This is a genomic window from Reichenbachiella sp. (assembly GCF_033344935.1).
Classification (GTDB): domain Bacteria; phylum Bacteroidota; class Bacteroidia; order Cytophagales; family Cyclobacteriaceae; genus Reichenbachiella.
The window spans coordinates 1-230,686 of sequence record NZ_JAWPMM010000001.1 but is presented as its reverse complement, the minus strand read 5'-3'; the positions used below and the strand labels follow the sequence as shown (position 1 = coordinate 230,686).

At 40.2% G+C, this 230,686-nt stretch carries 194 protein-coding genes and 1 tRNA gene (1 of these 195 cut by a window edge); 99 read left to right on the top strand and 96 right to left on the bottom strand.

The features are described 5' to 3' along the window. Positions 1-1,210: the 5' portion of a pyridoxal phosphate-dependent decarboxylase family protein gene (locus tag R8N23_RS00975; RefSeq protein WP_318169690.1), read on the bottom strand. Its footprint begins 209 nt before the window's first position; the window shows 1,210 of its 1,419 coding nt (coding positions 1-1,210); the start codon lies at positions 1,208-1,210; its stop codon lies off the left edge, out of view. A 118-nt stretch (positions 1,211-1,328) separates the two neighbouring features. On the opposite strand from R8N23_RS00975, the gene R8N23_RS00970 reads away from it, so the two are divergent. Continuing rightward, positions 1,329-1,721: a TerB family tellurite resistance protein gene (locus R8N23_RS00970; protein ID WP_318169689.1), complete on the top strand. Its 393-nt coding sequence runs from the start codon at positions 1,329-1,331 to the stop codon at positions 1,719-1,721. Here the strand turns inward: R8N23_RS00970 and R8N23_RS00965 are convergent. Then, positions 1,690-2,346 (bottom strand): FkbM family methyltransferase, encoded by a 657-nt coding sequence (locus tag R8N23_RS00965; protein WP_318169688.1) that lies wholly within the window; start codon positions 2,344-2,346, stop codon positions 1,690-1,692. The two genes, R8N23_RS00970 and R8N23_RS00965, sit on opposite strands and share 32 nt — an antisense overlap. 149 nt (positions 2,347-2,495) lie before the next feature. Between R8N23_RS00965 and R8N23_RS00960 the strand changes: the two genes are divergently transcribed. The 17 genes from R8N23_RS00960 (at position 2,496) to R8N23_RS00880 (ending at position 23,646) form a co-directional block, all read left to right on the top strand. Further along, the gene (locus tag R8N23_RS00960; RefSeq protein WP_318169687.1) at positions 2,496-3,575 is read left to right on the top strand and encodes a TIGR03032 family protein; all 1,080 of its coding nucleotides are present in this window, start codon (positions 2,496-2,498) and stop codon (positions 3,573-3,575) included. A 6-nt stretch (positions 3,576-3,581) separates the two neighbouring features. Then, a complete protein-coding gene (locus R8N23_RS00955) occupies positions 3,582-7,460 on the top strand; it encodes a tetratricopeptide repeat protein (RefSeq protein ID WP_318169686.1) in 3,879 nt (1,292 codons plus the stop codon). A gap of 143 nt (positions 7,461-7,603) precedes the next feature. After that, on the top strand, positions 7,604-8,587 hold the full coding sequence (locus tag R8N23_RS00950; protein WP_318169685.1) for a hypothetical protein: 984 nt from the start codon (positions 7,604-7,606) through the stop codon (positions 8,585-8,587). Between the two features lie 26 nt (positions 8,588-8,613). Beyond that, positions 8,614-12,225, top strand: coding sequence for a putative Ig domain-containing protein (locus R8N23_RS00945; RefSeq protein WP_318169684.1), 3,612 nt, complete (start codon positions 8,614-8,616; stop codon positions 12,223-12,225). Positions 12,226-12,371: 146 nt separating this feature from the next. Then, positions 12,372-14,750 carry a penicillin acylase family protein gene (locus tag R8N23_RS00940; protein WP_318169683.1) on the top strand — a complete coding sequence of 793 codons (2,379 nt, stop codon included), beginning with the start codon at positions 12,372-12,374 and terminating at the stop codon, positions 14,748-14,750. Positions 14,751-15,023: 273 nt separating this feature from the next. Continuing rightward, on the top strand, positions 15,024-16,394 hold the full coding sequence (locus R8N23_RS00935) for a M20/M25/M40 family metallo-hydrolase (protein ID WP_318169682.1): 1,371 nt from the start codon (positions 15,024-15,026) through the stop codon (positions 16,392-16,394). Between the two features lie 166 nt (positions 16,395-16,560). Next, on the top strand, positions 16,561-16,917 hold the full coding sequence (locus R8N23_RS00930; protein ID WP_318169681.1) for a 5-carboxymethyl-2-hydroxymuconate Delta-isomerase: 357 nt from the start codon (positions 16,561-16,563) through the stop codon (positions 16,915-16,917). Further along, the gene (locus R8N23_RS00925) at positions 16,910-17,899 is read left to right on the top strand and encodes a serine/threonine dehydratase (protein ID WP_318169680.1); all 990 of its coding nucleotides are present in this window, start codon (positions 16,910-16,912) and stop codon (positions 17,897-17,899) included. Before R8N23_RS00930 ends, R8N23_RS00925 begins: the two co-directional genes overlap by 8 nt. Positions 17,900-17,904: 5 nt before the next feature. Then, positions 17,905-18,360: a DinB family protein gene (locus R8N23_RS00920; RefSeq protein WP_318169679.1), complete on the top strand. Its 456-nt coding sequence runs from the start codon at positions 17,905-17,907 to the stop codon at positions 18,358-18,360. Between the two features lie 30 nt (positions 18,361-18,390). Then, the gene (locus R8N23_RS00915) at positions 18,391-18,714 is read left to right on the top strand and encodes a helix-turn-helix domain-containing protein (RefSeq protein WP_318169678.1); all 324 of its coding nucleotides are present in this window, start codon (positions 18,391-18,393) and stop codon (positions 18,712-18,714) included. A gap of 86 nt (positions 18,715-18,800) precedes the next feature. Further along, on the top strand, positions 18,801-19,289 hold the full coding sequence (locus R8N23_RS00910; protein WP_318169677.1) for a nuclear transport factor 2 family protein: 489 nt from the start codon (positions 18,801-18,803) through the stop codon (positions 19,287-19,289). Positions 19,290-19,291: 2 nt separating this feature from the next. After that, a complete protein-coding gene (locus R8N23_RS00905) occupies positions 19,292-20,227 on the top strand; it encodes a hypothetical protein (protein ID WP_318169676.1) in 936 nt (311 codons plus the stop codon). A 12-nt stretch (positions 20,228-20,239) separates the two neighbouring features. After that, positions 20,240-20,710: a nuclear transport factor 2 family protein gene (locus R8N23_RS00900; RefSeq protein ID WP_318169675.1), complete on the top strand. Its 471-nt coding sequence runs from the start codon at positions 20,240-20,242 to the stop codon at positions 20,708-20,710. Positions 20,711-20,768: 58 nt separating this feature from the next. Then, on the top strand, positions 20,769-21,944 hold the full coding sequence (locus R8N23_RS00895; protein WP_318169674.1) for an adenylate/guanylate cyclase domain-containing protein: 1,176 nt from the start codon (positions 20,769-20,771) through the stop codon (positions 21,942-21,944). 8 nt (positions 21,945-21,952) lie between these two features. Next, on the top strand, positions 21,953-22,321 hold the full coding sequence (locus R8N23_RS00890; RefSeq protein WP_318169673.1) for a hypothetical protein: 369 nt from the start codon (positions 21,953-21,955) through the stop codon (positions 22,319-22,321). 30 nt (positions 22,322-22,351) lie between these two features. Next, positions 22,352-23,086 carry a subclass B1 metallo-beta-lactamase gene (gene bla, locus R8N23_RS00885; RefSeq protein WP_318169672.1) on the top strand — a complete coding sequence of 245 codons (735 nt, stop codon included), beginning with the start codon at positions 22,352-22,354 and terminating at the stop codon, positions 23,084-23,086. Between the two features lie 38 nt (positions 23,087-23,124). After that, positions 23,125-23,646 carry a DUF3124 domain-containing protein gene (locus R8N23_RS00880; RefSeq protein WP_318169671.1) on the top strand — a complete coding sequence of 174 codons (522 nt, stop codon included), beginning with the start codon at positions 23,125-23,127 and terminating at the stop codon, positions 23,644-23,646. Between the two features lie 51 nt (positions 23,647-23,697). Here the strand turns inward: R8N23_RS00880 and R8N23_RS00875 are convergent, their stop codons facing one another. Together R8N23_RS00875 and R8N23_RS00870 are read right to left on the bottom strand one after the other, a co-directional pair. Beyond that, entirely contained in the window at positions 23,698-25,410 is a 1,713-nt protein-coding gene (locus R8N23_RS00875) for a M56 family metallopeptidase (protein WP_318169670.1), read from the bottom strand. Continuing rightward, positions 25,403-25,777, bottom strand: a complete 375-nt coding sequence (locus tag R8N23_RS00870) for a BlaI/MecI/CopY family transcriptional regulator (protein WP_318169669.1) — start codon at positions 25,775-25,777, stop codon at positions 25,403-25,405. Before R8N23_RS00870 ends, R8N23_RS00875 begins: the two co-directional genes overlap by 8 nt. 168 nt (positions 25,778-25,945) lie before the next feature. On the opposite strand from R8N23_RS00870, the gene R8N23_RS00865 reads away from it, so the two are divergent. The 6 genes from R8N23_RS00865 to R8N23_RS00840 all read left to right on the top strand — a co-directional run bounded on the left by R8N23_RS00865 (position 25,946) and on the right by R8N23_RS00840 (position 32,114). Next, positions 25,946-26,536, top strand: coding sequence for a class I SAM-dependent methyltransferase (locus R8N23_RS00865; RefSeq protein WP_318169668.1), 591 nt, complete (start codon positions 25,946-25,948; stop codon positions 26,534-26,536). A gap of 59 nt (positions 26,537-26,595) precedes the next feature. Further along, positions 26,596-27,639: a proline iminopeptidase-family hydrolase gene (locus tag R8N23_RS00860; protein ID WP_318169667.1), complete on the top strand. Its 1,044-nt coding sequence runs from the start codon at positions 26,596-26,598 to the stop codon at positions 27,637-27,639. A gap of 5 nt (positions 27,640-27,644) precedes the next feature. After that, on the top strand, positions 27,645-28,427 hold the full coding sequence (speB, locus tag R8N23_RS00855; protein WP_318169666.1) for an agmatinase: 783 nt from the start codon (positions 27,645-27,647) through the stop codon (positions 28,425-28,427). Further along, on the top strand, positions 28,424-29,587 hold the full coding sequence (locus R8N23_RS00850; RefSeq protein ID WP_318169665.1) for an MFS transporter: 1,164 nt from the start codon (positions 28,424-28,426) through the stop codon (positions 29,585-29,587). Before speB ends, R8N23_RS00850 begins: the two co-directional genes overlap by 4 nt. A gap of 290 nt (positions 29,588-29,877) precedes the next feature. Then, positions 29,878-30,801 carry a polysaccharide deacetylase family protein gene (locus R8N23_RS00845; RefSeq protein WP_318169664.1) on the top strand — a complete coding sequence of 308 codons (924 nt, stop codon included), beginning with the start codon at positions 29,878-29,880 and terminating at the stop codon, positions 30,799-30,801. 413 nt (positions 30,802-31,214) lie between these two features. Beyond that, positions 31,215-32,114, top strand: a complete 900-nt coding sequence (locus tag R8N23_RS00840) for an NAD(P)/FAD-dependent oxidoreductase (RefSeq protein ID WP_318169663.1) — start codon at positions 31,215-31,217, stop codon at positions 32,112-32,114. 5 nt (positions 32,115-32,119) lie between these two features. Here the strand turns inward: R8N23_RS00840 and R8N23_RS00835 are convergent, their stop codons facing one another. After that, the gene (locus R8N23_RS00835) at positions 32,120-33,568 is read right to left on the bottom strand and encodes a 7TM diverse intracellular signaling domain-containing protein (RefSeq protein WP_318169662.1); all 1,449 of its coding nucleotides are present in this window, start codon (positions 33,566-33,568) and stop codon (positions 32,120-32,122) included. Positions 33,569-33,896: 328 nt separating this feature from the next. Here R8N23_RS00835 and R8N23_RS00830 point away from each other — a divergent pair, with 328 nt between their 5' ends. The 8 genes from R8N23_RS00830 to R8N23_RS00795 all read left to right on the top strand — a co-directional run bounded on the left by R8N23_RS00830 (position 33,897) and on the right by R8N23_RS00795 (position 42,178). After that, the gene (locus R8N23_RS00830; RefSeq protein ID WP_318169661.1) at positions 33,897-35,702 is read left to right on the top strand and encodes a CBS domain-containing protein; all 1,806 of its coding nucleotides are present in this window, start codon (positions 33,897-33,899) and stop codon (positions 35,700-35,702) included. Further along, positions 35,695-36,894, top strand: a complete 1,200-nt coding sequence (locus R8N23_RS00825) for a succinylglutamate desuccinylase/aspartoacylase family protein (protein WP_318169660.1) — start codon at positions 35,695-35,697, stop codon at positions 36,892-36,894. The genes R8N23_RS00830 and R8N23_RS00825 overlap by 8 nt, the downstream gene beginning before the upstream one ends. A gap of 159 nt (positions 36,895-37,053) precedes the next feature. After that, complete coding sequence (locus tag R8N23_RS00820) at positions 37,054-37,590, top strand: Crp/Fnr family transcriptional regulator (RefSeq protein WP_318169659.1); 537 nt, start codon at positions 37,054-37,056, stop codon at positions 37,588-37,590. 77 nt (positions 37,591-37,667) lie between these two features. Beyond that, positions 37,668-37,955: a hypothetical protein gene (locus tag R8N23_RS00815; RefSeq protein ID WP_318169658.1), complete on the top strand. Its 288-nt coding sequence runs from the start codon at positions 37,668-37,670 to the stop codon at positions 37,953-37,955. A gap of 10 nt (positions 37,956-37,965) precedes the next feature. Then, positions 37,966-38,670 (top strand): hypothetical protein, encoded by a 705-nt coding sequence (locus R8N23_RS00810; protein WP_318169657.1) that lies wholly within the window; start codon positions 37,966-37,968, stop codon positions 38,668-38,670. Positions 38,671-38,689: 19 nt separating this feature from the next. Further along, the gene (locus R8N23_RS00805) at positions 38,690-39,463 is read left to right on the top strand and encodes a DUF4386 family protein (RefSeq protein WP_318169656.1); all 774 of its coding nucleotides are present in this window, start codon (positions 38,690-38,692) and stop codon (positions 39,461-39,463) included. Positions 39,464-39,472: 9 nt separating this feature from the next. Next, positions 39,473-40,198 (top strand): SDR family oxidoreductase, encoded by a 726-nt coding sequence (locus tag R8N23_RS00800; RefSeq protein ID WP_318169655.1) that lies wholly within the window; start codon positions 39,473-39,475, stop codon positions 40,196-40,198. 93 nt (positions 40,199-40,291) lie between these two features. Further along, complete coding sequence (locus R8N23_RS00795; protein WP_318169654.1) at positions 40,292-42,178, top strand: DUF4153 domain-containing protein; 1,887 nt, start codon at positions 40,292-40,294, stop codon at positions 42,176-42,178. Between the two features lie 40 nt (positions 42,179-42,218). Here the strand turns inward: R8N23_RS00795 and R8N23_RS00790 are convergent, their stop codons facing one another. After that, on the bottom strand, positions 42,219-43,862 hold the full coding sequence (locus tag R8N23_RS00790) for an ABC-F family ATP-binding cassette domain-containing protein (RefSeq protein WP_318169653.1): 1,644 nt from the start codon (positions 43,860-43,862) through the stop codon (positions 42,219-42,221). A gap of 228 nt (positions 43,863-44,090) precedes the next feature. Between R8N23_RS00790 and R8N23_RS00785 the strand changes: the two genes are divergently transcribed. The 3 genes from R8N23_RS00785 to R8N23_RS00775 all read left to right on the top strand — a co-directional run bounded on the left by R8N23_RS00785 (position 44,091) and on the right by R8N23_RS00775 (position 45,402). After that, complete coding sequence (locus R8N23_RS00785) at positions 44,091-44,714, top strand: hypothetical protein (protein WP_318169652.1); 624 nt, start codon at positions 44,091-44,093, stop codon at positions 44,712-44,714. 179 nt (positions 44,715-44,893) lie between these two features. Then, positions 44,894-45,121: a hypothetical protein gene (locus tag R8N23_RS00780; protein ID WP_318169651.1), complete on the top strand. Its 228-nt coding sequence runs from the start codon at positions 44,894-44,896 to the stop codon at positions 45,119-45,121. Beyond that, positions 45,106-45,402, top strand: coding sequence for a type II toxin-antitoxin system RelE/ParE family toxin (locus R8N23_RS00775; protein ID WP_318169650.1), 297 nt, complete (start codon positions 45,106-45,108; stop codon positions 45,400-45,402). The genes R8N23_RS00780 and R8N23_RS00775 overlap by 16 nt, the downstream gene beginning before the upstream one ends. 25 nt (positions 45,403-45,427) lie before the next feature. Here the strand turns inward: R8N23_RS00775 and R8N23_RS00770 are convergent, their stop codons facing one another. From R8N23_RS00770 to R8N23_RS00760, 3 genes are all read right to left on the bottom strand, one after another. Then, on the bottom strand, positions 45,428-46,018 hold the full coding sequence (locus R8N23_RS00770; RefSeq protein WP_318169649.1) for a bifunctional precorrin-2 dehydrogenase/sirohydrochlorin ferrochelatase: 591 nt from the start codon (positions 46,016-46,018) through the stop codon (positions 45,428-45,430). Positions 46,019-46,030: 12 nt separating this feature from the next. Continuing rightward, positions 46,031-46,801 carry a uroporphyrinogen-III C-methyltransferase gene (cobA, locus tag R8N23_RS00765; protein ID WP_318169648.1) on the bottom strand — a complete coding sequence of 257 codons (771 nt, stop codon included), beginning with the start codon at positions 46,799-46,801 and terminating at the stop codon, positions 46,031-46,033. Between the two features lie 159 nt (positions 46,802-46,960). Further along, on the bottom strand, positions 46,961-49,084 hold the full coding sequence (locus tag R8N23_RS00760) for a nitrite/sulfite reductase (RefSeq protein ID WP_318169647.1): 2,124 nt from the start codon (positions 49,082-49,084) through the stop codon (positions 46,961-46,963). Between the two features lie 464 nt (positions 49,085-49,548). Between R8N23_RS00760 and R8N23_RS00755 the strand changes: the two genes are divergently transcribed. Further along, the gene (locus tag R8N23_RS00755) at positions 49,549-50,031 is read left to right on the top strand and encodes a DUF6702 family protein (RefSeq protein ID WP_318169646.1); all 483 of its coding nucleotides are present in this window, start codon (positions 49,549-49,551) and stop codon (positions 50,029-50,031) included. Beyond that, positions 50,028-51,830 (top strand): YHYH protein, encoded by a 1,803-nt coding sequence (locus R8N23_RS00750; RefSeq protein WP_318169645.1) that lies wholly within the window; start codon positions 50,028-50,030, stop codon positions 51,828-51,830. Before R8N23_RS00755 ends, R8N23_RS00750 begins: the two co-directional genes overlap by 4 nt. Positions 51,831-51,854: 24 nt before the next feature. On the opposite strand, the gene R8N23_RS00745 is transcribed toward R8N23_RS00750, so the two are convergent. Together R8N23_RS00745 and R8N23_RS00740 are read right to left on the bottom strand one after the other, a co-directional pair. Further along, positions 51,855-52,616: a LytTR family DNA-binding domain-containing protein gene (locus tag R8N23_RS00745; protein ID WP_318169644.1), complete on the bottom strand. Its 762-nt coding sequence runs from the start codon at positions 52,614-52,616 to the stop codon at positions 51,855-51,857. Further along, entirely contained in the window at positions 52,597-53,661 is a 1,065-nt protein-coding gene (locus R8N23_RS00740) for a sensor histidine kinase (protein WP_318169643.1), read from the bottom strand. Before R8N23_RS00740 ends, R8N23_RS00745 begins: the two co-directional genes overlap by 20 nt. 235 nt (positions 53,662-53,896) lie before the next feature. Here R8N23_RS00740 and R8N23_RS00735 point away from each other — a divergent pair, with 235 nt between their 5' ends. From R8N23_RS00735 to R8N23_RS00725, 3 genes are all read left to right on the top strand, one after another. Then, positions 53,897-56,305, top strand: a complete 2,409-nt coding sequence (locus R8N23_RS00735) for a TonB-dependent receptor (RefSeq protein ID WP_318169642.1) — start codon at positions 53,897-53,899, stop codon at positions 56,303-56,305. 126 nt (positions 56,306-56,431) lie between these two features. Continuing rightward, positions 56,432-57,316 (top strand): hypothetical protein, encoded by an 885-nt coding sequence (locus R8N23_RS00730; RefSeq protein WP_318169641.1) that lies wholly within the window; start codon positions 56,432-56,434, stop codon positions 57,314-57,316. 12 nt (positions 57,317-57,328) lie between these two features. Beyond that, the gene (locus tag R8N23_RS00725) at positions 57,329-58,057 is read left to right on the top strand and encodes a dienelactone hydrolase family protein (protein WP_318169640.1); all 729 of its coding nucleotides are present in this window, start codon (positions 57,329-57,331) and stop codon (positions 58,055-58,057) included. Positions 58,058-58,104: 47 nt separating this feature from the next. Here the strand turns inward: R8N23_RS00725 and glmM are convergent, their stop codons facing one another. Both glmM and R8N23_RS00715 read right to left on the bottom strand, forming a co-directional pair. Further along, complete coding sequence (gene glmM, locus R8N23_RS00720; protein WP_318169639.1) at positions 58,105-59,502, bottom strand: phosphoglucosamine mutase; 1,398 nt, start codon at positions 59,500-59,502, stop codon at positions 58,105-58,107. Positions 59,503-59,646: 144 nt separating this feature from the next. Next, on the bottom strand, positions 59,647-59,874 hold the full coding sequence (locus tag R8N23_RS00715) for a hypothetical protein (protein ID WP_318169638.1): 228 nt from the start codon (positions 59,872-59,874) through the stop codon (positions 59,647-59,649). A gap of 84 nt (positions 59,875-59,958) precedes the next feature. Here R8N23_RS00715 and mazG point away from each other — a divergent pair, with 84 nt between their 5' ends. The 6 genes from mazG (at position 59,959) to R8N23_RS00685 (ending at position 65,926) form a co-directional block, all read left to right on the top strand. Next, positions 59,959-60,762 (top strand): nucleoside triphosphate pyrophosphohydrolase, encoded by an 804-nt coding sequence (gene mazG, locus R8N23_RS00710; RefSeq protein WP_318169637.1) that lies wholly within the window; start codon positions 59,959-59,961, stop codon positions 60,760-60,762. Next, the gene (ispF, locus tag R8N23_RS00705; RefSeq protein ID WP_318169636.1) at positions 60,759-61,247 is read left to right on the top strand and encodes a 2-C-methyl-D-erythritol 2,4-cyclodiphosphate synthase; all 489 of its coding nucleotides are present in this window, start codon (positions 60,759-60,761) and stop codon (positions 61,245-61,247) included. Before mazG ends, ispF begins: the two co-directional genes overlap by 4 nt. Then, positions 61,240-61,926 (top strand): tRNA (5-methylaminomethyl-2-thiouridine)(34)-methyltransferase MnmD, encoded by a 687-nt coding sequence (gene mnmD, locus R8N23_RS00700; RefSeq protein WP_318169635.1) that lies wholly within the window; start codon positions 61,240-61,242, stop codon positions 61,924-61,926. Before ispF ends, mnmD begins: the two co-directional genes overlap by 8 nt. A gap of 101 nt (positions 61,927-62,027) precedes the next feature. Further along, the gene (trkA, locus tag R8N23_RS00695; protein ID WP_318169634.1) at positions 62,028-63,368 is read left to right on the top strand and encodes a Trk system potassium transporter TrkA; all 1,341 of its coding nucleotides are present in this window, start codon (positions 62,028-62,030) and stop codon (positions 63,366-63,368) included. Beyond that, positions 63,365-64,822, top strand: a complete 1,458-nt coding sequence (locus R8N23_RS00690; protein ID WP_318169633.1) for a TrkH family potassium uptake protein — start codon at positions 63,365-63,367, stop codon at positions 64,820-64,822. Before trkA ends, R8N23_RS00690 begins: the two co-directional genes overlap by 4 nt. 6 nt (positions 64,823-64,828) lie before the next feature. Beyond that, complete coding sequence (locus R8N23_RS00685; protein ID WP_318169632.1) at positions 64,829-65,926, top strand: prolipoprotein diacylglyceryl transferase; 1,098 nt, start codon at positions 64,829-64,831, stop codon at positions 65,924-65,926. Between the two features lie 53 nt (positions 65,927-65,979). Here R8N23_RS00685 and R8N23_RS00680 read toward each other — a convergent pair whose 3' ends face one another. Then, positions 65,980-67,083, bottom strand: coding sequence for a hypothetical protein (locus R8N23_RS00680; protein WP_318169631.1), 1,104 nt, complete (start codon positions 67,081-67,083; stop codon positions 65,980-65,982). Between the two features lie 413 nt (positions 67,084-67,496). Between R8N23_RS00680 and cmk the strand changes: the two genes are divergently transcribed. From cmk to R8N23_RS00660, 4 genes are read left to right on the top strand one after another with little or no spacing between them, the layout of a single operon-like run. Then, the gene (cmk, locus tag R8N23_RS00675; protein ID WP_318169630.1) at positions 67,497-68,180 is read left to right on the top strand and encodes a (d)CMP kinase; all 684 of its coding nucleotides are present in this window, start codon (positions 67,497-67,499) and stop codon (positions 68,178-68,180) included. Beyond that, the gene (locus tag R8N23_RS00670) at positions 68,173-68,775 is read left to right on the top strand and encodes a hypothetical protein (RefSeq protein WP_318169629.1); all 603 of its coding nucleotides are present in this window, start codon (positions 68,173-68,175) and stop codon (positions 68,773-68,775) included. The genes cmk and R8N23_RS00670 overlap by 8 nt, the downstream gene beginning before the upstream one ends. 27 nt (positions 68,776-68,802) lie before the next feature. Then, positions 68,803-69,699, top strand: a complete 897-nt coding sequence (locus R8N23_RS00665; protein WP_318169628.1) for a 4-hydroxy-3-methylbut-2-enyl diphosphate reductase — start codon at positions 68,803-68,805, stop codon at positions 69,697-69,699. Further along, positions 69,700-70,242, top strand: a complete 543-nt coding sequence (locus R8N23_RS00660) for a metal-dependent hydrolase (RefSeq protein ID WP_318169627.1) — start codon at positions 69,700-69,702, stop codon at positions 70,240-70,242. A gap of 2 nt (positions 70,243-70,244) precedes the next feature. Here R8N23_RS00660 and R8N23_RS00655 read toward each other — a convergent pair whose 3' ends face one another. Next, entirely contained in the window at positions 70,245-70,922 is a 678-nt protein-coding gene (locus R8N23_RS00655; RefSeq protein WP_318169626.1) for a hypothetical protein, read from the bottom strand. A 303-nt stretch (positions 70,923-71,225) separates the two neighbouring features. Between R8N23_RS00655 and R8N23_RS00650 the strand changes: the two genes are divergently transcribed. The 5 genes from R8N23_RS00650 to nqrE are packed head-to-tail and all read left to right on the top strand — an operon-like array spanning position 71,226 to position 75,934. Then, positions 71,226-72,581: a Na(+)-translocating NADH-quinone reductase subunit A gene (locus tag R8N23_RS00650; RefSeq protein ID WP_318169625.1), complete on the top strand. Its 1,356-nt coding sequence runs from the start codon at positions 71,226-71,228 to the stop codon at positions 72,579-72,581. Between the two features lie 2 nt (positions 72,582-72,583). Continuing rightward, entirely contained in the window at positions 72,584-73,774 is a 1,191-nt protein-coding gene (locus R8N23_RS00645) for an NADH:ubiquinone reductase (Na(+)-transporting) subunit B (protein WP_318169624.1), read from the top strand. After that, on the top strand, positions 73,761-74,567 hold the full coding sequence (gene nqrC, locus R8N23_RS00640) for an NADH:ubiquinone reductase (Na(+)-transporting) subunit C (RefSeq protein ID WP_318169623.1): 807 nt from the start codon (positions 73,761-73,763) through the stop codon (positions 74,565-74,567). Before R8N23_RS00645 ends, nqrC begins: the two co-directional genes overlap by 14 nt. A 46-nt stretch (positions 74,568-74,613) precedes the next feature. Beyond that, a complete protein-coding gene (locus R8N23_RS00635) occupies positions 74,614-75,297 on the top strand; it encodes an NADH:ubiquinone reductase (Na(+)-transporting) subunit D (protein ID WP_318169622.1) in 684 nt (227 codons plus the stop codon). 25 nt (positions 75,298-75,322) lie between these two features. After that, positions 75,323-75,934: an NADH:ubiquinone reductase (Na(+)-transporting) subunit E gene (gene nqrE / locus R8N23_RS00630; protein WP_318169621.1), complete on the top strand. Its 612-nt coding sequence runs from the start codon at positions 75,323-75,325 to the stop codon at positions 75,932-75,934. Between the two features lie 73 nt (positions 75,935-76,007). Here the strand turns inward: nqrE and R8N23_RS00625 are convergent, their stop codons facing one another. The 4 genes from R8N23_RS00625 to R8N23_RS00610 form a co-directional block, all read right to left on the bottom strand. Beyond that, positions 76,008-77,852 carry a hypothetical protein gene (locus R8N23_RS00625; RefSeq protein ID WP_318169620.1) on the bottom strand — a complete coding sequence of 615 codons (1,845 nt, stop codon included), beginning with the start codon at positions 77,850-77,852 and terminating at the stop codon, positions 76,008-76,010. Positions 77,853-78,074: 222 nt separating this feature from the next. Then, positions 78,075-80,711 (bottom strand): ABC transporter permease, encoded by a 2,637-nt coding sequence (locus R8N23_RS00620; protein WP_318169619.1) that lies wholly within the window; start codon positions 80,709-80,711, stop codon positions 78,075-78,077. After that, on the bottom strand, positions 80,708-81,034 hold the full coding sequence (locus R8N23_RS00615; RefSeq protein ID WP_318169618.1) for a PadR family transcriptional regulator: 327 nt from the start codon (positions 81,032-81,034) through the stop codon (positions 80,708-80,710). Before R8N23_RS00615 ends, R8N23_RS00620 begins: the two co-directional genes overlap by 4 nt. A gap of 121 nt (positions 81,035-81,155) precedes the next feature. Then, the gene (locus R8N23_RS00610) at positions 81,156-81,806 is read right to left on the bottom strand and encodes an outer membrane beta-barrel protein (RefSeq protein ID WP_318169617.1); all 651 of its coding nucleotides are present in this window, start codon (positions 81,804-81,806) and stop codon (positions 81,156-81,158) included. Positions 81,807-81,941: 135 nt separating this feature from the next. Here R8N23_RS00610 and R8N23_RS00605 point away from each other — a divergent pair, with 135 nt between their 5' ends. Together R8N23_RS00605 and R8N23_RS00600 are read left to right on the top strand one after the other, a co-directional pair. After that, positions 81,942-82,802: a hypothetical protein gene (locus tag R8N23_RS00605; protein WP_318169616.1), complete on the top strand. Its 861-nt coding sequence runs from the start codon at positions 81,942-81,944 to the stop codon at positions 82,800-82,802. 35 nt (positions 82,803-82,837) lie between these two features. Continuing rightward, the gene (locus R8N23_RS00600; RefSeq protein ID WP_318169615.1) at positions 82,838-83,305 is read left to right on the top strand and encodes a hypothetical protein; all 468 of its coding nucleotides are present in this window, start codon (positions 82,838-82,840) and stop codon (positions 83,303-83,305) included. Between the two features lie 5 nt (positions 83,306-83,310). Here R8N23_RS00600 and R8N23_RS00595 read toward each other — a convergent pair whose 3' ends face one another. From R8N23_RS00595 to R8N23_RS00585, 3 genes are all read right to left on the bottom strand, one after another. Further along, positions 83,311-83,796 carry a hypothetical protein gene (locus R8N23_RS00595; protein ID WP_318169614.1) on the bottom strand — a complete coding sequence of 162 codons (486 nt, stop codon included), beginning with the start codon at positions 83,794-83,796 and terminating at the stop codon, positions 83,311-83,313. A 97-nt stretch (positions 83,797-83,893) separates the two neighbouring features. Further along, positions 83,894-85,369, bottom strand: a complete 1,476-nt coding sequence (locus R8N23_RS00590) for a hypothetical protein (RefSeq protein WP_318169613.1) — start codon at positions 85,367-85,369, stop codon at positions 83,894-83,896. 138 nt (positions 85,370-85,507) lie between these two features. Beyond that, the gene (locus R8N23_RS00585; RefSeq protein ID WP_318169612.1) at positions 85,508-87,337 is read right to left on the bottom strand and encodes a tetratricopeptide repeat protein; all 1,830 of its coding nucleotides are present in this window, start codon (positions 87,335-87,337) and stop codon (positions 85,508-85,510) included. 196 nt (positions 87,338-87,533) lie between these two features. On the opposite strand from R8N23_RS00585, the gene R8N23_RS00580 reads away from it, so the two are divergent. Further along, positions 87,534-89,495: a choice-of-anchor Q domain-containing protein gene (locus R8N23_RS00580; RefSeq protein ID WP_318169611.1), complete on the top strand. Its 1,962-nt coding sequence runs from the start codon at positions 87,534-87,536 to the stop codon at positions 89,493-89,495. Between the two features lie 65 nt (positions 89,496-89,560). Here the strand turns inward: R8N23_RS00580 and R8N23_RS00575 are convergent, their stop codons facing one another. Continuing rightward, positions 89,561-93,214 (bottom strand): BamA/TamA family outer membrane protein, encoded by a 3,654-nt coding sequence (locus R8N23_RS00575; RefSeq protein ID WP_318169610.1) that lies wholly within the window; start codon positions 93,212-93,214, stop codon positions 89,561-89,563. Continuing rightward, positions 93,214-94,110: an SdiA-regulated domain-containing protein gene (locus tag R8N23_RS00570; protein ID WP_318169609.1), complete on the bottom strand. Its 897-nt coding sequence runs from the start codon at positions 94,108-94,110 to the stop codon at positions 93,214-93,216. Before R8N23_RS00570 ends, R8N23_RS00575 begins: the two co-directional genes overlap by 1 nt. Positions 94,111-94,240: 130 nt before the next feature. Between R8N23_RS00570 and R8N23_RS00565 the strand changes: the two genes are divergently transcribed. Continuing rightward, positions 94,241-95,464, top strand: coding sequence for a Pycsar system effector family protein (locus R8N23_RS00565; protein WP_318169608.1), 1,224 nt, complete (start codon positions 94,241-94,243; stop codon positions 95,462-95,464). 5 nt (positions 95,465-95,469) lie between these two features. Here R8N23_RS00565 and ppk1 read toward each other — a convergent pair whose 3' ends face one another. Then, positions 95,470-97,566, bottom strand: a complete 2,097-nt coding sequence (gene ppk1 / locus R8N23_RS00560) for a polyphosphate kinase 1 (protein WP_318169607.1) — start codon at positions 97,564-97,566, stop codon at positions 95,470-95,472. Positions 97,567-97,715: 149 nt separating this feature from the next. Here ppk1 and R8N23_RS00555 point away from each other — a divergent pair, with 149 nt between their 5' ends. Then, on the top strand, positions 97,716-100,091 hold the full coding sequence (locus R8N23_RS00555; protein ID WP_318169606.1) for a GAF domain-containing protein: 2,376 nt from the start codon (positions 97,716-97,718) through the stop codon (positions 100,089-100,091). Positions 100,092-100,164: 73 nt separating this feature from the next. Here the strand turns inward: R8N23_RS00555 and R8N23_RS00550 are convergent, their stop codons facing one another. Further along, positions 100,165-100,299, bottom strand: coding sequence for a hypothetical protein (locus R8N23_RS00550; RefSeq protein WP_318169605.1), 135 nt, complete (start codon positions 100,297-100,299; stop codon positions 100,165-100,167). A 48-nt stretch (positions 100,300-100,347) separates the two neighbouring features. After that, the gene (locus R8N23_RS00545) at positions 100,348-100,920 is read right to left on the bottom strand and encodes a DNA-3-methyladenine glycosylase I (protein ID WP_318169604.1); all 573 of its coding nucleotides are present in this window, start codon (positions 100,918-100,920) and stop codon (positions 100,348-100,350) included. A gap of 93 nt (positions 100,921-101,013) precedes the next feature. Between R8N23_RS00545 and R8N23_RS00540 the strand changes: the two genes are divergently transcribed. The 3 genes from R8N23_RS00540 to R8N23_RS00530 all read left to right on the top strand — a co-directional run bounded on the left by R8N23_RS00540 (position 101,014) and on the right by R8N23_RS00530 (position 103,388). Beyond that, positions 101,014-102,141, top strand: a complete 1,128-nt coding sequence (locus R8N23_RS00540) for a hypothetical protein (RefSeq protein WP_318169603.1) — start codon at positions 101,014-101,016, stop codon at positions 102,139-102,141. A gap of 89 nt (positions 102,142-102,230) precedes the next feature. Then, positions 102,231-102,818, top strand: coding sequence for a peroxiredoxin-like family protein (locus tag R8N23_RS00535; protein ID WP_318169602.1), 588 nt, complete (start codon positions 102,231-102,233; stop codon positions 102,816-102,818). 12 nt (positions 102,819-102,830) lie between these two features. Further along, positions 102,831-103,388, top strand: coding sequence for an EF-hand domain-containing protein (locus R8N23_RS00530; RefSeq protein ID WP_318169601.1), 558 nt, complete (start codon positions 102,831-102,833; stop codon positions 103,386-103,388). 1 nt (position 103,389) lies between these two features. Here the strand turns inward: R8N23_RS00530 and R8N23_RS00525 are convergent, their stop codons facing one another. The 4 genes from R8N23_RS00525 to tpiA all read right to left on the bottom strand — a co-directional run bounded on the left by R8N23_RS00525 (position 103,390) and on the right by tpiA (position 110,374). Next, positions 103,390-108,357 (bottom strand): hypothetical protein, encoded by a 4,968-nt coding sequence (locus tag R8N23_RS00525; protein ID WP_318169600.1) that lies wholly within the window; start codon positions 108,355-108,357, stop codon positions 103,390-103,392. 63 nt (positions 108,358-108,420) lie between these two features. Next, positions 108,421-109,254 carry a 50S ribosomal protein L11 methyltransferase gene (gene prmA / locus R8N23_RS00520; RefSeq protein WP_318169599.1) on the bottom strand — a complete coding sequence of 278 codons (834 nt, stop codon included), beginning with the start codon at positions 109,252-109,254 and terminating at the stop codon, positions 108,421-108,423. Continuing rightward, positions 109,255-109,590: a DUF6150 family protein gene (locus R8N23_RS00515; protein WP_318169598.1), complete on the bottom strand. Its 336-nt coding sequence runs from the start codon at positions 109,588-109,590 to the stop codon at positions 109,255-109,257. It abuts the gene before it with no gap. Positions 109,591-109,618: 28 nt separating this feature from the next. Further along, complete coding sequence (tpiA, locus tag R8N23_RS00510) at positions 109,619-110,374, bottom strand: triose-phosphate isomerase (protein ID WP_318169597.1); 756 nt, start codon at positions 110,372-110,374, stop codon at positions 109,619-109,621. Between the two features lie 171 nt (positions 110,375-110,545). On the opposite strand from tpiA, the gene R8N23_RS00505 reads away from it, so the two are divergent. Both R8N23_RS00505 and R8N23_RS00500 read left to right on the top strand, forming a co-directional pair. Next, positions 110,546-112,330, top strand: coding sequence for a glycoside hydrolase family 15 protein (locus R8N23_RS00505; protein ID WP_318169596.1), 1,785 nt, complete (start codon positions 110,546-110,548; stop codon positions 112,328-112,330). A gap of 196 nt (positions 112,331-112,526) precedes the next feature. Further along, positions 112,527-113,891 carry an IS4 family transposase gene (locus tag R8N23_RS00500; RefSeq protein ID WP_318169595.1) on the top strand — a complete coding sequence of 455 codons (1,365 nt, stop codon included), beginning with the start codon at positions 112,527-112,529 and terminating at the stop codon, positions 113,889-113,891. A gap of 325 nt (positions 113,892-114,216) precedes the next feature. Here R8N23_RS00500 and R8N23_RS00495 read toward each other — a convergent pair whose 3' ends face one another. From R8N23_RS00495 to R8N23_RS00480, 4 genes are all read right to left on the bottom strand, one after another. Then, positions 114,217-116,151: an ATP-binding protein gene (locus R8N23_RS00495; RefSeq protein ID WP_318169594.1), complete on the bottom strand. Its 1,935-nt coding sequence runs from the start codon at positions 116,149-116,151 to the stop codon at positions 114,217-114,219. Continuing rightward, positions 116,148-116,540: a hypothetical protein gene (locus tag R8N23_RS00490; RefSeq protein WP_318169593.1), complete on the bottom strand. Its 393-nt coding sequence runs from the start codon at positions 116,538-116,540 to the stop codon at positions 116,148-116,150. Before R8N23_RS00490 ends, R8N23_RS00495 begins: the two co-directional genes overlap by 4 nt. 159 nt (positions 116,541-116,699) lie before the next feature. Continuing rightward, positions 116,700-119,495 (bottom strand): ATP-binding protein, encoded by a 2,796-nt coding sequence (locus R8N23_RS00485; protein ID WP_318169592.1) that lies wholly within the window; start codon positions 119,493-119,495, stop codon positions 116,700-116,702. Continuing rightward, a complete protein-coding gene (locus R8N23_RS00480) occupies positions 119,492-119,881 on the bottom strand; it encodes a hypothetical protein (RefSeq protein ID WP_318169591.1) in 390 nt (129 codons plus the stop codon). The genes R8N23_RS00485 and R8N23_RS00480 overlap by 4 nt, the downstream gene beginning before the upstream one ends. 220 nt (positions 119,882-120,101) lie before the next feature. On the opposite strand from R8N23_RS00480, the gene R8N23_RS00475 reads away from it, so the two are divergent. Beyond that, on the top strand, positions 120,102-121,427 hold the full coding sequence (locus tag R8N23_RS00475) for a DUF5723 family protein (protein ID WP_318169590.1): 1,326 nt from the start codon (positions 120,102-120,104) through the stop codon (positions 121,425-121,427). Between the two features lie 3 nt (positions 121,428-121,430). Here the strand turns inward: R8N23_RS00475 and R8N23_RS00470 are convergent, their stop codons facing one another. Beyond that, positions 121,431-122,600, bottom strand: a complete 1,170-nt coding sequence (locus R8N23_RS00470) for an AIR synthase related protein (RefSeq protein ID WP_318169589.1) — start codon at positions 122,598-122,600, stop codon at positions 121,431-121,433. Positions 122,601-122,834: 234 nt separating this feature from the next. On the opposite strand from R8N23_RS00470, the gene acs reads away from it, so the two are divergent. Beyond that, on the top strand, positions 122,835-124,730 hold the full coding sequence (gene acs / locus R8N23_RS00465; RefSeq protein WP_318169588.1) for an acetate--CoA ligase: 1,896 nt from the start codon (positions 122,835-122,837) through the stop codon (positions 124,728-124,730). Between the two features lie 137 nt (positions 124,731-124,867). Here the strand turns inward: acs and R8N23_RS00460 are convergent, their stop codons facing one another. Continuing rightward, positions 124,868-126,274 (bottom strand): MATE family efflux transporter, encoded by a 1,407-nt coding sequence (locus R8N23_RS00460; protein WP_318169587.1) that lies wholly within the window; start codon positions 126,272-126,274, stop codon positions 124,868-124,870. Positions 126,275-126,483: 209 nt separating this feature from the next. Between R8N23_RS00460 and R8N23_RS00455 the strand changes: the two genes are divergently transcribed. Further along, positions 126,484-126,900 carry a hypothetical protein gene (locus tag R8N23_RS00455; RefSeq protein WP_318169586.1) on the top strand — a complete coding sequence of 139 codons (417 nt, stop codon included), beginning with the start codon at positions 126,484-126,486 and terminating at the stop codon, positions 126,898-126,900. Here R8N23_RS00455 and R8N23_RS00450 read toward each other — a convergent pair. The 3 genes from R8N23_RS00450 to ruvB are packed head-to-tail and all read right to left on the bottom strand — an operon-like array spanning position 126,897 to position 130,954. After that, complete coding sequence (locus R8N23_RS00450; RefSeq protein ID WP_318169585.1) at positions 126,897-128,945, bottom strand: M3 family metallopeptidase; 2,049 nt, start codon at positions 128,943-128,945, stop codon at positions 126,897-126,899. The two genes, R8N23_RS00455 and R8N23_RS00450, sit on opposite strands and share 4 nt — an antisense overlap. A 51-nt stretch (positions 128,946-128,996) precedes the next feature. Further along, positions 128,997-129,923: a tRNA epoxyqueuosine(34) reductase QueG gene (gene queG / locus R8N23_RS00445; RefSeq protein WP_318169584.1), complete on the bottom strand. Its 927-nt coding sequence runs from the start codon at positions 129,921-129,923 to the stop codon at positions 128,997-128,999. A 2-nt stretch (positions 129,924-129,925) separates the two neighbouring features. Next, complete coding sequence (gene ruvB / locus R8N23_RS00440; RefSeq protein ID WP_318169583.1) at positions 129,926-130,954, bottom strand: Holliday junction branch migration DNA helicase RuvB; 1,029 nt, start codon at positions 130,952-130,954, stop codon at positions 129,926-129,928. 245 nt (positions 130,955-131,199) lie between these two features. Between ruvB and R8N23_RS00435 the strand changes: the two genes are divergently transcribed. From R8N23_RS00435 to R8N23_RS00365, 15 genes are all read left to right on the top strand, one after another. Further along, complete coding sequence (locus R8N23_RS00435) at positions 131,200-132,216, top strand: FAD:protein FMN transferase (RefSeq protein ID WP_318169582.1); 1,017 nt, start codon at positions 131,200-131,202, stop codon at positions 132,214-132,216. 54 nt (positions 132,217-132,270) lie between these two features. Further along, a complete protein-coding gene (locus tag R8N23_RS00430; protein ID WP_318169581.1) occupies positions 132,271-133,005 on the top strand; it encodes a class I SAM-dependent methyltransferase in 735 nt (244 codons plus the stop codon). Position 133,006: 1 nt separating this feature from the next. Then, positions 133,007-133,750 carry a ZIP family metal transporter gene (locus R8N23_RS00425; protein ID WP_318169580.1) on the top strand — a complete coding sequence of 248 codons (744 nt, stop codon included), beginning with the start codon at positions 133,007-133,009 and terminating at the stop codon, positions 133,748-133,750. A gap of 299 nt (positions 133,751-134,049) precedes the next feature. Next, positions 134,050-134,907: an ATP phosphoribosyltransferase gene (gene hisG / locus R8N23_RS00420; protein WP_318169579.1), complete on the top strand. Its 858-nt coding sequence runs from the start codon at positions 134,050-134,052 to the stop codon at positions 134,905-134,907. Further along, entirely contained in the window at positions 134,904-136,184 is a 1,281-nt protein-coding gene (gene hisD, locus R8N23_RS00415; protein WP_318169578.1) for a histidinol dehydrogenase, read from the top strand. Before hisG ends, hisD begins: the two co-directional genes overlap by 4 nt. A 3-nt stretch (positions 136,185-136,187) precedes the next feature. Then, on the top strand, positions 136,188-137,225 hold the full coding sequence (gene hisC, locus R8N23_RS00410) for a histidinol-phosphate transaminase (protein ID WP_318169577.1): 1,038 nt from the start codon (positions 136,188-136,190) through the stop codon (positions 137,223-137,225). Positions 137,226-137,321: 96 nt separating this feature from the next. Then, positions 137,322-138,455 (top strand): bifunctional histidinol-phosphatase/imidazoleglycerol-phosphate dehydratase HisB, encoded by a 1,134-nt coding sequence (gene hisB / locus R8N23_RS00405; protein WP_318169576.1) that lies wholly within the window; start codon positions 137,322-137,324, stop codon positions 138,453-138,455. Beyond that, positions 138,452-139,039: an imidazole glycerol phosphate synthase subunit HisH gene (gene hisH, locus R8N23_RS00400; protein WP_318169575.1), complete on the top strand. Its 588-nt coding sequence runs from the start codon at positions 138,452-138,454 to the stop codon at positions 139,037-139,039. The genes hisB and hisH overlap by 4 nt, the downstream gene beginning before the upstream one ends. A 159-nt stretch (positions 139,040-139,198) precedes the next feature. After that, positions 139,199-139,918, top strand: coding sequence for a 1-(5-phosphoribosyl)-5-[(5-phosphoribosylamino)methylideneamino]imidazole-4-carboxamide isomerase (hisA, locus tag R8N23_RS00395; RefSeq protein WP_318169574.1), 720 nt, complete (start codon positions 139,199-139,201; stop codon positions 139,916-139,918). After that, positions 139,908-140,663 carry an imidazole glycerol phosphate synthase subunit HisF gene (gene hisF, locus R8N23_RS00390; RefSeq protein ID WP_318169573.1) on the top strand — a complete coding sequence of 252 codons (756 nt, stop codon included), beginning with the start codon at positions 139,908-139,910 and terminating at the stop codon, positions 140,661-140,663. The genes hisA and hisF overlap by 11 nt, the downstream gene beginning before the upstream one ends. 102 nt (positions 140,664-140,765) lie before the next feature. Continuing rightward, on the top strand, positions 140,766-141,371 hold the full coding sequence (gene hisIE / locus R8N23_RS00385; protein WP_318169572.1) for a bifunctional phosphoribosyl-AMP cyclohydrolase/phosphoribosyl-ATP diphosphatase HisIE: 606 nt from the start codon (positions 140,766-140,768) through the stop codon (positions 141,369-141,371). A 308-nt stretch (positions 141,372-141,679) separates the two neighbouring features. Next, complete coding sequence (locus R8N23_RS00380; RefSeq protein WP_318169571.1) at positions 141,680-142,168, top strand: nuclear transport factor 2 family protein; 489 nt, start codon at positions 141,680-141,682, stop codon at positions 142,166-142,168. Positions 142,169-142,218: 50 nt separating this feature from the next. Beyond that, complete coding sequence (locus R8N23_RS00375; RefSeq protein WP_318169570.1) at positions 142,219-142,995, top strand: ion transporter; 777 nt, start codon at positions 142,219-142,221, stop codon at positions 142,993-142,995. 51 nt (positions 142,996-143,046) lie between these two features. Continuing rightward, positions 143,047-143,295 carry a ribbon-helix-helix domain-containing protein gene (locus tag R8N23_RS00370; protein ID WP_318169569.1) on the top strand — a complete coding sequence of 83 codons (249 nt, stop codon included), beginning with the start codon at positions 143,047-143,049 and terminating at the stop codon, positions 143,293-143,295. Further along, complete coding sequence (locus R8N23_RS00365; RefSeq protein WP_318169568.1) at positions 143,282-143,614, top strand: type II toxin-antitoxin system PemK/MazF family toxin; 333 nt, start codon at positions 143,282-143,284, stop codon at positions 143,612-143,614. Before R8N23_RS00370 ends, R8N23_RS00365 begins: the two co-directional genes overlap by 14 nt. 33 nt (positions 143,615-143,647) lie before the next feature. Here the strand turns inward: R8N23_RS00365 and R8N23_RS00360 are convergent, their stop codons facing one another. Genes R8N23_RS00360 through R8N23_RS00350 form a run of 3 tightly spaced genes read right to left on the bottom strand, consistent with a single transcriptional unit; the run spans position 143,648 to position 146,516 of the window. After that, positions 143,648-144,097, bottom strand: coding sequence for a GreA/GreB family elongation factor (locus R8N23_RS00360; protein WP_318169567.1), 450 nt, complete (start codon positions 144,095-144,097; stop codon positions 143,648-143,650). Further along, complete coding sequence (locus tag R8N23_RS00355) at positions 144,094-145,119, bottom strand: YCF48-related protein (RefSeq protein ID WP_318169566.1); 1,026 nt, start codon at positions 145,117-145,119, stop codon at positions 144,094-144,096. Before R8N23_RS00355 ends, R8N23_RS00360 begins: the two co-directional genes overlap by 4 nt. Next, positions 145,116-146,516, bottom strand: coding sequence for an aminopeptidase P family protein (locus R8N23_RS00350; RefSeq protein ID WP_318169565.1), 1,401 nt, complete (start codon positions 146,514-146,516; stop codon positions 145,116-145,118). The genes R8N23_RS00355 and R8N23_RS00350 overlap by 4 nt, the downstream gene beginning before the upstream one ends. 338 nt (positions 146,517-146,854) lie before the next feature. Between R8N23_RS00350 and R8N23_RS00345 the strand changes: the two genes are divergently transcribed. Continuing rightward, positions 146,855-151,720 carry a S8 family serine peptidase gene (locus R8N23_RS00345; protein ID WP_318169564.1) on the top strand — a complete coding sequence of 1,622 codons (4,866 nt, stop codon included), beginning with the start codon at positions 146,855-146,857 and terminating at the stop codon, positions 151,718-151,720. Positions 151,721-151,834: 114 nt separating this feature from the next. On the opposite strand, the gene R8N23_RS00340 is transcribed toward R8N23_RS00345, so the two are convergent. The 9 genes from R8N23_RS00340 to R8N23_RS00300 all read right to left on the bottom strand — a co-directional run bounded on the left by R8N23_RS00340 (position 151,835) and on the right by R8N23_RS00300 (position 165,805). Next, positions 151,835-153,388: a SusD/RagB family nutrient-binding outer membrane lipoprotein gene (locus tag R8N23_RS00340; RefSeq protein WP_318169563.1), complete on the bottom strand. Its 1,554-nt coding sequence runs from the start codon at positions 153,386-153,388 to the stop codon at positions 151,835-151,837. 28 nt (positions 153,389-153,416) lie between these two features. After that, positions 153,417-156,689: a SusC/RagA family TonB-linked outer membrane protein gene (locus tag R8N23_RS00335; RefSeq protein WP_318169562.1), complete on the bottom strand. Its 3,273-nt coding sequence runs from the start codon at positions 156,687-156,689 to the stop codon at positions 153,417-153,419. 340 nt (positions 156,690-157,029) lie between these two features. After that, on the bottom strand, positions 157,030-158,085 hold the full coding sequence (locus R8N23_RS00330) for a proline racemase family protein (protein WP_318169561.1): 1,056 nt from the start codon (positions 158,083-158,085) through the stop codon (positions 157,030-157,032). A gap of 7 nt (positions 158,086-158,092) precedes the next feature. Then, complete coding sequence (locus tag R8N23_RS00325) at positions 158,093-159,337, bottom strand: NAD(P)/FAD-dependent oxidoreductase (RefSeq protein WP_318169560.1); 1,245 nt, start codon at positions 159,335-159,337, stop codon at positions 158,093-158,095. 99 nt (positions 159,338-159,436) lie between these two features. Beyond that, a complete protein-coding gene (locus R8N23_RS00320) occupies positions 159,437-160,438 on the bottom strand; it encodes a 4-hydroxyproline epimerase (protein ID WP_318169559.1) in 1,002 nt (333 codons plus the stop codon). After that, positions 160,431-161,390, bottom strand: a complete 960-nt coding sequence (locus R8N23_RS00315; protein ID WP_318169558.1) for an ornithine cyclodeaminase family protein — start codon at positions 161,388-161,390, stop codon at positions 160,431-160,433. The genes R8N23_RS00320 and R8N23_RS00315 overlap by 8 nt, the downstream gene beginning before the upstream one ends. A 55-nt stretch (positions 161,391-161,445) precedes the next feature. Further along, entirely contained in the window at positions 161,446-163,194 is a 1,749-nt protein-coding gene (locus R8N23_RS00310; protein WP_318169557.1) for a DUF885 domain-containing protein, read from the bottom strand. Continuing rightward, positions 163,191-164,771 carry an aldehyde dehydrogenase (NADP(+)) gene (locus tag R8N23_RS00305; RefSeq protein WP_318169556.1) on the bottom strand — a complete coding sequence of 527 codons (1,581 nt, stop codon included), beginning with the start codon at positions 164,769-164,771 and terminating at the stop codon, positions 163,191-163,193. Before R8N23_RS00305 ends, R8N23_RS00310 begins: the two co-directional genes overlap by 4 nt. A gap of 113 nt (positions 164,772-164,884) precedes the next feature. Continuing rightward, positions 164,885-165,805, bottom strand: coding sequence for a dihydrodipicolinate synthase family protein (locus R8N23_RS00300; protein ID WP_318169555.1), 921 nt, complete (start codon positions 165,803-165,805; stop codon positions 164,885-164,887). A 278-nt stretch (positions 165,806-166,083) separates the two neighbouring features. On the opposite strand from R8N23_RS00300, the gene R8N23_RS00295 reads away from it, so the two are divergent. Both R8N23_RS00295 and R8N23_RS00290 read left to right on the top strand, forming a co-directional pair. After that, complete coding sequence (locus tag R8N23_RS00295) at positions 166,084-166,962, top strand: AraC family transcriptional regulator (protein ID WP_318169554.1); 879 nt, start codon at positions 166,084-166,086, stop codon at positions 166,960-166,962. Between the two features lie 182 nt (positions 166,963-167,144). After that, positions 167,145-168,416: a S28 family serine protease gene (locus tag R8N23_RS00290; protein WP_318169553.1), complete on the top strand. Its 1,272-nt coding sequence runs from the start codon at positions 167,145-167,147 to the stop codon at positions 168,414-168,416. A gap of 241 nt (positions 168,417-168,657) precedes the next feature. Here the strand turns inward: R8N23_RS00290 and R8N23_RS00285 are convergent, their stop codons facing one another. The 5 genes from R8N23_RS00285 to R8N23_RS00265 form a co-directional block, all read right to left on the bottom strand. Further along, positions 168,658-169,209 (bottom strand): YIP1 family protein, encoded by a 552-nt coding sequence (locus R8N23_RS00285; protein WP_318169552.1) that lies wholly within the window; start codon positions 169,207-169,209, stop codon positions 168,658-168,660. 163 nt (positions 169,210-169,372) lie between these two features. Then, a complete protein-coding gene (locus R8N23_RS00280; RefSeq protein WP_318169551.1) occupies positions 169,373-172,651 on the bottom strand; it encodes a VPS10 domain-containing protein in 3,279 nt (1,092 codons plus the stop codon). A 239-nt stretch (positions 172,652-172,890) separates the two neighbouring features. After that, a tRNA-Val gene (locus tag R8N23_RS00275) sits at positions 172,891-172,965 on the bottom strand. A 252-nt stretch (positions 172,966-173,217) separates the two neighbouring features. Next, on the bottom strand, positions 173,218-173,442 hold the full coding sequence (locus tag R8N23_RS00270) for a hypothetical protein (protein WP_318169550.1): 225 nt from the start codon (positions 173,440-173,442) through the stop codon (positions 173,218-173,220). 32 nt (positions 173,443-173,474) lie between these two features. Further along, positions 173,475-174,248 carry a class I SAM-dependent methyltransferase gene (locus R8N23_RS00265; RefSeq protein WP_318169549.1) on the bottom strand — a complete coding sequence of 258 codons (774 nt, stop codon included), beginning with the start codon at positions 174,246-174,248 and terminating at the stop codon, positions 173,475-173,477. 182 nt (positions 174,249-174,430) lie between these two features. Here R8N23_RS00265 and R8N23_RS00260 point away from each other — a divergent pair, with 182 nt between their 5' ends. Together R8N23_RS00260 and rlmB are read left to right on the top strand one after the other, a co-directional pair. Then, complete coding sequence (locus R8N23_RS00260; RefSeq protein ID WP_318169548.1) at positions 174,431-175,513, top strand: GWxTD domain-containing protein; 1,083 nt, start codon at positions 174,431-174,433, stop codon at positions 175,511-175,513. Next, complete coding sequence (gene rlmB, locus R8N23_RS00255) at positions 175,492-176,265, top strand: 23S rRNA (guanosine(2251)-2'-O)-methyltransferase RlmB (protein ID WP_318169547.1); 774 nt, start codon at positions 175,492-175,494, stop codon at positions 176,263-176,265. Before R8N23_RS00260 ends, rlmB begins: the two co-directional genes overlap by 22 nt. On the opposite strand, the gene R8N23_RS00250 is transcribed toward rlmB, so the two are convergent. Then, on the bottom strand, positions 176,262-177,335 hold the full coding sequence (locus tag R8N23_RS00250) for a mannose-1-phosphate guanylyltransferase (RefSeq protein WP_318169546.1): 1,074 nt from the start codon (positions 177,333-177,335) through the stop codon (positions 176,262-176,264). The two genes, rlmB and R8N23_RS00250, sit on opposite strands and share 4 nt — an antisense overlap. A gap of 242 nt (positions 177,336-177,577) precedes the next feature. Here R8N23_RS00250 and recQ point away from each other — a divergent pair, with 242 nt between their 5' ends. From recQ to R8N23_RS00230, 4 genes are all read left to right on the top strand, one after another. After that, complete coding sequence (gene recQ / locus R8N23_RS00245; protein WP_318169545.1) at positions 177,578-179,767, top strand: DNA helicase RecQ; 2,190 nt, start codon at positions 177,578-177,580, stop codon at positions 179,765-179,767. Positions 179,768-179,927: 160 nt separating this feature from the next. Beyond that, entirely contained in the window at positions 179,928-181,205 is a 1,278-nt protein-coding gene (gene purD, locus R8N23_RS00240; RefSeq protein ID WP_318169544.1) for a phosphoribosylamine--glycine ligase, read from the top strand. Positions 181,206-181,297: 92 nt separating this feature from the next. Beyond that, positions 181,298-182,470 carry a regulatory iron-sulfur-containing complex subunit RicT gene (locus R8N23_RS00235; RefSeq protein WP_318169543.1) on the top strand — a complete coding sequence of 391 codons (1,173 nt, stop codon included), beginning with the start codon at positions 181,298-181,300 and terminating at the stop codon, positions 182,468-182,470. A gap of 4 nt (positions 182,471-182,474) precedes the next feature. Further along, the gene (locus R8N23_RS00230) at positions 182,475-182,960 is read left to right on the top strand and encodes a gliding motility lipoprotein GldH (RefSeq protein ID WP_318169542.1); all 486 of its coding nucleotides are present in this window, start codon (positions 182,475-182,477) and stop codon (positions 182,958-182,960) included. Position 182,961: 1 nt separating this feature from the next. Here R8N23_RS00230 and R8N23_RS00225 read toward each other — a convergent pair whose 3' ends face one another. Further along, entirely contained in the window at positions 182,962-186,987 is a 4,026-nt protein-coding gene (locus R8N23_RS00225; protein ID WP_318169541.1) for an AAA domain-containing protein, read from the bottom strand. A 57-nt stretch (positions 186,988-187,044) separates the two neighbouring features. Beyond that, positions 187,045-187,959 (bottom strand): ComEA family DNA-binding protein, encoded by a 915-nt coding sequence (locus tag R8N23_RS00220; protein ID WP_318169540.1) that lies wholly within the window; start codon positions 187,957-187,959, stop codon positions 187,045-187,047. Positions 187,960-188,069: 110 nt separating this feature from the next. Here R8N23_RS00220 and R8N23_RS00215 point away from each other — a divergent pair, with 110 nt between their 5' ends. Then, positions 188,070-188,675, top strand: a complete 606-nt coding sequence (locus R8N23_RS00215; RefSeq protein ID WP_318169539.1) for a peroxidase-related enzyme — start codon at positions 188,070-188,072, stop codon at positions 188,673-188,675. On the opposite strand, the gene R8N23_RS00210 is transcribed toward R8N23_RS00215, so the two are convergent. Continuing rightward, positions 188,672-190,024, bottom strand: a complete 1,353-nt coding sequence (locus R8N23_RS00210; RefSeq protein WP_318169538.1) for a hypothetical protein — start codon at positions 190,022-190,024, stop codon at positions 188,672-188,674. The two genes, R8N23_RS00215 and R8N23_RS00210, sit on opposite strands and share 4 nt — an antisense overlap. Positions 190,025-190,077: 53 nt before the next feature. Further along, positions 190,078-191,148 (bottom strand): peptide chain release factor 1, encoded by a 1,071-nt coding sequence (gene prfA / locus R8N23_RS00205; protein ID WP_318169537.1) that lies wholly within the window; start codon positions 191,146-191,148, stop codon positions 190,078-190,080. Positions 191,149-191,303: 155 nt separating this feature from the next. Here prfA and R8N23_RS00200 point away from each other — a divergent pair, with 155 nt between their 5' ends. Then, entirely contained in the window at positions 191,304-191,852 is a 549-nt protein-coding gene (locus tag R8N23_RS00200) for a hypothetical protein (RefSeq protein ID WP_318169536.1), read from the top strand. Here R8N23_RS00200 and R8N23_RS00195 read toward each other — a convergent pair. Both R8N23_RS00195 and asnB read right to left on the bottom strand, forming a co-directional pair. Then, positions 191,849-192,715 carry a universal stress protein gene (locus tag R8N23_RS00195; RefSeq protein ID WP_318169535.1) on the bottom strand — a complete coding sequence of 289 codons (867 nt, stop codon included), beginning with the start codon at positions 192,713-192,715 and terminating at the stop codon, positions 191,849-191,851. The genes R8N23_RS00200 and R8N23_RS00195 overlap by 4 nt on opposite strands. Positions 192,716-192,811: 96 nt before the next feature. After that, positions 192,812-194,686 carry an asparagine synthase (glutamine-hydrolyzing) gene (gene asnB / locus R8N23_RS00190; protein ID WP_318169534.1) on the bottom strand — a complete coding sequence of 625 codons (1,875 nt, stop codon included), beginning with the start codon at positions 194,684-194,686 and terminating at the stop codon, positions 192,812-192,814. A 309-nt stretch (positions 194,687-194,995) separates the two neighbouring features. Here asnB and R8N23_RS00185 point away from each other — a divergent pair, with 309 nt between their 5' ends. Both R8N23_RS00185 and R8N23_RS00180 read left to right on the top strand, forming a co-directional pair. Beyond that, positions 194,996-195,259: a hypothetical protein gene (locus R8N23_RS00185; protein WP_318169533.1), complete on the top strand. Its 264-nt coding sequence runs from the start codon at positions 194,996-194,998 to the stop codon at positions 195,257-195,259. Continuing rightward, a complete protein-coding gene (locus R8N23_RS00180; RefSeq protein WP_318169532.1) occupies positions 195,256-195,615 on the top strand; it encodes a type II toxin-antitoxin system RelE/ParE family toxin in 360 nt (119 codons plus the stop codon). The genes R8N23_RS00185 and R8N23_RS00180 overlap by 4 nt, the downstream gene beginning before the upstream one ends. A gap of 23 nt (positions 195,616-195,638) precedes the next feature. Here R8N23_RS00180 and pheS read toward each other — a convergent pair whose 3' ends face one another. From pheS to R8N23_RS00030, 30 genes are all read right to left on the bottom strand, one after another. After that, positions 195,639-196,664, bottom strand: coding sequence for a phenylalanine--tRNA ligase subunit alpha (pheS, locus tag R8N23_RS00175; RefSeq protein ID WP_318169531.1), 1,026 nt, complete (start codon positions 196,662-196,664; stop codon positions 195,639-195,641). Between the two features lie 187 nt (positions 196,665-196,851). Continuing rightward, positions 196,852-198,231 carry an undecaprenyl-phosphate glucose phosphotransferase gene (locus R8N23_RS00170; RefSeq protein ID WP_318169530.1) on the bottom strand — a complete coding sequence of 460 codons (1,380 nt, stop codon included), beginning with the start codon at positions 198,229-198,231 and terminating at the stop codon, positions 196,852-196,854. A 61-nt stretch (positions 198,232-198,292) separates the two neighbouring features. Beyond that, positions 198,293-199,264: an NAD(P)-dependent oxidoreductase gene (locus R8N23_RS00165; RefSeq protein ID WP_318169529.1), complete on the bottom strand. Its 972-nt coding sequence runs from the start codon at positions 199,262-199,264 to the stop codon at positions 198,293-198,295. After that, the gene (locus tag R8N23_RS00160; RefSeq protein ID WP_318169528.1) at positions 199,261-200,040 is read right to left on the bottom strand and encodes a glycosyltransferase family 2 protein; all 780 of its coding nucleotides are present in this window, start codon (positions 200,038-200,040) and stop codon (positions 199,261-199,263) included. The genes R8N23_RS00165 and R8N23_RS00160 overlap by 4 nt, the downstream gene beginning before the upstream one ends. Further along, a complete protein-coding gene (locus R8N23_RS00155; protein WP_318169527.1) occupies positions 200,041-201,168 on the bottom strand; it encodes a glycosyltransferase family 4 protein in 1,128 nt (375 codons plus the stop codon). A 5-nt stretch (positions 201,169-201,173) separates the two neighbouring features. Further along, positions 201,174-201,998, bottom strand: coding sequence for a D-glucuronyl C5-epimerase family protein (locus R8N23_RS00150; protein WP_318169526.1), 825 nt, complete (start codon positions 201,996-201,998; stop codon positions 201,174-201,176). A 171-nt stretch (positions 201,999-202,169) separates the two neighbouring features. After that, complete coding sequence (locus R8N23_RS00145) at positions 202,170-202,814, bottom strand: TylF/MycF/NovP-related O-methyltransferase (RefSeq protein WP_318169525.1); 645 nt, start codon at positions 202,812-202,814, stop codon at positions 202,170-202,172. 23 nt (positions 202,815-202,837) lie between these two features. Beyond that, a complete protein-coding gene (locus R8N23_RS00140) occupies positions 202,838-204,049 on the bottom strand; it encodes an acyltransferase (RefSeq protein WP_318169524.1) in 1,212 nt (403 codons plus the stop codon). After that, the gene (locus R8N23_RS00135) at positions 204,033-205,370 is read right to left on the bottom strand and encodes an O-antigen ligase family protein (protein WP_318169523.1); all 1,338 of its coding nucleotides are present in this window, start codon (positions 205,368-205,370) and stop codon (positions 204,033-204,035) included. The genes R8N23_RS00140 and R8N23_RS00135 overlap by 17 nt, the downstream gene beginning before the upstream one ends. Further along, complete coding sequence (locus tag R8N23_RS00130; RefSeq protein ID WP_318169522.1) at positions 205,358-206,533, bottom strand: glycosyltransferase; 1,176 nt, start codon at positions 206,531-206,533, stop codon at positions 205,358-205,360. The genes R8N23_RS00135 and R8N23_RS00130 overlap by 13 nt, the downstream gene beginning before the upstream one ends. Before the next feature lie 248 nt (positions 206,534-206,781). Continuing rightward, positions 206,782-207,954: a glycosyltransferase gene (locus R8N23_RS00125; RefSeq protein WP_318169521.1), complete on the bottom strand. Its 1,173-nt coding sequence runs from the start codon at positions 207,952-207,954 to the stop codon at positions 206,782-206,784. Then, positions 207,954-208,955: a polysaccharide pyruvyl transferase family protein gene (locus R8N23_RS00120; protein ID WP_318169520.1), complete on the bottom strand. Its 1,002-nt coding sequence runs from the start codon at positions 208,953-208,955 to the stop codon at positions 207,954-207,956. Before R8N23_RS00120 ends, R8N23_RS00125 begins: the two co-directional genes overlap by 1 nt. Continuing rightward, positions 208,952-210,394, bottom strand: a complete 1,443-nt coding sequence (locus R8N23_RS00115; protein ID WP_318169519.1) for a lipopolysaccharide biosynthesis protein — start codon at positions 210,392-210,394, stop codon at positions 208,952-208,954. Before R8N23_RS00115 ends, R8N23_RS00120 begins: the two co-directional genes overlap by 4 nt. Continuing rightward, positions 210,384-211,112 (bottom strand): class I SAM-dependent methyltransferase, encoded by a 729-nt coding sequence (locus tag R8N23_RS00110; RefSeq protein WP_318169518.1) that lies wholly within the window; start codon positions 211,110-211,112, stop codon positions 210,384-210,386. The genes R8N23_RS00115 and R8N23_RS00110 overlap by 11 nt, the downstream gene beginning before the upstream one ends. 11 nt (positions 211,113-211,123) lie before the next feature. Beyond that, positions 211,124-212,194 carry a Wzz/FepE/Etk N-terminal domain-containing protein gene (locus R8N23_RS00105; RefSeq protein ID WP_318169517.1) on the bottom strand — a complete coding sequence of 357 codons (1,071 nt, stop codon included), beginning with the start codon at positions 212,192-212,194 and terminating at the stop codon, positions 211,124-211,126. 1 nt (position 212,195) lies between these two features. Beyond that, positions 212,196-214,727: an SLBB domain-containing protein gene (locus R8N23_RS00100; RefSeq protein ID WP_318169516.1), complete on the bottom strand. Its 2,532-nt coding sequence runs from the start codon at positions 214,725-214,727 to the stop codon at positions 212,196-212,198. A gap of 34 nt (positions 214,728-214,761) precedes the next feature. Then, positions 214,762-215,544 (bottom strand): 3'(2'),5'-bisphosphate nucleotidase CysQ, encoded by a 783-nt coding sequence (cysQ, locus tag R8N23_RS00095; RefSeq protein ID WP_318169515.1) that lies wholly within the window; start codon positions 215,542-215,544, stop codon positions 214,762-214,764. Between the two features lie 68 nt (positions 215,545-215,612). Continuing rightward, positions 215,613-216,905 (bottom strand): sulfate adenylyltransferase subunit 1, encoded by a 1,293-nt coding sequence (locus R8N23_RS00090; RefSeq protein WP_318169514.1) that lies wholly within the window; start codon positions 216,903-216,905, stop codon positions 215,613-215,615. Positions 216,906-216,961: 56 nt separating this feature from the next. Next, on the bottom strand, positions 216,962-217,318 hold the full coding sequence (locus tag R8N23_RS00085) for a four helix bundle protein (protein ID WP_318169513.1): 357 nt from the start codon (positions 217,316-217,318) through the stop codon (positions 216,962-216,964). 66 nt (positions 217,319-217,384) lie between these two features. Beyond that, the gene (cysD, locus tag R8N23_RS00080) at positions 217,385-218,290 is read right to left on the bottom strand and encodes a sulfate adenylyltransferase subunit CysD (RefSeq protein ID WP_318173561.1); all 906 of its coding nucleotides are present in this window, start codon (positions 218,288-218,290) and stop codon (positions 217,385-217,387) included. Positions 218,291-218,353: 63 nt separating this feature from the next. Further along, the gene (locus R8N23_RS00075) at positions 218,354-218,707 is read right to left on the bottom strand and encodes a four helix bundle protein (protein ID WP_318169512.1); all 354 of its coding nucleotides are present in this window, start codon (positions 218,705-218,707) and stop codon (positions 218,354-218,356) included. Beyond that, positions 218,708-219,319, bottom strand: coding sequence for an adenylyl-sulfate kinase (gene cysC, locus R8N23_RS00070; protein WP_318169511.1), 612 nt, complete (start codon positions 219,317-219,319; stop codon positions 218,708-218,710). Then, complete coding sequence (locus R8N23_RS00065; protein WP_318169510.1) at positions 219,312-219,749, bottom strand: DUF2061 domain-containing protein; 438 nt, start codon at positions 219,747-219,749, stop codon at positions 219,312-219,314. Before R8N23_RS00065 ends, cysC begins: the two co-directional genes overlap by 8 nt. 196 nt (positions 219,750-219,945) lie before the next feature. Then, a complete protein-coding gene (locus R8N23_RS00060; RefSeq protein WP_318169509.1) occupies positions 219,946-221,196 on the bottom strand; it encodes a nucleotide sugar dehydrogenase in 1,251 nt (416 codons plus the stop codon). Between the two features lie 5 nt (positions 221,197-221,201). Beyond that, on the bottom strand, positions 221,202-222,146 hold the full coding sequence (locus R8N23_RS00055) for a UDP-glucuronic acid decarboxylase family protein (RefSeq protein ID WP_318169508.1): 945 nt from the start codon (positions 222,144-222,146) through the stop codon (positions 221,202-221,204). Positions 222,147-222,152: 6 nt separating this feature from the next. Beyond that, positions 222,153-222,704: a dTDP-4-dehydrorhamnose 3,5-epimerase gene (gene rfbC, locus R8N23_RS00050; RefSeq protein ID WP_318169507.1), complete on the bottom strand. Its 552-nt coding sequence runs from the start codon at positions 222,702-222,704 to the stop codon at positions 222,153-222,155. Then, entirely contained in the window at positions 222,701-223,570 is an 870-nt protein-coding gene (gene rfbA / locus R8N23_RS00045) for a glucose-1-phosphate thymidylyltransferase RfbA (RefSeq protein WP_318169506.1), read from the bottom strand. Before rfbA ends, rfbC begins: the two co-directional genes overlap by 4 nt. A 36-nt stretch (positions 223,571-223,606) precedes the next feature. Beyond that, positions 223,607-224,044, bottom strand: coding sequence for a lipocalin family protein (locus tag R8N23_RS00040; protein ID WP_318169505.1), 438 nt, complete (start codon positions 224,042-224,044; stop codon positions 223,607-223,609). Between the two features lie 54 nt (positions 224,045-224,098). Further along, complete coding sequence (locus R8N23_RS00035; RefSeq protein WP_318169504.1) at positions 224,099-224,575, bottom strand: DUF4920 domain-containing protein; 477 nt, start codon at positions 224,573-224,575, stop codon at positions 224,099-224,101. Continuing rightward, positions 224,572-225,678, bottom strand: a complete 1,107-nt coding sequence (locus R8N23_RS00030) for a glycoside hydrolase family 3 protein (protein ID WP_318169503.1) — start codon at positions 225,676-225,678, stop codon at positions 224,572-224,574. Before R8N23_RS00030 ends, R8N23_RS00035 begins: the two co-directional genes overlap by 4 nt. Positions 225,679-225,804: 126 nt before the next feature. Between R8N23_RS00030 and dxs the strand changes: the two genes are divergently transcribed. The 3 genes from dxs (at position 225,805) to R8N23_RS00015 (ending at position 229,844) form a co-directional block, all read left to right on the top strand. Further along, positions 225,805-227,718, top strand: a complete 1,914-nt coding sequence (gene dxs / locus R8N23_RS00025) for a 1-deoxy-D-xylulose-5-phosphate synthase (protein WP_318169502.1) — start codon at positions 225,805-225,807, stop codon at positions 227,716-227,718. A gap of 179 nt (positions 227,719-227,897) precedes the next feature. After that, positions 227,898-229,319, top strand: a complete 1,422-nt coding sequence (locus R8N23_RS00020; RefSeq protein WP_318169501.1) for a transporter substrate-binding domain-containing protein — start codon at positions 227,898-227,900, stop codon at positions 229,317-229,319. A gap of 78 nt (positions 229,320-229,397) precedes the next feature. Next, positions 229,398-229,844 carry a hypothetical protein gene (locus tag R8N23_RS00015; protein ID WP_318169500.1) on the top strand — a complete coding sequence of 149 codons (447 nt, stop codon included), beginning with the start codon at positions 229,398-229,400 and terminating at the stop codon, positions 229,842-229,844. On the opposite strand, the gene R8N23_RS00010 is transcribed toward R8N23_RS00015, so the two are convergent. Continuing rightward, positions 229,841-230,086 (bottom strand): hypothetical protein, encoded by a 246-nt coding sequence (locus R8N23_RS00010; RefSeq protein WP_318169499.1) that lies wholly within the window; start codon positions 230,084-230,086, stop codon positions 229,841-229,843. The genes R8N23_RS00015 and R8N23_RS00010 overlap by 4 nt on opposite strands. 30 nt (positions 230,087-230,116) lie before the next feature. Beyond that, on the bottom strand, positions 230,117-230,686 hold a 570-nt coding region (locus R8N23_RS00005), incomplete at its 5' end, for an alpha/beta hydrolase (protein ID WP_318169498.1).

Here is a 230,686-nt window from a genome sequence, read left to right as displayed (position 1 = left end):
GAAAGCAAACAATAGAAAGAGGTACTGGAGCAAGTAATTCAAAATCATCACTTTCCTCAATGAGTTTTGCGGCGTACTGTGCATTGGAGATATCATTACTAATGGCTGCTTTGAGTTTATCAGCACCATAAGTTTTAAACGTCATCCAAACCTTGAGTGCTTTAAAGTCTTTCGTGAGCTGAAGGTTGAAATCCATTAAGTCTTCTTTGTCATCAGATCCGGCAGTCAGATAATCCGGAACAAGTGAGAAGGTGTTTCTCAATTTTTCTTTGTCTTTCACAATCACGCAGGCGACTTCGAAAGGCACATAAAACCATTTGTGTGGATTGATCAGAATCGAATCGGCACGATCTATCCCTGCGAACAAATGACCAGCAAGTTTTGTGGCTGCCGCAGGGCCTCCATAAGCCGCGTCCACCACGTACCATAGATCATACTTTTCTGCCAGGTCCGCCAAAGCATTTAAATCATCCACAGCCCCAGAATTGGTGGTGCCTGCTATGCCGACAATGCCTATTGGCAACATACCTGCTTTTTTATCATCAAGAATTTGTTGTTCCATTTGTTCAACAGATACCTGGAAGTTTTCGTCTACAGCAATTTTGCGAAGATATTTTTTTCCAAGGCCCAACATATCCATCCCTTTGTCGATACTGCTATGCCCTTGATTAGAAGCATAAACTGTCATTTTTGGTGCTTGCTGCATACCTTCATTGGCGACGTCTATGGGACATTTCACTTTTCGCATGACTGCCAGATTCAGAAAATTGGCCACAGAGCCCCCGCTTACCATAACGCCTCCGGCTGATTCAGGATAGCCTATGAATTGACAAATCCATTTGATGACTATCTTCTCAATTTCGGAATTAGCTGGTGCACTGTGCCATTTCAGATTATTTTGATTCAATGCATTCTTGAGCATTTCGGCCAAAACTGAGGTTTGATTTCCTCCACCAGTGATGTAACCATAATAATTTGGGCTTGCGTTGAGATTTGAGTGAGTATAAACCTGTTCATCGATTTGATCCAAAAGGTCGGCTGCTGACGATGGAGAAGTGGGTAGCGGTTCGTCAAATTGCTTCCGGATGTCTTCGGGGGAAGGATTCTGATAGGTCTTGTTGGTAGATAGATTTTCTTGCCAACTCAAGACAATGTCTGACGCTTGTTGGAGTAGAGCCTGATATTCTTTCTGTGTAAAGTCTAAACTCATTTGGATTACTTTGTTAAGATCTTATTCAAGATAGAAATAATTGCCTTGGCGTTCAACCATCTGCTTTTAACTATTCAAAAATTAGGTATCTTACAGTTAATCATTCCGTTTCAATCTTATGGTAAAGGAACAACTCAAAGCGCTGGCTCAACTGGCCAATAGTGATGGAGAAATAGATGAGCGAGAGCTTAGATTGATTTTCCGAATAGGAGAGGCCCATGGAATGGACCGTGAAGGAATCCAACAAATCATTGACAACCCTGGTCAACTAGGAGATCTGAAAGCCTTGGATGATGATGATAAATTCGAATTTCTCTACAGCATCATTCAGCTAATGAAAATTGATGACGAAATCTACAATGAGGAGGTTTTGTACTGCCAAAAAATTGCCATGAAATTAGGATACGGACTAGGCGCAGTGATGGAAATGTACCCACACGTACACAAGAACGTAGTCATCCGCGAAGAAAAACTCCGACTCAAAAAGAAGGTGAGTGAGTTTTTGAAGTAGCCTGAGAAAGATAGTTTTTGTTCCAAGCGTATGAGACATCTTTTCCAAGCACAAGGTCAAAACCCAAATAATCGAAAATGGGTTGTATGTCTCCTTCACTCAAAAACTCGCGGTGCAATTCAAATGCTATGAATCTTACTTTTGGGAGGAATGAGTTGGCCTTTTCGAGATCACCAAGCAGCATTTGCTCCGCCCCCTCAATGTCCATTTTTAAAAAATCAATAGTATCTATTTGTTTACTCTGCATAAGTGTAGGCATATCAAATGCTCTGATTGACCCGAACTCCCTTTCCAAAAAGGAGGTGGACCACTCTTTACCATCTCTAAAAATTTGATCCTTGACCACTCTTGTGTTTTTGCCCCAAACGGCGGCCTCGGTGTATGAGACTTGAGTTAGCTGATTGGTTTGAATGTTTTTTCTAAGTAACTCGTAGTTTTCAGCGTCAGGCTCAAGACAGAATACTTCCGCTAATGGAAAAATTGTTTTGAAATAAAGACAGCTTATGCCAATATAAGCGCCCAGATCAAAAATAATTGGTGTGTCGAGTTTAGGGTAAAGCTGTTTGAACTTTGAAATGCTCTGGCTATAACATTGTTTAAATAAGAGTTGGTTTACGACTTGCAAGTCACTTGAGGGTTTATCTCTAATTTCAATTTTTAGCCAAATTTGATGTTGAGACCGAATATTCAAATCGATCTGATTATGAATATGAAATTCCTTTAATGAACTATCTTTAAAACTAATTTTTAGATTTTTTAATCCCATTTTGATCGATGCCAACTTCTGAGCAGCCGCCATTTTATAGCACTTACACACCCAATATTCCAGAAATTCTTTGGAAAAACAAACTCACTCTTGCGATCACCACCTACCAGGCCGGGAAGGTAATATTTATAAGTGCGAGTAGTGAAACGGGTTTGATCCAATTGCCAAGGGACTTTAAGAAGGCAATGGGCATGGCGTATCATAAAGGCAAAATGGCCATAGCCACTCAGGAAGAAGTAGTGGTCTTAAAAAACACACCCTCATTGGCCAAGGGATATCCTAAAATGCCTGATACTTATACAGGGCTGTTTATGCCAAGAGCGCTCTATTTTACTGGTGAGGTGGACATGCATGATATGGCTTGGGGTCAAGAGGGGCTTTGGGGTGTAAACACCCGGTTTTCTTGCTTATCATTGATTAATGATGAATACAGTTTTGAGCCGAAATGGAAACCAAAGTTTATCTCAGATTTGGTGCCGGAAGATCGTTGTCACCTCAATGGTATGGCCATGAAAGATGGCAAACCAGAATACGTAACAGCTTTAGGAACTACTGATTCCGCTTTTGGGTGGAGAGGAAATAAAACTAAAGGCGGAGTGCTTATGCATGTACCCACGAGTGAAATTGTTAGTACTGACCTAGCCATGCCACATTCTCCTAGAATAGAAGGAAGTAAGCTCTTTGTCTTGTTATCGGCAACTGGCGAATTGATTTCTGTAGATCAGCAGACTGGCAAATATGACGTGATGACAAAAATCCCTGGGTTTGTTCGGGGTATGTCACGTTATGGTAATCTGCTTTTTATTGGGCTTTCGAAAATGAGAAAATCTAGCCCCACCTTCAAGGACCTTCCTATTGCACAGGAATCGATTTTCCCTGGAGTTATTGTGGTGGATGCTAATACCGGAAATATTGTGGGCCATATTCGGTATGAAAACAGCTTGGAAGAAATTTATGATATTAAAATCATAAGCAATATGCCTAGACCCGGGATTTTGGGTGTAAATACGGATGATTTTAGGAATGGATTATCAATGCCCAACCAAGGATTCTGGGCGATTCCAACTGAAGGGGAGAAAAAAGGTTAAAGAGGAATGATTACAGCCAAAGCTTATTATGATCAGTTACTACAGGAGGCAACCCTGGCACATCAATCTGGTGATCTTATCAAAGCCATAACCCTTTACAAGCAACTAACCAAGGATATGAGCGGGCAACCCGAGCCCTATCATAGACTGGCTCTAATACATGCGCAAAAAGGAGAGTACAAAGAAGCCATTCCTTGGTTTGAAAAGGCGGTGGCTATCATGCCAGACCACCCCGCCTACAACACTAACTTTGCAGAAACACTTCAGCGGGTCGATCAGAATGACCGAGCGATTGAATTGCTCCGAAAAACCATTAGTAGGGATCCGAATATTCTTGAAGCCAACCAAAAATTGGCAACCATTCTCAAAAAAACAGGGTCTTATGTCGAAGCTGCGGATTTGTTCAAAGGCATCATTGAAAAGGAGCCAAAGTTTTATCCGGCATTTTTTCAGTTGGGGACTTTAATGTTAGAAACTGGAAATTTCAAATCCGCTAAAGAATACTTAGAATCAGCCGTCGAACTTAACCCAAAAGCAATCAAGGCCCTTAATAACTTGGCAGTAGCTCATCAGGAGTGGGATGAATATGAAGAGGCGATATTATGTTATGAGAAAGCACTAAAGTCGGATCCCAACTATACCGATAGTGTTCGAAACCTCGCTCTGATACATGAAAAAATAGGACAGCCAGAAAAGGCTAAAGCATATTGGACTCGGTTAGCGAAGCTGAAAAATGACGACCCACTGATTTCCTGGAAGGCTGAAATCGTTGAGCCAGCAATATTTAGATCTACTCAAGAAATTGATCAATTCCGAAAGCATGTGGAGGATCAGTTGAGTCTGATTAAGAAAAAGAAAATCAATATTGATGCAGATCAATTGACCCAACTCGATGTCTATCCTCCTGCAGGTTTGATCTATCATGGAAGAAGCGACTTCGAAGTCAAAAAAAAGTACGGTGAACTTTTTAAGGGTATTCCAAAAGTTCAACTGCAAAAAAAGTCGAGTGGCAAACCTCAAGTTGGATTTGTAGTGACCGGTGGGCACGAAGGTGTATTCTTAAAGTGCATGAAAGGTTTGATTAATCGCTTATCTACTGAAAAAATGGATATTACTATCGTTTGCAGCTTCCCGAACGGAGTGAAGATAGTAAAACCTGCGATTGAAAACCCAGCGATTAAACTCCTGAGCTTGCCCAAGTCATTGGGCCAAGGCATTCATTTGTTGAGTTCGTTGAATTTTGACTTGCTGTATTATTGGGAGGTCGGTACGGACGCTTATAATTATTTCATTCCCTATTTCAAACCGGCCAGAGTACAAGTGACCTCCTGGGGATGGCCAACCACCTCAGGTATTCCTACGATGGACTATTTTATTTCGGCTCGTGGTTTAGATGAGGAATCGGATCAAAAAAGTTATAGTGAACAATTGGTACTATTCAAGAAGTTGCCAGCGTATTATTTTTCACCTGAAGTACCTGAACTTAACCTAACCAGAACTCATTTTGGAATCAAAGAAGATGCGAACTTATACTTGTGTGCTCAAAATGTAAAAAAGGTACACCCTGATTTTGACCAATTGGTCAAAGAAATATTGGAGAAAGACGAAAAAGGTATTGTGGCCTTCTTGGGGGATAAGCACGCTTTAGCCAGCGAAGCACTCGAGCGAAGATTAAAAAAGAGTTGCGGTAACCATGCAGATCGAGTAATGGTATTGCCAAGACAAGACAAAGCTGGCTACTTCAATATATTGAACCTTGCCGATGTGGTGCTTGATACCATCTATTACAATGGCGGAGCCAACACTAACGGAGATGCATTTGCGCTCGATAAGCCAGTCGTCACCCTGCCTGTTGATTTTCATCGAGGGAGGTATACGGCTACGGCATATGCCCAAATGGGATTTGATGATTTGGTCGGAAAGAATATGGAAGACTATGTGACTTTGGCTGTGCGAACGGCCACGGATAGTGGTTTTCTTGAAATGGTTTCTCAAAAAATAGCAGAGAATAAACACCTGTTTTTTGAGGATGAAGAAGCTGTTCTTGAATTGGAAAAATTTATAGAAGAAGTAACTCAAGCAGGTCAAGCCGGAAAACCTTTGCAGGAGGCTTCTGATGACAATTCAGCTCAGGAATGGCTAAAAAAAGGGTTGTTTCATAAACAGAAACATCAGCTCAAACCAGCTTTCGATGCATTAAACAAGGCGAGGCAGCTAGACCCTACCAATGTTGAAATCCTCAAGCGATTTGCTGAGCTATTGTCTGACTTGGGTCAAAACAGGGACGCATTTATTGCCTATAAAAAAGCAATCGGTCTAGCTCCAAATGATCCAGAAATTCTCAATAATTTTGGCGGGTTGCTATTGGAAAACCGGCAATTTGAAGAGGCTATCCCCTTACTCAAGCGGTCTGCTGAAACCGACCCAAACCAACAATCTGCCTTTGTTAATTTAGGTTTGGCCTACGAACATGCTGGAGACACACCAGCAGCTGAGAAAATTTATGAGCGCATTATTGAAAGACTGGAAGAGGATGATTTATTCAGACTGCATATAGAGACCTTGTGTCCCAATATTGCGCAGAGTAATGAGGAAATAGATAACTATAGAAGCCGAACCAAAGCAATACTTTTGCATTATGATCAGCTGGTACCTATTACTTTGTCCATTGAAAAAATCGAGCATTCTTATGCTTTTCCATCATTCAGTTTTACCTATCAAGGTAAAAATGTAAAAGAGATCAAATCGCTATGGGGGGAGTTTTATGCTAAAAGAATTGAGCCTGTTTCCCTTGGGCAAAAAAACCAAAAACCAAAAGTAGGGTTTTTGGTTACTCAGTCGCACGAGGGTGTTTTTATGAAAGACGCTGGAGGTATATTGAAAAACCTTTCGAGCGAAAAATTTGATTTGGTGGTACTAGCCAACGGAGGTGAAGCCATGGAAGGGCTCAAAGCATTTATTGATCGCAAAGACATCACCTTTTTATCATTTTCAAAGCAACTCGGCCGAGCCGTTCAGGAAATCGCAGTACTTAATCTAGACTTTTTATACTATTGGGAAATTGGCTCAGATGCGCTCAATTATTTCTTGCCCTATTTTCAATTAGCAAGAGTGCAGATCTCCAGCTGGGGAAGTGCTTTTACTTCTGGCAACCCAAGAGTGAATTACTACTGGTCGAGTCGATGGCTGGAGAATGAAGATTATTTAGATCATTATACAGAGCAGGTGGTTTTATTTGAAAACCTCCCAACCTATTATTATCGAACGGGAGAATCTATTGGATCAAAAACCAGAGCCGATTTTGATTTGCCCGAAGACTGCAGAATTTACCTCTGTGTGCAGAGTATGAGTAAAATTCACCCAGATTTTGATGAATTGCTTTTAGGTATTTTGGAGAGAGATGATAATGCCCTGATTTGTTTTACCACCCCAAAGCAGCAAATACTGATAGAGCAACTTCTCAATAGATTTCGAAAGACATTAGGAACTTACATGAACCGTATTCGGGTCATTAAGAAAATACCACATCAGGAGTACCTTCAATTGATCAAACTGGCAGACGTCTGTCTGGACCCACCTCATTACAGCGGTGCGAATACGACTTATGAAACATTGCAAATGGGAGTTCCTGTGGTGACTTTACCCGGCAAGTTTCAGCGAGGAAAGTATACTGAAGCGATTTATCGCATATTGAACTTGGAGGAATACATGGCCAAGGACTCAAAAGGGTATATTGATTTGGCAATCCAGCTTGCAACTGATAAGAGTAAAAGTAAGGAGCTCATAGCAGGGTACAACACCAGTGCTTCTCGGTTGTTTGAGCAGAGAGGGGTAATAGATGAGATTGAGCAATTTCTCTTGGATACTTTCAAAACGATCAATTAGGTTTCGTTCCCTACAAATTTGTAATTAAAATAAAGCTCGGCTTTATTATTTTTAGTATATTTATTGACTGTGTTTCAACCAGCTAAAAATTAGGATATCCACTAGGGCCGTTTAAGTAAGGCTGCCTAGATAACTTAAGAACAATGAAGCACCAAAACTACCTCTATCTGGAGTACCGTAGAGCCCTACGGAAATTCAGAAAACTTCAAACGCGCTTTGAAAAAAGGATAGCGAACAACACCTTTCAAGAGCTCACTGCTCGAAGAAGATATCAACTCCTTTCCAGGCTACGAAAACTCAAGGAAAAAATAGAGCAATTAACCAGTCGATTGAAGCTGGCGGCAGCAGGTGGTTCTTTAGCCTTCACCATGGGACTTGCTTTGGGTGGCCACGAGGCAGAAGCGCAGGTGCAAGGGGTACCGAAAGTATTAAGCATCGACAAAACGCTGGCGAATGATGCAACCACAAGCAGTCAGCGAAACCCAAGTGTTGGTTTGAACAACGAAGGCAACTTTGCTATCGTCTGGGAGGACAATAATGACGGTTCACTTCAAGGTAAAGGTTACGGAGGCGATGTGGAGCAGAGCCTTGATTTTTCAATTCCTCTAAGTACTGAGGATACTTACTATGTGGATCCATCTATCGCTATCAATGAGGATGATCAGTTCATTGTGGCTTGGGCGGATAGTGGTTTTGCCATCAAATACATGAGGTATGAGGTGGAAGGAGATGAAATTACAGCTGATGGGCCCTATACGGTTATTGAAGAAACAAATGAGGATTATGTATATAATCCTGATGTGGCGCTGGATGAAGATGGCAATTTTGTAATCACTTGGTCTCAACATAATGGTAGTGACTACGATGTAAAGGCAAAATATTATACCAGTGACAATGTTTCTGCTGGAGTACTTGATGTCAGCCAAAACACTTCGTATGACCAAAAGTCACCCGCAGTGGACATTGACAATGAAGGGAACTTTATAATTATCTGGGGAGACGAAGCCAGTACTGGTAGTGCGCCGTATGGATTTGTGACAGGAAGAAAATATGTGGCAGGAATTCCCGATGACGATGAACAGCATCTGGTCCAAGAATTTGATGCTAGTAGATTACGCCCGATGTAGATCTTAATGGAGATGGTAGTTTTGTAGTGTCATGGGAGTATTCTGCAAACCCAGGTACTACCGAATATGTAAGAGCTCAGGTGTTTAATGCCGAAGGCTCCGCAGCCAGCTCAAAAATGAATATTGCAACGTCAAGTTTTATAGATAACCCCAAAATTGCTGCCGACAAAGATGGAGGTTTTGCAGTTGTATATGTAACCTCTTCTGGTCAAGAGATCAAAATTGAAGGAAGCAGGCACAATAGATTCGGAAGCCAAATAGAGACGGTCGAGTTTTACAACGAGAACTACACAGGTAATTCTGCGAATCATCCAGCCATAGGTATGAACAATCAAGGAGACTTTGTAGTAGCCTGGAACGATAATTTGAGTGATGTGAACTCGAGTACCTGTAATGAAGATACAGACTGTGATGGCACTGGAGTCTACTTCAAAAAATATGGTGACCCAGAGAATGAACCCTATTGTGTGGTCGACGAAAGTCAGGTTAATGACTATAGCGCAGGGACCCAACATAAGCCAGCAATTGACATTGATATCAATGGCAATTACGTGGTCGTTTGGGAAGGTGAATGGCATGGTTCTTTAGAGGATAGTCAAGGCATTTTAGGCCAACGATATAAGGCGGACGGAACAAAAGACGGGGAAGAGTTTCATGTAAACACATCCACCAATAGCAATCAGTCCGCACCTGACGTGGCTGTTGATGGCTCAGGTCATTTTATTGTGACCTGGAGTGGGTATGCTGGAACTTCCCGAACGGGAATCTTCGCTCAGATGTACAATTCCGATGGTTTGCCCAATGGCTCAGAATTTCGGGTGGATCAAGAAACCACTAGCTATTATCGATTAGGCGAACCTTCAGTAGATATTAATCATGATGGAGATGCCGTGATTGTTTGGGAAGGGAGTTATGGAAGTGAGATAAATGCTAGAGTGGTCAATGGCCCCAATTCATTTGGTGGAAATGAGTTTAAAGTAAATGCTAGTACATTTTCTGGTGCGAGAAATTACCCGGATGTCGCCATTCAAGATGATGATAGTTTTGTGGTTACTTGGGGATCTTGGGTCTCAGGTGGAGAAGATCAAACTTTTATCCGTCGATTTGATAGTCAAGCTTCGCCTTTGGATGCGAATGACATCCAAATTTCGGATAACACCAATTTCCAAACCCGCCGCCAGTCCATAGCCATGGATAAGGTGTCTGGTGATTTTATGGTCGCATTTACGGAATATTCAGGGTCTTATTCTAGTGTCCTGGCAAGCAAGTACAAGAGTGACGGTACGGCTATTTTCGAAGAAGAAGAATTGACCAATTATGCTAGCACGGATGATATACCCGATGTTTCAGCGAATCTTGCAGGTGAGTTCGTTGTAGCATGGAACCACGTGCAAGGCAACGGACACATGAATATGTCCATATTCGATTCGGAAAATGAATTGATCTATGAAAATTATGAGGCGATTAACCCAGAAAATTTTTCTAGCCAGGGAGGTGTGGCGGTTGCACTTGATTTAGATGGGGATGCTGTCGCGGTGGTCGGTGCTTACTATGGCGGAGGCTATAATGTATATACCAAAACCATAGCTCCACCATTGGCTGGAAATGTTGATAACGGGATGGAGTTTATTGTGAATAGCATTACATCGGACAATCAAACTAGTCCAGATGTTGCACAAAATGCGGATGGAGATTTTGTGGTGGTCTGGAGAGATACTTACGCAGGTCAAGCAATAAAAGCACAGCGATACAACGAAAAGGGTATTCGACAAGGATCAGAAATAATTGTGAACAACAATACTTCAACTAGTTCGAGATACCCTTCTGTGGCTTTGAATGATGAAGGCAATTTTATGGTGGTTTGGCATTTTTATAATGGTGGAACTGGCGGCGAAGATGTGATGGGCAGTGTGTACGACTGGAATGGCGAAGTGGTAAAGGATGACTTCATCCTTAATTCAGACGAAACCGATGGCCATCAGGTCTATCCAGATATAGCGCTCGATGAAAATGGAGATTTTCGTGTGATATGGTCTAGTACTACTTATTCCGATGACTCTTATTCGGCCATTGCAACCAAAAAATTTAGCCCAACGGGTGTAGCAGAATCTGCAGTGACCAACTACCTGACCGATGATGTTTTAAATGTCAATGATCATAGAGGATCCATTGCGATCAATGAAGATGGAGATATTGCCGTTTCTTATACCTACGGTTATGATGGATATGAACTGTATTTGAATGTCTTTAATAAAGCGCTTGAATCACAGGTAGAGGACTTGCAGATTAGCAATTCGAATGAGATTAAAGTGTTCAAGCCAGCCATAACCGCGACAGAAGACGGAGACTTTGTGGTGGCATGGGTAGAAGGAAGCGATTACCATGATTTGTTAGTAAGAAAATATTCTTCGGGAGCGACCTTTGATGGGAACGCCATTGAAATTGATGCTGGCGATAGACCCAACGAAGCGGGCATCCAAGCGGTCGATGATGGAGATTTTATCCTAACTTTTGTAGATGAAATAGATGACAGCGGTGATTATGATGGTATATGGGCACAGCGCTTGTCTTATGAAATGGAGAAGATTGGGCCGGAGTTTTTGGTCAACGACACCACTCAAAATGATCACTCAAATAGTGCCATGGCCTCCAGTCCAGATGGTAGCTACACTGTAGTGTGGGAAGCCGATTATACTGATGGTAGCAACTATGCTGTGATGGCCAAACAATTCGTGTCTCATAAACCAACTGTAGAAGTAAATGATCTTAGCCTAGACGAAGGAGCGGAAGCTGATATTACTTCTGATGAGCTTTTGATCAGTAATCCGTCAGGCGGGGATGAATCTCCTCTGCTCACTGTGACGCTATTGCCTTCTCAAGGTACTTTGAAGCTGGACGGTAATGCCATCACCTTGAATCAGCAGCTTAATGAAGATGACATGTTCTTCCTGAGCTATGAGCACAATGGCGAGGAGGGTACTTTTGATCTATTTACTTTCACCGTAGCTAACGAAGATTTTGAAACTGGAACGAACTCCTTCTACATTAGTGTCAATCCGGTGAATGATGTACCAACAGTCGCTAACCCAATTCCCGATCAAAGCACAACCGGTTTCGAGTCGTTCAGTTATACGGTTCCAGCCAATACTTTCACGGATGTAGAATCTGAAGAATTGACCTTGTCTGCTACTCTGTCGAATGGCTCGAATTTGCCTAGCTGGTTGAGTTTTAATGCGGCTACTCGTACATTCAGCGGAACGGTGGAAAACGATCCTGATTTTGACCGAACGATTACCATTAAAGTCTCTGCTTCGGATGGCGAGGCCTCGGCGTCAGATGAATTCAACATTGCTATTGCTTCGGTGTTGACTGTGGATGAAAGTAATCCTAATGGTGTTCAGCTCTATCCTAACCCTACTGAAGGACAGCTGCACTTGAGACCGCCGGCACATATGGTTGGCACCATTGATCTGTATATGTTTAATGCCTCTGGTCAGTTGTTGGATCAATCTAGAATAGAGCAAACACGTGCTTCAATGGTGATAGACATAGATGTAGCCCATTTGAAGAAGGGTCTTTATCTATTAAAATTGGTAAACGAAAACGCGACAACTACTTACAAGATCAATAAAGATTAATTCACAATACATTTTGAATGCTATTAACAGCCATGGAGTTTTTCTATGGCTGTTTTTGTGGGTGACTATTCCATTTAAAACAATTTGCCAATTTGTTCGAAAACGCCAGAGTGACTAACTTGAATGCGTAACTCATTATCCATATTATGATTAAGAAAATTCTCGCCTCTTTATTGGCCATAGCCATAATCCTTGTTGCTTATGCCTACTGGTATGCTGATTCTCTAAAACCTCAGTATACTGGAGAAACATCCCTTGCAGGGCTTTCTGCTTCAGCCGAAGTTTATTTTGATGATTATGGAATACCGCACATCTATGCGGAAAATGAAGCAGATGCTTATCGAGCTTTAGGGTATGCGCATGCGCAGGATCGACTTTGGCAAATGGAAGTGGTGAGAAGGATTGCTCCGGGCCGGCTTTCAGAAATTTTCGGAAGCAAACTACTCAAGGTAGATAAGCTCTTTCGCGCGTTAAGTATTCAGCAGTACTCGGAACAGATGTTGGCTGAATTTGAAACCAACGGCGATGAAAAAATAAAGACCGCTGCCCAAGCTTATTTGGATGGAGTGAATGAGTTTGTGGCCAATGGGCCGACACCTATTGAGTTTTCCATCATTGGAGTGGAAAAGACTCCTTTTTCCATGATCGATGTATACAACACGATGGGATATATGTCATTCAGTTTTGCTGCCGCACAGAAGACCGAACCAATAGTTACTAAAATTCTGCAAGACCTTGGAGAAGAGTATTTGAAAGACTTAGATGTGGACCCTAACACAACTGGAGCCTTACTGACCTCTACTCCGCTAGCGATGGAACAACTGACTTTACAAATAGACAAAATCATAACTGACTTGCCTGCAGCTCCACTCATTGGAAGTAATAGCTGGGTAATTGGCCCTGACAAAACAAAATCCGGCAAAGTAATCATGGCTAACGATCCGCACATTGCTTATTCTCAGCCAGCCGTTTGGTACGAGGCACATATCGAGACACCTGAAACAAGTTTTTACGGTTACTACCTGGCTGGTTACCCATTTGCAATCATTGGTCACAATAGACAATATGCTACAGGCCTTACCATGTTCGAAAATGATGACATCGATCTCTACTGGGAAAAGGACAATCCGGCTAATCCAGGGCAGTACATGTTCAAAGAAGAGCCTAGAGGTTATCTAATCAGAAATGAAACTATTCAAGTAAAAGATTCTGTCTCCGTGGATATGGTGATCAAATCGACCCATCATGGACCTGTCGTGAATGAGGCGCTAGAGCTTGATGATAACTGGCCTCCTGTTTCTTTGTTTTGGGTGTATACCCAGAAACCAGGGGAAATATTGGAGGTGACGTATGGTTTTTCTCATACGAATTCTCTGAGCGAAGCGCGTGAAAACACTTCTAAAATTCATGCACCAGGCCTTAATGTGATGTATGGCGATGTCAATAATAACTATGCGCGTTGGTCTTCTGCTCATCTGGTCAAGAGAGCAGACTCGGTCAACTCCAAGTTGATACTAGATGGAACATCAGGTAAAAATGAAATTCAAGGCTACTATGATTTTAGCTACAACCCCAAATCCGAAAACGCTCCGTGGGGCTATGCCTATAGTGCCAACAATCAAGCAGATACTACCAATGGCGTAGTAGTACCCGGGTATTACTTACCAGAGGACCGTGCTAGAAGGATAAAAGGCCTGCTTGATCAAGATAAAAAGTGGGATGTAGAGGATACAAAAAAGATGATGCTCGATGTGACGTCTATCAACTCGCCAGAGGTGGCGAGCTCTATGTTAGAAGCCATTGATGAGAAGCTAATTAATTCTGAGAATGAGGAGGACGCCATTCAGCTTTTAGCTGATTGGACGGGGACATTTGAATTGGACGAGGTGGCTCCTACTATTTACAATAAGCTAGTCTATAAGATTCAGGAAGGAATTTTTGTAAATAAACTGGGTGTCGATGGTTTTGGCGCCTACATGAAAACACATTTGATGAAGCGAAGCTTCCAGCCGCTATTTGCTAACGATAGTTCTAAGTGGTGGGACAATCCAGAAACGCCAGAAGTGGAGACGCGATCTCAAATCATCACAGCAGCATTTACTGATGGGATGTTGGAGCTAGAAAATCAGTTAGGTGAAGACATGAGTCAATGGCAGTGGGGCAAGGTTCATACTTTGGAGCATGGCCATGTATTGGGAGCTGTGGATCTGCTTAGAAAATACTTTAATGTGGGACCATTTCCTGTACCTGGGAATAATGAGGTAATCAATAACTACATTTATGCGTGGACCGCTGATGGTGAATATAAAACCAAAGCAGGCCCTTCCACCAGACGAATTATTGACTTCGCGGATGTAGAGGGGAATAGCTGGAGCATATTACCAACAGGTAACTCAGGCAATATTTTTTCTCCTCACTACAATGATCAGGCGCAGATGTATGTGAACGGAGAATATCGCCGACAACTGATGAACAAAGAAGAAATCATGAAGGTTTCTGACGGACCTTTGGTACTGAAGCCGTAGCTCAAAAGGTATCTACAAAGACTTGCCTACTAGCACTTGTCACATTGAGCCATGTCGAAATGTCTTTGCATTTAACAGCAAGACTTCGACAACGCCGGGCGGCGCTCCGCTCAGCCTGACAGCTTATTGACTTTCGTAAATACCGATTATCCTTCTATTACTCCTCGTACCAGATTTGATGAAAAATTTGCATCAAGATTTTAGGCGATTCTTTGTGGATAGCCGTATTCTTGTCATCGAATAATTTTTTTGGACATTTCAACACATCCAACAATGAAAAAACAATTGCTTGCCGCAGCGTTGCTGCTTATCACCGTTTTCAATTCTCAAGCACAAGATCACGAGAAAAACTTAAGAACCATTTTTGACGAAGCACTGACCAATGGACAGTCCTATCCAATGCTAGAGTATTTATCGCTCAACATCGGCCATCGTTTAAGTGGCTCACCGTCCGCTGCTGCTGCAGTAGAGTATACCCGTCAACAAATGGAATCCTATGGATTTGATAAAGTCTATCTACAGCCAGTCATGGTGCCACACTGGGTAAGAGGCCAAAAAGAGATTGGAAGAATTGTGAATTCAAAGTTTGGATCACAGGATGTAAACGTGATTGCACTTGGAAATAGCGTAGGCACCGGGCCAGAAGGACTGCTGGCCGAAGTAATCGAAGTGCAAAGCTTAGATGAGTTAGCTGAACTTGGCAGAAAGAAAATTGAAGGCAAAATTGTGTTCTTCAATAGACCGATGGATCCTAAGCACATTCATACTGGCCATGCCTATGGTGGAGCTGGGGATCAGCGTGTAAAAGGCCCATCAGAAGCAGCCAAATATGGTGCAGTTGGAGCCATCAACAGATCTCTAACCTTGGCTTATAATGATACCCCACATACGGGTACGTTGGTTTATGAAGAGGGCGTGGCTCAGATACCTGCCGTAGCGATCAGTACTGTAGGTGCGGACTATTTGAGTCGATCTATCAAAGCCAATAAAGCCATGAAGTTTTATATGGAAACACATTGTGAGATGTTACCAGATGTAATGTCATACAACGTGATTGGTGAGTTGAAAGGATCAGAAAAACCGGATGAGTATATCGTCGTAGGCGGTCATTTGGATTCTTGGGATGTAGGAGATGGCTCGCACGACGATGGAGCAGGTTGCGTACAGGCCATTGAAGCGGTTCGAGTTTTCAAGGCTACAGGGATTCGCCCAAAGAGAACTTTAAGAGCAGTGATGTTTATGAATGAGGAAAATGGTCTTCGCGGCGGATTGGAGTATGCAAGAGTGGCCAAAGAAAAAGGTGAAAAACACCTTGCTGCTTTGGAGTCTGATTCTGGTGGCTTTACCCCAAGAGGCTTTGGCATCAAGTCTTCTCCAGAAACATTAACCAAAATCCAAAGTTGGGGAGACTTATTGTCGCCTTATGATTTGAGAAAAATTGTGAAAGGCTATGGAGGAGCAGACATCAACCCGTTGGAAGATCAAGGCCCTGCCTTGATTGGTCTGATGCCAGATTCACAGCGTTACTTTGATTATCATCACACAGCTGACGATACCTTCGATAAGGTGAATAAAAGAGAACTAGAACTAGGTGCCGCTTCTATGGCAGCTTTGATCTACCTAATCGATCAAGAGGGATTGTAAAATATCACTATTGTGGCAGTCTCAAAAGCCTAAGCCCTCAAGTAGTGTCACATTGAGGCCTCTCGAAATGTCTGCCTACGTCTATCAGCAAGGCTTCGAGAACCTCAGCCTGACAAGTTATTGAGCTTTTGAGACTGCCTATATTCGTAATTTTAAGAATTAAGACATGCCACACTTCATCATACAGTGCTCAGAAAACATCACACGAATTCACTCGACGCAAGAGATCATGCAGACCGTTTATCAGCAAGCGATTGCTAGCGAACTTTTTGTGAAAGCGGATATTAAAGTTCGAGTACAGTCATTTGACGAATTTATCGCCGGAGAAGGATCAGATGATTTCATCCATGTTTTTGGAAATATCATGGAAGGAAGAACAGCAGAACAAAAAGCCAACTTGTCACGAAGAATAGTGGCTGCGCTCAATGGCCTTTTTCCGCAGGTGCCTATTGTCTCGATGAACATTCGCGATTTTGAAAAGGATAGCTATTGCAACAAGGAGATGGTAGAACAACATGCTTAGTCTACAGGATATTATCATTGCGCAGGAGCGTATTGACAAATACATTCATCGTACGCCGGTGATACAGTCTAATTTGTTGAATAGCTGGTTAGGCCACGAGATTTTCTTTAAAGCCGAGTGCTTTCAAAAAATAGGCGCTTTCAAGGCTCGAGGAGCGTGCAATGCCATTTCATCTTTGGTTGAGGCTAAGCAAAAGCCAAAAAAAGTTATTGCCAATAGTTCTGGTAATCACGCCCAGGCGGTGGCATGGGCAGCAAATCAGTTTGACATCCCGGCTACCATCTATATGCCTGAATATTCCTCTGCAGTGAAAATCCAAGCAACGGCTTCATATGGAGCCAAGATAGAATTGTGTAAGACCAGAGATATTGCTGATGCTAAGGTGAGGCAAGCGGCAGATGAAAAAGGCACCTTTTGGATTCCTCCATTCAATCACGAGGATGTAATTGCAGGACAAGGAACGGCGGCATACGATGCCCTCAATGAAATAGACGAGATTGATGCGATCTTTGCTCCGTGCGGTGGAGGAGGCTTGCTATCTGGAACCTGGCTGGCCACTAGTCATGTTTCACCAAAGACACAGGTAATAGGGGCAGAACCGCTCAATGCCAATGATGCAGCAGAGTCTCTAAGAAAAAAAGCTATTCAGAAACTCCAGTCTATACCGGATACATTGGCGGATGGAGCAATGACGATGGCTGTAGGTAAAATCACTTTCGAATACCTACAAAAACTTGATGGCTTTTATGAAGTAAAAGAGTCTTCGATGATCTATTGGACGCAGTGGCTATCCCACTTACTAAAAGTAGTTGTAGAGCCAACAAGTGCCATGACAATGGAGGCCGTTTCGCAATGGCTTTCAGGTCAGAAAAACAAGAAGAGAGCAATGGTAATACTTTCTGGCGGAAATATTGACCAAGCCACCACAAGTAAAGTCTGGGAACAAAACTATTTGGACCGGCCACCAACCCTATTGAATTAAAAATAATGAAGACCGTATTCAAAGCCTGGAAAACTAGCAGATCGCTTACTGCTAATTACTTTGAGAAATATAACCTGGAGCAGCTCAATCATGTGCCCGAAGGTTTTAACAATAATCTAATCTGGAACCTCGGTCATATCATTGTGGCGCAACAGGGCCTGATTTATAAGGGATCTGGACTGAAAACTTATATCTCCGCAGAGTTAACTGCTCGATATCAACCAGGAACAAAGCCAGACGGAAAAACCAGTCAGGAGGAAGTGAATGAACTAAAAGAACTATTAGGTTCTTTAATTGAAAATACCGAGGAAGATTTTGAAAAGGGGATTTTCCAAACCTACAAAGAAAGGACTACTGGTACCGGTTTTCATTTATCCTCTATTGAGGATGCCTTTGAGTTTAATAATTATCATGAAGCCCTTCACTTGGGTGCCATGATGGCGATTCGAAAGTTTGTGTAAATTAGTAGCACTACACCCTCATCAATTGATATGAGCTCCTACACCAGAAAAACCAAACTCAAGGCTGACTGCCCCATGGAGAAAACCCTCAACGTGATAGCAGGGAAGTGGAAGATCGCCTTGTTGTGCGAGCTCAATCGAAATAAGGCTCGGCTTACAGATTTTGAAAAGAAAAACCCAGAAGCATCGAAGCGGGCACTGGCGCAGCAATTGGGAGAATTGGTAGAAGATGGTATCGTGCAGAAAAAGGACTTCGAAGTCTACCCTAAAAAAGTAGAATATTCGCTCACTCCTTTAGGCAAAGAATTGTTCTCAGTCATTCAAAAAATGGGTGAGTTTGGTGAAAACCTGTAGCCAAAAGTAATCATAGGGGCAAATTCACCCCTTATTGTAATTCCATTACGCTGCTTGTAGATTTGTTTAGAACCAATAAACAAATCATGAAAAGTCAAAAACTCACTCCTTTCCTTTTGCTCGTATTTCTATCCTTGTTGAGCTGCGAACAGAAAAGTGAAATTTCCCTTGAAGAAGAAAAGGAAAAAATCCTAGCCATGCATCACGCGCAGCGGGATTATCATTTCAACAAAGACTCAATTGCTTTTGCCAATCAAATGTCAGATCAATTTATCTCTGTGAACAGAGGGATAATCAGTAGACCGAAAAGAGAAGACAACATAGCCAAATACAATAGCTACTTCTCATCTGTCGAATTTTTGAAATGGGATGATGTCTCCGAACCTATCATCCGCTTCTCAGACGATGGAAGTATGGCCTATACTATTGTAGATAAAATGGTCGCACTCACCTACCAGGATGAAACAGGTGCAACGGTAGAGGACAGTACCCACTTTGCCTGGACTACGATTTATAAAAAGAACGGCGATGTTTGGAAAATTGACTGCGTGACCTCCACAAATCTTCCTGAATAGCAGTGAAAAAGATAATGGTCATACTGTTCATGGGGTTCATTTGGTCGTGTAGTCGTCAAGAGGATTTCATTCTGAAAGAAAAAGATTTAATCCCTGAAGGAACAGCCTTCAACACAAAAACTAATACGCTATATGTAGGAAGTATTTACAAACAGAAAGTTGTAGGTATTGAGGCAGATGGAACGGAAAAAGACATCATCACCAAAGAGAGCTTCGGTGTGTTTAGTCCTTTGGGTATGGAGATGGATAATCGCACTAATACACTTTGGGTGAATGGAGCGGTTGCTCCCATAGTTCAGCATCCGCCAGGCACAAAACGACAAACCGCCGTATTGGCTTTTAATCCAACCACTAATCAGTTGATTAAAAAAATGGTGCTGGATATAGCCGAACCCGCGATGTTGAATGATTTATCCTTAGATGAAGAAGGGAATGTTTATTCCACAGAAACGCTGAGCCACAAAATATTCTGGGTGGAAAGGGGAAGTGGCAAATTGGTGCTGTATAAGGCGCTCGACACTTATCACCACCCCAATGGTATTGTATTTTATAAACCAAAAAATAGTCTGTTTATAGCTACGGACGAAGGCATTGTCCAACTGGAACTTGAGTCAAAAAAAATCACTTTGCTTGAAGCGAAAGAAGGAGTTGATACCAGGGTTATTGATGGCTTGACCATTTATGAGGACTATTTCATAGGACATCAGAGTATCAAGGTCTCGAAGTTTTATTTTGACGACGACATGACTCGAATCACTAAAGCTGAAACCCTTGATTCTGGAGAAGCATTCGACTCAAGTACAACTGGTGAGCTTGGAAATGGCCATTACTATTATATCGTTAACTCACAACTTAAAAGCGGAATCGATCGAGCTATTCAATCGGTCAAACCCCTGGATAGTCTGGAGTATGTAATTATCCGAAGAAAGAAACTTTAAACTTTTACTCTAATGAAATTCGTCCTACTCACATTTTTTGCATTTCAATTGGTTTGTTCTTTTCCTGTAAATGGTCAAGAAGCAGAAACTGAAAGCTTGAAAGACACTTATTATCGCTGGATCAAGGCCTGGAATGAAAAGGATGCCACTACTGTGGCTGAAATCGCCTGGGGCACTTATGGCTTCGGCCGAGACGCTGCCTTTTTACGTAAAGGAGCAATAGATAAGGAGAGTTATCAAAAGGGCATTCAGGGCTATATGGACTCCATGGTAGGGATTTCCTATGCCGAACATTTTTCCAATTTCCGAATTATAGATGGCGTGGGTTTTATCGATGGCTATTATGAGCAAACCACCCAGCAACTCAATGGCCCCAAGCGAACCGTTTATGGTCGTCATTCGCTAGTGTTCTTAAAGAAAAATGGCGAATGGCACCTCACGCATTATCACAGGTCTCCTATCCCGAGTGAGTTTGTGAGGTAGCGAGCACGAGGTTTTTATTGGACACAAACTCACCGCATTTATTGCGGTGTCTTTCAATTTGGAGCACTTAGCAACGGACCCCAGAACAAGTCTGGGGATATTAGGTATCCGAAATTCGTTTGAAGTTCCCTTTTGTTTAATCAAGTCTCTTTTACTTAATTTTGGTCGAAATTCTAATCATCTGAATCAATATCTGTTGACCTTCAAAACCAAACGCCGATGGCGAACCGTACGCGACTATGGTCTGGGCTGGACACTCGCTTTTATATACCTCTGCATTGTCAGAGGCGAAGGTACTATAGAGCAAGGGTCGGTTCAATTTGAGTTTTGGGATTCGATCATTACCTCGCTATTGATGGGGCCGTTGTTTGGAGCTATTTCCGGTTTTTCGCATATTTTGATGATGGAGTATGGGTACAAACAAGTGTCCTTGTTAAAGTTGATCATTATCCGTGCGGTCTACGTTCTTCTTTTTTTGATATCGATGATTGTTCTGGCTTTTACTTTTTACGGCGGTGAAATGAAATTGATTGCCTTCGCCTTCGAGCCGGGGAGTTTTGCCATCTACTTCTATATTTTGACAGTGGATATTTTCATGTTTGGCTTAATGCAGGTGAGTATGTATTTTGGGGGAAACAATTTGGCTAAGCTCTTAACCGCGAAGTTCTATACGCCTAAAGAGGAAGAAAGGATATTTATGTTTCTCGATCTTAAGTCCTCAACAGAGCATGCTGAGCGGCTCGGTCATATCCAGTACAGCAAAATGATTCAAGATTGTTTTAATGATTTGGGCGCAGTGGTAGAAAATGAATCTGATGTTTATCAGTATGTGGGCGACGAAGTCATTCTGACTTGGAAGTTGAATGATGGACTAAAAAATGAGAACTGTTTGAGAGCTTTATATACGTTCAAGTCGCAACTCGAAAAGAGAAAAGATCATTATCAAAAACACTACAACTGTCAGCCGGAATTTAAGGCCGGAGTCCATGCTGGAATGGTAACTGTAACGGAAGTAGGCAAATACAAAAAGGAAATCGCTTATCATGGCGATACCATCAATACGGCTGCACGTATTCAGGAAAAGTGTAATGAATTCAGTGAAGAGCTTTTGATTTCACAAGGATTGAAAGAAAAACTGCAAGCCAACAGATTCGAATTCAAAGCGATGGGAAGTATTCCTCTAAAAGGTAAAAGCCAGGAAGTAATGATCCACGCCGTATCCAATCTCAACTGAACATACATATGAAAAACCTTTTGCTCCTACTTCTGCTTGTTTTCACATCTGTCTATCTCCATGGACAATCTAAATTGCCAGACCCTCTTGAAGCTGGCTGGAAAGGCGAAAACGTATGCGAAGTATTGGAAGAAAACGAAAAAGTAAGAGCACTCAAATGTACGTTCGCGCCTGGTGTAGGGCATGACAGGCATTTTCATGCGGCTCACTTCGGATACACTTTAGAAGGGGGCAAATTTCAGATCACAGATACAACTGGGACTCGTGAAGTAAATGTGCCTACCGGTTACGACTTTTACAATGAACGCATCGAATGGCATCAGGTATTGAATGTTGGAGAAACCACCGCCGTGTTTTTGATTGTGGAACCGAAGTAACAACTATCACCTTAACTTAATTTCTAATTCATGAGAGTTAATTTCATTATTGTATTGTTAGTCCAAGTTATAATCTCTTGTACTGCCGAACCAGAGTATCTGTATGAAACAGAATGGTTGAAAATCAAACAACTATCAGATCATACCTATCAGCACATCACCTATCTACAGACGGATGATTATGGAAAAGTAGCTTGCAACGGAATGATTGTAATCGATCAAAAAGAAGCTATTGTATTTGACACACCACCCGATGATGAAACTTCGGTAGAATTGATCAACTGGCTGGGGAGATCTTTAGGCAGTAGAGTAAGTGCGATTGTTCCTACGCATTTTCATGCAGATTGTCTGGGAGGCCTGGCAGCATTTCATCAAAGGGGAATACCTTCTATTGCGCACAACAAAACAATTCAGTTGCTGGACTCAACTGCCGTGTTGCCCTGGCAAGGGTTTAATGACTTCATCAATCTCACAGTGGGTGATCAGGAGATAATTGTCAACTTTCTAGGAGCAGGCCATACTTTGGATAATGTGGTAGCCTACTGCCTCAATGAACGGGTGATGTTTGGCGGTTGCCTGATAAAAAAATTGAATGCTGGGAAGGGTTATTTAGGCGATGCCGACCTGGAAGAATGGTCTACAACAGTAGAAAATATAAAGACGAAATACCCAGACATTGAAATTGTAATTCCGGGTCATGGCCCCTCTGGAGGTCAAGACTTATTGGATTATACGATTGAAATGTTCAGAATCAAAGCCGAATAAGTCATTAGGCTTTTTAAATTGTGGTAAAATAAAATGCTATGACTCCGTTATTCAAAACATTTATCGCCTTTTCGGCTTTGCTAGTGATCAATTGGTCTTGTCGGGAGCTGGAACCTGAAAACGGACCGGGAAGTGTGGATTGGTCCGAGCGAACAGTGAGCGCTGATGCTATAGATTCTTTGGCTGCAGGGGAAACTTATTTGTCCGTCTATTCTCAAATCTATAGCTCCAAAGAAAAAAGAACACATGATTTAACAGCTACCGTCAGCGTAAGAAATACCAACAGCTTGGATTCGGTCTACATCGAAAAGGTGGAGTATTATAACACGGCTGGCCAATTGATTAAAACCTTTATCAAACAGCCTGTTTTTATTGCGCCTATGGAGACAATCGAAATCGTAATGAGCGAAGACCATTTGAAAGGTGGGACGGGCGCTAACTTTTTGTTTTATTGGAAGAAGAAAGAAAGGACACCGGAGCCCTATTTTGAAGCGGTGATGATTTCTACTTCGGGCCAGCAGGGAATTTCATTCACTACTCAAGGGAGAAGGATTAAGTAAAAAGGCGACCAAATAATGGCCGCCTTTCATTTTTACTAATCCATAATAATATTAACAGTCATCAGGCTCGGCTAAAGATATCGCCCTTGGGATTCCTTTTCTAATCGCGTCGTATTGCGCTTTCTCTTCAGGAATTTCTTTATTCAGTTCCAGATAGTTTTTACCATACATAGACTGACTTCTTTCCTGATAGATTTGATTAAAACCTTCCTGTATATAAACCCAATTCTGAAGGTAAGTACCATAAGAATCTGCATCACTAAACTTAGTACTAACTACATAATTAGACTTTCCCTTCTCCATTTGATCTATTACAAAATCATAGGTCAATTTCTGATAATTCATATCGGCATGTTTTCCTAAAAAGATTTTTAAAATATCTATGTCATGCTCCTTGGCATAGGCATCATCTATATGAGGCATTTCGGGAACACCGGGTAGATTGGCTCCCTTCATAGGAGGTAAAAGCATCGGCGACTCCACAGTTTGCCCCAATGAAGACTGACCCAATTGCAGTACTTTTCGCCTGTTTGCTTTCCTCAACTCCGTTTGGATCGCTCGGATCATTTTCATTTTTTGATCTTGATCTACTCTTAATGCGATGATACCGTTGGTTGTCAAGCCAGAGGCTGCTATCACTTCTGCTATTTCATCTACTTCGTGTTCGACTCCATCTATGGTCAGACGATCATTCATGACAGTGAAATTTAAAAGATCAGATTCTGTTGCATAATAGGCACCTTCACGACCTATGATTACTGGTAATTTTACTCCGTCTGAGAAATTATTAATAGTTGATTTTTCAGAAGTAATAGTTGTACTTTCTTCAGCAGCCGAGTTGCATTGTATCATGGCCATGCTAAATCCTGCTGTAAATATTAAGGCCAGGGCTACTTTCACTTTGCCCATTGCACCTGATTTTTTATTTGTCATCATGGTTATTCGCTTTTTTATAAATGATAAATTGAAATTGTGTACCAACCCGTAAGAGTTGTTGCTGATCAATTGTCTCAAAAGCAAGGTCTGATACTCAACTAAGGAATAACCCTCATTTAAAATTTTGTTGTCTGCTATATATTCATGTGTTGTTTTCAGGGATTTAATCAGCTGCCAGATCACTGGATTGAACCAGAAGAAGGCCGCCAAAAGTTGAACAAATATTAAGTCTAAAGAATGTCGCTGCTGTACATGCGTACGCTCATGTGCCAGGATGTGATCAAACTCCGCAGTACCTATCATTTCTTCATGTACAAAGACATAATTCAAAAATGAAAAGGGAGCCATAGGGTTTTTCACTTTCACAATCCTGAGGTAGTCCCACGATTCCCAGCCTTGCTTACGGATCAATCCGTAGATCCATTGTACCGTCCATACGGTACGTGACAAACAAACGATCACACCTATCAGGTACACACCGACCATAGCCCAAAGGGCTAATTGCGTCCAGTTTAATTCACTAAACCAACTGGACTGGTTGGCGGTAGTGGAGGTAGTTGTATGCTGATACGCGTACGTCCAATCTGCGAATGCGTCGTAATAGGTTGTACGCACCTCGCTTAATTGCCGTATAGGTAGCTGAGCCGCTGGAGCCGGGTTAAAATCAAAACTCAAAAGTGGAATGGCCAAGCTAAAAAGCACAATGGCAATCAAATAGAAGCGATTGAGAGAAAAGAAAGTTTCCTTTCTCAAAATCAATACATATAGTGCGTAGAGGCAGGCCAGCAGTACGCTGGACTCCATCAAATACCAAATGAACTTATCCATTTTTCTGCGATTTAAGTGCTTCAAGCATTTTCATGGCCTCGTCTAATTCCTTTTCGTCGAGCTCTTTACTTTCAGAAAAGAAGTTGACCACTTTGGCTAGTGAGTTGCTGTAATAGTCCTTCACAAGTCGCGACATTTGCCCTTCACTATATTCGTCCTTGCTAATCATGGGGTGATATTGGTGAGATTTGCCGTAAGCGGTATAGCCCACGATCTCTTTTTGTACCAACACCCGCACAATCGTAGAGACCGAATTGTAGGGAGGTTTAGGGTCGGGGTATTGATCGATGATATCCTTGATAAAACCTTTTTCGATACCCCAGAGAATCTTCATAATCTTCTCCTCTGCCTTAGTTAAAGTGACCATACTATTGAGTTTAATTTTAATCAGCTAGACAATAGTACAACTTAATTTTAAGTTTACAAACTTATTGATAAGTTATTTAACTTAAAATTAAGTTTAAAGCCTGTTTTTCTTGTTTTGATCATTTAAATGGTTTTCGATAATTTGGTTCTATACTTCGTTCACATTCATTTGAAAGCAAAAATTAAAGCCACAACAGTAGACAAGTATCTTAGCCCGATACGGGAACAAATCTGTGATTTGGTAGCTCCCGAGTCCGAAGTACTTGAAATCGGCTGTGGCAATGGAGACTTGCTATTCCGATTATCTCCCAAAATCAAATATGCGTTGGGTATGGATATAGATGAGTCATTGATAGATTATGCCAATGAGCGAAAGGATTTGGAAGGAAGTGAGAATCTCGACTTTCAAGTCGCAGACGCAGTTCAAGAAGATTTAGGTCAAAGCACTTATGATTATGCCATTGTTAGTTTGGTCTTGCATGTTATAAAACCTGAAGAGGCTAAGTTATTAGTTCATAAACTTATAGGCATTGCAGATCAAATGATTATCTGCGGATTTTGTGCTCCTACCAATCGTTGGCAACGGCTCCTACTCTGGATGGATCAGCGCTTTTCGGGACACTACGCCAACTTCAAAGCCTATCAGACCCATGGATATATGCAAGGTGTATTGTTGGAGTTACAAAGTGTGCAAATTGAAGAGTTCGACACCTTTGATCCGGTGATCAAATTGTATAGACTCTCTAAGTCAGTAGAGTAAATTGTTTAAATTGATCTCAGATGTGAGACTTTCTCTGCGAGAACCTAAAAATGACACCCATGAAACAAACTGCCTTTTTACTTATCGTAACGCTTTTGCTTACCAGCTGCACAGCCAATGTCACCACAGATCAAAATCAAGAAACAAAAAATGAGTATCTGGATTATTCGGGTAAATCAGATAAGCTCAGTGGAGGTGTTCGGATGATTCCTATTCAGACACCGGCTGGTGAATTCAAGGTCTGGACCAAAAGAGTGGGAAACAACCCGACCATGAAGGTGCTCCTGTTACACGGGGGGCCAGGCGCTACGCATGAGTATTTCGAGAGCTTCGACTCGTTTCTGCCTCATGCAGAAATAGAATATTATTATTATGACCAACTGGAATCAGCCTATAGTGATCAGCCTTCTGATAGTTCCTTATGGGAAGTGGATCGTTTCGTGGAGGAGGTAGAGCAAGTGCGACAAGCTTTGGGTTTGAATAAAGATAATTTCTATCTATTGGGACATTCCTGGGGAGGTATTTTGGGTATCGAATATGCCTTGAAATATCAAGGCAATATGAAAGGTTTGATCATTTCTAACATGATGTCGTCAATCCCAGCCTATGTCAAGTATGCCAATGAGGCCTTGGGACCACAGCTTGATCCTGCCGTGCTGTCAGAAATTCGGGCTTTGGAAGCTGCTGGCGATTTTGCGAATCCAAGATATGAAGAACTTGTGGTCACTCATTATTATCCGAAGCATGTGTTGCGTATGCCTTTGGAAGAATGGCCTGACCCAGTCAATAGAGCTTTCGCTAATATCAACTATGAAATGTATGTGAGTATGCAAGGACCCAGTGAATTTGGGGTAGTAGGAGATGCAAAACTGAAAAATTGGGACAGAAGTAATGACCTATCCAAAATCAATGTGCCAACCTTGTCCATTGGAGGGGAGTATGATACCATGGACCCCAGGCATATGGAATGGATGGCTGAGCAACTTCCCAAAGGAGAATATTTGTATTGTCCAAAAGGCAGCCATATGGCTATGTATGATGATCAGGAAACCTACTTTAAAGGTCTAATTGAATTTATCAAAAACGTAGACCAAGCAGAATAACAATTATGTCTAAAATCGTCATTCAAGGTATCCAATTTGATAAAAAGTCTTCCTACGAGAGAGGTCCGGCATTGGCTCCGCCATTAATTCGACAGGCACTGCATGGTGGGTCCATGAATATGTTTACTGAAACAGGAATCACTATAGAGAATCAACCCGTTGAAGACAAAGGAGACTTTGACATCAAGGACTATTTTGATATTGAGAAAGTAACCAGTACTCATCTTGCCGAAGGGACAAAAATTCTTACGCTCGGAGGAGATCATTCGATCACATACCCAATTATAAAAGCACATCAAGCCAAATACCCTAAATTGGATATACTGCATATTGATGCTCACGGAGATTTATATGACGAGTTTGAAGGAGACAAATACTCTCATGCATGTCCCTTTGCTAGAATCATGGAAAATGGATTGGCTGTCAAGCTAGTTCAAGTAGGCATTCGAACGCTCAACGATCACCAAAAAGAACAAGCTGAAAAATTTGGCGTGGAAATTCATACGATGAATGGGTTGGATTTGAATCGAATTCCAGAGTTTAACAATCCGCTTTATATTTCGCTAGATTTGGATGGGCTGGATCCAGCTTATGCGCCAGGAGTTTCTCATCATGAACCAGGTGGCCTGTCTACCCGGCAGGTACTGGACTTGATTCACAATGTAAAAGGAGAGGTTGTTGGTGCAGACATAGTAGAATATAACCCTCACAGAGATCATAAACAGATGACCGCTTTTTTAGCAGCAAAGTTCATGAAGGAGCTTTTAGGAAAATTATTGGAGCGTTGATCACAGCAAAAAGAATTCTACCGTTAATCGTCGTTTCGCAGTTTCTTTGTACATCTCTTTGGTTTGCAGGCAATGCGATTATTTATGATTTGGTTGTCAGTTTCAATATTGAGCCAAATGCCATAGGCCAACTCACTTCATCCGTTCAACTGGGTTTTATTATAGGTACGCTCCTCTTTGCAGTGTTGATGATTACAGATCGATATTCACCAGTTAGTGTGTTTTTCATAAGCGCAGTTTTTGGTGCCCTTTTCAATTTAGGAATGGTCTGGGAAAACAACAATTTACTGTCACTTACAATTTTTAGATTCTTAACCGGCATTTGTTTGGCAGGTATATATCCTGTAGGAATGAAAATCGCATCAGACTATTTTGATGAGGGATTGGGAAAATCATTGGGGTATTTGGTCGGTGCTTTGGTGTTGGGTACAGCTCTTCCACATCTACTCAAAGCCACATCATTTGATTTTAATTGGCAATGGGTGGTTATCGGAACGTCTGGTCTCGCCGTGATTGGCGGACTTGCTATAGGGTTAGCAGTTCCAAATGGTCCCAATAGGAAAAAAAGTCAAGAAATTGAATGGCGAGCTTTTTTCAAAGTTTTTAAACAAGCCAATTTTCGATCTGCTGCATTTGGATATTTTGGTCATATGTGGGAGTTGTATGCTTTTTGGGCATTTGTTCCAGCTATACTTTTGACTTATCAGGAAATACATGATCTCACATCACTAAACATTTCTTGGTTCTCTTTCTTAATCATTGGAGTAGGTAGCTTGGGCTGTGTTTGGAGTGGATATTTATCTCAAACAAGAGGTCCGAAAACTGTAGCACGAATGGCGCTTTCCATTTCTGGAACATGCTGTTTGATCTCTCCTCTCATGTTTTATCAGCCTGGCTTTACATTTTTGATTTTGTTCATGATTATTTGGGGACTTACGGTTGTGGCGGATTCTCCATTATTTTCTACGCTAGTTGCCCAAAATGTGCCAACAGATAAAAAAGGAACTGCCCTCACTATTGTCAATTGTATCGGTTTTGCTATTACTATCGTCAGTATACAGTTGATCAATTGGCTTCTGGCCAATCATTTAGCGGAATTTGCTTATGTCTTTTTAGCGATAGGGCCAGTATTTGGAATTATCGGAATGCTGAAGAAATAGAAGATGCAATTCGTCTAAGTAGGGTAGCTGCTGAACTTCTCGTTTTTATAGTGGATGAATTTAATCTTTAGTTCTGATGACCAATTTCATATCAAATAGTATGTGTAATGTTTCGCTACAACGATGAACAGAGCTCTAGATACAAAAAAAGAAACCTTTTCAAGTAGACCCCGCGGGAAAAAGGCAGAAGGCCTTGCCTGCGGGTTTTTTTAACTTATCAAAAGTTTTTCATCTGTCATGGACTGAATACAATTCATTAAACTTGTCGTTTAGAAACTAAATTAAATTTGATGAAGCATTTTGTCTTTTTCCTCACAATTCTAGTCGCATGCTCTTTTGAGCTTAAGTCTCAATCCAAACAAGTTTGCCTTTCTGTCGATGACCTCACAGTAGTTAGTTATGGCATTAACGATACATCATTTACCTATGGTATTACAAGAAACCTGATCAAAACCTTCGGCAAATATCAAATTCCAGCTATTGGGTTTGTGAATGAAAGCAAAGTGTATACTAATGATACGTTGGATGCCTCAAAGATGAAACACTTGGAGATGTGGGCTAGCAATGGTTATGATTTGGGCAATCATACTTTTGCTCATTCGAGTTACCACAAAACGCCTTTTGATGAATATGCTGCCGGAATTTTGAAAGGAGAACTGGTTACTAGGCCACTTCTTGAGCAATACGGGAAAGAAATTAAATATTTTAGGCACCCTTACTTACAAGTGGGACTGACCCAATCGGCCTATGATTCTTTGAATCAGTTTTTGACCAAACATGACTATATCGTCGCTCCAGTTAGTATTGACAATTCGGACTGGAGGTTTGCGAAAGCTTATAGCGATGCCTACAAGAATGGTGATGCGCCATTGATGAAAAAGATTGGAGAAGCTTATGTTGATTATATGGAGCAGGTACTTATGTATTATGAGCACCAGTCCTTGGCTCTTTTTGGCCGTGTCATCGCTCAAACCTTGCTCACTCACGCGAGTTATCTAAATGCGGAATATTTGGACGATGTAATGCAGAAATATGTAGAGCATGGGTATCAATTCATTTCTCAAGATGAAGCTATGGAAGACCCAGCCTATCAAACCGCAGTTACCTATTTTGACAACTGGGGCATTTCTTGGATCGACCGTTGGAATTTGAGTCAGGGAAAATCCAGAGACATTTTTAAGGATGAACCCAAAGTACCTGCGTTCATTAAATAGGAGCCTACTTCTTTTTTACACTTAGGTGCAATTTTTCATAACTGGTCAAGGTTCTCCACTGTGGCCATCTATGTGTAGAAATGCACTGACTCGCAGATTTTAATTTTTGATTATAGTTTGGTGTATTCATATTAATCTTTGTTTTATATGGCTATGACGAACCATCAAGTCAGTTAAGGACATTTTTTTGAAAAAAGGTTACCGAAGAATCCAATGTTTAGTTTTTACTTGTGAGTGAGTTGAATTACCCGTTTGCTTTCTTTTCGATTTACTCTTGATAATAAGAGTTTGGACCTTGGAGTGTTGGTTTGAACCATTAGTTATCTCTGAACGGTCATGACTAGCTATAGAAAAATCATACACGCAACATTGTTGCATTAATGTCGTATCATTGTGAAACTAAATTCAACACAATGGACAAATCTTTTGAAGTTATTATCGTTGGGGGAAGCTATGCTGGTCTATCAGCGGCTCTTGCTTTAGGACGCTCAATGAGAAAAACACTTGTTATAGATGCAGGTCACCCCTGCAATTCTCCCACTCCATATTCTCACAATTTTCTAACTCAGGATGGGGTGCCACCGACAGAAATATCTTCGGTTGCCAAATCACAAGTTGAACAGTATGATACTGTTCATTTTTATAATGATTTCGCTATTGAAGGAAACAAAACGACTGAAGGTTATACTATTCAGACCCGGGACGGCTCCATTTTTTCGGCTCAGAAATTAATATTTGCGACCGGCTTAAAGGACATCATGCCAGAGATTGAAGGGTTTGCCGAGTGCTGGGGAAAGTCGGTGGTTCATTGCCCCTATTGCCATGGTTATGAAGTGAGAAATAAGAAAACGGGCATTCTTGCTAATGGTGAGAAAGCTAATCATTATGCGACCTTAATTTCTAACTGGACCAAGGATCTGATCATTTTTACCAATGGTCCTTCTACCTTGACGGAAGGCCAAACCAAACGAATTACAAATCATCAAATTCCTATCATACAAACACCAGTAAAAAGCATAGGTCAAGTAGATAGTCAGGTGCAAAACATTTTGTTGGAAGATAATAGTGAACATACGATTGATGTCATTTATTCAGGACCTGATTTTGTTCAACACAGTAACATTCCTGAACAATTGGGATGTGAAATAAATGAGCACGGACTTCTGGAGGTCGATGGTTTTCAAATGACCAACATACCGGGGATTTATGCTTGTGGTGATAACTCAACCATGAGGTCTGTGGCTCTTGCTGTAGCCTCTGGCACTAAAGCTGGAGTGGTAGCTAACAAAGAGCTAATTGAAGAGTTCTTTTAAGCTCTTTAATTGTCCTTTTCCTTATTTAAGTCGTGATAAATGCTCTGTTTCACTTCTTCGAAGTCTTCCTGGTATTCATCCAGATAGCCTTCTTCTTCTAGCATGGCTGACATTTTTTTGGCAATGCCATCCATTTCGATGGTTGACTCTTCTACGAGTGAGACATATTGATCATTTTCCTCTTTTGAAACAGGAGCTTTTAGTAAACCAATTAATCCTAGAATTCTGGATAACGGCGCACGAAGCAAATGTGAGTTCATAAATGACTGTTTGGCTAGCAGCCGGTTTTGTTCTGTGATATACTTGATGTGCTCTATTTCTAAGGCTCTTTTTTCTAATTTGAGCATATTCATTCTGCCTCCTATGGCAAAAGCAAAAAGAACGGTTTCAATAGCAAACCCATAGAAGAATGATTGTTCCACAAAATTGGTATACTCAATAAACCCATTCACTGATAGGATAAAAAGGATCATACTAGATAAAGCAAACAACCAACCGACCACATAAAACCTTGCATTTTGTTGCCCTTTGACCCATGCATATATACCAGCGCACCATAAACTGATGTAAAAGATAAATGACGTCAGGGAGAGAATCGTAGAGATCGTACCAAACTCATATAAAGCAGTGAAATCAAAAAACGGAATGAATACGACCAAAATGGAAGTGAGAAATACGATCCAATAGGTAAATTTTGGTGCGATGCTTTTTAAATCTAAATAGAGAATGGCGAATGCGGCACCTGTCAAATAGCCCATGCTTGTCCATAATGTATAAAACGGCATGCCCTGCCACATCCACTTGGTGGAGAACAGCACGTACCCACCATGGAAAGGAATGGCATAAGATATAAAAAGGACATAGAGTAAATAAGGAATAAAGATCAAATCCTTAGTGGAGACTAACAGGAATACATTGTAGATAAATATGCAAAGCATGATGGCGATGAAGCCAATCGGAATCATTTCTTTCTGAATTAAATAATTCGTCATGGAAGAGAGGTTTCCAATTTTCAGCGCGTAGTTCTTATGTCTCCTTCCGGCTATCCTTAAAAAAATGGTGCCGTCATAATTATTTGGTAATTCTAGTGCAACCGTACGGAACGGCAATACACCATTTTGGAATTTACCTTTGAGGTGATCATAGGAAGCGAATGGAATGAATTGGCCTTTGCTATTTTTGACATATAAGGACACTTCCCAAGCCGTTGATTCATTACCTGGGCTGATGTATTTTGCTTCTTTGGTGGTGTTGATTTGACAGGTAAACCATACCACCGAATCCATGATGCTAAAGTTGATTGGCTTTTTGAAGGTGTTTTCAAATTGACCCTTTTGAAATGAATCAAGAATTTCATCTATACTGGCTTTTCCTGTTGGGTCAACTAAGAAAGACGACGCTGAGATAGATACGGCTTGACTACCATTCGCACAGGCGACTTGAGCACATATCATGCTCAGCCAAATAAGAAATAAGTAAATGCATATTCTCAAAATTCCAGCGTATCGTTAATTTTTAAAAATACAGGATAAAAAGTTTATTGATGTGCAATGCGAGTATTATGTCTTCATGAATAGCATACTTTTTATCGAATAAGCTACATGACCAAAATCATAATTCGCTCCGATCAAGGTCTGTTTTTGCGAGGCCATCCATCTTCAATTTGTCTGTAAATTGAGAATGGCCATTTTAGGTAGCTTGAGGAGAAATGACGGCCTATTCTAAGAGCACCCTCGTGATATGAGAAATTCTGAAACCCGGGCTAGATTTATTAAGCATCTATTGAGTGATATAGAAGCCCTCGAGTCCATGATCAATCAGGGACTGATAGAAGATGATATTATTAGAATTGGGGCAGAGCAAGAATTCTGTTTAGTAACAGATCAGTGGCGCCCATCCAAAATTTCGCAAGAAGTTCTTGAAACAATTAACGATGATCATTTCACTTTTGAGTTGGCTCGGTATAATTTGGAAATCAACCTGGATCCCGTGGAACTCAAAACTGGCTGCTTTACTGAGACGGAAGAGCAGCTCAGAAATTTGCTGACAAAGGCGACAGCAGGAGCCAAAGCCCATAATAATTCGATACTTCTCACTGGCATACTTCCAACCATTGGAAAAAAGGAATTGGGTGTCGACTACATGACACCAAAACCTAGATATCAGTATCTAAACGAAGTAGCCAAAGAGCTTAGAGGAGGAGATTTTGAAATGCATCTGAGTGGGGTAGATGAGTTATCCATTCATCATGATTCCGTACTTTTCGAGGCTTGCAATACCAGTTTTCAAATGCACTTACAAATTCCCTCGACAGATTTCATTTCAAGCTACAACTGGGCACAGGCTATTTCCGGACCCGTGTTGAGTGTTTGTACTAATTCACCCTTGTTGCTGGGAAGAGAGCTGTGGAGTGAAACACGAATTGCCCTTTTTAAACAAAGCATTGATACCAGAAGCTCATCACGAGCATTGAGAGATCAGCAAGCCCGAGTGACCATCGGGAAGCAATGGGCCAGTGGTTCAGCTGTAGATATTTTTAAGAACGATGTGGCCTTGTACAATGTGATTATGACCAAGGAGATAGAACAAAACTCTTTGGATATTTTAAGTCAAGGTAAAATTCCAAAACTAGAGGCGCTTTGCCTTCACAATGGCACGATCTATAGATGGAACCGCGCTTGCTATGGAGTCGGTGGAGGAAAGCCTCATTTAAGAATTGAGAATCGATATATTCCTGCAGGTCCCACAGTGCTAGATCAGATGGCAAATTTTGCCTTTTGGGTGGGTTTGATGAAAGGAAGACCAACACAATTTGACGATATATCTACACAAATGGACTTTCGTGATGCAAAAGCCAATTTTATCAAAGCGGCCAGAACAGGAAAGGACTCTACGATTCACTGGAATGGAAGTCAGGTACCTGTTCCAGAATTGCTCGAAAAAGAACTTTTGCCCATGGCCTATGCGGGGTTAGAAAAAGCGGGTATAGATAAAGGAGATATTGAGCGAATGCTTAGCATAGTTGGTGCTCGGTCGAAAGGTCAAACGGCCTCTAAGTGGTTAGTAAAGAACTATAGAGGGTTGAGAAAAACGCTCAAACAAGATGATGCATTGTTAACCTTGACTGAAGGTATTTATAAAAACCAGCAGGGTATTGCCCTGCCCGTGCACCAATGGCCAATGCTAGAACATAATGTTGAGGTAGAAAGCGCCGCACATTTAGTTAGGCACATTATGTCGACTCGCTTGTACATTGTCAATGAAAATGATTTGGCTCAATTGGCTACTCATGTGATGGAGTGGAAGGGCATACACCATGTGCCTGTAGAGAATAATGCTGGTGACCTCTGTGGGTTGTTGACCTGGACACATATGGAGCGTTACAAAGAGATGGAAGCTATGGACGAACAGTTGCTAGTAGCGGATATTATGACACGAGATGTAATTACGGTACACCCTGACACCGAAATAACTAAGGCCATCCAACTCATGAAAAAACTAGAGTACGGCTGTATGCCAGTGGTAGAGAATAAACACCTAGTGGGTATTATCACAATCAAAGACGTAATACCATTTGACCATGATTGAGGTTTATAGCGAAGCAAGGGATGAAACCATAAAAATAGATCGAGTCATAGGTCATATCAAAGGGAGCAAGCCAGGCCCAACGATCGTTTTTTTTGGAGGAATTCATGGCAATGAAAGTTCGGGAGTCTTTGCTCTACATCAGATGATTGACGAGTTACAGAATAAAAAAAATTCAATCAAAGGACAGATCTATGCCGTTGCCGGAAACTTAAAGGCACTGGAGAAGGGCACTCGTTATTGCTCCGAAGACCTCAATCGTCTTTGGACAGAGGATCAATTGAAGGCATTGGAGAATAATCAGACAGAAAATCTGGTGGATGAAAAGCTAGAGCAACAAGTATTACTCCAACTGATTAAGGAGATTATCGACAAGGAGTCAGGGCCGTTTTATTTTATGGACCTTCATACGACTTCTAGTGAAACCTTACCATTCATTGTAGTCAACGATAGCCTACTCAACAGGAAGTTTACCGAGCAGTTGCCTGTTCCTATGATTTTGGGCATTGAGGAGTATCTCGATGGTCCAATTTTGAGCTATATCAATGAGCTGGGTTTCGTATCCTTTGGCTACGAGGCGGGCCAGCACGACGACCTGGCCTCTTATCAAAACCAGACTGCTTTTATCTACTTGTGTTTGGTTTTAGCTGAATGTATCGATCGAAAGGAGATTGATTATTATAATTACTACGAACGGTTGGCTAAGCATACCGCTACTTCAAAAGACATATTTGAAATTGTTTTCAGGTTTAGAATACATCGGGGTGATACCTTTGAGATGCATCCTGGTTTTGTAAATTTTCAAAGAGTGAGAAAAGGTCAGGAGATGGCCATTAGAAATAATAAAACGGTTGTGGCTAAACATGATGGGAGAGTGTTCATGCCCTTGTATCAAAACCAGGGCAGCGAGGGCTTTTTTGAAATTAGAAAAGTACATCCATTCTTTTTAAAGCTATCTGCTGTATTAAGAAAAATGAAAGCTGGGCATATCCTCCCGTTTTTACCTGGTATTCGCTGGCAGTCAGCTGAAAAAAAGGCACTAGTGGTCAACCTAAGAGTAGCACGATTTCTTGCGAAAAGGCTACTACATCTGTTGGGTTATCGTGCCAAAGAAGTGGATAAAAACAAGCTAGTAATCAAAAACCGCGAAGCGGCTTCTAGGACAAAGGAATATTCTGCCAGTTGGAATAAATGAGGAATGAAATACTTGTACTAGTAGCGAATGAAGTCATATGTTTTTAGGGGTGGAAGATTCTTAGTTACTAAAGGTCTTTACTTTTGAATTGTGCTTTATGATATTTACTATCTTATGGAAACAGATGTAGTATATAAGACACTTCAAAAAATTAGCCCAATGACAAAAGAAGCGTGGGATGATTTGAGGTTGCTACTTCAGCCTATTGAACTCAAACGTAATGACTATCTGATACGGGAGGGGGCCAGAGTGCACGACTGTTTTTTGCTTATTGATGGTGTGGTTCGAGTTTTCTACAATAAAGAGGGCAACGAGTACAACAAAACCTTTTTTGTTCCAGGCATGTTTCCTACGCCATTGACTGCATTACTCTCGGAATCTCCTGCGGCCATTTCATTTCAAGCTTTGTTGCCGTGCCGTTTGTTTAAATTTTCTTATTCCGGCTTTCGAAACCTATTTGATAGACATCGATGTTTAGAGAAACTGTTGCTTCGAATTTTAGAGGAAATCTGGATTAAAAAGGAAAGGCATGATATCAATATGGTGACTAATGATGCTACTACCAATTACCTAATTTTTAGAGAGACCTACCCCGACTTGGAAAATCAAATCCCACAATACCATATCGCTTCCTATTTGGGAATTACACCCATCCAATTGAGTAGAATTCGGGCTCAATTGGCCCATTCCAAGTAATAGCATTCCTTAACCTATGTTAATGCACAGGTTTGGTGCGTCTGGCAATTTTGCATAGAACACTAAACTAAAGCATTATGAAAACTTTATTTAATTATCCATTCGTGATCTATATGGTGGCTGGTATTGCTTGCCTTTGTATCATGATTATCATCGACTATGTACTGGGAGCAGAAGCTGAACACCTCAATGCCTGGGTGATAATCAACCAAATGTTTGGCCAGCAAACTTCGGCTGGTGATAGTCTCGCAATCCGTGCGCTCGGGCTACCGGGTGCCGCCTTTCTCATGTTGGCAGCTAATACTTTTTTTGGCGTCATTTTGATTCAGTTCATCAAACTAATTATTCGAATCGTCCACAGTTAAATTTTTACCCATGAAAGCACTAAGAATAGTAATTGTTGTGGCTTTGCTAATCCCTGCGGTTGCAAAAAGTCAAGAGATGGCCATCCCATCTAATTTTTGGCAAATTGGTTTTGGACTTGGCGAACTCCCAACAGGAGGAAGCTTTAAGCCCAGTATTACCCTTGGATATCATTTTAATGATAAAATCTATGTAGGAATGATCTATCAATTCAAAGATGATATCAGCAGAAATTCGGAATCTATCAATGCCAGATCTGCGGATTTGGATGGTTTGGCCACCTCCACAGAGTCTGTGGCTCAGCGGTTTTTATTTCAGGTACGATATAAGCCCATTAAAAAAGGACCATATCTATCCGGTGGCTTTGTGTTCAATGGAAAGGACACAGAAACCATGAGCTTTGATGCACGAGAAAGAAGGATTGGCGAAGAGACTTATGAAGGAAGTGTGGTCATCAAGCAGACACGTCCAGCAGGCTGGGGACTAGCTTTAGGTCTTGGTTATCAATATGATTTCAATAATGGCTTTTCAGGAGGGTTTGAATGGACACCAGCCTGGGGGCAATATCCTTCGCCTTCGTATGCCTTTGGTGGCTCCTCTGACTTGTCTAATTCTTCGAGAAAACAAATCCAAAACAAAATGGACGATGAATTTACTCAAAGTGTCACCAACATGTACAAGGTCTTTCACATCGGCCTAGCTTATAGATTTCAGTAAACTTAAACAATTCAAAGTCATGAAAAATTCAGAAATACAATTTACAGGTTGGATGATCATAATACATATCATCCTTATGTTAACAGCAGGAATAATCCTTATTTACACCTTTGAGTTTCCTGATATTCTAAGAGAAAATATGGAAACAACACTAGGATTGTTTTACAAAAACCGATCATTTACTGTGCCGGCTTACTATTTATTTACTTTAACTGGCATCAGCTTCATGACCGTTGTTTTGCTACTTTTCAAAACCTTGAATTTCAATAATTCAACTACAGGTTTTTTGGCCGTGGTGTTTGGCGTCTTGTTTGGTCTTACCTCGTCTTTGGGTTTTGTGCGTTGGCCATTTTTGATGCAGCATTTGGGAGAATTGGTAGCACATGCATCACCAGCACAATTGGAAACAATTCGCGTGATCTATGATTCATTTCATATCTATGCTGGTGTATCTGTGGGAGAAAACTTCGCCTTTTGGTTTGAATTTCTTTGGATGTTTTTGTTCTCTACCTCAATGTTATCGAAACCCGATTATTTTCCTAATTATTTGGCGAGGATAGGACAAGTATTAGGACTAGGTATGTTGGTTTATGCTATGGAGCAATTTGGAGGGATGTTTTCGGCACTTGGTCCATTAAATATGATCGTGCATACAGGACAGTTGGCTTGGCTGTTAGCTCTCGCTTTTTGCCTATTCAATATTGCAACTAACAACACCAGGAGACTTTCTAGAAATCAAAAACTGGCAGCGATGGGCCTTTTTGGACTACTGCTTTTTGTATCATTCTTCTAAGTTAAAATCATGGAACTAAAATACAAAACCATCCTGATAACAGGAGGAACATCCGGCATCGGCCGGGTGTTGGCTGACCGATTGCTAGCAGAAGGCAATACAGTAATCATCTTAGGACGGAACAAGAGTAAATTGGAAGATGCTCTTAGGAAAGGGTTTGAAACAATCCACTGTGACCTCTCAAATGTGGAGGAAATCGAAAATGCAGTGATTCAAATTCAAAGAAATTATGAACGTTTAGATTTGTTATTCAACAACGCAGGTATTCAGTATAACTATGACTTTATGGATAGTGTTATTCCTTTAGATAAAATAAAACAAGAAATTCAAACGAATGTTACTGGTCAGCTATTGATTACACAGCTGTTGGTTCCATTATTGAATAATGCCAGTAAAGCATTGATTGTAAATACAACTTCTGGATTGGGGGCCTTCCCCAAAAGCGATGGCTTGGTCTATAGCTCCAGTAAAGCGGCACTTAGAAACTTTACCATTGGACTACGTTTTGCTTTGAAGTCTACCAAAATCAAAGTGCTAGAATTTATTCCTCCGGTTACTGATACGGAAATGACCAAAGGACGAACGGAGCTCAAGATGTCCGCGAAAGAATTGATCGATTACATTTGGCCACAGCTCTTGAGAGAAAGAAAAATATTAACAGTGCCCAAAATGCGCTTGTTCTTGTGGATTGCTTTCTTGTTTCCATCTATAGCGCATAAAATTTTGTCTAAGTAATTAATATGGTTATCTGAATTTTCTCAGGAGTTTTTCAATGAATGGTTCGGATAGTTGTATCTTTTCATTTCTGCTACGCCAAAAAAGACAGCTATGAACCTGCCTTCAATTAATTACCTACTAAGCTCAGCCAAAAAGTCGCTTTTAAGATTTCCGCTCACTTTGTTAAGTGCTTTTTGTGGAGTCTGTCTGGCGATATATATGGTAGAGTTTGAGGATGCTATTACCAACTATTTCCCTTACATCAACTCTCTGATCACCTTTGCTTTGGGGATCCCATTGTTTTTCTGCGTGTCTATCATTAGCTCAAAGAGGGATTTTGGAATCGCCACGAGTATTGGATCGCATGTCGTAGCTGCTCTCGTCTTGCTGGCTATATTTTTGTCATTGCCTGGTGCAGAAAACACACACAACACCGCCATTCCGTACATCAGATATGGGATATTCAATATCATCGTGCACCTATTGGTTTCTTTTAGTCCATACCTCAAGGGCCAACAACTGAATGGTTTCTGGAATTTTAATAAGACACTTTTTATTCGAATCCTGACCTCGATCCTTTATTCAGGCTTTCTGTACGTGGGGTTGATTCTCGCCTTGTCTGCCCTCCACCTGCTCTTCGATATAGACATTAAAGATGAGCTGTACTTTGAGTTGTGGATTGTAATCATTGGTCTTTTCAATACCTGGTTTTTCTTGTCAGGCATACCAGAAGACATCGAGCAGCTTGAAGACAACCATGAGTACCCCAAAGGCCTCAAGATATTTGCGCAGTATGTCTTGCTACCCTTGCTCGTATTATACTTAATTATTCTCTACGCTTATGGGACAAAGATTACACTCCTTTGGGATTGGCCGAAGGGCATTGTGTCTTACCTGATCTCGTGCGTCTCTGTGCTGGGCATCTTGACCGTTTTGTTGTTTTATCCTTACGGCGAAATGAAAGAAAATTCCTGGATTAAAAAATCCTCGAAGGTGTTCTATTTATTGCTTTACCCGCTAATTGTTTTGCTCTTTTTTGCCATAGGCATGCGAATCGCAGATTATGGACTTACGATCAATCGATACGTGATTGTATTACTCGGCATTTGGTTGGCTCTTGTTGCTACCTATTTCACCATGGGTAGAACAAACATCAAATTCATCCCTATGTCTCTGGCGGTTACGTTGGCTTTGATGTCTTTTGGTCCTTGGGGTATGTTTACTATGAGTGAAAAAAGTCAAGCCAGTCGCCTGATATCCATATTGGATAATAACAATTTATTGAAAGATGGAAAGGTCGTCAACGAAGTGGTTTGGGAAGCAGACAGTTTGCCTGAGTGGTTCTACACCAAGAAGGAAAACACTAATCGAGGCGTGTTGTCAGACTCTCTGCACAATGAAGTCTATTCTATTGTAAATTATCTCGACGATTACCATGGCCTAGCCAGCATCCGACCTATTTTCCAACAGGATCTGGATTCTCTTATTGTAATTTCGCTGGACTCCAACAAATACCGCAACGAAGCAGAAATATACATTCGCTCTATGGGGCTGAGCTACAGCTATAAATACATCAATAGTTCCAATGCATATTTTAGCTATTCGTCAGACGCAGCAGCTGTGATTCATTTGGATAAATTTGATTATCTCAAGCGCATTTATTTGTATAACTATCAGGGAGAAGCAACAGACTACACGGTTGAGATCGAAGGAAGCTCCTACCAATTGCTATTTAATCAAGGAGATTCTCTGGGACTTTCATTCATTAATAAAGGTGATACGACCAATCTTTTCTTGGACAAAAAGGTCGATGAACTGATAGAATCAAATGGAAAAGAATATGTGTCAAATCTTGACTTATCCAGTATGACATTAGAAGGGGCATCAAATGATTTTGAACTCAAGTTTATCATCACGGACATCCAACTTCAGGAAGTCAATGATACGTTAAAATCAACCACACTGAACGGTGATCTTTTGTTGAAGCGTAGGAAATAAAAACCATCCAACAATATCTTAACATAAAACCGATATCGCTTTATACCTTAGTGCTTCGCTCTATTTCCTTCAGGTTTTCCATCTTTTTGTTTCTCAAAAAGCCATTGATGTCTTCGAAGTGTTCTTTTACTCTTTGATTCCCAAACTCAAAAACCTTAGTCGCTAGTCCGTCCAGAAAATCCCGGTCATGCGATACCAAGATCAAAGTGCCTTCGAAAGCTTTTAAGGCATCTTTAAGAATGTCCTTGGTTTTGATGTCCAAATGATTGGTAGGTTCATCAAGAATTAGGAGGTTGACCGGCTGAAGCAAAAGTTTAATCATCGCCAGTCGCGTTCGCTCCCCTCCAGATAGCACTTTTACTTTTTTCTCGACGGCATCTCCGCTAAACATAAATGCACCTAACAAATCTTTAATTTTTGAACGCATATCGCCTTTGGCGATTTCGTCAATGGTTTCAAATATGCTGAGCGTTTCCTCGAGTAAGGCCGCTTGATTTTGTGCGAAATAGCCGATTAAACTATTGTGTCCAAGCTGCATCGATCCTTCATGATCAATTTCGCCCATGATGGCTTTGATCAGGGTAGACTTACCTTCTCCATTCTTTCCTACAAATGCGACCTTTTCCCCTTGGGCTATCGTGAGTGAAACATCCTTGAACACCGTGTGTTCACCGTAGCTTTTAGCCAACTGATCAATAATGACTGGATATTTACCTGAGCGCGGCGCTGGGGGAAATTTCAAATTCAAAGCGGAGGTATCGATTTCATCCACTTCTACGATCTCCATTTTTTCGAGCATTTTGACTCGCGATTGAACTTGGAGCGTTTTGGAATAGGTGCCTTTGAATCGGTCGATGAATTGCTGAATACTGGCGATCTCTTTGGCTTGATCATCAAACTGTCGTTGCTGCTGTTCTCGACGTTCTTTTCTCAGTTCTAAATAATGTGAATAGTTGGTTTTGTAATCGTAAATTTTGCCACCCGTCAATTCGATGGTTCGATTCGTCAGACTGTCGACAAATGCTTTATCGTGACTGATGACCATGACTGCTTTGGCGCTGGTTTTCAGAAATTCTTCCAGCCACTGCACCGACTCGATGTCTAAGTGGTTGGTTGGCTCATCGAGTAAGATCAAATCTGGTTTTTTCAGAAGGATCTTGGCCAATTCTATTCTCATTCGCCAGCCACCACTGAACTCACTCGCAGGCCTGGTAAAGTCGGATCTTAAAAAGCCCAAACCCTGAAGTGTCATTTCCACCTCGGCGTCCACGTTTACCTCTTCTACGCTGTAGTATTTTTCGCTCAGTTCAGAGACCTGTTCGATGATTTTGGAGTAGGCCTCAGATTCGTAATCGGTCCGTGTTTCTAATTGCAGTGAGAGCTCATCCAGCTGGCGTTTCATTTCCTGCATTTCAGAAAAAGCCTTAGACGCTTCTTCAAACACCGTACAGTCGTCTTCGATCAATAAGTGCTGTGGCAAGTAAGCAATCACCGCATCTTTAGGTGCAGAAATCTTGCCTAGGGTAGGTTTGTCCTTACCAGCAATGATTTTGAGCAGTGTAGATTTTCCTGCCCCATTTTTACCCATCAGGGCAATTTTATCTTCATTATTGATATTAAAGTTGATGTTGCTAAACAACGTGGTCCCGCTAAATTCTACCCCTACGGCGTCTACTGAAATCATAATCTGCTCAATTAAAAGCGCGAAGTTAGGGATTTGCTCAGGGAAAGTATAATGGAGGTTCTTAATTATTGAAGTGAGTATTTCGAGTAATGGCTTTAACTCAGCTTTCCTTGCCCTATTTCTCTACATTCTTTATCTTACTCTCCAAGGTTTCCAGCAGAGCCTTCCCGCCGCAGTTTGAGAAATATTAATATGTTTGTTGATGGTAATATGCATTCCATACAAATGATGAAATTCAAATTATTTTTTTTTCTTGCATTTAACATAGCGAATCTTGTATATGCAGAAAGTAATGATACAATATCAGCAAAGAATAACTCTCAGTCTATCCAAGATTTTGTAGAGTCAACCAAAAGATCAGTAGATCTCGATCCAGTTAAAGTTGAATTGAAGAGAGAAAAGAATTGGATAGATAATTTTTCAGCATTTCTAACACCTTTAATTGCATTAATAACAATTTATATAGCAGGTAAACAATATTTAACTCAGAGATATAGAGTTCGCTTGGATTTGTTTGAAAAGCGCATGAAAATTATTGAAGATGTAAGAATTATTTTAACGGATATTGATAAGAATTATTCAGGAGATTCTGAAAAAGTTAATCTTGAATTATTTCGAATTGCATATAGGCATTCAAAATACTTATTCAGCAACGATATTCAGAACTATTTAACTCAATTGGATCAAAAAATTGGTGAGTTGGAAGAAAAGGAACAACAACTTAAAACAGCGGACAAATCCAACAAACATACGCTTGAAACTGAAAAGGATGATATAATTGTTTGGCTTAGGGAAAAGAGATCAACTCATGAAATTAATTTCGAAGAATTTATGACTTTAAATAAAATCTGAATGGTAAAACTACCACCAACAAAACGTAAACTGCAATAAGACGTAATTTAGCTAAACATACAGATAATCGCTTCTTCAACCAATCCTTAGAATTGCTATTCAGCGGACGGACTTTGAAGTTGAAAAAGGGGGTGAAGCTATGTAATATTTATTCAAACAGTTTTCCTGTATATTTGAATATGGCATCAATTAAATCAAAGCTTATTGATCGTATCAAATCCATTGAGGACCAAAATGTCATTGATGAGATCAATAGATTGCTTGAGGTGGATATAGATGAGGTAGTTTATCATACCACAGAAGAACAGAAAGAGGAAATTGATCAAGCGAGAAAGCAAATTGCCAACAACGAGGGTATCCCTTCTGATATTGCTGATAGCGAAATTGAAGAATGGCTCTCCAAATAATTTGGTCTCCGCTGGCCCAACAAAAGCGGAAAACAATTTTGAATTATTGGATTGAACGAAACTCAAGTGTAGACTATAGTCGCAAACTCAATGCGCTGTTTGTTCAAGCAGCTAATCAACTCTCTAAATTTCCTAAAATCGGAAGACTTTCAGATGTAAAAGGCGTAAGAATCAAAATCGTTAGGGACTATTTACTGTTTTATGAAATCACTGATAAAGCGATCGAAATCCTAACCATCTGGGACAGCCGTCAAGACCCTGATGAACTCAAACTAGGCTAAGCATTAAGTCTGAAATCTATCTATTCTACTTCTTCAACCAATCCTTGGTAATGCTATTCAGCGTGCGTACTTTGAAGTCGAAGTTGCCGTGAAGTTTTTCGCGGATTTTGCTCATGTTTTGGAGCACTTCGTCGATCGATTCCGGGATGGATTCGTTTAAATATTCTTTGATACGCTTGGCTACAGTAGGTGATTTGCCATTCGTAGAGATGGCGATTTTCAAGTCTCCTTTTTTCACCACAGATCCTAAGTAGAAGTCACATAGCTCCGGTTTGTCTGCTACGTTCACTAAGAGGCCACGTACTTTGGCCATGTCTCTGATCAATTCGCTGGTTCGCGTGTCGTCGATCCCTACAATCACCAATTCGATCTCTTCGAGATCATAAGGTCTGAACTCTCTTTCGATCAGTTTTACATTGGGGTGATCTTTTACAAATTCACGAACCTCTTCACTGATTTCTTTGGCTACCAATTTGATGTTGGTTGCGGGACTGTTGGTCAGTACAGCAGTGAGTTTTTCTAATCCCACGTGACCACCGCCAACAATAAGTAGCTGCAATTGCTCCAGTTTGAAGAAAACTGGGAATAGATTATTACCGTTTTTGAGCGATTTCATGGTTTTGGGTGTTTATTTGGATAAAACTATTTTATCCAGGGTGCTGTTTAGTTTTTCTTTACCTAAAGCTACAGTTTCTCCGATGACTATAATAGCCGGAGAGCCGATATTATTTTTTAATGCCAACTCTTGTAGGTTGCTGACATTTCCAATCACAATTTTCTCATCAGGTCTAGAGCCATTTTGTATGATAGCTGCTGGTGTTTCACTCTTGCCGCTAGCCGAATAAATAGCTAGAATCTCTGGCAGTTTTTTTACGCCCATCAGGATGACGCTGGTGGCGCTTGATTTAGCTGCATGCTCAATGTCTGAGGATAACTGACCACTTCTCGTGGTACCCGTCATTACCCAAAAGCTTTCGTTGATACCTCTTCTGGTTAATGGAATTTGATTCAATGCAGGTACGGAAATAGCGCTGGTCACGCCCGGTACCAAATCGACTACTAATCCATGCTTCTCAGCGTATTCTAACTCCTCGTGTCCTCTACCAAACACATAAGGATCACCACCTTTCAGTCTCACTACGTGACCATATTTTATGGCATGATCTACAATCATCTGATTGATGACATGCTGTTGGTAGTGGTGCAGACCAGCTCGCTTACCTACAAATACCTTTTTGGTATCTGCTGAACAAAAATCTAAAAGCTCTTCGTTGGCCAAGGCGTCGTACAATACTACGTCGGCTGCTTTCAAAGCTTTGATGCCTTTGAGGGTGATCAAATCCGGATCGCCCGGACCTGCACCCACCAAGGTTAATTTAGGAGCTTTTAGATTTTTCATTTTTAATTGTTTTAGTATTTCTACTCAAAAAACTTTCCGTCATCACGAAGGAGATACGACTGAAGTGATCTCAATTTTGCGTCGCTGTATCAAGATTGCTTCTTCGCTCGTGCCTCGTTCATCGCAATGACGACTTTAGTTTTTTGTTCTTATTTCTTATCAAGCTGGCTCTTCCACCAACAGATCTTTTTGAACTTCTTTTACTCTTTCTAAGAATTTAGCAGCGTCTTCTCTATAAGCCGTAGCGAATGCTTCCGTAGGTTCGTTTTGATTGATTTTCAAAACGAAATCTTTGAAAGTACCACCTGTAAGGCTCTTAAAGTCCTGCCCAAATTCTTCTTCAAACGAATTCATAACACTCACCTGATTATTTACCGTGATGCCTTTGTCGATCAACAACGCTTTGGCTGCATTGATAAATACATTGTACGTATGGTAAATAGAATCAGCGATGCTTCCACCTTCGAAGGCTTCTTGAGCCCACACAAATTTTTCTTCCGCATCGTGCATCAGAGTAGAGAACAAGTCAATAATTACACCCGCACATTCTCCTACTTCTGTCTCTACTTCAAATTGCTCTTCTTTACCCCAATCGATATAATCGGTAGGCTTGAGCGTTTCTAGGTCAGCCAAGAACTTCAACAATTGATAGAAGTAATCTTTGCCTTGTCTTCTGAAGTAGTCGTAATAGTACTCGCCTTCGTTGCCATTTTCCTCGTAGTCGTTGAACAACACACGAAGTACATCCGGTGTACGCTTGCTAGGTACCTTGATTACTTTCTCTGCGATGAAACCGTCGCCATTGCTACCTAATCCACCACCAAGCAAAACTTGTACAGCAGGGATGGTTTTCTTATTCACCTTGTTTCTTAATGAAGAGCCATGAAATCCAATCGAAGCGATGGCATGTTGACCACAAGAGTTAGGACATCCACTGATTTTGATGTGGAGGTCATTGTTCTTGATCAACTCTGGATATTCCTTTTCGATTACATTTTCTAATTCAAGTGCAACTCTAGTACTATTTGAAATACCCAAGTTACAAGTATCAGTACCAGCACAAGCGATGATATCTGCGGTACTGTTGAACCCAGGATCAGCCATGTTCAAAGCTTCCAATTCCGCATAAAGCGACTTCAGGCTTTCTTCTTTTACAAATCGTAGGATGTAGCCTTGGTTTACAGTTACACGAATGTCATCCGCGGCATACTTCAAAACCACATCACCAAAGGCATGCGCTTTTTTCCAGTTCATATCGCCGTTTGGCAATTTGATGGAAACCGCAAAGAATCCTTCCTGCTTTTGCTCCCAAACGTTGGTAGCTCTCCAGGCTTCGTATTTTTCCTGATCGTTGATGGATTTGTCCGAAAAGACCAACTTCTCTGGAAGTTTGGGTTGCCCCAAAAGATTCTTCACTACGTACGATTGTGTACTCAAAGCTTTTCTTTCTTCCTCTACCAATCGCATTACCTCGTCAATTCCGATTTCAGTAATCAAGAATTTGAAACGAGCTTTCATTCTTCTTTTTCTTTCACCATAGCGATCGAATACTCTAAGTAAGGCTTCTGCGAATGGGATCATTTGATCTTCAGGCAAGAAGTCGTAAGCTTTTTGAGCAGGCACGGGCTGTGCGCCTAAACCACCACCAATCATTACTTTGAATCCTCTAATATCTTTACCCCCTTCGTTTTTCACTTTTGGAATAAATCCAATGTCGTGAATGAAAGAGATACCCGTATCTTTTTCACTTGATGAAAATGAGATTTTGAACTTTCGTCCCATTTCCTGACAAACAGGGTTTCTCAAAAAGTATTTGAAAAGAGCATGTGCATAAGGCGAGACATCAAACGGCTCGTCCTTGTCGATGCCAGCTACAGGTGAAGCGGTTACATTTCTTAATGTGTTTCCACATGCTTCACGCAAAGTGATATCGTCCTGCTCCAACTTTGCCCAGAGCTCAGGCGTACGGTCTAGGCTCACATAGTGAATCTGAATATCTTGTCTTGTAGTCGCATGTAGATTGCCCCCGCCAAATTCATTGGAAATGTCCGCAATTCTTTTCAGTTGCTTCACACTCATTTTTCCGAATGGTATTTTGATCCTCACCATCTGATTACCAGGCTGGCGCTGACCGTACACTCCACGGGCCAAACGGAGGCTTCGGAATTTGTCCGGGTCAATTTTTCCTTCGCGGAAAATTTGAATTTTGTCAGCCAGGGCAATGATGTCTTTTTGGACGACTGGGTTGTCTAGATTTTCAAGTTCTGATCTAAAACTTTGCATGGTATATTCTGATTTTAGTCCAATAAAAAAGCCTCTCCTGATTTCTCGGGAGAGGCTTTTTAATGTCTTATTGTTATGTTGATTAACTTCTCGTCTTCAATAATTCATTAAATGTATATCTCCCGCTATATGAAAGCATACAGCAACAACACATCCAACAGATGTTCATTATTGAGATATTATTTAATGTTGTTTTCTTCATTTCGTCCTTTCAGGATGTGATTCCTTCAACGGAGTTTAATAATTCAGGGTTCAAAGATAGAAGGGAAATTTGTTTCAACGCCTGTTTTTGGCAAAAAGATAACATGCGGGTTAATATTTTAACAAAATCACAACAGAACGTGAGAATTATTGCGGAAAGCATAAATCCATTTATGACTGCACCCCGAAAATCAGTGAAGTACTTAAAGTAGGGTTTAACCTTATCTCCTCGTCCTATCCCTGTTAAAGCATTAGTTTCTCTTATGAAATTGAAAAAATCAATATTCCTTCTGCTCGGCTTACTTATCCTACAAAGGAGCGCTATGGCTCATGAGTTGAATTTTGGGCTGTTCGATTTGTTCGAAAAGGATCAGACCTATTTCATGGAAATTAGATTGGATAGAGCCAATTTGATCAAAGCTGTAGGCACGCAGGTCGGTCGTACCAAAGAGGATTGGAATTGTGCTTTATCTCAATACATGAATGAAAATATGAACTTGGCAATCAATGGCACCAAGGCATCAATTGAATATAGAGAGTTCTCCTTTTTGGAAGATGTCATAGTCATTCAGGCTCAATTGGATATACCGCATCAGATTATCTCTGAAATAAAAGTTGAGAACACCATTCTATTAGAAACTATAGAAAGCCAAACGAACATTATTAAAGCTAGTTTTCACGAAAAGAAGAGATCCTTTCGGCTAAACAAGGATAGGATTTCAACAATAATAAAATATGAGTTATGAGAAAGTTTAACATGCAATTAAAAACAATACTTACGGCGTTGCTGCTACTTACCTTTATGTGGGCCTGTACAGAAGACGAGTTGGGTGATTCGAACAGTAATCCAATCGTTGCATCTGCCATTGATGACCTTTCATTGGCTTCGGGTTTTGAGATCTATGAAATTTCATTATCAGATGTTTTTAGTGACGAAGATGGAGATGCCATTGTTCTTACCGCATCGAGTGGTGATGAGACGGTAGTACTGGTGGAAATTTCTACTCAGAAGTTGACCCTCATTGAACAAGCGGATGGAAGTGCTACTATTACCGTGACAGCCACAGATTCGAATGGCGCCAGTGTTTCAGACAGCTTTACTTTGACCATTGGAGCAAATAGTACACCGGTTGTAGCTAATGAAATTTCAGATCAAAATTTGTCGGTGGGTTTCAGTGCCGCGACTGTAGAACTTGCAAATGTTTTTAGTGATGCAGACGGTGATGCTCTAACCTACGTTGCCTCGAGTAGCGATCAGTCGGTCGTTACGGTTAGCGTATCAGGCACAACGCTTACAATTACAGAAGTAGCTGCGGGAACTACTAATATAAACGTATCAGCTATAGACCCAAGTGGTCAGAAAGCTTCTGATTCTTTTACGGTGACAGTCTCAGCGTCTAATACAAGTACTGATGTTTTCACTTTCTCCAATCAAGATGGAAATAGTTTGACTATTAGTTCGTGGACAGCCATAGAAGGGGCTGACGGATACGTCATTTTGATGAATACTGAAGATAACTTTACCAATTTGACCAACGGGGAAGATCTGGATGGTAGTACATCGTACAATGGAGTAGGTCAGCAATTGGTTTATAATGGAACAGCTATATCAGCGTTGGGTGTGACATTACTTGAGACGGATAAATCCTATTATTTCAAATTGGTACCCTATACTGGCTCTCACGTTTACGACCATCAGTATGATGCTGAAGAAGGATCTACAACCTCATGTACTTATAGCAGTACCTCCGTCAGCGAAGTGTGTTTTTCAATCAGCGGTGATATAAGAACGATTTCTGCTAATCAATATCCAAGTCATGCGGTCGAAAACTTCCCGAATGGTACTCCCACAGCCATTGAGATCATCCGAAACTTTGATTTGACGCCTGAAAAGGCGGCTAGTGTAACCTATGTGTATAATGAAACGGGCGGACCCACGCCATCTAATGATAATTTCTGGAAGTTTGGCTCAGCAGTCAATGGAGTAGAATTTCACCCTATGGGATTGAAACCTTGGGAACATCCGGATACGGGAGAAGAAAACTGGGAATGGCAGGCTGCAGTATATAAGGAAAACCAAACGGATTTGGATGCTTATGGTGCCCACGTTACTTCAGCTGGAAACTATCATTATCACGGAGACATAGTGGCGCTGGCAGATGTAGAAGACGGATCCAGGCATTCCTTGATTTATGGTTTTGCAGCAGACGGATTCCCAATTTATTATAAATATGGCTATACTGATGAAAATGATCCATCTTCTGCGATCAAAGAATTGAAATCTAGTTATCAATTGAAGTCTGGGTCTAGAACAGGCACTGGAGTAGCCGGAGAAGATTACCCTGATGGTACTCATGATGGCACTTACATTCAAGATTTTGAATTTGTGGACGGTCTAGGTGATTTGGATGAGTGTAATGGTAGAACAGGTATTACGCCGGAGTATCCGAATGGCACCTACTACTATGTAATCACAGCCGACTTCCCAGTTACTCCAAATTGTTTTGTCGGAACGCCTGATGATGCCTGGAAAATCGGAAAATAATTAAATAAGCTTTTTGAGAAAAAGTTAACCGAGCCACTGCTTAAACGCAGTGGCTTTTTCGCTGCTGACGATAATTTGTTCTTCGTGCTCAAAAGTGGTTTCAACAAGAAGCTTGCTTTTCCCAAATTTGTGGACCGCTTCAATGGCACAATAATTCAAAATATATTGCCGATTGGCACGGTAGTACTTTTCTGGGTCGAGCTCTTTACTGATATCATCTAAGGTTTGATCCATGAGATATTTCTTTCCTCCCTTGGTTTGTAGATAAACCAGTCCGGAATGGGCAAAGAAGCAGAGAATGTCTTCTGTTTCTACCGACATCATTTTCTCTCCCATTTTTACCAAAAACCTTGATTTAAACTTACGATCATCTAGACGGATGTTTTTGATTAGTTCTTGAATGGAAGGCGTGTCTGTATTGGCAAATTGAGATTTCAGGTTTCGGTATTTATCCATACTCCGTTGCAAGTCATCCTTGTTGATAGGCTTGAGTAAGTAGTCAATACTATTGACCTTAAATGCTTTGAGCATATATTCATCAAAGGCTGTGGTAAAGATGACTGGCTTGCTTATTTCGGTTTGCTCAAATATTTCAAAACTCAGGCCATCACTCAATTGAATATCCATAAATAGGAGGTCAGGACATTGATGATGATTCAACCATTTGACGGCCTCTTTCACGCCATCAAAAACTTCGACAATTTGTATAGAGTTGTCTATTTCTTCGAGTAACTTTTGCAATCTACGAAACGCAGGAGCCTCGTCTTCAATGATTAATACGGTCATAGGTAGATGATTTGGTAAACTCCAGTTCTGTCAACATTTCGATCAAAGGTACAGCGACCATGTAATTGCTTTGAGAAGTGATTACGTCTATTTCACGTTGTCCCAAAAATTCGTAGCGTTTGCGGATATTAGCCAGACCAGTTTTGGTCGATTTTTCCAAGGTCTTTTTCAACTGCAGATTGTTTTTGACCACCAAAACATCTCTCTTATCTACATAGATGTCAATCTGCAGTGGCTCCGTTTTAGAAATTATATTGTGTTTGATCGCATTTTCAATGAGCATTTGAAGCGTGAGTGGCGCAATATAGCGTTCATTAAACACGTCGCCAATCGAAAAATTGACTTCAAGGTTTTCTGGATACCGCATTTGCAGGAGATAAACATATGCCTTCGAAAAAGCCAATTCTTCTTTAAGTTTTACCAGTTCTCTTTCTTTGTTTTGAAGAATATAGCGATATACTTCTGATAAGGTTTGCGTAAAGTCAATGGCTACCTTTTGATCTTCTGCAATAAGTGTTGTAAGTGTATTCAGACTATTGAAAAGGAAATGGGGGCTCATTTGATTTTGTAGGACTTCAAATTGAGTTCTTATTTGTTGGTTTTTCAATTGCTCTGCAAAGGCAAAAGACTCTCTCCACTTCCCGAAAAAGTAAGCGCCCTCATAAACTGATGATACCATGAATGCAGCTACCATATTGATTTCTGAATTCATGAATATATTCTTAATATCATCCAGCTCGGAAAACTCAACAATCCCCAAACTCAGCCGAATCAGGTTGGGACAAATAATCATAAATAGGGTAACAACAAGGTAAGTCACTACTAGTCGGTTCCCGGTTTGTGGTAGGTCAGGAAACTTTTTTCTCAGTTGAAAAATGATCAGTACGGCACCATTCCAAAGTACACCGGTAAAGACCATTGAGATCATTATATTTTCTATCAGACTGTTGTGCTCATGCTCATGATCCTTCACAATAAAGGACATGATGAATCCCACTATTGGAATCCCAACCCATCTGGTCATTTTTTCATTTGGCCATTTCATGGTTGCAATAATATTAGGTTTTGTGCCATTTTGGACTATCTATAGAGGTGAAGCAGGAAATTGCAGGACTGAAACCGTACGGATGGCAGGTGAGGTCTTCCTTGATTTCGCGTAAGTTCATCCGCGCTTTTGCCCGATTCATCATGATAATTTCCCAATTCAGTCAATTGGAGTCCTCTAAACGCAAACCCCAAGCCTAATTTCGAGTCTGTATTAAAAATTCAAAACAGAAACCATGAATAAAAAACTGATCATAGCCTTTGGTCTATTGGTAGCCTTAATGAGCCTAAAAGCCAAAGCACAGACTCAAACAGTAAAAGGGCAAATACTCGATGCTCAAGCTGACTATCCACTATTTGGAGCAACGATTGGACTGATTGGGTCTGATCCCTATTTAGGAACGGTAGCCGATATGGATGGCTACTTCAAATTAGAAAATGTGCCCGTTGGAAGACAAACATTGATGGTGCAATATCTGGGATACAAAAATCAAACGATTCCCAATGTATTGGTTACTACCGGAAAAGAAGTAGTGCTACAAATTAAATTGGAAGAATCCGTCGAGAAGATGGAAGAAGTTGTGATCACGGCTGATGCCAACAAGGATTTACCCATCAATGAACTGGCTAAGGTAAGTGCCAGGACTTTTAGTTTGGAAGAGGTCACTCGATTCTCGGGGGGCAGAAATGATGTAGCAAGGATGGCAGCGTCGTTCGCTGGAGTGAGTGCCCCCGACGATTCCAGAAATGATATCGTGGTGCGGGGCAACTCCCCCAGTGGGTTGCTATGGCGAATAGAAGGTTTGCCTGTGGCTACTGTTAATCACTACAATACTTTAGGCTCTACCGGTGGACCGGTGAGTGCATTGAATACTAACTTGTTGAGGAACTCTGATTTTATGACCGGTGCTTTTCCTGCCGAGTATGGTAACGCCAATGCAGCTGTTTTTGACGTTAATTTCAGAAATGGGAATATCGATAAATATGAATTCACAGGACAATTATCTGCCTTCTCAGGACTGGAATTTATGGCGGAAGGGCCTATCAATAGAGAGAACAACTCCTCCTTTGTAGCTTCCTATAGATATGGAATAGCACGTTTTGCTGCTCCAGGTACGAGTGCAGTTCCCATTTATCATGACTTCTCTTTCAAGGCTAACCTTGGAGATACTAAAATTGGCCGGTTTGAGCTGTTTGGTTTGGGAGGTACGAGTAGCATCGATTTCTTTGGAGATGAAATAGACGAAACGGATCTGTTTGCCAATCCCAATGAAGATGCTTATGTCGACAATTCTCTAGGTGTTATCGGTCTGTCACATTTACTGAGGTTGAACAAAACCACTTATATCAAAACCATTTTAGGCGCGTCGACTACCTACGGTAAATATGAGCAAGATAATTTGATCAGAGATTCGGATGGAAACACTATTCAAATTTATAGAGCAACCAATGTCAAAAACACAGAAAATAGATACACGCTGAGTTCTACGTTTAATAAGAAGTTTAATGCGAGTTGGTCACTGAGAGCGGGAGTAGTTGCGGAATTGTATGATGCTAATTTCTTTGCCGAGAATCGTGACAATCAGGCAGGAATCCCAGATGACAACGGAGATGGAATTCCTGATGAATTTGTTTTGATCAGAGACTTCAAAGATCAATATACCGTTTCACAGGGTTTTGCACAGGCGGAATACAACATCACAGATGAACTAAGCGTGACGGCGGGTTTTCATAGTCAGTATCATGGGTATACTGGATCGACTATGCTAGAGCCGAGAGCAGCTATTAGCTGGCAGTTTGATCCCGTGCAGCGTTTGAGCCTGGCTTATGGTCTACATGCTCAAGCTGTTCCGAGTCCTATTTTGTTCTACGAAGAGGAAGTAAGCCCGGGCGTTTATGAAATGACCAATGACCAATTAGACTTTACGAAAAGTCACCATGTGGTGCTAGGTTATGATAGAAACTTGGGGCCAAGCTGGAGGCTGAAGGCGGAAACGTACTATCAGCATGTGTACAATGTGCCCGTGGAGCAAGTACCAAGTAGTTATTCTATCTTAAACGAAGGAGCCGATTTTGTTTATGAAGAAAAAGGCTCGTTGGTCAATGAAGGAACTGGCCGAAATTATGGTGCAGAGATTACCCTAGAGAAGTTCTTCAGTAACAACTACTACTTGTTGATGACCACGTCGGTTTTTGATTCCAAGTATGAGGGCAGCGATGGTATCGAAAGAAACACAGCCTTCAACAACCACTTCGTATATAATGTACTATTTGGTAGAGAATGGAAATTTGGAAAAGGCAATAAAAACGCTTGGACATTTGACACCAAACTCACTACATCCGGAGGCAAACCCTATACACCTATAGACCTGGACGGCACACGAAATAATGCGGGAGAGGAGATTCGATATGAAAACGAAGCCTATTCCATGCGATATGGCAATTATTTCCGTTGGGATGTAAAATTTGGGGTGCGAATAAATAGTGCAAATAAGAATGTATCTCATCAATTCTTCATTGATCTACAAAATGTAACAAACAGGAAGAATGAATTTGAAAGAAGATATAATGAGGTAAAAGATGAGATCAATGTGGTAGAACAGATTGGATTCTTCCCGGACATCTTATACAGGATACAGTTTTGATCACTAGGTTTATGGATTGGAACCCCGATTTATCGGGGTTTTTTTATGCTTTATAGAGAGTAGGGAAATTGAACAACTGTCCTTTTATATATTTGAAGACATAATTCTAATTGTTCCCTCTTTTGCATGAGACTATTCTGTTTATTTATTATATCGCTGACTATATGTTCCTCTGGAATTGCGCAGGATAGTCTGGTACTAAAAACCGGCCAGCGAATTCCCTACACCAGACTTTCAATTTTAGATGACAGAGTAGAAATCAAACATGAGGAGACTAAGGAATTCCATGAATATCCCTGCGCAGAAGTATATGGTTATAGTGAGGGTATGAAAGAGCGCACCTACTTTATCAAACCCAACCCTGAAGAAGATGGTAGAGGCAATTATTTGATTCTCAAAAGAGCCTTGATTGGAAACCTTTCCTTATTTGAAGGAACGGGGAATAATCAAAGCTTGTACATGGAGAAGGAGGGTAGGATTGAAAAAGTTTTTGGTGTTACCGAATCCAAAAGCCAGAGAATGGAAAGGCTAGAAATTCTTAAATCTTTCGTTAGTGATGACGAGGAGTCCATGGCTTATATATCCTCTTCTGGTTTCAAATATAAGTGGAGGGAAATCCTGACAGTTGCGACCTATTACAACTCGCGTAACTACGATGAGAAAGTACCTGATGGGAATGATGTCATGGGCTGGGTGTATTTGTATCGAACACAATTTCAAAAGACCAAAGATCGAATAGTCATAGAAATGTATGGCGAGGATCATGATTTGTATCTGGAAGATTACATCATTTTACCTATGCCTATTGATTACGCCAGCAAACTGTCGTTGAGGGACTCTGAGATACGTAGTACACATATTATGTCTGGTGAGCTCGAAGAGCAGTATTTTGAGGTGATTTATGATTCGAAGTCGAATACCTTTAGGTTCGATAAAAAGACGGGAACAGAATTGCAGTATGAATTCTATAAAATCCGTGACAAAGTAGGCAAAAAAATCACTCATGATTAAATCAAAATGTTTATGATCCAAACTCAGAAAATCATCTATCAGGACCCGAAAAATGGAAACAGTTTTGAAGGGTTTATGTGTTGGGATGATGCGATTGAAGGAAAGAAGCCTGGTATATTGGTGTCCCATACGTTCAAAGGGCAATCAGATTTTGAAGTTGGTAAGGCTAAGGATTTGGCAGCATTGGGATATGTTGGCTTTGCATTAGATATGTATGGTGCTGGAAATCGAGCGAGTACTCCTGAAGCTGCAGATGCATTAATGCAACCATTTTTAGATGATCGCGGACTACTGCTTAATAATATTTTATTGGCTTTTGAAACTTTAAAAAATCACCCACAAGTTGATTCTTCAAATTGTGGGGGCATAGGGTTTTGTTTTGGAGGAAAATGCATGTTGGACCTGGCTCGATCCGGTGCAGACATAGGCGGTGTGGTCAGCTTTCACGGTATTTATGATCAACCGGCACTAGATCACAAAGGAGATATTAAGGCTTCTGTGCTTGTTTTACATGGTTGGGATGACCCATTGGCTAAGCCTGATAGCACGGTCGCCCTTGGAAATGAATTGACGATGAGAAAAGCCGATTGGCAAATACTGGCCTTTGGACATACGGGGCACGCATTCACTAATCCAGCAGCCAAGTTTCCCGAAAATGGTATGTTTTATCAAGAGGCCTCCAATCGCAGAGCCTGGCAAACTATGGTTAATTTCTTTGAGGAAATTTTTGCTCGCGCATAAAAAAAGCCCCAACTGGGGCTCAAATAATTTTAATGAAAAAGTAGGAGTTAGTCTTCCACCTTCTCAGTTACAATCTCTTTGATGTCCATGATCAATTTCTTAGCCATGGCATCAGCAGTATTTCTTGAATCTGACTCCGCATAGATTCTAATGATGGGCTCTGTATTTGATTTTCTCAAATGCACCCATTCTTTGTCAAATTCTATTTTCACCCCGTCTTCTGTATTGATAGGTTGTTTGGCGTATTTGTTTTTCACTTCTTCGAGCACCATATCTACATCAATCTCCGGAGTCAAGTCGATCTTGTTTTTAGAGATATGGTAGTTTGGATACATGCCTCTCAATAAAGAAGCAGATTTTCCAAATTTGGCAAGGTGTGTTAAGAATAATGCAATTCCAACCAAAGCATCTCGTCCATAGTGAAGTTCTGGAAGAATAACTCCTCCATTGCCCTCACCACCTATGATGGCATTAGTCTCTTTCATTTTATTAACAACGTTCACTTCACCTACGGCAGAAGCTTCATAAGAACCCCCTGCTCTTTCAGTTACATCGCGAAGCGCTCGAGTAGAAGACATGTTTGATACTGTGTTGCCTGGTTTGTTTTTTACCACATAGTCCGCAATAGTAACTAAGGTGTATTCTTCACCGTAGGGCTCGCCATTGTCTCCAACAAATGCTAAACGATCTACATCTGGATCCACTACAATTCCTAAATCCAAATGTCCTCCTTCTACTTCATTGCAGATATGAGTAATATTTTCAGGTAACGGTTCTGGATTGTGAGGAAACAATCCATTGGGCTCACCAAAAAATATTTTGTAATCGGTCACCCCAAGTTTATCTAGCAACTTAGGGATGGCAATGCCACCTGTTGAGTTGACAGCATCCACACCAATTTTAAACTTTCGGTTCTTGATCGCTTCCACATCCACCAAATCCAATTCAAGAATTTTATCAATATGATAGTCGATATAGGTGTCGTTCTGTTCGTATTTGCCCAGGTCTTTAGATAGCGCAAATTCTATTTCACCAGAATCAGCTAATTCCAATATTTTCTCTCCTTCTGCGGCGGAAATAAATTCTCCTTTGGCATTCAAAAGCTTCAGTGCGTTCCAACCGTTGGGATTGTGACTGGCGGTGATGATGATACCTCCACCAGCATTTTCAGCAGGTACGGCCATTTCTACAGTAGGCGTGGTAGAAAGACCAAGGTCAACTACATCTATGCCTAGCCCTTGTAGTGTGCCAGCAGCAATTTTGGTGATGAGCTCTCCCGAAGGACGAGCATCTCTACCTATTACTACTTTATTGATTCCAGAATTCTCCTTCGCCCAGTGTCCGAATGCTGCAGTATATTTTACTACATCATTTGGAGTAAGGGACTCTCCTTCTTTTCCACCTATGGTGCCTCTGATCCCAGAAATTGATTTAATTAAAGTCATCTATTTGATGTATAAGTTTTAGGGTGCGCAAAAGTAGACAAACCTTTCAGATTCAAAAATGCCTTTTGAATTTTTGCCTAAGCTCCCGTTATTACGTTTTTAAAATTACTCTTTAGAAATGCTGGTTGTCGTGTTCTCGACAGATTAAAATTTACTCATGACCTTGTCTACTTCATTGTCGGGATTACCACAAGCATCCCCAACAGCCACTGTTTTTCCACAGTAACCACAAGCTTCTCCTTCTTTATTTAGATAAGGGTTTTGTGAAGCACATGTGCCTTTAAATTCTCCATTCTTTAAAAAAATAAGCCTGACGCTCATAAAAATGAAGAAAATCGCTACAAATCCAATGCCTAATAATATAGTAGTCATATTTTCAAAAGTTGAATGCAAATTTATACATTAAAGCCAATAGCTTTGTCAAAAGTTCCACTTTAATGACAAAGATCACTTTCCATGTCCTCTTCAAAAAGTAAGCCAGACCATAATCGTCCAGCCAAATTGGCTGCATTTGACAGACTCTTAACTGTCATGGATGAGCTAAGAGAGAATTGCCCATGGGACATGAAGCAAACTTTGGAGTCCATTCGACACCTGACCATTGAGGAGACTTATGAACTGTCTGATGCCATTCTTGAGAATGATTTGCAGGAGGTAAAAAAAGAAATTGGAGATATCATGCTGCACATGGTATTCTATTCAAGAATTGCTTCAGAAACTAACGAATTTGATGTGGCAGATGTGCTCAATGGCATTTGTGATAAATTGATTCATCGTCATCCACATATTTATGGAGATGTAGAGGCCAAAGACGAAAAGCAAGTCAAGGAAAACTGGGAGAAGCTGAAGCTAAAGGAAAAAGGAAACGTTTCTGTGTTGGGAGGTGTGCCGAAATCACTTCCAGCTATGGTGAAAGCCATGAGAATTCAAGAAAAAGCCAGAGGGGTCGGATTTGATTGGGATAACCAGAATCAAGTTTGGGATAAAGTTCACGAAGAATTAGACGAGTTTAAGGCTGAAGTTGAAAAAGATGATCAAGAAAAAGCCAGAGATGAATTTGGTGATTTACTCTTTTCATTGGTCAATTATTCAAGGTTCGTAAATATTGATCCAGAAGAGGCGCTTGAGCGAACCAACAAAAAATTTATCAAACGATTCCAATACCTGGAATCTGAAAGCAAAAAGGATGGCAAAACGATGGGTGAAATGACCTTGTCAGAAATGGACGAATACTGGGAAAAAGCAAAGACAATCAAATGAAACCAAATATAAGAGTAGGCTACGGATACGATGTACACCAATTGGCTGAAGGGCATCCTTTCTGGTTGGGTGGAATAGAAGTGCCTCATACCCATGGAGCAGTAGGGCATTCTGATGCAGATGTATTGATTCATGTGATCTGTGATGCGTTACTTGGTGCTGCCAACATGCGAGACATTGGCTATCATTTTGCAGATACTGATCCTAAATACAAAGGCATAGACAGCAAAATATTGTTGGCTGATGTAATGAAACTGATTCGTGATGCCAACTACGAAGTAGGCAACATCGATTGCACGATCTGTTTACAAAGGCCTAAAATCAATCCACACATCCCAGAAATGAAAGAGGTATTAGCCAAAGTTATGGAAATCGATGAAAATGATGTCTCAATCAAAGCAACTACAACAGAGAAGTTGGGATTTGTAGGCAAGGAGGAAGGGGTATCGGCACATGCGGTGGTTTTAATCTATAAAAATGCCTGACATCAAAGTTATTGAAACCAGGGACGGTTCATCATCTCTGCTTATTCCGGAGATGAATGAAACCTATCATTCGACTCATGGAGCCATTACGGAATCCGAGTATGTTTTTTTGAAAATGGGGGTAGATCACTTTAGCGAAACTCACCCGGATCAAAAAGAGATCAAAATTCTGGAAATTGGTTTTGGAACGGGTCTCAATGCTTGGCTCACAGCATTAGCAGCAAGACAGCTAAAAATTAAATTCACCTCTATTGAGAAATTTCCTTTAGAGGCGAGTCTGATTGATCAACTGAACTATAAAGAGAAAAAGGAGTCTGGCGAATCAAAAAGAATTTTTGAGGGAATTCATAGTGCTGAGTGGGAAAAAGAGTGTCAGATTACAGATGAGTTTGATTTGACGAAAATCCAAACGGACATTAATGAATTCAACCCTTCAGCTGAGTCTTTTGATTTGATCTATTTCGATGCGTTTGCACCGTCCAAACAACCAGAAATGTGGTCTCAGGAGGTGTTAAGAAAAATGTATGACCTATTAAAAACGGGTGGAGTTTTCGTGACCTACTGTGCACAAGGACAGTTCAAACGAGATTTGAAGGCCGTTGGATTTGTGACTGAAGAATTGGAAGGCCCTCCTGGAAAAAAGGAAATGACGAGAGGAACTAAGCTCCAACCGAATTAATTACTCGTCGAAATTCGATTAACAAAATGAGGGATTCGTTTTACAAGAAGAGGGTTTTTTTATATTTGCTTACACCAACCGCTTAAAGGGATTAGCCAGATATGAGGATTATAATAGCAGGTGCAGGAGATGTTGGGTTTCATTTGGCCAAATTGTTGGCATTCGAAGCACACGACATCAATATCATCGATACTGATGACGAGAAACTGCAATACATTGCCAACCACCTCGATGTGCACACCACCAAGGGCAATTCCACCTCATTTCGTACCCTCGAAGATGCGCAGGTAGCCAAGGCTGATTTGCTAATCGCCGTAACGGAATCTGAAGCTACTAATATCTCCACGTCCATTATTGGAAAAAATTTGGGCGCACGGAAAACAATTGCCAGAATTACGAACACAGAATATCTGCATAAAAAAGAGATCCTCGACCTCAAAGACATTGGCATCGATGAGATTATTTCTCCTGAGTCGTTGGCAGCCAAAGAGATCAAAAGACTGCTAAAGCAAACAGCTTTGACAGATTTGTTTGATTTTGAAAAGGGCACCTTGTCTTTGGTAGGTATTACTATCGATGAGCATTCAGAACTTTGCAATAAAACGCTTGTAGAAGCAGCTTATCTTAACCCTGATCATAGTTTTACTACCGTGGCCATTTTGAGAAATGGAGAAACGATTATTCCTCACGGAGATAACAAGTTCAAAAACAATGATCATGCCTATTTCATCTGTCAGCCTGATGGCGTAGAGCGCGTATTGGATTTGGCAAAAAAGCAGAGTGAGGAGATTAGGAATATCATGATTTTGGGCGGGAGTAAAATCGGTATTCAGGCGGCCCTTCAATTGAGTAAAAAGTACAATATCAAGTTGATTGAAGAGGATAGAGACAAATGTTTCGAATTGGCTGACACCCTTCAAAACACCATGATCATCAATGGCGACGGCCGGGATGTCGAGTTGCTCAAAGAGGAGGGAATTGATGACATGGATGCGTTTATTGCCGTTACAGGAAATTCTGAGACTAATATCATTTCCTCTTTAGTAGCTAAAAACCATGGAGTTGGAAAAACGATCTCTTTAGTGGAAAACATGGATTATATCCATCTATCTCAAAACATAGGTGTGGATACCATGATCAATAAAAAATTGATTGCGGCCAGCTTTATTTTCAGATACATTAGAAAAGGACAGGTGGTCAACATGACGACTATCCATGGCGTGGATGCAGAGATTTTGGAATTTGAAGTAACCGAAGGGTCAAAAATTCTGGAACATGAATTGAGAAATCTCGAATTTCCAAAGTCAGCCATTATCGGCGGTGTTATTCGACACGGCCAAGGCCATATCGCTCGTGGAAACTTCCATTTTGAAGTGAAAGACAGAGTAGTGGTATTGTCGAGATCTGAGTGTATTAGAAAAGTAGAAGGATACTTCAAATGAGATTTAACTACAGAGTAATCTTCAATGTCCTTGGGCTCTTGGTTTTGCTCAATGGAGCCTTCATGATGCTTTGTATCCCTTTCAGTTTGTACTTTAAAGATGGAGACCTCATTCCCTTGCTCAAGTCTGGAGGTATTACCATGTTGGTGGGCTATATCACTTTTGCCATAACTCGGCGAAACAGAACCAAAGACTTAAAGAAAAAGGACGGTTATCTTATCGTTACCTTAGGATGGTTGACGATGTCAGCCTTTGGTACCTTACCTTATATTCTTAGTGGATCAATTCCAGATTTCACAGACGCCTTTTTTGAGACCATATCTGGATTCACTACTACAGGAGCTACGATTCTGACAGATATCGAATCCATTGACAAGGGTGTTTTGTTTTGGCGGAGCTTGACCCAATGGATTGGTGGCATGGGTATCATTGTTTTGGCCGTGGCTATTTTGCCGATTTTAGGCATTGGCGGCATGCAGCTGTTTGTGGCAGAGGCCCCTGGTATTACGCCAGACAAATTGAAACCAAGAATTACGGAAACGGCTAAGAGACTATGGCTGATTTATGTTGGGTTGACGCTAACTGAAATGCTGTTGCTTTGGGCTGGAGGCATGACCTTTTACGATGCCATCAATCACGCACTCACCACGATGGCAACGGGTGGATTCTCTACCAAAAATGCCAGTGTAGCTTACTATCAGTCGCCATTTATCCAGTACACGATCACACTGTTCATGTTTTTGGCGGGAACCAATTTTACACTGACTTATTTCGGCCTTCATGGCAAGTTCATGACGGTTTATAGAAATGAAGAGTTTAGGTTTTATGCCAGTTTCTGTCTCATACTTACAGTCATTTGTTCGATCAGTTTGTTTCTCCGGTCTGATCAAGGATTTGAACAGTCGTTTCGAGATGGCTTGTTTCAGGTAATCTCTATTATTACCACTACCGGATATGTCACGGCAGATTATAGTCAATGGGCTTCGTCGATTGTGATCCTCATGTTTGTGATGATGTTTATTGGTGCATCTGCAGGAAGTACTGCTGGAGGTGTTAAAATCGTCAGGCACATAGTATTGATTAAAAACAGTATTTTAGAACTCAAAAGGCAATTGCACCCATCGGCGATCATACCGGTACGACTCAATAAAAAGGCGGTTCATAGAGATATTACGTTCAACATTCTGGCCTTTATTATGATCTACATTTCCATTTTTGCCGTTGGTTCTGTAATCATGGGTTGGATTGGCACAGATTTTTTAACAGCCGTCGGTTCTGTAGCTACATGCCTTGGAAATATTGGTCCTGGATTGGGTCAAGTTGGGCCTGTTGATAACTTTGCAGCTATCCCTGATGTTGGGAAGTGGTTTTTATCTTTTTTAATGCTACTGGGCCGACTCGAACTTTTCACTGTATTGATTTTACTGACGCCTTATTTCTGGCGCAAAATTTAAATAAGCATGACATCTATTCTTGATTTTATCATCTGGAGCCCAAGCCCAGAAATATTCACCATTCCTGGAATTGACCGAGAGGTTCGATGGTATGGGCTTCTTTTTGCTATGGGTTTTATCGTAGCACAACAGGTGATGTATTGGGTTTTCAAAAAAGAAAATAAGAACCCAAAAGATGTTGATCAATTGACCATGTATTTGGTTATTGCCGTGGTAGTGGGTGCTCGATTGGGGCATTGTTTGTTTTACAACCCAACTTATTATCTGAGCAATCCGATTGAGATCATCAAAATTTGGGAAGGCGGGTTAGCCAGTCATGGGGGTGCGATAGGGATGTTTATCGCCTTGTATCTTTTCGCTAAAAAATACGGGTTTACCTATTTGTGGATTTTGGATCGCGTGGCGATTGTGACAGTTCTTGTTGGAGCATTTATCCGATTTGGAAATTTTATGAATTCTGAAATCATAGGCTTGCCAACAGGTAGTGATAGTGGAATTGTATTTTCTCGTAGTGTAGAGGATATGTTCTTGAGAGGTGATGAAAGAATAGAAGAAGTATCTTTTGAAAAGGGAGGAAAAGCAGTAAGTGATAGTGCTGGATTGGTGCCAATGACTGTTGTGCTGGAATACAAAAGAGGAATAGATTTGGACGCAGCCACCTCAAAGAATTTTTTCGAGCGCAATGTGCCCAATGCCTTTGCTCGATCAAGCAGTGTGAGCAAGCATGTATATCATAAACCTGGTATGGAAATGCCCTATGAGCTATACAAAGAGGGAGGAGTACAATATGCGAAAATTTATACCCTGGGAATACCCAGACACCCAGGGCAGTTGTACGAATCCATCGCCTGTGTTTTGATGTTTTTGATTCTGGCTCATGTATGGTATTATCATAGAAGCCAATTGAAAGAAGGGTTTCTTTTTGGGTTTTTCATGACCATGCTCTGGTCGGAAAGGTTTTTTGTAGAATTCTTTAAAGAAAATCAAGAGGCTTGGGAAGCTGACATTCCACTCAATATGGGCCAATGGTTGAGTATACCACTATTCCTTTGGGGTGTTACTTTTATGGTTAAGTATTGGGGATTTGAGAAGAAAAAAGCTTAGTACTGCAAGCCAACGCAATTGCTTGTATCGGCTCACAGTCAATAAGCAGTTTCTTATCTGAAATAATATTCGAAAAAGCCTCCGCACATTTCAGAGGCTCCAATATATATTCCTACGCCATAAGTAATGTGTTTGACGGAAAGTTGATTGATAGCAAATGGCAACCCAGTAATATTTAGAATACTGAAGCCAATGGCTGTAATGATACCTCCGGCAATGGAAATGGCTACGCTTGTTGATGCGAGCAATACCAATGCACCAACTCCCATGATGATAAGACTGGCTATTAGTGTATTTTTTGAGTCTAAAACGGCCACTTTCTTACTGATGGCAAAGGCTAGAATGGCAGACAAACCAAGCAGTGCAAATGAAATATAGTTTCCGGTATTACCTAGGTCTGGAAAGTTTGCTTCGAAGCTGGCAGGAATATACTCTACCAGAAAAGCTTTGCCGACTCCCAATGCCAATCCAATCACTAAAATAGCAATATAGCTTTGAAAGCTCTGAGGTTTAACTTGCCCTTCCATTAATTCTTTCTTCCTTGAAATAACTTCATCAGAAGATATTTTATGAAAGAAATAGCCACTGACAGAAATCAAAATCCCGCCAACGATAAAAGTAAGTGTGTCTCCGAAGAATTGGACCAAACCTACAACCAAAGGTTCAAGAGCATAGACAAGCTCCGTAACTAGAAATAGGAAACCCATAACGATAGGAAGCTTTTGCGCCGGAGCAAATGCTTCAATCATGGAGTAAGCTGGACTGATGAATAAGTTCATCGAAATCAGCCACAAAATAATCATATATGGAAGGTAAGGCGTCAAAGCCCCTACCGGCCCTGCACCAATAATGGATGCCACGATCATAAAGATCATCGCTGTAGCTCCAATGCCCACAGTGAACAAGGTGAAAAATTTTCCGTTTTTTCCCAGCAGATAATCGGCTAACAAGCCGGCTAAGGCCGGAATTAGCACTAGAATAATTGCTTTTGAAACGATCAGAAAATCTGATAGGTGATCAAAACTAAAATTTTCTAAAAGGATAGGTTGGTATTCGTGATAGGCAATCCAACTAATAACCACAGACACATTTAAAGCCCCTAGGCTAAATATTTCTGGCCATTTGATGTCGTTTGCCTTTGTTGATAATGTACTCATGCTGCTTATTGTTTGGTTAAAAACGATAGAGATACGAAGTGTCCTCCCTGTTTGGATTTATTAAAAAAATAAATTGTATCACGATGTGATAAGATAGCTGGCAGATGAAATACAATCTCTTCAAGATACACCGTTGTATATCACGATACAATTTTTAGATTCGAAATTGCTTTGTTACTATATTTGTTCAAACAAAAAAATACATGGGCTTTAAACTCACTTCACGAACATTTTCATTAATTTTAATAGGGTTGCTACTCAGTTTTGGCTCGTGCAAGTCATCTCAATATCCTAAGGAGAGAAAACCTAGGAAGATTAAAAAAGGTAAACCGATACCTTGCCCGATTAAAGATTGCTAAAGCGAAGGAGTACCTAAAAAATCTTTGTATTAACCCACTTGAGCCAAACCACTCATGAGAAAAATTATCATTGCTATAGATGGCTATTCGGCCTGCGGCAAAAGTTCAACGGCGAAACGAGTGGCGGCGGCCCTCAATTATGGATATGTGGACACAGGAGCCATGTATCGCTCGGTTACATTATATTTTTTAGAGCATTACATAGACCTGACCAATCCTAAATCGGTCAGTAAAGCTCTGAGTGATATTAGCATTACTTTTCACCACAATGAATCCAATGGACAAAGCGAAACCTTCCTAAACGGATTAAACGTAGAGGATAAAATTCGCGAGATGGAGATTTCTCAAAAAGTAAGTGAGGTAGCAGCCATCAAAGCCGTACGAGAAGCGATGGTTAAGCAGCAGCAAAAGATGGGTAAATCAAAAGGCATCGTAATGGATGGACGGGACATTGGTTCGGTCGTTTTTCCTGAGGCGGAATTAAAAATCTTTATGAATGCGGACTTTGATGTACGCGCAGAGCGTAGACAGAAGGAGCTCTTTGATAAGGACAATTTGGTAGATCTGGATGAGGTAAAAGAAAATCTGCGAAAAAGAGACAAGATTGACACTACCCGAGAAGAGAGCCCGCTGATTAAACCAAAAGATAGCGTAGAAGTGGATACTACACACATGTTTTTAGAAGAGCAGGTAGACCATATTGTACAATTGGCTACAGGAAAAATGATGAATGCTTAGGACTTTATTTATCCTTTTGGTTTTTGGGATTAGTTGTGTGGAGCAGCAAGGTTCAAGTGACTCCTTAAGTTTGGAAAGAACGGAATTACAGGAACTAAAAAAAGCCAATATCTGGAACAAGGTTGAAATTAATTCTGAAAAGGCCGATGTGACTCCAACCGATGAAAACCTTTTTGGCAAGTTCTATAATGATCGAATTGAGTTTCATATCATCGATGAGCCCGATATTAAAATTCACAATGCCGAAGTTACAAAGGTCACGCTTTATTATATAGACAGTGTGTTGTGCAAGAAGAAGTATGAACTGGACCGGCCAATACCTGACGAGCTGGCAAAAACGTATGGCAAACTGAGTTATAAGTCTCTCAACTTTGCAACTGATTCACTGGCACGTCATATGGGAATTGTGCTCAGGTCCGAAAACGGGAATCGACTGAATCCGTATTTAGAAAAATATCAACTCAAGTGGAAGCTGGAGGAAAAGGTTATTTATTTCAGACATTTGGAAGATTCTTTAGGCTCATCTAATTTCTATATAGAGGAACTCAAAGAATACCGGCGATTGTTTAATTCAGTTCAAAGGGATTTGATATAATTTTGCAGAAAGGACCCGATTGGTACTATGCACATAGAGATAGACAAAAATTCAGGTTATTGCTTCGGAGTAGAGTATGCTATTGAGATGGCCGAAGACGAACTCAATGAGAGCGGTCAACTTTACTGTTTGGGTGACATTGTGCACAATCACATGGAAGTTGAACGATTGGCAGCCAAAGGATTGGTTATTATTAGTAATGAAGACCTGAAAGACTTAAAAGATTGTAAAGTGTTGATTCGTGCGCATGGTGAACCACCGGAGACTTATAAAATTGCGATCGAAAACAATATTGAACTCATCGATGCTTCCTGCCCTGTGGTGTTGAAATTGCAAAACCGAGTGAAAGGATCCTTCGACCAGATGGAAGAGCAGGATGGTCAGATCGTGATCTATGGCAAGCCTGGTCATGCGGAGGTCATAGGACTCACTGGTCAAACCAAAGAAAAAGCCATCATCGTGATGGAAGATGAAGACCTGGAGCAAATCGATTTTTCAAAGCCTGTTACGCTCTATAGCCAAACTACCAAAAGCACTAAAGGTTTCTATCGCCTGAAGGAAATGATCGAGCAGCGAATTCTAGACGCAAAGGGCCAACCACTAGAAGTGACTGATTTCAAGGCCAACGATAGCATCTGTCGACAAGTCTCTAATCGAGAGCCGAGCATGGAGAAGTTTTCCCAAAAACATGATGTGATCATTTTCGTCAGTGGCAAGAAAAGCTCTAATGGTCGGGCACTTTATGGCGTATGCAAAAACTTCAATGAACGAAGTTACTTTGTAGGCAGCGAAGAAGAAATCGACCTAGACTGGATCAAGCCTTCTGATTCTATTGGAATCTGTGGAGCCACTTCTACCCCGATGTGGTTGATGGAGCAAGTCAGAGATTATATTCAGAAGCAGTTCGAAACTGCTAGCGTCTAAATGGCTTCGGCATTTGGGCATGCTGTAGTAGCCGTCGCGTTAGGCAAAAGTTTACCAAAAACACTTGGTAGCTGGAAGGTAATTTTAGTTGGAGTGATCTGCACCGTGATTCCGGATTTAGATGTCATCACTTTCAAAATGGGCATTCCATATGATAGTTTTTGGGGACATCGGGGCTTCTCGCACTCCTTGCTGTTTGCACTCGTTTTTGCAGTGCTATGTGCTACAGGATTTTCAATCAAAGGCTTTACATGGAAACGATGGCTAATGCTCACTCTTTTCTTTTTTTTATGCACTGCCTCTCATGCTGTTCTTGATGCCATGACGAATGGTGGATTAGGGGTAGCCTTCTTCTCTCCCTGGGATAACACCAGATATTTTTTCCCTTGGCAACCCATTGCGGTTTCTCCTATAGGAGCAGCCAGGTTTTTTTCTCAACGGGGGTTTGAAGTGTTAAAAAGCGAAGCCCTATGGATAGGCATTCCTTGTGTTACTATCTATTTATTGGCTGTCGTCTTAAAAAGTAGAATCACCGATGAATAAATCTACCTATTCATCTTTACTCCAATTGAAATCTCCACACCTTCCAAAGCAGTAACTGCATCAGGATAGTCTACAGTCCGGGTTTCAATATTCCCACCAATCGACCCTCCAGAATATTCTCCGGTAATGGCGGCACCAGAATCACCTTTAAGATATTGTACTTCGGTGGTAATGGAAAATTTATCGTTGACATGAAAAGCGAGCTCTACTCCAGCCATCCAACCGAATCCTAGCTTATTATCTACATCCAAATTAGCATTGGCCACGTCCCAACCTTCGTATTCGCGAATAGCTCTATCCATGTTGCCGTAGTTAACTTGTGGAGCGATATGCCCCATGCCAAATCCTCCTCCTAGAAATTTGACTGATATGGCATCTGAGTCAAATGTAAGACATAGTTGAAGCGGAACTAAAATCGACCAGTGAGGTCCGGTCAAAGGTTTGTCAGATTCAAAAGGTAAGCCACTCATTGGTAAACCAGGCATATTATATAAAGACGCACCGGTTTCTATTCCAAGTAGGCCGAAACTTAATCCGAGACCTCTGACAGACAAAGGACTCACAGGAGCTGAAAAATATCCATCTTTTGGAATGATAAAAGAAGCAGACACGCCTTGGCTCTTTACCGATAGGCTGAGCAATACAAAAGCAAGGATGGGAAGTATGATTTTTGTTTTCATGGGATAAAATTAAAAAACTCTACGTCATTACCCGGTGCGACGGAGGAGCATTCGGGTAATCTGTTGTGCCATACACTGAAGACGCGGCATTTGCTGCCTAAATTAGCAGATCACCCAACAAGTGCGCGAAAACTCCCTCTTGGAGAAGAGGGCTGGGGAGATTGATAGCGTCACTAACCTCAATTTTTTCTTCTCGGCTTTCCTTACTCAAATACTTTTACGATAATTGCGCTCCTAGCCCATTATCATCAATTTTTTATTATTTTTGCCACGTTTTATAAAACAGGACTTTTGCAGTAAAATATGTCTCAGAATATAAAGCTTAAGAAGGGATTCGATATCAATCTCGCAGGAAAAGCTGAAAAAAAAATCGGAGAGCTCCCACCAGCGGAGACTTACGCCATTAAACCTACAGATTTTGTTGGTATGAGCCGTCCAAAACTTCTAGTGAAGGAAGGCGACAACGTGAAGGCTGGAACCCCAATCATGATCGACAAACTGGTCGAAGATGTGATGTACTCGTCGCCTGTGAGCGGAGAGATCGCAGAAGTGGTAAGAGGCGCTAAAAGAAAAATATTAGAAATCAGAATCTTGGCTGACAAAGAAGTGTCTTTCGAGTCGTTCGATAAGCACGACGATGTGAAAGGAGTCTCTAAAGAGGCAGCTATAGAGCAGATGACTAAAGGAGGTGTTTGGCCTAATATCATCCAGCGCCCTTTCGGTGTGGTGGCTGATCCAAACGATTCCCCAAAAAATATTTTTGTGTCTGCATTGGATACGCATCCTTTGGCTCCGGATATGAACTATATCCTGGAAGGCCAGAAAAAATATTTTGATGCTGGTATCAGCATCCTTTCAAAATTGACTGAAGGTACAGTTCATGTAAATATGGATGTGAAAGATTCTTCAGACTTGTTCAAATCGACTGAAGCGCAAGTGAATACGGTTTCTGGCCCACACCCTGCGGGTAACGTAGGTGTTCAGATTCACCACTTGGCACCTATCAATAAGGGAGAAGTTTCTTGGACAGTGCACCCATACGGTGTGGCGCAAATCGGTAAACTTTTCTTGGAAGGTAAATATGATGCTTCTAAGGTGATTGCCTTGGCAGGATCTGAAGTGAAGGCTCCACAATATTATAAGACTTATTCTGGTGCTGCGATCAACAAATTGATCGACGGTACAATCAAGGATGGTTATGTGAGATACATTTCTGGAAATGTATTGACAGGAAATCAAATTAACTCTACAGGTTACTTAGGATTCTACCACAATCAATTGACCGTAATTCCTGAAGGAGATTACTACGAATTGTTCGGATGGATTTTACCTACGACTAACCGTTTGAGTTTCCACAGAGCCTTTGGGTTGTTGTCTTTCCTTGGTGGAAAGAAAAAAGAATTTGTGCTAGACACCAACAACAGAGGTCAGCACAGAGCATTCGTTCAGACAGGTGCTTTCGAGAAGGTGACACCAATGGACATTCTTCCTACTTATTTATTGAAAGCCATCCTTGCGGAGGATTTTGATGATATGGAAGGCTTGGGAATTTATGAAGTCATCGAAGAGGATTTGGCACTTTGTGAATTTATCGACGTGTCTAAGAACGATGTTCAGGCCATTTTAAGAGAAGGACTAGATCTAGTAAAAAATAGTTAAGAATGAAGTTTATAGAAGACATATTTGCGAAGGTTCGCCCCAACTTTGAGAAAGGTGGTAAGTGGGAGAAGTTTTTCTATATATACGAAGCGCATGAGACGCTCTTTCTAGCACCAAACAGCACTACTGGTGCAAAAGGTGCACAGATCAAAGATGCGATCGACATGAAACGTATGATGATGACAGTGATCATCGCCATGATTCCATGTTTGTTGTTTGGTATTTGGAATGCAGGTCATCAGCACTATTTGGCCATCGGTCAGGTAGCTGATTTAGCTAGTGAAATATTATTAGGAGCCACATTGGTAGTGCCGATCTTGATTGTTTCTTATTCAGTGGGTCTGGGTATTGAATTCACATTCGCAACAATCAGAAAGCACGAAGTAAACGAAGGGTTCCTTGTGACTGGAATGTTGATTCCTTTGGTTATGCCTCCTACCATTCCATTGTGGCAAGTAGGTTTGGCTACAGCTTTTGCTGTAATCATTGGAAAAGAAGCATTTGGTGGTACAGGAATGAATATTTTGAACGTGGCTTTGACGGCCAGAGCGTTCTTATATTTTGCTTATCCCTCTCAAATTTCAGGTGATGTTTGGTCTTACCTAGGTAGCGAACAAGCAGTTGCTGGGTTCTCAGGAGCTACACCACTAGCCATCGGAGCTGCTGCAGTAGAAGGCAACCAATCTATGCTGAGTATGATGGGAGATATGTGGTCCGAAGGGCTTTATAGTTTCAATAGCTTATTTATGGGAATTATCCCTGGTAGTATTGGAGAGACGTCTACATTGATGTGCTTAATCGGTGCAGCCATATTGATTATTACGGGAGTAGGTAGCTGGAAAATAATTACAAGTGTATTTGCTGGAGCTTTTGTGATGGCAACGATTTGTAACCTGCTAGGAGCTAATGAATATATGTTGCTACCTGCACACTATCACTTGGTGATCGGTGGTTTGGCTTTCGGAGCGGTGTTCATGGCATCAGATCCTGTAACGGCGACTCAGACTGAAACTGGAAAATGGATTTATGGATTCCTAATCGGAATGCTGACCATTATCATAAGAGTATTTAACCCAGCTTACCCAGAGGGTATCATGCTGGCCATTTTATTAATGAACGTATTTGCTCCACTTATCGATTATTATGTGGTAGCTGCTAACAAGAAAAGGAGGTTGAAACGTGCAACGGTCTAATTTATATATAGTAGTCTTCTCCGCCATACTGACCATAGTATTGGGTGGATTGTTGTCTGGAACTTCAGTAGTGCTGAAGCCTTTGCAAGACAAGCAGGTAGAATTGGATACCAAAAAGAAAATTTTGGGAGCTGTAATGGATATTTCGAATATCGAAGATGCCAATGAAATTTTGGCACTTTATGATAAAAGAGTGACTTCTACAGTAGTTGATATCAACGGTGAGCCGATGGCAACGGATGCTAAAGGCAACCCATTAGTAGCGGAAAAAATCGACTTTCAAAAGAATCACAACAAATTCAAGAAGGACGTGGAATCTAGACCTTATCCAGTTTTCATGTATATGAAAGAAGACGGATCTGGAGTAGATGCTTATATCTTCCCGATGTTCGGAGCCGGTCTTTGGGATTGGATTTCTGGTTTCGTGGCTGTTGATTCTGATTTGAATACCGTTCGTGGTGTGGCATTTGACCACAAGTCTGAGACACCAGGGCTAGGGGCTAGAATCACCGACGAGGCTGTAAAAGCTAGATTTGTAGGCAAAAAGCTTTATGATGCATCTGGCACGTTGCAATCGGTAAACATGATCAAAGGTGAAAAAGGCGAGCCTTTGGATGATCATCATATTGATGGTATGTCTGGAGCTACATTGACTGGTAAAGGTTTGAATGCCATGTTGATGGACTACTTTGGATACTATGGCGCTTATATCGACAAGGTAAAAGCAGTTAACGAGCCAGTGGCTCAGGTAGTTGAACCTGCTACGGAAGTAGAAGAAGAAACTGCGGAATAATTAAGAAGACGTTGATTGGGGTGATCCCCTTTTAAAATAAAACAAAATGAGTACAGAAACTTTGGAACAAGCGATAGTAAAAGAGCCAGCAGAGCCTTTATTGTCGAAAAGAAGGAAGAAGTTCATCACTGATCCACTGAACGATGATAACCCGATTACCATACAAGTATTGGGTATTTGTTCAGCACTAGCAGTAACAGTAAAGATGGAGCCAACATTGGTGATGTCTATCGCTGTGTTGTTTGTGATTGTATTTTCAAACTTGATTATCTCTTTGATGAGAGATATCATTCCTGGTCGTGTAAGAATTATTGTGCAGTTGGCGATTGTGGCTACTTTGGTAACCTTGGTTAGTGAAGTGCTAAAAGCTTATTTGTTCGACATGTATAAAGTACTGGGAGCTTTCGTTGGGCTGATTATTACGAACTGTATTGTAATGGGTCGTTTGGAAGCATTTGCCATGGCCAATAAAGCTTATGATTCTGTACTAGATGGTTTGGGTAGTGGATTTGGTTATGCTTGGATCATTCTGACAGTAGCTTTCTTCAGAGAGTTATTCGGTTCAGGAACTGTATTTGACGTGCCGGTTTATGCCACATTGTCTGAATGGACAGGCGGTTTGGTAAACATACAAACCAACGGATTGATGGTAGATTCTATCGGAGCCTTTATGGTATTGGGAATTTTGATCTGGGTGCAAAGAACACAAAACGGATACGTAGAACACTAAGCCAACGAGCTAAAAGAGATTTAAAATGGAAGCATTTAATATATTCATCAAAAGCGCATTTATCGACAACATGGTGTTCGCATACTTCTTGGGTATGTGTTCGTTCTTGGCGGTATCTAAAAAAGTATCTACAGGTCTTGGACTTGGAGCTGCGGTTATCTTCGTATTGACAATTACTGTACCGATCAACTGGTTGCTACAAGAGTACGTGTTGAAAGAAGGTGCCTTGGTATGGCTGAACGGTAGTTTCGAAACCATCGACTTGAGTTTCTTACAATTCATCATGTTTATTGCGATTATCGCGGCGATGGTGCAGCTGGTAGAAATGATCATTGAAAAAGTTTCTCCTTCACTATACGGATCATTGGGTATCTTCTTGCCATTGATCGCTGTAAACTGTGCGATTCTTGGAGCGTCACTTTTCATGGTGCAGAGAGATTACTCTATCGTAGAGGCTACGGCTTACGGTGCAGGATCTGGTTTCGGCTGGTTCTTGGCGATCATTGCTTTGGCAGCGATCAGAGAGAAATTGAAATACTCCAATGTACCTAACGGTTTGAAAGGATTAGGAATTACAATGATCCTTACCGGATTGATGGGTATCGCCTTCAAATCCTTCATCGGAATTGTGCTCTAAGCCAATAAGAAATTAATTTGAAACAGAATCCAGTCTTCGTAAGAGGGCTGGATTTTTTATTATGTATTTGGGCTCAGAATGGGATAATCTGAGGAGCCCTAAAGTCAAAATCTCTAATGTTGAGGTAAGCGGAGTTGGTCACTTGTACATTCCCTTCCGACGCATTGATAGGAGCGCTAGGATAATAGGCAAACCGAAGTTGAATAGTAGAGATGGCCAGGTTATCATTTCGTAGCCGAATACCGCCGCCAAAGCCCATAAAATGGTCTGCGTCAAAAAAGTCGTTGCGAATATTTTGAGTAGCTGTATAATCGAAAAACGCAAAAGTGGCCATTCGAAAATCGATGAAATTTATTGGAGTGAATACAACGGTTTCGAACTTCAAATTGAACTTAGTAGTGGCCCGCAAATAATAGTTTCTAAGCCCTCGAATACCAATGTCGCTTTCGGTATTCAAAATGTATTCTTCATCCGGATTCAGCGCTTGACTAAAAGTAACATCGACGAACTGCCGAAGCTTTACCTGATTAATCGTATACAATGGTGTAAAGTAGTCTACTCCAACTTTGAAAATTCCATTTTCGTAGCCACTGTCCCCAATAAAACTGCCCCACGAAACGATGCCATTGAAGTAACCGAATTTTTTTATGTATCCCCCTCTGGCAAAATTAAAACCAAAATAGATTCGATTGTTGAACTCGGCATCTTGGTACCCAGCAACTACGCCAATAGCACTTCCTGTAGGAATATCCTCTGTCCGGCCAAACTCTACAATAAAACGGTCTTTGTAGTAGTTTCGCGCACTGAGCCCAAGGCTCACTAGATAAGTAGTCTTGTCATGATATCTGTAATTTGTGTCTGCACTGACTTGAGGTCGATCAAAATAGTTGGCATATTCAACCCCAGCTGAAGCGACTGCGTTGGTCTTGGCATTGATTCCCAGCAACTGCGTTTTTATATTGGTTTGAAAAGCTCTACCCAACCACAAGTTGGAGTATTCTTCGTCATATGTATAGGTTGATGTCACGTCGGTTATTGGCTCATAATTGTACTCACCAAATGTATATCGACTATAGGTGGCTCCTCCTGCGTATTTCATTTCCTGAGTTAGAAAGTCTCTTTCTAAAAATGCACCGTAGCCAGTTCGGATGAAGTGATAAGCATAGTTGAATTCTGCATCTATGAATGATCCGCCAACATTAGATATTTTATAAAAAAAATCGGAGCCATTCCCTCGGATATAATCATATTCAAATTCATGACCGAGGCCAGCAATGTTTATGGAAGTAATTCCAAATAGGGCATCGTTATCTCTGTCAGGACTAAATATGACACTATAGGGCAATACATCTTGAGTAACTACCATTACATCGGCTTCTTTTTGATTGGGGTTCTCGTTGATCATGATTCGAGCATCTTTCACATACCGTAGGCGTCTAATCAAACGTTCACTATCGACAAAATCATTGGGATTGACGTGCTCACCCATCTTAAATGTCAGGTTTCTTCTAATGATCCAATTTTGGGTATGAATGTGTACTTTATTCCATGGAGCAGTCCATTTCGACGGATTGTATACGGTGGTGTCTCTAACTGTGGCGCCAAATATGGGAAGTGATTTATAACCTATGGACGAGATGGTTTCTCTTTCATATGGGATAAATCGTTGTTCATGCAATTCTTCTGTTTTAGGTGAGCCATTTTGTACAAACATATAGTCGTACATCAGGTTAGATAGTTTGGACTTACTCATCTTCTGTTCTACTTGTCGGTAAAACTCTTGAGAGCGTTGCATATTATTTTTTCTTACATAAAAATCTGTAGTATCAGGCAGAACAAAAATCGTATCTACTCTAGCATAATAAGCACTGTCATTGATGAAAACAAACCTATCGGCCTTAACCTTTAGTGTATCCATTTTGGTTTTTGGTTGTGAGCCGAATGTTCGAGTTTGACCGAGCGCATTTTTTGCGAAGAGGCATATTGTCAAAATCAAAATAAAGGTAAATGGCTTCACAAAGTACTCAGTTTGGTTCGCTTAAGGGTCCACAATCTATTTAGCGCAAATAAAGAAAAAGATAAAAAAAGAAGACCCCTAATACTAGAGGTCTTTCCTTAAATATAATATTATTTTCAACGATTATTCGTATCGCAAATTGTCAACGGGATTGAGTTTGGCTGATTTGATGGTTTGCGAAAATACCGTGATAGAACCGAGCAAAGAAAGAATTAGGATACTTGAAAGAATTTCTACCAATCCGATTGTTTTGTTATAAAAGATAATCCGCTGCAGCATAAACTCATAAACTGCATAGGCGAGAGGAATGGTTATTACCAATGCAAGTAGCATCAGTTTTAGGAAACCCTGAGATAGATGACGTGTAAGTTGAGGAACGGATGCTCCCATTACTTTGCGAATCCCAATTTCTTTCACTTTGTTTTCCATTGTGAAGACGACCATTCCAAGCAAGCCAAGACACGCAATACTTACAGCCAAGAAACTTAGAAAACCGAACATCTTAATTGGGTTTTTCAGCTGATCATATATGGCATTAAGTTTATCTTCCAGAAACGTGAATTCGTAGGGAATTAGGTCATTCAAGGCTTCCCATTTTTGTTCGAATTTCGTTGCGGTTTCAAAAACATTCTGAGTATCCACCTTTAATGTGGCGAATGAGAATTTGCTAGGGTCGTATCTAAAAAAGAATGGTTGAATTTGTTTCATTACCGGCAAATGATTGAAATCATCGATCACTCCAATAACTCTAGCGGTAAGTCCATGAGGCAATCTGAATGTTTTATCTATTATTTCATTTTCAGCTAATGCCATGGATTGAGCAAAGGTTTTGTTGACAATAATTTGTATTTCATTATCCTGATTAAGATTCTCAATGAATGAATGGCCCCGAATTAATTTGAATCCCATTAGTTCGAGAAATGAATTGTCAACAAACATTTGATGCACCGCGACCGAGTCTTCGACTTGGTAAGTTTGAACCCAAACCTCATTATTGGAATGGGTGCCCGGAATTCCTGAAGAAAAGGCAATTTCAGATACTTCGGGGAAATTCGAATATTCGTGTGCAATAATCTCAGGTTCGATATTGTGCAAAGGAATAATTACTTTTCCCTTCTCATCGAATCCTTTGTCGTAATTCATTGAATGATAATACTGTGAAATCATCGCAATAGCACCAAAGATGAAAAACGTTGAAAGACAAAATTGAAATACTGTTAGTCCGTTTCTGAGCTTTGATTTGAATAAAACCCCGGCTTTGCCCCCTCCTCTTAAGGATGAGATAGCTCTCATTTTGGAAAAATAGGTGGCAGGTATTACACCCGCCAATAGACTGGTAAAAACAGCAAAGCCAACAAATGCGACCATCACCGGAAGGTTTATACTTAAATCAAGCATCTCGGCACCTATGATCATCGCCAGATATTCTTCTCTAATGATAGTGAATATATAAATAGCGCCAAATAAGGCAATAGAGGTAATGATGAAAGTTTCAAATATGAACTGAATAAAAATATCCCGTCGCCCACCACCAACTACTTTTCTCATGCCTATTTCTTTGGATCTTTTCAATGCTCTTGCCATGGATAGATTGGCATAATTGAAACAGGCAGGAGCCAGGATGATTAGTGTCAGTAGAATAAAAAAAGCCATGGTTAGTCGATCGAATGATGGCCCTATGGAGTAGTTGATGTTTTCTCCGGCAGCAATATTAGTGACAGGTTGTAAGTTCAACTCAAGCGTTTCGTCCGGGTTAGACAACTCCTGAGCAATTTGTTCCAATGGGATTTTGAGCTGTTCTGGAGTACTGCCTTTCTGGAGCAGAAGATAGGTGTAACTATTGGTGTAAAAACGATAGTCCTCAAACCGCTTATTCAGTCCAGGTTCAATAGCATCCAGGGTACTGTAGGAAACTAGAGATTCGAACTGCAAATGAGAAGCCCCCGGGTAGTCTTTCATTATACCTGTGACTTGAAATGTCCCCTTGTTTTCTAGTTCTATAGCATCTCCAATTACGTTGGTATGCCCGAACAGCCGCAATGCAGCTTTTTCAGTTAGAATGATGCTGAATGGTTCTTGAAGGGCAGTGGACTCATTACCTGCCATCAGTGGAAAAGTGAAGATTTTTAGAAATGCCGGTGGTACGTACAACCCTGAAACAGGCAGTGTATTTTGATTGATCTTGACCTCTCCTGAGAATCCATCATTAATGGCGACTACTTCTTCTATTTGGTTAGTGTAGGATTTCAAATTGTCATGAACGTAAGGAGCTGTTGTAGCGAACTTGTCATTGACTTGATTATTGATTACCAATGTGTTGACGGTATAGATTCGATCTTTGTTTATATGAAACAAATCAAACTGCTGAATACTGTAGTACATGGTGATACTGAGTAAACAGATTGACATACCGAGGGACAGTCCTAGAATGTTAATTATAGAAAATGATCGATGCCTGATCAAGGTACGCATGGAGACTTTAAAAAAGTTGTATAGTAATGCTGGAGAGATGCTGCTGGCTCTGTATGAGTGAGCTGCATTAGCTTTTCTTGATTTTAGGGCATACGAGAAAACCAGTGAAAGCACTTGCTTCCAAAACATTCGATTGGCTTTTGACTTGCCATACTTATCTACATTAGAAAAATATATTTCTTCCATATCTCCATAGAGATCTTCTACAGCGGCTGATCCAGCCATCCAGAAGAAAAGGCGAGTAGCGAGCTGAGGCGGTTGTTGAGTTTTTTGACCTTGATTTTTCATTGCGAGCTGAGTTCTAGATTTGACAAATTCCACAATTCATTGCGGAGGCTTTTCATATCAGCTAATGCTTGTTTGGCAGATGCTGTCAGATGAAAGTAGCGTTTGCGCCTTCCTCCGCGCTCCTGTGTCGGCTCACCCATATACGATGTGATGAATCCTTTTTCTTCTAACCTGGTTATGGTAGAGTGGAGTGCTCCGATGCTTATTTTTCTGTTGGCACGTTCTTGGATATCTTCCAATACCGCAACGCCATAAGCCTGTTCTCCCAATACCGCGATGGTCAGGAGGACTAGTTCTTCAAATTCGCCAATATGTCCCTTCATAATGTATGAGTTTTTGAGTTTTCAATTACTGCATACGAAGGTAATAATTATTTGTTTCTATTTTTAAGAAGATATAGCCGCTTGGCTAATTATTTTGATTTTCAAGAATATCAGAAAGGCTTTATTGAGCTATTCTCAGGACAACTCCCCCTGAAAATTCGCCATGCACGATAGGTACATAAAAAGAGCTGCCTCCTCCACAGCCACCTGTACCGCAGAATATTCCTACTCCACTAAACATTAAAGGCATAAACATTTTTGCTTGGAGTTTGATCCCAATTTTTTCAGTTGGAAATATTTTGACTCCTAATCCTGCACCCATTGAAAATCGAGTAACAGCATCTAAGTCATGAAAATTGCTATTGTCGTCTGACCTGACGTTTTTAGGTGTGTAGGCCACTACTCCTAAACTCATTGCTCCATACGGCCTGATCATCTCATTCCCACCAAGGAGTTTTTCAACACCAAGATGATAGTGTTCAGTAACAAGGTCAAAATCATATAACTCTATTTCCTGAAAAGCCGGATAATATATGATTCTTCCGCTTGCCGAATTTCTATTGTAGAGAAATTGCACTTGCATACCATTTCCTAAGTCGTACCCTAATGTCCCTCCGAACACACCTCCGTCGTAGACGTCAATTTCACCATCATAGTAGGTGGATTTACCACTTACCATATATCCACCATAGCCAGATAGTTCTATGGCCTGAGCATGGAGGTTAAAAAAGCCTAATGAAGCTAAGAGAATTGTTAAGATGTATTGTTTCATGTCATAAGTCTATGAGGTGAGCGCTCTATTTGAAGAGAATTTAGTCACAAAATATGAACCTAGACAGATTCAGATTAAAAAATTAAGACTATCTTATTTTGTTGTCCAACTTACGGCATTAAATTTCTATTTGATATGAGGTTAAGATATTATTTTACGTTTTTATTTTTCATAAACCTTACTTTTTCTATTGCGCAAGAAAGACTCCAAGGTGGACGACCCTATTTAGCAGGAGAGTCGTTTTTAGCGCCTACTGTGGGCATGAAAGTGAGAATTCCTGAAAATTGGAAGGGATTTTATCCTCATAATAGCGAAATATTTTCAATGGCTAACGATACATCGGTGGATGTAAGATGTATGTATTTTGCTAATCAAACGAGTTTGAAAAAATTGGCTTCCAATTGGAAAAAGGGTTTCCCTCTGGGACAAGGATTATCCATTGAATTGGATGGCGGCATTTCAAAAAGTGGTGATATCATGACCGCTAAAATCAATGTTCCGGGAAATGAGTTAGTAGAAGGTACGTTGCTGTCACGCTGTGGTCCGTACGGCTATTGTCTTACTGCCATGGTTTTTGGACAAAAGGTAGAAATGAAAAACTATCAAGGGAAACTGGAGCCTATTATTTCTAAGATCGAATTCGTAAAACCAATTCCGCGTAGCGAATTAGATGTTTTTGATTGGCAAAAAGAACTGACAGGCAAATACTTGTTTGCTTATGACCGAGAGAAATCTTCTAAAAAAGAAGGTCAGATTTGGTTGAATCTTGATGGCACTTTCAAAAGCAAAATGAAAAGTACCGGAATGTTTAAAGAGCAAACAGGAAAATATAAAGGGACCAAAAAGGGTTCATACTTTATTTATAATGAGAAGAGTGGTGAGCCTGCTAAACTGGTGTTACTGTTTTCCAAATTACCAGAACTCACTTTACCATTAGAAAAGAAACAGGATCAGTTTTATATCAATGGACAAGTATTTTACTTCAGCTATCCGTAAATTTATCCAAGTGTAATTCTCACCATATTTTGATCATGAAAAATTCTATACTTCTATTATTTGCCTTATTAATTAGCCTCTCCGTAAAGGCTCAAAGCGACGATGACTATTTCGAAATATTCCGCTCGACTTTTGGAAAGGATAAAAAAACAATTGTTACAGAGCTGATTCCGCTCGAAGAAATCACGAATGCATCATTCAATGAGGTCTACGATGCCTATGAAGCCGAACAGCAGTTATTGGCCAAAGAAAGGTATAAATTGTTGGAATCGTATATCGAAAACTATTACGATATCGATGATGAAAAAGCTGATGAATTGATGAAACAGGCCTTGTCTATTAAAAAGAAGGAAACTAAGATAATGACCAAGTACCACAAACAGATGAGCAAAAAATGCGGAGGTAAAATAGCTGCACAGTTCTATCAAATAGAAAATTATTTTAGCAACGCCATTATGCTGACCATAACGGAAAACCTTCCTTTCGTAGGAGAATTGGAATAGTAGACCTATTCGGCAATAGGTCGATAGATCATTACTTTTCCTTTCGTGACATGATTTAAATTGAAATTGCTCACCCCAACTTTTTTGCCCCAGTCGCTGGTATTTTGATGTGCCATGTCGAAATTACCCGGACCATTGACTTTATATACAATGGCCGTGTGCTGGCCCATAGCTGAAGAATAAGTAGTGTTGCCTTCTGTCCATTTCATTTCAACATTTTCAAATTGGATCAGGTCGCCAGGAAGAATATCTTCTTTTTTTAAATTCAGTCTTCTGCCATATATGGTTACTGTTTTCATCGAACTTCTGTCGAAATAGGCACCCGAGTAGGCGAGGGCTTCAGCTGCTAAATCCCAACATTCGCCACGGGCTACTTTCTTGCCCATTACTGAATCCACGTAAGTGATGATTTTGGCATTGAGTTCAGGAAGCTCGCCTTTGATACTAAATGAAGTCAGAGCAAGTAGCAGCAATAAATTTTTCCACATCATAATATTTGTCTTTGAATCTTACTAATTACGAATTTCTCCTTCGAAGGATATCAAGGTACTTGTCAGGTTACTATCGACTTAGTCTGTACGACTGTGTTTAGCTCCCAAATGAATAAAATGGCAAAGAAAATCCAATGAGAATTTTCCATCTTTCCCAAACCATATCTGTTGTAGATTCTAAATCAACTCCTGAGTCAGAGTTATTTTCTCCGGGAATTCTAGCTATTCGGCCAACCTTTTGAATACCTCTCGAATAAACTGTTCCAATGGTTAAATCAATCTTTTTTAGATCCAAAGAAAAACCTCCACCATAGTGGTAGATGTCTGCCGAAAATAAATTGCTGTCAAACCCATCAGTTTCTTCAAATGAGTCTCCTTCAAAAGTTTTAACTAAGGAAGAATAGTCCGTTGAGAAGCTGGTATAAGCATTGACTTTTTTGCTTAGATACCATTCCATGCCTATTCCATAATTAATCACGGATTTTCTCTTATCCACATATCGATTTAGAATCATAGTACCATCCTCTGGTGCTTGTCTTTCAAAGGGAGTAGGAACCATGGCATAATGAGCATCTACTTTATCAAACCATTCTCCACTGATGCTAATAATGTTTTTTCCAAGATTGATTCCAACACCTAATGCGGCAGACATTGGAGCCTTATGAGTAGCGCTCTGCGCATCTCCCCAGCCAATTTCCGCCAGATTAGAAAACTGGGAGGCACTGTTGTGATAATCGGTAAGAATTTGTCGATAGTAAGTGTCTCCCGAGCCTCGGAGTCCAGCTTTGGGAGTTGTATAGGTGAGGCCCACCTCGATGAATTTGCTACTATAGTTTAAACCAATTTTGGCCACGTAGCCCAAGCTGGTTGTGCTCCTGTTTCTGGTTAATTCATAGGTAGCTACTTCGCATTCTACGCAACCACTACCGTCTTCTTTGGCAACAATATTCTGCGAGTAACTACTACTCATATTGTGAACAGCTAGAAATTGGGATAGCCCTACAGACCATTTTTTCTTATCGTCGAGCGGAATGGCCCATGTAAGCCCCATCCATTCTTCTTTAATGCTTTTGTTCCAATTGAGATCTGATAAATAGGCTTCTTCTCCAGCCCAGGCATCGTTGAAGTCGAGGGTTTCGACTTGTGACAGGCTCAATGTGTAGTCCATATTCGTTCTGGATAGGAATCCATAAGCAAACTTATGTCCATGAAAAAACTTTAGAAATTTGACTGAATCAAGATTAAATGATCCAGCCGCCAAAGTTGGAGCAGATCCAAAAACAGATGTACCTAAATCGGCTTCCCCGACACCGTCCTTCACTTTCAGTGATACATTTTGGTAAGCCTTTGCACTAATCAAAAAAGTAGGGTCTTCCTGAAGGGCTAGCCGAGCAGGGTTATAGTACATAGCTCCCAGATCGTCCACACTACCTACTACTGAACCGGACATCAATGTGGACTTATTTCCATATTGCTCAGTCCAGTAATGAGCGTCTTGGGCCAATGTTGTGGTAGATATAAATAATATTAGAGAGAAAATAGAAAACTGTTTAGGGAGGATGATATTTCGCATATTTTATCTAGTTATTTAATATAAAAGTAGTGAAATAATGTCAGGATAATAGCTCGTGTATGAAGAGAAAAGAATAGAACTGACGATGTATTTAACCATGTCGGATTAAAGGATTCTCTACATTGCACTACCCAATTACTATATACCAATTATATAAGAATTTACATCTTCGTCTCCAACAAGTTCAAATTTCTTCTTTAAACGATACTTTGACATTGTTATACTCTCATATTTAACATTCAGTAACGTCGAAATTTCTTTGTTTGTAAGCCCCAGTTTAACAAGTGCGCAAAGTCTTATGTCATAAGTAGTCAAGTTAGTGTGATTGGATTTGAGTCTTTCAAAAAAACCAGCATGTACCTGAGAAAAATATAGATTGAAATTATTCCAATCCTTCTCGAGTGCCATGTTCACGTCGATAATCTTTTTGATCTTAGTATCTGATCGATTATCTAATTTCAGACCTTCGACAATTTCAGCAAATCCATTGTTTTTATGAATCATGCTCAGCGTTTGACTCGAGAGCAGTTGTTTATTTCTATCAAGCTCAATTTTAAGCGATTTCTTTTCAGCCGTATGAAGTTCATTTTTTATTTGATGTTCTTTTCTAGACTTGAAGATGATTAGTCCTAGAATGGATACCAACGCAACGCCCGAAATGATGGCGATTATGCGATGATTCTCTGCACGAACTTTTTCTACAAGAGCCTCTTGCAGGTCTTTTTCTTTTTCTAACGTTGCGATATCTGAATTATATCGCGCAAATTGTTGCGCCATTTTTTCATCAAAGGCGGCTTGATTCATGGTTACAGTTTGTTTTAAGTATTTGAAAGCACTATCTATTTTACCTAAATTTTCGTATTCCTTAATTAGTTTTTCAGCAATGAAGCGTTTTAAATCTTGCAACTTGCTTCTTTCAGCGGTATTAAATGCTTTGTTGTAGAAGATCAAAGCACTATCAACATGTCCAATAGATTTGTATAAATCTGCTAATCTGTTTTGTGCCATAAACATTTCTGTGACGCTTTGCGAGTTTTGAATCAATTCAATTCCATTCCTTAGGTATTTAGTTGCGAGCTCTATATTTCCATCCATTTCACTATAATCTGCCAATTTAAAGTAGGAAGCTGCAATGAAAGAAGGTATTTGTCTCTCCTTAGCCAGACGAAGACATTTTCTAATATAATAGTTCGCACTGTCTTTATTTCCTAGTGAATAGTGAATAGTGCTTGCTAACCTGTACCCCTCAATGGGAGGATGATCATGGAGTTTGGCCTCTTCAATGGCTCTTGTTATATAAGTCAGAGCTTCTTGGTTTCGACCAAGGTGAATAAAAATACTAGCTATATTGTTGTAAGAATGATACCTTCCTCCTTGAGATATGGGAAAACCTTGAGAGAGACTTAAAAGTTCCTCATATATTTTTAATGCATCAGCATATCGATCTTGTTTTTTCATTAAACCAGCCAATCCATTTTTGACAAAAAAGTGAAATTTATCCTTACCTAGCTGCTTGAAGAGTTGGGCAGACTGTAAGTAGAGAGTCTCAGCTTTTTCGCTTTCTCCTTTTCTGTAGTAGAATTTGGCCAGATACCATTTTGAGACTGCAAGATGAAATTCGTCTTTGATTTCAATGAAGTCATGATGACACTTGTCTAATAGGTTATAGGCTGTTTGCAAGCTATCCCTGTTCAAGAAGTACATGCCTAAATTCAAACTGGCCTCGGATATTCCTACGGAATAACCAAGCTCTTGACTTTTGGCGAGAGCTATTTTGGCTAAGAGAAAAGAACTGTCTTTCTGTCTTGATCTCATTTCGAAAGAAATAGAATTCAGAGAATCTACCCACAATTTTTGATGATCCGTTGGTTTCGCATTTTCCATTTTGGATTGCTGGCTACAGCAATTCAATAGAGCTACACAAGCCAATAAAATTGCGCTAAAGTAAGTATTCAAAAGGTGCTTCATTTATCAAGGCTAAAGTAGTGTTTAGTAGAATGAGTGACCCATGCTGTAGAGTGTTTGTAAACTTAAATTAAGGCTAAAATTCAATTTGTTTTAGTCTATTGTGCAAGAATTGATCATTGAGGTAAACGAATTATTTCATTTCGGAATAACCTTGAAGATAAAATGTATGGTCATTCAGAATCACAACAAGCAAAGTATGAAATACGCACTCACAACAACACTACTTATATATTCTTTAACCCTTCTTTCACAAGAGCTGGTCATAGAACCAAGTCGCACAGCTGGAGTTGCTCCACTCTATGTGTTTTTTGATGGGACTTCTTCAACTGGGTTAGAAGGTGTCAATGATTTACCTAATGCCGACTTCAGTTGGGATTTTGATGTGAATAATGCTCACTCATCTGGGAATTGGGAATTAACCAAGGGCATGGTGGCTGGCCATGTGTTTGAAGAACCCGGAACATATACAGTGAGCTGTACCATGATTGCCAGAAATGGTTCAGTGGATAAGGAAGAAGTCACCATTACTGTCTCAGAATTTTCAGGAACTACTTATTATGTGTCGAATGAAGGTAGTGATTCTAATGATGGACTAAGTGAGGTAAACCCTTGGGCAACTGCAAATCATGCCCTTGCACAATTGGCTCCAAACGCACGAGTTCTATTTCGAAGGAATGACACTTTTGAAGGAATAGACTTTCGTATTAGGAATCTCAATGAGGGAGTGAAAATCTTAGGTGCTTATGGATCAGGTAACGACCCAGTTCTCAGAAATGCACTTGGAAATCCAGTAATTGATATTACAGCCTGCTCCGATTTGATTGTGATGGATTTACACCTATGGGTGAATGATTATACGGATGGAACGTCCAACAACTCAAATCGAGGATTAAGAGCAGAAGAAAGCTCCAATATTTTAGCGCTTCGTTTGGAGATAGACGATGCAGCATCGTTTGCTACTTATCAAGACGATGGTGATCTTCTTGGTATATTTGATTGTTACATCCATGATATTGGAACTATAGGCATTTTTTCAAGTGATAGCAGAAGACTCAGCTGGGTCGGAAATACCATCGATGGAATGGAGACTACACAACCTGAACATGGCATGAGGTTGCAAGGTGGTGAGAAGCAGTTTATTGCCCATAGCAAGTTTATGAATATCCCAGATGTAAAAACAACCCTAACCGTTCGAGGTGATGGTCAGCGGCATATCATGATTTATAAAAATCATACTGATCGGATCATTCAAGTAGCACCTACTGATCATAATCTTATTCAGCATGTATCATTAGCTACTATTGAGGCAAACTACATCGGTGCGAACCCAGCTTATCAAAATGTAAATTATCCTCCACCCATTTCAGCTATAAATGTTCTGGCAACTGAAGTGGTGGTGAGAAACAACGTTATTGATGGGATGCGAAGAGGGGTTACCATATCGCTTGAGAATCCTGCAGTAATTCCGGGTGATATCGATATCTACAACAATACCATGAACTGGCGAAATGTGATGGAAGCTAGCGGAACAATTGGAACTATGATGGCGGGTAATCAATCAGTTAACGTAACCGTAAGGAATAATCTAATGGCTGCTCCATCGACAGGCGAAATGCAAATATATGATGGCCATGACAACACCAATCTTGTTGTCTCAGATAACTTGATGACTGTATCACCAAATTATGAAACTGACGAACTTCCTGGGTCTGCTTCTCACATAAATAGCGTTTCAAATTTTAAGCTGGCTGAAAGTAGCCCAGCGATTAACCAAGGGGCGCTTGATGTACCAGTTTACTTTGATCAAACCGGCGGAAAACGGTATTATGGGTCAGCACCCGATTTGGGTGCATTTGAGTTTGATGATGGTGGTGATTCGACAAATCCTGATCCTACAGAAGGTCGAAATGAAGTACTCGGGTTAGCAGTTATTAAGTCGTTGAAGCTCTTTCCGAATCCTGCGAGTATGTTTTTACAAATTGACGATCAGCATCTTGGCAAGAAGGTTGTCATTATTTCTATAGAAGGAAAAGTAGTAGCGAGACGTTCAAAACTGGATGATACTCAGCTAGATGTTTCGGGGTTGCCCTTGGGGTTATACCTATTTATTGTCGGTGGAGGAAAAGAAAGGCTGGTAGGACGCTTCATCAAGCAATAAAATTTCTATTGTATAAAAAAAATCTATTTGGATAAATGAAAGGTAAAAGTCACTTTACAATTGCCTTAAAAGAAAAACCCAAAGTCGAATGAAATAAGATTTTCTTCAGGTGAGAAGGCATAGGACAGGGAGGCTGCCGCTTTGCTGAGTGGGGCTACCCATAACCCAAAACCTGCTGATCGATGCCATACATCCGAAGGTGTGGATGTCCAAACTCTACCTACATCGTAGAATCCATGAATGCCAAATTTTCCAGGAAAAAGAATGGAGGAGAAGTCCAGCAGTTTGATGCGCATATCTACATTTTGATAGAATGTAGTTCGTCCATAAAAACGTGTCTTTCGAAATCCTCTCAGGTTACTTCTTCCGCCTAGCGTATTGGCGTTATAAAATTCGTCATGCACAAATTTTCCGAAGTTATGAGCATAGCCGGTTCGAGAGGCTAGAGTAACAATGGCCGGAAATTGAAAACTATAATATAGCGCTAGGTTAGAATGCAAATGCGTAAAGTCATTGGTGTTCTTGCTGAGCCCTTGATAGCTGGAAACTTCATTTTCCCAGTACAACCCTCTGGTAGGCAGTAATTTTTCATCCCTTGTATCAAATTCTAACGTGGAATAAAGGCCACCATAATGCCTTCTGTCATTGAATAGGTCATCTGTCGGAAACTCATTGAAACCAGGAGATGTGATGTAAGTGTTTTCTCTTTCATCAATTTCAATAGTTTTTTGATGGACGCCGAAAAGGAATTTTCCTGTGTTGCCTATTTGGTTGTGTAATGCTAAATAATATGAGTTGTCTTCCACTCTCAATCTATAATAATCAATGCCTAAACTGACATCATATACAGACTCGTTGCCTATTCCAAAGAAGTTATTTACCACTGGCTTTTGAATGTCTATCACAGTCTCCAAATTCCATTGACCAATTACGTTGGTGTATTCGCCTTTATATTCAATATTGAAGGCACCAGTCGCCACCGCCACATCCGCCAACAATCTATGCCGAGAGGCAAAAGGATCTTTACGCCAGCCATGCTGGGTATATTGAAAACCGCCCCCTAAGAAAACACCATCGTCACGGTTGTACGAGCCATAAATTAGCGGTAATAGCACATCATATTTGAATTCATATTTGTTGTAGTCATTGATATTGGGATTGTTGCTCAGTCGAGATTTGAAGCTATGGCTTTCGGATGCTATCAATGAAGAACTTCTTCGATCATAAACACGAATATTTTTTGCCGCTTTTGAAGATTCATCAAAATATTCATCACTTCCTTTTCCTCCAATTACTCTTACCTTGATTCTACATGCTACTTCACCCATCATTTTGTATTGATCGTCATCTCCCATTCCATAAATTCTGACTTCTTTGGTATCATCAGATTGAAAAGTCCGTTGATAAAGAATTTGCTCTTGGTGTCCTTTTTTGGAGATCTTATGCACAGTAACTCTCACCTCTTCTTTGCTTAAATTCTCGATCAAGAAAAGTTCTTTTTTATCTGTTCCAGTCACGTTCACATTTTTTGCCAAACTTTCGTAAAATTCGATTGCATAGTCTTGAAGGTTGTCTCTTCGAGCCTTCAAGGTTTGAATGGTCTTTTCTCCTGTCAAGGCATAAACATTTTCTGGCCAAAGTTTAATGGCCTGTTCTATGGATTCGTCTGTCAGACTATCTTGAATGAGCTTGATCATGCCTTGCCAATCTTCTCGATCAGGCTCATTCATAAAAATTCGATCGAAAAAACGCGCATTAAAATTGAAACCGGGTGACCAACGTACGTCATCGTTAAACCCTTCAATTTTGGCCATGGCCCATCTTCTGCTCGCAATTTTTGGTAGAAGACCTTCATTCATAAAAAAGGTCTGGCCTCTATCTCTGGGAATAGGTTTGTACATTTTGCCTTTGTCTTTATCAAAAGAAGCCCAACGCCACTGGTCTTCATGTCGGTCCCAGTCTCCAATGACCATATCAAACAGTCTGTTTCGAAGTACAAATTGTTGATCTACTACATTGTCATTGTCTTCCATAAGCTCTTCTTGCACATCCGGAGAACTGATCAAGTCGTCTGAATAGCCAAAAAACTTGGCGTCTGACCAATCTCCGCTTGGTCGCTCTTCAAACAGGGCTAACTCGTTGGCCAATATCTCTCGGTACTCACCGAAAGCCCCATCGTCTGGCACGTACACCAGCTGTGGATTGGTGTGATAGATACCCACGGCTTCGGCCATGGGAGGGATCACATACGCAGCATAGGGGTGGCTGGAACTAATTTGATCTTGCACTACACCAACTGCAAATGTTTCTTGTAATACATGGGGAAGTGCTTTGTGAGCATATTTTTCTACCGAACGTAAGACATATTGTTTGCCATCTTTGGCTTCGAGTCGAAGAGAGTTGGTCTGCATACCGCCTCCTCGCTTGATGACTTCCAGCCCACCTTTTTCTTCTGTTATATTGAAAATAGGAGCTTCGACTGGCAGGCTCCAAACATCTCTATAGTTTGATCCCATCCAGGTACGTTTACTTTTTGAGGCCTGATATTGTAAGGAAGCTGGCGCGACCTTCGTAGTACCCTCAAAGCTATACCTTGGATAGTTGGCATTGGGATCTTTGATCGGGTTGAATTCATAAAGATCTGCTGAATAAATCTTTTCTTCATGGTCATTTGGAGACCAAAAATTCAACGATACTTTAGAGCTGTTATATACGAGCTCTCCGAACCCCACCTTCGACTTTCCAAAAGTCAAAAAAGCCCCATTCTCTTTGAGGTAAGTAGTTTTAGACCCTGATCCGCTGACTACATAATTCACGCCGTCTTTTTGAATATGCTGTAGTGAATGTTCATGTCCTGCCGTATAGATAGTATTTGGATATTGCTTGAGCAGCGCTTCCAAAGAATTTCGAATGGCTTTATATTCTGGATGAGGAATATCCTGAATGGAGCCTGCAGTAGCCCGATAGCCAGGATAAATGGATCCTACAATTGGCAATGGGATGTACAGGTTGTCATTAACTTCAGTTAAGGGAAAAATGTGAGACTTGAGTGGAAATTTGCCTCCATGTGGCCCGTAACTGTATAGCGGATGGTGAGAGGCTAATATGACATGATCATTTTTGTGCTTCTCTAAAAGAGAAGAAATATCAACCAATACATCTGCCGGTTCGGTTTTGTTTAAAGGGTCACTCTCCAGCGGTTTTTCCCAGGCGTGAAGAATCCATTGCATATCGAAAACGATCAGATAAAGTCCATCTGCTAGTTTAATCTCTTCCGGTCCTGGCTCAGCATTTTTAGGATAAAAGACCTTCTTACTGTCGAAGTATTTTTTTACAAATTTCTCCTGTTCAGTGACGTGTGACCAGCCTTCTTCTTGGCCTTTAGCCCAATCATGATTGCCCGGAATCACGATCGTTTTACCCTTGAAGTTTTTAGTGATATCAAACTGCAGTCTGAGTTTTTCCTCAGCCTCTTTTCGATTGGGATGGTCCTTAGGAGGCAAACCTTTAGGATAAATATTGTCTCCTAAGAATATCAGTGTAGACTCTTTTCCAGCAGCCTCAAGTTGACTACTCAAAATCGAAAGGTTGTCTTTGGCCAAAGAAGGTTCACCAGCATCTCCTATTAGAAAAACTTGATGCTGAGTATTTGGAGATTGTGATTGGGAAATTCCACAAACAAAGCCTAAGGCTATTATCAATAAGATGGATCGAAACATCACTTCATTTTATACTTTAAGATATAACCCTTGTCTCCTTGCCCTTCGCTAGAGATAAACAAATCACCATTTGGAGCAAAACAAATGCCTTCTGGCTGACCTAACAATCGAGGGTCTAGTGGAATGGTGGCTTTGATTTCACCTTTTCGGTCTGTAATAATCATCAATTTCCCAATAGAGGCAATCATGTAGATATGGCCATTGGTGGGGTGTAGAGCGATACCAGATGGTTTGAAATTGATTCTTTTTGCCTCATATTCAAAGTCTTTGTAGGTCTCCAGGTAGTCTTTGATATCATCTTTAGAAATGTTGAAAGCAGCTTTCTTTTCAATTTCCTTTTTATCCAAATCAAAAAAGAAAATGGACCGTCCTTTTTTCTTATTGTCTTTTAGACCAGCGTCTCCTTTGCAAGCGACTAGAAGTTTGTCACTGATAGGATCATATGTCAAACCTTCTACATCATTGTTCTTTTTCAGGTCGGTGTTATACTTTTTCAGTTTCTCGGCTTTGCCATCCGAACCTGGCTCGAACTTATATATATGCCCATTGCTCTCTACTACGTAAATTTTTTCACCATCAGTCGCAATACCTTCATAGTCTCCGGAGTCCGCAAACCGCACAGTATTTTCAACTTCTCGCTTTTTGAGGTTATAGAAAAACACTTTGCCATCTTCATCCTGAACGCACGCAATTGTACTCGGTGCATAATAAGTCATTCCCGAAATTTCTTCTAAAACATAAGGAAGGAAATATTTGGCGTCAGGTTTTTTTAAGTTGTAATTATCAAGTCCCTCTGATGTTTGGTGAAAAAGGGCTTCTGCAGTAGGACGAGAGTTGTATTGACAGCCGAAAGTAAAGGTCCAACAGACCAACAGGAAGAATTTTGCTTTTGGCATAAGTTCTCGGTTATATTGAGTGCTTTTTTAGCTTAACACTAAAATTATGAAATGCGTTTGGTATGTTACACCATTAGTCAGGAATTTGTTTCATCTCATTTTTGTTAATTTGTGGTTTAACCAAAAATAAATGGCAACTATTACATCAGTCTTATCACAGGTGAAAGCTTATGTTAGTTCTTCTTTGAAGAAGGACTTGCCTGAGCACTTTGTGTATCATGATCTCGCACACACAGAAGAAGTGGTTAAAGCAGTTGGTTTGATTGCTGATGGCGAAGGATTAAGTGAAGAAGAAAAGGAGACTGTAAAAATAGCCGCTTGGTTTCATGACTTAGGCCACGTGAGTGATTGTGACTGCCATGAAAAAAGAAGTGCTGAAATCGCCAAAGAATATTTAGAGAAACAGAATTTTCCTTCGGATCGAATTTCACAAGTGGAAGGTTGTATCATGGCGACCATGATGCCTCAGCGCCCGCTTAATCACCTAGAAGCTGTGCTCTGTGATGCGGACCTGTATCATCTTTCCACGGATCAGTTTGAACCTCGGGCTAAGTTGCTAAGGAAGGAATGGGAAGATATCAAGGAAGAGGAGTTTAAGAATTCTGCCTGGAGAAAAATTAATGCCGATTTTTTGAGTGGTCATACTTATTTCACCGAATACGCACGCAAGCACTTTGAAGAAGGGAAGGCGAAAAATCTGGAGGAGTTGAAAAAACAGATCTCACAGAGCAAAAGAGAACGCAACGCTGACCTAAAGAAAAAAATTGCTAGCCTGGAAAAGAAACTAGAAAAGGCAACCGTCAAGGACAATAAACCTACCCGCGGCATTGAGACCATGTTTCGTACCACCTCCAAAAATCATTTGGATTTGAGTGCTATGGCTGACAACAAAGCCAATATTATGATTTCGATCAATTCGATCATTTTATCTATTATAGTCTCAGTATTAATAAGGAAGCTGGAAGAGTATCCACATTTCATTATTCCTACATTGATTATGACGGTCATCTGCTTAGTGACAATCGTACTGAGTATTTTGGCGACCCGGCCAAATATTTCCAAAGGAAAGTTCACACAAAGTGACATCATGAACCAACGAACGAACCTGCTTTTCTTCGGCAATTTTCACCAAATGAGTTTGGAGGAATATGAGTGGGGCATGAAAGAATTGATGAAAGACAGCAATTATTTGTATGGCAGTCTGATCAAAGACATTTACTATCTGGGAGCTGTTTTAGGCAAGAAATATAAGAGATTGAGGGTGGCGTATACAGTGTTTATGTTTGGTTTTGTGATTGCCGTACTCTCTTTTATTATCGCTGAAGTGTTTTTCAAAAATCAGTACATGTATTAAGCGAATCAGGAGATTTGCTCCCATTTCTTTACCATCGCATAGGTATCTACCTGAGCATTGTAAAGTTTCTCACCCTTACTACGTTCTACTCTAACGTTTTTCAGGTTTTCATCGAGCATCACAGCTTTAGTATTGTCCTGTAGCTGAAGCTTTAATATTTCCTTCACTTCCTGTTTCACTTCTTGGTCATAGACAGGAAATGTCACTTCAATTCTGCTTTTTAAGTTTCGCTTCATCCAGTCTGCCGAACCCATAAACAGCTCGTCTTTGCCGGCATTATTGAACCAAAATACTCGAGCATGCTCAAGGTATCTGCCTACAATTCTACGAACCGTAATGTTTTCGCTCATGTCTTCAATTCCTGGGATTAAGCAGCAGATACTTCTTACAATCATTTCAACCTTTACACCGGCACGACTGGCTTCATACAGTTTGTCTATCATGCCGCGTTCCTCGATATTGTTTAGTTTGATGATAATCCTACCTTCTTTTCCATTTTTGACGTGATTGACTTCACGCTGAATGAGCTTATTGAATTCCTCTACAATGTTGAATTGGGAAACCAATAAATGCTTGAATGGCTTGGGTTGTTTTCTTCTGTAGAGGTATTTGAACAACTCATCTAATTCTTGCCCCATTTTGGTATGGCAAGTAAGCAGCCCATGATCGCAGTAAATGCTGGCCGTTTTCTCATTGAGGTTGCCAGTTCCGAAGAAGCAATAGATTTTGTTTGACCCATCGTCTGTTTTCTTTTTTACCAAGGCTACTTTGGCGTGGACTTTTAGGCCAGGAATACTATATATAATTCGGATTCCCTCCTTTTGCATTTTTTCGGCCCAGATCAAGTTGTTCTCTTCATCGAAACGTGCCTTGAGCTCAATAAATACAGTCACCTTTTTCCCATTTTTTGCAGCAGAAATTAAGGCGTTGCCAATAAGGGAATCGGACGCCATTCTATAGAAGGCCACTTTTATTTCAGCCACGTGAGGATCGATCGCCGCTTGATTAAAAAACTGAAGAATATAGTTGTAGCTGTGATAGGGGAAATGAAGCATCTGATCCGACTCATCAATCGCTGTGAATATGGATCTATGTCGGTCGATCTTGTGGTTTCTTAAAGGTTCCTGAGGTTCAAACTCCAAGGAGTGACCAACAGGATTGGGAAAATCCATAAAATCGAAAAGGCTGTGATATTTTCCCCCAGAGACTAGATCGTCTTCGGACAAATGAAAGACGTCCTGGAAATTTTCTAAGAGTTCTGGTGATGTGGTTCTGTCATAAAGAAAACGGGATGGAACACCCAAATTTCTTTTTTGAATCTGTTTTTGAATTTTTTCTACTAAATCTCCGCTGAATTCATCCTCAATATTCAGATCGGCATCTTTATTCATTTTGATACTCTTGCATTCCAAAACTTCATAATCTGGAAAGACGAAGTCTAAATGCATGGCTACGATGTCATCCAAAAAGATGTAGTGAAACTGAAAATTAGGAGATGGGATTTTAAAAAATCGAGGTAATCGGTTAGACGGAATATTAAGAAAGGCGAACTTAATTCCTTGTGAATATTTGCTCCTTAATTTAAGTGCAAAATATAGTTCTCTGTTATTTAGAAAAGGTTCTCTGATGGCCAAATCAAAATGATAGGGCTGAAGAAATGAAAGAACCCTCGTTTTGAAGTAATATAGGCATGCCGCACGCTGATCTTCATTCAATTGCTCTGGAGCTAAAATGAAAACACCATTTTTTTCTAATTCCTTCAGGACATGATTTCGAAGTGTATTGCCATATTCATCCAGCTGGATTTGAATTCGTTCATGAATCTTATCAAGCAGTTCATCAGGATTGATGTCAAGCGCCCTATTAATTTTTTTCTTTCCTATTTCTACAAGCCGACGAATATTGGCTACTCGAACTCTGAAAAACTCATCTTGATTGGAGGAATAGATGGCCAAAAATCGAAGTCTTTCAAAAAGGGGGACTTCGTTGCTCTGTGCCTCTTGCAGTACTCTATAATTAAAGGTGAGCCAACTTAAATCTCTATTGAAATAAGTGTTTACTACTTCCTGTTTTTCTTGTTCGGTATCCTGATTTGCTTCCAATGCCCTTTTTCAATTGAGAGAGAAATATAAGTCAAACGGCTTTCAATTCCTTTGAGATGCCTGTGATATATGTGTTAAATCTTTTCGAATTCAAATGAAACTTAAAAATATGGGTACACGTTCGCAAATAGAAGCTTTTAACAATAACTATGGACGCAGAACTTGACCGGTGCGATTTGGGATTAGAATTCCCATTTGAATGTAAATTGAGTCTAGCCAATTTGATTGGCTATTGGGGGCTTCGTATCAATGATTCAAATGCTCATTTGGCCTCTACGGCCAAAATAATCATGGAGAAGGTTAGTCAAGCGCCAGAGCTGCTTGCTCCTATTGAAGATCTCGAGATCCTTGAAAAACACAAAGAAACAGTAGATCTCCTGATGACCGCTATTTTTTCTCCCTTTACAGAGGAGGAAGAAATGGTATCGGCGATGGCTCCATTCAAAAAGCAGGATGTCCATTCAACCAAAGGTTATCAGGACTTGATGACTCAGGCGGGATCATATGAGGCATTGCTCGACCCTGAGGAAATGGCTCAGATCATGCTTCATAAGACCATGGCGGCCTATTTCGCTATCATGCATACCTACTATGGGCTGACCATCGAGTTGAATAAAGATATCATATACACACTGTCTGATCAACGCACAGGGCTAAAACGATATTTTAAGATTGAGATCAATCCGAAGTTTTGTGAAATTATTCTGAATGGAGACTTGCCTGAGCTGACGGAAGAAGACTTAAAACTTCTAACGGATCATGTAGAGGATGTAGATGTTTGGATGGAAAAACTACCCACTGAGATTTTTGAATTTCAAGGGTTGATTGTTTTCAAATTGACAGAGGTAACCAAAGATCAGGTACTCTCAAGAATGAAAGAGAATTTGCTGGAAAAAGATAGTATCACGGAGGAAAGCAGCTTTGACGATTTAGAGCAAAAATTTAGATCCTTGCTTCAGCTTTCAGATTTGAAATTGGGAATATCGGCCTATCAAAAGAGCAAAAATAGGTTTTTCAATTTCGGTAGAAATACCAGACGAAGTATACTCATTGGAAATCATGATAAGTTGGAGTGCCCACAGGCTACGGCCAATTTGTTTGAGCGATTTGCCAATCAAGCAGAGCCCATGGTAGTAGAAGACATGTCAGAATGTTGTATGCCATTGGAACCGCAATCTGAAGTACTTCAGGACAGTGGGGTTCAAAACCTGATTCTTAATCCATTATTTTATAATGATGAATTTGTGGGGTTATTGGAATTAGCGTCTCCTAATAGGGGAGATTTGAATGCACTAACATTGACCAAAATCAGGGAGGTATTGCCACTGTTTGCGATAGCTGTTAAACGAAGTTCAGAAGAGTTGGAAAACACCATTCAGAATCTGATTAAAGAAAAATATACTTCAATCCATCCTACTGTAGAATGGAAATTTAATGATGCAGCTCATCAAATGTTGGATCAAAAAGCGCAGAAGAAAAGGACCGTTGCGCCGCAAATTGTTTTTAATGATGTGTATCCATTGTATGCCGCTTCTGATATTAGAAATTCTTCTGTAGAGCGCCATAAGTGCATATACAAGGACTTGAATCGCCAACTTCAGTTGGCAAAAGAAGTGCTGGGCAAAGCCATAGAGATGACCAATTTGCCAATTTTGGATGAAACCATTTTTCGCCTGGATAATTTCAGAAAGAAGATTAAGGACAAATTAGTTACAGGCGATGAGTCGGTCATCTTGGAATTTTTGCAGCAGGAGGTCGAGCCTATCATAAAAAACATAGAGGCGAACCATGTTGAGGACAAGGAGTTCTCTAAATCTTATTGGGAGGCTTTGGATCCAAGTATTGGGGTGGTGTACGAACATAGAAAGCATTTCGAAGATAGTTTGACGGCCATTAATGATACAATAGGTAGTATTTTGGATGAGGAAGAAAAGTCAGCGCAGAAGATGTTTCCGCATTACTTCGAAAAGTATAAGACGGATGGCGTGGAGCATAATATTTACATAGGTGCTTCCATGGTGGAGCATTTAAAATTCGATGAAGTCTATCTCAGAAATTTAAGACTGTGGCAATTGGTTGTTACTGCGGAAATTGCTAATCGAACCGCAACCATGGTCAACGAACTGGCCATGCCACTAGAAACGACACACCTCATTTTGGTGCATTCTAATCCACTATCGATTCGCTTTAGACAGGAGGAAAAGAAGTTTGATGTAGACGGTGCTTACAACATCCGCTATGAAATCACGAAGAAGCGAATAGATAAAGCATTAGTGAAGGATACTCAGGAACGTATTACGCAACCTGGCAAAATTGCCATTATTTACTCCCAAGACAAGGATGCAGAAGAATATATGAAGTACATCGATTACTTGAAAAGCAAGGATCTGTTGACAGGAAAAGTGGAGCGATTAGAGTTGGAAGAATTGCAGGGAGTGAGTGGGCTCAAAGCACTAAGAATAGCTGTAAATACCGGCTCTTCGTCAATTATGGATGAAGTCAAAAAACTACTGGAAGTAGCATAAAAAATCCCACCTCTCGACCCAGATGTTGATCAGGAATGAGAGGTGGGATTAATATCTTTTAAAAAAAGGACTTTTATTTGGCCTCTTTCTCTTCTTTCTTATTTGTGTTTCTGAAGTCGATGAAAGAAACCGCTGCTGCGAAACTCGCCAATACGATCACAATATTTACAAACAAATCAACTCCTGAAGTAACTGCTGGATTAAACATAATCTTGGTTCTTTTAAATTAACATGGCGAAGTTAAGTAAGAATACAATTAACTCAAAAGTTCCTTGTATCTATAGCAGTCTGTCGTGTGATCGTTGACTAAACCTGTGGCTTGCATATGTGCATACATAATGGTGCTGCCTACAAATTTGAACCCTCTTTTTTTCAAATCCTTGCTTAGCGCATCCGATTCTGGGCTGGTAGCAGGGACTTGATCTTTTGTAGGCCAGTGGCCATCAATGGTTTCATTCTTTACAAACGACCAGATGTATTTGGAGAAGGAACCAAATTCTTTTTGAACTTCAAGAAATTGAATGGCATTATTCACTGCGGCTCGGATTTTTAGTTGATTACGGATGATGGCCGGGTTGGATATGAGTGACTGAATATCTTCTTCATTGAATTTTGCCACCTTAGTGACGTCAAAATTGGCGAATGCCTCACGATAACCTTCTCGTTTTTTTAGTACAGTACTCCAGCTCAAGCCAGCTTGTGCGCTTTCTAAGATCAAAAACTCGAAATGTACTTGGTCATCATGAGTGGGTACTCCCCATTCCTCATCATGATATTGTTCATAAGCTTCGAAATGCCCTAAGGCCCATTCACATTTTGTTTTACTCATGTTGTTTAGATTATTCAAATAAAAATACGTGGTTGTGCATCAATTTGGCTAATTTTCAACGTTCATTTTTCAATAGAAAAGCAAAATAGTCCATTGCAAACGCATACCAAACCACTGATCGTTTCCCTTTTATTTATGCTTACGCTGTGCACTTTTAGCCCTACGCTAAATGCGCAACCGAGTGGAGATCAATGGCTCGACATGAAAAGCCTGGACATTCAACCCCATCTTCCCAAATATTTGCTTTCAAGAAAGTCCGTTGTGTTGGTTTCAGTACCTAGGTCTAAAAAGGATCCCAACTTAAGAGCAGATTGGAAGGGTCTCTCAGAAAAAGTGCACAAGGCCTTCAAAAGGATGAAAATAGATGCAGTGGCTTACTACTATTTGGATGATATGTTTGCCAGCCCAGACGCTAATGAGTCATTTGCTAAGGAAATGGAAAGGCGCGAAATCAAATACATCATCATTCTAGAGCAATCAGAATCTAATCAAGCGGGAGTGGAATCTTTTCGTATATCGATCAGCGGATTCAATGACAAACCTTCATTTGTATCCGAAAGACAAAAAGCCTGGCAAACAGAGGGGCCAGATTTGGATGTATTGCTTAGTGAAATGAGAAAGGACGTAATCCGTGCAGAAATGGAAAGGGAAAATTATTTGATCCCCGATTTACCAGAGTTTTTCACAGATGCCAAGATCCTAAAGGGAAAGAGAATACCTACCTATGCCAATGATTTGAAAGTTGATAAGCTTGTGGTGCCAAAGTTTCAGAAATATGAAATGGAAGATAGTACAGCGCTTGGCGCTGATGCTTTAGCAAAAATAGCGGCATATAATGCCGAAGTGGATCGGAAGAACAAAAGGCTTGAAGAAATTATGTTGGACTACCCATTGGGGTATGAATTTTCAGAAACGGCTTCAGATGTGGATATTTATAATCAAGGGTATCAATTTGTGCTGTTGACTATGCATGGCTCCGGTAAAACCATAAAGGAAATGCTGGACTATGAGGTTGATCCTTATGAAACTGACTACGTAACTATCCGAGCCGGAAGTACGCTAAATACCTTGCCTGTGGATGCGGTGGTTTTCAAATATTATGTAAAGCATGTTTATACCCAAGATGCTTATTTGGGCTCACGATGGGATGCAGATTTGACATGGGAACAAGCGCTACAAAATTTCATCTTCCATATGAAAGATATTTTGAAAGTTCAGTAGTCAACTTCTGGTGTTCAAAACATCCTAAAGTTTGCTAATGAAGTGTATTAAAAGCTATATTAGCTTAATTAAAAATATAAGTGTCAAGAATGAGATTTAGTTGGATCATATTATTTTTTGCTTGTCTGCTTTCGCAACCAATATTGGCTCAGGAAGCACCATTCCAACTTAATGAAGGAGATGAAGCGCTCAACTTCAAAGGCATTGATCAAAACGGAAAATCATTTGAACTTTACAGCGCCTTGGAAAAGGGACCAGTGGTTTTGATGTTTTATAGAGGTTTTTGGTGTCCTCATTGCAATAAGCAACTTTCACAAATGGAAGATTCACTCAACTTTATTACCGAAAGAGGAGGTATCGTAGTGGCTGTGACGCCAGAGAAGCCTGAAAGCATTGCCAAGACCGTAGACAAAACGGGAGCTTCATTCAAAATCATTCATGACAAAGATCTATCCATTATGAATACCTATCATGTGGCTTTCAAAATGGAAGAAGCGTTGTTGAAAAAGTATAAAAAATGGGGGATTGACCTAGATGCAGCTAACGGCGACAATGGGCCGAATTTGCCAGTGCCAGCCACATACATCATAGGTCAGGACAAAAAAATATTATACGCCTTCTTTGATCCTGATTACAAGAAGCGAGCAACCGTAGGTAAAATCTTACAGAATCTATAAGTTTGAGGTACTATGCTAACACCACTACAAATTAAAAAACTAAGCCATTTTTTCAATATTCTTGATTTTGACAAAAATGGATCAATCGAAGCGGACGATTTTGAAGCTATAGGCGAAAATCTAGCCATCATTCGAGACATTGATTTAGATACTCCTGAATACGAAGTCGTAATGGCTATGACCAACGGTATCTGGGACAAACTAGTGCCTTATGTAGAAAATGGTCAGGGAACTGAGCAGCAGTGGTTGAAGTTTATGACTGTATTGCTAGACCCTAAGAACTTAGAAACCTACAAGCAGTACTTGAATAATTTCGTAACTACCATATTCAAGATGTTCGACATCAATGATGACGGCTACATTTCACAAACGGAATATATCGACCTTTTCATTGGCATGAGGATAGAAGTGCGCTTTGCACCAAAGGCTTTTAGAAACTTGGATACCAATCAGGATGGTCGCTTGTCAAAAGAAGAAATGATTAGATCAGTAGATCAATTCATGCGAAGCGATAATCCTAATGCGGCTGGAAACTGGTTGTTTGGTGGATGGGAAGAAAGCAAGATTTGATTTAAAATCCATCGTCTTCGTCTTCGTCTAATTCTTCGAACGTATTATAATCCTCTTCTACAGGTTCTTCCTGTAGAGGATCAGCTCCCTCTTGTATGGTTTCGTAGCTATCCTCTTCCAGGTGGGTTTCTTCTGGGTATTCGAGGCTATAAGCTTCATTGATCCCGTAGTATCTATTTCTAAAGTCATTGACGAACTTCAGTACTTCAAATTCATCGCCTACTACAGTGGTGTATTCTCCTAATCCTGTACTTGCAACCGTTGAGTTTTCAGTTACAAAGTTATTGAAGTCAGTGTTTGATGAAAACATCATAAGACGCCCGTGTTCATAACTAAAGAAGTACCACGTGGACGGAGCGATTTGTAGAAATAAATGTACAATATCATCTCCGTCATCAGATTTTTTGATTTCTAAAAACCCATCAGAAAGTGCATTGATGTCTGTTTGTAAAATATGAGAAAGCCCGAGTTTCGAAGTATTATAAAACGCACGATGTCTATGAGACCATGCCAGGTTAACGTTAGAAATGAATAGTGTTTTGGTAACCTTCGGTGAACTTTCGGATAGGGCCATGTACTCATTCATGGAATTATTTTCGTAATTCTTGGTGGCAGGATCCCCTATCATGTCAGCTAGCTTGTACATCACCTCGATACTGTTGCTATGTGCCACATCTGGGCCAATTTGAGCAACCACATCCACGATATCTGATGTCATCGAGGTAATAACTGTTGGGTGTAGTTTTATATCCAGTGCCAACATGGCATCCATAAAGTAAGTGTTGGAATCAGGTTTGGCAAAACCTAAGGCGGTAGCCTCCATTGAAAACTCTGGTTTGTTTTTGATAAGATTGACAGGACCTTCAAAAAGTAGTTCTTGAGTTTTGTCGTTATAGATAAAACTTCTCCCCGAGTAGGTTTCGTTTGTCGTCTTTGAAGGATCCTCGATTCTAAATTCCGCCAAGGAGTCAATATAAGTCAAAAGTCCTCCCGCCTTATAGATGTATTCATCCGCTGGCCTGATTTTGTCATGAACATAGGCCATATAGACGTCGTAGGTCACACTATTGTACAAGAGACCTGCGACTACAGGCTGTCCGGTAGTGGTAGTGGCTGTGTCGATATCTATGATCACTTCATCTTGCCCTTCAGGGACGTTGTAATTGATCCAGTAATCGAACTCACCCAAACTGGTGATATTGGGTCGTACTTGACCTTCCATTTCCAGATTCTTTCTGTCGGCATACATGGTCACGTCACCCGCAAAGAAAAACCCAGGAGACGGCTGAACTTTTTGGGATTCTAATACCGTTCCGCCGGAAACAGTCATGCTATCGTATTCATTTCTTCCAACTTGAAATCCTTTGAGCTCAAAACTGTCAAACTTGATCGCAAAGGTGTCTTGAGCAGCATTGACCAATTCGTAGGTAGCGTAGCCTTCAAATTTCTTACTGGAAATAATTGTGATATTGCCATCAAACAAATTGTGATACCCATTAAGCGTATCAATTTTCAACTTGGCATTTTCAAAAGTTCTAAGCACCGCATTCTCGTAAATGGTGGTTTCATTATTATCAGGTATAATTTCTGCATCAGCTACTTTGATATAGGGAATGCCTTGTACATTAAGCTCAAAGGTGTTGATGTCGTAAATAGCGTTAGTAGCATTGAAAGCCAGGGAATCCAGTTCCTCACGAGTAGTATAGAAATACGAAGACATGATATCTACTTCGTCTGGCTTAACCATGGCAATTCGGTCCGAATCTAAATACCACGTAGCCTCGGTTATAGACGTTTTCATCTGAGCATAAGGGAAACTGATTGCTGCTACACCTTCTTGCTCTGGCCTTACGGTGGCGATATTTTCGAACAAGTCAAAATTGAGCGCAATGTCATCGCCTTTCATCGCAGGCTTGTCTGGGTTATCGGTCAGAATTTCGAATTCTGCATGCCGTCCTGAATACTCAGTTTGACTAAAATGAAATTCATTTGAAATAGACTTTGACCCTCTGGATAACATGGTGCCAGATCCGTAGACTCCCCCGGCAGTAATATTTGCCTTTCCATCTAATGAGGCCGTTGAATTATAAAATTGGAAAGGTTCATTTCTATTGGCGATATACATGCTGTCTTTGAGTGGTTTCCAAAGCATTTTGTAATCAGCCAACACGGCTTCTGGATACGAAGCCAAATCCATTTTTCCTTCACGAATCACTCCTTCCTGGCCAACTGCGGATACAGAATCCATATAGAATATAAAATCATCGGAATTAACGGTGGTGGTCCGATAATCTATTCGCCCATCGGCTCTTAAACCATCTGCACTCAGGGTCAAACTGTCGTAAAGGATTCCTTCCCCTTTGTACAGCGGGTATCCTTCTGAAGGAATGATGTGTTCAAACCCTAAAGACCTGTCTGGCATAATCACGAGATTTTCTTCAATTGGGGGTATAATTCCTCCAGTAATGAAAGTTCCTTTGAAAGCAATACCAGCTGGGTCATCTCTATTGATGCTATCCATTTCAAATGGAGGTACCACAAAGTAGATTGACTTATCATATGCTCCATCCAAAATGCCCGGCCCGTCGAAATATACAATGGCTTCTGAGTCCGAAACAAAGAAAGGATACTGTGCAAAATTTCTTACCCCAGCTTTATTTTTGGGATGGTTAATATACAGTGTGCCTGAGGTTTGGGTCAGATGATTGCTTAATGAAGTTTTTTCTTCATCCTCTCCATCATGAAAGTCTACCTGAATTCTCATAGAGTCAATTACAGGCATTTCAATCAGGTACTCATCATAATTAAAGAAAAATTCTTTTCCCTGATAGCTGAAGTCACCTGCGTTTACACCTCCACTAAATTTCATATTCTTATCCTGAAGCAGCGTGATTCTGCTGGAGTCAGGCGTGATGCGAACATCCTCATCAGGCGTAACTACGATTTTGCTGACTCCCTGAACATCCATTTCACCAGTCTCAAAGTTTAATGTGGCGTTTGCACCTTGAGGGTTAAGAGAAGAGATCAGAATGTTGTCAAAGTCCTTTTGGCGGGTATAGGCCATCACATAATGGAAGGCCTTTCTTAATACTTTAATTTGTTGATTTTCTTCGTCAAAAAGGATATAGTTGTTTTGTTTTAGGAAGATCATAGCCGATCGGGCGAGCTCCGGTTTAAGACCAAAGTGCTCCTGCATTTCCAACAAATTGTACTCAGAACTTTGAACTAATCTTGCGAATTCTACCACTGCACGCAAAGGATGAAACTCATACATGCCGGTCATTTTTTTGTACCTGAGCGGATTAAAATACTCTTCTGATTCAAACAAAGCGGGTACTCGATTTTTGGCATTTAATATTGAAATATTGATACTGTCTGATTCCAATGCCCATTGCAGCATATCTGCCTTAAACTCAAGTTTGAAAAACGAGGAGTAGTAATAGGTGTTTTTGTATTCACCTTTATCCTTGAGTAGCGTGAGCTTTGAAATGGCTTGATCATAATCAAACCGAACCATATGATGATAAATAGAATCTTCGCCATGATATAGCACAAACGCTGATTGGTCCGATAAAATCAGAGAGTCTTTAAAAGCATATTCCACGGCTTCGGACTTGAAGGATCTCCCTTTGCTTGCGCCTTCTAGTACAGAAGGTGTTTTTGAAACAGAAGTACCAAATTTTCTAGCTCCTTTCATGGCAAACCCACCTTTATACTTTAAGTGTTTATCTGGAAGTGTTAATTCCAAATCTGAATAGTGAGAAATGAATTGCGGATATACTTTTTCTTCATGGGCTAGTCGCTTTCCACTTTTGAAAGTGAATGCTCCAGGTGCCTCTCCACTAAATAGCTCAGGGTATTTGAGTTTTGCTCTCGATGTACGTAATCTTGGAATTCTCACATTGAAGGAATAGCCTTCTAAATTGACCACTGCGCCATCTGTGCCTCGAAGATCATCTGGCCAATCTACCTCTCCGGATGTTCCGACGAAGATTTGATCCTTAATGAGGAATGTACCCGATGCATTGGTAATGGATAAGGTATCGTATGGAGTTGAAATTTTGAAATCGATGCCTGAAAGCTGTAAGGCAGGACCTGCTAGTACGGGATCTTTATCATTGTTTTGCATTTCCGCTACATGATCCACTTTTTCAAGAGAAAAAGTCTGACGCTCTAGAACCAAAGGTTTCTTTTCTTCCTCATAGGTTTCTTCTCCGACTTCGTCGCTAAAGCTATCATCACTTCCATAGCTGTCAACGCTGCCCCAGCTGTCGTCACTGCCCCATCCATCGTCAGAACCCCATCCATCATCGCTGCCCCATCCGTCGTCCGAACCCCAATCATCGGAGCCAGTATCTTCTTCAACATATTCTTTTTCCTGCGGTTCTTCAATTTCATCTTCAGAGATAAATTCTTCTTCTACTATTTCTTCCGTCTCCTCGGGCTTAGGCTCTGGAAGTGACTCTTCGAGCAAGACCACTTTGTATGAACCACCGGTGGTAGACAACTTGTTGTAGTGAGAGTGATACAGCGCCCCTCGAGCAAAGAAGAAGGTGAGAGATTTGAAAAACTCAGAAACTTCGTCCTTATGAAAATGATCAACGGCGTAATGACAGACATTCAGAATTTCAGACATCTGATCTGTGCTGATGTTTTCTTGTGTTAGCGCATAGGTAATTAGGCTGAAGAAGTATTCGTGATAGGGGCGAGTGCCAAATCGGCGATCTTCCATTTTCGTACAAAGCGCTATGATCGAAGCCTTTTGATCGTCTGTGAGTTGCGAAGTCCAGACGTTTCGAAAGTCATAAGATACTTTTTCAGCCGGTTCTGTTCCAATGCCAGATATATTGCGAACCACATCTTCTACAAACTGATCTGGTTCAGGTGAAAACCTGAAGTATTGTGCTTGCGCTATTCCTGTATAAAGGGTGAAAAAAAGAAGAAAATATATACGCCTATGCCAGACCATTCAATGCTATTCTGAATCAACGGCTAAAGATAGTAAACCGATGGCGATATGCTAAGGGCTTTATCAGTATTTACTGAACATCAACGCCGTCCAGTTATCTTTAATAACTGATTTTTCAAGCAAAAGATTATAAGAATCGGTGCTATTTTTTATATCTGGGATATCTTCTTCATAAAAGCCGCTTAGAAATAATTGGCCTCCTTTTTCAAGCAGACTCGCATAATAAGACATTTCTTCTAAGAGCACATTCTTGTTGATGTTGGCTATGACCACATCATATTTCGATTTGTTCAATTCGAGTGTACTAATGGCTCCTTTGTGATAATCAATATTTTGAAGGCCATTGAGCTGGAAATTTTCTAAACCATTTTCCACACACCATTGGTCAATATCGGTGGCTTCTACATAGGTGGCACCAAGTTTTGAGGCCATGATCGCCAAAATCCCCGTGCCGGACCCTACATCTAACACAGACTTTCCTTCAAAGGAATTGTCTAATTGCAACTCCAGCATACCTTGCGTAGTGGCGTGATGGCCTGTGCCAAAAGACATTTTGGGAGTGATTACAATTTCGTGATCATAAGAATCGTCTGGTTCGTGAAAAGTGGCTCTTACTCTACAACGACTGTCTACAGTAATTGGATCATAGTTCTTTTCCCACTCTTCGTTCCAGTTCTCTTTCTCTATGGTTTCTACTTTGTACTCGATCGAGGCCAGCGATTTGTATTTATCTACCATTTCAGCAATCGATCGACTGGCGTATCGTTCGGTAAGAATATAGGCGTCAATTCCTTTTTCAGTTTCTTCAAAAGTATCGAAGCCCATTTCGGCTAATTCCGCAGTTAAGATATCAGCGAATTCTCGGTTAGTTTGGAATATTATTTTGGTAAAGGTCATTTATCTATTGCAGCCGGCGAAGGAAGCATACTCGGTATAGTATACCGAAAAGTCCGCCATGTTTCTGTCTTTTTCAAAGTATATGTAAACATCAGCAAAATCTCGGTCTTCCACAAAAGACCAGTGACCTACCTCATCGGCAAACAAAGAATTTTCTTCTACGAAAATGATAATGTCTGCAAAAGCTTCCGATTCATCTTCATAAACTCGAAAATGAGCAAAGCGGGGATTAGGCTCGATATAAACCTTGCCATAAATTTCACAAGGGTCAATTTGGGCTGAAGTAGGTGTATCACCCCAGCTCCATATCAACAGCGAAATTATAAATGAAATCATAACGGGAGAATGTTGCTTAATTCACTAATTAGAATGAGTTGACTATCGCTAAAAAGTCATCTGCATTCAAAGATGCTCCGCCGATCAAACCACCATCTACATCTGCTCCTTCGAAGATTTCTTTGGCATTTGATGGCTTACAGCTACCTCCATAAAGAATAGGGCAGGCGTCTGCAGCGGATTGTCCAAACTTGCTAGCCAAGTGACTTCTCAATTCGGCATGCATTTCCTGCGCTTGTGCTGATGTGGCTGTTTTGCCCGTACCGATCGCCCAAATTGGTTCGTAAGCAATTACAATTTTAGCAAAGTCCTCATCAGATAAGTGAAACAAGCTTTCAGTCAATTGCTGTTTGACATAATCATACTGCGTATCCGCTTCTCTGATTTCAAGCGGCTCACCACAGCAGAATATTGGAGTCAAACCGTTGGCTAGCGCCAAATCTAATTTTGCTGCTAATTCAGCATTGGTTTCGTTGAAGTATTCTCTTCTTTCGCTGTGCCCTAATATGACATAGTTGACGCCAGTAGACTTGATCATCTCCGCTGAGGTCTCACCAGTGTAGGCACCGGAAGCTTTGTCGCTACAATTTTGTGCTGCTACTTCAATTCCTTTTTTCCCAACTACAGTTTCCGCTAAAGCAGTCAAATGGATGAACGGCGTGCCCAAAACGATCTGCGCTTCTTCGTTTCCTGTGGCTTTGTCCAGCACTTCTTGTGCTAATTTTTTACCCGCCACCAGGTCATTATTCATCTTCCAGTTTCCCGCTACTATTTTCTTTCTCATTGTGTGTTTATTAATAAATGTGAATTTTCGCTGAACAAAGTTGCAATATTTATGGCATTAATTGATAATATTTCATCATTTTAGCGTATTGATTGAATTGGCCAGATTATTATTCAATCTCACAGCGCACGATCCAAAAACTAATTTTCTTGAAATTCTAATCCCAGAAACATGGATAATAGACATACCTATGACTATGGTGTAATTGGCAACTGTGCATATACCGCTCACATCAAAACAGATACCAACATCGCTTGGATGTGTTGGCCGAGATTCGACAGCAGTTTCATTTTCGGCAATCTGATCGACGATGAAAAGGGAGGTGAGTTTTCAGCTTTACCTGTGGAGGGTGATTATGATTCGAAACAATATTATCTGGAAAATACCAATGTGCTATGCACAGAAATAACAAGCTCCACTGGAAAGTATAGAGTCACGGATTTTGCGCCAAGATATTTGCAATTTGAGCGCAGCTATAAGCCGTTGATGCTGATAAGAAAGATCGAGCCGATATCTGAGCATCCAAACATCAAAGTGGTCTGTGACCCGGTAGGTGATTATGGCAATACCCGTCCAGAACGAAGCATGGGAAGCAACCATATCCGCTATATAGGATTAGAATCTCAGGTACGACTGACTACCAACATCTCATTGAGCTATTTGATGAAAGATCAGGAGTTTGTCCTAAACGAAACTAAGTATTTGGTATTGACCTTCGGGCCTCCATTGGAAACAGATTTGAAAGAGACCGCGGAGCTATTCTTGAACCGTACGGTCAACTATTGGCACAAATGGGTGAAGACAGCGAGTATTGCCAACTTCTATCAGAAGGCTGCCATTCGCTCGGCGCTTACGCTCAAGATTCATCAGTTTGAAGATACTGGCGCTATTGTAGCTGCTACTACCACCAGTTTGCCAGAGTCTCCTGGGTCTACCCGAAATTGGGATTATCGATTCTGCTGGATGCGTGATACCTACTATACACTCAATGCCTTCAATCACATTGGTCACTTTGAGGAGCTGGAAAAGTACTTCCACTACATCATGAATATCACCAGTGCGGAAAATGATCGCTATCAGCCATTGTTTGGTATTGGAGGAGAGAAAGATTTGGTGGAGATAGAAACCAAACTGAAAGGCTATCAGGGTAATCAGCCCGTCAGAGTCGGAAATCAGGCCTATGAACATATTCAAAATGATGTGTACGGACAGGTGCTTTTGTCTTTGCTTCCGCTATACTATGACCAAAGAATCATATTTACCGAAAGGTACGACTCTGGTGATTTGATTCACAAGACACTTGGGCTGATCGAAAAAACCATGGAGCAGACAGATGCAGGCCTTTGGGAATTTAGAAACTTGAGTCAACATCACTGCTATACTTATTTGTTTCACTGGGCAGGAAGCATGGCGGCAGAAAAGATCGCAGTGGTTTTGAAGGATGAAAAAATGGGCAAACTGGCTCAGAAGCTCGGAAAAATAGCCAAGGCTAAAATTGAGCAGTGCTATAGCGCCAGCAAGAAAGGCTATAGTCAGGCGATCGGTACAGATCGTATGGATGCCAGTTGTTTGCAGTTGATCAACATGGGCTACCTGGACAACAACTCTGATAGAGCCAAGGAGCACCTCAAAGCCATGGAGAAAGACCTGAAAGCTTCCAATGGCTTGTTCTATCGATATAAGCATCAGGATGATTTTGGTGAGCCCGAAACTACCTTCTTGATTTGTGCTTTCTGGTATGTGGAGGCCTTGGCCTGTGTGGGTCGCGTGGATGAAGCCGTGGAGTACTTCGATAATTTGGTCGGTTATTCTAATCATGTGGGTCTTTTGAGTGAGGATGTGAATGAGCACGATGGCAGCATGTGGGGCAACTTCCCTCAGGCATATAGTCACGTAGGTCTATTGAATGCTGCGCATAGAATTGCTAAGAAGTTGGATAAGCCTGATTTTAGATAAGTGGAATACTCCTTGCCGCACCTGTTGCCATAGCCGTCAAGCTAAGGTTTTCTCGACTGAATTTGTGGTTTGGGCATGGTATCCCAGTTAGGAATACCTAGTGTTCTTCCCCATATTTGTTTGATTTTTAAATGAACAAAAAGGCGGGCTTTTGATGTATTAGTGACCTGCCTTTTTTCTTTCTCAAAAATACTGTTTGGGGAAGAACCGACAAGAAATTTCACAACTAATTGAGGCTAAGGCCAGTTGTTTTTCAGGCTGTTTAAATAAGATTTTTTCTAAAGAGAAACTTGATCTTTTGGCCAGGGAGAGTGGCTTTGTACAGCGTAAGTCACGTTTGGACGCATCTAAGTTCCTTGATCTACTTCTTTTTTGTGATCAGTACCTAGATCAAGTGAGCCTTGAGGATCTGGCCAATGGTTTTGTTGAGCAACATGGTTTGTCTATTTCAAAACAAGCCGTCCAAGAGCGGTTCAATATCAAGGCTGTCGAATTTATGAGTGCTTTGCTTAGCCAATTGCTGGCTGGGCAGCTGAATTTGAACCCATCTGAACAAAACAAATTTAAGCGGTTCAATCGGGTGATGGTCAAAGATTCTACACGGTACACGCTTCCAGAGGCTTATGCCAAAACGTTCAAAGGTCATGGAGGCCAAGGCAGCAAGGCCCAGATCAGTATCCAGTATGAATATGATTTGCTTACCAATGTCACTCAAAGGCTGGAATTGACGGCAGCCTGCCGTAATGATCAAACAGATTCTAGGCAAACCCTGGGCGATATCGAAAAGGGAGACCTCTTGGTTCGGGACTTGGGCTATGTGACCCAGCACTATCTGAAGCATGTTTCCCAACAAGGGGCTTATTTCCTGAACCGCTTAAACAGCAGGTGGGGCGTTCAGGATGTGGACCAGGCTCCAATCGACTTTTCTGCCATATTGAGAAAACTCAACAAACACACATTGCCTGCTTTAGAGCTGGAGGTGAAAATCGCAGATATGCCGATGCGAATGATTGTTGCAAAAGTGCCCGAGCAGGTTTACAAACAACGTTTATTGAGGGCTGAAAGAGCAGCCCATGGTAGACACAAGGTCAGTAAAGAGTATAAAACAAGGGCATGGCTGAACATATTTATAACCAATGTGCCAAAAGCATGGGTTTCCACTTCACAGGTTCAAGGCATATACCGCACCCGCTGGCAAATCGAACTTGTATTCAAAGCCTGGAAATCACAAGCCCGAATTGACAAAATGAAAGCTATGAAACAGGAAAGATTCCAGTGCCAGCTTATTGCCCGCTTTATCTGGATCATGCTCCACTATCAAGCCTTCAGGTTAATAGAACAGGGCTTGCTTGACCAAGGAATGGCTATACGGTGCAGTCAGAATAAATTTTTCAAAACAGCTTTTAGGCTATCTAATGACCTCAAGAAAGTTGTTTTTGAAGACCAACCCCTAGAATACTGGTTTAAAAAATTACTCATCCGATCTGATAGAAAATATCTCACTGAAACCAAAAACGGAAAACAAAATGTGTTTAAGACCATAAACAACTTCTTAACTTGACGGCTATGGCACCTGTTGCGGCATCTGTATTTCGGGCAGCAGAAGTTTTTTCAGACGGGTCGCGGAACCGGTCCGCAAAGGGTTGTTTTTTTGGAGATCGGAATATGCCAACAGATCAGGTTCGTGTCCTCACGAACCTTACTTTGATTATGCTTCGTGAAAACACGAGCCAAGGCGTCCGATGATAATAGACTGAACGGGCGTCATCACCTGGTTTATCCAGGTAATCCTTTTCGGGCTAATAGCTTGTTGGAGAAAAGCAGCTCTCCTAGCGAACAGATTCCCCGAATGCCGTTTTAGGTCATCGTGGAATGATGAAGCCATCTTAATCGATAACCAAAGGCAAGTAAACCTTAAAAGTAGTCCCCTTACCTTCTTCACTATCCACCTCGATCTTGCCTTTGTTGAGCTCTACGAATTCGTGAATCAGCGTCAGTCCAAGACCTACGCCTTTTTCTCCACCCGTACCCCAGCGACTGCGTTCGCCTTTGAAGTCGAATAGGTGTTGCATCTTCTCTTTGGGTATACCGATTCCAGAATCTTTGACTATCAGTACCGCCATATTTAGATCGTAACTCAACTGGAGATCTACGGTTCCACCTTCAGGAGTAAACTTGATTGCATTACTCAGTAGATTCCGAATAATGGTAGATATGCTGTTTTTATCTGCGGTGATGGTGACTTTTTCTTTTACTTTTTCGGTCAAGGTGATTTGCTTGGCAGTAGCTAGATTCTCCATGATGCTGAGGTTGGAATTACACAGCTCATGAAGTTTGATAGTTTCAGGTTTGTAAGGCATGCGCCCCTGCTGGCTCATAGCCCATTCCAAGAGATTATCTAGCAAGGAAGAAACTTCTTTGGTGGAAGTGTCTAGCATTGTACCCAACTTGAGTAAGCCGTCATAATCCTTACTTTCTACCAGCAAATGAATCAGCTGAGAGACCCCTTGAAAATTACTAATAGGACCGCGAATATCATGAGAGATGATAGAAAAGAATTTGTCTTTGGTGCGATTGACATCTTCCAGTTGATCACGCTGCGCAGCGATGACACGCCGCCTTTGTCGCACGATTCTCACGGCACGCGCTTTTACTCGATAGACTTTGAGCAATGCATAGGTCAGGCATAGGACCAATACCAATACTACAATCACACTCCAGAGCACGATCTGATTATTTCTTGCTTGTTCATTGAGTAAATCCACTTCTGTTTGTTTCAGATCTACTTCGGCTTGTTTTTGTCCCACCTCATACTCTGTACGGAGGTCGGCCATCTTGCGGATCACTTCTTCATTGTTAATGCTGTCTCGAAAAGTTATATATTGACTTTGATAATTGTAAGCCTTTTTATAGTCACCCTGAGTTTGATATAGCTCTGAAAGTTTGAGACTGGCATCTCTTATTTGTTCTTTTAAACCTTCTTCTTCTCCAATGGAAAGGGCGCTGTATGCATAATTCAGCGCTCTATTTAAGTCCCCACGTTGTGCGTAAATATCTGCTAATGAAGTTTGGTAAATCGATATAGCAATGACATGATTATGCTTTTCTAAAATATCAATTGCTTCTTTTATTTTTCTTTCGCCGAGTTCTAAGCTTTTTGTATGAGAAAGTATCAATCCAACGTTCCCAATACAATAGGCTTTACCGATGGGATAATCAATTGAATCAAAAATTTTCTCCGATTCTTGAAAATATAAAAGAGCCGAATCATAGATCAATGATTCCAGATATAAATCCCCAGTGTTTAAAAGAGCACTAGCAAGCCTTATTGAATCCTGCTTTTCTCGTAATATGCGAATTCCTTTATTATAGTAATAAGTTGAATTCTTAAAATTCTTCTGTTTTGAATAAATATCTCCTAGATCAATGTAAACTACAGCGACACCTAAGTCTAATTTTGCTTTTGAATAATGAATGGCCGAGGCCAGATATAGTTTGATGGCCTCACTTAGATGACCTTTAGAGCTGTAGCCTGATCCTTGGTATCTTAAACTAAGTGCAAGTTGACGCTCATCTTGTATTCTGGAGGCTAGTTTTGAGGCTTCTTTCGCATACTGAATTCGCTTGTTAGGCTGAGTTGAATAAAACGCTATGTCATTATAGATCGCACAAATAGTTGAATCTGTATATTTATTCGGAGCATTAAGTAACTCTATTAAACTATCTGCTTGATTTTGATTTTGTCCGTAGGCCAAGGGAACAAGAAAGCCTACAAAAATGTAGGCTAAAATTATAGTTGCTTTGTTTTTGGTTATTATCAAGGCCCCTTAATATCTATTTTGGGATCTAATGTAAATTGCCCTTTGTTTGGAACGTCAATAGTTATAGAATAACTCTCAGTTGCTTCCTGAGCACCATTAATTGTTCCAACCCAATTTGGAGAGGATGGTAGTGGGTCCATAATTGCTGATCCACCTGGTTCCTTGTCGAATGAAACGAAGGAAACCCCAGTACCCCCATTTTTTTGTGCTATTTGAAAAGTAATTGTAGCTCCGTCATTGGCGATAATGTCAAAGGTTGAGCTATCACCTGGAGTATTGTCGTGGTCATTGTTATCATCTGTGAGTACGATGGTAGTGTTCACATTTGCTTGTGTAATGGTTTCCGTATCCACGGTAACAGTTACAGTAATGTCCTTTGGTTGAGGCATACTTATTCTTTGTTTAAAGTTAAAAATAAAACTAATTGAGAACAGGTGGAACCCTAATATTAATCAATGTGGAGGAAAAAAAAGAAGATTTAGAGATATGAAATGGTGAAAGTGTGTAACTCTTCTTTCCATACAAAATGAAATGAAAAAGATTACATTCTAGATGAGGTCTTTGGGGCTCTTGCCAAATCTCTTTTTAAATTGGGTATTGAAGTGGGTGACGTTGTTGATGCCTATTTGCTTGGCTACTTCTGAACTGTTACTTACCGTTTTTTCATTCAGGATTTTATGAGCCATTTGCAGTCTCAGTTCTTTAATCAGTTCTAACGGTGTGGCATCCGTCAGTCGTTTGATCATTCGATAGAAATTCCTTTCACTCATAGCTATTTGATCTGCCAGATAGCCAATGCTCAAGTGCGGGTCATCGATTTTATCAAAGATGAGTTGTTCTACTTTGTTGAGTATAGACTTTTCTACATCAGCTAGTGTCTCGGTATTATTGATCACCAAAGCATTTGGATCAGAGTTGTTCCAAGTGGCTTTCATGTTAAGCAGATTTTCTACTCGTTGAAGCAATTCGTTGGGTTTGAAAGGTTTGCATAAGAAGTCATTCACACCTTGAGACAAAACTCGTGATTTATCTTTCTCTGATGTACGGGCGGAGAGAACCAGCACCGGAATTTTTCGATACTTCTCATCTTCTTTGAGGCGCTCTAGCAATTCGAACCCATCCAGCCAGGGCATCATCAAATCTGTAATGATTAGGTCGACGGATTCTGTTTCCAGCATGCGAAGCGCTTTCAGTCCATTAGGCGCATGGATCACCTGATAGCTGGTTTCAATCACATCCGTGATGTATGCACGCACTTCTGGATGATCTTCCACCACTAGAATTGTTGCTAGGGTTTCACGATCATTTTTCTTGAGTGTATCTAAGTGCACGGTTGGCCTCGAGCCAGCCAACTGATCGTCTATGTCACGATACAGCGCTTGTTTCTCGCCGCTGTAGCTTAAGTCGGTGAGTTGATAAAGCTCTTGATCTACAACTGCCTGGTGAGGCATAGTCACCACAAAAGTGGAGCCTTTGCCGAGCTTACTTTCCACTTTGATTTTGGCTCCGTGCTGGTGTACGATCTCTTGCACGAGTGCGAGACCAATACCAAAACCCTCCTTGGCTTTATAATCTTTGTCGGGTGCTTGAAAGTATCTTTCGAAGATATGAGGAAGTTTTTCTGGTGGTATGCCTTCGCCGGTGTCGCTCACGGAGAGCTGTACATTTTGATCATCCCCCGTCAATCGAACGGCTATTTGATCTCCTGGCTGGGTATGCTTTATGGCATTGGTGATCAGGTTGAACAGCACCTTTTCGAATTGGTGCGGATCGACGTGTACAATCGGCTGCTCTAACGTGGCGTCTTTGGTATAACTCCATTCGATTTCGTGTTGTTCGGCGGTGGCGCTAAACATCTGCTCGAAGAGCGTAAGCATGCGGTCTAAGTCCACATAGGCTTTGTGCAAGGTAAGCTTGCCCTCCTCGAGTTGGATCAATTCGTTGATCTCTCCGGTCATGTGTATGATGCGCTCGCTATTGAGCTGGGCTGTTTGGAGTTGTTGTTCGGCTTTCTTTGTAAGGAAAACGTCTTTGTTTTGAAGCACCTGGTTGATGCCGCCAGTGATCAGCGTCAAGGGGCTTCTAAGATCGTGTGATATATTGGCAAAGAAGCGTGATTTGGCAGCGTCGAGTTGCTGGAGGCGGTCGGCCTGCCGGCGATTGATTGCTGAAAGTTTTTTGTTGGCAACCAAGGCACGGTAAATCACGATGGCCACGCCCACCACAAACAACAAACCAAGTAGAGCCCCATAGAGCATGAGGTTTGCATTTCTGTTTTTTTCGCTGAGTAGGTCTACTTCTACTTGTTTTTTAGACACTTCAAAGTCCGTACGCAGGTCGGCCATTTGTCGAACCACTTCTTCATTGTTTATGCTATCACGATAGGCGATGTATTGGTTTTGATGGTAATAGGCCTTGCGGTAATCACCTTGATCACGAAACAATTCTGATAGAAGTAAGCTAACGTCTTTGATTTGTTCTTTTAGCCCATATTTTTCGCTAATTACCAAAGCATTCAGAGATGTAATGATTGCCTTATTGGTTTGGTCCCGCTTGGAGTATATTTCCGCTAAGGAAGTTTGATAGCTGGCTATGGCATAGTGATCATTATAGTTGTGTAGGGTTTCTAAGGCTTCATTGATCAATGGCTCTGCGTTATCAATATTTCCTAACTCTGCCAGTGCTAACCCTAAGTTGCCTTTGGCATAAGCCAAATACCTATCATGCTGGATAATTTCATACAACTGGATGGATATATTAAATGATGAAATGGCAGAATCGAGATTGTTGCTTGCTCGGAGAAGTTCACCTTTATTTAGAATTGAACTCGCCAGACGAAGCGTATCTTGTTGCTTTTCATACACACTAATACTCTTATTATAGTAATCTAAAGCCAGTCCATTGTTGTTTTGCAGTTTATAAACAGTGGCTATGGCATTGTAGGAATTTGCCACCATCAGTGCGGAATCTAGTTCTAGGGCGAATCTTAAGCCAGCAAGAAAGTGTTCAAGAGCTAAAGTCAGATCTCCAGATTGTTTATACGCATATCCCAAACAATGTGCGCTATGTCTTTTCCAAAGCAGGTTATCTTCTTCTGTCGCAATATTTTTAGCTATTTGGGCATATTTGATTCTTACCGCCGGGCTAGTATGGTACTGACTGATTTTTAGTAGATATAAAAATCGAAGAGAATCGACTAATGGTTCTTCTCCTTCAATCAGCGCTACCAAACTATCTGGTGAATTTAATTTTCCAGACTGACCAAATGTCTGAGAAGGCAAAAATGAACTAAAGCAAATGCAGAGAGTCAAAAGGAGTTTAAAAATGGAATGACATTGGATCATGGAAAAATTTCAATTTCTGGATCTAGGGTAAATTCACCCTTGTTTTCAACCTGTATGGTGAATGAATAGGACTCGCGATCTTTGCTCTTACCATTCGCTGTAGCCCTCCATTTTGGTGCATGTGGCATGGGATTCATCACGTTTGGCCCTAAGCCTGTTTTGTTGAATGACACAAAGGATACACTTGTCGAGCCATCCTTTGCCCTAATTTCAAATGTGACTTTGGCTTTATCGTTAATTTTAGATAAGAAAGTGCAGCTATCATTTGGTGTTTGGTCTGAACCTCCATTGTCGTCGGATAGGACAATGGTTTGTCTTACATTTTCTTGAGTAATGGCTGAAGTGTCAACGGTAACTGTGACCAGCACGTCTTTAGGTGTAGGCATATTTCGAATAGATGGTTAAAAGTATTCTAATATAAGTAATCTTCTTTATTACCAGCCTTATCCATTTTATTTCTATGCTTAAAATGGAATATAAAAAGTAGATTAGTCAAAGTAGTTGTTGTTTCAACTATAAGTGCTTAATAAAATATATTAAGCTAGAATCAACTGCTTTATACAGATATATTTGCGAAAAAATTTAACGCTCGAGGCGCAAATTTCAATGAAGAGACTATTTCTATTAGGGCTGCTTGCGCTGCCATTTTTTTCTCATTCACAAAATTTTAAATCTGCGTTGTTTGCTGACCACCCGGGTGTATACGCCGTAGGAAACATGCCTTCTTTGTTGGTAGATAGAAGTTCAAAATGGGACATTCAGGTAGTTGGTACTCAGTTCAACCTTTTCAATAGTGATAATGAGGGGCGATCATTTTATGAAAAAATGAAATCTGCCATGCTCACGTCAAATCCTAGATATTTGCTTTCATTGGATGCTAATTTTGTTATGGCGGAAGCTCGGGTAGTCTTGCCAACTATTTCTTACGCGATCAACAAAAACAATGCTGTGGCTTTTTCCGCGGGGATTAGGAGCATCTCATATGAAAGAACATCAGGTTTAAATTTTTCGGAGTTTATTCAGTCCATAAGGGATGGCGAAAATTTCAATGGGAGATTTTTTGATGACTTTATGACCATGTACTCAAATTCCTGGATGCAGTTTGGTCTGAGTTATGCTAGAAATTGGGAGGTGTCCGACGATTGGTCTGTTCAAACAGGCTTGACCTTGCGTTATTTGTCGGGAATAGCTTCAGGTAAATTTGAAATAGACGGATTGAATAGTGATTTTCGGAATTCTGAAACTGATAACATTTCTGCTAAAGTGTCCATTGTTTACAATGACGAACTGAACCAGATGATGGAATCTGAGACCTTCGAAGCAGATTTGTTTTCAAAAAATGGCTACTCCGTTGACTTTAGTTTTTCAGCACAATGGAAAGACCGACTGACTATTGGTTTGTCGTTTCTTGATCTTGGAAAAATCAATTACAAAAGCGCAAAAAACAGTACTGATTACGCTTTGAATGGAGAAACGCTAGATGGTAAAAGCTTGCAACAAATCCAAAGTGTAGATCAATTGACGGACTCATTGAGCGCACAATTTTCAGTAGACGACATTCCTATTGATCGCTTTAGTACACGCACACCTTTTCGTGCGATACTATTTGCCAAATACAAACTATATAATCATTTGAGTCTAAGTGTTTCTAATGTGCTCTTGAAACCTCGGGAATCGAACCGATCTACTGGAGATACGGTGTGGAGTATCCATGTTGCTCCAACCTATGAAATTCGAAAAGTAGCTGTGATCATCCCAATGGGGTATAGTACATATTCCGATTTTCACACTGGGTTTGGATTGCAATGGAGATTTCTCAATTTAGGCTCTGATAATATATTGTCCTATTACTTCTCAGATGACCCCTCTCGAGCGATGAGTATTTACTTATCCTTCAGAGTCAAAATAGGTCAATACGATAAGAAAAAATAACTATTACTTCAAATACTCAAAAGTTCCATTCTCAGTAGTAATAGTCGCTTTAGTCTGCGCTGACGACTCCACTCTTCCAATAATTTGAGCAGGCACACCAAAGGATTCAGAGATTTGAATCAATTGTTGAGCGATAGCCTCAGGTGCATAGAGCTCCATACGGTGGCCCATATTGAATACTTTGTACATCTCCTTCCAATCGGTACCACTCTCTTGGTGAATCAATTTGAATAGCGGAGGAATTTCGAACAAGTTGTCTTTTACTACATGTACATCGTTGACAAAGTGCAATACTTTGGTTTGTGCACCTCCACTGCAGTGAATCATTCCATGAATTTGGCTGCGGTAGTTTTCAAGCATTTGCTTGATGATAGGGGCGTAGGTACGGGTCGGCGATAATACGAGCTTACCAGCATCTAAGGGTGAGCCTTCTACTTGATCCAATAAATCTTTTGAGCCTGAATAGATCAAATCAGCAGGCACCGAAGGATCGAAACACTCCGGATATTTCTCCATGTATTTTTTAGCGAAAACATCGTGTCTGGCTGAGGTCAGTCCATTGCTACCCATGCCACCGTTGTATTCGCTTTCGTAGTTGGCCTGTCCGTACGAGGCTAGTCCTACAATTACATCGCCCCCTTGAATATTTTCATTGGTGATCACATCAGCTCTTTTCATTCGGCCAATTACCGTACTGTCTACTACCACAGTTCTGACTAGATCGCCCAAGTCGGCAGTTTCTCCACCAGTCGAACGAATATCCACGCCATTGTCTCGAAGCATCTGCAGTACTTCTTCTGTGCCTTCGATCAAAGCTGTAAGTACTTCTCCTGGAATCAAGTTTTTATTTCTTCCGATGGTAGAAGAAAGCAGGATATTGTCCACGGCACCAACACAAAGTAAATCGTCGGTATTCATGATTACTGCATCCTGAGCAATACCTTTCCATACCGACAAGTCACCGGTTTCTTTCCAATACATGTAGGCCAGTGAAGACTTGGTGCCAGCACCATCCGCATGCATGATGTTGCAATAGGCTTCGTCACCTGCCAACATATCCGGTACGATCTTACAAAAGGCATTTGGGAATACGCCTTTGTCGATGTTTTTGATGGCATTGTGTACGTCTTCTTTGGAGGCTGATACGCCGCGCTGCATGTATCTTTCGTTCATCACGAATAGTCTTTATGATTAGACCGCAAAGCTAATAAACTATACAGTGTCTAAGGTCAATCTGACAGCTTTTCAAACCTTTCAGGATAGAACAGGCTAGACAATTCTAAAATTTTCAAAAGATTTGAGCACTAAGCAATGAATAGTAGCTTTTTAGCTAAAAAGTAATTGACAATTCTTAAAAGAATATAAATTTAAGATGCATAAAATGAACAGATACAAAAGCAAACAAGCATGCTAGCGAAAATAGAAAACCTTAGTGAGTACTTTTTGGCCTATGAAAAAAGTGTGGCCAACCCAGAAACTTTTTGGGAACGAGTAGCCAATCAATTTTTTTGGAGAAAAAAGTGGGACAAAGTTGTGGACTACAATTTTGAAAAAGCTGATGTCAAGTGGTTTGAAAATGCCAAACTAAACATCACCGAAAACATATTAGAACGTCATCTATATACCTTGGGTGATAAGCCAGCAATCATTTGGGAACCTAATGATCCTAAAGAAGCAGGAATCACACTCACTTACAAACAGCTTTTTGAAAAAGTATGTGAATTTTCAAATGTCTTGAAAAGTAACGGCATTGAAAAAGGTGATCGCGTGATTATCTATATGCCGATGATTCCAGAAGCCGCTGTTGCCATGCTGGCTTGTGCAAGAGTAGGGGCGGTACATTCGGTGGTATTTGCCGGATTCTCTTCATCTGCCCTGGCCGACAGAATTAACGACTGTGAGGCTAAAATGGTATTGACTTCTGATGGGAACTTCCGAGGTGCGAAGACTATCCCAGTGAAAGCAGTAGTAGATGAAGCTATCGAAAAATGCACCACCATTGAGAAAGTGATTGTTGCACGACGAACCAAAACAGAAGTAACCATGCAATCTGGCAGAGACCTTTGGTGGCATGAGGAAACGGCTAAGGCGAGTAAAGAACACAAAGCAGAAGAAATGGATAGCGAAGACATGCTATTCATTCTCTATACCTCAGGGTCTACTGGAAAACCTAAAGGCGTAGTGCATACTACTGGCGGTTATATGGTTTACACCCAGTTTTCATTCCAAAATGTATTTCAATACAATAGCGATGATATTTATTGGTGTACAGCCGATGTAGGTTGGATTACTGGTCACTCCTATATTGTTTATGGTCCGCTATTGTCTGGTGCCACTACGGTGATGTTCGAAGGCGTACCTACTTATCCGGACGCTGGTCGTTTCTGGGAAATTTGTGACAAGTATAAAGTCAACCAATTTTATACCGCACCAACTGCGATTAGAGCATTACAAGCTTTTGGTTTAGACCCAGTGACTCCACATAAATTAGACTCTTTAAAAGTATTGGGAACCGTAGGCGAGCCTATCAACGAAGAAGCATGGCACTGGTATCATGATCATATTGGCAAAGGGAAATGCCCAATTGTAGATACCTGGTGGCAAACGGAAACAGGAGGAATCATGATTTCACCGTTGGCTGGATTGACACCCACCAAACCCGCATTTGCTACTTTACCCTTACCAGGTATTCGACCGATTATCGTAGATGCAGAAGGCAAGGAATTGAAAGGAAATGGAGTAGAAGGTAATTTATGTATCAATTTTCCATGGCCTTCTATGATCCGAACCACTTATGGTGATCATCAAAGGTGCATCGACACTTACTTCTCTACCTACAAAGGCATGTATTTCACAGGCGATGGTGTGAGAAGAGATGAAGATGGTTACTACAGAATTATGGGTAGAGTAGATGATGTGATCAATGTTTCAGGTCACAGAATGGGCACCGCCGAGGTTGAAAACGCCATCAATGAACATCCTCTGGTAGTAGAATCTGCAGTAGTGGGCTACCCACACGATATCAAAGGGCAGGGCATTTACGCTTATGTGATTTGTGATGCAGAAGGCAGAACTGAAGCTAGCTTGAAAGATGAAATCAAAGCCACTGTCAACAAAATTATTGGCCCGATTGCCAAACCTGATAAAATTCAGATTGTACCGGGATTGCCGAAGACACGTTCGGGTAAAATCATGAGAAGAATCCTGAGAAAAGTAGCGGAAAATGATACTTCTAGCCTTGGGGATACGTCAACATTGCTGAATCCGGAAGTAGTGGATGAGATCATCAAAGGGGCGCAGTAAAATACCATTAAGTCAGTCTCAAACATTTCGTCATTGCGAGCGAATGCGTGGCAATCTTGAAGTTTACTTCGTGAATATGCTTAAGATCACTTCATAAAACTCGTGATGACGTTTTTTTTGAGACTGACTCACAATTATTAAACCTTCACCAATTTCCACTTGCCCAATCTAAACCAATAGATACAGGCGGCAGCATGCAAGGCAAAAGCGACTGCCACAGAAATCATAGCGCCTAAAAATCCATAATCCAAATGGATGGCCAGGGTATAGGCCAATGGAATCTGAATACACCAGAAGAAGATAATATTCATCACCACAGGGGTTTTTGTGTCTCCAGCACCATTGAACCCTTGACTAATCACCATGCCATAAGCAAAAGTGATGTAGCCCACACAGATTACTCGTAGTGCTAAGGACCCATGTTCTTGTACGACCACTTCATTTGAAAAGATCGAAACAAATTCAGGTGCAAACCAGAAGAAGATGATCGAAACAAAGAATAAAAATCCAGTATTCAAATGAGCCGTTTTCCATACAGAGCTTTCTGCTCTACCTGGTTCTCCTGCGCCCAAATTCTGCCCAACCAAAGTAGCGGCAGCATTCGCCATTCCCCAAGAGGGTAAAATGGTAAAAACAATAATTCTAAATGCAATGGTATAGCCCGCCAAAGCAGCACTTCCAAATTCAGAAATGATTCTCACCAAGAAAATCCAGCTGGCTGATTCAATTAAAAATTGACCCATTCCACCTAATGCGATATCAAATATTCTTCGGATAGTTTCCATTCGAACCTTCACATTGTCGATGGTCAATTTGATAATTCGCTTGCCTCCAAACAGCCCTACCAATTGATAGAATACCCCCATAGATCGACCGATGGTGGTGGCAATAGCAGCACCTTCCACCCCGAATGCTGGAATCGGCCCTAACCCAAAAATAAAAATCGGATCCAGCACGATATTCAATCCATTGGCAATCCAAAGAGAGCGCATGGCCATGGATGCATCTCCTGCTCCACGATAAATACCGTTGATCAGGAAGAGCAACATGATACTGGCATTTCCTCCGAGCATCACTCGAGTGTATCCTGACCCAGCGGCTATCAATTCTTCGGAACCACCCATGATTCTAAGAATATCCTCCGCATAAATGATACCGAAAATACTCACCACGATAGACATGGATACAGCGATAAGAATAGATTGAAAGGCAGCGTCGCCTGCTCTTTTGGGGTCTTTTTCGCCAATTCTACGTGCCACGACAGCCGTAGCTGCCATACTCATACCTATAGCAATAGAGTAGACGATCATTACAACGGACTCTGTGAGACCTACTGTCGCCACGGCATCTACGCTTACCTTGCCCACAAAAAATACGTCTACTACGGCAAACAAAGATTCCATGATCATCTCTAGCACCATAGGTACTGAAAGTAGAAATATGGCTTTGTTGATACTACCTGAAGTGAATTCTGTTTCTTCGCCCTTTAGAGCAATAAGAAAATATTTATAACCTTTCCTAAGGTTGTTGATCAAACTTGTCATTATTAAAAGAAGTAAATGTTGTAAAAAAGAAAAATAGCTGGGGTCTAAAAGGCTTTAGACAGTGGTGGCCGGTGTGGCCTTAAACGCTATGGTTTTCTCTAGGAACTTCATGATGGCCGCTAAGGTAGCTCTATTTTTGTTTATTCCAACTATTTGAATTTATTTTTGTTGAAAACCAACTAAAAGACGACAGGAAGGGTCTAATGATTATGAGAAGAAGTTTATGTATGGCAGTGGGAATGATGCTCATCCTATCATGCTGTCAAAGCCCTAATGAGGAGTGTTGCGATGGACCCAAAGAGGTGATGTTGGGCGAGTCATTTTCTATCAAAGTGGGAGAAACCGTAACGATTGCTCAATCAGCTGTAGTCTTGACTTTTGAATCTCTTGTCAGCGACTCTTTATGTCCTGAGGATGTCGAATGTGTGACGCAGGGCACATTATCTATCGAAATAAATATAAGTGGCACTGAAAAGGCTTTATCACTGGGCGATAATTCAAAGCCTATTACCGACTACAAGGATTACAGCATAGAACTAGAAAGATTGGTTTACCCTACTAAGCAAAGCGAGAAAGACAGCAACAACTCTACTTATGCGGTTCAAATGAAAATCACCAGATACTAGCTGGCTTTTAACCCGCTTCGTTCAAGTAATGCTTCAACAGAAGGTTCTTGCCCTCTAAATCTTTTATACAATTCCATCGGGTGCTCACTTCCTCCTTTGGATAGAATATTCTCTTTAAAGGATTTGGCTGTTTCAGCATCAAAAATACCTTTCTCTTTAAATACCGAAAAGGCATCTGCATCCAAGACCTCGGCCCACTTGTAACTGTAATAGCCAGCTGCATAACCGCCTTGGAAAATATGGCTGAATTGTGTGCTCATGCAAACGCCAGGTATAGGATTAAAGAGATCAGTTTGTTTCATGGCCTCTTGTTCAAAGGCAGCTACATCATCAACATCTATATTTTCAGCGGTCAGTGAATGCCACGCCATGTCCATCAGTCCAAAGCTCAATTGGCGAAGGGTTTGATAGGCTTCGTGGTAATTGGATGAAGCTTTTATTTTCTCAATTAAATCTTCAGGAATTGATTCTCCGGTTTGATAGTGGCAAGCAAACAAATCCAGACATTCTTTTTCCATAAGCCAATTCTCCAAAATCTGAGAAGGTAATTCTACAAAATCCCAATATACGCTTGTGCCGCTCAAAGAATTGTATTTGCCATCAGCCAACATGCCATGCAAAGCGTGCCCGAACTCGTGAAACAATGTCTCTACTTCATTGAAGGTGAGTAACGAAGGTTTGGAGTCTGTAGGAGGAGTGAAATTGCAGACAATAGAAACGACAGGTCTATGGTCAGTATCTGTTTTCCACTGACCTCTATAAGAGGTCATCCAGGCGCCGCCTCTTTTGCCTGGTCTTGGAAAAAAGTCGGCATAAAATACTGAGATGTGTTTGTCTGACTCATCTAAAACTTCATAGGCTTGTACGTCTTTATGATAGACAGGGATATCGTCGTTCTTCTTGAAAGTCAGACCATATAATTTATTGGCTACCTGAAAAATACCGTCTACCGCCTTTTCCATTTGGAAATAAGGACGAAGCATCTCATCATCGAGTTGATATTTTTCGTTTTTCAGTTTTTGAGAATAGTAGGTCCAATCCCATCTTTCCAATTCGATGTCATCCCCTAGTTTTTTGATATAGGCTTTAAGTTCTTCTACTTCTTCTTTGGCTTTGGGTAGTGCTTTCTCCAGTAAGTCGTTAAGAAAGTCTTTTACTTTTCCTGGTTTTTCGGCCATGCGTTCCTCAAGGATATAATCTGCATAGGTGTTATATCCGAGCAACTGTGCCATTTCGTACCTCAGTTTTACTATCTCCTTGACCTTTTCTTGATTGTCTAAATCATCGCCTTTGTAAGCTTTCGACATATACGCTTTGTACATTTTCTCCCTTAACTCACGGTTTTCGGCATATTCCATGAAAGGCAAGAAACTTGGCGCCTGAAGCGTGAACAGCCACATGCCTTTATAGCCTTTTTCTTCGGCAGCCAATGCGGCAGCGTCAATGGCACCATCAGGTAATCCCTTTAAGTCGTCTTCGTTTTCAAGAATGAGTTCGTAAGCATTCGTTTCAGCCAATACATTTTCGCCAAACTTTAGGGAAGCCATAGCGAGCGCATTAGACAGTTCGCGATACTTTTTCTTGTCTTCCTCATTCAGGTTAGCGCCACTTCTCACAAATCCCAAATAGGTTTTACGAAGAAGCATTTGTTCTTCTTTGTCCAGTGCTAGGTTAGAGCGATTGTCATAAACAGAATTAACTCTTGCAAACAAGGCTTCGTTTTGCATGATTTCATTACCAAACTCTGTCAGCATAGGAGAGAGTTCATTGGCTAGCGCCTGCATTTGATCGGAAGTTTCAGCAGAATTCAGATTGAAGAAAATCTCAGCGGCCTGATCCAAGTCGCGTCCACCTCTTTCCAGGGCTTCTATTGTATTTTCAAAAGATGGTTCAGTTTCTTGGTTGGCAATGGCTTCAATCTCCGCTCTAGATTTTTCAATCAGTTTTTCGATGCCAGGTTTGTAATGCTCAAGCTTGATTTTTTCAAAAGGAGGTACTCCAAATGGAGTTGCGAATGATTCTAAGAGTGGATTGCTATCAGCCATATTTCTTCAATTTTGAGGCAGCAAAAATAGAAGAAATGAACTCAAAACGGGCTAGGTTCTTTTCAAGAAATCAATATTCCTTTTGAGACCTGAAAATTTGGTTCGTTTAACTGCAGATCCTTTGAATATTTCTCTAAATAATTCTTCGGTCATTTCATTCCAGTCGGACGGCTTCATATCTCCTAGATTCTCGTGAGGAGTGAAATTGGCTTCCTCATGTGGTTGTGAAAAACGATTCCAGGGACACACATCCTGGCAAATATCACAGCCAAAAGCCCAGCCTTCCATTTGCCCCGCGAAGGAGGATGGGATTTCATTTTTGAGTTCAATGGTCAAATAAGAAATACACTTGCTGCCGTCCACCACGTAAGGATCAGGAATAGCATCTGTCGGGCAGGCGTCCATACATGCGGTACAAGTACCGCAGTAATCTTTGACTGGCCCATCATAATCCAGTTCTATATCCATAATAATCTCGGCCAAGAAGAAAAAGGAACCCATCGATTTGTTGAGTAAGAGGGAGTTTTTGCCTACCCAGCCTAATCCAGCTTTAGCGGCCCAGGCGCGTTCATGCACTGGTGCAGAGTCGACAAAAACCCGTGCGCTAATCTCCCCAACCTGCTCCGTTATGGACTGAAGTATAGTTTTGAGCTTGGGTTTGATAATGTAGTGGTAGTCTTTGCCAAAAGCATATTTAGCGATTTTAACTTCCTTGCCTTCATTCAGGTCTTTTTCAGGGGAATAGTTGTAGAGTAAGGAAATGACCGACTTCGCGCCATCTACCAATTTTCTGGGGTCAAGTCGTTTATCAAAATGATTGGCCATGTAGGCCATTTCACCATGCATGTTTTGATTCAACCACTTTTCCAGTCGTGGGGCTTCCTCTTCGAGAAATTCAGCCTTGCCCACACCACAAAATTGAAATCCTTCTTCAGCGGATTTTTGTTTGATCAGTTGGGTGAGTTTGGAGCGATCCACTGTTAGTCGAACAAAGTCCCCATTCTAGACGGAGGTACTATTTTCAAATGTTTATAAGCGAGCTCAGTGGCTTCTCGTCCTCTACTCGTACGTTTGAGAAAACCTTCCTGGATCAAGAAAGGCTCGTATACTTCCTCGATCGTATCTGCTTCTTCACCACAAGCCGTAGCGATAGTAGAGATGCCTACAGGGCCTCCTTTGAACTTTTCGATGATGGTCGTAAGTATTCGATTGTCCATTTCGTCCAATCCGTGTGCGTCCACATCGAGTGCTTCCAATGCGAATTTTGTAATCTCTTTGGTGATGGTACCGTTACCTTTGATTTGAGCAAAGTCTCTGGTTCGGCGCAGCAGGTTGTTGGCGATACGAGGTGTACCTCTACTTCGTTTGGCAAGTTCGATTGCGGCGTTTTCGTCAATCGGTGTGTCCAGGATACCGGAAGACCTTTTTACAATACTCGATAGTAATTGAGAATCGTAATATTCCAAACGTGCATTGATCCCAAATCTGGCTCGAAGTGGAGAAGTTAGCAACCCTGATCTCGTAGTGGCACCAATTAACGTAAAAGGATTCAGCCCAATTTGAACGGATCGAGCATTCGGACCCGAGTCCAGCATGATATCGATTTTATAGTCTTCCATGGCGGAGTATAAGTATTCTTCCACCACTGCATTCAATCGATGAATTTCATCAATAAACAAGACATCGTTGGGTTCCAGGTTGGTCAACAACCCCGCCAAATCACCCGGCTTGTCCAGCACGGGTCCTGAGGTCACTTTGATACTGGAATCTAGTTCATTTGAAATGATATGAGAAAGTGTCGTCTTTCCCAGTCCCGGAGGGCCATGGAGTAAGACATGATCCAAGGGTTCTGACCTTTGCTTGGCAGCCTGCACGAAAACTTTGATGTTTTCAACCACTTTGGCCTGACCTGTAAAATCATCGAATGACAGCGGACGCAAAGCCTTTTCAAACTCGACTTCGTCCGAGTTCAACTCTTCGCCATCTGGATTCAAATAATCTTCCCTCATTGTCTTAGAATAATTTCATCAAAAATAGGATATTCGGAGCAGTATGGGAGAATCCAATCTTAAAGAATTTATGGTATAAAGCCTTAATACTAACCCTTAAGGTTTTGGATCGTGTCATCACGTCCATCCAATGGTTCTTGGAGACAAGAACCCAGGCTTCGGAAAAAGGAGCATTCCTAAACTTTCCCAGATCAATGCACCTTTCATCCAAATGCTCTTTCTTTGCACCCGCAAAAAGAGAAAAGATGCAAAAACGAAGAATACTTATTATTGTTCTGGCGGTTGGGATATTGATCCTATTCAGACAGCTCAATCCTGTAGAAACCCAAGTCCTACAACATGTAACGGGTACTACCATGGGTACCATTCCATACTCAATTAAGTATTTGGCACCAGAGGAGGATTATTTTAAAATGGAAGTGGATTCTATATTGGTAGCTTTTAATCAGTCACTCTCTACCTATATACCCGATTCAGAAATATCCAAATTCAATCGAGAAGATTCGATCACTTATCAATCGAGCTTTATGTACCCTGTACTTAAATTAAGTCAGGAGATGTTCGTCAATAGCAAGGGGGCTTTTGATCCTACAGTTGGGCCATTGGTCAATGCATGGGGGTTTGGGCCTAAGAAAAAAAGTATGTTGGACAGTGCTATAGTTGACTCATTGCTCATGATCGTTGGATTTGAGCAGGTTCATTTCGATGAAACAGGAGCGTCCAAGCCGAAAGGAACCTATTTAGATTTTAGTGCTTCAGCCAAAGGATATGCCTTAGACGTAATTGCTCATTTTTTGCATGGCAATGAGGTTGATAACTATATGATCGAAATAGGTGGAGAAGTGCGCTGTCAGGGACAGAATCAAAATCAAGCCGTTTGGAAAATAGGAATTGAAAAGCCGGAGATGAATCAGGGGTTGGGAAATGCCTATGCGACAGTATTCGTTAATAATAGATCTTTAGCTACTTCTGGTAATTACAGAAATTACTATGAAGAAAATGGGCGAATCATTTCGCATACCATTAGTCCGTTTACCGGGTATAATGTTTCTCACAATCTATTGAGTGCTTCTATATTTGCGCCAAATTGCACGTTGGCTGATGGTTATGCCACAGCTTGTATGGTTATGGGACTTGAAGAGTCTATCGAGATGATTAAAAAATTAAATGGTGTAGATGCCTTGTTCATTTACTCCGATGAGAATGGTGACTTAAAACATTACGCCACAGCAGGCATAGAATCTCAAATTGAGATACTGTAGCGTGCATCAAGGAGAATCATTATTTTAGTATTCAGTTAATTACATCAAGTTACCATGTCCAAAAAAGAATGGTTTGACGAATGGTTCAACACCATTTACTATCACATCTTGTATAAGCACAGGGATTACGAAGAGGCTGCAGCGTTTCTGGATCATCTCATTGAATATTTCAACATTGCACCTGCAGCTAAGATTTTGGATTTGGCTTGTGGAAAAGGGCGTCATTCTATTTATCTAAATCAGAAGGGCTTTGATGTAACAGGTGTTGATTTATCTGAAGAGAACATCAAATTTGCCAGCACTAAACAGAACGATTCTTTGCACTTCGCCGTTCATGACATGCGAAATGTTTTTGCGACAGAAGAATTCGACTATGTGTTCAACCTCTTTACCAGTTTCGGCTATTTCGATTCGAAGGAAGAAAATCTGAACGTTATTGACGCAACGATCCAATCACTAAAACCTGGTGGTAAGTTTTTGCTAGATTTTTTGAATCCCTATGTGGTGGTAAATAATCTGGTACATGAAGAGGATAAGACGATTGAGAACATTCATTTCAATATTCAACGGAAGTACACCGATGATGAATTTATAGTTAAGAATATCATTGTAGATGATCATGGTCAACATTATGAATATCAGGAAAAAGTCAAGGCCATTCGACGAGCAGATTTTTTAGCTTACTTTGATAAAATTGATTTGAAAGTAATAGATATATTTGGTGACTATGAGCTGTCAGAATACAAGGCAGAGGAATCCCAGCGTCTCATTTTTGTGATAGAAAAATAATATGATTGTCAACTCTATTGTCCTGTTTTTTTCAGCCTTGTTAGGAGGGCTATATGCACTTAGAGTGTCTAAAACCAGAGAGTCTCAGGTCAAAAGTGTATTGGTCTTTGCTGGATCTTTTCTTTTCTCAATTACCGTAGTTCATATTCTTCCAGAGCTATTTGAAACTCACAAGAACCAGTTTCATATTGGACTATTCATATTGGCCGGCTTTTTCTTCCAGCAAGTGTTAGAATATTTCACAAGTGGAGTGGAGCATGGTCATATGCATGTGCACAAGCATGGTAATGAGCATTCGGCTTGGTCTGGTGTTTCATTAATGACAGCCCTTTGTATTCATGCTTTTTTGGAAGGTACGATCTTGGCACATCCAGGAGTGATACATGATGGACATAGTCAGGGTACCTTGTTGACTGGTGTTGTCTTACATAAGATACCTGCCGCATTGGCCTTGATGACGGTGTTGTCTTGTCATTATGAAAATAGAAGGACACAGCTGGTTTTGTTGCTCATATTCGCATTGGCATCGCCATTGGGAGTAGTAGCAGGACACGGAATAGGACCCCTGGGTTTATTTAGTGAAGACGGTATGGTGATGCTGTTTGCTTTTGTGGCTGGTAATTTCCTTCACATCTCCACTACGATATTTATTGAATCTAGTCCTGAACATCACTGGAATTCTAAAAAACTGATTATCAGCTTACTTGGAGCCGGGCTAGCCGTAGTATCTGAAATGTTTTATTAGAGTAATACACCGTTTTTTTTATTACCACGTATGATGTCTAATCACACCTTTGATACCTTTTAGGCATCAGGTTAAAATTTTCAGGCATTAAACTTTTCATATCCTGTAATCATTAAGTATGTTTGCAACTCAAGACAAGAAAATTATGAATATCAGGACACAACATCATCTCCATCATATGATCGCACAGGCGAGGTGATATAGTTGTATCTACAAAAATATTGAATCCCGTCTGAGTAATTTGGACGGGATTTTTTTATGCCCATCTCTCGTTTACTCAGGCACTAACAAAACAAAAAATGAGTAAACTTAAAATTGCAGTTCAGAAATCAGGAAGGTTAAACGAAGACTCTATCGGTCTACTCAAAAACTGCGGTATCCATATTGACAATGGCAAGGATCAGCTGAAAGCTAGTGCATCAAATTACCCATTGGAGGTGCTATATCTTAGAAATGGTGATATTCCACAGTATGTAGAAGATGGAGTGGCCGATTTGGCCATCGTGGGCGAAAACTTGTTGGTGGAAAGCCAAAATGATATAGAAGTAGTTAGAAAATTAGGGTTCTCTAAATGCAAACTTTCACTCGCAGTACCAAAGGATGTAGCCTATGAGGGTGTGCAGTTTTTTGAAGGTAAAAAAATAGCAACCTCCTACCCAAATACACTCACTCAGTACCTGAAAGAAAACAATGTCAATGCCGAAATTCACTTGATCAAAGGGTCTGTAGAAATTGCGCCAAACATCGGACTGGCGGAAGGTATTTGCGATTTAGTAAGCTCTGGGAGTACATTATTTAAGAATGGCTTGAAAGAAGCAGATACTATTCTGACTTCAGAAGCCTGTCTGGTAAAAAGTAAAAAACTGAACGCCGAACAAAACGCATTGCTTGACACGCTACTTTTTAGATTGGATGCCGTACAAAAAGGGAAGAAATCTAAGTATGTATTGATGAACGTGCCAAATGACAAACTCGAACATGTAGTGAGTATCTTGCCTGGCATGAGAAGTCCTACGGTATTGCCTTTGGCAGAAGAAGGCTGGAGTTCGGTGCACTCTGTAATCGAAGAAGGTAAATTTTGGGAGGTGATCGATCAGCTCAAAGCAGCTGGTGCAGAAGGCCTATTGATTGTTCCAATAGAAAAAATGGTATTATGATTTTAGCCAAAAATCCAGATCGAAAAGATTGGGACAAGTTGACCAAACGTCCTGCCTTGAAGCAACAAAATCTTCAGCAGCTGGTGAATGAAGTATTTCAAGCCATACAAGAAGAAGGTGATCGCGCAGTTTTGTCTTACACCAAAATTTTCGATAAGGCCGAAGTAGAAACTTTGAAGGCCACACCAGAGGAATTAGCAAGTGCTGGAAATAGAATTTCAGATGACTTGAAAGCAGCTATTCGTTTGGCTGGTGCGAACATTGAGAAATTTCATAGAGCTCAAACTCCTCAAGTAGTAGAAGTTGAAACCGTTCCCGGTGTGAAATGCTGGCAAGAGGTTCGCTCGATTGAGCGTGTGGGCATATACATTCCAGGAGGCACGGCGCCATTGTTTTCTACGGTGCTGATGTTGGCTATACCGGCACAAATTGCTGGTTGCAAGGATATTGTACTATGTACACCACCAGACAAAAATGGACAGATCAATCCTGCCATTCTTTTTGCTGCGCAATATGCTGGAGTGACACAAGTGTTTAAAGTCGGAGGGATTCAGGCCATTGGTTCAATGACCTTCGGTACCGAAAGCATACCGAAAGTGAACAAGATATTCGGGCCAGGCAACCAATATGTGACCGCTGCCAAACAAAGAGCGACGCAACTCGGCGTGGCTATCGATATGCCGGCCGGGCCTTCCGAGCTTTTGGTTTTAGCCGATGAAACGGCCAATGCTGAGTTTGTGGTGTCTGATCTACTGTCTCAGGCCGAGCACGGCACAGATAGCCAGGTGATTTGTGTGGTCAAGTCTGCCAGCCTCATTCCGAAAATTCAGGAGCAATTATTGAATCAATTGCCTTCTTTACCAAGAAAGGACATTGCTCGAAAGGCTATTGAAAACTCCAAGTTGATTTTGATGGAAGATGACCAAGCGTGTCTTGATTTTATCAATGAATATGCGCCAGAGCATTTTATCCTTTGTGTGGAAAACGAAAGCTTTTATCTCAATGGCTTGATGAATGCTGGATCTGTATTCATCGGAAACTATACGCCAGAGAGCGCGGGAGACTATGCTTCTGGCACCAATCACACCTTGCCTACCAATGGCTTTGCAAAGTCTTTCAGTGGCGTGAATATTGACGCTTTTTGTAAAAAAATCACTTTTCAGAAAATCACAGAAGAAGGCATTCGTCGTATCGGGCCAGCCATCGAATTTATGGCGGAGGCTGAGCAATTGAAAGCCCACAAATTAGCAGTCACCAAAAGATTATTGTCTCTGTAAGCGATGGATATTTCGAAACTCATACGGAAAAACATTCTGAGTCTGACGCCCTATAGCTCGGCCAGAGACGAGTTTGATCATGTGGCCGAGGTGTATCTCGATGCCAATGAAAACCCATTCGAAAATGGCTATAATCGCTACCCAGACCCTTATCAAAAGAAAGTCAAAGAGCGACTGAGCGAAATCAAGAGTGTGACAGCTGAAAACATCCTGCTCGGTAATGGCAGCGATGAAGTATTGGATTTGATCTATCGTGCATTTTGTGAGCCTGGTGTGGATAATGTGGTTTCTCACAATCCGAGCTATGGCATGTATCCGGTACTCTCAGAGATCAACAATGTGCCACTGAGAAAAGTGAATCTGGACGAAGGCTTTCAGCTCAATGCGCAATCGATAATCGGCGCATCAGATGATCAGACCAAGTTGTTTTTCATCTGCTCGCCCAACAATCCTTCAGGCAATATTTTAGCCAAGGAAGAGATTAAAAAAATATTAGACCTTCAAAAGGGATTGGTAATCATTGATGAAGCTTACATTGATTTTGCAGCAACTGATTCATGGTTATCTGAGTTGGATAAATATCCCAATCTGATTGTTTGCCAAACCTTGTCTAAGGCTTGGGGACTGGCAGGGTTGAGAGTGGGGATGTGCTTCGCCTCAACAGAAATCATCCAGGTGCTCAATGCAATTAAACCGCCATACAATGTGAATGAACTGTCACAGCAGGCTGCACTGAAAGCATTAAACGAAGAAGAAAGTTTCAAATCCAATTTGAAAATCATATTGGATGAAAAGCTGAAGATGGAGCAGGCACTCGATGAGTTGCCATGTATCTTGACACGCTTTCCATCAGATGCCAATTTCATCTTGGTAAGAGTAGAAGATGCCAAAGGGCTTTATGATTTTCTCATGGAAAGGCAGATCATAGTAAGAAATCGCTCGAAAGAATATTTGTGTGAAAATTGTCTGAGATTGACGATTGGCACGCCGGAGGAGAATCGGAGGTTGTTGGAGGGGATTAAAGAATATAACAGAACTTAACTCTAAATGTCATTTCGACCAGCGGGAGAAATCTTAATGTAAACAGTTATTACTAATGAGATCTCTCCTTTCGTCGAGATGACAGTAAAAAAAGAAATGAAAAAAGTATTATTTATAGATCGTGATGGAACGTTGGTGCTGGAGCCACCGGTAGATTATCAGCTGGATTCGCTGGAGAAACTGGAGTTTTATCCAGGTGTGTTTCATTGGATGTCTAAAATCGCTAAGCTTGGATATGAATTGGTGATGGTGACTAATCAGGACGGATTGGGAACGGATTCTTTTCCTGAAGACACCTTCTGGCCGGCGCACGACAAGTGCATGAAGGCCTTCGAAAACGAGGGAGTGGTATTCGATGCAGTAAAAATCGACCGAAGCTTCCCAGCCGATAATGCACCGACCCGAAAACCAAGAACCGGCATGCTTACCGAATACATGAATGGGGATTATGATTTGGCTAATTCTTTTGTGATAGGTGATCGAATCACGGACGTAGAGCTGGCGAAGAATCTGGGAGCTAAAGCCATTTTCATAGCCAATGTAGAAGGGCTAGGTGCAGAAGAAATTTCCACGAAAGTGGAAGAACTGCAATCTTGTATCGTACTTACCACCACCGACTGGCAAGACATCTATGAACTGGTAGCCAGAGGCTCAAGAAAAGCAGCTGTAAAGCGCACCACCAAAGAAACGGACATCGATATCGAAGTAGAACTAGATGGTACGGGCCAGGCCAATATCGATACAGGCATCAAGTTTTTCGACCACATGCTGGATCAGATCGCAAAGCACGGCCTATTGGATTTGAAGGTAATAGTAAAAGGTGATTTGGAAGTGGACGAACACCATACGATTGAAGATACAGGTATCGCTTTGGGTGAAGCGATTGCTGAAGCGTTGGGCAATAAGAAAGGAATCGAGCGCTATGGGTTTTGCTTGCCGATGGACGATTGCCTTTGTCAGGTAGCATTGGATTTTGGCGGACGAAATTGGATTGTATGGGAGGCAGAATTCAAGAGAGAAATGGTCGGTAAAATGCCCACCGAAATGTTCTTTCACTTCTTCAAGTCTTTTTCTGATGCGGCCAAGTGTAATTTGAATATCAAGGCAGAAGGAGACAACGAACACCACAAGATTGAAGGCATATTCAAAGCATTCGCGAAAGCGATAAAAATGTCTGTGAAACAAGACAAGGACAAAATGATTTTACCATCTACGAAAGGCATGCTATGAGTAAGGTAATCATTATCGACTATGGTGCCGGCAATGTGAAGTCGGTAAAGTTTGCGTGTGAAAGGTTGGGTTTGGATACCACCCTGAGCAATGACGCAGAGGAGATTGCCTCAGCTGACAAATTGATTTTTCCGGGGCAGGGAGAAGCGAGTAGCTCCATGCGATCACTCGAAAAATACGGTCTTGTGGATGTGATTAAAGAGGCGAAGCAGCCATTTTTAGGCATCTGTCTGGGCATGCAGATGATGTGCGAATACTCCGAAGAAAATGACACCAAGGGCTTGGGACTCTTCCCTTTGCCCGTCAAATTATTTCCCGATAAGGGACTAAAGGTGCCACACATGGGATGGAACGAAATAGAAGGGCTGAAGACGCCATTGATGGAAGGTTTGAAAGAAAAAGAGTACATGTATTTTGTACATTCGTACTACGTGCCAGATTCGGAGTGGACGATTGCGAGAGCGAATTATCCTGAGCCTTTTAGTGCGGCGTTGCACAAGGACAATTTTTATGGTTGCCAGTTTCATCCAGAAAAGAGCGGGGAATTTGGACAGCGAATTTTGAAGAATTTTATTGAATTATAATTTGGTTAATGAAAATGGCTCAAAAGTCAAAAGTCTCCAAGGACTGTCACATTGAGGCGCTCGAAATGTCTGCCTACGTATAGCAGCAAGGCTTCGAGTACCTCAGCCTGACAAATTACTAGACTTTTGAGCCATTTTCATTGGCATCAACTGAAAAAAATGAGAATAATACCAGCAATAGATATCATAGACGGAAAGTGTGTACGACTGACCAAGGGCGACTACGATCAGAAAAAGATCTACAACGAAAACCCCTTGGAGGTAGCCAAAATGTTTGAAGGAGCAGGCATTCGCTATTTGCATTTGGTGGATTTGGATGGCTCTAAGGCCAAAGAAATCCGAAACGCTAAAGTGTTGGATCAGATCGCTTCTAAGACGAGTTTGAAGATTGATTTTGGAGGAGGCATCCGGACGGATCAGGATATCAACATTGCCTTTAATGCAGGAGCCAAACAGGTAAATCTGGGTAGTGTGGCTATCGAAAATCGTAAGATTTATGGTGAATGGTTGAAGAAATTTGGTGCTGACAAAATTATATTGAGCGCCGACTCTACGAATAGAAAAATAGCTATCAATGGATGGCAGGAAGAGTCTGAGGTAGATTTGTTTGATCTGATTATGGAATATCAGGACATGGGCAACAGATACATCGTTTGTACAGACATAGCCAAAGACGGAATGCTTCAGGGCATAGCAGTGGATTTGTACAAAGATTTGATGAATGACTTTCCAGATCAGAAAATCATCGCCAGTGGAGGCGTGAAAGACATCGCCGATGTGGAAGCCGCTGCTGCTTTGAAAATGGATGGGATCATCATAGGCAAGGCGATCTATGAAGACAAAATTTCATTGAAACAACTACAGAAATATGTTGACTAAAAGAATAGTGCCTTGTTTGGACATCAAAAATGGCCGAACAGTAAAAGGCGTCAATTTTGTGAATCTACGCGATGCAGGAGACCCTGTAGAACTGGCTGCGGCCTACTCTGAGCAGGGTGCCGACGAGCTGGTGTTTTTGGATATTACTGCCACGGGCGACGGGCGAAAGACCACTGCGGAATTAGTAGAAAAAGTGGCGGAGAAGGTCAACATCCCTTTTACCGTAGGAGGTGGTATCAAATCCGTAGAGGACGTGTATACCTTGCTGCACAGAGGAGCGGATAAAATTTCGATCAACTCCTGGGCCGTGAAAGAACCCAAGGTGTTGGATGAGCTGGCGGCACAATTTGGGAGCCAATGTGTGGTACTGGCCGTAGATGCCAAGCAGATCTACGGCAAGTGGAAAGTGCATTTGGTGGGTGGCAAAGTGCCAACGGAAATCGACTTGTTCGACTGGGTGCAAGAAGCAGAATCTCGAGGGGCCGGGGAAATCCTATTCACCTCGATGGATCACGACGGCTCTAAAAATGGATTTGCGAACGATGCATTGGCTAAAATCTCTGAATTGGTGAAAATTCCAGTGATTGCTTCCGGTGGTGCTGGGAATATTCAGGATTTTGCAGATGCATTTACCAAAGGAAAAGCTGATGCTGCCTTAGCGGCCAGTGTATTCCATTTTAAAGAAATTGAAATCCCTGTATTGAAAAAAGAATTAAAAAATCAGGGAATCGCAATAAGAATTTAATAATTAACCGTCAGCGCGAGCGGCGCGAAGCGATCTTTTAAACTTTTAGGAGATTGCTTCGTCGTACCTCCTCGCAATGACGTGACAAAATTGAAAGAAACTATGGACAATCCACTGTCAAAAATCGACTACAATAAAACCAACGGCTTGGTGCCAGCCATCATTCAGGATGCCAAAACAAAAAATGTTTTGATGCTTGGCTATATGAACGAAGAGGCGGTAGCCAAAACTCAAGAAACCGGTAATGTGACTTTTTACAGCCGATCAAAAGAAAGGCTCTGGACCAAAGGAGAAGAAAGTGGCAACTTCTTGGAGTTGGTAGACCTGAAGGTGGATTGCGATAATGATACTTTGCTGATCCAAGCCAAGCCAGTAGGCCCGACTTGTCACAAGGGCACGGATACTTGCTGGGGTGAGGCGAACAGTTCGAACTTTGCATTTTTGTCTAAGCTAGAGGCAGTGATTAAAGATCGGCATGACAATCCTGACGAGGAGTCTTACACGTCGTCTTTATTCAAAAAAGGCATCAACAAAGTGGCTCAAAAGGTAGGTGAAGAGGCCGTAGAAGTTGTAATCGAAGCCAAAGACAACAGCGAAGAACTATTCCTCAATGAGTCTGCGGATTTGCTTTACCACTATATGATTTTACTTAGGGCAAAAGGGTATGACTTGGAGGATGTAGTGAAGGTCTTAGAAGATAGACACTGACATCAAAATATACTCATTAATGGGTATTGTGGGAATCAGAGAAAAGATTGAATTTTATATCAAGTTTAAAGATCACCCCTCGCTGCACCCTGAATGTGTGCTGGTTTTAAAGCATTTAGGCAGAAGGGTAATTTAAAGACAAACTTTTCTCTAATGCGTTGCGGCATCTTCTAACGTGAGGATGCCGCAATTTTTTTGCCCGTTCAAAACAGGGTCGAACCTTTGTAGCTCTTTTTTCTCCCTCTAATCAAATTTGAATCGCAGTCGAATGTATGATCAGTTAAATTTATGAGTAAAGTCAAAATCTCATGAAAAAACTATTAATCATCCCCCTGACCTTATGGTCTATGAGCTTATTAGCACAGTCATCAGAAGAAAAGCAAGTCATGCAAGTAGTTGAGCGTGTATTTGAAGCCATGAAAAGTAGTGACAGCACGCTGCTCAAGGCATGTTTTACAGCTGATGCGGCAACCTTTACTTTGTTTACCGATAAGGAAGGCAAGTCTCAGATAAGAAAAGGATCTCTTCAGCGATTCATAGATGCGGTGGGTCAGCCAAAAGAAGATGTTTGGAATGAGCCCATTTGGAACGAGAAAGTAGAAATTGATGGCCCATTGGCGGCGGTTTGGGTAGACTATGCCTTTTACCTGAACAATCAATTTTTACATTGTGGCGTGGACGCTTTTCAGTTGGTAAAAACTGTGGAAGGGTGGAAAATTTTCCATTTGGCGGATACAAGAAGAAAGACTGATTGTGTAGTGCCTGACGAGGTGAGGGAGAGCATTGGTGCAAAATAGGGTTTTGTAATTATGTATTTTTAAGGAAAGTTGATTTAAACCAATCTATTTTGAGAAAACGAATTTTCCACATCCTTGAGCCTTCGAATAAGAAAGACCTGAGTCACTATTTTGACCTTTTTATTATGGCCATGATATGCTTGAGCGTTGTGGACATCATTTTGGAATCAGAGGCAACACTAAGAGCTAAATATGGAAATTGGTTTCAATATTTCGAAGTGTGTTCTGTAGTTACGTTCAGCATTGAATATGGATTGAGAGTTTGGACCTGTATTGAGAAAAAGAAATATGCTTCTCCATTTTCAGGGAGGATTAAATACATGACTCACCCAATGGCTCTCGTTGACTTAATAGCCATTTTACCTTTCTATTTGCCTTTTGTTGGAATTGATTTAAGGTTCTTAAGAATTCTTCGGTTATTCAGAATTTTCAGAGTGTTGAAAATGGCTAGGTATTCAAGTGCCTTTAACCTCATAAGAAGCGTATTTAAAGAGAAGAAGGAAGAGCTGCTTGTTACATCTGTTTTTATAGTAATTATTCTAATTATTATATCCACCCTTATGTACTATTTGGAACGAGAGGCTCAACCAGATCATTTTTCAAGCATTTCCAAATCTTTATGGTGGGGAATTGTGACGCTGACCACAGTTGGTTATGGCGACGTATACCCGATAACAGCTCTTGGGAAAGCCTTAGGAGGTATAATTACCTTATTAAGTATTGGGCTTATTGCACTACCTTCAGGTATTCTAGCTTCAGGGTATACAGAGCAGATAATAAGAAGAAAAGAATCAAAACGGAAAAATGATAAGAAGGAAAACTTGTAGGTTGGACAGAATATAAATAAGAATTATATTTACATTTCATAATTATACACTATGAGCACATTCACTTCTTCTTTGCCGGATTCGCTGCTTGCGAGACTCAATGATGCAGCAAAAGAATTAAAGCTGCCAAAAAACAAATTGATCGAGCGAGCATTGGATATTTATCTTGATCAACTCACGCGTGCGCAATACGCTGCTTCTTATGATCAGGCAGGAAAAGACGATGAAATAATGTCGATTGCCGAGGAAGGAATGGCAGAATACCTAATTCAAGTAAATTCTGCCGATGAGACAAGGTGAAATCTGGGAGCTATATTTAGATCCAGTTAAAGATGGGGAGCAATCTGGCCGACGCCCTGCAGTTATTATTAGTGGCAACTTACTTAATCAGAAACTTCAGGTAGTGATTGTATGTCCACTTACTACTTCTATCAAAGCGTACAAAGGAAATGTGATCTTAGAACCGGATCAATTGAATAATCTACCGAAAGTATCAGAAGTTCTCACTTTTCATATTCGCTCAGTAGCCAAAGCCAGACTGAAGAAAAGAATTGGGTACATCTTGCCCGATCAAGTTGAAAGGATTAAGAATACTTTGGGCGATATTTTGAGATATTAATTCTTAAGGTTTTCGGTTCTTATGAATTAAAACCTATCTCACACCCACTACCATATTCACCTTCTTCATCCACTCGAAAGTGTCTCCTGATTTTTTGCCGAGCATGGCCTGCGCAATCGGAGAAATGGCAGAGATGACCATAATTTTCTCACTATTTATTTCAACTGCTCCTAGACTCGCTGAAATGTAAAAAGCGGAAGCTTCTGTTTCCACCAAAGCCCCTAGCTCAACTGTTGAATTGACTTTGTCTGGGTCAATATTGGTCAACGTTTTCTTCATATTCATGAGCTCTGCAAGCTGGCGAGCATGCAAATCTCTTTCACGCTGGCTCATGGCTCTGCCAGTTTCATATTTGTCTCCTGCAGATGATTTGGTTTCATTATTGGCACTGGCCTGTGCCTCTTCCATGCCTTGCCAGGAGATGTTTATCTTTTGTTCGAGTAGATCAAGACAAGCTTGATGCACCTTTTGTTTGCTTATCATTTGGATGTCAATTGGGCAATTCGTCCCTCTTTTCCTGCAGCCCAAATAGTCCCATCTTCGGCTACATCCAGTGTGTGAAATCCAGAATCACCAAAAGCTGACCAGGTCAAACCACCATCGATAGATTGATAACAGCCCGCGGGTCCCACCGATATTAATTCATCTTCCGAAAGGTACCGGACAGAAGATTGATAAATAGGAAAACTCTGACTGAGTGACCAAGTTTCGCTACCGTCTTTGGTAAGAATGACATTCTTGTCACCTTCGTTTTCTTTTTTGTAATCACCACCCACAGCTACGCCAGTATTTTCGTCAAAAAAGTCAATGGAAAAGATACCTTGAGTTCCTTCTCCTTGTATGATCGGTGTATAAACGACTTCCCAATGTTCTCCTCGGTCTTTGGAATAAAAAACTCTGGAGGTGGCCGCCCCAGACCCTACCCAGATAGAATTGCCTTTTACGGTCAAATGACTACCACTTGCTGCAAAACCTCCGAATTCTCCTTCATTCATTTCTGGCAATTTGTCAGGATGAATTCTTTGCCAGGTTTCTCCTCCATCGGTTGTTTTCATCAAAAACAATTTGCCATCAATTGGATCTCCTCCCAGAATTCCTTCTGATTGATTCCAAAAGGCTATACCATCGAAAAATCCAAGGCTATCTTCATTCGCCAGCGTCTTCTCCCAATGTCTACCTCCATCATTCGATTTAAAAATATTCGAAAGGGAGTCTGGGCCAGCACTCATCAACACGATTTCGTCTTTGGTCAGTACTTCTACATCTCTAAAGTCAAGCGAATCAGTGTCAGGTATATAAACCTCTTCCCAATCTTGTCCTCCATTTTCTGTTTTGAGCACCAACCCATTGGTGCCGGATACCCAGATGACTTTTTCATTCAGCACCGAAATTCCTCGAAATGAGGCATCACCTTCTACGGCGAATTCATCCCAGATATAGGTCTTCTTAGAGGGCTCGCATGCGGCTAATAAAATCAGGGCAAAAAAGATCAAATGGTTTTTCATGATTGTAAAGCTTCTTTTCTAATATCTTCAACGTCTTGTACAGTTTTGGCTACAGGCTTTCCAAGGAGATCTGCACCGTTTTCTGTGATTACAAAATCTTCTTCGATTCGAATACCGCCAAAAGATTTGTAGGACTCTAATTTATCATAATTCAGGAATTCAGCACATTTATTTTCAGCTTTCCATCGATCTATGAGTTCAGGAATGATATAGATACCTGGTTCCACTGTGATCACAAAACCAGCTTCGAGCTCTTTACCTAGGCGAAGAGATTTCAATCCAAACTCTGTACTTTTCTTCAATGAGTCCGAATAACCTACATATGGTTCACCTAGGTTTTCCATATCATGGACGTCCATGCCCATCATATGGCCAAGCCCACATTGAAAAAACATGGTATGGGCACCTGCAGCAACAGCTTCTTTTGGATCACCTTTCATCAGACCTACTTCAGTCAGCCCTTTGGCTAATTCGGCACAGGCTAATAGGTGGATGTCTTTGTATCTCACGCCAGGTTTGAGAGCGGCTATGGCAGCTTCATGCGCATTCAAAACCGTCTGATAAAGTTCACGCTGGGTGTTAGAAAATTGAGCGGCTACTGGAAAAGTGCGAGTCATGTCCCCAGCATAACCTGAAGCAATTTCAGCCCCTGTGTCGCATAGAATCATATCCCCTTCCTGAATCGTATTGCCATGGTAGTGATTGTGTAGTACCTGACCATTTTTGGTCATGATAATAGGAAATGATAACTGACCTTCTCCGGCCAAAGCGACCTGATTTACTTTAGCGGCGATCTCTGCTTCTTTCATGCCAGGTTTCGCATATTTCATGGCAGCCAAATGCATGTCTGCAGTAAGGTCCACTGCCTTATGTAGCTCTACGATTTCTTCGGCAGTTTTGATATTTCTTTGTGCAATGATGGCTTTAATCAAAGGCACGGATTCTCCTGATCTAATTTCAGCTACAGACTTGCCTGTCCAGGTAGCAAGTTTGGTTACATGCTCTTCTCTATACGGTGGAATGAAATGAACAGTACGGCCACTGTTGATGGCTTTTTTTATGACAATTTCTAGTTGGCTATTAGCAGCCGTGTTAGTAATACCGCTTTTTTCTGCCAGAGACGCAATGCTAGGTTGTGGACCAGTCCATACCACATCATCAATGGTCAATTCATCACCGAATATGGTTTCTTCGCCGCTATCACAATCGAAAATGGCCGTAAGACTGGGAAGTGCCACAGCACAGAAATAGAGAAAGGAGCTATCCTGACGAAAGTGGTACCAATTGTCTTTGAAATTGATGCTGCTTTCTTCATTGCCTAATAAGACAATTAGCCCATGGCCAACGTCTTTTTTAAGTCTATTTCTTCTTTGGATGTATGTGTTTTTGCTGAACATGGATATCAGTTGTTATGAGTTTCAAATATAATAGGATATAGCACTTAAGCAGTGTATTCTGATTGTTATGTGCTTAAGGTGAACCGTTTAATATATGGCGCACAGGGTTTTTTGTTTGCTTTTTAGATGCTTCACAAATATTGGAAGCATCAGTGTTATATTTTGACCGATAATTAGCAAATAGATATATGATTTTATTTTTATTAAAAATTTATTAATCAATTCACTTGAATAATGATTTGTTTTAATGCTTTTTTGACACAGCATTGTTGGGAAATAACTCATCATTTTGGTGGGCTAGGAAGTATTTCATGAATTTCTGACATAATATATATTTAATGAACCAACTCAATCTATTGATTCTGTGTTTGCTCACAGCATTGAACCTTTCCGCTCAAAGCGTTTCATCCGAACATCCACTTTTTCAAAACAGAATTGTATTAAACGGTTCTTCTCAAGAGACTAGTTACATCAGTATCATAGAAAATGGAAAATCTGAGATCTCAGCCGTACCTTCAAGAAAGTCTATAGAAAGTGCTTTTAATGAAGAATACATTGTAAAATTTAAAGGATCTCCAAGACCCAGTTCTTCATCGAGAAGTACAGATAAAGGCTTATTGAATGATGAAGTGATTAGAAGGTTCGGCCAATTTAATAAAGACATTCAAGCATTGGGTACTTCTTCAAGATCGAATGAACAGAGTTACGCAGAAGTAAAACAAGAATATTACAAGGCGTTTTATGGAGCGCATATGAGACTATCTCAAAATATGCTCAATCTGGTACGAGACTTGCCTTATGTGGAGTATGTGAAAGAAGTAAAAAAGTATACTGCTAGTTTGGATGAAACAGTTGCTTTAGTAAAGGCGGACCAAATATGGGAAAACTACAATACTAAAGGAGAAGGAATTACAGTAGGTATCATTGATACCGGAATCGATTATATGCACCCCGCTTTAGGAGAGGGTTTTGGAGCAGGTTATAAAGTTGAAGGTGGTTATGATTTTGTAAACAATGATGCAGACCCTATAGATGACCATAATCATGGAACCCATGTTGCTGGCATAGTAGCGGCAAATGGTGATGGATTAATCGGAGTGGCTCCCGAAGCTACTCTTTATGCTCTAAAAGCTTTGGATTCATACGGTTCTGGATATGACTTTCAGATTATAGCTGCTATTGAATGGTCAGTAGATCCCAACGGCGACAATAACCCTTCAGATAAGCTTGATGTAGTAAATATGAGTCTTGGCGGTTCAGGAGATGCCTATGACCCATTGTCAGAAGCCGTGAACGCGGCAGTAGAAATGGGTGTGGTATTTTGTGTAGCAGCTGGGAATGATTATGATTTCTGGCAAATAGGATCACCAGGCACTGCAGAGCTGGCCATTACTGTAGGAGCGTCTAATAATTATGGAGAATTGGCAGGGTTCAGTTCTAAGGGACCTGCAAATGGTAGTTTTGCAATTAAACCTGATTTACTTGCTCCTGGAGTCAATATCAATTCATCAGTCACCAATGGAGGTACAAGTTCATATAATGGCACTTCTATGGCTACACCTCACGTGGCAGGATTGGCAGCTTTACTTTTAAATGTACACCCCTCATGGACTCCTGAAAATGTTAAATCTGCACTAGTGACCACAGCCGAATCAATTGGTGAAGAAGTGATGGCTGAAGGATCAGGTCAGGTAGATGGAATGAATGCCATACAAGCAACCAGTTTACTATCCTTGACTAACCTAAGTTTTGGAAGAAATGAAATAAATGAAGCAATATGGGAGAAAGAATTAAACCTAACAATTACTAATACGGGAATAGAGATAGAAAACTATGCTATAACTGATATAGATGTGATTTCTGGTATAACGATGATACCATCTGTTTACAATTTTGCAATTCAACCTGGTAATTCGGCGAGCGTAGAGTTTACTTTAAAAGTAGATAATGCCGTTTTTGAAATGACCTCAACGCCTACGAGGTCATATTCGGATGTGATTAATATTCAGACAAATTCAAAAACTATCGTGGTACCATGGTCTTTTATGAGTACCTCTGAACTTACAGTGATGCTGGATGATCCTAATTATTGGGTGGATATATATGTGTACAATGAAGATGAGTTCGTTTGGGATTGGAATAGTGGAGATACTGACAAATATGATGGAGTAACATTCAAGGTGCCCAGTGGAACATATGATGTATTGGCCTACAATTGGGATCGGGACAAATTTGTATTGAAAGAAAATGTAGAAGTTAGTAAATCATCTACAGTTGAAATTTCGAAAAAAGATGTCACTAGAAAGATTGACTACTCTGTGCAAATTGAAGATGGTAAAACATTAAGTGAAAAGTTTAAAGACTCTGACTCTTACTTTACAAACGCCATTCTTGTATCTCCTCAAGGATATTCCTTTGGAATTTATGGAGGGTCATTCGAAAATGTTCGAAGCAGTAATTTTTCGTCGAATTATGTTTTAGAGCTGAAGGCAGGAGTCAAACAATATCAAGTAGACAACCCTGAGATTTATGAAGTGTATTTTCCAAATATAAAAGGGTTGGAAAAGGATGTTTCTTTAATAGTGGAAGAAAGTGAAATCCAAGAAAAAACCGTTGTCATTGATTATCCAACTGATCACTTAATAGATGAGGTAATTTTATTTAATCATGAGTATGAGGTAACTCCTAATGGAAATTATCTACCCACATGGGGTGGAGGAAACTCAATTGAAAATATTGGAGTTAAAAGTTGGTCATTTTCATACTTTGGGAATGAGCAAAAAATGAGTTCGGATAGTACAATTAAAGGATTAACTCCTTCTATATATATGGAAGGAGGTGATCAAACTTATCGCATAGATAATATTGCTATTAAAAATGGAGCATTGGGTTCGATAAAGGACGCTTCAAATACACAATTTTTTCCTGGAGGTTCGGATGCGGAAGTGGTAGTATTTGGAAGAGGACTGTTTCATCCGGTGTACTATGGGCATAGAGAGAGTGTGTTTCCAAGTTATCTTACCTGTCAACTTGGAGCCGACTTGACGAATTTATACCATTTGTATTACTATGGAATTGGGAGCAACGATTATTCTTGTACAGGCACTCTTTTTTGGTATGATGAGTTAATTTCATACGAACATTATTTATATAGTGTGGTTGGTTCTTCTGACCCAGCATTTTCACCTATCAGGATGCATCAACTATATCTCACTGACGCTTCTGGCGACGTGGTACCTAAGTTGAACACCGACGGCGAAGGAAAACTAAGATTCACGCTAAGTAATGGTAGTCGAAATATTACTTCTTCAAAAATTGTTATTACGAATGAAAGTGAAACCCTAAGCGAATCGTTTGAAGCCATTCAAATTGGAAAAGAAGATTCTCTATTTACATTTGAAGTTGACATTAAAGCAAAGGAGTTCGGTGATCATTTGTCTCTTGAAGTATTTGCAATAGATTCGGAAGAAGACTCAATGAGATATGTGTTGGGAAGCGGCCTGGATGCTTCTTCCAATCACATTCCCCAAATCATAGACCAAAATCACGTTTCTGTAGCTTTTGATGAACCATACGATTTGTTAATGGGTGATTTGAAAGTTGTAGATAAAGATCATATTTATCCATTTGATCATGAAATTTCTATTCAAGAAGACGACAATTCACTTTATACTGTATCGGGCCTTACTATCACACCTACGACTGATAGTAAGCAGGCTATTGATGTGAATTTGAATGTCTCAGATGGTATAGACGAAAGTGAGGTTTTTCATTTCCAATTGCTTGTAGGAAATGAAAAGCCTGAAATCACAGGTCAGAAAACGGTATTTGTTACATTAGGTGAGTCCTATGAGTTTTCCATTGAAGATTTATATATCGAAGACTTGGATAATACATTTCCTGATGATTTCACCGTCGAGTTTGTAGACGACATTTGGAATAAGTATTACTTCGAAAGAATTGGAAATTCTATTACTCCTGTGAATTATAATAGCAACTTTATCAGAGTTCCAATTAGAATATTCGATGGAATGGATTTCACACCTATTTACTATTTTGAAATCTATACTAGAAGTTCGCTTTCAACATTTGAAATTGTTGGGCAAGAAGATGTAATTATAGAAAGGGATAGTGTTTTTACCATGAGCATGGATTACTTAAAAATATTAGATCCGGAAGGAGAATTTCCAGATAATTTTTCTATGACTTTGAATGATTCTTATGGAATTGAGATTAATGGAGACGAAGTTTATGTGACTTCGGAATCTATGGTCGACTTGTATTTGAATGTGGAAGTTTCAAATTCATCATCAGACAAGCAAGAATATTATTTCAATATCAAAGTCAAAGATAAACCCAAGATAAATTGCTTTCCCTACAAAGTAATAGATATGGGTAGTTACACGACGATTGATGCTTGGGATTTGTGTATTGAATCCTATAAGCCGTGGTACGAAGTTTACTATACAATTCATGAAGGTGAGAATTATACTGTAAGTGGAGATGACATTTATCCTGATGAAAACTTCTATGGAACACTTTCCGTCAAAATTACAGCAAATGATGGCGAATTAGATAGTGACCCTGCTTATGCAACTGTTGTGGTTCAACATATCTACTCTCATCTCGTCCCAAAAATAGATGGGCAGAAGGATATTTCCATTAAGCCCAATGAGTCTCGTATCTTATCCTTAGAGGACTTGTATATGAGTAATCTAAAGTCATCGGATGAGGATTATTCAATTGAACTAAGTGAAGGTGACGACTATTCTTATAAAGGGAGTACAGTAATTCCTGCTGAATCATATCTTGGGGAAATAATGGTGCCAATTCGAGTTGTATATCACTCAACGGAAGCAGGAGATTTGTACAGCAACAAATATACCTTGGACATTCAGGTGGAAGAGGAAGCTGTAGAAGAAGAGGAAGAAGAATTACTGTTGGATGCACCAATAAATCAACATGCTATAGTTGTCTATCCCAATCCCGTCGAAAATGAATTAAGAATTGATTTACAAAATATAAAACATGTGAACAGCATGAGTTTGGTTCATGTTTCGGGAAAAGAAATAAGTGAATTAAAAACTAAAAATACGGGCAATAACGTCATACGAGTTGACGTGTCTAGCGTGAAGCCTGGATTGTATGTTTTGATGATTGAGACCAGTATTGGAAGAAATATACATAGAGTTCGAATCAAATAAGAGTTATACTGATTGAGCCTAATTTCCATAAAAAAAACAATCGTATAAAAAAGGGCTGCCGAATTTTCGGCAGCCCTATAGCAACACAATAGTTATTATGAGAAAACTAATTGATTAATTCACATCCCACCAAACTCTAGAGGTCATGTTATTTTCTCCACCAATTCTATCAATAGCCACTGCTGTATTTTCAGAATTTAACAGTACTTCATTAGTAGGATAAGGTAAGCGTACGGGGATGTCTGATTGAGACATCTGAACTCCACCTTTTGTTGGAGGAGTGAGTACAGGGAAGTCTAACCTTCTCTGCTCAGAAAATGCTTCTGACCCGTATGGGTAAAATGAGATATATTTCTGAATACCGATTTTTTCTTGCCACGTTGCTCCACTGGCTGCATTGGTATACGCAACATTTGGTTGAGCCAGGTAGGCAGCAATATCCGCATCTGTAATGGTTTGCCATCCATCACCATAGTAAGTATGGTATCTCATTGACGATGTAACACCATCATTGTAGTGTTCTTCAGCTGTTTGTCCAACTGGAGATGTAAAGCCTCTTTCTACAGCTTCTGCAAGCAAGAAAGACACCTCAGCAAAGTCCATCACGTTATGCGGCCACACGCCATCGGACTCATCTCTATCAAAGCTTCTGAAATTCCAACCTAAGAAGGCCCACTCATAGTAACCTCCTCCTGCTGTTGAATTCAAATTCGGATAAGCAACGTCAGTTACAGGATAACCTGAATAAGGCTCGTGTGACCAATCATATAGCATACTAGATCTTCTTGGGTCATTTCGATCATTGACAATGTCAGTGAAAGTCTTACAAGCTACTACGTCTTCCCATCCGGCAGTTCCGCCGTCATTCGTTCTCCTCAGAGGGCTTCGGTTCGTGGTTTTTCCAAAGCTAAACTGAACGCTTTCCTCATAAGAGCTGATGAGTGGATCACTTAGTGCCTCATTGACAGTAGACGCTCCCAAAGTTGGATTGGCATCAATTATTCTCATGCCAAGCCTTAGCTTCAGTGAGTTAGCAAAGCGTGCCCATGCCGATGCATCGCCCGCTAAAAACAAGTCTGAATCACCGAAGCTGTCATTAGACTCAGAGCCATTGATATCGGCTATAGTCTTTGTCAGTCTATTGATTAAATCAGGATAGATTTCAGATTGCGGTGTGTAAGAGGGTTGCAATCCATCCAATCCTGTTAAAGCATCTGTGTAAGGTACATCTCCAAACTGATCAGTAATCTGTGTCCAGGTCCATACCTCCATGATTTCAAAAATTGCTTTTTGATTAGTCTTCGTTCCTTCATCAGCAATTTGATAAGGAGGGGTTTCAACCATTTTAGCCGCTTCTCGGATTCTTGAAAGTGCATTATAATGTTGACCCCAGTAGGAATCGAACATAGTTCCTCGAAAGTTGTATATGTTCTCATTGGTATAGAGATGCTTTGCAAAGTACTGTACTATTCCTCCTGTTTGATTATTGAACAGGTCACTTGTAAATACGTATCTCTCCATAGCGTCTATTTGAATACCGCTTAAAATGTAAGCAGGGTCTACAACGCTTGGAAATCTATCATCCTGATTTATTTCTTGAAAATCATCTGTACATGAGACAAGCACCACTGTCAGCAGTGACACGAGCCATTTATTTATTCTTTTCATAATTAATGTCTTTTACAGTTAACTGATGTTATTTTCCAATGCCTAGGTTCACCTTAAATCCAAAGGTTCTTTCTCGAGGTAGCATACCCCAGTCAAGGCCTTGAACATTACCCACTCCATAAGAAATCTCTGGATCGGCATCGAATGATTTACTTAAAATGGCCAGGTTTCTACCTACCACTGAAATACTCACATTGTTAAAAGGTGTGTTGCTGAGGAGCGATCTTGGTAGGGTGTAGCCTAAAGATAATTCTCTCAGCTTCACGTAACCGCCATCGAAAATCGAAGCTGATTCTGGATTTTCTCCGTCGTTACTGTAAGTGTAAGCACTAATACGGGTATCATTAGGGCTACCATCTGCAGTTACACCATCTAGTATGATTCCACCTTGAGCAGGGTTAGCAATTTGGTTACCGTTGTCGTCATCAATCATGTCATGGTAATCATTTCTGATCGGGTTGCCCAGGTCATTCGTGCCCACCGTTTCTGCATGGTTTCCTGTAGTTTTCAACCATCTGTGTGCCTGAGAGTAAATCTCTCCACCTTTTCTGATATCAAAAAGTACGCTGGCACTAAACCCTGCATAATTTACAGTAGTACCAATCCCCATTTCCCAATCAGGAACGACACTACCTAGTACTTTCGGATCTGACAACGCATAGGTGCCATCTTCATCGATTACTCTCTGACCGGCATCATTATATACATAATCTCTACCTACAAAACTCCCATAATCTTCACCTTTGATGTGCTGTAGTTTAAGTTCATAAAGTGATCCAATCTCAATGTTCTCCAAACTTTCTGGTAAGTCTGTTACCTTGTTGGTGTACTTGGAGAAGTTTACATTGATATCCCAGGAGAACTTTCCGATTTTCACTGGCGTGGCGTTTATCGCCAATTCAATTCCCTTGTTTTCAATTTCACCTGTATTGGTGTAATACCATCTAGAACCAGATGAGCCGGCAATTGGCGTAGACAGCAATTGGTCAGAACTTACTCTACTGTACCATGCAAAATCGATTCCCAATCTGTTTTCAAAGAACTTAAGATCAGCACCAACTTCAAAATCAAGTGTTTGTTCAGGTTTCAAATTTGGGTTGTTGATATACTGCTGCATATAGTAAGTAGGAAGGCCATTTTGCTTTTCTCCAGCTACGTACTGAAATGCTGTGTTCGTTCTGAACATTCCCGCCGCGTTTCCAGTTTTGGCATAACTCGCTCTCAACTTACCAAACGAAAGTGCTGAGAAAGAACTCAACGCTGGCAGTTCAGAAAACACAAATGAACCTGACAATGAATAATAGCCAAACGGATCATTCAATGTAGACGAGTGCTCATTTCGATAAGTGGCTTCCAAAAACACCATGTCAGCGTAACCAATATTTACAGATCCAAAATAAGCGTGGTCCTTTCTCTGTTGAATGTAATCATCGTATCCGATAATGTCATTTACTGAATTGTTGATAGAATATATATTTGGCATCACCAAACCGTCCGACGTTCCCAGGTAAGCTCTTTCCCAATCTTGCTGTCTCCAGTTGGCACCTAGCATACCACCTAGTGAAAACTTACTGTCATCGAAATACTTCTCAAAGCTGGCGAACAAATCATAGTTTTGCTGCTTTTCGAAATCTCTACCTACCCAATAACCCGGGAACGCACCACGACCTACATACTCGACCACGCCACCTTTGGCAATTTTCCATTCACGTGTATACTTTGTTTGATCTATACCGGCTCTACCTGTGATTGACAACCAATCCAATGCCTTATAGGTCAATTCATATTTTCCATAAATTCTGTCCCGCTGATCATTTTGGATATTTTCATTTCGTGTCCAATAAGGGTTGTCCCAGTAGGCAGGGTTCGGATTTGTAGGGCCATTTCTATTCCAAGAGCGCTGAACACCATCATCGTTCTTCCATTTTTCCATTCTGGATAAGTCCAATTGTCTTTGATGCCAGTTTCCAAATGATGCCATGATGCTGACCCCATCATTGTCTGAGTATCCAGTACCCGCTCTACCTACAGCTTCAGAACGAACTAAGTTTGCGCTGAGAGTAGATTTTAGTTTTTCTGTGATTTGCGAAACAGCAGTGACGTTGAACGTTCTTCTGTTCAATTCACTATTTGGAAGTGTGCCGTCTACTCTATAATCTGTGAAACTTGCTCTCATGGAGTTTTTGGCTGTTCCTGCTTCTACTGAAATATTATTGTTCAGTGCCACACCAGTTTTGAACAGGTGCTCAATACCGTTAGGCGATGCTTCCCATGCTCTCAATTGTCCAAAATTCTCAGTATCCGTTGGGTCCCAGCTGTCCCAGTGTCTTACCATGGAGCCATCAAATCTTGGCCCCCAGCTCTCGTCGGCATAGGTTTCTACATATGGATCCCCATCGGAACCGGCTAAGTAATCAGGGTGTGACGAAGAGTCATAAGTAAATGTAGGAAATGAATCAGAGTAACCTCCACCATATTCGTTTTGGTAGGAGTGAAACGTTGATTCATCAATTTTGGAGAATGTTACTCCGGAGCTGATGTTCACTTTAGTTACACCAGTTTTGGCTCTCTTCGTAGTGATCATTACTACACCATTGGAAGCTCTGGATCCATAAAGTGCAGAGGCACTACCACCTTTTAATACTGAAATGGTTTCAATATTCTCCGGGTTAATATCGGCTGCAGAGTTACCAAAATCATATCCACCACCTCCTGACAACTGACCGCTCGAATTGTAAGAAGAGTTGTTGATCGGTACTCCATCTACTACGAATAAAGGCTGGTTGCTACCGGTAAGTGAGGTATTACCACGAATCAAAATATTGGTTCCACCTCCCATGGTAGAAGAAGCCTTAACGTTGATACCTGCTACTTTGCCCGACAGCGATCGAATAAAGTTGTCCTCCTTGGCGGTAGTAACGGCTGCTCCATCTACTTCTTGAATTGCATAGCCCAATGAAGCCTGATCTCGTTCAACCCCCAAGGCAGTTACAACCACTTCAGATAGTTGTTGAACATCAGCTTTCATAGATACATCTATCACAGATCGGCCTCCTATCTCCACTTTCTCGGTTGCCATGCCAATGAATGTAAAAATCAGTGTATTGCTTCCTGATGGAACATCCACTGAGTAGTTTCCGTCGATGTCCGTGACGGTGCCGGCGGCAGAACCCTCTACCAATACAGATACCCCAGGAAGTTTTTCTCCTTCCGATGATACTGTTCCTTTGATCGTGCTTTGTGCCCACACGCTCGACACCATCGTACACACGACAGATGTCAATAGTAAAAACTTTTTCATACTTAATGGTTTTGAATAATACAAAGCAGTCCCGCCTGATCGTCATCAGAATGGGCATGCTGTTTAATGGTAGGGCTGAAGAATCAGCTAATTAGATGCGCAAAGAATTGTTACCTACATACTGCGAATGGCTTCTTTTAAGTCTTTCGCAACGTAAAGGAGAAGATATTTTTCGGGAGGGTTACATACTATTTTGACATATGGAAGTACATATTTGGTAAATAGATGTAAATGCAAACTATATACAATGTCATGAATTGTACAATGCAAATAATCTATCTCATGAAGTAAAAAATACCAAATAAAAGATTGTATGATAATGTTTTAAACTAATGAGATTTTACCTCAGTATAAACCCATCTTTGAATGGGTCTTTGGGGTCTATAAGGAATTCATTTTGACCTGTGATATGAGCTGTGCCTTCTACTTGAGGAATTACTGCATGAAATGGTCCGTACTTTTCTTCTTTGTATACTGTACCAATAAAAGAAGAGCCGATGATACTTTCGATTGACATTGAATCTCCGGTTTGGAGTTCTCCTCTTTTGTGGTGAATGGCCATACGTCCAGACACGCCAGATCCTGTAGGCGAGCGGTCTACTTCACCTGCGGCGAAGATGCACACGTTGCGAGAATCAATGTCAGTAGCATGGGGTTTTCCAGTGAAAATGGTACCATACAACTCGCTCATTTCAGGTTCGAACGGATGTATGATTTGATTGTTAGTATTAATCACAGCGTGTTTAATTGCCATTCCTTTTTCTATCAGCTGGCGATAGTTTTTTTCCGTCATATCAATACCATACTTGTCCGCATCGACATAGGCATAAAAAGCTCCGCCATAAGCTAGATCATATTTGATTATACCTATACCTTCTACTTCTACTTCGTAATCCAGACCAACTACAAAAGAAGGCACACAATGAAAGTAGACCGATGTAACTTCTCCTTGATTAATTTTCGCAAAGCTTTCCAATCGACCACAGGGTGCATCGATGACCACTTTAGTGATAGGTTCAACTTTATCCACCCACTCCATTTCAACAGCTAGTTTGGTAATAGCAATTGTGGCATGACCACACATGGTGCTATAGCCTTCGTTATGCGTAAATAGGATACCAAAATCGGTTTCTTCATCATTAGGAGGAACGAGTATACATCCATACATATCTGCATGACCTCGAGGTTCAAACATTAATGCAGTGCGAAATTGGTCATGATTTTCTTTCATGTATCTCCTGTACTCCAACACATTATTGCCTTTCAATTCGGGTAGTCCACTAAGGATGACACGGAGCGGTTCACCACCCGTGTGCATATCGATAGTTTTGATTTTTAACCAATTGGTAGGAGGGGTGAAGGTTTGATAGGATTGTATGCGTTCGAAGGTGTTCATGATGGGTTCAACTATATCGTTCTACTGCTAACAAAGTATCATCCAGGTGTGGTGTGTTTTCTTGTGCGATTTCACTCACCAACTGCCCAGTGATTGGACCAAGAGAGATTCCTAGCATAGCATGTCCAGTTGCTATAATTAAATTGTCGAACTTTTTGGTTTTGCCAATATAGGGCATGCCATCAGGCGAACATGGCCTTAACCCTGCCCATGGTTTTGCTCCTTCGAACGACTCTTGATTGAACTGAGGGAAGTAGTCTGGTATGGACTTTTGAATACCCAGTACTCTACGGGGATTGATAGAAAGATCTAAGCCATTGACTTCCATGGTACCGGCAAAGCGCAGGCCGTGCTGCATGGGTGTGACTGCCACTCGTGCTTCGGTGAGAATGGAGGCAGTTTTTGGCATAACCAGTGGATTTTTTACTTCGAAACTGTAGCCTTTGCCTCCTTGTAGTAATATTTTTATTCCTAGCTGCTTTAGGAATTTCGCGGTCCAGGAGCCAGTAGCAATTACGAATTGATCGGCTTCTATTTTTCCTTTATCTGTAATCAATGCCTTGAGATGACCTTGATTTTTTTCAGCGTCGGTCACTTTGGTATTGTAATAGAATTTGACTCCTTGTTTTTTGAGGTAATCTTGAAATCCATTCATAAAGGAATTGGGTGTAAACCAGGCATCATTTTTAAAATGCACGGCACCTACTGTATCAATCTCAAATCCTGGATTGATTTTTTCCGCTTGAGCTGATGATAGCACATCTACATTTTGCCCACATTTTCTTCCTAATTCTGCCATTTCCGCTTCTTCATCCAAGACATGCTGAGACTTGCAATACATGAGTAAACCCTTGTTGTCGAAGCCAGCGTCAATTTTGGTATCAGCTAAAATTTCTTCGATCAAAGTCCGACTTTCCATCAACATTTGGTTCAAAATAGGCACTGCACTTTCGACTCTTTTCTTCGTGGATGCACGGAAAAATTGCCAGCTCCATTTCGCTAAATTCACATTCAGACTTGGCTTGATATAAAATGGACTTTCAGGATTGGTCATCCATTTCAATCCTTGAGCAATGATTCCAGGAGAGGCCAGGGGTACCATATGGCTAGGGCTGAAAAATCCAGCGTTTCCGAAAGAGCAATTGTCGGACCCATCGCCTTCATCGATAACTGTCACTTCATACCCTTGTTTGTTCAAATAATACGCCGAGCAAAGCCCGATCATTCCGCTACCTACTATTGCTATTTTCATTATATCATGTTGTTCGTCATATCGACCAGAGGGAGATATCCCCATCGGATCTGCAAGCGGCAGGGGGACTTCTCGCTTCGCTCGAAGTGACGTTGGTTATTATATCACTTGAAACCCGTGTGCATACGGATCATCGTCATCAATAATAATATTGTTGTACCCGGTGACTTGTGCCCATCCTTGAATGCTTGGCACGATGGCAGGCTTGTCACCAAGAGTTGTTTCTTCTTCCACTCTTCCAATAAATTTAGATCCAATGTAGCTCTCATGCACGAATTCTTCTCCCATTTTTAATTTTCCCTTGGCATGCCATTGAGCCAATCTAGCTGAGGTGCCTGTGCCGCATGGCGACCTGTCGATCGCCTTGTCTCCGTAGAACACGGCATTTCGGGCAGTGGAAGTAGGGTCGATAGGGTCGCCGGTCCACAGCATGTGGGACAGCCCTCGGATGGTATCATTTTCTGGATGTACAAACTCGTACTTGTCGTTGATTTTGTTGCGCAGCTCCTGGCTCCACCGGATCAAGTCGCCGGCCGTGTTTTTATGAACACCAGAGAAGTTTTTCTGTGGGTCTACGATTGCATAAAAATTTCCACCATAAGCCACATCAAAAGTTAACTCTCCCAGATCACTGCTTTCTATGGTTAGGTTTTCAGCTGCTAGGTATGATTTGACGTTAGTCAATTTGACCCACTTAACTTTTTTGCCTTCTTGTAAATAATCAACCAAGACTAGCCCAGCGGGGGTTTCCAATCTCAACTTACCTGGCACTTTGGGAGTAATCAGCCCTTCTTCAATGGCAATGGTCACCGTGCCAATCGTGCCATGCCCACACATAGGCAGACAACCGCTAGTTTCAATAAACAACACGCCGATGTCATTTTTCGGATCAGAAGGAGGAAAGAGAATACTTCCCGACATCATATCATGACCCCTCGGCTCAAACATTAGACCCGTACGAATCCAATCGTATTCTTTCAAGAAATGCTGGCGCTTTTCGCTCATGTTGGCACCAATCAGATTGGGACCACCGCCGGCTACTACTCTCACGGGATTGCCGCAGGTATGCGCATCTACGCAAAAAAATGTTTTTCTAGACATCCGTTAGTTGTTTTTGAGATTTATCAAAGGCCAAGGTAGCAGCAGCCAAATCTTCTAAAGCATGACCTACTGATTTGAAGCAGGTGATGTTTTCTGGCGTTCGTATCACCTCTTTTTTGCCTTGGGCCAATTCAAATAGATCGGCCTTAATGTCTTCAATTTTAAATGTACCATTGGCAATTGGAATGGCCAAGTCTCCCGTTTCTTTGGTGGCGCCTTCCAGATTGTCGACATAGATGTCAGCCATGGCCAACACCTCATCGTCCATCTCGCGCATGTCAGGTTTGTAGGCTCCGATCATGTCCAGGTGCTGTCCTGGCTTTAGGTTTTTACCAAATACTAAGGCCGTAGGACTCAGCGTAGCACAGCTGATAATGTCAGCTTGCGCCATCCCTTGTTCGATGGTACCGATGGTTTTTATACTGACTCCATCGATATTGACTGAATCAACAACAGTTTGTGCTTTATCTTCCGACCTTCCCCAAACCAACACTTCCGTGATTGGGCGAACAGCACAGTGTGCGTGAATCAATTCAGCAGACAAGGCACCGGTACCAATCACCAAAAGTGTTTGGCTGTTTGCCCTCGAAAGATACTGAGAAGCCAATGCGGAGGCTGCGGCTGTTCTTTTAACCGTTAGTTTTTTCGCATCCATCAAGGCTTTGGGCGTGCCTGTTTGCAGATCGAAGTAGATGTACAAACCTTGTATGGATGGTAGGTTGTGCTTGGAATTATTTGGAGATACGTTTACGATTTTGACTCCGAGGTTTTCACCATTGTCCCATGCTGGCATGAGGAGCAAAGTAGATTCCATGCCTTCTTTTGGATTGGGGTATTGGTGATGATGGCGCATAGGGATATTATAATTCTGAGCGAATGCTTCGTTGATCTTGGGAATCAACTCTTCGTAGCTCAATAGCTGCTCTAGTTCCTCTGCCTCTATGTATTTCATCCTATTTTACGTCATTGCGAGCTTGCCTTTTGTAGAAAGGCAAAGCGCGGCAATCTTAATCTTTGTTTGATAATTTATCTTCAATATACTGATCCACCATTTCTTCCATGATTTCTAAAGTCACTGTGCCTTGCGATAAGATCAAGTCATGAAATGCTCTGATATCAAATTTCTCACCCAGTTGCTCTTCAGCTTTTTTGCGCAAAGCTTTAATTTTCAATTCGCCTATTTTGTAAGACAGGGCTTGAGCTGGCCATGAGATATAGCGGTCAGTTTCTGTCCTGATTTCATGTAAGGAGAGCGCAGTATTTGCAGCCATATATTCCATCACCTGATCTCGGGTCCAGCCTTTGGCATGAATACCGGTGTCTACCACCAATCTACATGCTCGCCACATTTCGTAAGTGAGTCTTCCAAAATTGCTATAAGGATCTGTGTAGAAACCAGCTTCTAACCCTAAGAATTCCGAATATAGACCCCACCCTTCTCCAAAAACAGAAAGATAAAGCGACTGCCTAAATTCTGGTAAGTGTGTCAACTCTCTGGACAAAGCTTCCTGCAAATGATGTCCGGGCACGGCTTCATGAAAAGAAAGTGCTTCTAGCACGTACAGCGGTCTACTTTCCAATGCGTAAGTATTCACCCAATATTCGCCTGGCTGATTGGCATCTAAAGAACCGGGCGAATATCGTCCGCCTGTGTATTTGGGTGCCAGGTGATCCGGTACCGGTTTGACGGTATAAGGCTGTCGGGGCAGCTTCCCAAAAAGTTTAGGCAATTGGCCGTCCATGGACTTAGATATCCAAGCGGCTTCCTTTAACAACTGGTCGGGTGTCTCTGCATAGAATTGAGGGTCAGTTCTCAGAAAATCCAAGAACTCGGCAAAGCTCCCTTCGAATGCCACCTCTTCAATAATGGATTCCATTTCGCCCTTGATTCTTGCTACTTCCTGTAACCCTAATTGATGAATGGAGTCAGGGCTTAACTCTAAAGTGGTGTAATACTTGATTCGCTGACGATAAAACTCATCTCCATTGGGTAGTTCGCTCGCACCTATACTGGTTCTTGTGTTTGGCACAAATTCATTGGTCATGAAATCTGAGAATTGCTGATAGCCAGCCATGGCTCCATTTCGAACCGCTTGCTGTCCTTTTTCTAATAGCTCAGCTTTTTCTTCTTCAGATAATTGATTGGGAAGGTTCAAGAAGGGTTTGTAAAAAAGACTTTCTTCAAGATCATCCACTATATGATTGTCGTAGGTGACTTCGTAACCCTCCAATATGATCTTAGGCTGAACCATTCCGATTTCCAGTCCTTTTCGCATCAGCGAAATGTGCTGATCTACATATTTAGGAAATGATTCCAGAACAGCGATGTAATTGAGATAATCTTGTTTGCTGGTAAATGAAAAATACTCCGGTGTGAACGCAAAGGAAATATGAAAACCATCATCGGCTAATATCGGATTGAGATAGCCATTTAGATCATATTGAGCCACTTTGTCTTCTTGCACAAATTTGAAAAGTGCACAAGTGATTTGATCTTCAAAGCTCAATTGATTTTTATCAATAGCCTCAAGTTGTGAAATGATGTCTCGAGTAAAATCGGCCCTTTTTTTAATGGCTGCTTCACTCATGTCTGGTAAACGGTTATAGTTATCGGACAAGCTTGAGAACTCCTTTTTTTCAAAGGCTTCGTTGGAAGCGATGATATCGAAAAGTTTGTCTTTTTCAGAAACAGAGGGGCCTGCGCAACTAATCACTAGCAGCACAAGCCCAATCCAATAACTATTTACTAATTTCATATGCCTTGGTTTGTCCAGTGGTCATCTACACTGCGCCAGATGCCGTTTGGGTTTTCGTTTTTCAATTCTGCTGGCAACAAAAACTGAGGGGCATTTTGAAATGCCACAGGTCTTGCAAATCTTTTGATCGCATCAGAGCCTACAGAAGTGAATCTACTATCCGTAGCTGCCGGGAATGGTCCGCCATGTTGCATGGAAGCACAAACTTCCACTCCTGTTGGTACGCCGTTGTAAATCAAACGTCCTGTCTTTTTCTCGGCAGCTTGAATTTGTTTTTCAAAGGATTCGAAATCCTTTTCACTACCCATAAAAGTAATTGTTAATTGCCCGGTAAGTTGAGCAATGACTTCGTCCAGTTGAGACTGGTCTTGGCACGTTACAACTAAGGAGTAAGGACCGAATACTTCGTGCTGCAAATTAGGATTGCTTAAAAAGTCAATGGCAGAAACCCTCGCAACGGCAGCGTTAGCACCGTTACGAGGAGTCTCACCATTATTCGAACTAATTAACTTTACTCCGTTTTGGGTTAATGAAGTTTCTTTGTTTTTGGTATAGCTTTTGGCAATGCCTTCGTTGAGCATGGTAGCTGCAGCACTTGCAGATATTTCATTGGCTAGTGTGTCGCAGAATTGATCCAACTCCGCACCTTCGATACCAATCAACAATCCAGGATTAGTACAGAATTGTCCTACGCCTAAGGTGATTGACCCTGCGTAAGTTTTAGCTAAATCGTTGGCTTCAGCTTTTAGTTTTTCTGGTAAGAAGATCACAGGGTTGATGCTTCCCATTTCGGCGAAGACCGGTATAGGCTCGTCTCTTTCAATCGCCATTTTGTATAGTGCCATACCACCACCTAACGAACCGGTGAAGGCAACAGCTTTTGTTTTTGGATGCTTTACTAGTGTAGTACCCAGTTCAAATCCTTCTCCTGCCAACGAAGAATAGACGCCATCGGGCATCCCTGTTTTTTCCGCTGCCTTCGCAATGGCATCAGATACTAGTTCGTTGGTTTGCAAATGAGAATTGTGTGCTTTCACCACTACTGGACAGCCGGAAGCGAGTGCCGAGGCCGTATCTCCACCAGCTGTAGAAAAGGCCAAAGGAAAGTTGCTTGCAGTAAAGACCACTACAGGCCCAATCGGTCTGAGCATTTTTCTGATGTCTGGTTTTGGCAGTGGCTCACGATCTGGCTGAGCAGTGTCAATAGTGGCTTCTACCCAGGCACCTTCTCTCAAGAGCGAAGCGAACAATTTCAATTGTCCCATGGTACGACCACGTTCGCCTACGATTCGCCCTTCTGGCAGCGCAGATTCTTCCATGGCGGCATGCACGAGTTCATCTCCAAGATTCAGAATTTCATCAGCAATGGCTTCTAAGAATTGTGCTCTTTGTTCAGGTGAGGTTTGGCGATAAGCATCAAAAGCGATTTCCGCTTTCTTCATGGCCGCTTCAATATCTTGTGCTGTGGCACCTTTAAACTGACCTGCCCGTGTTTCTGCTGTGGCTGGGTTAAAGGATTGCAGTGTGGCTGTTCCTTTGTCTGATAATTCGAATCCTATCCTGTTGTTTCCGTGCATGGGGTGAATTTTTATCCGTCATTGCGAGCGTGGCGACGCAATCTCATTAATTTTTAAGGGTTCGAGATTGCTTCGTCGTGCCTCCTCGCAATGACGGTCTTATTGAAATTATTTTATACTGCTAGCGCCTTGTAATCTGGCAACTCCGGTCTTGACTTGATACCTGCATCAATAATAGCTAAAACCTCTTCCCTTTCCTTACCGATGATTGGCAAACGAGGAGCTCTTACGTACTCGGTACCGATTCCTTCTGCTACTTCTGCTAACTTAATGTACTGTACCAATTTAGGGTGTAAATCCAATTCGCATAGTGGAATGAACCAACGATTGATCGCAGCGGCTTCTAGAATTCTGCCTGCTTTGAACAATTCGTAGATCGCTACCGTCTCTGCAGGGAAGGCACAAACCAATCCGCCAACCCATCCGTCGGCACCGTTGATCAATGTTTCCATGGCCAAAGTATCCACGCCACAAAGTACCGCGTATCTGTCGCCAAATTTGCTTTTCAAACGAGTCACGTTGGTCACATCTCTAGTTGATTCTTTGATCGCCTGGATGTTGGTGCAAGGTAGTAGCTCCTCGAACATGTCGAGTGTCACCTCAATTTTATAATCCACCGGATTGTTGTAGATCATAATAGGTAGAGATGTAGAAGCAGCTACTGCTTTGAAGTATTCCACTGTTTCTCTGTCGTCTGCTTTGTATCTCATAGGAGGCAAAAGCATTAGTCCATTGGCTCCATTGCTTTCTGCTCTTTTGGCAGCGGCTATAGCTCCTTTGGTGCTTTGCTCTGCAATATTGATCACTACGGGAATGTCTCCTTTGGTGACTTCGATTGTAGTTTTAATCAATACGTCTTTTTCTTCCTCAGTGAGGGTACTGGCTTCGCCCAATGTACCGCCTAAGATGACACCGTGTATGCCTGATTCAAGTTGTACTTCAAGGTTTTTTTTGAAGGCATCCAAATCAAGATTGTCGTTTGCATCAAATTTGGTGGTAATTGCGGGGTATACGCCTTGCCAATTAATTTTCATGTCTTTACTGTTTAAATATTCTTAGGTCAATTGGAGTTAATCATCTGGATATGGTATTCCAATAGTTGTTTTATTCCAATTTAAAATTTTTGTAAAAGTAGAGCAAGCGAAAATGCGTGGCTTATCAATATTTGATTGATACTAATACTATATTAACATGATATAAGGGTTTGTTTTGATATTAATGTATAAATAATATCTTTTGTAATCAAATGTGGTACTATAAGGTGCATTTGATCATTGAAGCAGCTATTTAGAAAATGATAATTTGATGAGTTATGAAGGTATTACCATTTAAGATTCCGAAGACAGACGATTCCTCATTTAGGGTACAGGTGGATATTATGCCCCAGTTCTACGATATTCTTCATCAGCACCCTGAGTCCCAAATAACACTGATTGTGAAAGGGCATGGCACGGTGATCCAAGGCGACTACATTGGCAATTTTTCAGAAGGCGATGTGTTTATTTTTGGAGCCAACGTGCCGCATGTTCTGAAGAGCGACCCATCCTTTTACGAAGACGACAGCACCGAAATGTGCCATGCCATTTGTGTGTTCTTTGATTCAGAAAGTTTTGGGAAGGATTTCTTTGAGTTGCCTGAGATGCGTAGTGTCAACGATTTTATGCGCAAAAGCGTTCGTGGACTGAGATTGAATGGTGATGCCAAAAGACGAGTATCCAAAATCATCACGGAGATAGAAGAACACGACGGGATCACTAAGATCATTTCCTTGCTCAATATTTTCAATCTGCTGAGCCAGACCGACGAACACCAATGGTTGTCTAAAGAGCCACATAATTTGAATGTGGATGAATCAGAGGGCAAGCGTTTGAATGATATCTTCCAGTTTACCATGAAGGAGTACCATCGTCCGATCACCCTAGACGAAGTGGCGGAGGTAGCGAATATGACACCTTCTGCGTTTTGTAGATATTTCAAACAGAGAACCCGAAAGACCTATGTGAGTTTCTTGAATGAACTCCGCGTGGCACATGCGTGCAAACTTTTACTCAACAAAGAAATCAACGTAACCGAAGTGTGCTATCGCTCAGGCTTCGTGAACCTATCCAACTTTAATCGAAAATTTAAGTCTTTGACTAATCACACACCTTCACAGTATCAGAAGGTGCATTTTCAGGAACAGTTGCTTTGATCGAGCAGCTATTCGCGGATTTATTCCGCGATCTGTGTCGGTTAGTCAGGCAGATGCCGGAACAGGTCTGGCAATTGAAATTTCCTTGTCATTTCGACGTAAGGAGAAATCTTAGCGTACCTACCATCTCCCGATGAGATTTCTCACATCCGTTCGAAATGACAATAATTATTGATTAAACTATGAAAACAAAAATATTAATCCTTTCACTGATCAGTGTACTCATGATTCAGTGCCACTCTACCCAGCAAGTCAACGCCGACTTGAAGAATCAAATCATTGACTTATTCCCTGGAGCCACGGTAGAGGCTATTGCCTTCGGAGAGCCTTATCAGGAAGCCTATAAAGTTAAATTACTCCAATTTCTGGATCACAACAATCCTGAATTGGGCACTTTTGATCAGTACATTTATTTGTATCATACGGACTATGTAGCGCCGGTGCATTTGGAGACGGGCGGCTATGATGCTTATCTGACGGAAAGAGAGATTAGCAAAAATTTGGGATTGAATTTGATCATCGTGGAATATCGATTTTATGGAGAATCTAAGCCTGATAACATTCCGTGGGAGTACCTGACGAATGACCAAGCTGTGGAGGATTATCACCGAATCAATCAGGCCTTTCGGAAGATTTACAAAACTGGAAAATGGCTGATATCCGGCATCAGCAAGGGAGGAGAAACCGCTATGATTTATAAATCCAAATATCCTGAAGATGCCGATGTGGTGGTGCCCTATGTGGCCCCGATTATTTTGGATACGGCGGACGTTCGTCCTTGGGAGCTGGTGAATCGCGTGGGGTCTTCAGATTGCAGGAAGAAGGTGAAAAATCTTCAAAAGAGGCTTTTGAAAAATAAAGATGAGGTACTAAACCTCATGATTGAAACAACCAGAGCTGATTCGTTGACTTTCGCGATTGGCCATGAGGTGGCTTTGGAATATGCCATTTTGGAGTATCTGTTTTCGTTTTGGCAATGGAATGGCGATTGCAGCCAAATACCAGATGAAAAAGCCTCGCTGGACTCTGCTTACCGATATCTGAATGGTGTATCTGGCGTGAGCAACTTTTCTGATCAATCGTACGAATCAGGTTTGCCGTCTTACTATCAGCACATGCGAGAGTTGGGGTATTACGTGATGGATACCACAGATCTGAGCGAATGGCTGAGTCAAGACAGGTACAGTCACCGTGCATTTGCACCGAAGGGCGTGGACCTGACTTACAATGACCGGTACATGCCTGCCGTGAAAGATTATGTAGAAAATCAGGGCGAGCAGATGATCTGGATTTATGGAGGTCTCGATCCTTGGGGCGGTTGCGCCGTAGAGCCTAAAGGCAAAAGCACGATGAAGTTTGTGAAACCAGACGGTACGCATCGCACCAGAATCAAAGATTTGGATTCTCTTCAGCAGCAGCAGATTTATGACTCGTTGAGGGTTTGGTTGGAATGAAAATTAAAGAGGCTGTCTCATACTTTTGAGACAGCCTCTTTAATGAGTGGACCTTGGTGAAATGGTAGGCCATGCTTGAACGCATATGAGAGGTGTTGGACATCATTCGCGAATTACACTCCTTCGCAATATATGAAGCAGTAGCTTTGATCGAGTTTTGTTTTTGCGGATTTATTCCGCAATCTGTTTCGGTTAGTCAGGCAGATGCCAGAACAGGTCTGGCAAGAGTAGATTTATTAGATTAACTCCTCAACGCGAGTCTTAACAATAGAAATGGTAATTGGCTCATAAGAATATTCAAAAGAGCAAAGCCGTAGCTAAACCCCTGTATTTTAGAAACACCGATAATAAAAAGGCTCAATGTCCACATCGAAACCACAATCGTTAAACCTCCATAAACTTTTTCAGAATTAGGATCCAACCCAAAGGACAACAATAGAATTTGAAAGGATACGATTATTCCGTAGGGAATAAATGAAATAGAAACAACATTAGTAAGTTGATTAAGAGTACCTTTTCCATTCCATAATGATCCAATTATTCTCAATAACCATGGATAAATAAAGCCTAGAAACAAGAAGATTAAGGCAGTAGAAATTATTATTCCCGTTATGATACCAATTATGGTATCTCCTTCGCCGAACACGCTTCCCATAACGTGTGAAATATTTATCCCCAACGATAAACCAAGTATAAATAAAGGGATTCCATATAAGGGTTGAGAGTTTTTTGTTAAAATAAGTTCATTAAAAGTTTGTTTGGGGCTAAGCCATATGGTTCGGTAAGGGTTCATTTCATGTATTTTGATAGATAACAATTGAATACCACATAATTCTTTTCAGACTCAATTATACCAAATCCCAAAACAAAAAAGGTGACGCCGTCTTGACACCACCTTTTGATTTCATAAATCCATAGGTCAGGGTTTAAACCCTGGCCTATGATGAGTAATTGCATTAATCCAAAAATCTCAAATTCCTTGGCGTGTACGGCGCGCCGGCTGCTTTGAGTTGTTTTTTGAAATTGGCCATTTTCACTTCTAGCAGTTCTTTGGTGGCAGCGTAAACTGGCTCCAGTTCTTCTGCGGTGATTTTGTACACGTCCTGATGCGTTTGAGTAGGGGCTGAAGTGGAGGTGGCCTGTTCCCAAGCCAGTGATCCCACTCTGCTGCTCAATGATGGCACTTGTCCCATGTCCAGATCAGATTTATACGGATCACCATTTACTTTAATACTCAAGGCATTCAATTCGTCTTTGATGGATTGGTAAGTCGTCATCAATTCACTTTGTGCGGTTGGTGTTTCCAGAATAGCGGCTTTGATATATTTCATGTCACTATTCATTTCGCTGATGGCCTGGGCTACACTAGATACTCGGCCTTCCAATATACCGACCTTGGTCATAAACTCCGCCAAGGCGGCTCTGTCCGCTGCTGGCAAGGTGGTATTGTTGATCGGGATCAGATTGAAGGACTGCTTGCCTAGTACGGTTTCTTTGCCGCCTACAATGGAAGCCATGGTCACGCTGTAGTTGCCTGGAGGTACCATTGTACCTTCGTTGGAGCCTGCCCAAGGATTGTAGAAAGCAGGTGTGCTGAGGTCTACCGGGCCTTTAGGTGTATTGCGCAAGTCCCAGTTGAGACGGTTGATGCCTTTAGCCGGAGTGGTACTTAACTTTCTTACCACATTTCCTTTTGAATCTTGAATGGTAAAGAGCAGTGTCGGCTTCTCTTCTTCTTTTTCGGCTTTCAACGCCCCATAAGTTGGGAAATAATTGTTTGCTTTCTTTTTCAGATTTTCAGCTTCTTGCTCCTTTCGCTGGTCTGCTTTCGATTTGATATCCTCTTTGATGAAGTAAGTAAAGGTCACTTCAGAACCTAAATTTTCAGCTGTATAGAAATTATCTCCCTGCATGGATTTGCCCTTGAGGCCGTAAGGATAAGAGTATTCAAAAAGTAGCCCTTCTCTTACCGGAAAGAGCTCGGCAGTTTTGCTCAAAGCACTGCTGATATTTCTCAACGACGAGTAATCATCCAGCACATAAAAGCCACGTCCGAAAGTACCTAGTACCAAATCATTTTCGTCCTTCTGAATGGCCATGTCGCGCACAGCGATGGTTGGCAAGCCAGCTTTGAGTTGCTTCCATTCTTGTCCGCCGTTGTCGGAGAAGAAAGCACCGAATTCTGTACCTGCAAAAAGAAGATTGGCATCCTCATGATCTTCTTCGATGCAATAAGTAGAACCTCTTGTTGGAAGATTAGCTGTGATACTTGTCCAGGTGCTTCCTTGATCATAAGATTTCAAAAGGTAAGGCTTGAAGTTGCCTCGTTTGTGATCGTTGAAAACGGCGTAGATGACATTCTTGTCGTGTTTCGAAGTGAATACCATATTCACATATGTATTGGCTGGAATGCCGGGAAAGTTAGAAGATTTATTCCAGGATTGTCCGCCGTTTTTGGAGATTTGAATCAGTCCGTCATCTGTGCCTACCACGAGTAGATTTTCATCCAATGGAGATTCGGAAAAAGCCACGATGGTTCCGTAAGGTGAAGTAGAGCCATTTTTAGCAACAGCGTCCACACTCCAGATACGGTCCATGACTTCCAGTTTGTTTCTGTCTATTTGAGCAGTAAGGTCATCGCCCAGCACTTCCCAGCTATCCCCTCGGTCGTCACTACGGAATAGCTTGTTGGCCGCAAAGTACAGTCTTTGCGGTTTGTGGTTGCTAACCTGCAAGGGCGCATCCCAGTTCCATCGGTATTCATTTTCTCCTTTTCTTGGTTTGGGTTGAATGCCTTTTTGCTCTCCACTTTTTTTGTCGAATCGTGTCAAGCCACCATATTGATATTGCGCATAGACGATATCTGTGTTATCAGGATCGATTTGCGTTTCGAAGCCATCTCCATTTTGCGTAATGTACCAGTCCGAATTCACAATGCTGCTGGCACTCACTGTACGAGATGGGCCGCCCATGCTTAAGTTATCCTGAGTTCCGCCATAGATATGGTAAAAAGGCTTGGCGTTGTCTACAGATACTTTGTAGAACTGTGTGATGGATAAATTGGCTTTGTATGACCAGTGCTTACCGCTGTTCCATGTTTCATAAATGCCACCGTCACATCCAGCCAATAAGTGCTTGGTGTTTTCAGGATTGATCCAAAGGCAGTGATTGTCTACATGTTTGGAATCCTCACCTACATTTTTGAAAGTTCGACCGCCGTCTACCGAAACCTGCATCCAAGTGTCCATGGCATAGATTTTATCTGGATTTACAGGGTCAGGCACAATTTCTTGGTAGTAATTTCCACTTGAAACATAACTACCTCTTTTCTCCCATGACTCGCCCCTTGTGGTCGAAATATAAAACCCTCCTTCGCCGCGAGCGGCTTCTACGATGGCATAGATGTATTCAGGATTAGCCGGTGAAATGGCCAAGCCTATTCGCCCCAAATCAACTTTTGGTAAACCGCTGTTGATTTCTTTCCATGTTTTTCCACCGTCTGTTGACTTGTGGATACCAGAACCAGGGCCACCACCGATGTAGGTAAAAACATGGCGTCTTCTTTGATGTGCGGTGGCATAGAGCACTTCTGGATTTCTTGGGTCTAGATGGACTTCGTTTACACCGGTGTGCTTGTCGATATGCAAGACTCGGTGCCAAGTATCTCCACCATTGGTGGTTTTGTATAGGCCTCTGTCTCCTCCATCACTCCAAAGCGGCCCGATGGCAGCCACATATACTATGTCTGAATTGTTTGGATCTACTACGATCGAGCCAATATGCTCTGATTTTTCTAAGCCCATGTTTTTCCAAGTTTTACCACCATCTAGTGATTTGTAAACCCCATCACCGTAGGCCACACTTCGCTGGTTGTTGTTTTCACCTGTGCCTACCCAGATCACATTGTGATTGTTGGGATCCATGGTAACTACTCCAGTAGAGTAACTGCCTTGGCTGTCAAATATGGGTTCGTAGGTGTTGCCATTGTTGGTGGTTTTCCACACACCTCCTGAAGCCACGGCTACATAGTATTCCGTGGGGTCATCAGGGTTTACGGCAAAGTCGGCGATTCGACCAGACATCAGTGCTGGCCCGACGTGACGAAATTTTAGGCCATCGAACGAAGTCTGGCTCAATGCTGATTCTTCAGCTTTTTGAATAGAGAATTTCTTTTTGCTCTGTGCTGGAGCGACCAGCGTAGCAGTAATGAGAAGAAGGGTTAATAGATGTTTCATTTCTTGGTTTTTAATTCAATAGAATAAGAAAGGTACATCAAACAGAAGGTTAGTAACAAATCAAAAAAATGGAAATGGTGGATTTTTGGTTTGAGTGGGTCGTACTGGATTACTCATACGCACCGCCATGCGCTCTACCCCTCATGAATCTTCATCGCTTTTAGCGATTCGATTTCGAACTTAAGGTTCTCATCCAATGGCATAAATAAAAAATGACAGCCAAAAGGCTGCCATTGAAGTGGGTCGTACTGGATTCGAACCAGCGACCCCCGCCCTGTCAAGGCGGTGCTCTAAACCAGCTGAGCTAACGACCCGGTTGCGTGGGTGCAAATATATTTAATGTCCGCAATTTTCAATGAAAATGGTAGGCTAGTTGCTAGAGATAAGTGACGACTAATCAATAAAGCAATCCAAAAAATAGTGCCATAAAAGAAATCAAGATAAGTCCGCCTTTGAAATAATTTTTGAGCTCTCTGTTACTTTGGTATGGACTTTTGAATTTTGAATACCAAGATGCTTTGGGTATTTTCCGAAGAGGTACCGAATGCTTATTTTCGATATGTTTCTTAGTTTCCAAAAACTGCTGCCAATAAAACTAAAAATAACATACCAAAAACTATTAAACCGATTAGGATCAGTCCACCCTTTAAGGTGCTATTCGCTTCTTTTTTGCTTCTATATTGGCTAGTGAAGTTGAATGCATCAAATTCGTACTCACGTTCTTCCTTTCTTGAAGTTATGTTAGCATCCTTTTCAGAACCCCCTTGCCATGGTTTCTTTCCCCAAGCCATAAATAGATCAGATTAGTTTTCACCAATCTACATCATTTTGTAACTACACAAAAAAGATCAAGGTTTTCTTCGTGCTCCTCTCTAAGGAAATAATCACTTCGATCTATCTCGGTTACTAGCCCTTCATCTTGTTTTTGAAGGTTGTTTCGATTGAGCCTGTTGAGCAAGTCATAAGGAATTCTTAACAGTGCGTTTGGTAGTCTGTATTGTAAATTGAAAACATCGAATCGAGTAATTCGAGCTACTGACGCTCTATTCTGCTCATGATATTCCATCACTTTTTCATTACCCGCAATACCTTTCATTTCTACTTTGGAAAAAATATTACCGGCGAGGTCTTTCAATTCCTGATTGGTGTATTCGCGCTCATGCCATGGGTTTCTCGAAAGGGACATCTTAATATTGGGTGTGGTAATCACGGCTTGCCCACCTGGTTTTAATACCCGGTGAATTTCTTGTAGAAAAAGCTTGTCGTTCTTGATATGTTCGATCACCTGAAAAGTGATTATCGTGTCGATTGAATTATCCTCTATATTATCAAATGGAGGAAACACCGCTGCTCTAAATTCAACTTCCGGAAATTGTGGTTTCAGATTTTCTACCACTTCTTCGATTTTATCTAGCGCTAAATAGGTCTCTGCTAATGGAGAAAGTACCGCAATTCCTCGACCTTCTCCACAACCAGGTTCTAGCACTTTTCCTTTGATGTAAGGCTTGGCTTCATAATAAGCCTGAAGCAATCTTTGGTGTATTGGGTTGTCGGAGATGATTTTGTCCGACGCTATTTCTGTAGTGTATGTTGCCATAGGCCGCAAAAATAAGCCAATTTTATACGTTAATCTCTAAATTGATTTATATTAGTTTCATGTGCATTTTCAAATTCTTCAAAGTCGCTTTTGTTATTTTGTTCCTGTTGGTTTTGAACCAAAAAATCCTCGGTCATGATTTAACAAAAGAAAATTTCAGTTACTTGTATAATCATGATCCGGTGAAAATCGATCATCAAATTGCTAAAGAGGATTCGCTGTATAAACTGATACTAACTTTTCATCTGGTCAAAGTGCTCCCGACCGATAGTTTAGTTGGTTTTGAGCTTTCCGAGCAGAAAAAAATTAATTCAGGTCAAGAGGATTTGATTCAGCCAATAGCTATAAACATTGATTCTGGATTCATCAAAAATGTCATAGCACTTGATTTCTATGCCAAACCAGAAAATAACTATTTGGTGGTTAAATTTTCCTTTCTGGACCGCCCCTATTTATATGGAATTCCAATTAACGATGGGTTAGCATTCCCTCTATCTAATATTATCTATGGCGGAGATAATGAGGCCATGTTTTATAACGGTTATAAAAAAGGGGACTCTGTTTGGTTTGAAGAAATCGATGAAGAGAGAAGTGACGATGTACAATACTTTGCTTACTTGTACAAGGAAGAATTTCCAGCGGCCATTCCTCCAATGGTGGTGGAAAATGGAGCTACATCAGAGATGCTAAAAATTGATAGAGTGCTTGGTTTTAAGAGAGGAATGATGCTCAACAAGGCGGACTACCTCTATTTCGTTCAGAATGATACAGCTTCGGATAAGGGCGTTTCAATTCTAAGTCACAAAGAATATTATCCTCGAACAAAGAAAGTAGAAGAACTAATAGAAACGCTAAAGTATATATGTACTGGCGATGAATTTGAAGAATTGAATGCAGCTGAAGATAAAAAGTTGGCTTTCAATAATTTTTGGTTGAGCCATATTGATGATAAAGAGCTGGCTTCAGAAACAATCAAAAAGTACTTTCGGTCGGTCAAATTTGCCAATGCACTTTTTACAGATTACAAAAATGGATGGAAAACCGATCGGGGCATGATCTATATTGTGTTTGGGCCACCAGAGGTAGTGACTAAAAAAGAAGAGATAGAAATATGGGAATACAAGACATTTGATGGTGATTTAAAGTTTACTTTTGCCAAAACACGCAACTTATTTGTTCAATACCACTATTCCCTCATTCGCGAGAAGTCGCTCAATAAGGCGTGGTTTACGGCAGTACAACAATGGAGAACCGGAGATTTGTAAAGAGACCCCCAAGAAAAGAAGAGCCTGACAATATGATCTTTGGCACTCGTGCAGTGATCGAAACTATCAAATCAGGTAAAACGGTAGAAAGAATTTTCCTTCAAAAAGACCTCAAGAACGATTTAACCAAAGAACTGGTAGAATTGCTGAGAGGTTCAATGGTCACTGTGTCAAAGGTTCCTGTCGAAAAACTGAATCGATTGACTAGGAAAAATCATCAGGGTGTAGTGGCATTTGTTTCTCCAATTGATTTTGTGACGCTTCACAACATTGTGGCCAATAGTTATGAAAATGGATTGGCCCCTTTGGTGCTTATCTTGGATCGAGTGACTGATGTGCGCAACTTTGGGGCGATCTGTCGTTCGGCGGAATGCGCAGGAGTTAATGGTGTCGTGATTCCTACTAAGGGAGGAGCTATGATTAATTCTGATGCTGTTAAAACTTCAGCTGGTGCCCTGAGTTATTTGCCAATTTGCAAAGAAGACAGTCTGACACACTCAGTTAAATATTTGAAAGACAGTGGTTTTCAAATTGTCGCTTGTACGGAAAAGACAGAGAAAAAGGTGTTTGATGCAGATTTATCGGTTCCAACCGCCATTATCATGGGATCTGAAGAAGACGGTATTTCAGAAGAACTACTCAAAGCTGCAGATGAAAAATTGATGATCCCAGTCGTAGGCCAGATTGATTCCTTAAATGTATCTGTGGCTGCTGGAGTCATACTTTTCGAAAGTATGAGGCAGCGAAGCTAGAGGTATTTATCCCCTTTGAGCTTTTTGGCTTGCGCTACATATTCTCTAAACCGAGCATCCTGATCTTTCTTACACACGATAAGCACATCGTCAAAATCTCCGACCAAATATCCTTCTAGATTATCTAGTACAAGAAGTCTTTTAGTTTCAGATTTCACGATGTTATCCTTGCAATCACCAAGGATTACCTGGCCATCCACTACGTTGTCGTTTTCATCCTTTTCTCTGATTTCATGAAGGGAATTCCATGATCCTAAATCAGACCAGTCAAAAGTGCCTTGAACTACGAAGACTTCTTTCGACTTTTCTAGAATGCCATAGTCGATGGAAATATTTTCACACTGAGGGTAGATTTTATCGATATAGGCTTTTTCATTTGCCCCATAGTATTTGTCACTTCCTCCTTCAAATGCTTCGGCCATATCAGGCATTGAATTTTCAAAAGACTTCACAATGGCAGAAATGGACCAAACAAAAATACCTGCGTTCCAAACAAAGTCGCCACTTTCTAAAAATTTCTTGGCTAATGCCAGTTCTGGCTTTTCAGTAAAAGTTTTTACTTTTTTTACTTCAGCATTGTCTTCCAAATATTGAATGTAGCCATAACCTGTTTCAGGTCGGTTTGGTGTGATGCCTACGGTCAATAATTTATTTGTACCAACTGCGGTGTCAGTTGCAATTTTGATGACATTCGTAAAATTTTGTTCTTGAAAAATGGCATGATCGGCAGGTGTAACCACCATCACGGCATCTGGATTCTTCTTTCTAATTTTATATGCTGCATATGCGATGCAAGGGGCTGTATTTCTTCGGGCAGGTTCCGTAAGAATATGGTCTGGATTGATGTCAGGCAACTGTTCCTGGACCAGATCTGCATAGATGTCATTAGTTACCACCAATATGTTATCTTTGCTTGCCGTTGGCAAGAAACGCTGGTAAGTCATTTGTAGTAGTGATTTACCGTTGCCCAAAACATCGATAAATTGTTTCGGGCGAGAGTTTCGGCTATACGGCCAAAATCTACTTCCAACACCCCCAGCCATAATTACTACAAATACTTCTGATTTCATCCTTTTCTAAATTTGAATTGGACGACAAATATAGAAGGAGAATAATAGTATGCGTAACTAATTGATTAAAGAATTAGTAACAGGATTGTGATAGGATCATCTAGTATCAATTGATTTTATCATGGTATTTGTATAATTTAAATAATAATTAACCAGCGACCGGAAACGAAATTTTGCAGGGCTAACTGTGGTTAGCTCATTTTTTGTTAAATTATGTATCCGGTATATAAATTGAGAAGAAGATGATTGCATGCCAGGAGGATGAACTGAGGGGAAAACTGAAAGAAATATTTGGCTTTAGTAATTTCCGAGGTAACCAAGAACAAATTATTACCAACCTACTTTCAGGCCGAAATACATTCGTATTAATGCCGACAGGAGCAGGGAAATCTCTGTGTTACCAATTGCCAGCGATAATCAGTGAAGGCACAGCTATCGTTATTTCACCGCTGATTGCCTTGATGAAAAATCAAGTCGACCAACTCAATGCCTTTGGAGTCAATGCTCGCTTCATGAATTCTACTCTGAACAAAACAGAAATGAAACGAGTGAAGGAAGACACCTTGTCTGGAAAAGTGAAACTTCTATATGTAGCACCCGAATCTCTTACCAAGGAAGAAAACATTGAATTTTTGGGCCAGGCAAAAATCTCTTTTGCGGCAATTGATGAGGCACACTGTATATCAGAGTGGGGTCATGATTTCCGTCCGGAATATCGAAAAATAAAGTCTATTATCGGTCAATTTGGAGATATTCCAATTATAGCGTTGACGGCTACTGCCACACCTAAAGTGCAATTGGATATTCAAAAGAACCTTCAAATGGAGGAAGCTGATGTATTCAAATCTTCTTTCAATAGAAAAAATCTTTATTACGAAATCAGACCTAAGGTTGATGTAAAAAAGCAGTTGATCCGATTCGTAAAAGAACAAAAAGGCACCTCGGGTATTATCTATTGTTTGAGTAGAAAAAAGGTAGAGGAGATTGCCGAATTGCTTAAAGTAAATGATGTGAATGCAGCGCCCTATCATGCAGGATTAGAGAGTGGCGTAAGGATGAGACATCAGGATGGATTTCTCAATGAAGACATCGATGTAATCGTAGCAACTATTGCCTTTGGTATGGGAATCGATAAGCCAGATGTTCGGTTTGTTGTGCACTACGATGCCCCTAAATCCCTTGAAGGCTATTATCAGGAAACCGGTCGCGCAGGACGAGATGGACTAGAAGGTAAGTGTATCCTGTTTTATACGTTGGATGACATCATCAAATTGGAGAAATTCAATAAGGACAAGCCGGTTACTGAAAGGGAAAATGCCAAATTACTATTGGAAGAAGTGTCTTCCTATGCAGAGTCTTCTGTTTGTCGCAGGAAGCAACTATTGCATTATTTTGGAGAAGAATATATGGATCCTGATTGTTCAGATCGGGGCCTTTGTGACAATTGCGCTCACCCCAAAGAGCTTTTTGAAGGCCAAGAGTTCATTGCTAAAGCAATCAAAACAGCCATAAAAACAGAAGAGCGTTTTGGTATTAAGCACCTGGTTAATGTACTGAGGGGAATTGAAAGTCAATATGTGAAAAGCTATAATCACAGCAAACTGGATGTTTTTGGCATCGGCAAAAATGAGACAGAAGTATTTTGGCGCTCGGTCGTTCGTCAAACATTACTCAATGAATTTTTAACTAAGGATATTGAAAACATTGGCGTTCTAAAGGTGACTCAAAAAGGTCATGATTTCCTAAAGAAACCATTTTCGATTGAGTTGTCGAGAGACCATGATTATACGGTTGAAAATCTCGACCATGACAACGGTGTAGATGCTAACGGAAAAGCCCATGATGAGGATCTTTATGATATTCTCAAAGGAATTAGAAAAAAAGTAGCAAAACAGAAGGACCTTCCTCCCTATGTCATTTTCCAAGACCCGTCTTTAGAAGAGATGGCTACCACTTACCCAACCACCAAGGAAGACTTGGCTCAAGTCAATGGCGTTGGTATGGGTAAGGTGATGAAATTTGGCAAACCGTTTATTGATGCGATAGCCAATTATGTAAAAGAAAATGATTTGGAGACAGCTTCCGATGTGGTAATTAAATCTGCGGTAAACAAGTCTAAAATTAAAATCTTCTTGATCCAGCAAATCGACCGAAAGGTAGATTTGGAAGAAGTGGCTGAGATCAAAAACATTTCTTTTGACGAGGTACTTACCGAAATTGAAAACATTTGTTTTTCTGGAACTAAACTCAATTTGGACTACTACATTGATCAGTTCATTGATGAGGAACGCCAGGATGATTTGCTAGATTATTTTATGTCGGCTGATACGGATAACCTCGATGTGGCTATGGATGAGCTAGAACAGGACGGTTACTCTGAGGATGAAGTTCGATTGATGCGAATCAAATTCATGTCCGAATACGCTAATTAAACACCCAGATATTCTTTCAATTTTATAGCCGATTCATGAATTGGTTTAATTTTGCTTTCAACTCAATCTAGTTAATGACAGACAAGAATTGAGTTGCAAAATTGCCCGATAGGATTGTCGGGATATTATATCTCTCAAGAGAGTAAAATCGAATGTATTCATGAACGTACTTGTGATAGGAGCTGGTGGACGCGAACACGCGCTAGCCTGGAAAATCAAACAAAGCCCAAAATGTGATAATCTATATGTAGCACCTGGAAATGCCGGAACGGCTGCAGTTGCAGAAAACCTCGCCATTGGTGTCAACGACTTTGAGGCGCTTGGTAAAGCTGTTATGGAACACAACATTGACTTGATGGTAGTGGGCCCAGAAGAGCCATTGGTGAAAGGCATTCGAAATTATTTTGCTGCTCAAGCGGAATTGAAGGATATATTGATGGTAGGGCCAGACGAAGTGGGCGCTCAACTAGAAGGAAGCAAAGACTTCTCTAAAGCCTTTATGGTGCGAAACAATATTCCAACGGCAGGATCATTGACGGTGACTGCGGAGAACCTTGCAGATGGGCTGGAATTTTTGAAAAAGGTAGAGGCTCCTTACGTGCTGAAAGCAGATGGCTTGGCAGCAGGCAAGGGAGTAATTATTACAGAAGACATTAAGGAGGCCGAAAGCTCTCTTAAAGAAATGCTTGACGGTCAATTCGGTGATGCCAGTAGCAAAGTATTGATAGAAGAATATCTACATGGTATCGAACTTTCGGTATTTGTGCTGACTGATGGCAAGTCTTATATGACATTGCCAGAGGCCAAAGATTACAAGCGAATTGGCGAAGGAGACACTGGTCCGAATACAGGAGGAATGGGAGCTGTATCGCCGGTATCATTCGCAGATGAAGCTTTCATGAAAAAAGTGGAAGACAAGGTGATCAAACCAACTGTTGATGGTTTGCAGGCCGACGGCATCGATTTTATTGGTTTTCTTTTCATCGGATTGATGAATGTAAATGGAGAACCTTTTGTGATCGAGTACAATGTGAGAATGGGTGACCCTGAGACAGAAGTCGTGATGCCAAGAATTGAGTCTGATTTTCTTTCTCATTTAGCAGCAGCAGCTAAAAAAGAACTAGGCAAAGAGCAACTAGTTATAAAGCCTGAAACAGCCACCACGGTAGTAGCTGTGGCAGAAGGCTATCCTGGCTCGTATGAAAAAGGAAGAACAATGTCTGGTTTAGACTCTGACTTCAAGGGTATTGTTTTTCATGCTGGAACATCTCAAAAAGGAGAAGAAACTGTAACCAATGGCGGGCGTGTGATTGCATCAACTGGCTTGGGGTCGGACATTCAGTCTGCACTTGATCAGTCTTATGGAAACCTACAATTTATCCAATGGGAAGGCATGAATTTCCGAAAGGATATTGGTCAGGATTTGTTGGCACTCTGAGAAACCTCCGATTAGAAAAATATACCGTCATTTGATAAGAATGGGGATAACAATTCTTCATTATATTTAAGGCTGATAAAAGCAAAGACAACATGTCGGGATGCAGTACTTGCAGCACATTGACCGCTGCAGACGGAAGTATAAAAGGATGTAAGAGCAATGGCGGTTGTAGCAGTGGAGGCTGCAACAAGATGAATACTTTTGATTGGCTCTCTAATATGGAGACTCCTGCCAAATATCAATTCGACATTTTCGAAGTAAGATTCAAAAATGGAAGAAAAGAATTCTTTCGAAACTCCAATGATTTAGAAATATACCCAGGAGATCCGGTAGTGGTAGATGTACCCAATGGACATCATGTGGGGTATGTGTCCTTGCAAGGGGAGTTGGTTCGTCTTCAGATGAAGAAAAAGAAGGTTAAAGACGATGACGAAATTCGAAGCATCTATCGTGTCGCCTCACAAAAAGACTTAGAGAAATTTGAGTCGGTAAAGAACCGTGAAAACCCAACGATGTTTCGCTCGCGCGAAATTATCACTGAATTGAGTTTGGCTATGAAACTGACAGATGTCGAATATCAAGCGGATAATTCTAAAGCCACATTTTATTACTCGGCAGATGAACGAGTAGATTTCAGAGAGTTAATCAAAAGATTGGCTGGTGAGTTTAAGATTCGTGTAGAAATGCGCCAGATCAGTTTACGTCAAGAGGCTGGAAGGCTTGGGGGCATTGGGTCTTGCGGACGCGAACTGTGTTGTTCTACGTGGTTGTCGGATTTTAAGAATGTATCCACATCCGCTGCTCGGTATCAAAACCTTTCGCTTAACCCAAGTAAATTGTCTGGACAATGCGGGCGATTGAAGTGCTGCCTCAATTATGAATTGGAGACCTATATGGATGCGCTGAAGGATATTCCTAAAGTGGAGGCAGGATTGCTCACTGACAAAGGTGAGGCTCGCTTACAAAAAACGGATATCTTTAGAAAGATCATGTGGTTTGGGTATAAGAATGATAACGCCTGGATTGCACTGGATACTGATCGAGTAAAAGAGGTTCAAAAATTAAATGCTGAAGGCAAGAAGCCGGAGACTTTATTGGAAGATAAAGTGGGAGGTGAGAACCGAGAGTCACAATCATTGAATAGTGACTTGGAGCGAATGGATAAGAAATTCCGAAAGGGGAGCAATAACAAGCCGAAAAATAAAAATCGTCGCAATAAGAAGCGCGGAGGAAAGAATAAATTCAACAAGAAAAAACCTGATTAGACTCATGCTAAAATCAATTTATCAATTTTTGATCGTTTTCAGTGTTTCCTTATCTATGGTGGCCTGTGGTGACAAAACTGTTATCAATGAGCAATCGGATATTCAGGAAGGACTTTGGCATTTGGACTCTTTGGTTTCATTCCAATTTGAAATAGAGGACACCACATCTATTTATCAAGTTCAATACAATGTGAGGTATGCCGTCGACTACCCATATTATAACCTCTTTTTGAAGTATTATCTTGAAGATTCGGCAGGAGAAATGTTGTCTTCCGAACTTCAGGAATTGGTTCTTTTTGACAAAAAAACAGGGGAACCATTAGGCGAAGGACTAGGTGATTTATTCGACCGAGCAGTTCCAGTATTTGAAGATCAAAAATTTCCTTACGCGGGTGTTTATAACTTCAAGGTGAAGCAGTTTATGCGAATGGAGAATTTGCCCGGAATTTTATCTTTTGGGTTGAAGGTCCAGAAGCCTGAAGCTGAATAATCTACTTTTCAATTGAGCGTGCAATCATTCTATTGATTCGCTCCTTGATATGTTCTGCATCTATCCAGTACTGACGGCTGGAGATCATATTGAATGTCCAATTTTTCTGTTTGAGAGTGAATGGCCTGTAGACATGTGAGGCCTTGATAGAAATATCTTGATGGTATAAGTCATCATCGGTGATGATAGCGGCTAAATATTGGTCATGGTATTTCAGCGCCAAGTCTACAAACGGTAAAGTATGATCTATTTGCAATGATTCGAAATGCTCAAACCCCAATGCTTCTATTTTATTCTTGAGGAACCAAGAAGGAGAATGGTTGTCTGTTGATTTTTCGGCGGGGACTAAAGTTTTTTCAGATATGGCAAGGGCATATTCCAGGTATTTCTTCAAGAGCTTTGGTCCTTCGTTTTTAGTGTCATCTACCCGGAGTTGTTGAGGCATAATGCTGGTCACCAAATAGATTTTTTCTCTTGCTCTGGTCACCGCTACATTCAATCTGTTTTCGCCTCCTTCTGTATTTAAGCTGCCAAAGTTCATATTCATTTTCCCTTTTAGATCTGGAGCATATACGGTAGAGAATATGATGACATCTTTCTCGTCTCCTTGGATATTCTCGATGTTTTTTACAATCAATGAATCTGGAATGATCAAGCCATGTTCCAAGGCGTATTCTTCCAGAAAATCTAAAATATACATCTGCTGGGCAGCATTGAAGGTGACCACCCCAATTTCTACCTCTGGGTTTTTCTTTAATAAAGTTTCGATGATTTGAGCGACTCTTTCTGCTTCTTCGTGATTGGTGTTGTTTTGCCAGAAGCCTTCTACTTTCACATAATCAATGGCCGACTGTTTTAGGTTCAGATCATTAAAATCAGGAAGCATTTTTAACCGCTGTCCGTAGAAGTGTTCATTGGAAAACCGAATCAAATCAAGATTTTTACTTCTATAGTGACCATTGAGCTGAACCTGCATCAGGTACTGACTACCCAAATCAAGCAAAGAGTCAAAATCTAATTCGGCGATATCCTGTTCGTTGTCATCCTCCCAGCGGATTTTATACAAATCATTCGGACGTAGCTGTTTGTCGTCACCAGCAATTACTACTTGTTTCCCTCTGAACATAGCGGGGATGCCCTTTTCTACAAAACACTGAGAGGCTTCATCAAAGATTACTAAGTCAAATACCTTTTCCATAGGAAAGATGGCTGAGGCAGATTCTGGAGAGGCCAGCCAGCAAGGAATAAGATCAAATACTTCTCGAGGGTAATTGGCAATCAGCTTTCTAACTGGCCAAATACGCCTTTTTTTAGTGACCTGATGATAGACATCTCGATAGGTGACCCTATTGTTTAGCCTATTGTATTCTACGTTTTTATAAACTCTCTCTCTAGACTTTAACAGGAGTGTTTCTACACTCATTCTGAGCTTGTCCTTCACGCAATCCTGCAATTCTGTTTGCATGTCCTCGAATTTCTGCGAGGAAACAGAACGAAGAATAGGATATTTTAACTCTATATGTTCGATCCATGCCAAGCGCAAACTATTGTCAAATAGTTGCCACCAACTTTCGGCATTTACACGAGGTTCATTTTCCAAAAGTCTATTGACTATACTCAGCTCATCCTCTCGGAATTCAGACTGAAGTTTGTCGAATTCACATAACGAGTCAAAATCTTGTTTGAGTGATGAAAGCAGTTGCTCGATGTCCAACTGACCGGCAAACATGAGGCGTAGTTGTGGGATAGAAAAATACACTTCCCATTCTGCCAGTTTATTCCCAATGGGTTCCAGAGCGGTCAGTAAGCCGGCAAGCTGGCTCGTATATTCTGACTGATTTAACGTAAGTGGTGAAATGTATTCGTTCATATGGCGAATACCATCCAGTGTCGTTTGAGCTTCAGCGGCTTGTTTTTGATAGAAAAACCAGTTCTTTATCTCAATTTTAGAATAGACTTTAGGAAATGGGCGTAAAGCTGGTTCGTCCTTAAGTAAGCTTAGGTTGTGTTCAAGATTCAGTCTGTTGTCTACTTTTTGTACCAACGTATCAAATCCTGAGCGGTCACTTTTTAGCCCGTTATTGACAAGTACTCGAGTAATAAAGATCTTATCCTTTGAGAATAATTTCCACCTGAGCCATTTGAAGATACTTTTTCGTGCATCCAAACTTCGGTCTAGTGCTTCCTGAAATCTCCCGAGTTCTTCTGATTTTAGAGAGAGTTCTGCACCATGACCCTCATAGCACTGCATGACTAATTTTTCTGTCTCTACAAGTTTTTCTTTGCTTACTGTTCGCTGAACATTTCTTAGAACCAAATTCAGCGCATTAAAAACCAATGGATCTTTCAGAACAGATACCAGATGTTCTATTTCCTCATATTTTTTAATGATCTCGACCACATCTTCGAACGAGACCTTTTTGCCAATGGCCTTTTCTGTAACCGTTTCTAAGACACTGATGTAAGGCTTAATTTCATCCAGATGTTTAGAAATCAAATTGAGATCGGAGACTTTATGAGTAGAAAATGACTTTCGATTGAACCACGGATGATGTTCATTGAGAAAGGTTTCTCCATACTTGCTATAGGTTTCCAGCTTCCTTTTGAATTCATCAAGACTGTCAAATCTAAAATTTCGGTATTCTAAATTAAGCGGAATAGCCGATTCGTGTGGACTCGAAGTTAAGTACAACTCTTTTATAGAAAGGCCACATTCTGATTCGTCGAACAGGAATTTTTTGAACTCCGAAAGCTCCTCGTCAAGCTGATCTATTCTTCTACTTGTCTTTAGAAAGTTCCGTTCGAGTTGGATGGCGTCTAGTGAATTATTTACCGACTGGTAGTCTTCTAGTCGATCAATTTGACCTTCTAGCTGCTCATAGATGGGCTTTCTATCATTTTTGAAGTCATGGAGTAGGCCAATGAAATCATTTAATTCCTTTTCTTTTAGTCTTTCAAATACCACATCCAATGCCGCGCGCTTCTGACTTACCACAAGTACATTTTTGCCTCTAGCAATGTAATCGGCCACTAGATTACAAATGAGTTGAGATTTACCAGTCCCAGGTGGACCTTGGACAACAGCAGAATTGCCTTTTTTAATTGCCTTTATTACGTTCTCCTGATAAGCATCCATTTTAAATGGAGTAAAAGTCTGGTCTTCTTTTACTCGCTTGAGAAAGCGGTAGTAGGAGGTGTCGTCACTTTGTTCCTCATCCAAATTTCTTTCAGCAAAAAAGCCTTCTAAGGAGGATAACTTAGTGTGCTCGAGTAGTGTAAGGTAATCGGGTACCAGATAGGAGCCGGCCTGTGGGAAAATGCCAAGGACGGCTTCTGGGTAGAGTTTGAGTTCGCCATCCTTTTCCGATTGTTCCAGGTCAGCTCTTTTGAAAGGCTTGAATGAAGTGAGTTGATCTGTGAAATTATCTTGGTTGAAGTTTATTTCAAGTTTTTCCTCCTTCATTAATTCGTAAAGGTCGGTACGAAACCCTTTACTTTCTTTGTCAAAATCGTCGAATACCCTTTCAAGCAAATTTTCATTTGCCGGAAGCTGATTAAAATAGGCGTAGGCAAGTAGGAAGGACTTGTTCATGGTCACATTCACGTCCTTACGGCTTACTAAATACCAATCTTTCTTATCAAATTCTAAAGCAACAGGAAAAAATAGCAGTGGGCATCTGGCCAATGTGCCATCAGAAAATTTACCTTTTATAAATGGCCAGCCGATGTACAAATCTCTGGCACCTCGCTCTTCAAAAATCAAATGATCTTCTCTTTTGAGCTGTTTGAGTTTTTTAGAGAGATGGTTAGAATCTTGGTCTCTGCTATTTTGGATATCGCAAAGGGAGATTTTTGCCTTTCTTGCAAGTATTTCTTCTAGGATTTTAAAGGAGGGTTCGTTCTGTGCAAAGTCGAATTCATGAAGATCAATAAACTGACCAACAGGAAGCTTAGGCAGGAATATGGATCGACTATTTCCTGATAAATTGGTTAACCTTCTTAAGTACGACTGAAGTATTTCTCTCATGAGATAAGTTCTGGACGTAAAATAGAAAAGGATATTGATTTTCCCTAGGCACCCCTATCATTCTGTCGTTTCTACTTTCAGATAAGGTTTTATTCTTTGAAATAGGGAATCAGATATAGTATGAATTTTTTTCAAATCATCTACAGACTGGTAGTCGCCATGCTGCGCGCGGTATTTTATGATTGCCCGACTGGTTTTATAACTCAAATAAGGATGTTTGGCAAGAAAAGAAATGGAGTCCTCATTGATATTAATTTTCTTATTGGATGCAACCAGAACGTCAAAATCGTTCAACATTCGTTGATAGACTTCGGGTTTGATGCCATATACCTCTTGTAGTTGTTCGGTGCTGGTAAAACCGCCCAACATCTCTCTATATTTTACAATCCTTTCGGATAATACTGGTCCAATTCCTTTTACTAATTGAAACTGAGCAGTGTCAGCCAAATTCAAATCGAATTTCACGTTATTCTTTTCAACAACCATTTTTTCGATGGCTTGTTTGAATTTTGGTAAAGCGGCTTTGGGCTGTGTTTCAGGTTTTGGTAGGACGATATAATCGTAGTAAGCTGTTACTAACTTTTGGTTGATTCCATATATTTTCAGCAAGTCCTCTTTTTTTCTGAACACCCCACCTTTTGCTCTATAATTGACAATTCTCTTTGCGATGTTCTTTTTGAATCCAAGTTGCACCCATTTGTCGCTGTTGATTTGATTTGGGTCGAAGAACGTAGGAATGAAGGTCACACCGTCGTCGGATTTGAGTTTACTTTTTGATTCTTCCAGCCAAGCTCGAAGTATGCGTTGATCCTCTAAATCGCTTTGGGTGGAGTTACTGGCTAGTACAGATTTTAAAATTGAAGGAGCTGCGAGGATCAGCAATAGGATAGGAACTAATAGGAGAAGGCCATTGGTTTCCGAGGCTGAAAATCCGAAGAATAGCCTAATTCGATTTTTAAGTTTGGTTAGCACAGAATAAAAATAGTATTATAACAATTAAAATCATATTTAATTCTTCTTAATGAAATTTTACCACTAACTGAGATTTCGATATTCTATATTTATTCAAAAACGCTTAAGATATGTCTTGGATAGAGGAAATTGATTACCAGGAGTCCAAAGGGAAATTGAGAAAGATCTATGATCGAATCAAAGGACCTGGGGAGTACATAGATAATATATTGAAAGTACATAGCCTGAGGCCATATAGTTTGGAAGGTCATATGGCGCTCTATAAGTATGTGTTACATAATAGTACGAATGACACACCGGTTCATTTTCTTGAAGCTTTGGGAGTGTATGTGAGTATGCTCAATGGTTGTTCCTATTGTGTAGATCATCATTATGAGGGTATGAAGAGACTGTTGAAAAATGATGAAAGGGCTGAAAAGATAAACTCAGCATTTCGAGAAGATCAACCTGAACAGGTTTTTTCTGCACAGGAATGTGCGGTGTTTGACTATGCCAGGAAGCTGACTTTAAACCCTGCCAAAATGATGGAAGAGGATGTCGTAAAGCTTCGAAACCTGGGGTTGACAGACGGTGAAATACTTGAGATCAATCAAGTGGTCAGTTATTTCTGTTATGCCAACAGGACGGTGCTGGGATTGGGTGTGAGTACAGACGGAGATATCTTGGGCTTATCACCTAATGACCAAACCGATGAGGATAACTGGTCGCATTCCTAAGGAATAGAATCTTTTCTTTCATAGGCTCCTATATCAGGCATGGCGTCTCGTGTAGTTCCTAAAATATCATGAGTGACCAAAGAGATTAGTGCTGAATCTCTGGCGTTGGATAGGGAATCAATTTGATAATCATAAAAGTTAGGAGCATAGAATCCTGGGTAGTTGTCTTCCTGGCTTATAAAGTTGTTTAGAATGGCCCAGCTTTGATCAGACGAACGGATGATGTTTCTTTCTACGTTGACAGTAGCAACTGCCGCGGAAGACAAGTCTACAGCCAACTCTTCATCTTCTCTTCCCCAAACGATAGAATTGGTCAGTTGGAGAGATAGTTCGTTGGCCAGTATTGTACCATCACTGAATTCTAAATAGTTGGTAAATCCGACGGAAGCTCCCTCACGAGTGAAATCATTGGGCTCGTTGGAAAAAGTACAATGGTTAAAAGTGTAAATACCGCCAGCAAAGCCACCAAACAATTGATTTTGGCAATGAAATATCTCGAGGTTATGTGCATCAATAGTTCCCGCAAAGGCTGCGATGCCTGATTCAGACATGTGTTGTATTGAAGTGTTGCTTAGCTGTAGTTCAGCTCCATCCCCATTATTCAAATTTATCGCCATGATAATACCTGTAGTACCGTTCTTGATAATAGCATGATCAATGAGGTTACCCGTGCTGCCTGGAAAGAAAAATAAACTTCCCCATTGACCAGGAGCTTCGTCATATTTTGCATCCAATCGAGTGTCAGAAATTTCAACTTTTTCATCTGAGGTACCTTGAACGACTATGGAGCCTGCAATGGTAAACAAAGCATCATTGTCGATATAGATTTTTGTACCTGCCTCTACTATAAGTTGGCAACCTTGAGCCACCCATGCGGAATCATAAACGACATATGGGCGCTCCTTGGTCCATGTGGTATTGCAGGTAATGGCCTCATTATTGATAAATACAGCATCCTGACCCCAGGAGACCAGCTTGATGCTTTCTGATCTTGCATTATATACTATTTCTACAGAATCTTTGACTAAAAATGGTAGGTCTTGGTCACTGGGATCTATTAGGACTTCCACTAAAACCAGTAGGCTGTCATTTCCATAAATGATCTCATTTTGGAATGATTTATCTTTTGCACCATTCACAGTAAGAGAATAGGAAGACTGATTTCCTGTTCCCAGCGACAATTGATTCAGTTGAATAGCTTTGTCATTGGGATTGTAGATTTTAAAGCGTTTGGTAATACTGCCAACCGAACTGAATAATGTATCAAAAGTGATGGTATCTGTAGAGTAGGTGAGCCTTAAGTCAGGGTCAAATGAAATCTCCTCTGTCGAAGGTTCGCACCCCAACATAGCGAATAAGCCTACAATACAAAACAATATGGAATGGCGAAGGAGTTTCAAGACTAAACTTCCCCGTCTTTTAATTTTTCAGCATTTTCAGCTATTCTCAATTGTTCTATGAATTCGCCAATTTCTCCGTCCATTACAGTTGGCAAGTTGTGCTGAGAATATCCTATTCTATGATCAGTTACTCTTCCTTGAGGGTAGTTGTAAGTTCGAATTTTATCTGATCGGTCTCCACTTCCGACCATGGATTTTCTTTGCGCACCGACTTCGTCGTTGTGTTTTTTTAATTCAATGTCATAAATTCTACCTCTGAGCACTTTGAGGGCTTTTTCTAGGTTTTTGATTTGGCTCTTTTCATCCTGACAAGAAACCACCAAGCCAGTAGGCATATGAGTCAAACGAATAGCCGAATAAGTCGTGTTCACAGACTGACCACCTGGCCCACTCGAACAGAAGGTGTCTTTTCTTACATCATTCATGTCGATCTGCACATCTACTTCTTCCATCTCAGGCAGCACGGCAACAGTAGCTGCCGAAGTATGCACACGCCCTTGAGTCTCAGTAGCTGGTACTCGCTGTACTCTATGAACTCCAGATTCAAATTTCATTTTACCATAAACATCTTCACCTGAGATCATACTTATGATTTCTTTGTAGCCTCCAGAGCTGCCTTCGGTCAAATCCATCACGCCTAATTTCCAGCCTTGTTTTTCGCAATATCTCTGATACATTCTGAAGAGGTCTCCTGCGAAAATTGCAGCTTCATCTCCCCCGGTTCCAGCACGGATTTCAAGGATACTATTCTTGTCGTCGTTAGGATCTTTTGGAATCAACATTTGTTTGATTTCCTCCTCTAGCTCTTCTTTTTTTGGCTCTAACTCGTCCAATTCCATTTTTGCCATTTCTCGGAATTCAGGATCTTTTTCGGTTTCCAGAATTTCTTTCGAATTGGTTAGGTTTTCAAGGACGATTTTATATTCTTCGTATTTATTGACAATCTTTTCGAGGTCCTTATATTCCTTGCTCAGTTTTGAATAGTAAGACATATCCGACATGGCGTCTGGCTGAACTATTAGTTGTCCTACTTCTTCGAATCTATGCTTGATTTCCTCTAACTTCTCTTTCATTTTCAACAAATTTGAAAGCAAATCTAATAAATACTCGGTTGGTTATTTGATGAAACTAAAGATTCCAAAAGATCCTTATTCATCCTTTTGGAATCTAAGCTATCTAATTCTCGTAAACACTTTTTTAATCCAAGACACCAGACGAAATTTACCTCATGAATAAGTTTTTCGCTTTTCCACTTTTAGGGTTATTTATTTCTTGTCTATCTCCCGATGATATCAGTATTTCCGCAGATTCTGATATTGAAATGTTAGATCAGACTTTGAAATCGCTTGCCGAAATGCAGACGGGCCATCAGCTAAACAAACTGGTGAAGTTGGATGAAACGGAAGAGGTTTTGGTTCTTGAATTTGATACTACATTAATCAAGAAAGATTTAAAAGCACTTTTGGATGTTTCGTACTCAAGATTGATTAGGTCAACGAATTACTCCAAAATCCAAATAAAGGACAGCGTTATTTTTGAACGGAAAGCGAAGGAAAAAAAGGGGCCAGTATCGGTCGTGCTAACTTTGGATAATGGGAAGATTAACTTCTGTGAGGTAAATTTTCAAAATGAAAACTATCTTTATCAAGAGAATCAAGCTATTCAATTGACCTTAGTGCAAGGAAAATTAGATAGTTATAAAATTGTTGGAAGCAGAAAGCTTATCGGCCTTGATCCCTCTAGTTACCAAATTAAAGTAAACCTTATCAAATATTAGAGTTTTAGCAAAGCTTCAAAGAAGCCCATGTTTTCTGCTTTATTTTTCACTACAAGGCATGCAATTTCGCGATCGTAGCTAATCAAGTTGACAGCAGTGCTCCCTTTTAATAGGGAAGCCATTTTAGTTCTTCCTCGAGAGGCTACGATAATCATATCTGCATTTCTTTCTTTGGCCATTTCGTAGATGTTATCCGACGGGTTTTGGTCTTCATCCAATTCGAATATAACTTCAAATTTTGATTCGTCTACTGAGTATTCACGTTTAAACTGCTCATACTCACGTCTTTTATTTTTGTCCATGATGTCAGCCATCTCATCATAGCTTTTGCCTGTATGTGTATAGCCAGACGGCACGAAATAAACATGATGCAGCAATATTTCGATATCTGTAACCTTTTCTTTGAAATTCATAGCTGCATTAAGCGCAGTAATAGAGCTTGCCGAAAAGTCAAGCGGGATAATGACTCTGGATAATTTTAGCTTAGCTGTCGGTGGAACGAGCAGTACAGAGCATTGTGCAGCATTGATCAACCGAGCCGCGTGCTTTCCTGTAGATTCAGATTTTGGTTTAATGCCTAAAATGACCAAGTCTACAATTTTAAATTCAGACCATTTTAAAATCTGAACTGCATTGTTTCCTTGATGGATTTGCATTTCGGTTTCACAACTAGCAGTAAAGTGCTCCTGAATTTTTTCCTGAAAGTATTTTTTGACTTTTAGACTTAAGTTTTTTTGAGCAATATGAACAAAGTACACCTTTTCACACCCCGTGAGTTCCGCAGCCATGGAGCTGTATTGTATAATGTGCTCATCGAGTGGAGTAGAATCCAAACAGACCAGAAATTTCTTCAAGTATTGCATGCCAGTTGATTTAATGGAAGTCGAATGAATTAAAATTAACCTAAATCTTTAATAATTAGCTTGATGTAAGATTGAATTTTTAATTCATTGATAGAATTATTCAAGATACTTGGTAAACCACTTTTGGAAAACGTAAAGCCCCCAAACACGTGCATGGCTATCCTCGGGGTTTCTTGAGAACAATTGCTTTTGGAGTGCCATTACTTCATCCCAACTAAATAAACCCTGGCTTTCAATCAGGTCTCTATCAAATAGATGTGTAGTGAGTTCATTTTTTAGTGAGGACTTGAGCCAGTCTAGTAAAGGTATTTCAAATCCCTTTTTTGGTCTATTATATAGTTCTGATGGAAGGATATCGCGATATGCATCTTGCAATATTCTTTTTCGGATTGAGCTATTAATTTTCATAGACTCAGGTAGGCTAAAGACAAATTCGACCAATTCATGATCTAAAAAGGGCACACGTACCTCTAGACTATTAGCCATCGACATTAGATCAACCTTCTTAAGCATATCATTAGGAAGAACGAATTCTGAATCTAACCTTAGAACGTCATTCATGTCCTTGTAATTATTCATAGAATTCATCCATGATATTCTTTGCTCATTATTTAGAAAGGGCTTCGTTAGTAAATCGTCGACTTTGGATTGTGAAGTAAAAGAAGCCAAAAACCAATAGCGATCCGCTGGGCTGAGTTTCATAGCTTCAGCAAATCGAACCACTTGCCTGGCTGCATTACTAATTGCTCCGGATCTTGATTTAGGCATGAGCTTAGCAAACGGCTGAGCCAGAGCAATAAGTGTCTTAAATTTTGTGTTGTATTCGATTTTCCACCAGGCTTCATGTTTGTTGTATCCAGAGAAAATTTCATCTGCACCGTCTCCAGAAAGGGCCACGGTGACATGCTCTCGTGTCTTCTTGCTCAGTAGAAAAACTGGAATAGCTGATGAATCTGCAAAAGGTTCATCGATGTGATCTACAATATCAGCGAGATGACTAGTAATCTCGTCATTGGTAAGTTTGAACGTGGTGTGATCTGTTTTGAATTTTTTGGCAACTAATTCGGCATATTGCGTTTCATCGAAGAACTTATTGCTCTCAAATCCGATAGAGAAAGTCTTAAGTGATTGGGTTTGACTGGATGCTACAGCTGTTATCACACTGGAGTCTATACCACCGCTTAAAAAACAACCCAAAGGAACATCAGCTATCATTCGTCTAGCCACGGACTTTTCTAGAAGCGTTTGCAGCTGGTTTTTTGTTACATTGTAATCAGTGAAAGTATTTTCTTCGTCAGCCGGTATATTATAATATCGCTGTATATCAACTTTTCCGTCTTGGATAAAAATATAATGTCCGGGTTCAAGTTTTTTCACTCCCTCAATCATGGTTAAAGGAGCAGGCGTGTAATTGAGTTGTAGGTAATAGTTAAGTGCTTCAGGATCGATTGCTTTGTCTATCCCAAGAGCCAGCATGGCACTCATTTCAGACGCAAAAAGAAACTTAAACTCATCTTGGTAAAAGAGGAGTGGTTTGATGCCCAATCTATCCCTGGCTATAAATAGTGATTTTTCTTTTGTGTCATAAATGGCAAATGCGAAGAAGCCATTAAGTTTATCTAAACAGCGCTTTCCTTCTTGGGCGTAAAGGTGGAGTAAAACTTCGGTATCTGAATCAGATTTGAATTGGATGCCTTTTGAAACCAATTCTTTTCTGAGGGATTGATAATTAAAAATTTCACCATTGAAAGTAATAATGTATCGACCATCCATAATTTCGAATGGTTGATTTGCGTTTTCGCTTGTATCAATGATCGAGAGTCGCCGATGACCCAATCCTACCAAATGATTGATATAGGTGCCATGGTTATCTGGGCCACGATGAGCTAAAGCTAAAGTAGCTTGCTCCAGGTTAGTCAGATTAAATCTACCAACTTCGTTAAATGCCAGAATGCCTGTGATGCCGCACATATTTTGAGAACTATTTTTTGTTGTTATTTGAAGTTAACCATGTTCAGGTGGTATTGTCCTCAAGTCGGACGGGCTCCTACCGCCCGGCGGCACGGTTTTTTCAGCGGTACGCCGCCGCAGTGCCAAAAAAGTAGGCAAAAGTCTAGAAAATTTCAAAACTCCTCCGAAAAAATCGGAGTCAAACAGTGAAATTTTCGGGCATACTGCTTCGATACCATATAATTCAATACTTGAATTGCCTATTGACTCTGCAAATATTGACAATATATAAAGGATATTGTAGTTTTAAATAAATTTAAAGAAGTGGATATGGTAAAAACAGAATCACTAAATATTGCATTGACTGATGAAATGAAGAAGTTTGTATCTAGTCAGTCAGGAAGCGGAACACTTTATGCTACGCCAAGTGAATACGTGCGCGATCTAATTCGTCACGAAAGTGAAAGACTTCAGGCCGCAAAAGTAAGAAGTTCGATCATTGAAGGTTACCAGGATATATTGAATGGCCGAGTGCATGAGTTTTCTGGTGATTTGATGACAGATTTAAAAGCCCACAAAAGACGTAAGTCTTGAAGAGAACTCTTTATTTTACGGACAGGGCATTAGAGGATATTCAGGAGATTTATGATTACTCTGTGACGGAGTGGGGTGAGAGAACAGCCCTGAAATATCTTCAGGGCTTTGAAGAAATTTTTTCTCTTTTGCGAGAGAATATTGGGCTTTTAAAAAAGAATGATAAGATATCCTTCAGGTTTAAGGTCTATCCTGTACAAAAGCACTTTTTAATTTGTGATATTCTTGACGACACCATCTACATTCTTTCGGTTTTGCATACTTCCTTGAATCTATGGGATCGTCTGAAAGATCTGGAACCTGCCTTGAATGAGGAAGTGTTGACATTAATGAAAAAAATCAATCGCCAACCATAGGTTCTCTAGGGTTAACGTTGACGTCAGAAAGTTCCTTGAAACTGTCTTAAGAATCGCACGTCATTTTCTGAGAACAGACGTAAATCGTTGATTTGATATTTAAGCATCGCGATACGCTCAATGCCCATCCCGAATGCAAAGCCAGTATACTCTTCTGGGTCTATGCCGCAATTAGCTAATACATTAGGGTCTACCATGCCCGACCCTGCGATCTCCACCCAATTGGTGTATTTACAAACATTACATCCTTTACCTTGGCAAATAAAGCAGCTGATGTCAATTTCTGCACTTGGTTCGGTGAAAGGAAAGTACGAGGGTCTGAATCTCACTTTGGTATTTTCTCCGAACATTTCTTTCACAAAATGATATACGGTTTGCTTGAGGTCTTTGAACCCTACATTTTTATCGACATACAATCCTTCTACTTGATGAAAGAAGCAGTGTGCTCTGGCGGAAATGGCTTCATTTCTATACACACGCCCAGGCATGATTGATCTAAAAGGAGGCTTACCGCCTTCCATCATCCTGATCTGAACATTGGAAGTATGCGTTCTCAATACTTTGTCAGGATTTTTTTCAATGAAGAAAGTATCTTGCATCTCTCTGGCTGGATGATTCTCTGGAAAGTTGAGTGCAGTGAAATTGTAAAAATCTTCTTCTATTTCCGGTCCACTAGCCACGTTGAATCCCATCCGCTCAAAAATCTCGATGATTTTGTTTCGTGTGATGGTCAGGGGATGTACGCTGCCGTTTTCGTTTGGGACATCCGGCAAAGTCAGATCCAATCCTTGGCTAGCGCCTTCAGTTGAACTACTACCTAAAGAGTCTGCAAGAGCTTTGAATTTCTCTTGAGCTAAAGTTTTCAATTCATTCAATGCTTGACCAAAAGCTTTTTTCTGATCGTTGGGGACACTTTTGAAGTCATTAAAAAGTTCAGTGACGACACTTTTTTTACTGATGAACTTCATCCTGAACTGTTCTAAATCATCCGCAGCTTTGGCTTCTGCAGATTTAATCAGGGCTTTGTATTCTTCTACCTTGTCAAACATGGTTGTATTATTAAAAAGGCGAAGTTAGTATAGAACAACTTTAACCGCTAACAATTAACCATTAACAAAAGAATTGGCAAGGGAAAAAGTTGATTTTTTACAATCAATTTTAATGAAGAGTTATTAACCTGTCGAGGTTGTATTTAGATAATCCTCAATGTCAATGGTGAAAAGTTGACGGTTAAGGTTAATAGGCTTTCTCTGTTTTGAATACGATAGAGTAGATCGTCATCAGGATGATTTTGACATCAAATAGCAAGCTCCAGTTTTTGACATAAAAGCGATCCAGCTTAACACGACCATACATTTCGCTGAACCTTGAAGTTTCCCCACGATAACCTTTGGCTTGTGCTAACCCTGTTACTCCAGGCTTTACCGCATGTCTTTGGATAAATCGATCAATTTTTGGGGAATATTCTTCGTTAAGCTTAATAGGGTGAGGTCTTGGGCCTACGACTGACATGTTTCCCAAAAACACATTGATGAATTGGGGTAATTCGTCCAAGCTCGTTCTACGAAGAATCGCGCCAGTTCGAGTGACTCGAGGGTCATTTTTAGTAGCCTGTTTTGAATCAGCATCCTTATTAACTACCATGGTTCGGAATTTCCAACAAGGGAAATATCTATTTCCTCTACCATGTCTATTTTGAATAAAGAAAATTGGGCCAGGGGATTCTAATTTAATCAGTAAACCAATCAGTGGTATCAACCAGGAAAGGATAAAAACCATGACAAAAGATGAGAACAGCACATCAAAGGTTCTTTTAGCAAATCGATTGATCATCCGATCAAGAGGAATAGAACTGACATTAAGCACAGGAATGTTTCCATACTGTTGTACTTCCAATTTCTTATTCCCCACTTTACTGAAATCTGAGAGTAATTTGATTGTGATCAAATTGTTTTCTGCAAAATCTATCAAAGGCTTTACGTCTTGTTCAAATAGTTTAGGTAAACAACAAAATATAACATCAATGCCGTTTTCTTTGGCGTATGAAGCCACAGATTCAACAGGTCCGGTTACTTCTGGTTGCTCTGTTTTGTGGTCAAAAAAACCTTTGAACTTGTAACCAATTTCTGGATTGTTCTCTAAATGTCTTTTGAGGTTTCTACCAATAGGTCCATAACCTACAATAATGATGTTCCTTATGTTATACCCTTTGGTGCGATAGAAACGAAGTATATTAATGAATCCAACTCTCCAGCCGACGATGAGCACAGAAAAAATCAAATAGGTATAAAAGAGGTGCTCTCTAGAGTAGAAATAGGCGCGGGTAGAGGCCCACATGGTAAACACCACCGCTAGATTAATCGTAAGACCAAGAAGAATTTGAGATATATAATCTACTACACTTCGTTCACGATCAACCCTGTCCAGCTTGGTGACAAAGAAGATAACAACCCAAGTGATATTCAGAAAAACAAAAAGAAATGGATAGCGATCGCCTTGAAACCAAAAGGTATTGAACCGTACGTAATTGGCAACAAAGAATCCGATGTTCAAGAACAAAAGGTCTATGAACAGAAATAAGGTAGGAAAATATTTGGACAATCTCCTTTTCTGCATGTCAAAGATGCTAGGCTTAGTTTTGGGTTGCTAAGATAGGGAAAAACTACAAATTGATAATCTACATATTAATATCATCTGATTTTTTCCAATCTTCTAAAGCACTGGATAAGTTGAATTTGAATTGATAACCTTCATCAAGTGCTGCTTTCGGATATATATCAGTGGAATAATATAGTTTTTCAATCCTTCTTGGGTGTATACTATTTTTAAACCCAAAGCGATTCAAAAGTTGAAAGAAGTGAGCCAGTAGGATCATTATCCTTAAAGGAATTGTTGGGCGAAAGGCCTTAATGCCGAAGACCTCATTAAAGGTGCTAGTTATATGGTTTATCGACGATAATTCAGGAAAGCCAAAATTATAAATGTTGGATTTTGTTGGCTTTGTCATTAGGAAAATGATGAAAGAGTTTAATTCATGAACATAAATATTGCTTTTAATAGTTGTTTTTTTTCCTACATATGGGAAAAAGCCCTTTTTTAGACTTTTATATAATCTGGTAAAGTTTGCATTCTCATTTTCCCCAAAAACAACGGCAGGACGGATAATCTTCAATTCCCTATCTGTTCCTCTGTATTTCCATTTTTCAAGTTCTTTTTCAGCTAATAGTTTTGAAATACCATAAGCTGTGTCAGGGTCAGTTTGAGATAATTCTGTTTTTTGTTCTTCCCCTGCTTTATACACCATCATTGTGCTTGTGAAGATGATTTTAGGAATATTCAGTTTGTCACAAAGTGATATTATGTTTTTGGTTCCGACATGATTTGTTTCGAAATATTCTTTCCATTCATAGCCAGGCTCTTTGCATATAGCTGCTAAGTGTATACATTGATCAAAATCAGAACTTTCGGCAAGGATGTTGTGTAAATTATTTGATCTTATGTCAGTAATGACCGTTTTTAAATGCGGGTGTAGAATAGGACTATTGTTAAGATCAACATTTAGAATTGAGATCTCTCCTTTTAAAGAAAATAAAGATTTGATTAAGTGGGTTCCAATGAATCCTGACCCTCCTGTGATTAAAATTTTCATTTCATTTTTTTCTTATTAATTAATTTGTTGTGAACATAGAGGGGAAGAAAAATGAAAAAATGTAGTATAGCTGGAATGCATCTTCCAGAATAGATGTAATCCCGAAACATAATATAATTTGGCTTAACTAGTGATAGTTTGTTAGCGCTTAAAGAATTTGCATTACTTCTGTAATAAACCAGTTCTTTTTCAATAGCGTACGCAATATGTGATCTTTTTAAGAGTTTCAAAAAAAAGACCCAATCTTGCCTTTTTCTAATTTTTGGAAATGTAAGTCCATCTATAGTTTCTTTATTACACATTATACTAGAAGTAAGAATGTAGTTGTTAAATTTTAGCAAACGAAAGGAGACATTGTTTGGTGTTCTGGATCTTGATAAAAGATTGCTTCTTGAATCAACATTGTAATACCAAGAATATGAAAAGCAACAATTATTCTCTAGATGGAAATGAAGTTGGGTTTGCAATTTGTCTTTGTCCCAATAATCATCCGCATCAAGAAAAGTAATATAATTGCCATGAGAATGACTTAATCCAATATTTCTAGCTTCTCCAGCTCCTACATTTTCCTTTAATCTAAATAACTTGATTCTGCTATCATTTTCACTATATGGTAATAATAGATCTACAGAATTATCACTCGAAGCATCATCGATTAATATCCATTCCCAATTATTGTATGTTTGATTTAATACTGAATTAATTGTTTCCAAAATGAAATGCTCAGCATTGTATAATGGAGATATTATTGTAATTAAATCTTTATTGTTTTTCATCTACAATGTTTGAATCTTTAATTCAATTCTTTCTATAAGTTTTTTTAATGAAAATTCTTTTTGGCTAATTTTTTTGGCTTCCTCTCCAAGTTTTTTTGAATGATTGCGATCGCTGTAAAGTAGTGACAATTTTTCAGCTAATTCTTCTATGACATCATTTACTAGGTAACCTGAGATGCTATCTATGATGACTTCTTTCGGTCCGGCATTATTGCCTCCTATTAGAGGTAAACCATAATACCCAGCTTCTGCAAAGACCAAACCAAAGCCTTCAAAGTCTCGATCATCTTTCATGGTATTTAGCATTACAAAAACATCGCTGGCAGAATAATACTCATCGAGTTCTTCATTGGAAACGAACCCCGCAAATTTAACTTGTTCCTGCAAACCCCAATTTTCGGTCAGCTCCTTCAGTGAATTTATAGAAGGTCCATCTCCTACTATTACGTACAGGACATTAAACTTCTTTACTATTAAACTTTTAATAGCTTTTATAACAATATCATGCCCTTTTCTTGAGTCTACTCTTGAAACTGTTAAGAATACAAATTGATCTTTAGCAAAGCCCAATTTATTTCTGGACTCGTTTTTATCCAGTGGAACCAGTTTAGAAAAATCTACACCATTTGGAATCACATGTATTTTATCTGGACTAACTTTTGAATATTCAATCACTTTGTCTCTAGTAAATGTACTAACCGTGAAAATAGAATCGGCCTTATTTAATACCCACTTCATCATTTTCATGATTGGACGCTTATGTTTATGTCTCGTTATTTCAGCTCCATGGCATACAATTAGAAATTTTATTTTGAATAAAATATTTAATAAAGCAAAAGGCACAGAGACTTTCCAAGTCGTAGCATAAATCAGATCGTATTTTTTTGAACTGAGGATTATTAGAAGATTTAAGAGAAGCGAAACAGCTTTGAATAACTCATTATTCAATAGCGAATTAATTCTTATAACATTGGCGGTGTCCTTCCAAGAATTGATATAATGCTTTCCTTGAAAAGATACGACGGTAACATCATGATTTTTTGATAAGCCCTCTGCAACGTGATAAGAGTACGTTTCAACGCCTCCAATAGTCGGTGGATAGTCCTTGGATAGAATTAGAATGTTCAAGCCAATTAGTTAAATAATCGAAAAAAGACTTTGACGAAGAGAGCTTTGACTCTTGACCAGACTCCAAACTTTTGTCGAATAAGAGTTTCCGCAAAGTTAGCAAAAACAGCATTTCCTGTAAGTTTATACATCACCATTATCATTTTAACATGTAAAAGGTGATAGTGAGCACTGGCATAATTTTTCCTTTTGCCAACTAGATGACTAGCGTCGTATAAACTCCAAAAATTACCATTCCAAACTTTAAGATTCTCTGCTAGATTAATAGACAAATTGTTGAAATGGGTCTCGTAAAGTTGATCGTATTTTCCCAGATCTTTTAATCCCCACAATCCAAAGATGTGCCCATTGAGAACACCCGATAATTCTTTGGTAGGATATTCTTCAAAGATCATCAAATTATTAATTTTTCTCAATACACCTCCATTGTCTACCTTGATAAAAAAATTCTGTGCTAATTTTTTTGCAAAGATTAAATATTCTTCTTTTTTCAAAAGTTCATATAATCTAACTAAAAGCGAAATGGCAACTCCAAAACCAAGAGAAGTTGGCCAAGGGTGATCTATTTTGTATAATGCTATTGGGTAGGTGTTGAGTACAGTAAGTTCACTTTCCTTATAAGACTGAGCCATATTCACAAACTTTTCAATGTGAAGGACTGAATCGTCAAGCCATGTATGCTTTTCTGTAATTAGGTAAGCTTGATATGAAGCCATAGCATATTGAGCCAATTCAATGGATGAATAATAAATTGCTCCATCTTCTCCTGTATATGTAGTTACACCTTGTTCATCCCTATGCAATGTACATTGGAAAGCTTTTTCTGACATGTCCCAATAGTATTCTTCCCAAGATGAGTTTAGTGGATATTGAAGATGCCAGTAGTCAGTAGATTCAAGTGTATAATACTGCTTGAATGTGTTTAATGATTTGTAGGATTTTGTAGCTGCTTTCATTCAAGACTTTCAAATAGCTCAAACCAGAGCTCAATAAATTTTGTTCTAATTCTTATTAAGAACCCCGAAACCAAATTTATATTTAGGTGCGAGGCCTATTTCTTTCATGAAGCTTTCATACCCTTTTCGTGCTCCTCCCCAGCTTGTTCCTTCTGGACAGTCGTCAACTAAAATTACCCCATTCTCTGAAAGCAATGGGTAAATCTTTTTGAGGCCCTCATATATTGGAATTTCCAGATCTACATCCAAAAGGCAGATGGAAATTGGTGTATTTAATTGATTGGCATTAAAGGAAACAATATCACCTTGAATAAGAGTAATATCCTCACGATTGTGAATTTTCAGTATTTTTTGAACCAATTTTTTTGAATTAGAAGCAAAAAAGGCCCCATTTTTAGCAGGTACTTTATGCATGTCTGCATCATTTTCAAATTGTTCTTTAACAAACCCTCCGAACGTATCCAAACAGTCATAACTCTTTTGAATACCAAGTTTTGAAAGCATGTTCTTAGCAATAATAGACGTTCCTGCGAGATGGCAACCGATTTCCAAAACTCCTCCTTCAACATCTTTTTTATTCCAGAGAGTATCTAAATAGTAGTACAGCCTTTCTGGTTGTAACCCAGAGTTTAATCGTTTGTATAATATAGGAGCTAAAAATTCTTTTGCTTTGGTTTTAATAAAACTCATGGAATATCGGTTTGTGATAGAAATTAATTGTGTTTGAATTTTTTGATTAATAGCTTATACCAATCTGGATTCATACAGGGCTTCTCAACTAAAATAAAGAAAGCGGCCGATGCAATAAATGTTAAGGGTATTAGAATAATTGAATAAGTAAGTAAATTGAGAGCAAATGATCCAAAGCAAAGATATTTAAACATTATTGAAACACCGACTTGAAATATAAAAAGATGAATTAAGTATATAGAATAGCACATACCCCCTAAAATACTAATCCATTTTTTCTCGGTAAATTTTTGGCCAAGACCACCACTAAAAGAACCAAAGAAAATAAGAAAGATTCCTAAAATTCTGAAGAAATCATATATTGAATTCCACCCTTCTTTGGACAACCTGTAATGATCTCCAACATATGCAAGTATTATTCCAAAAACAAAAACTAAGCTCGAGCTTCTTTTCAATAAAATATTTTGAAAAAAACTTGTAAAGTAGAAGAATGAAAAGATGAAGCCTAGAATAAAAAATTCGAAATAATTGGTGATATAATATTTTTGTAACGAAAGAGGAATGAAACTTGACCCAATTAGTTTAATTGTAAAAATCATCAACAATAAAATTATGACAATATAATCTTTGCGTGGTAATTTATTCGCGATTGAAATACTTAGAAGTATTAAAATTGGTGCAATAAGATAGAATTGAAATTCTATTTCCAAAGACCAGGCTGGTGGGTTTAGTTTTGGAAAGCTATTATAAATAATGCCATGTCCATAAAAGAGACTGGCAATAAAGCTATTTGTCAATGTCAGAGAATTGGAAGAGAATGATCGGGTACCACCAGAAAAGTCTATATTTAACTGATTCAATAAAAACAATAGAATAAAACTACTGGCCATTATCAATAAGTATGGAGGTTCTAATCGAGTAATTCTCTTTAACAGATACCTTCGATAGCTGAATTTTACATTTTTAGTATTTATCCAATTTTTAAGTAGCGGCATGGATATGACGAAGCCACTTATTACAAAAAATATTTCAACTCCCAATCTGCCACTGGGAAGTAGCTGGTACAAGAAAACATCATTATCATTTAATGTCTGTTGACCAGACATTGCTCTATAAATTCTTTCCGCCAGGTGGTGTAGCAGTACCGGAAAAATTGCGATAAAACGCAATCCATCTATTTGATTGATATATCTTCCGCTGGTTGTTCTTGCCAGAGATTTACTCAATGATTTCATTTGTGGAAATTTGATTTTGAGGTCTATTTTGTCCAAGTTTTATCGAGGTGAGAATTAAGCCACAATAAAACCAAAATATTGGGATTGAAAAAGCATGCATCGACATCCACTGAATAAGGACAGCCACTAAAAAGACAAGAAACCACTGACCAAGTGCGCCTGAATTCCCAGGCATTTTACTCTGTTTGGAAATCTTGAACCATAAAAAAAGTAAAATGGACATAAAGGCCAAAAATCCAATAATTCCAGTCTCTGCAACCAAGTTTATATACATATTGTGAATTACAACTGTAGAAATAAAAAATTGGCTATTAGAAATTCCATAACCAGTAATGGGGTATTTTTTAATACTATCTATTCCCTCGAGTACTGACACCACTCTAACATATCCGGATGACATATCAGCGGCACTGGTCAGTCTCCGTGCAATTCTGTTTTGGTTGAGATATATGAAGCCTACAAAAATGGGTAATACAATGAGAGTATACCATAGACCCTTCTTTAAAAAGTTAACCTTGATTCTTGATGAAAACTTGATATTTCTTATCAAGAAAAAACTTACGGCAACAATTAAACTAACAAAGCCCGCTGTTGGCTTGCCAGAAAAAAATGCAATGCTATTGATTATCAGAATCCAAACAATGGTAGTCTTAGGGAGGCCAATTTTTGTGAACAACGAGTGACCCTTTTTAAATAGTATTGAAACACAAAGAAAAATAATTCCAGAAAGGTAGAATGAATAAAAAAGTGGTTCTCTTGAAAGGGACGGAGATCTAATTGCTTCCGGCCCCCATAGGTACTCTTCTTTGAAAACATAAACAAGAGATCTTGCTCCCTCTCCGAAAATCAAAACTATTATGTATTGATAGTAAGCATAAAATGCATAGAATATAGATGAGAGAAGCATAATCTTTAAAGCTCTATAAAATACTTCATAAGAATCAATCACATTGTATATCAAAATGACCATTACTAGATTTAGAATCATCCAGGCGAGATAAAGCAAATCCAGAGTATGGTACGATGCCGCATAATTGGAATGTGAGTTAAATGTAATTGATGGGGTATCAGGCTTGAAAAGAATTGAAACTACACAAGTTGCCAGAAAGAGTACAAAAAGCGTCAGAAAATTCGTGTTGATTTTGATACTTGCTCTTTTATTAAAAATTAATTCTAATATTAGAATGAGCGTGGAAAGGATCGTTATTAATTGAACGGGGGTCCAATCCCGGCCTATTGGAATGATAACTCCACTAGCAGGAAAAGCCGCCATTAAAAGATCAAAAAAAAGTTTACGGGGTTTTTCTATTAGGGTATACATTTTAAGATGTTTTCCAAACGCGATTCCCAAGTATTTTTGCTAGCCAATTGTATCCGCTGCTCTTTTTTTATAATAGAATCTGACATGGGCCACTGTTTCAAATGGAGAACTGCTTGCTCAATAGTCTCAAAAGTACTGATATACTTACCATACTCTTCGATGCTAGTAAGGTTTCTTGACAATATAAATTTGCCAGTGGATAAATACTCAAACAACTTCAAAGGGAATACTCTGTTCGTATGTGTTGATATCGAATAAGGCAACCATAGTAAATCGGCATTATGAAGAAAGTTAGGAATTTCCAAATATGGTTTAGTGCCTATAAAGAGTGTGTTATTTTGTCCATCAATTTTTTTGAATATCTTTTCATCTGAAATGCGAATTGGGCCAATGAAGACGAACAAATGACTATCCTTTAGTTCTTTAGCAATCGAATAAATTAGGTCAAGGTCAGTTTTGTAGTCATCAATGACCCCTGCATATAAAACTTTGACCCTATCATCTGCTAGCCATAAATGCTCCTCAGAAGAGAGTTCCCCGTTGGGTTGTTTGAAGTGGTTAAAATCCCCGACGTTGTGTATATAGTGAGTATTTGGATTAATTTCAATTTTATCATGGCATAAGGCTTTTGAAGTCGTTGTAACAATGTCAGACTTTTTTGTTAGAAGTGCTTCAATTTGAAGAAGTTCCTTAGTACGGTTTTCATTATTTTTATAAAATGGCTGTGTGGCAAATTCATCCACACAATCATAAAGTATTGTCGTTCCAGGTACTTTTTTGACGTGTTTAATTAAGTACCAAGCCTGAGGCTGATAGGTCCAAAAAATGATCTTGGTATATTCTATCTTTTTTATGTAAAATTTAATAAACCAAAAGAGCAGCAGCCAGCTCCAGCGTTTAACCCTTCCTCCTTTGATTAACGGCAGGAAATACGGCGAAAAAATTGTAAGCCCTTCACCCATTTTTTTTAGAGGGCGCAAAAAATATTTCCAGTTTTTTTCTGTGATTGCTTGCCTTATATATCTAGATGACATGCCTTGATCAATATACATGATGTCATAGTTTGGATGTTTCGACAAACGCGACATTAAATGTTGCTTATTGGTCCAAATTTTTGCATCGTAGCTTTCATTGGATAGACAGATAACAATTTGATTACCCATCGTTGTCAACTTTTTTTATTTTAAGCAATTGTAGTATATCATTTGTAAAGTCTTGATTAAACAGGTAATTAAGTACTATTTGTGCGAAGACGTATATACAAGACCCAAGAACAATCATATGCATCACCATCATTCTTGTTTTTTGCAGTGCTAAAGCCAATTCTGTTAACAGAATGGATAGGCTACAAATATAATTCATCATTAATGTCAAAATCCTATATACAAGTCAATGATTGGTTTTCTATGAATTATTTCATGCCACGATATTCTGAAATTTCCGCCAAATATATTTCCGATAACAGTTGATTTTGTTTTTTTAAATTAAAAAAATCATCAACACGTTCCTTGGCAACAACATTCATACTAAAATCTGATAAATTCAATGCACTTTTTAGCCTTTCGACATAGGTGTCCACATCTTTTTCGTCCACCAAAAAACCATCTTGACCATCTCTAATTAAATCAGGGATTCCTGAATGATTGGTGGATAGAACAATTAAACCTGTTGACATTGCTTCTCCTATGACAGTTGGCAATCCCTCTTGATCACCATTTTTCGCAGTAATACTATGATGTAGAAAGACATCTGATTTTGCGAATAGTTCCACAACCTCATCAGAAGTCACGCTCCCGAGAAACTTAACTTTATGAGATATTTGGAGTGTTTTTGTAAACTTTCTTAATTCGCTTAATAGGGTTCCATCTCCTGCAATTCGATATTCAGAATTCGGGTAGAATTTTAATACTTCCGCAAATGCCAATAAACTATATTTTATACCCTTTTTCTCTTCAAGTCTGGAAACTTGACAAAAAACAATTTTATCTCCTCTTTCCATTTTGATCTTTAAAGGAGTTCGTTTTACATATGAAAATTTTTCAATAGGTATCCCTATATAGTGAAGGATATCCTTATTTGGTTTTATACTCAACAATGACAGTCTTCGTTGGATATTCTTTGAAACACATATAATAAGTGCGTATTCTGCCAATTTACCTAGGGCCTTCACATAAGCTTTGTTCTTGGTATATACTGTGATATCCATTCCATGAAGTGTAACTATCAAAGGTATATTTAGCTTTCTAGCGATAGGCAACATTTTTATACCGTGATGCCCGAAATGGGCATGAATGAGTTTAATGTTATTTTTTTTTATATAATCTTCAATGAATTTTTCTTCGTAGCAAGATAAATAGCTGATGTTCCACCCAGATTCGGAGAATAATCTATTCTTGACCTTTTCAATAAGCGGTCTTTTTCTTTTAACAACTGTTTTCAGAGGAAATATATCCATATTTTCTTCATGTGAATAAATAACATGGGGTATAAACTGCTCTGAAACACCTAATAATTGCCTATAAATAAAGGTGCATGAACGAGGTAAATATTTTAACCCTGGATATACTAATATATTTGTCCTCATTATTTATGATCGTATAATTTTTTTGGGATTATTTTTAAAAACTGATCCTTCCACCTATTAATTTCGTCATGCGGTAATACAATATTCGTTTCAAACGAACCTCGAATCATTGTCTCTAATTGATCTGGTATTACACTACGCTTGATCGTTGGCAACTTAGTGTCTCTACTTATTTCAGTAGCACGATTGTCTATTGAGACAACTAAAGCTCGATTTCCTTTTTGTATGGCGCGAATACCGCCATGAAGTCTTGTCCCAACAAAATCAATATCTTTTTCATCCAATAAACAATCGTATGCCGATAGTGAGGGAGGAACTAATTCAATTTCATTAAATAACTCTTTAGTTACTAGACCAGATAGATAATCATAATCTTCAATTTGTTGTGGCCAAAAAAGAACCCGATCGTAATTTTCAATTAATACCATTATCATCACCAAATCATTTGGATCAGGCTTGTGCCTAGTTAATGTGAACACGACTCTACCTGATTTTTGTGTCGGAATAGTTTTACAAAACTCTTGATCTAAGCTCCATAATGTTGGGCAAGATGTATTGACTACATTTGATATTCCACATTTGGCTAGCATGTTTTTTGTATGGCTATCTCTAACAGAATGTATCCATTGCTTTGTTAATATTCTCTGATATGTCAATTTCTGCAAAATAGATGTTTCACCCTGATAATTTCTCCAACCTGCTCCACATAAGAGAACTTTATTGCTTAGTGAAACCAAGTCTTTAAAATTAATCTTCCATATGTCGGGTCTTCCTACTTTAAAGTAACTCGACAAGGCGTTTGTGCCTAGAAGAACAGAGATATCTGCTTTATTAATGCTTTTCCTACCAGTTGCTCCAATATCATCATGTGTTGAAGTGTTGGTTACATATACCTTATTCAAAATATGGTTCAATTCATTTACTATAGAATTACAGATAATTTTATCGCCTATATTATCCGTTGTAACGGAGGTGTCCATTAAATTAATCGTTGCAATCATATGAATTGATTCAGTTTATTTTTTAGTTTATTGGTAATATATTTAGGTAGCAATGGCAATGTGATGATAAGAACAACAGCATAAACAGCACCCGCCTTCATAAGAAAATGAAAATTCAAATTTAATTTCTCAAGAAGAAATATTACTGAAAAAGTCATGATGACAGAAGCCATTCCTAGCAAAACAAGTTGTTTAAAATCCTTCAACCGTATTGGTCCCTTCTTGCACAACAACCAAGTAATAATTGGTGCTTTTAGTGAATACCCTAAAATTGTATATAACCAAATCATACCAGTAACTCCCCAGATCATTCCCGAAACAAATGCGAGTATATTGATACAACTTCCAATTAATGTCCAATGAAAAATATCTTTACTTCTACCCTGAGAGACGAACAACCACCCAAAGGTGTTAGTAATTACTTGAATGAAAGAATTTATAATCAATATTTTAAAATAAACTACAGACAAATTCCATTTGTCTCCAAAGAAAAGATCAAATAAATTCTGAGCAAAATAGAAACTAAGAACAAAGGCTGGATAAAGAACAAAAACGATACTTGTTACAGTACTAAAATAAACCTTCCTGTAAGATTCTCCAATATTTTTCACCCGACTCAATGTAGGCAAAAGAGCATTCCCAATAGGATTATTTATTTGATTTAATGGTAATGTTAGCAAACTATATGCTCTGTTATATTGTCCTAATATAGATATTCCAAATACCTTACCAATCAAGACATTGTCAATATTTCTCGAGCTAAAATTTAATAAATTGCTTCCTAATACATCTATTCCAAACTTATAAAAAGGAGAGATTCGTTTTAATTCAAAGACAAATGCTGGCAACCATTGATAATAAATCAAAATAAACAATAGATTTATTGCTGCAAAAACAATTTGTTGCAGAATTATAATATAATAATTCTTGAAAAAGTATAAAGAAATAAGAGCTATAGTATAGCTAAATATCATAGAAAAAAGTTGTATTTTGGCAACTAATGCAATCCTTAAATATCTTCTCAAAAAGCCTTCATGCACCATTCCTAGACTATTCAGGTAGAAAGGGATAATTAGTAAGCAAATAATTTTGAAGAGCTCGTCCTGTTGAAAAAAAGTGGCAATAATTGGCGCAATAAGAATCAGCAAAATTGAAAGAATTGTTGTCACACTAATATTGAGCCAAAAAATTGATGATTTCTGAGTTTTACTGATTCGGTCAAATTGAATTATTGGCTGCATGAGCCCCATGTCCTTGAAAATATTTAAAAGGCCTATAATAGTTTGAGCCATAGCAATATGTCCAAAATCTTCAGGCAATAAAAAATAGGTAAACACCAAATTGCCAAAAATCTGAATAACAAATCGAATAAACTGACTTAACATGGAAACTTTAATATTTCCAATTGTTTTACCTGTTAGATTTGAACTATAACTCACTCTCCTTGATTGCTACAACTTTATAATTTTTGCAATAACCATTATCAGTGAAAATAAATCTTTTATCAAGACGATTAAAGTGTACCATTAACAAAAAAAACAATGGTTTTAATAGTGCAGAAAACAAAGCACTTAGATAAGAACCAAGCCCCTTGCCGTAAAATTTAGGATTTATTGGAATACTTCTATACATTGTTTTAAATTGATAACCCATAGTGCCATAATAACCCTCCAGCCAAGAAATCGACTTTACTTTATAGCCAGCTTGGTTAAGCAAATGAGTAAATCCAAATTGTGTATATCGATAAAAATCATAAGGTTTTTCGTGCTCTTCATAAAAAAATGGAGCGGACAGCCATAATTCACCATTAGGTTTTAATACTCTATTCAATTCTGTTAATACAGATTGGGGATTCGGTAAATGTTCCAATACTTGCGACAAAAATACAAAATCATACCTTTCGTTTTCAACTGGAATATTATCCAAATCACATACGTATGTTACTGGAGCGTAAAATTTATCCACCTGACAAAAATCTGCCGATTCATATTTGGCATGCTTGAAGTACTTTCTATAAATACAATCCCCGGCCCCAGCATCTAGTATCATCGAGTTTTTATTAACTCTTTTCCCAGCTTCAAAGGCAAATTTCTTAAGATAATGCCTGCTGGAATTAGACGAGGCGAGTCTATTAATGGATTTCCGTAGATGAATCATATAACTGATATTTATTTACCTATAGCCTTAATCAAAGCACTAGTTGATAAACCCAAAAAAATCATTACGCATAAAATTATTGCCCTTTTCGGTTTACTCTTATCCTCAGGAATTCTAACAGGTTCTAATATTGTAAATACTGGTGTCTCTTCTTTCAATTTAATTTTCGCTTGTTCGACCTGAGAAGAAAGCCCTTTATATACATCAAACGCAATGTCATATTCATGCTCAATTTTCTTAAGTTCTATTTGACCTGTAGCGGAGGATACATTTTTATTGCGATCTGTGGCTCGTGCGAGTCTCAATTGTACCTTTTCGAATTCAGCTTTAGCTTCATTGTAGGTTTCCAGGATAAATTCTAGGTTTTTTATTGATTTGTCAGTCTTATATTCTATAACAGCCTCAGTAACCATTAGTTCAATTTTTTTGGCAATTTGAGCAGCGGCATAAGGATCTGGCAATTCAATCAAGACCTCAATAATTCCAGTCTCAGCATCTATCTCAATCGAAATTCTTTCTTTGAATTTTTCTATGATCTTCCAATCTTCTTTTGATAAACGATAAAAAGGAGAGGCGTTTTCTTTTGCACTTTCTTCCCCCTGAACGGCTTTCTTGAGTAATCCTGGCAAACCAATCGTGTATTTCATGGCGTATCCAAGTAGGCTTGGTTTTTTTATTTCCTTGAAATAATGAAAGGACGTGGTATGTAAATCCATTTGTTCAAAATATACCGTGTCATTCAAGACTTCTAAAATGAAAGGCAAGCTATTGACAATCTCAGGGTAAAGCTGAGGAGTAAGCACACCTGATGAACCTGACATGCTACTCAAATCTACTCCAGCGAGACCAGCGAGACCAGCTAACCCTCCCATGTTGGGCATTTGTGCTTCTTGACTTTCAGGCAGCAGCTTACAAGAAGCTTCATACTCGACCGGGCTGGTGAAGGCAATAACCAACCCAATAATAGCAAATATCCCAGTCACTTTTGCAATAAAGCGACGTCCTGCCCAAATGGTTTTGGCCAGTTCTATCAAGTCGATCTCGTCGTCATGTATGACTTTATGTTCTCTTTCTTCTGCCATGTTAATTGGACATGATTTGACTAACAATAAGTGCAATAGTGGCTATACTGGAAGCCATCGCAACCCAAGCTTGAGGGCTCATGGGTTGTTTTTCTGGTTTCTTAGGCACCACGATCTCCATGCCAGGCTCAACCTTAGGATAGTTTCTAATCCATAAAAAACTCCGAGTTTGGGCGGCCGATCCATTGGCATAGATCGCATAGGACTTTGATTTTTTGGCTCTTTGGTCAAAGCCCCCTGCACTTGAAATATAGTGTTTGAATTTTGAGCCTTTGTTGTGCTGAATATTGCTCGGATAGAGTACTTCTCCTCTGACACGCACCGTTTGATATTCTCTGGGAATACTTAGAATGTCACCTTTTCTAAGAATGAGGTCATATTTAGACCCTGGTTGTTCTAATATTTTAACCAAATCAATACCGATCGATTCTTGTTGACGAAAAATTTCCAGACTATCGCTTACTGAAAAGCCTTCTTTTCTAAACCTATTGGTTAAGTCCTGTCTTCTGATTTCTGCTGCATCGTCATCTATCTTAACATCTGCAATGACATTTCCATCTGCATCCACGGCATCTGATTTTTTTGGGGCCTTGTAATATTCAGTTCTTCTGATAAGAGTCGCTCCCTTGGCATAAGCGTAACGAGAAAGACCTCCCGCTCTTTTTAATAAAGATGAAATTCTTTCATCTTTAGTTTTTAATGAATACTTGCCAGGAAATTTGGCTTCGCCTTCCACTTCTACTATCTCCTGATCTTGAAAGAAAGGGCTTTTACGAACTACCACTAAGTCATAAGGAGCCAATTTAAAACTGGATGCTTCACTGGAAAGGTTCAGATTTTTACTAATGGGGAAGTTGTGAATTTGGGCAGATTGATTAATGTCTTGACTACTATCTGGGTGTACTCGTCTGGCGACTTCTACAAATGATCGGGCTGCAGATTCTTTGAACCCGCCAGATAAATAAATGAGGTCTTCGACAGTCATGTCTTCTACATAATTGATAGAACCAGGCTTAAGCACTTCTCCTTCAATGGTCAGCTGATAAGATTCTCTTAGGTCATAAATGGATTGGAAGGTAACCAAATCATTGTTTTGTAAGATCACATCCGATTCTCCAGCTATAATCTTTGTTGGGTCGAAAGATATATTGGAAAGAGAGAAATCCTTATTTCTTCGGATTATAACACCGCGCTCCATAAACGCATCTCCTCGAAGGCCATCTGCTTTTTTAATTAGTTCAGCAAGTGTTAGGCTGTCTGTCAATTCATATTCTCCAGGATTGAGCACTGGCCCTTCAATAGTGACTCTACTTACAAATTCTTCGGAAATTTCTGGAATGAAAACCTCATCACCATTTTTCATTTTAAAGGTTTCTCTTTCTTCCCGAGCAATTGATTTTACTGTTCTAAAATTGCCTTGGACACGTATCACGTTTATAGTACCGTCATAAGCATTTTTGGACAAACCACCAGCAAAGTATAATAGATCGTCAAATGTTTCCTTTTCAGTTAATTCATAAGCTGCCGGCCTTTTAACTTCTCCCTGAAACCTAACTCTATTAATATAGGGTTTGACAATAATAACATCCTGATCTTTCAATGTGGTATTTTCACCTATGCCTTTGATGAAAAAATTGTACGCATCAAATGTTGAAACCAATTCTCTATCTCTATAAATTTCAATTTGCCTTAATGAGCCATTAATAGTTGGCCCACCTGCATGGTAAAGAGCATTAAAAACGGTTCCGAAAGAAGTTAAAGTGTAGGTGCCTGGCTTGTCGACCTGTCCAATTACATGAACTGCAATGGTTCTGATTTGACCAAGAGAAACATCCGCAAACGAACTCCTTCCGATAGTGCTGTAAATTTTCTTTAATCGAGCAATGATTTTCTTTTTGGCGTCTTCCATTTTGAGCCCATTAACATAGATAGGGCCTATGCTGGGTACTCTAATCGAGCCTTCAGGTGAAATCGTAACCTGATAGTTTTGTTCGGAAGCGCCCCAGATATCTATATAGAGCTCATCCCCTGGAGCTAAAGTGTAATTGGCAGGAGTGGGAACATTGAGGTTGGGTTCAAAGGTCAATTCAGATTCCCGAAAAAATTTCAAACCAAATACTTCAAGTCCATCATCGAATATTTTTAATGAATCTTCCTTTTCTTTTTGTGCCATTTGTTCAAATGGCAACATCAATTCATCTACTACCGCTTGATCAATGGGGCTAACTCTCATTCTAGATCCTGCCATGGCAGGGTTCACGGCTTCACTAGCCTGTGCTTCTAATATTTTACCACGCAGTTTTGCAATGTCAGCTTCAGACATACCACGCATTTGTGCCATTTGGACTAGTTGCTCCTCGCTCATTCCGCTGGCCTCCAATCGCTGAACCAGATGCCCCATTTGCTCTGGGGTCAAGTCATCTATATTGAGGTTTTGTAGATTTTGTAAATCAGAAATATTTTGGGCTTGGACATGGGTTATTTGCCCAAGTGATGTAGCTAATAATAAGATACTTAAGAGTATGCGCCTCATATCGAAGTTTAATTTCGCCGCAAGTTAGGAAATATTATTTTCCTAGCTGACAAGTAACTAAAAAATGTGGATTGAGCAGGTTAGGTTTATTGTACTCTACCTGCGATTGACTGTCTTTGATTTGAACTTGTCCTCCAGCTTCGATTACAATTGCATGAGCTGCAGCAGTATCCCATTCCATTGTGGGTGCAAACCTTGGATATAGATCAGCTTTGCTTTCTGCCACAGCAATTAACTTTAGAGAACTTCCCATACTAACAATTTCTGGTTCATTCAATTGATTTATATAGGCTTGAGTTTCATCATTGAGATGCGAGCGCGACGCGACAACTTTTATTCCTTTTGCGTTTGGTTGTTGGCTGTTGGCTGCTAGCTTTTGACCTTGGCCATTATGGTCTAAGTATGCACCGTTATTTTGACTTGCGTAGTATAGCTTATTTTGAACAGGTACTTGAACTACACCTAAAACGGGACATCCTTTGTGGATTAGCGCTATGTTGACTGTAAATTCACCATTTTTTTTAATGAACTCTTTTGTGCCATCTAAAGGATCTATCATCCAAAAAAAATCCCAATTTTTTCGTTCTTCGTAAGGAATTTCTCTTCCTTCTTCACTGAGAATGGGGAGATTCGTTTTTTCAAGTTCAGCTACTATAGCCAAATGCGAGGCTTTATCCGCCTGGGTAAGGGGAGAATCATCTGATTTAGCTTCAATGCTAAAGTCTCCACTTTCATAGATCCTAAGAATTTCTATAGCTGCTTTTTTGGCCGCTGTTTTAGCGATTTCAAGTAATGGTTGTAAATTCATATTTGACATTAACTATGACGATTAACCATTAACTCAAAGGAAGAATGTTAATGGTTAACGTCTATGGTTCAAGTTATCTATACAATCATTCCAGCAGCAACAGTTTCGTTTGTGGCTTCATCCACAAGAATAAGACTACCTGTAACCCTATTCTTTTTATATGAATCTGCTAAAAGCGGTTTTGTTGTTCTAAGCTTCATTTTGCAAATATCATTAGCGTTGATGTCCTTATCTTCTTCATTCCTATGAAGCGTGCTAATATCCAGCTTGTAGCTGATTTCCTTGATCATAGTTTTAGCCTCTGCAGTAGTATGACGCAGAATATATTTTGCCCTTGGTTTTGGTCCCTGAGGGTTTAACCAACAAATCATGACCTCAATATCTTGAATAGGCTCAGGTTTGTTGTTTGTTCGAACAATCATATCTCCACGACCCACATCTATATCATCTTCTAATTGGATAGAAACTGACATAGGTGCAAAAGCTTCATCGATTTCACCGTCAAAAGTATCTATCGATTTGATTGTTGAACTAAATCCAGAAGGTTCTACAGTGACTTCATCGCCTGGCTTGAATACACCACTTGCAATCCTTCCAGCGTACCCACGATAATCATGGTATTTGTCATTTTTTGGACGAATAACTGTTTGAACTGGGAATCGACAATCTATGTGATTATGGTCGCTACCAATATGAATATTTTCCAAAGTATAGAGTAGTGTCGAGCCTTCATACCAAGGCATGTTCTCACTTCTGTTTACCACATTGTCCCCGTTCAAGGCTGAAATTGGAATGAATCTTACGTCTTTTACTTCTAATTTAGAAGCAAAAGCTTCGTAGTCTTCTTTGATTTTTTCAAAAACCTCTTGACTATGGTCTACCAAATCCATCTTGTTTACACATACTACAACATGTGGTATTTGCAAAAGAGATGCAATAATAGAATGTCTTCTAGTTTGTTCTATCACACCTTTTCTGGCATCTACCAAAAGTAGTGCGCAGTTGGCGGTAGATGCACCTGTCACCATATTTCTTGTATACTGGATGTGACCTGGTGTATCAGCAATAATAAATTTTCTTTTAGGTGTGGCAAAATACCTGTAGGCTACATCAATAGTTATTCCTTGTTCTCGTTCATCTTTGAGACCATCGGTTAGAAGAGCCAAATCAGTATGTTCTAAGCCTTTTCTTTCACTGGATTTGGCCACTTGATCCATTTGATCTTCAAAAATTGATTTGGAATCATAGAGTAAGCGACCAATCAATGTACTCTTCCCGTCGTCAACACTACCCGCAGTAGTGAAACGAAGCAATTCCATATCTAGGTAGGCGTTGTTGTTATGCGGAGTGTTTGTATTTTGTTCTGTCATAGTTACAGAGTTTTTTTAATCAAAATGGAGTCAACTCTAACCGTTGACCCTTAACATTAATTTAATTTTAATGAACTTCTCAATCCGTTCAGTTGTTTGCCAATAGCATCTAAAGCTGAAATTGATTTATTGAAATCATCTTTTTCAATAAATTCTAGTCTGTTAGCAATTATGAACTGAGTTTTCAGTTCGAAACTAGATCCAAGAGATATTTCTACAAATCGAGAAAATTCCTTTTCGGAACTTCTGCTTGCACCTTCGGCAATATTCGAAGGGATAGAAATAGCAGCTCGTCTCATTTGAGAAATCAATCCAAATTTTTCTTCGGTTGGAAACTTTTTGGTCTTTTGGTAAGCTTCTACTGCAAAATCCACCGAGTCATTCCAAACTTTGTATTGTGTAAAATCTCTCATCTTTTGTAGGTTTTGATTGGTTAACTTTTTTAAGTTAATGGTTAGAGTAAACAGTTAATTTTAGTTCTAGAAGTATCCTTGCTTCTTTCTATCCTCCATCGAGGTTTCGGAACGTTTATCATCTTCTCTATTTCCTCTTTCTGTTTGACGAGCAGAAGCCACTTCATCAACGATTTTTTCCAATGTATCGGCATCAGATTCATCGCCTCCTGTAATGGTAATATCTCCCAATGTTCTGAACCTGATTTTTTTAGTAACGATCTCTTCGTTATCTGCAATTTGGATGTAGTCCGAAACTGGTAACCATGTATTGTTTCTTCTAATTACCTGTCTTTCGTGAGCGAAATAGAGGCTAGGAAGAGCAATATTTTCTGAAAGAATATATTGCCATACATCCATTTCTGTCCAATTGCTTAATGGGAATACTCTAAAATGTTCGCCTTGGTGACATCTGCCGTTGAAAATATTCCAAAGTTCTGGTCTTTGATTTTTAGGGTCCCATTGTCCAAACTCATCACGATGAGAGAAGAAACGTTCTTTGGCTCTTGCTTTTTCTTCATCTCGTCGAGCTCCGCCAATACATGCATCAAAACCATGTTCTTCTATAGTATCTAGCAAAGTAACCGTTTGAATAGCATTTCGATTGGCGTTTTTCCCCTTTTCTTCAGCTGCTGCACCATCATCGATTGATTTTTGGACAGATCCTACTATGAGCTTCACGCCAAGTTCTTCAACATATTTATTTCTAAATTCCATCGTCTCAGGAAAATTATGCCCCGTATCAACATGGACAAAAGGAAATGGAATTTTTGAAGGAAAAAATGCTTTTCGAGCTAAATGAGCCACACAAATAGAATCCTTACCTCCAGAAAATAATATAGCAGGGTTCTCGAATTGGGCAAAGACTTCACGAAGAATATAGATTGCTTCCGCTTCAAGTTCTTTGATGTGAGTGAGATTATAGTTTGACATATGAGTACTTAATCTTTGTTTTCTTGTCAGGATACCGAAGACAGAAGTCTTCATGAATCTTAATTATTTAATATTTTTTCTAAATGCAACCATCATGTTCATGAGGTTAAATGACTCTTGGTAGTATTTTTCAAAATCCTGATCAGTGATGTATTTTCTCCGTTTGGCTTTATGCAGACAAGTGACTACTTCTGCTAGTGACCTTATAGAATAACCCATAAACTTTTTAAACTCAGGATTAGACTGACCGATTGATCCCTCCGAAATATTCAAAGCTACTGAGTCTACAGCTCGGCAAATTTGCGAAGAAAGGTTGAACTTTTCTTTTTCAGGAAACGCTTTTGATAAATCATTGACATCCTCTCCCAAGTCCATGGCCTTTTGCCAAATCAATATGTTTTCAAATTTAAATTTCATCTATTCCGACTCCTGACTTCCGACAACTCTTATTTTTTTAATAACGAGGTCATAAATATTTTGAACCCCTTCTTCAATAGATAACTGATGAGAGGGAATTTCTATATCGGCATTTTTGGGTGCTTCGAAAGGTGAATCAATACCTGTGAAATTTTTAATCTTTCCTTCACGAGCTTTTTGATATAGTCCTTTGACGTCGCGTTTTTCACATTCTTCTAATGGACAGTTTACAAACACTTCCACGTAACTTTCTCCCATCTTTTCTCTTACTTTCTTTCTTTCTTCTTCAAAAGGTGTAATAAAAGCGGTGAGAACTACGGTGCCCGCATCTACAAATAAATTAGAAACTTCAGTAATTCTTCTAAGGTTTTCTTTTCTGCTTTCGTCAGAAAAGTCCAAATCTTTGTTTAGTCCACTACGAACGTTATCTCCATCTAAAATATAGGTGTTAATGCCTTCATTGAAAAGTTTGGATTCCAATCCACTGGCCAATGTCGATTTGCCAGAGCCCGAAAGACCTACAAACCAAATCAAGATTGGACGATAACCTAATTTTTTAATTCTGTCCGCTTGCTTGATCGCGTGATCATGTGGTATGATGTTTTCAGTCATACTGATTATTTATTTTACGGTTGTCCAATCCTAAATTTATTCTATACCAGACTTCTTCATGTCCATAGTAGAACATCATTTTAAGTATAGTTTCTACGATAGCAATCCAGCCCGCTTTTTCTAGTGTACCTTGACTTTCATTGAATATCCAAACTACTAATATAAAGGTTGTAAGTCCTGCAATGGCCCGCCATGTAAACGCTTTTATTATGTGTCTGATGCGTGGGCTGATGTTAGCTTTCAAATTGAACCAGAAGCGCTCATGGAAATAATATAGTAACAGCTTAATAACAACATCTAAAACCGCAAGAAGACCAAGCTGTGAGCCACTAATGCCCCCTTGAATGTATGCCGCGACACTCAACGTAGTGGCGGTGGCGATGGCTCGCCAAGTTATTGATTTGGTAATATGTCTGACCCTACTGTCCATGTTTGTTGAATTATTAGATAAGAAAAAATGAAAACGAGACCCAATGTTGCATCAGGCAATAGACAAAACATCAACAGCAGGTTGTTGATTGGTGTGTTCTGTATGTAAATAATGTTTTCAATTTCCTATCTGTAGGGTTAAATGAGGCGCAAACTTAGTCACAAAAGTTAAATCAGAAAGCATCTCTGCTTAAAAACTATAATGACCCGTCAGAAATATTTGTGGGTAGGACTCCTTTGACATCATAAATAATGGAATTTTCTCGAAGATTATCCCATTCAATCGATTCAAATTCGTGGTGCGAAACTGCTAAAATATAGGCTGAATAATCAGGTGAAATTTCTGGCTCTAGATCATAACCATATTCGTCTTTTACCTCTTGCACGTCAGCTAGCGGGTCATGTAAAGCAACATCAACGTTATATGCCTCAAGCTCTTTGGCAATATCAAGAACCTTTGTGTTTCGTATATCGGGACAATTCTCCTTGAATGTTAGTCCAAGAATTAAAACTTTTGAATTGACTATTTCTAATCCTTTTCTTGCCATCAATTTTACAACCTCCTGAGCCACATGTTTACCCATGTTGTCATTAATGCGTCTTCCGGCTAAAATAACTTCTGGCAAATAGCCTACACTTTCAGCTTTGTGAGTCAAATAATAAGGGTCAACACCAATACAATGACCTCCAACTAAACCGGGTTTGAAAGGCAGAAAATTCCACTTAGTAGCTGCGGCTTCAAGCACTTCATGGGTGTTAATGCCGATTCGATTAAAAATTAAGGCCAGTTCGTTAACGAATGCAATGTTTATGTCACGCTGGGCATTTTCTATCACTTTCGCAGCTTCGGCTACTTTGATTGAGGAAGTTTTGTGCGTACCAGCTGTAATAATAGAAGCATAGAATTTGTCTACTACATCCGCAATTTCTGATGTACTTCCACTTGTCACTTTTAATATATCTTTAACTCCTCTATTCTTATCACCAGGGTTTATTCTTTCAGGGGAATAGCCACAGAAAAAATCTTTATTGAATTTGAGGCCAGAGTTTTTTTCTAACAGCGGCACACAGTCGTCCTCAGTACATCCCGGATAAACAGTTGATTCATATACAACAATGTCATTCTCTTTCAAATAACTACCTACCAGCTTGGAAGCACTTTGGAGTAAAGAAATGTCAGGATTGTTATTTCCGTCGATTGGTGTAGGAACAGTTATGATATAGAAATTAGCTGATGCTAAATCTTTTTCATTGGTTGTAAAAGAGAGGTTTTTATTTTTTTGGGTTTTAGAAAAATCAACTTCGCCCGTTCTATCGTGACCGTTATTAAGCTCGTTAATGCGGCTCTGGTTTATATCAAATCCGGTTGTGGGATACTTTTCCGAAGCCGCCATAGCTAAAGGTAGCCCCACATAACCAAGTCCAATGATGGCAACTTTGAATTCCATGAAATTTACCCTTTAACTTTTTTCATAAAATACTCCAATGTTGGTTTTAACCCTTCGCTTCTGGAGAATTTAGGTTCCCAATCCAAAACTTCTTTTGCCTTTGAAATATTTGGTTGTCGCTGTTTGGGATCATCCATTGGTAGTGGTTTGTAAGCTATTTTTGATTGGCTTCCGGTAAGCTTCAAAATTTCTTCTGCGAATTGGTTGATAGTAATTTCACTTGGATTGCCAATGTTGACAGGGTCTGCACAATCGCTCAGTAACAATCTATAAATGCCTTCAACCAAATCATCCACATAGCAAAACGAACGGGTCTGTGACCCATCACCAAAGGCAGTCAAATCCTCACCTCTCAATGCCTGACCAATAAATGCTGGCAATACGCGACCATCATCGAGACGCATTCTTGGACCATATGTATTAAATATTCGTACTATTCTTGTTTCTACTCCATGAAAGGTATGATAGGCCATAGTCATGGCCTCTTGGAAACGCTTAGCTTCATCGTACACTCCTCTTGGTCCAACGGGATTTACGTTGCCCCAGTAGTCTTCCGTTTGCGGGTGAACTAGGGGGTCTCCATAAACTTCCGAAGTAGAGGCTATTAGCATTCTTGCTTTTTTCGCCTTGGCAAGGCCTAGTAGATTGTGAGTACCTAATGATCCAACCTTCAAAGTTTGTATGGGCATTTTTAGGTAGTCTATCGGACTGGCAGGTGAGGCGAAGTGCATGATATAATCAAGATCCCCAGAGACGTGTACAAACTTTGACACATCGTGATTATAGAATTCAAAATCTTCTCGATGAAATAGATGCTCAATATTGTCTAATGACCCTGTTATAAGATTATCCATAGCAATGACATGACAACCTTCTTTTAAAAATCTATCGCACAAGTGTGAACCTAGAAAACCCGCTCCGCCTGTAATTAATACTCTTTTCTTATTCATTTGTATTTAAAATTTTGATACAGTATTGTCAAAAGCACTGTAAGTTTTATCTCTCTCAGACAGGATGATATCTTTCTCGTCCAATGCCCATTTAATATTTAAGTTTTCATCATTATGACAAAGCCCATCCTCGAAATCTGGCGCATAAAAATCATCTATCGCATAAAAAATCTCTGCTTGTTCAGACAACACTAGAAAACCATGGGCAAAGCCTTTGGGAACAAAGAGTTGATTTTTTTTCTTTTCAGAAAGAATGACTGAAAAATGCTTTCCAAAAGTAGGCGAATCTTGCCTCAAGTCAATTATTACATCCTGTATTTCTCCTTTGGTCACGGTCACCAGCTTAGATTGAGCATGAGGTTGTTTTTGAAAGTGCATGCCTCGAAGTACTCCAAAGGTTGATCTTGAGCAGTTAAATTGCTTGGGCTGAAAATCGATACCGGTTTGTTCTCTGAAAATTCTTTGGTTAAACCATTCAAAAAAATAGCCCCTATGGTCCTCAAGAATGTTGGGTTGCAAGTGAAAAGCACCATTAAGAGAAAGTCTTTCTATTTTCATTTTGGATGAGGTAACAAGTTCAGTAAATATTCACCATATCCACTTTTTATTAAAGGCATGGCAATTCTCTCTAATTGGTCCCCATTGATGAAATTCATTTTATAAGCGACCTCTTCGACACAGCCTATTTTTAGTCCCTGGCGCTCTTCAATTATTTTCACGAATGAACTCGCTTCGTTTAGCGAAGCAAAAGTACCAGTATCTAACCACGCCGTTCCTCTATCAAGAATTTGCACATTCAGCCTTCCTTGTTCTAAATAAACATTGTTAACAGAAGTTATTTCAAGTTCGCCTCTGGCACTTGGTTTTATTGATTCACTAATTTCCACCACTTCGTTGTCATAAAAGTATAATCCAGGAACCGCATAATTAGATTTTGGGTTTGAAGGCTTTTCTTCAATTGACAAAGCTTTACTGGATTCGTCAAACTCTATTACCCCGTATCTTTCAGGGTCTTGCACATGGTAACCAAATACAATTCCTCCTTCGGGGTTGGTGCATTTCTGTAATTTTTTTGATATTCCAGAGGCGTAAAAGATATTATCTCCTAAAACGAGAGCGACTTTGTCTGAGCCAATAAAGGCTTTTCCAATAATGAATGCCTGGGCTAAACCTTCGGGTTTTTCCTGAACCGCATATTGGAAATCGCAGCCAAGATGACTCCCATCCCCGAGAAGCTCCTCAAAAACAGGCAAATCTCTGGGCGTTGAGATAATTAAAATTTCTCTTATTCCAGCAAGCATAAGAGTAGAAAGGGGGTAATAAATCATTGGCTTATCAAATACTGGAAGTATTTGCTTACTGACCGCCATGGTTAGTGGATGAAGTCTGGTTCCAGAGCCGCCTGCCAATATGATTCCTTTCATGAGGTTTTTATTTCAGAACTGAGGTTTGAAGACTTCTTAGCAATCGGAATTTTCCAAGGTGATAATAGCTGTGCAGCCATTTGTTAATGGCAGATCTATAATCATATTAGTTTCTGTTACGTTAGAGATAGGTAGATCGTAAGGGTCACCATCAGATGGGTCAAGAGTAATGACACTATTTTTGGCTTCGTAATCGCCTGACTCTGCATTTGGACTAGCATCAAAATTACCGGTGAGCGAATATGTACCATCCCTGTTAAGAACGAGTTCCAAGCAAGAAATGCATCTTTCCAGATTATAAATACAGTTTAAGGCCCCGTTATTTAGGGGATCGTCACAATCCTCCCTATCAATATGAGTAGCTAACCATGTGCCCAATATAACACTCTCCGTACTGTCTTCTCCACAGCCAATTAACATAAGTTGACTTGAAATGATCAAGCCCAATAGACAACGTTTCATATTTTTCTTCAAGGAAGGTTAATTAAAGAGAACCCAAAATTAGTTATTTGAAGATTAAAAGGGAACTTAATTTTCAATGATTACACCACTTGCCACAAAATTGTACTCCATCTTTGGTTCAGTGATTAAAGCGATAGCTTCATCCGATTCGCCTGCGTCTTTTGCATAGTGACGTAGTTCTTCGACTGATGTTTCTTGCTTTACACAAAATCCATTAATAACAGCTTTGTTTCCTTCAGCACCGCTTTTGGGAACAAAAAAGGAGTAATCTTTAAATGTAACTCTAAGATTGTTTTTTTCTCCAGTTCTTAGTTGCATCCAACAGCCCTTTACAGCACAGGTCTTTTCAATTGTTCCTGAAAGGACAATAGAGACGGAGTCAGTCGTTTCCATTAATGAGGAGAGTTGAGAAATATCCTGGGCTCGAGACGCATCGAACGATTCTCCATAGGTTACGGAATTAATCTTTTTCTCGGAATTGCTTTTTTCCGAACAGGAGAAAAGAGCAAGCAATAGGGTTGAAAGTAAAATGACATGTTTCATTTGAGTTTGGATTTAAGTTGCATAATACGGTTATATGACGCTCTAATACGATCTTTTGATATTTCCCCTTGAGCTACATAATTGCTAATGATGTCATGAATTTGAGATGGAGTTCGCCTTTCGTTACCGGGCACGTTATTGCAAAACAGCATCACATCCACGCCCGCATTGATGGCCATTTTAATTGATTCTTCAAATCCAAAGTTTTTAGAAATCGCATGCATTTGCATGTCGTCTGTAAAGACTACTCCCTGATAGTTCAGTACACCTCTTAATATGTTGGTAATGATGTAAGGGGAGAGTGTGGCAGGTAGTTTGTCGGGGTCCAAATGTTCGTTAACAATATGCGCGGTCATAATAGCATCTACTCTTCCCGAATCAAGCAAGTATTTGTAAGGCATGAGTTCAGCAAACTGCCACGTGTCGCTGACATCAGCTACGCCAAAGTGTGAGTCATTTCTAGAGCTGCCATGCCCAGGGAAATGTTTCAGTACTGTCAGTACATTATTCTCTCGATGTACGTCAATTACTTTTTGTGCGTGACGGGCTACAATTTTGGCATCCCCAGAATAACTTCTTCCTAGTTTGGCTATGACTGGATTGTCTGGATTAATGGCGACATCCACATCGGGTGCATAATTTACATTAATACCATATTCGTTGAGAGTAGAGGCAGTATTGTTTGCATAGAAAGCTGTGGTGTCTAAATTGTTTATCGCTCCTAATTCACCCGCCTGTTTTGTGATAGGGAAACCATATTTTGGTTTTAATCGGTTTACACGTCCTCCTTCTTCGTCAATACTTATGAATAGTGGAATCGAAGCTGCGGATTTTAAGGAGTCAATGGTGCGTTTGAGTTGAATTTTCGGCCTTTCTGAATTAATGTTTTTTTCGAAAAGAATAATTCCACCCACTTTTCCGGCTTTGATTTCATTCAAGATTTCAGCATCATCGGGCAAATAAGAAAAATCACCAATCCCGGTCAATATCATTTGACCTATCATGACATCAAGACTCACGCTATCTTCAGTTTCGGCAACTTGTTGTGCATGGACTGAAGTGGTAGACAATACCAAAAAGAGAAAAGGAAAAATTTTGCTCATACTATTAGTGAAAAAATTCGATGCAATATAAGTAAGTAATTCTGTTTAGTTTTGCAGGCACTTTGTCTAAAGACACATATAATGCCACCTTTTGGTGCTTTGAAATTATAACAGTACATTTAGTTTATGCAAATCGAGCCCGGTAAGTTACTCGCCCAAATCAACTCTCCCGCGGACATGAAGGATTTAGATGCTGTCCAGTTGGTCAAGCTATCTGAAGAACTTCGTCAATACATTGTAGACGTGGTGTCTGTTTATGGTGGCCATTTTGGTGCCAGTTTAGGCGTAGTGGAGTTAACAGTTGCCCTCCATCATGTTTTCAATACTCCCGAAGATCAGTTGGTGTGGGATGTAGGACATCAAGCCTATGGTCATAAAATATTAACTGGGCGAAGAGATCAATTTCATACCAATAGATTTTTCAAAGGCCTTTCAGGTTTTCCAAAGAGAAAAGAAAGTGAATACGATGCGTTTGGCGTTGGTCATTCGTCTACGTCTATTTCTGCTGCATTAGGAATGGCTGAGGCGTCTCGTCATAAAAATGAAAAAGATAGACAACACATTGCAGTCATAGGAGATGGGGCAATGACAGGAGGTATGGCCTTTGAAGCTATGAACCATGCAGGTGTTTCAAATTCAAATCTGCTCATCATTCTTAATGATAACTGCATGTCGATTGATCCGAACGTGGGGGCATTGAGAGATTATTTGACCGACATCACGACTTCCAAGACGTACAACAAGATGCGTGATGAGGTTTGGAATATTTTGGGAAAAATCAGCAAATTCGGACCGAATGCTCAAGAAATTGGATCGAAAGTAGAAAGCAGTGTAAAGTCCTTTTTGTTAAAACAAAGTAATTTATTTGAATCTCTTAATTTAAGGTACTTCGGGCCTATCGATGGCCATGATGTCAATCACCTGACCAGTGTCTTGAAAGATTTAAAAGACATTCCTGGGCCAAAAATTCTGCATTGCCTGACCAAAAAAGGGAAGGGTTATTCTTTGGCCGAAAAAGATCAAACCAAATGGCATGCTCCAGGTACGTTCGACAAGTTTACCGGAGAAATCCATAAAAAAGTATACGAAACCCCACAGCCTCCTAAATATCAAGAGGTCTTTGGTCATACGATAGTAGAGTTGGCTGAAAAGAATGATAAAATTATGGGGATTACTCCAGCCATGCCTTCAGGGTCTTCTATGAATATAATGATGAAGGCCATGCCGGACCGTGCATATGATGTCGGTATTGCCGAACAACATGCGGTGACGTTTTCAGCAGGATTGGCCACGCAGGGGCTGGTGCCTTTTTGCAACATTTATTCGACCTTCATGCAGCGCGCGTACGATCAAGTGATTCATGACGTGGCCATTCAAAATCTTAATGTAGTCTTTTGCCTAGATAGAGCTGGATTTGCAGGAGCTGATGGACCTACTCATCATGGTAATTATGACATCTCTTTTTTCAGATGTATTCCTAATATGATCATTTCTGCTCCAATGAATGAGGAGGAGTTAAGAAACCTAATGTATACCGCTCAACTCCCAGATCAAGGGCCATTTTCTATAAGATATCCCCGGGGTAATGGTGTAATGCCTGATTGGAAAACTCCATTTGAAGAAATCAAAGTAGGTAAGGGTAGAAAACTCAGAGAAGGTGAAGAATTAGCTTATTTGACTTTTGGACATATTGGAAATTATGCCGTTGAAGCATGTGAAAGGCTTGAAAAGGATGGCCTTTCTGTTGGACATTTTGATATGAGATTTGTCAAGCCGCTCGACGAAGAGATGCTGCACGAGGTTTTCAAAAACTATAAATATGTAATCACTGTTGAGGATGGCTGTCTGCAAGGAGGATTTGGAAGTGCGATCCTAGAGTTTATGGCTGATCATGGCTACCAAAGTAAAGTAGTTCGCCTTGGCATTCCCGATGAGGTCGTTGAACATGGTACCCAAATGGAATTGCACAAAGAGTGTGGCTTTGACCCTGAGGGTCTTTACCAATCGGCCAAAAAGCTATTGACATTCGAGCCTGTATAAGCTAAAGTTTTTTCAGGAAAATTTCATTATCACATTAATTCTAATCTTGGTGTGTTTCAAAATACGTATATTGTATTTTAGCGTTCCACGCTTTTATGAAAGTGATAAATAAATACATAGTAGTTTGCTCATTGGGACTAGTTTTCAGTCTCCTTTCTTGCAAACGGTCCAATTTAGAAATGACGGCGCTTGAAGGTGGTCCTCAAGTTGAGGATTCTACTTATGGCTATGACCCCGAGCAGATGATCAAAATGGATTTTGATCAGATTAAAGAAAGAGGATATTTCACAGCGATTGTTGATAATAGCTCTACAGGAATGTTTCTTTACCGAGGGGAACCCATGGGTTACGAATACGAGTTGTTGTCCCTTTTTGCTCAGAGTATTGGTATCGAAATCCGATTTGATATCACCCCAAGTCTTGAAGAAGGCTTTAGAAAACTGAATGGTGGGCAAGGGGACATTTTGGCCTACAATTTATCTGTCACTAAAGAACGCCAAAAATTCATGGATTTTACCACTCCGCACAATTTTGTTAGGCAGGTGTTGGTTCAACGTAAGCCTGACAATTGGAGAGAAATGAAGCTCCATGAAATCGAAAAGACTTACGTCAGAAATCCAATAGAATTAATAGGGAAGGAAGTTTATGTGAGAAAGGGATCTGCTTACACTTCAAGGCTTAAACATTTAGCAGAAGAAATCGGGGGGGATATTTTGGTGGTTGAAGAATTCGATGAGTTGGAAACTGAAGCGCTTATCGAAATGGTGGCAGAGGGCAAGATTGACTATACTGTGGCAGATGAAGATGTGGCTTTGGTTAATGCCAGATACTTTTCAAATATTGATGTAAAAACAGCTATCAGCTTTCCTCAACAGATCGCTTGGGGAGTAAGAAAAAACGCACCACAATTGTTGGATACACTTAATGCTTGGATTGGGGACATGAAGCGAACCAATGACTACTATGCGTTGTACGATAAGTATTTCAAAAGTACCAGAAATAGTAAAAGAATGATGCAGAGTGACTTTTTCTCAAAAAATGCAGAAAGGATCTCACCGTATGATAGTTTAATAAAGTTGGGTGCGGAAAAATTAAATTGGGATTGGCGCTTGCTAGCGGCACAAATTTCTAAAGAGTCACGTTTTGACCCAAATGCTGAGTCTTGGGTTGGTGCAAGAGGATTGATGCAAGTAATGCCAAAAACCGGCCGGTCATATGGGGTTAAGAATTTGTTTAGTCCTTCTCAAAATATCAAAGCTGGTGTGAAACATATACTATGGTTAGAAGGTGTATGGAAGGAAATAACTGACATGGAAGAGCAGTCCAAATTTGTTTTAGCTTCTTACAATGTAGGTCAAGGTCATGTGCAAGATGCCGCTCGACTAGCAGAAAAGTATGGAGGAGATCCACAAAATTGGGAGGATGTGTCTAATTATTTGAGGTTAAAATCAAAAAAGAAATATTATACTGATCCGGTTGTCAAATTTGGTTATTGTAGAGGAGATGAACCTGTTGATTATGTGGATGATATTTTATATCGATATAGTCGCTATCTTCAGCTAGACCAGAGTGAGGGTGTTGCAACCGAACAAAGCGAATAATTGGAATACTTCTAATAGACACCCTAATTGTTCAATTTAGGTATTATCTTTAGAAATATTAATCCGTCACATATTCCTATGACTCCACAACTGCATCAACTCTATCTAGAGTATATCAAAGCTAGAAAAATCAAAATCCCTGAAGATCAATTCAATTATTTAGCAAAGTTATACCCAGCCTTATTGGTGTGTATGAGTGACGGTAAACTTGATCAGGAAGAGTGGGATGGGATTGTGATGGCTACCAGAGGCTTGTCGGCTGAGTTTGTCAAATCACCAAGTGACAATCGGGATTTGATAGCCATGTCCTTTAGAACTGAAATCCGATATCTTCTAGACAATGTGGATCGATGGAATAAGAAATTTCTTAACGCCATTCATGCTTCTATTCAAGGGAATAAAATTGACCAAGAGTTCATTCTGGAAACGATGTACCTTTTTGCCAATATCACTGATGGTATATCTGATGAAGAAGAAGAGGCCATTCGGAAACTAGCCCATCGCCTAGAAATTGACCACTCCTAGGTTTTAGGAAGTTTCACCTGATCTAAGTAGAAAAACAAACGATTCGATTGGTAATTAAGTGGGGATATTTTTGTGATTTCCACCGATTTGTGATTGATGAAAACTTCGAAATAATTCCCTTCTAATAAGAACAAATTTACCTTGTATTCATAGTATCGAATGTCGGTAACAAATGTTCCATTTTTGTAAATATGTTGAACCTGCTCCCCTAGGGACATGTTCAGAAATTGCACCTGGGTCATTTTATCATAATGTTGTTAATATCAATATAGCTAAAAATCTAGGAAATCTTTTAGCGATTTATCGAATATTAAATCGTATTTACCTTGTAGAATTTCATCCAGGTGGTTGTGATATTCATCGAAAGAAGTGAGGTTGTTGTGTTTTCCTCCGTGGATGGGTATTAATCGAGTCGTCAGTGGTGCTTCTTTTCGTAATCTTACACTAGATCGGTATGGAATTAACCCATCTTTTGTCCCGTGAATAATATAAATTGGACACTTTACATACTTGATCCAGATGTCTGTTCGGATATGATATTTGAGTAAAATGGATAATGGAAGAAAAAATAGCCATCGGGAGGTGAGTTGAGAAAGGCTATAATATGGAGCGTCCAAGATGAGCATTTTCGGATTATTCTTTGAAGCCAACTTGGCAGCAAAACCAGAGCCCATGGACCTTCCATATATTATAATTTTTTCTTCAGGATACCATGATCTAACACGATTGTAGACATACTGACTATCCTTATAAATAGCTTTCTCTGCTCTCTTTCCTGTACTCTTACCAAAACCGCGGTAATCTATGAGAAGGACCTCGTAATCACTTCTGGTAAAGTCTCT

Bases quoted from the DNA above. Each gene is read 5' to 3' on its own strand.
- R8N23_RS00970 (WP_318169689.1), top strand. From the start codon at position 1,329: ATGGTAAAGGAACAACTCAAAGCGCTGGCTCAACTGGCCAATAGTGAT.
- R8N23_RS00960 (WP_318169687.1), top strand. From the start codon at position 2,496: ATGCCAACTTCTGAGCAGCCGCCATTTTATAGCACTTACACACCCAAT.
- R8N23_RS00955 (WP_318169686.1), top strand. From the start codon at position 3,582: ATGATTACAGCCAAAGCTTATTATGATCAGTTACTACAGGAGGCAACC.
- R8N23_RS00950 (WP_318169685.1), top strand. From the start codon at position 7,604: ATGAAGCACCAAAACTACCTCTATCTGGAGTACCGTAGAGCCCTACGG.
- R8N23_RS00940 (WP_318169683.1), top strand. From the start codon at position 12,372: ATGATTAAGAAAATTCTCGCCTCTTTATTGGCCATAGCCATAATCCTT.
- R8N23_RS00935 (WP_318169682.1), top strand. From the start codon at position 15,024: ATGAAAAAACAATTGCTTGCCGCAGCGTTGCTGCTTATCACCGTTTTC.
- R8N23_RS00930 (WP_318169681.1), top strand. From the start codon at position 16,561: ATGCCACACTTCATCATACAGTGCTCAGAAAACATCACACGAATTCAC.
- R8N23_RS00925 (WP_318169680.1), top strand. From the start codon at position 16,910: ATGCTTAGTCTACAGGATATTATCATTGCGCAGGAGCGTATTGACAAA.
- R8N23_RS00920 (WP_318169679.1), top strand. From the start codon at position 17,905: ATGAAGACCGTATTCAAAGCCTGGAAAACTAGCAGATCGCTTACTGCT.
- R8N23_RS00915 (WP_318169678.1), top strand. From the start codon at position 18,391: ATGAGCTCCTACACCAGAAAAACCAAACTCAAGGCTGACTGCCCCATG.
- R8N23_RS00910 (WP_318169677.1), top strand. From the start codon at position 18,801: ATGAAAAGTCAAAAACTCACTCCTTTCCTTTTGCTCGTATTTCTATCC.
- R8N23_RS00900 (WP_318169675.1), top strand. From the start codon at position 20,240: ATGAAATTCGTCCTACTCACATTTTTTGCATTTCAATTGGTTTGTTCT.
- R8N23_RS00890 (WP_318169673.1), top strand. From the start codon at position 21,953: ATGAAAAACCTTTTGCTCCTACTTCTGCTTGTTTTCACATCTGTCTAT.
- bla (WP_318169672.1), top strand. From the start codon at position 22,352: ATGAGAGTTAATTTCATTATTGTATTGTTAGTCCAAGTTATAATCTCT.
- R8N23_RS00880 (WP_318169671.1), top strand. From the start codon at position 23,125: ATGACTCCGTTATTCAAAACATTTATCGCCTTTTCGGCTTTGCTAGTG.
- R8N23_RS00875 (WP_318169670.1), bottom strand. From the start codon at position 25,410: ATGGATAAGTTCATTTGGTATTTGATGGAGTCCAGCGTACTGCTGGCC.
- R8N23_RS00870 (WP_318169669.1), bottom strand. From the start codon at position 25,777: ATGGTCACTTTAACTAAGGCAGAGGAGAAGATTATGAAGATTCTCTGG.
- R8N23_RS00860 (WP_318169667.1), top strand. From the start codon at position 26,596: ATGAAACAAACTGCCTTTTTACTTATCGTAACGCTTTTGCTTACCAGC.
- speB (WP_318169666.1), top strand. From the start codon at position 27,645: ATGTCTAAAATCGTCATTCAAGGTATCCAATTTGATAAAAAGTCTTCC.
- R8N23_RS00845 (WP_318169664.1), top strand. From the start codon at position 29,878: ATGAAGCATTTTGTCTTTTTCCTCACAATTCTAGTCGCATGCTCTTTT.
- R8N23_RS00840 (WP_318169663.1), top strand. From the start codon at position 31,215: ATGGACAAATCTTTTGAAGTTATTATCGTTGGGGGAAGCTATGCTGGT.
- R8N23_RS00835 (WP_318169662.1), bottom strand. From the start codon at position 33,568: ATGATATGTGCTCAAGTCGCCTGTGCGAATGGTAGTCAAGCCGTATCT.
- R8N23_RS00825 (WP_318169660.1), top strand. From the start codon at position 35,695: ATGATTGAGGTTTATAGCGAAGCAAGGGATGAAACCATAAAAATAGAT.
- R8N23_RS00820 (WP_318169659.1), top strand. From the start codon at position 37,054: ATGACAAAAGAAGCGTGGGATGATTTGAGGTTGCTACTTCAGCCTATT.
- R8N23_RS00815 (WP_318169658.1), top strand. From the start codon at position 37,668: ATGAAAACTTTATTTAATTATCCATTCGTGATCTATATGGTGGCTGGT.
- R8N23_RS00810 (WP_318169657.1), top strand. From the start codon at position 37,966: ATGAAAGCACTAAGAATAGTAATTGTTGTGGCTTTGCTAATCCCTGCG.
- R8N23_RS00805 (WP_318169656.1), top strand. From the start codon at position 38,690: ATGAAAAATTCAGAAATACAATTTACAGGTTGGATGATCATAATACAT.
- R8N23_RS00800 (WP_318169655.1), top strand. From the start codon at position 39,473: ATGGAACTAAAATACAAAACCATCCTGATAACAGGAGGAACATCCGGC.
- R8N23_RS00795 (WP_318169654.1), top strand. From the start codon at position 40,292: ATGAACCTGCCTTCAATTAATTACCTACTAAGCTCAGCCAAAAAGTCG.
- R8N23_RS00790 (WP_318169653.1), bottom strand. From the start codon at position 43,862: ATGATTTCAGTAGACGCCGTAGGGGTAGAATTTAGCGGGACCACGTTG.
- R8N23_RS00785 (WP_318169652.1), top strand. From the start codon at position 44,091: ATGAAATTCAAATTATTTTTTTTTCTTGCATTTAACATAGCGAATCTT.
- R8N23_RS00780 (WP_318169651.1), top strand. From the start codon at position 44,894: ATGGCATCAATTAAATCAAAGCTTATTGATCGTATCAAATCCATTGAG.
- R8N23_RS00775 (WP_318169650.1), top strand. From the start codon at position 45,106: ATGGCTCTCCAAATAATTTGGTCTCCGCTGGCCCAACAAAAGCGGAAA.
- R8N23_RS00770 (WP_318169649.1), bottom strand. From the start codon at position 46,018: ATGAAATCGCTCAAAAACGGTAATAATCTATTCCCAGTTTTCTTCAAA.
- cobA (WP_318169648.1), bottom strand. From the start codon at position 46,801: ATGAAAAATCTAAAAGCTCCTAAATTAACCTTGGTGGGTGCAGGTCCG.
- R8N23_RS00760 (WP_318169647.1), bottom strand. From the start codon at position 49,084: ATGCAAAGTTTTAGATCAGAACTTGAAAATCTAGACAACCCAGTCGTC.
- R8N23_RS00755 (WP_318169646.1), top strand. From the start codon at position 49,549: ATGAAATTGAAAAAATCAATATTCCTTCTGCTCGGCTTACTTATCCTA.
- R8N23_RS00750 (WP_318169645.1), top strand. From the start codon at position 50,028: ATGAGAAAGTTTAACATGCAATTAAAAACAATACTTACGGCGTTGCTG.
- R8N23_RS00745 (WP_318169644.1), bottom strand. From the start codon at position 52,616: ATGACCGTATTAATCATTGAAGACGAGGCTCCTGCGTTTCGTAGATTG.
- R8N23_RS00740 (WP_318169643.1), bottom strand. From the start codon at position 53,661: ATGAAATGGCCAAATGAAAAAATGACCAGATGGGTTGGGATTCCAATA.
- R8N23_RS00735 (WP_318169642.1), top strand. From the start codon at position 53,897: ATGAATAAAAAACTGATCATAGCCTTTGGTCTATTGGTAGCCTTAATG.
- R8N23_RS00730 (WP_318169641.1), top strand. From the start codon at position 56,432: ATGAGACTATTCTGTTTATTTATTATATCGCTGACTATATGTTCCTCT.
- R8N23_RS00725 (WP_318169640.1), top strand. From the start codon at position 57,329: ATGATCCAAACTCAGAAAATCATCTATCAGGACCCGAAAAATGGAAAC.
- glmM (WP_318169639.1), bottom strand. From the start codon at position 59,502: ATGACTTTAATTAAATCAATTTCTGGGATCAGAGGCACCATAGGTGGA.
- R8N23_RS00715 (WP_318169638.1), bottom strand. From the start codon at position 59,874: ATGACTACTATATTATTAGGCATTGGATTTGTAGCGATTTTCTTCATT.
- mazG (WP_318169637.1), top strand. From the start codon at position 59,959: ATGTCCTCTTCAAAAAGTAAGCCAGACCATAATCGTCCAGCCAAATTG.
- ispF (WP_318169636.1), top strand. From the start codon at position 60,759: ATGAAACCAAATATAAGAGTAGGCTACGGATACGATGTACACCAATTG.
- mnmD (WP_318169635.1), top strand. From the start codon at position 61,240: ATGCCTGACATCAAAGTTATTGAAACCAGGGACGGTTCATCATCTCTG.
- trkA (WP_318169634.1), top strand. From the start codon at position 62,028: ATGAGGATTATAATAGCAGGTGCAGGAGATGTTGGGTTTCATTTGGCC.
- R8N23_RS00690 (WP_318169633.1), top strand. From the start codon at position 63,365: ATGAGATTTAACTACAGAGTAATCTTCAATGTCCTTGGGCTCTTGGTT.
- R8N23_RS00685 (WP_318169632.1), top strand. From the start codon at position 64,829: ATGACATCTATTCTTGATTTTATCATCTGGAGCCCAAGCCCAGAAATA.
- R8N23_RS00680 (WP_318169631.1), bottom strand. From the start codon at position 67,083: ATGAGTACATTATCAACAAAGGCAAACGACATCAAATGGCCAGAAATA.
- cmk (WP_318169630.1), top strand. From the start codon at position 67,497: ATGAGAAAAATTATCATTGCTATAGATGGCTATTCGGCCTGCGGCAAA.
- R8N23_RS00670 (WP_318169629.1), top strand. From the start codon at position 68,173: ATGCTTAGGACTTTATTTATCCTTTTGGTTTTTGGGATTAGTTGTGTG.
- R8N23_RS00665 (WP_318169628.1), top strand. From the start codon at position 68,803: ATGCACATAGAGATAGACAAAAATTCAGGTTATTGCTTCGGAGTAGAG.
- R8N23_RS00660 (WP_318169627.1), top strand. From the start codon at position 69,700: ATGGCTTCGGCATTTGGGCATGCTGTAGTAGCCGTCGCGTTAGGCAAA.
- R8N23_RS00655 (WP_318169626.1), bottom strand. From the start codon at position 70,922: ATGAAAACAAAAATCATACTTCCCATCCTTGCTTTTGTATTGCTCAGC.
- R8N23_RS00650 (WP_318169625.1), top strand. From the start codon at position 71,226: ATGTCTCAGAATATAAAGCTTAAGAAGGGATTCGATATCAATCTCGCA.
- R8N23_RS00645 (WP_318169624.1), top strand. From the start codon at position 72,584: ATGAAGTTTATAGAAGACATATTTGCGAAGGTTCGCCCCAACTTTGAG.
- R8N23_RS00635 (WP_318169622.1), top strand. From the start codon at position 74,614: ATGAGTACAGAAACTTTGGAACAAGCGATAGTAAAAGAGCCAGCAGAG.
- nqrE (WP_318169621.1), top strand. From the start codon at position 75,323: ATGGAAGCATTTAATATATTCATCAAAAGCGCATTTATCGACAACATG.
- R8N23_RS00625 (WP_318169620.1), bottom strand. From the start codon at position 77,852: ATGGATACACTAAAGGTTAAGGCCGATAGGTTTGTTTTCATCAATGAC.
- R8N23_RS00620 (WP_318169619.1), bottom strand. From the start codon at position 80,711: ATGAAAAATCAAGGTCAAAAAACTCAACAACCGCCTCAGCTCGCTACT.
- R8N23_RS00615 (WP_318169618.1), bottom strand. From the start codon at position 81,034: ATGAAGGGACATATTGGCGAATTTGAAGAACTAGTCCTCCTGACCATC.
- R8N23_RS00610 (WP_318169617.1), bottom strand. From the start codon at position 81,806: ATGAAACAATACATCTTAACAATTCTCTTAGCTTCATTAGGCTTTTTT.
- R8N23_RS00605 (WP_318169616.1), top strand. From the start codon at position 81,942: ATGAGGTTAAGATATTATTTTACGTTTTTATTTTTCATAAACCTTACT.
- R8N23_RS00600 (WP_318169615.1), top strand. From the start codon at position 82,838: ATGAAAAATTCTATACTTCTATTATTTGCCTTATTAATTAGCCTCTCC.
- R8N23_RS00595 (WP_318169614.1), bottom strand. From the start codon at position 83,796: ATGATGTGGAAAAATTTATTGCTGCTACTTGCTCTGACTTCATTTAGT.
- R8N23_RS00590 (WP_318169613.1), bottom strand. From the start codon at position 85,369: ATGCGAAATATCATCCTCCCTAAACAGTTTTCTATTTTCTCTCTAATA.
- R8N23_RS00585 (WP_318169612.1), bottom strand. From the start codon at position 87,337: ATGAAGCACCTTTTGAATACTTACTTTAGCGCAATTTTATTGGCTTGT.
- R8N23_RS00580 (WP_318169611.1), top strand. From the start codon at position 87,534: ATGAAATACGCACTCACAACAACACTACTTATATATTCTTTAACCCTT.
- R8N23_RS00575 (WP_318169610.1), bottom strand. From the start codon at position 93,214: ATGTTTCGATCCATCTTATTGATAATAGCCTTAGGCTTTGTTTGTGGA.
- R8N23_RS00570 (WP_318169609.1), bottom strand. From the start codon at position 94,110: ATGCCAAAAGCAAAATTCTTCCTGTTGGTCTGTTGGACCTTTACTTTC.
- R8N23_RS00565 (WP_318169608.1), top strand. From the start codon at position 94,241: ATGGCAACTATTACATCAGTCTTATCACAGGTGAAAGCTTATGTTAGT.
- R8N23_RS00555 (WP_318169606.1), top strand. From the start codon at position 97,716: ATGGACGCAGAACTTGACCGGTGCGATTTGGGATTAGAATTCCCATTT.
- R8N23_RS00550 (WP_318169605.1), bottom strand. From the start codon at position 100,299: ATGTTTAATCCAGCAGTTACTTCAGGAGTTGATTTGTTTGTAAATATT.
- R8N23_RS00545 (WP_318169604.1), bottom strand. From the start codon at position 100,920: ATGAGTAAAACAAAATGTGAATGGGCCTTAGGGCATTTCGAAGCTTAT.
- R8N23_RS00535 (WP_318169602.1), top strand. From the start codon at position 102,231: ATGAGATTTAGTTGGATCATATTATTTTTTGCTTGTCTGCTTTCGCAA.
- R8N23_RS00530 (WP_318169601.1), top strand. From the start codon at position 102,831: ATGCTAACACCACTACAAATTAAAAAACTAAGCCATTTTTTCAATATT.
- R8N23_RS00525 (WP_318169600.1), bottom strand. From the start codon at position 108,357: ATGGTCTGGCATAGGCGTATATATTTTCTTCTTTTTTTCACCCTTTAT.
- prmA (WP_318169599.1), bottom strand. From the start codon at position 109,254: ATGACCTTTACCAAAATAATATTCCAAACTAACCGAGAATTCGCTGAT.
- R8N23_RS00515 (WP_318169598.1), bottom strand. From the start codon at position 109,590: ATGATTTCATTTATAATTTCGCTGTTGATATGGAGCTGGGGTGATACA.
- tpiA (WP_318169597.1), bottom strand. From the start codon at position 110,374: ATGAGAAAGAAAATAGTAGCGGGAAACTGGAAGATGAATAATGACCTG.
- R8N23_RS00505 (WP_318169596.1), top strand. From the start codon at position 110,546: ATGGATAATAGACATACCTATGACTATGGTGTAATTGGCAACTGTGCA.
- R8N23_RS00490 (WP_318169593.1), bottom strand. From the start codon at position 116,540: ATGCCTCAACCAAAGGACATTACTGTAACTGTTACCGTGGATACGGAA.
- R8N23_RS00485 (WP_318169592.1), bottom strand. From the start codon at position 119,495: ATGATCCAATGTCATTCCATTTTTAAACTCCTTTTGACTCTCTGCATT.
- R8N23_RS00480 (WP_318169591.1), bottom strand. From the start codon at position 119,881: ATGCCTACACCTAAAGACGTGCTGGTCACAGTTACCGTTGACACTTCA.
- R8N23_RS00475 (WP_318169590.1), top strand. From the start codon at position 120,102: ATGAAGAGACTATTTCTATTAGGGCTGCTTGCGCTGCCATTTTTTTCT.
- R8N23_RS00470 (WP_318169589.1), bottom strand. From the start codon at position 122,600: ATGAACGAAAGATACATGCAGCGCGGCGTATCAGCCTCCAAAGAAGAC.
- acs (WP_318169588.1), top strand. From the start codon at position 122,835: ATGCTAGCGAAAATAGAAAACCTTAGTGAGTACTTTTTGGCCTATGAA.
- R8N23_RS00460 (WP_318169587.1), bottom strand. From the start codon at position 126,274: ATGACAAGTTTGATCAACAACCTTAGGAAAGGTTATAAATATTTTCTT.
- R8N23_RS00455 (WP_318169586.1), top strand. From the start codon at position 126,484: ATGAGAAGAAGTTTATGTATGGCAGTGGGAATGATGCTCATCCTATCA.
- R8N23_RS00450 (WP_318169585.1), bottom strand. From the start codon at position 128,945: ATGGCTGATAGCAATCCACTCTTAGAATCATTCGCAACTCCATTTGGA.
- ruvB (WP_318169583.1), bottom strand. From the start codon at position 130,954: ATGAGGGAAGATTATTTGAATCCAGATGGCGAAGAGTTGAACTCGGAC.
- R8N23_RS00435 (WP_318169582.1), top strand. From the start codon at position 131,200: ATGCAAAAACGAAGAATACTTATTATTGTTCTGGCGGTTGGGATATTG.
- R8N23_RS00430 (WP_318169581.1), top strand. From the start codon at position 132,271: ATGTCCAAAAAAGAATGGTTTGACGAATGGTTCAACACCATTTACTAT.
- R8N23_RS00425 (WP_318169580.1), top strand. From the start codon at position 133,007: ATGATTGTCAACTCTATTGTCCTGTTTTTTTCAGCCTTGTTAGGAGGG.
- hisG (WP_318169579.1), top strand. From the start codon at position 134,050: ATGAGTAAACTTAAAATTGCAGTTCAGAAATCAGGAAGGTTAAACGAA.
- hisD (WP_318169578.1), top strand. From the start codon at position 134,904: ATGATTTTAGCCAAAAATCCAGATCGAAAAGATTGGGACAAGTTGACC.
- hisC (WP_318169577.1), top strand. From the start codon at position 136,188: ATGGATATTTCGAAACTCATACGGAAAAACATTCTGAGTCTGACGCCC.
- hisB (WP_318169576.1), top strand. From the start codon at position 137,322: ATGAAAAAAGTATTATTTATAGATCGTGATGGAACGTTGGTGCTGGAG.
- hisH (WP_318169575.1), top strand. From the start codon at position 138,452: ATGAGTAAGGTAATCATTATCGACTATGGTGCCGGCAATGTGAAGTCG.
- hisA (WP_318169574.1), top strand. From the start codon at position 139,199: ATGAGAATAATACCAGCAATAGATATCATAGACGGAAAGTGTGTACGA.
- hisF (WP_318169573.1), top strand. From the start codon at position 139,908: ATGTTGACTAAAAGAATAGTGCCTTGTTTGGACATCAAAAATGGCCGA.
- hisIE (WP_318169572.1), top strand. From the start codon at position 140,766: ATGGACAATCCACTGTCAAAAATCGACTACAATAAAACCAACGGCTTG.
- R8N23_RS00380 (WP_318169571.1), top strand. From the start codon at position 141,680: ATGAAAAAACTATTAATCATCCCCCTGACCTTATGGTCTATGAGCTTA.
- R8N23_RS00370 (WP_318169569.1), top strand. From the start codon at position 143,047: ATGAGCACATTCACTTCTTCTTTGCCGGATTCGCTGCTTGCGAGACTC.
- R8N23_RS00365 (WP_318169568.1), top strand. From the start codon at position 143,282: ATGAGACAAGGTGAAATCTGGGAGCTATATTTAGATCCAGTTAAAGAT.
- R8N23_RS00360 (WP_318169567.1), bottom strand. From the start codon at position 144,097: ATGATAAGCAAACAAAAGGTGCATCAAGCTTGTCTTGATCTACTCGAA.
- R8N23_RS00355 (WP_318169566.1), bottom strand. From the start codon at position 145,119: ATGAAAAACCATTTGATCTTTTTTGCCCTGATTTTATTAGCCGCATGC.
- R8N23_RS00350 (WP_318169565.1), bottom strand. From the start codon at position 146,516: ATGTTCAGCAAAAACACATACATCCAAAGAAGAAATAGACTTAAAAAA.
- R8N23_RS00345 (WP_318169564.1), top strand. From the start codon at position 146,855: ATGAACCAACTCAATCTATTGATTCTGTGTTTGCTCACAGCATTGAAC.
- R8N23_RS00340 (WP_318169563.1), bottom strand. From the start codon at position 153,388: ATGAAAAGAATAAATAAATGGCTCGTGTCACTGCTGACAGTGGTGCTT.
- R8N23_RS00335 (WP_318169562.1), bottom strand. From the start codon at position 156,689: ATGAAAAAGTTTTTACTATTGACATCTGTCGTGTGTACGATGGTGTCG.
- R8N23_RS00330 (WP_318169561.1), bottom strand. From the start codon at position 158,085: ATGAACACCTTCGAACGCATACAATCCTATCAAACCTTCACCCCTCCT.
- R8N23_RS00325 (WP_318169560.1), bottom strand. From the start codon at position 159,337: ATGAAAATAGCAATAGTAGGTAGCGGAATGATCGGGCTTTGCTCGGCG.
- R8N23_RS00320 (WP_318169559.1), bottom strand. From the start codon at position 160,438: ATGTCTAGAAAAACATTTTTTTGCGTAGATGCGCATACCTGCGGCAAT.
- R8N23_RS00315 (WP_318169558.1), bottom strand. From the start codon at position 161,390: ATGAAATACATAGAGGCAGAGGAACTAGAGCAGCTATTGAGCTACGAA.
- R8N23_RS00310 (WP_318169557.1), bottom strand. From the start codon at position 163,194: ATGAAATTAGTAAATAGTTATTGGATTGGGCTTGTGCTGCTAGTGATT.
- R8N23_RS00305 (WP_318169556.1), bottom strand. From the start codon at position 164,771: ATGCACGGAAACAACAGGATAGGATTCGAATTATCAGACAAAGGAACA.
- R8N23_RS00300 (WP_318169555.1), bottom strand. From the start codon at position 165,805: ATGAAAATTAATTGGCAAGGCGTATACCCCGCAATTACCACCAAATTT.
- R8N23_RS00295 (WP_318169554.1), top strand. From the start codon at position 166,084: ATGAAGGTATTACCATTTAAGATTCCGAAGACAGACGATTCCTCATTT.
- R8N23_RS00290 (WP_318169553.1), top strand. From the start codon at position 167,145: ATGAAAACAAAAATATTAATCCTTTCACTGATCAGTGTACTCATGATT.
- R8N23_RS00285 (WP_318169552.1), bottom strand. From the start codon at position 169,209: ATGAACCCTTACCGAACCATATGGCTTAGCCCCAAACAAACTTTTAAT.
- R8N23_RS00280 (WP_318169551.1), bottom strand. From the start codon at position 172,651: ATGAAACATCTATTAACCCTTCTTCTCATTACTGCTACGCTGGTCGCT.
- R8N23_RS00270 (WP_318169550.1), bottom strand. From the start codon at position 173,442: ATGGCTTGGGGAAAGAAACCATGGCAAGGGGGTTCTGAAAAGGATGCT.
- R8N23_RS00265 (WP_318169549.1), bottom strand. From the start codon at position 174,248: ATGGCAACATACACTACAGAAATAGCGTCGGACAAAATCATCTCCGAC.
- rlmB (WP_318169547.1), top strand. From the start codon at position 175,492: ATGGAGAACCGGAGATTTGTAAAGAGACCCCCAAGAAAAGAAGAGCCT.
- R8N23_RS00250 (WP_318169546.1), bottom strand. From the start codon at position 177,335: ATGAAATCAGAAGTATTTGTAGTAATTATGGCTGGGGGTGTTGGAAGT.
- recQ (WP_318169545.1), top strand. From the start codon at position 177,578: ATGATTGCATGCCAGGAGGATGAACTGAGGGGAAAACTGAAAGAAATA.
- purD (WP_318169544.1), top strand. From the start codon at position 179,928: ATGAACGTACTTGTGATAGGAGCTGGTGGACGCGAACACGCGCTAGCC.
- R8N23_RS00235 (WP_318169543.1), top strand. From the start codon at position 181,298: ATGTCGGGATGCAGTACTTGCAGCACATTGACCGCTGCAGACGGAAGT.
- R8N23_RS00230 (WP_318169542.1), top strand. From the start codon at position 182,475: ATGCTAAAATCAATTTATCAATTTTTGATCGTTTTCAGTGTTTCCTTA.
- R8N23_RS00225 (WP_318169541.1), bottom strand. From the start codon at position 186,987: ATGAGAGAAATACTTCAGTCGTACTTAAGAAGGTTAACCAATTTATCA.
- R8N23_RS00215 (WP_318169539.1), top strand. From the start codon at position 188,070: ATGTCTTGGATAGAGGAAATTGATTACCAGGAGTCCAAAGGGAAATTG.
- R8N23_RS00210 (WP_318169538.1), bottom strand. From the start codon at position 190,024: ATGTTGGGGTGCGAACCTTCGACAGAGGAGATTTCATTTGACCCTGAC.
- prfA (WP_318169537.1), bottom strand. From the start codon at position 191,148: ATGAAAGAGAAGTTAGAGGAAATCAAGCATAGATTCGAAGAAGTAGGA.
- R8N23_RS00200 (WP_318169536.1), top strand. From the start codon at position 191,304: ATGAATAAGTTTTTCGCTTTTCCACTTTTAGGGTTATTTATTTCTTGT.
- R8N23_RS00195 (WP_318169535.1), bottom strand. From the start codon at position 192,715: ATGCAATACTTGAAGAAATTTCTGGTCTGTTTGGATTCTACTCCACTC.
- asnB (WP_318169534.1), bottom strand. From the start codon at position 194,686: ATGTGCGGCATCACAGGCATTCTGGCATTTAACGAAGTTGGTAGATTT.
- R8N23_RS00185 (WP_318169533.1), top strand. From the start codon at position 194,996: ATGGTAAAAACAGAATCACTAAATATTGCATTGACTGATGAAATGAAG.
- pheS (WP_318169531.1), bottom strand. From the start codon at position 196,664: ATGTTTGACAAGGTAGAAGAATACAAAGCCCTGATTAAATCTGCAGAA.
- R8N23_RS00170 (WP_318169530.1), bottom strand. From the start codon at position 198,231: ATGCAGAAAAGGAGATTGTCCAAATATTTTCCTACCTTATTTCTGTTC.
- R8N23_RS00165 (WP_318169529.1), bottom strand. From the start codon at position 199,264: ATGAAAATTTTAATCACAGGAGGGTCAGGATTCATTGGAACCCACTTA.
- R8N23_RS00160 (WP_318169528.1), bottom strand. From the start codon at position 200,040: ATGAAAAACAATAAAGATTTAATTACAATAATATCTCCATTATACAAT.
- R8N23_RS00150 (WP_318169526.1), bottom strand. From the start codon at position 201,998: ATGTCAGAAAAAGCTTTCCAATGTACATTGCATAGGGATGAACAAGGT.
- R8N23_RS00145 (WP_318169525.1), bottom strand. From the start codon at position 202,814: ATGAGTTTTATTAAAACCAAAGCAAAAGAATTTTTAGCTCCTATATTA.
- R8N23_RS00140 (WP_318169524.1), bottom strand. From the start codon at position 204,049: ATGAAATCATTGAGTAAATCTCTGGCAAGAACAACCAGCGGAAGATAT.
- R8N23_RS00135 (WP_318169523.1), bottom strand. From the start codon at position 205,370: ATGTATACCCTAATAGAAAAACCCCGTAAACTTTTTTTTGATCTTTTA.
- R8N23_RS00130 (WP_318169522.1), bottom strand. From the start codon at position 206,533: ATGGGTAATCAAATTGTTATCTGTCTATCCAATGAAAGCTACGATGCA.
- R8N23_RS00125 (WP_318169521.1), bottom strand. From the start codon at position 207,954: ATGAGGACAAATATATTAGTATATCCAGGGTTAAAATATTTACCTCGT.
- R8N23_RS00120 (WP_318169520.1), bottom strand. From the start codon at position 208,955: ATGATTGCAACGATTAATTTAATGGACACCTCCGTTACAACGGATAAT.
- R8N23_RS00110 (WP_318169518.1), bottom strand. From the start codon at position 211,112: ATGATTCATCTACGGAAATCCATTAATAGACTCGCCTCGTCTAATTCC.
- R8N23_RS00105 (WP_318169517.1), bottom strand. From the start codon at position 212,194: ATGGCAGAAGAAAGAGAACATAAAGTCATACATGACGACGAGATCGAC.
- R8N23_RS00100 (WP_318169516.1), bottom strand. From the start codon at position 214,727: ATGAGGCGCATACTCTTAAGTATCTTATTATTAGCTACATCACTTGGG.
- cysQ (WP_318169515.1), bottom strand. From the start codon at position 215,544: ATGTCAAATATGAATTTACAACCATTACTTGAAATCGCTAAAACAGCG.
- R8N23_RS00090 (WP_318169514.1), bottom strand. From the start codon at position 216,905: ATGACAGAACAAAATACAAACACTCCGCATAACAACAACGCCTACCTA.
- R8N23_RS00085 (WP_318169513.1), bottom strand. From the start codon at position 217,318: ATGAGAGATTTTACACAATACAAAGTTTGGAATGACTCGGTGGATTTT.
- cysD (WP_318173561.1), bottom strand. From the start codon at position 218,290: ATGTCAAACTATAATCTCACTCACATCAAAGAACTTGAAGCGGAAGCA.
- R8N23_RS00075 (WP_318169512.1), bottom strand. From the start codon at position 218,707: ATGAAATTTAAATTTGAAAACATATTGATTTGGCAAAAGGCCATGGAC.
- cysC (WP_318169511.1), bottom strand. From the start codon at position 219,319: ATGACTGAAAACATCATACCACATGATCACGCGATCAAGCAAGCGGAC.
- R8N23_RS00065 (WP_318169510.1), bottom strand. From the start codon at position 219,749: ATGGACAGTAGGGTCAGACATATTACCAAATCAATAACTTGGCGAGCC.
- R8N23_RS00060 (WP_318169509.1), bottom strand. From the start codon at position 221,196: ATGGAATTCAAAGTTGCCATCATTGGACTTGGTTATGTGGGGCTACCT.
- R8N23_RS00055 (WP_318169508.1), bottom strand. From the start codon at position 222,146: ATGAATAAGAAAAGAGTATTAATTACAGGCGGAGCGGGTTTTCTAGGT.
- rfbC (WP_318169507.1), bottom strand. From the start codon at position 222,704: ATGAAAATAGAAAGACTTTCTCTTAATGGTGCTTTTCACTTGCAACCC.
- rfbA (WP_318169506.1), bottom strand. From the start codon at position 223,570: ATGAAAGGAATCATATTGGCAGGCGGCTCTGGAACCAGACTTCATCCA.
- R8N23_RS00035 (WP_318169504.1), bottom strand. From the start codon at position 224,575: ATGAAACATGTCATTTTACTTTCAACCCTATTGCTTGCTCTTTTCTCC.
- R8N23_RS00030 (WP_318169503.1), bottom strand. From the start codon at position 225,678: ATGAGCAAAATTTTTCCTTTTCTCTTTTTGGTATTGTCTACCACTTCA.
- dxs (WP_318169502.1), top strand. From the start codon at position 225,805: ATGCAAATCGAGCCCGGTAAGTTACTCGCCCAAATCAACTCTCCCGCG.
- R8N23_RS00020 (WP_318169501.1), top strand. From the start codon at position 227,898: ATGACGGCGCTTGAAGGTGGTCCTCAAGTTGAGGATTCTACTTATGGC.
- R8N23_RS00015 (WP_318169500.1), top strand. From the start codon at position 229,398: ATGACTCCACAACTGCATCAACTCTATCTAGAGTATATCAAAGCTAGA.
- R8N23_RS00010 (WP_318169499.1), bottom strand. From the start codon at position 230,086: ATGACCCAGGTGCAATTTCTGAACATGTCCCTAGGGGAGCAGGTTCAA.